The organism is Synechococcus sp. KORDI-49 (assembly GCF_000737575.1).
GTDB lineage: Bacteria > Cyanobacteriota > Cyanobacteriia > PCC-6307 > Cyanobiaceae > Parasynechococcus.
The window spans coordinates 2,003,604-2,234,289 of sequence record NZ_CP006270.1 but is presented as its reverse complement, the minus strand read 5'-3'; the positions used below and the strand labels follow the sequence as shown (position 1 = coordinate 2,234,289).

Annotated in this window: 207 protein-coding genes, 10 tRNA genes and 3 rRNA genes (2 of these 220 only partly in view); 130 read left to right on the top strand and 90 right to left on the bottom strand. The window is 59.2% G+C overall.

The genetic code is table 11. From position 1 onward, the window contains the following. The 3 genes in view from KR49_RS11225 to fabG are tightly spaced (at most 48 nt apart) and all read left to right on the top strand, a layout consistent with a single transcriptional unit that may run on beyond the window. Positions 1-534: the 3' portion of a glycosyltransferase family 9 protein gene (locus KR49_RS11225; RefSeq protein ID WP_043695430.1), read on the top strand. The gene continues 300 nt to the left of window position 1, outside the view; the window shows 534 of its 834 coding nt (coding positions 301-834); its start codon lies off the left edge, out of view; it ends in the stop codon at positions 532-534. Positions 535-543: 9 nt separating this feature from the next. Next, positions 544-1,611, top strand: a complete 1,068-nt coding sequence (locus KR49_RS11220; RefSeq protein WP_043695427.1) for a TrkA family potassium uptake protein — start codon at positions 544-546, stop codon at positions 1,609-1,611. A 48-nt stretch (positions 1,612-1,659) separates the two neighbouring features. Further along, on the top strand, positions 1,660-2,412 hold the full coding sequence (gene fabG, locus KR49_RS11215) for a 3-oxoacyl-[acyl-carrier-protein] reductase (RefSeq protein WP_043695423.1): 753 nt from the start codon (positions 1,660-1,662) through the stop codon (positions 2,410-2,412). 3 nt (positions 2,413-2,415) lie between these two features. Here fabG and KR49_RS14325 read toward each other — a convergent pair whose 3' ends face one another. Next, complete coding sequence (locus tag KR49_RS14325; protein WP_156957186.1) at positions 2,416-2,592, bottom strand: hypothetical protein; 177 nt, start codon at positions 2,590-2,592, stop codon at positions 2,416-2,418. A 130-nt stretch (positions 2,593-2,722) separates the two neighbouring features. Here KR49_RS14325 and groL point away from each other — a divergent pair, with 130 nt between their 5' ends. Then, positions 2,723-4,411, top strand: coding sequence for a chaperonin GroEL (groL, locus tag KR49_RS11210; protein WP_043695420.1), 1,689 nt, complete (start codon positions 2,723-2,725; stop codon positions 4,409-4,411). Here groL and KR49_RS11205 read toward each other — a convergent pair whose 3' ends face one another. The 6 genes from KR49_RS11205 to KR49_RS11180 are packed head-to-tail and all read right to left on the bottom strand — an operon-like array spanning position 4,412 to position 9,391. Beyond that, positions 4,412-5,101: an N-acetylmannosamine-6-phosphate 2-epimerase gene (locus KR49_RS11205; protein WP_043695416.1), complete on the bottom strand. Its 690-nt coding sequence runs from the start codon at positions 5,099-5,101 to the stop codon at positions 4,412-4,414. It lies immediately after the preceding gene. Positions 5,102-5,107: 6 nt separating this feature from the next. Further along, entirely contained in the window at positions 5,108-5,575 is a 468-nt protein-coding gene (locus KR49_RS11200; protein ID WP_043695412.1) for a hypothetical protein, read from the bottom strand. A gap of 4 nt (positions 5,576-5,579) precedes the next feature. Continuing rightward, positions 5,580-6,434 carry an ABC transporter permease gene (locus KR49_RS11195; protein WP_043695408.1) on the bottom strand — a complete coding sequence of 285 codons (855 nt, stop codon included), beginning with the start codon at positions 6,432-6,434 and terminating at the stop codon, positions 5,580-5,582. Positions 6,435-6,445: 11 nt separating this feature from the next. Next, entirely contained in the window at positions 6,446-7,456 is a 1,011-nt protein-coding gene (locus KR49_RS11190) for an ATP-binding cassette domain-containing protein (RefSeq protein WP_043695405.1), read from the bottom strand. 50 nt (positions 7,457-7,506) lie between these two features. Beyond that, positions 7,507-8,487 carry a heme o synthase gene (locus KR49_RS11185; RefSeq protein WP_043695402.1) on the bottom strand — a complete coding sequence of 327 codons (981 nt, stop codon included), beginning with the start codon at positions 8,485-8,487 and terminating at the stop codon, positions 7,507-7,509. Further along, entirely contained in the window at positions 8,480-9,391 is a 912-nt protein-coding gene (locus KR49_RS11180; RefSeq protein WP_156957185.1) for a heme A synthase, read from the bottom strand. Before KR49_RS11180 ends, KR49_RS11185 begins: the two co-directional genes overlap by 8 nt. Positions 9,392-9,651: 260 nt before the next feature. Here KR49_RS11180 and KR49_RS11175 point away from each other — a divergent pair, with 260 nt between their 5' ends. Genes KR49_RS11175 through KR49_RS11160 form a run of 4 tightly spaced genes read left to right on the top strand, consistent with a single transcriptional unit; the run spans position 9,652 to position 13,227 of the window. Continuing rightward, a complete protein-coding gene (locus tag KR49_RS11175) occupies positions 9,652-10,494 on the top strand; it encodes a cytochrome c oxidase subunit II (protein ID WP_043695399.1) in 843 nt (280 codons plus the stop codon). A gap of 1 nt (position 10,495) precedes the next feature. Continuing rightward, positions 10,496-12,166 carry a cytochrome c oxidase subunit I gene (gene ctaD / locus KR49_RS11170; RefSeq protein ID WP_043695395.1) on the top strand — a complete coding sequence of 557 codons (1,671 nt, stop codon included), beginning with the start codon at positions 10,496-10,498 and terminating at the stop codon, positions 12,164-12,166. Further along, entirely contained in the window at positions 12,163-12,768 is a 606-nt protein-coding gene (locus KR49_RS11165) for a cytochrome c oxidase subunit 3 (RefSeq protein WP_043695392.1), read from the top strand. Before ctaD ends, KR49_RS11165 begins: the two co-directional genes overlap by 4 nt. 54 nt (positions 12,769-12,822) lie before the next feature. Continuing rightward, on the top strand, positions 12,823-13,227 hold the full coding sequence (locus tag KR49_RS11160) for an AbrB family transcriptional regulator (protein ID WP_052378245.1): 405 nt from the start codon (positions 12,823-12,825) through the stop codon (positions 13,225-13,227). On the opposite strand, the gene KR49_RS11155 is transcribed toward KR49_RS11160, so the two are convergent. Continuing rightward, positions 13,212-13,877 (bottom strand): riboflavin synthase, encoded by a 666-nt coding sequence (locus KR49_RS11155; RefSeq protein WP_043695389.1) that lies wholly within the window; start codon positions 13,875-13,877, stop codon positions 13,212-13,214. The genes KR49_RS11160 and KR49_RS11155 overlap by 16 nt on opposite strands. Before the next feature lie 56 nt (positions 13,878-13,933). On the opposite strand from KR49_RS11155, the gene KR49_RS11150 reads away from it, so the two are divergent. Continuing rightward, on the top strand, positions 13,934-14,491 hold the full coding sequence (locus tag KR49_RS11150; RefSeq protein WP_043695387.1) for a bifunctional nuclease family protein: 558 nt from the start codon (positions 13,934-13,936) through the stop codon (positions 14,489-14,491). Then, positions 14,488-15,606: an aldo/keto reductase gene (locus KR49_RS11145; RefSeq protein WP_043695385.1), complete on the top strand. Its 1,119-nt coding sequence runs from the start codon at positions 14,488-14,490 to the stop codon at positions 15,604-15,606. Before KR49_RS11150 ends, KR49_RS11145 begins: the two co-directional genes overlap by 4 nt. On the opposite strand, the gene KR49_RS11140 is transcribed toward KR49_RS11145, so the two are convergent. The 5 genes from KR49_RS11140 to topA are packed head-to-tail and all read right to left on the bottom strand — an operon-like array spanning position 15,595 to position 21,601. Further along, the gene (locus tag KR49_RS11140; RefSeq protein ID WP_043695383.1) at positions 15,595-16,605 is read right to left on the bottom strand and encodes an ABC transporter substrate-binding protein; all 1,011 of its coding nucleotides are present in this window, start codon (positions 16,603-16,605) and stop codon (positions 15,595-15,597) included. The two genes, KR49_RS11145 and KR49_RS11140, sit on opposite strands and share 12 nt — an antisense overlap. Further along, the gene (locus KR49_RS11135; protein ID WP_043695380.1) at positions 16,602-17,801 is read right to left on the bottom strand and encodes a nicotinate-nucleotide--dimethylbenzimidazole phosphoribosyltransferase; all 1,200 of its coding nucleotides are present in this window, start codon (positions 17,799-17,801) and stop codon (positions 16,602-16,604) included. The genes KR49_RS11140 and KR49_RS11135 overlap by 4 nt, the downstream gene beginning before the upstream one ends. Further along, on the bottom strand, positions 17,773-18,426 hold the full coding sequence (locus KR49_RS11130; protein WP_043697402.1) for a DUF2232 domain-containing protein: 654 nt from the start codon (positions 18,424-18,426) through the stop codon (positions 17,773-17,775). Before KR49_RS11130 ends, KR49_RS11135 begins: the two co-directional genes overlap by 29 nt. Beyond that, positions 18,423-18,902 (bottom strand): hypothetical protein, encoded by a 480-nt coding sequence (locus tag KR49_RS11125; protein WP_043695377.1) that lies wholly within the window; start codon positions 18,900-18,902, stop codon positions 18,423-18,425. The genes KR49_RS11130 and KR49_RS11125 overlap by 4 nt, the downstream gene beginning before the upstream one ends. Continuing rightward, complete coding sequence (gene topA / locus KR49_RS11120; protein WP_043695374.1) at positions 18,902-21,601, bottom strand: type I DNA topoisomerase; 2,700 nt, start codon at positions 21,599-21,601, stop codon at positions 18,902-18,904. Before topA ends, KR49_RS11125 begins: the two co-directional genes overlap by 1 nt. 113 nt (positions 21,602-21,714) lie before the next feature. Here topA and KR49_RS11115 point away from each other — a divergent pair, with 113 nt between their 5' ends. From KR49_RS11115 to KR49_RS11100, 4 genes are read left to right on the top strand one after another with little or no spacing between them, the layout of a single operon-like run. Continuing rightward, a complete protein-coding gene (locus KR49_RS11115) occupies positions 21,715-23,286 on the top strand; it encodes an NAD(P)H-quinone oxidoreductase subunit N (protein WP_043695371.1) in 1,572 nt (523 codons plus the stop codon). Continuing rightward, a complete protein-coding gene (locus KR49_RS11110; protein ID WP_043695369.1) occupies positions 23,279-23,986 on the top strand; it encodes an ABC transporter ATP-binding protein in 708 nt (235 codons plus the stop codon). Before KR49_RS11115 ends, KR49_RS11110 begins: the two co-directional genes overlap by 8 nt. A gap of 26 nt (positions 23,987-24,012) precedes the next feature. After that, complete coding sequence (locus KR49_RS11105) at positions 24,013-24,414, top strand: PleD family two-component system response regulator (RefSeq protein ID WP_253912757.1); 402 nt, start codon at positions 24,013-24,015, stop codon at positions 24,412-24,414. A gap of 35 nt (positions 24,415-24,449) precedes the next feature. After that, complete coding sequence (locus tag KR49_RS11100) at positions 24,450-25,178, top strand: response regulator transcription factor (protein WP_043695365.1); 729 nt, start codon at positions 24,450-24,452, stop codon at positions 25,176-25,178. Here KR49_RS11100 and KR49_RS11095 read toward each other — a convergent pair. From KR49_RS11095 to KR49_RS11075, 5 genes are read right to left on the bottom strand one after another with little or no spacing between them, the layout of a single operon-like run. Continuing rightward, complete coding sequence (locus KR49_RS11095) at positions 25,153-26,205, bottom strand: M23 family metallopeptidase (RefSeq protein ID WP_043695362.1); 1,053 nt, start codon at positions 26,203-26,205, stop codon at positions 25,153-25,155. The two genes, KR49_RS11100 and KR49_RS11095, sit on opposite strands and share 26 nt — an antisense overlap. Before the next feature lie 28 nt (positions 26,206-26,233). After that, positions 26,234-27,022, bottom strand: coding sequence for a biotin--[acetyl-CoA-carboxylase] ligase (locus tag KR49_RS11090; protein WP_052378244.1), 789 nt, complete (start codon positions 27,020-27,022; stop codon positions 26,234-26,236). Next, on the bottom strand, positions 27,006-28,202 hold the full coding sequence (locus tag KR49_RS11085) for an aminotransferase class I/II-fold pyridoxal phosphate-dependent enzyme (RefSeq protein ID WP_043695360.1): 1,197 nt from the start codon (positions 28,200-28,202) through the stop codon (positions 27,006-27,008). The genes KR49_RS11090 and KR49_RS11085 overlap by 17 nt, the downstream gene beginning before the upstream one ends. Beyond that, entirely contained in the window at positions 28,189-28,515 is a 327-nt protein-coding gene (gene trxA, locus KR49_RS11080) for a thioredoxin (protein WP_043695358.1), read from the bottom strand. The genes KR49_RS11085 and trxA overlap by 14 nt, the downstream gene beginning before the upstream one ends. Before the next feature lie 59 nt (positions 28,516-28,574). Beyond that, entirely contained in the window at positions 28,575-29,348 is a 774-nt protein-coding gene (locus KR49_RS11075; protein WP_043695356.1) for a PspA/IM30 family protein, read from the bottom strand. 63 nt (positions 29,349-29,411) lie between these two features. Here KR49_RS11075 and KR49_RS11070 point away from each other — a divergent pair, with 63 nt between their 5' ends. Beyond that, positions 29,412-29,930, top strand: a complete 519-nt coding sequence (locus KR49_RS11070) for a DUF721 domain-containing protein (protein ID WP_043695354.1) — start codon at positions 29,412-29,414, stop codon at positions 29,928-29,930. 4 nt (positions 29,931-29,934) lie between these two features. On the opposite strand, the gene KR49_RS11065 is transcribed toward KR49_RS11070, so the two are convergent. The 3 genes from KR49_RS11065 to KR49_RS11055 are packed head-to-tail and all read right to left on the bottom strand — an operon-like array spanning position 29,935 to position 33,774. Then, positions 29,935-31,758 carry a glycosyltransferase family 39 protein gene (locus KR49_RS11065; RefSeq protein WP_043695351.1) on the bottom strand — a complete coding sequence of 608 codons (1,824 nt, stop codon included), beginning with the start codon at positions 31,756-31,758 and terminating at the stop codon, positions 29,935-29,937. After that, a complete protein-coding gene (locus KR49_RS11060; RefSeq protein ID WP_043695349.1) occupies positions 31,733-32,842 on the bottom strand; it encodes a glycosyltransferase in 1,110 nt (369 codons plus the stop codon). Before KR49_RS11060 ends, KR49_RS11065 begins: the two co-directional genes overlap by 26 nt. Further along, positions 32,839-33,774, bottom strand: coding sequence for a DMT family transporter (locus tag KR49_RS11055; protein WP_043695346.1), 936 nt, complete (start codon positions 33,772-33,774; stop codon positions 32,839-32,841). Before KR49_RS11055 ends, KR49_RS11060 begins: the two co-directional genes overlap by 4 nt. 54 nt (positions 33,775-33,828) lie before the next feature. On the opposite strand from KR49_RS11055, the gene sppA reads away from it, so the two are divergent. The 14 genes from sppA to KR49_RS10990 all read left to right on the top strand — a co-directional run bounded on the left by sppA (position 33,829) and on the right by KR49_RS10990 (position 45,183). Next, complete coding sequence (gene sppA, locus KR49_RS11050) at positions 33,829-34,638, top strand: signal peptide peptidase SppA (protein WP_043695345.1); 810 nt, start codon at positions 33,829-33,831, stop codon at positions 34,636-34,638. Further along, complete coding sequence (gene aroH, locus KR49_RS11045; RefSeq protein WP_043695342.1) at positions 34,635-35,018, top strand: chorismate mutase; 384 nt, start codon at positions 34,635-34,637, stop codon at positions 35,016-35,018. Before sppA ends, aroH begins: the two co-directional genes overlap by 4 nt. 75 nt (positions 35,019-35,093) lie before the next feature. Next, the gene (locus KR49_RS11040; RefSeq protein ID WP_043695339.1) at positions 35,094-35,666 is read left to right on the top strand and encodes a DUF2808 domain-containing protein; all 573 of its coding nucleotides are present in this window, start codon (positions 35,094-35,096) and stop codon (positions 35,664-35,666) included. Positions 35,667-35,712: 46 nt separating this feature from the next. Continuing rightward, positions 35,713-35,850: a 50S ribosomal protein L34 gene (gene rpmH, locus KR49_RS13415; protein ID WP_011128745.1), complete on the top strand. Its 138-nt coding sequence runs from the start codon at positions 35,713-35,715 to the stop codon at positions 35,848-35,850. 24 nt (positions 35,851-35,874) lie between these two features. Beyond that, positions 35,875-36,261, top strand: coding sequence for a ribonuclease P protein component (rnpA, locus tag KR49_RS11030; RefSeq protein WP_043695333.1), 387 nt, complete (start codon positions 35,875-35,877; stop codon positions 36,259-36,261). Next, on the top strand, positions 36,258-36,668 hold the full coding sequence (locus tag KR49_RS11025; RefSeq protein ID WP_043695329.1) for a PH domain-containing protein: 411 nt from the start codon (positions 36,258-36,260) through the stop codon (positions 36,666-36,668). Before rnpA ends, KR49_RS11025 begins: the two co-directional genes overlap by 4 nt. A 54-nt stretch (positions 36,669-36,722) precedes the next feature. Continuing rightward, a complete protein-coding gene (yidC, locus tag KR49_RS11020; protein WP_043695326.1) occupies positions 36,723-37,871 on the top strand; it encodes a membrane protein insertase YidC in 1,149 nt (382 codons plus the stop codon). Next, a complete protein-coding gene (locus KR49_RS11015; RefSeq protein WP_043695324.1) occupies positions 37,868-38,377 on the top strand; it encodes a DUF177 domain-containing protein in 510 nt (169 codons plus the stop codon). Before yidC ends, KR49_RS11015 begins: the two co-directional genes overlap by 4 nt. Next, entirely contained in the window at positions 38,374-39,864 is a 1,491-nt protein-coding gene (locus KR49_RS11010; RefSeq protein ID WP_043695322.1) for an AAA family ATPase, read from the top strand. The genes KR49_RS11015 and KR49_RS11010 overlap by 4 nt, the downstream gene beginning before the upstream one ends. A gap of 78 nt (positions 39,865-39,942) precedes the next feature. Then, positions 39,943-40,104, top strand: coding sequence for a hypothetical protein (locus KR49_RS14320; RefSeq protein ID WP_173402149.1), 162 nt, complete (start codon positions 39,943-39,945; stop codon positions 40,102-40,104). A gap of 41 nt (positions 40,105-40,145) precedes the next feature. Further along, positions 40,146-41,423, top strand: a complete 1,278-nt coding sequence (gene serS / locus KR49_RS11005) for a serine--tRNA ligase (protein WP_043695319.1) — start codon at positions 40,146-40,148, stop codon at positions 41,421-41,423. 24 nt (positions 41,424-41,447) lie between these two features. Then, positions 41,448-42,530 carry an RIP metalloprotease RseP gene (gene rseP, locus KR49_RS11000; protein ID WP_043695316.1) on the top strand — a complete coding sequence of 361 codons (1,083 nt, stop codon included), beginning with the start codon at positions 41,448-41,450 and terminating at the stop codon, positions 42,528-42,530. Positions 42,531-42,588: 58 nt separating this feature from the next. Further along, the gene (gene rpsN / locus KR49_RS10995; protein WP_043695312.1) at positions 42,589-42,891 is read left to right on the top strand and encodes a 30S ribosomal protein S14; all 303 of its coding nucleotides are present in this window, start codon (positions 42,589-42,591) and stop codon (positions 42,889-42,891) included. A 126-nt stretch (positions 42,892-43,017) separates the two neighbouring features. Then, positions 43,018-45,183 carry a polyribonucleotide nucleotidyltransferase gene (locus tag KR49_RS10990; RefSeq protein ID WP_043695309.1) on the top strand — a complete coding sequence of 722 codons (2,166 nt, stop codon included), beginning with the start codon at positions 43,018-43,020 and terminating at the stop codon, positions 45,181-45,183. Between the two features lies 1 nt (position 45,184). On the opposite strand, the gene KR49_RS10985 is transcribed toward KR49_RS10990, so the two are convergent. Next, entirely contained in the window at positions 45,185-46,099 is a 915-nt protein-coding gene (locus tag KR49_RS10985) for a 3'(2'),5'-bisphosphate nucleotidase CysQ (RefSeq protein ID WP_370594012.1), read from the bottom strand. 28 nt (positions 46,100-46,127) lie between these two features. Here KR49_RS10985 and rsmI point away from each other — a divergent pair, with 28 nt between their 5' ends. Further along, on the top strand, positions 46,128-46,991 hold the full coding sequence (gene rsmI, locus KR49_RS10980; RefSeq protein ID WP_043697391.1) for a 16S rRNA (cytidine(1402)-2'-O)-methyltransferase: 864 nt from the start codon (positions 46,128-46,130) through the stop codon (positions 46,989-46,991). Positions 46,992-47,011: 20 nt separating this feature from the next. Then, positions 47,012-47,242: a hypothetical protein gene (locus tag KR49_RS10975; RefSeq protein ID WP_043695306.1), complete on the top strand. Its 231-nt coding sequence runs from the start codon at positions 47,012-47,014 to the stop codon at positions 47,240-47,242. Positions 47,243-47,247: 5 nt separating this feature from the next. Here the strand turns inward: KR49_RS10975 and KR49_RS10970 are convergent, their stop codons facing one another. Further along, positions 47,248-48,012, bottom strand: coding sequence for a hypothetical protein (locus KR49_RS10970; protein ID WP_043695303.1), 765 nt, complete (start codon positions 48,010-48,012; stop codon positions 47,248-47,250). 95 nt (positions 48,013-48,107) lie between these two features. On the opposite strand from KR49_RS10970, the gene KR49_RS10965 reads away from it, so the two are divergent. Next, positions 48,108-48,181 (top strand) — tRNA-Arg (locus KR49_RS10965). Between the two features lie 345 nt (positions 48,182-48,526). Here the strand turns inward: KR49_RS10965 and KR49_RS13615 are convergent. Beyond that, complete coding sequence (locus KR49_RS13615; protein ID WP_043695301.1) at positions 48,527-48,727, bottom strand: hypothetical protein; 201 nt, start codon at positions 48,725-48,727, stop codon at positions 48,527-48,529. 1,680 nt (positions 48,728-50,407) lie between these two features. Between KR49_RS13615 and KR49_RS10950 the strand changes: the two genes are divergently transcribed. Further along, positions 50,408-59,770: a hypothetical protein gene (locus tag KR49_RS10950; protein WP_043695298.1), complete on the top strand. Its 9,363-nt coding sequence runs from the start codon at positions 50,408-50,410 to the stop codon at positions 59,768-59,770. After that, complete coding sequence (locus tag KR49_RS10920) at positions 59,748-93,644, top strand: tandem-95 repeat protein (RefSeq protein WP_162176163.1); 33,897 nt, start codon at positions 59,748-59,750, stop codon at positions 93,642-93,644. Before KR49_RS10950 ends, KR49_RS10920 begins: the two co-directional genes overlap by 23 nt. A gap of 17 nt (positions 93,645-93,661) precedes the next feature. Here KR49_RS10920 and KR49_RS10915 read toward each other — a convergent pair whose 3' ends face one another. From KR49_RS10915 to KR49_RS10905, 3 genes are all read right to left on the bottom strand, one after another. Further along, complete coding sequence (locus KR49_RS10915) at positions 93,662-94,276, bottom strand: hypothetical protein (protein ID WP_156957184.1); 615 nt, start codon at positions 94,274-94,276, stop codon at positions 93,662-93,664. Positions 94,277-94,331: 55 nt separating this feature from the next. Beyond that, positions 94,332-95,939, bottom strand: coding sequence for a leucine-rich repeat domain-containing protein (locus tag KR49_RS13050; RefSeq protein WP_052378240.1), 1,608 nt, complete (start codon positions 95,937-95,939; stop codon positions 94,332-94,334). Positions 95,940-96,167: 228 nt separating this feature from the next. Next, entirely contained in the window at positions 96,168-96,581 is a 414-nt protein-coding gene (locus KR49_RS10905; protein WP_043695271.1) for a hypothetical protein, read from the bottom strand. A gap of 214 nt (positions 96,582-96,795) precedes the next feature. Between KR49_RS10905 and KR49_RS13965 the strand changes: the two genes are divergently transcribed. Then, positions 96,796-96,939, top strand: a complete 144-nt coding sequence (locus tag KR49_RS13965) for a chlorophyll a/b-binding protein (RefSeq protein ID WP_162176162.1) — start codon at positions 96,796-96,798, stop codon at positions 96,937-96,939. A gap of 541 nt (positions 96,940-97,480) precedes the next feature. Here KR49_RS13965 and KR49_RS14510 read toward each other — a convergent pair. After that, on the bottom strand, positions 97,481-97,603 hold the full coding sequence (locus tag KR49_RS14510) for a hypothetical protein (RefSeq protein ID WP_255475551.1): 123 nt from the start codon (positions 97,601-97,603) through the stop codon (positions 97,481-97,483). On the opposite strand from KR49_RS14510, the gene KR49_RS14430 reads away from it, so the two are divergent. Continuing rightward, positions 97,593-97,814 (top strand): hypothetical protein, encoded by a 222-nt coding sequence (locus KR49_RS14430; protein ID WP_253912756.1) that lies wholly within the window; start codon positions 97,593-97,595, stop codon positions 97,812-97,814. The two genes, KR49_RS14510 and KR49_RS14430, sit on opposite strands and share 11 nt — an antisense overlap. Before the next feature lie 203 nt (positions 97,815-98,017). On the opposite strand, the gene KR49_RS10895 is transcribed toward KR49_RS14430, so the two are convergent. Next, entirely contained in the window at positions 98,018-98,272 is a 255-nt protein-coding gene (locus tag KR49_RS10895) for a hypothetical protein (protein ID WP_043695264.1), read from the bottom strand. 99 nt (positions 98,273-98,371) lie between these two features. Between KR49_RS10895 and KR49_RS10890 the strand changes: the two genes are divergently transcribed. Both KR49_RS10890 and KR49_RS10885 read left to right on the top strand, forming a co-directional pair. Beyond that, positions 98,372-99,166 carry a prohibitin family protein gene (locus KR49_RS10890; RefSeq protein ID WP_043697382.1) on the top strand — a complete coding sequence of 265 codons (795 nt, stop codon included), beginning with the start codon at positions 98,372-98,374 and terminating at the stop codon, positions 99,164-99,166. Further along, positions 99,150-100,391 (top strand): DUF389 domain-containing protein, encoded by a 1,242-nt coding sequence (locus KR49_RS10885; RefSeq protein WP_071839739.1) that lies wholly within the window; start codon positions 99,150-99,152, stop codon positions 100,389-100,391. Before KR49_RS10890 ends, KR49_RS10885 begins: the two co-directional genes overlap by 17 nt. Positions 100,392-100,417: 26 nt before the next feature. On the opposite strand, the gene bsmB is transcribed toward KR49_RS10885, so the two are convergent. Then, a complete protein-coding gene (gene bsmB / locus KR49_RS10880) occupies positions 100,418-101,260 on the bottom strand; it encodes a dimethylglycine N-methyltransferase (protein WP_173402148.1) in 843 nt (280 codons plus the stop codon). A 5-nt stretch (positions 101,261-101,265) separates the two neighbouring features. After that, the gene (locus tag KR49_RS10875; RefSeq protein WP_043695261.1) at positions 101,266-102,114 is read right to left on the bottom strand and encodes a class I SAM-dependent methyltransferase; all 849 of its coding nucleotides are present in this window, start codon (positions 102,112-102,114) and stop codon (positions 101,266-101,268) included. Positions 102,115-102,418: 304 nt separating this feature from the next. On the opposite strand from KR49_RS10875, the gene KR49_RS10870 reads away from it, so the two are divergent. The 3 genes from KR49_RS10870 to KR49_RS10860 are packed head-to-tail and all read left to right on the top strand — an operon-like array spanning position 102,419 to position 105,290. Further along, positions 102,419-103,426, top strand: coding sequence for a glycine betaine/L-proline ABC transporter ATP-binding protein (locus KR49_RS10870; protein WP_043695258.1), 1,008 nt, complete (start codon positions 102,419-102,421; stop codon positions 103,424-103,426). Continuing rightward, a complete protein-coding gene (locus KR49_RS10865) occupies positions 103,423-104,334 on the top strand; it encodes a proline/glycine betaine ABC transporter permease (protein WP_043695255.1) in 912 nt (303 codons plus the stop codon). Before KR49_RS10870 ends, KR49_RS10865 begins: the two co-directional genes overlap by 4 nt. Further along, on the top strand, positions 104,331-105,290 hold the full coding sequence (locus tag KR49_RS10860) for a glycine betaine ABC transporter substrate-binding protein (protein ID WP_043695252.1): 960 nt from the start codon (positions 104,331-104,333) through the stop codon (positions 105,288-105,290). Before KR49_RS10865 ends, KR49_RS10860 begins: the two co-directional genes overlap by 4 nt. Positions 105,291-105,325: 35 nt before the next feature. Here KR49_RS10860 and KR49_RS10855 read toward each other — a convergent pair whose 3' ends face one another. From KR49_RS10855 to KR49_RS10845, 4 genes are all read right to left on the bottom strand, one after another. Further along, on the bottom strand, positions 105,326-105,535 hold the full coding sequence (locus KR49_RS10855; protein WP_043695249.1) for a YqaE/Pmp3 family membrane protein: 210 nt from the start codon (positions 105,533-105,535) through the stop codon (positions 105,326-105,328). A 46-nt stretch (positions 105,536-105,581) separates the two neighbouring features. After that, entirely contained in the window at positions 105,582-106,040 is a 459-nt protein-coding gene (locus tag KR49_RS10850) for a cupin domain-containing protein (RefSeq protein ID WP_173402147.1), read from the bottom strand. Between the two features lie 615 nt (positions 106,041-106,655). Continuing rightward, positions 106,656-107,588 carry a helix-turn-helix domain-containing protein gene (locus tag KR49_RS13405; protein WP_371257630.1) on the bottom strand — a complete coding sequence of 311 codons (933 nt, stop codon included), beginning with the start codon at positions 107,586-107,588 and terminating at the stop codon, positions 106,656-106,658. 29 nt (positions 107,589-107,617) lie between these two features. Next, entirely contained in the window at positions 107,618-108,649 is a 1,032-nt protein-coding gene (locus KR49_RS10845; protein ID WP_043695241.1) for a helix-turn-helix domain-containing protein, read from the bottom strand. Positions 108,650-108,981: 332 nt separating this feature from the next. Between KR49_RS10845 and KR49_RS13400 the strand changes: the two genes are divergently transcribed. Next, positions 108,982-109,305: a Nif11-like leader peptide family RiPP precursor gene (locus KR49_RS13400; protein WP_071839772.1), complete on the top strand. Its 324-nt coding sequence runs from the start codon at positions 108,982-108,984 to the stop codon at positions 109,303-109,305. Here KR49_RS13400 and KR49_RS13395 read toward each other — a convergent pair. Further along, a complete protein-coding gene (locus KR49_RS13395) occupies positions 109,302-109,667 on the bottom strand; it encodes a DUF2237 family protein (RefSeq protein ID WP_071839735.1) in 366 nt (121 codons plus the stop codon). The genes KR49_RS13400 and KR49_RS13395 overlap by 4 nt on opposite strands. Before the next feature lie 290 nt (positions 109,668-109,957). Further along, positions 109,958-111,037, bottom strand: coding sequence for a photosystem II q(b) protein (gene psbA / locus KR49_RS10840; protein WP_043694721.1), 1,080 nt, complete (start codon positions 111,035-111,037; stop codon positions 109,958-109,960). Between the two features lie 384 nt (positions 111,038-111,421). On the opposite strand from psbA, the gene KR49_RS10835 reads away from it, so the two are divergent. From KR49_RS10835 to KR49_RS10825, 3 genes are all read left to right on the top strand, one after another. Then, a complete protein-coding gene (locus tag KR49_RS10835; protein WP_043695239.1) occupies positions 111,422-111,757 on the top strand; it encodes a hypothetical protein in 336 nt (111 codons plus the stop codon). 93 nt (positions 111,758-111,850) lie between these two features. Next, positions 111,851-112,255, top strand: a complete 405-nt coding sequence (locus KR49_RS10830) for a hypothetical protein (RefSeq protein WP_156957181.1) — start codon at positions 111,851-111,853, stop codon at positions 112,253-112,255. Further along, a complete protein-coding gene (locus KR49_RS10825) occupies positions 112,252-112,623 on the top strand; it encodes a hypothetical protein (RefSeq protein ID WP_043695232.1) in 372 nt (123 codons plus the stop codon). Before KR49_RS10830 ends, KR49_RS10825 begins: the two co-directional genes overlap by 4 nt. Positions 112,624-112,625: 2 nt before the next feature. Here KR49_RS10825 and KR49_RS10820 read toward each other — a convergent pair whose 3' ends face one another. Continuing rightward, positions 112,626-113,552: an aspartoacylase gene (locus KR49_RS10820; protein WP_043697371.1), complete on the bottom strand. Its 927-nt coding sequence runs from the start codon at positions 113,550-113,552 to the stop codon at positions 112,626-112,628. A gap of 64 nt (positions 113,553-113,616) precedes the next feature. Here KR49_RS10820 and KR49_RS10815 point away from each other — a divergent pair, with 64 nt between their 5' ends. From KR49_RS10815 to KR49_RS10800, 4 genes are all read left to right on the top strand, one after another. After that, positions 113,617-114,591 (top strand): glutathione S-transferase C-terminal domain-containing protein, encoded by a 975-nt coding sequence (locus KR49_RS10815; RefSeq protein ID WP_043695229.1) that lies wholly within the window; start codon positions 113,617-113,619, stop codon positions 114,589-114,591. Then, positions 114,588-115,226: a DUF2301 domain-containing membrane protein gene (locus KR49_RS10810; protein ID WP_043695226.1), complete on the top strand. Its 639-nt coding sequence runs from the start codon at positions 114,588-114,590 to the stop codon at positions 115,224-115,226. Before KR49_RS10815 ends, KR49_RS10810 begins: the two co-directional genes overlap by 4 nt. Then, positions 115,223-117,121: an ABC-F family ATP-binding cassette domain-containing protein gene (locus tag KR49_RS10805; RefSeq protein ID WP_043695223.1), complete on the top strand. Its 1,899-nt coding sequence runs from the start codon at positions 115,223-115,225 to the stop codon at positions 117,119-117,121. Before KR49_RS10810 ends, KR49_RS10805 begins: the two co-directional genes overlap by 4 nt. Positions 117,122-117,227: 106 nt before the next feature. Then, entirely contained in the window at positions 117,228-117,446 is a 219-nt protein-coding gene (locus KR49_RS10800; RefSeq protein ID WP_043695220.1) for a Calvin cycle protein CP12, read from the top strand. Positions 117,447-117,479: 33 nt separating this feature from the next. Here the strand turns inward: KR49_RS10800 and KR49_RS10795 are convergent, their stop codons facing one another. Together KR49_RS10795 and cgtA are read right to left on the bottom strand one after the other, a co-directional pair. Beyond that, a complete protein-coding gene (locus KR49_RS10795; protein ID WP_043695217.1) occupies positions 117,480-117,662 on the bottom strand; it encodes a hypothetical protein in 183 nt (60 codons plus the stop codon). Between the two features lie 80 nt (positions 117,663-117,742). Next, on the bottom strand, positions 117,743-118,732 hold the full coding sequence (cgtA, locus tag KR49_RS10790) for an Obg family GTPase CgtA (protein WP_043695210.1): 990 nt from the start codon (positions 118,730-118,732) through the stop codon (positions 117,743-117,745). Positions 118,733-118,791: 59 nt separating this feature from the next. On the opposite strand from cgtA, the gene KR49_RS10785 reads away from it, so the two are divergent. Next, positions 118,792-120,021 carry an ABC transporter ATP-binding protein gene (locus tag KR49_RS10785; protein WP_043695208.1) on the top strand — a complete coding sequence of 410 codons (1,230 nt, stop codon included), beginning with the start codon at positions 118,792-118,794 and terminating at the stop codon, positions 120,019-120,021. Between the two features lie 8 nt (positions 120,022-120,029). Here the strand turns inward: KR49_RS10785 and KR49_RS10780 are convergent, their stop codons facing one another. Genes KR49_RS10780 through KR49_RS10765 form a run of 4 tightly spaced genes read right to left on the bottom strand, consistent with a single transcriptional unit; the run spans position 120,030 to position 124,852 of the window. Further along, the gene (locus tag KR49_RS10780) at positions 120,030-122,462 is read right to left on the bottom strand and encodes an endonuclease MutS2 (RefSeq protein ID WP_052378238.1); all 2,433 of its coding nucleotides are present in this window, start codon (positions 122,460-122,462) and stop codon (positions 120,030-120,032) included. After that, positions 122,425-122,805, bottom strand: coding sequence for a VOC family protein (locus KR49_RS10775; RefSeq protein ID WP_043695205.1), 381 nt, complete (start codon positions 122,803-122,805; stop codon positions 122,425-122,427). The genes KR49_RS10780 and KR49_RS10775 overlap by 38 nt, the downstream gene beginning before the upstream one ends. 59 nt (positions 122,806-122,864) lie before the next feature. Next, on the bottom strand, positions 122,865-123,866 hold the full coding sequence (gene hemB, locus KR49_RS10770) for a porphobilinogen synthase (RefSeq protein ID WP_043695202.1): 1,002 nt from the start codon (positions 123,864-123,866) through the stop codon (positions 122,865-122,867). A 47-nt stretch (positions 123,867-123,913) separates the two neighbouring features. Beyond that, complete coding sequence (locus tag KR49_RS10765; RefSeq protein WP_043695199.1) at positions 123,914-124,852, bottom strand: DnaJ C-terminal domain-containing protein; 939 nt, start codon at positions 124,850-124,852, stop codon at positions 123,914-123,916. Positions 124,853-124,990: 138 nt separating this feature from the next. On the opposite strand from KR49_RS10765, the gene KR49_RS10760 reads away from it, so the two are divergent. After that, complete coding sequence (locus KR49_RS10760; RefSeq protein ID WP_253912755.1) at positions 124,991-125,395, top strand: vitamin K epoxide reductase; 405 nt, start codon at positions 124,991-124,993, stop codon at positions 125,393-125,395. 1 nt (position 125,396) lies between these two features. Continuing rightward, positions 125,397-127,082, top strand: coding sequence for a SulP family inorganic anion transporter (locus KR49_RS10755; RefSeq protein WP_043695196.1), 1,686 nt, complete (start codon positions 125,397-125,399; stop codon positions 127,080-127,082). 21 nt (positions 127,083-127,103) lie between these two features. Here KR49_RS10755 and KR49_RS10750 read toward each other — a convergent pair whose 3' ends face one another. Next, entirely contained in the window at positions 127,104-127,745 is a 642-nt protein-coding gene (locus KR49_RS10750; RefSeq protein WP_043695193.1) for a tRNA-(ms[2]io[6]A)-hydroxylase, read from the bottom strand. Continuing rightward, positions 127,742-128,185, bottom strand: a complete 444-nt coding sequence (gene aroQ, locus KR49_RS10745; RefSeq protein WP_043695191.1) for a type II 3-dehydroquinate dehydratase — start codon at positions 128,183-128,185, stop codon at positions 127,742-127,744. The genes KR49_RS10750 and aroQ overlap by 4 nt, the downstream gene beginning before the upstream one ends. 86 nt (positions 128,186-128,271) lie before the next feature. Here aroQ and KR49_RS10740 point away from each other — a divergent pair. Both KR49_RS10740 and KR49_RS10735 read left to right on the top strand, forming a co-directional pair. Further along, a tRNA-Tyr gene (locus tag KR49_RS10740) sits at positions 128,272-128,353 on the top strand. 10 nt (positions 128,354-128,363) lie between these two features. Next, a tRNA-Thr gene (locus KR49_RS10735) sits at positions 128,364-128,435 on the top strand. On the opposite strand, the gene KR49_RS13045 is transcribed toward KR49_RS10735, so the two are convergent. Further along, complete coding sequence (locus KR49_RS13045) at positions 128,427-129,854, bottom strand: glycoside hydrolase family 13 protein (protein ID WP_052378332.1); 1,428 nt, start codon at positions 129,852-129,854, stop codon at positions 128,427-128,429. The two genes, KR49_RS10735 and KR49_RS13045, sit on opposite strands and share 9 nt — an antisense overlap. A 51-nt stretch (positions 129,855-129,905) precedes the next feature. Here KR49_RS13045 and glpK point away from each other — a divergent pair, with 51 nt between their 5' ends. Together glpK and KR49_RS10720 are read left to right on the top strand one after the other, a co-directional pair. After that, complete coding sequence (glpK, locus tag KR49_RS10725; RefSeq protein WP_043695186.1) at positions 129,906-131,408, top strand: glycerol kinase GlpK; 1,503 nt, start codon at positions 129,906-129,908, stop codon at positions 131,406-131,408. Beyond that, the gene (locus tag KR49_RS10720; RefSeq protein ID WP_043695183.1) at positions 131,401-132,945 is read left to right on the top strand and encodes a glycerol-3-phosphate dehydrogenase/oxidase; all 1,545 of its coding nucleotides are present in this window, start codon (positions 131,401-131,403) and stop codon (positions 132,943-132,945) included. The genes glpK and KR49_RS10720 overlap by 8 nt, the downstream gene beginning before the upstream one ends. On the opposite strand, the gene KR49_RS10715 is transcribed toward KR49_RS10720, so the two are convergent. Next, a complete protein-coding gene (locus KR49_RS10715; RefSeq protein WP_043695180.1) occupies positions 132,929-134,620 on the bottom strand; it encodes an alpha-amylase family protein in 1,692 nt (563 codons plus the stop codon). The genes KR49_RS10720 and KR49_RS10715 overlap by 17 nt on opposite strands. Positions 134,621-134,704: 84 nt before the next feature. On the opposite strand from KR49_RS10715, the gene KR49_RS10710 reads away from it, so the two are divergent. Together KR49_RS10710 and KR49_RS10705 are read left to right on the top strand one after the other, a co-directional pair. After that, on the top strand, positions 134,705-136,054 hold the full coding sequence (locus KR49_RS10710; RefSeq protein ID WP_156957257.1) for an aldehyde dehydrogenase family protein: 1,350 nt from the start codon (positions 134,705-134,707) through the stop codon (positions 136,052-136,054). Between the two features lie 96 nt (positions 136,055-136,150). Further along, positions 136,151-137,194, top strand: a complete 1,044-nt coding sequence (locus KR49_RS10705) for a LysM peptidoglycan-binding domain-containing protein (protein WP_043695175.1) — start codon at positions 136,151-136,153, stop codon at positions 137,192-137,194. Between the two features lie 6 nt (positions 137,195-137,200). Here KR49_RS10705 and KR49_RS10700 read toward each other — a convergent pair whose 3' ends face one another. Both KR49_RS10700 and KR49_RS10695 read right to left on the bottom strand, forming a co-directional pair. Next, positions 137,201-138,682, bottom strand: a complete 1,482-nt coding sequence (locus tag KR49_RS10700; RefSeq protein ID WP_043695172.1) for an ATP-dependent DNA helicase RecQ — start codon at positions 138,680-138,682, stop codon at positions 137,201-137,203. 49 nt (positions 138,683-138,731) lie between these two features. Further along, entirely contained in the window at positions 138,732-139,772 is a 1,041-nt protein-coding gene (locus KR49_RS10695; RefSeq protein ID WP_043695169.1) for a hypothetical protein, read from the bottom strand. Between the two features lie 99 nt (positions 139,773-139,871). On the opposite strand from KR49_RS10695, the gene KR49_RS10690 reads away from it, so the two are divergent. Together KR49_RS10690 and KR49_RS10685 are read left to right on the top strand one after the other, a co-directional pair. Beyond that, the gene (locus tag KR49_RS10690) at positions 139,872-140,081 is read left to right on the top strand and encodes a photosystem I reaction center subunit IV (protein WP_043695166.1); all 210 of its coding nucleotides are present in this window, start codon (positions 139,872-139,874) and stop codon (positions 140,079-140,081) included. A 5-nt stretch (positions 140,082-140,086) separates the two neighbouring features. Next, complete coding sequence (locus KR49_RS10685) at positions 140,087-140,923, top strand: DNA-formamidopyrimidine glycosylase (protein WP_043695163.1); 837 nt, start codon at positions 140,087-140,089, stop codon at positions 140,921-140,923. Positions 140,924-140,983: 60 nt separating this feature from the next. Here KR49_RS10685 and rrf read toward each other — a convergent pair. The 5 genes from rrf to KR49_RS10660 all read right to left on the bottom strand — a co-directional run bounded on the left by rrf (position 140,984) and on the right by KR49_RS10660 (position 146,359). Then, a 5S ribosomal RNA gene (gene rrf / locus KR49_RS10680) occupies positions 140,984-141,100 on the bottom strand. Positions 141,101-141,210: 110 nt separating this feature from the next. Continuing rightward, positions 141,211-144,076: ribosomal RNA gene (locus KR49_RS10675) — 23S ribosomal RNA — on the bottom strand. A 452-nt stretch (positions 144,077-144,528) separates the two neighbouring features. Further along, positions 144,529-144,601, bottom strand: a tRNA-Ala gene (locus tag KR49_RS10670). Positions 144,602-144,610: 9 nt separating this feature from the next. Then, positions 144,611-144,684 (bottom strand) — tRNA-Ile (locus KR49_RS10665). Between the two features lie 189 nt (positions 144,685-144,873). Then, positions 144,874-146,359: ribosomal RNA gene (locus KR49_RS10660) — 16S ribosomal RNA — on the bottom strand. The 16S, 23S and 5S rRNA genes sit together here with 2 tRNA genes alongside, the layout of an rRNA operon. 701 nt (positions 146,360-147,060) lie before the next feature. On the opposite strand from KR49_RS10660, the gene KR49_RS10655 reads away from it, so the two are divergent. Beyond that, positions 147,061-148,515 (top strand): glycoside hydrolase 100 family protein, encoded by a 1,455-nt coding sequence (locus tag KR49_RS10655; RefSeq protein WP_043695160.1) that lies wholly within the window; start codon positions 147,061-147,063, stop codon positions 148,513-148,515. 52 nt (positions 148,516-148,567) lie between these two features. On the opposite strand, the gene petD is transcribed toward KR49_RS10655, so the two are convergent. Together petD and petB are read right to left on the bottom strand one after the other, a co-directional pair. Further along, positions 148,568-149,050, bottom strand: coding sequence for a cytochrome b6-f complex subunit IV (gene petD, locus KR49_RS10650; RefSeq protein WP_043695157.1), 483 nt, complete (start codon positions 149,048-149,050; stop codon positions 148,568-148,570). A gap of 39 nt (positions 149,051-149,089) precedes the next feature. Next, a complete protein-coding gene (petB, locus tag KR49_RS10645; RefSeq protein ID WP_007100534.1) occupies positions 149,090-149,746 on the bottom strand; it encodes a cytochrome b6 in 657 nt (218 codons plus the stop codon). 67 nt (positions 149,747-149,813) lie between these two features. On the opposite strand from petB, the gene ctpZ reads away from it, so the two are divergent. From ctpZ to KR49_RS10615, 7 genes are all read left to right on the top strand, one after another. Then, positions 149,814-151,091: a carboxyl-terminal processing protease CtpZ gene (gene ctpZ / locus KR49_RS10640; protein WP_043695154.1), complete on the top strand. Its 1,278-nt coding sequence runs from the start codon at positions 149,814-149,816 to the stop codon at positions 151,089-151,091. Further along, the gene (locus KR49_RS10635) at positions 151,088-152,338 is read left to right on the top strand and encodes an HD domain-containing protein (protein WP_043695151.1); all 1,251 of its coding nucleotides are present in this window, start codon (positions 151,088-151,090) and stop codon (positions 152,336-152,338) included. Before ctpZ ends, KR49_RS10635 begins: the two co-directional genes overlap by 4 nt. A gap of 63 nt (positions 152,339-152,401) precedes the next feature. Beyond that, positions 152,402-153,043 carry a septum site-determining protein MinC gene (gene minC, locus KR49_RS10630; RefSeq protein ID WP_043695148.1) on the top strand — a complete coding sequence of 214 codons (642 nt, stop codon included), beginning with the start codon at positions 152,402-152,404 and terminating at the stop codon, positions 153,041-153,043. A 60-nt stretch (positions 153,044-153,103) separates the two neighbouring features. Continuing rightward, entirely contained in the window at positions 153,104-153,916 is an 813-nt protein-coding gene (gene minD, locus KR49_RS10625; RefSeq protein WP_043695145.1) for a septum site-determining protein MinD, read from the top strand. Between the two features lie 4 nt (positions 153,917-153,920). Then, the gene (minE, locus tag KR49_RS10620) at positions 153,921-154,184 is read left to right on the top strand and encodes a cell division topological specificity factor MinE (RefSeq protein ID WP_043695142.1); all 264 of its coding nucleotides are present in this window, start codon (positions 153,921-153,923) and stop codon (positions 154,182-154,184) included. 39 nt (positions 154,185-154,223) lie between these two features. After that, positions 154,224-154,433 (top strand): response regulator transcription factor, encoded by a 210-nt coding sequence (locus KR49_RS13040; RefSeq protein ID WP_052378329.1) that lies wholly within the window; start codon positions 154,224-154,226, stop codon positions 154,431-154,433. After that, positions 154,424-154,495, top strand: a tRNA-Thr gene (locus tag KR49_RS10615). Before KR49_RS13040 ends, KR49_RS10615 begins: the two co-directional genes overlap by 10 nt. Before the next feature lie 7 nt (positions 154,496-154,502). Here the strand turns inward: KR49_RS10615 and KR49_RS14315 are convergent. The 5 genes from KR49_RS14315 to KR49_RS10595 are packed head-to-tail and all read right to left on the bottom strand — an operon-like array spanning position 154,503 to position 157,742. Next, positions 154,503-154,676, bottom strand: coding sequence for a hypothetical protein (locus KR49_RS14315; RefSeq protein ID WP_173402146.1), 174 nt, complete (start codon positions 154,674-154,676; stop codon positions 154,503-154,505). Further along, positions 154,673-155,275: an L-threonylcarbamoyladenylate synthase gene (locus KR49_RS10610; RefSeq protein ID WP_043695139.1), complete on the bottom strand. Its 603-nt coding sequence runs from the start codon at positions 155,273-155,275 to the stop codon at positions 154,673-154,675. Before KR49_RS10610 ends, KR49_RS14315 begins: the two co-directional genes overlap by 4 nt. Beyond that, positions 155,272-156,150, bottom strand: a complete 879-nt coding sequence (gene prmC / locus KR49_RS10605; protein WP_253912754.1) for a peptide chain release factor N(5)-glutamine methyltransferase — start codon at positions 156,148-156,150, stop codon at positions 155,272-155,274. The genes KR49_RS10610 and prmC overlap by 4 nt, the downstream gene beginning before the upstream one ends. Next, positions 156,147-157,247 (bottom strand): DNA-processing protein DprA, encoded by a 1,101-nt coding sequence (gene dprA, locus KR49_RS10600; RefSeq protein ID WP_043695133.1) that lies wholly within the window; start codon positions 157,245-157,247, stop codon positions 156,147-156,149. Before dprA ends, prmC begins: the two co-directional genes overlap by 4 nt. 27 nt (positions 157,248-157,274) lie before the next feature. Then, complete coding sequence (locus tag KR49_RS10595; protein ID WP_043695131.1) at positions 157,275-157,742, bottom strand: acyl-CoA thioesterase; 468 nt, start codon at positions 157,740-157,742, stop codon at positions 157,275-157,277. A 46-nt stretch (positions 157,743-157,788) separates the two neighbouring features. On the opposite strand from KR49_RS10595, the gene KR49_RS10590 reads away from it, so the two are divergent. Beyond that, positions 157,789-158,637, top strand: coding sequence for a universal stress protein (locus tag KR49_RS10590; RefSeq protein WP_043695127.1), 849 nt, complete (start codon positions 157,789-157,791; stop codon positions 158,635-158,637). 3 nt (positions 158,638-158,640) lie between these two features. On the opposite strand, the gene psbM is transcribed toward KR49_RS10590, so the two are convergent. Beyond that, positions 158,641-158,745: a photosystem II reaction center protein PsbM gene (gene psbM, locus KR49_RS10585; protein WP_043695124.1), complete on the bottom strand. Its 105-nt coding sequence runs from the start codon at positions 158,743-158,745 to the stop codon at positions 158,641-158,643. Between the two features lie 59 nt (positions 158,746-158,804). Continuing rightward, on the bottom strand, positions 158,805-159,254 hold the full coding sequence (locus KR49_RS10580; protein WP_043697361.1) for a 2Fe-2S iron-sulfur cluster-binding protein: 450 nt from the start codon (positions 159,252-159,254) through the stop codon (positions 158,805-158,807). 187 nt (positions 159,255-159,441) lie between these two features. On the opposite strand from KR49_RS10580, the gene psbB reads away from it, so the two are divergent. From psbB to KR49_RS10525, 11 genes are all read left to right on the top strand, one after another. Next, on the top strand, positions 159,442-161,001 hold the full coding sequence (psbB, locus tag KR49_RS10575) for a photosystem II chlorophyll-binding protein CP47 (RefSeq protein WP_043695121.1): 1,560 nt from the start codon (positions 159,442-159,444) through the stop codon (positions 160,999-161,001). A gap of 23 nt (positions 161,002-161,024) precedes the next feature. Further along, positions 161,025-161,120 carry a photosystem II reaction center protein T gene (locus tag KR49_RS10570; protein WP_006042122.1) on the top strand — a complete coding sequence of 32 codons (96 nt, stop codon included), beginning with the start codon at positions 161,025-161,027 and terminating at the stop codon, positions 161,118-161,120. Positions 161,121-161,336: 216 nt separating this feature from the next. Continuing rightward, the gene (nrdR, locus tag KR49_RS10565; protein ID WP_043697358.1) at positions 161,337-161,816 is read left to right on the top strand and encodes a transcriptional regulator NrdR; all 480 of its coding nucleotides are present in this window, start codon (positions 161,337-161,339) and stop codon (positions 161,814-161,816) included. A gap of 100 nt (positions 161,817-161,916) precedes the next feature. Continuing rightward, positions 161,917-163,017: a 30S ribosomal protein S1 gene (locus tag KR49_RS10560; RefSeq protein ID WP_043695117.1), complete on the top strand. Its 1,101-nt coding sequence runs from the start codon at positions 161,917-161,919 to the stop codon at positions 163,015-163,017. Positions 163,018-163,028: 11 nt separating this feature from the next. Beyond that, positions 163,029-163,814: an HAD family hydrolase gene (locus tag KR49_RS10555; protein WP_043695114.1), complete on the top strand. Its 786-nt coding sequence runs from the start codon at positions 163,029-163,031 to the stop codon at positions 163,812-163,814. A 24-nt stretch (positions 163,815-163,838) separates the two neighbouring features. After that, positions 163,839-165,098: a methionine adenosyltransferase gene (metK, locus tag KR49_RS10550; RefSeq protein WP_043695111.1), complete on the top strand. Its 1,260-nt coding sequence runs from the start codon at positions 163,839-163,841 to the stop codon at positions 165,096-165,098. Between the two features lie 4 nt (positions 165,099-165,102). After that, positions 165,103-166,368, top strand: a complete 1,266-nt coding sequence (locus tag KR49_RS10545) for an FGGY-family carbohydrate kinase (protein ID WP_043695108.1) — start codon at positions 165,103-165,105, stop codon at positions 166,366-166,368. 150 nt (positions 166,369-166,518) lie between these two features. Further along, positions 166,519-166,794 carry a DUF2470 domain-containing protein gene (locus KR49_RS10540; RefSeq protein WP_043695104.1) on the top strand — a complete coding sequence of 92 codons (276 nt, stop codon included), beginning with the start codon at positions 166,519-166,521 and terminating at the stop codon, positions 166,792-166,794. A 31-nt stretch (positions 166,795-166,825) separates the two neighbouring features. Next, complete coding sequence (locus tag KR49_RS10535) at positions 166,826-167,458, top strand: ComF family protein (protein ID WP_253912753.1); 633 nt, start codon at positions 166,826-166,828, stop codon at positions 167,456-167,458. A gap of 30 nt (positions 167,459-167,488) precedes the next feature. Beyond that, positions 167,489-167,561, top strand: a tRNA-Phe gene (locus tag KR49_RS10530). A 22-nt stretch (positions 167,562-167,583) separates the two neighbouring features. After that, entirely contained in the window at positions 167,584-167,823 is a 240-nt protein-coding gene (locus tag KR49_RS10525) for a hypothetical protein (RefSeq protein WP_043697352.1), read from the top strand. Here the strand turns inward: KR49_RS10525 and KR49_RS10520 are convergent, their stop codons facing one another. Next, positions 167,824-168,213 carry a hypothetical protein gene (locus KR49_RS10520; protein WP_043695101.1) on the bottom strand — a complete coding sequence of 130 codons (390 nt, stop codon included), beginning with the start codon at positions 168,211-168,213 and terminating at the stop codon, positions 167,824-167,826. Between the two features lie 117 nt (positions 168,214-168,330). On the opposite strand from KR49_RS10520, the gene KR49_RS10515 reads away from it, so the two are divergent. The 12 genes from KR49_RS10515 (at position 168,331) to KR49_RS10465 (ending at position 177,050) form a co-directional block, all read left to right on the top strand. Next, a complete protein-coding gene (locus KR49_RS10515) occupies positions 168,331-168,999 on the top strand; it encodes a TVP38/TMEM64 family protein (protein WP_043695098.1) in 669 nt (222 codons plus the stop codon). 105 nt (positions 169,000-169,104) lie between these two features. Continuing rightward, on the top strand, positions 169,105-169,536 hold the full coding sequence (locus tag KR49_RS10510; RefSeq protein WP_043697349.1) for a hypothetical protein: 432 nt from the start codon (positions 169,105-169,107) through the stop codon (positions 169,534-169,536). Further along, positions 169,533-170,108: a phycobilisome polypeptide gene (locus KR49_RS10505; RefSeq protein WP_253912752.1), complete on the top strand. Its 576-nt coding sequence runs from the start codon at positions 169,533-169,535 to the stop codon at positions 170,106-170,108. The genes KR49_RS10510 and KR49_RS10505 overlap by 4 nt, the downstream gene beginning before the upstream one ends. A 72-nt stretch (positions 170,109-170,180) precedes the next feature. Then, the gene (locus KR49_RS10500; protein WP_043695095.1) at positions 170,181-170,939 is read left to right on the top strand and encodes a phycobilisome rod-core linker polypeptide; all 759 of its coding nucleotides are present in this window, start codon (positions 170,181-170,183) and stop codon (positions 170,937-170,939) included. A 4-nt stretch (positions 170,940-170,943) separates the two neighbouring features. Continuing rightward, positions 170,944-171,639, top strand: coding sequence for a pentapeptide repeat-containing protein (locus KR49_RS10495; protein ID WP_043695092.1), 696 nt, complete (start codon positions 170,944-170,946; stop codon positions 171,637-171,639). A gap of 150 nt (positions 171,640-171,789) precedes the next feature. After that, positions 171,790-172,674 carry a phycobilisome rod-core linker polypeptide gene (locus tag KR49_RS10490; protein ID WP_043695089.1) on the top strand — a complete coding sequence of 295 codons (885 nt, stop codon included), beginning with the start codon at positions 171,790-171,792 and terminating at the stop codon, positions 172,672-172,674. A gap of 113 nt (positions 172,675-172,787) precedes the next feature. Next, positions 172,788-174,425 carry a phycobilisome rod-core linker polypeptide gene (locus KR49_RS10485; protein ID WP_043697343.1) on the top strand — a complete coding sequence of 546 codons (1,638 nt, stop codon included), beginning with the start codon at positions 172,788-172,790 and terminating at the stop codon, positions 174,423-174,425. 101 nt (positions 174,426-174,526) lie between these two features. Further along, a complete protein-coding gene (locus KR49_RS10480; protein WP_043695086.1) occupies positions 174,527-175,261 on the top strand; it encodes a phycobilisome rod-core linker polypeptide in 735 nt (244 codons plus the stop codon). A 119-nt stretch (positions 175,262-175,380) separates the two neighbouring features. Beyond that, complete coding sequence (locus KR49_RS13960) at positions 175,381-175,551, top strand: hypothetical protein (RefSeq protein WP_156957180.1); 171 nt, start codon at positions 175,381-175,383, stop codon at positions 175,549-175,551. Then, entirely contained in the window at positions 175,548-176,084 is a 537-nt protein-coding gene (locus KR49_RS10475; RefSeq protein WP_043695084.1) for a phycobiliprotein lyase, read from the top strand. Before KR49_RS13960 ends, KR49_RS10475 begins: the two co-directional genes overlap by 4 nt. 15 nt (positions 176,085-176,099) lie before the next feature. After that, on the top strand, positions 176,100-176,714 hold the full coding sequence (locus KR49_RS10470) for a chromophore lyase CpcT/CpeT (protein WP_043695081.1): 615 nt from the start codon (positions 176,100-176,102) through the stop codon (positions 176,712-176,714). 27 nt (positions 176,715-176,741) lie between these two features. Continuing rightward, positions 176,742-177,050: a hypothetical protein gene (locus tag KR49_RS10465; protein WP_043695078.1), complete on the top strand. Its 309-nt coding sequence runs from the start codon at positions 176,742-176,744 to the stop codon at positions 177,048-177,050. A gap of 6 nt (positions 177,051-177,056) precedes the next feature. Here KR49_RS10465 and KR49_RS13390 read toward each other — a convergent pair whose 3' ends face one another. Together KR49_RS13390 and KR49_RS10450 are read right to left on the bottom strand one after the other, a co-directional pair. Next, positions 177,057-177,620, bottom strand: coding sequence for a Nif11 family protein (locus tag KR49_RS13390; protein ID WP_253912751.1), 564 nt, complete (start codon positions 177,618-177,620; stop codon positions 177,057-177,059). A 29-nt stretch (positions 177,621-177,649) separates the two neighbouring features. Beyond that, the gene (locus KR49_RS10450; RefSeq protein WP_043695075.1) at positions 177,650-177,955 is read right to left on the bottom strand and encodes a hypothetical protein; all 306 of its coding nucleotides are present in this window, start codon (positions 177,953-177,955) and stop codon (positions 177,650-177,652) included. A 78-nt stretch (positions 177,956-178,033) separates the two neighbouring features. Between KR49_RS10450 and KR49_RS10445 the strand changes: the two genes are divergently transcribed. The 3 genes from KR49_RS10445 (at position 178,034) to mpeA (ending at position 180,462) form a co-directional block, all read left to right on the top strand. Next, entirely contained in the window at positions 178,034-179,227 is a 1,194-nt protein-coding gene (locus KR49_RS10445) for a HEAT repeat domain-containing protein (RefSeq protein ID WP_043695072.1), read from the top strand. Between the two features lie 150 nt (positions 179,228-179,377). Beyond that, positions 179,378-179,923 (top strand): bleomycin hydrolase, encoded by a 546-nt coding sequence (locus tag KR49_RS10440; protein WP_043695069.1) that lies wholly within the window; start codon positions 179,378-179,380, stop codon positions 179,921-179,923. Between the two features lie 41 nt (positions 179,924-179,964). Continuing rightward, entirely contained in the window at positions 179,965-180,462 is a 498-nt protein-coding gene (gene mpeA / locus KR49_RS10435) for a class 2 C-phycoerythrin subunit alpha (RefSeq protein ID WP_043695066.1), read from the top strand. Between the two features lie 70 nt (positions 180,463-180,532). Here mpeA and KR49_RS10430 read toward each other — a convergent pair whose 3' ends face one another. Together KR49_RS10430 and KR49_RS10425 are read right to left on the bottom strand one after the other, a co-directional pair. Then, on the bottom strand, positions 180,533-181,825 hold the full coding sequence (locus KR49_RS10430) for a HEAT repeat domain-containing protein (protein ID WP_043695062.1): 1,293 nt from the start codon (positions 181,823-181,825) through the stop codon (positions 180,533-180,535). Positions 181,826-182,234: 409 nt separating this feature from the next. After that, positions 182,235-182,669, bottom strand: coding sequence for a DUF2656 family protein (locus KR49_RS10425; protein WP_043695059.1), 435 nt, complete (start codon positions 182,667-182,669; stop codon positions 182,235-182,237). A gap of 70 nt (positions 182,670-182,739) precedes the next feature. Here KR49_RS10425 and KR49_RS10420 point away from each other — a divergent pair, with 70 nt between their 5' ends. Then, positions 182,740-183,636 carry a HEAT repeat domain-containing protein gene (locus tag KR49_RS10420; protein WP_043697333.1) on the top strand — a complete coding sequence of 299 codons (897 nt, stop codon included), beginning with the start codon at positions 182,740-182,742 and terminating at the stop codon, positions 183,634-183,636. A 104-nt stretch (positions 183,637-183,740) separates the two neighbouring features. Here the strand turns inward: KR49_RS10420 and KR49_RS10415 are convergent, their stop codons facing one another. The 4 genes from KR49_RS10415 to cpeB all read right to left on the bottom strand — a co-directional run bounded on the left by KR49_RS10415 (position 183,741) and on the right by cpeB (position 186,944). Beyond that, positions 183,741-184,361, bottom strand: a complete 621-nt coding sequence (locus KR49_RS10415; protein WP_043695056.1) for a HEAT repeat domain-containing protein — start codon at positions 184,359-184,361, stop codon at positions 183,741-183,743. A 265-nt stretch (positions 184,362-184,626) separates the two neighbouring features. After that, entirely contained in the window at positions 184,627-185,496 is an 870-nt protein-coding gene (locus KR49_RS10410) for a phycobilisome rod-core linker polypeptide (protein WP_043695052.1), read from the bottom strand. 342 nt (positions 185,497-185,838) lie between these two features. Further along, a complete protein-coding gene (cpeA, locus tag KR49_RS10405) occupies positions 185,839-186,333 on the bottom strand; it encodes a class 1 C-phycoerythrin subunit alpha (RefSeq protein ID WP_011932400.1) in 495 nt (164 codons plus the stop codon). 56 nt (positions 186,334-186,389) lie between these two features. Next, a complete protein-coding gene (gene cpeB / locus KR49_RS10400) occupies positions 186,390-186,944 on the bottom strand; it encodes a class 1 C-phycoerythrin subunit beta (protein WP_043695045.1) in 555 nt (184 codons plus the stop codon). 383 nt (positions 186,945-187,327) lie between these two features. Here cpeB and KR49_RS10395 point away from each other — a divergent pair, with 383 nt between their 5' ends. From KR49_RS10395 to KR49_RS10350, 10 genes are all read left to right on the top strand, one after another. Beyond that, positions 187,328-187,543 carry a hypothetical protein gene (locus KR49_RS10395; RefSeq protein WP_043695042.1) on the top strand — a complete coding sequence of 72 codons (216 nt, stop codon included), beginning with the start codon at positions 187,328-187,330 and terminating at the stop codon, positions 187,541-187,543. A 30-nt stretch (positions 187,544-187,573) separates the two neighbouring features. Next, a complete protein-coding gene (locus KR49_RS10390; protein ID WP_253912750.1) occupies positions 187,574-188,158 on the top strand; it encodes a phycobiliprotein lyase in 585 nt (194 codons plus the stop codon). Continuing rightward, positions 188,158-188,862, top strand: a complete 705-nt coding sequence (locus KR49_RS10385; RefSeq protein ID WP_043695036.1) for a 15,16-dihydrobiliverdin:ferredoxin oxidoreductase — start codon at positions 188,158-188,160, stop codon at positions 188,860-188,862. The genes KR49_RS10390 and KR49_RS10385 overlap by 1 nt, the downstream gene beginning before the upstream one ends. Then, complete coding sequence (locus KR49_RS10380; RefSeq protein WP_043695033.1) at positions 188,859-189,662, top strand: phycoerythrobilin:ferredoxin oxidoreductase; 804 nt, start codon at positions 188,859-188,861, stop codon at positions 189,660-189,662. The genes KR49_RS10385 and KR49_RS10380 overlap by 4 nt, the downstream gene beginning before the upstream one ends. Before the next feature lie 142 nt (positions 189,663-189,804). Then, the gene (locus KR49_RS10375) at positions 189,805-190,323 is read left to right on the top strand and encodes a phycocyanin subunit beta (RefSeq protein ID WP_043695030.1); all 519 of its coding nucleotides are present in this window, start codon (positions 189,805-189,807) and stop codon (positions 190,321-190,323) included. A gap of 44 nt (positions 190,324-190,367) precedes the next feature. Beyond that, positions 190,368-190,856: a phycocyanin subunit alpha gene (gene cpcA / locus KR49_RS10370; protein WP_043695027.1), complete on the top strand. Its 489-nt coding sequence runs from the start codon at positions 190,368-190,370 to the stop codon at positions 190,854-190,856. 79 nt (positions 190,857-190,935) lie between these two features. Beyond that, complete coding sequence (locus KR49_RS10365; RefSeq protein ID WP_043695023.1) at positions 190,936-191,526, top strand: chromophore lyase CpcT/CpeT; 591 nt, start codon at positions 190,936-190,938, stop codon at positions 191,524-191,526. Beyond that, on the top strand, positions 191,526-192,296 hold the full coding sequence (locus KR49_RS10360; RefSeq protein ID WP_043695019.1) for a HEAT repeat domain-containing protein: 771 nt from the start codon (positions 191,526-191,528) through the stop codon (positions 192,294-192,296). Before KR49_RS10365 ends, KR49_RS10360 begins: the two co-directional genes overlap by 1 nt. Then, positions 192,296-192,931 (top strand): HEAT repeat domain-containing protein, encoded by a 636-nt coding sequence (locus tag KR49_RS10355; protein ID WP_043695016.1) that lies wholly within the window; start codon positions 192,296-192,298, stop codon positions 192,929-192,931. The genes KR49_RS10360 and KR49_RS10355 overlap by 1 nt, the downstream gene beginning before the upstream one ends. Beyond that, positions 192,928-193,407 carry a low molecular weight protein-tyrosine-phosphatase gene (locus KR49_RS10350; protein ID WP_043695012.1) on the top strand — a complete coding sequence of 160 codons (480 nt, stop codon included), beginning with the start codon at positions 192,928-192,930 and terminating at the stop codon, positions 193,405-193,407. Before KR49_RS10355 ends, KR49_RS10350 begins: the two co-directional genes overlap by 4 nt. On the opposite strand, the gene KR49_RS10345 is transcribed toward KR49_RS10350, so the two are convergent. Together KR49_RS10345 and KR49_RS10340 are read right to left on the bottom strand one after the other, a co-directional pair. Then, positions 193,391-194,896 (bottom strand): bifunctional pantoate--beta-alanine ligase/(d)CMP kinase, encoded by a 1,506-nt coding sequence (locus KR49_RS10345; protein WP_256381041.1) that lies wholly within the window; start codon positions 194,894-194,896, stop codon positions 193,391-193,393. The two genes, KR49_RS10350 and KR49_RS10345, sit on opposite strands and share 17 nt — an antisense overlap. A gap of 11 nt (positions 194,897-194,907) precedes the next feature. Beyond that, the gene (locus KR49_RS10340) at positions 194,908-195,435 is read right to left on the bottom strand and encodes a septal ring lytic transglycosylase RlpA family protein (RefSeq protein ID WP_052378235.1); all 528 of its coding nucleotides are present in this window, start codon (positions 195,433-195,435) and stop codon (positions 194,908-194,910) included. A gap of 309 nt (positions 195,436-195,744) precedes the next feature. Between KR49_RS10340 and purM the strand changes: the two genes are divergently transcribed. Further along, entirely contained in the window at positions 195,745-196,782 is a 1,038-nt protein-coding gene (purM, locus tag KR49_RS10335) for a phosphoribosylformylglycinamidine cyclo-ligase (protein ID WP_043695008.1), read from the top strand. Between the two features lie 121 nt (positions 196,783-196,903). Next, positions 196,904-197,536 carry a hypothetical protein gene (locus KR49_RS10330; RefSeq protein ID WP_043695005.1) on the top strand — a complete coding sequence of 211 codons (633 nt, stop codon included), beginning with the start codon at positions 196,904-196,906 and terminating at the stop codon, positions 197,534-197,536. Between the two features lie 9 nt (positions 197,537-197,545). On the opposite strand, the gene KR49_RS10325 is transcribed toward KR49_RS10330, so the two are convergent. Then, a complete protein-coding gene (locus KR49_RS10325; RefSeq protein WP_253912749.1) occupies positions 197,546-198,556 on the bottom strand; it encodes an aldo/keto reductase in 1,011 nt (336 codons plus the stop codon). Here KR49_RS10325 and KR49_RS14310 point away from each other — a divergent pair. Next, complete coding sequence (locus tag KR49_RS14310; protein ID WP_173402145.1) at positions 198,555-198,722, top strand: hypothetical protein; 168 nt, start codon at positions 198,555-198,557, stop codon at positions 198,720-198,722. The two genes, KR49_RS10325 and KR49_RS14310, sit on opposite strands and share 2 nt — an antisense overlap. Before the next feature lie 83 nt (positions 198,723-198,805). On the opposite strand, the gene KR49_RS10320 is transcribed toward KR49_RS14310, so the two are convergent. After that, a tRNA-Cys gene (locus tag KR49_RS10320) sits at positions 198,806-198,876 on the bottom strand. 87 nt (positions 198,877-198,963) lie between these two features. On the opposite strand from KR49_RS10320, the gene KR49_RS10315 reads away from it, so the two are divergent. Both KR49_RS10315 and KR49_RS10310 read left to right on the top strand, forming a co-directional pair. Continuing rightward, positions 198,964-200,151 carry a lipid-A-disaccharide synthase-related protein gene (locus KR49_RS10315; RefSeq protein ID WP_253912872.1) on the top strand — a complete coding sequence of 396 codons (1,188 nt, stop codon included), beginning with the start codon at positions 198,964-198,966 and terminating at the stop codon, positions 200,149-200,151. A 19-nt stretch (positions 200,152-200,170) separates the two neighbouring features. Continuing rightward, a complete protein-coding gene (locus tag KR49_RS10310) occupies positions 200,171-200,419 on the top strand; it encodes a hypothetical protein (RefSeq protein ID WP_043695002.1) in 249 nt (82 codons plus the stop codon). A gap of 14 nt (positions 200,420-200,433) precedes the next feature. On the opposite strand, the gene KR49_RS10305 is transcribed toward KR49_RS10310, so the two are convergent. Then, positions 200,434-201,078, bottom strand: coding sequence for a ribonuclease D (locus KR49_RS10305; RefSeq protein WP_043694998.1), 645 nt, complete (start codon positions 201,076-201,078; stop codon positions 200,434-200,436). 115 nt (positions 201,079-201,193) lie between these two features. Here KR49_RS10305 and KR49_RS10300 point away from each other — a divergent pair, with 115 nt between their 5' ends. Genes KR49_RS10300 through KR49_RS10290 form a run of 3 tightly spaced genes read left to right on the top strand, consistent with a single transcriptional unit; the run spans position 201,194 to position 203,079 of the window. Then, on the top strand, positions 201,194-201,577 hold the full coding sequence (locus KR49_RS10300; RefSeq protein WP_043694995.1) for a helix-turn-helix transcriptional regulator: 384 nt from the start codon (positions 201,194-201,196) through the stop codon (positions 201,575-201,577). A gap of 52 nt (positions 201,578-201,629) precedes the next feature. Next, complete coding sequence (locus KR49_RS10295) at positions 201,630-202,184, top strand: cofactor assembly of complex C subunit B (RefSeq protein ID WP_043694992.1); 555 nt, start codon at positions 201,630-201,632, stop codon at positions 202,182-202,184. A gap of 10 nt (positions 202,185-202,194) precedes the next feature. Next, a complete protein-coding gene (locus tag KR49_RS10290) occupies positions 202,195-203,079 on the top strand; it encodes a hypothetical protein (RefSeq protein ID WP_043697321.1) in 885 nt (294 codons plus the stop codon). A gap of 3 nt (positions 203,080-203,082) precedes the next feature. Here the strand turns inward: KR49_RS10290 and hemF are convergent, their stop codons facing one another. Next, entirely contained in the window at positions 203,083-204,180 is a 1,098-nt protein-coding gene (hemF, locus tag KR49_RS10285; RefSeq protein WP_043694990.1) for an oxygen-dependent coproporphyrinogen oxidase, read from the bottom strand. A 116-nt stretch (positions 204,181-204,296) separates the two neighbouring features. Here hemF and KR49_RS10280 point away from each other — a divergent pair, with 116 nt between their 5' ends. The 8 genes from KR49_RS10280 (at position 204,297) to KR49_RS10245 (ending at position 214,783) form a co-directional block, all read left to right on the top strand. Further along, entirely contained in the window at positions 204,297-205,391 is a 1,095-nt protein-coding gene (locus tag KR49_RS10280) for an Mrp/NBP35 family ATP-binding protein (RefSeq protein WP_043694987.1), read from the top strand. A 2-nt stretch (positions 205,392-205,393) separates the two neighbouring features. Further along, positions 205,394-206,635 (top strand): rod shape-determining protein RodA, encoded by a 1,242-nt coding sequence (gene rodA / locus KR49_RS10275; RefSeq protein ID WP_043694985.1) that lies wholly within the window; start codon positions 205,394-205,396, stop codon positions 206,633-206,635. Continuing rightward, on the top strand, positions 206,632-208,008 hold the full coding sequence (locus tag KR49_RS10270; RefSeq protein WP_043694982.1) for a sensor histidine kinase KdpD: 1,377 nt from the start codon (positions 206,632-206,634) through the stop codon (positions 208,006-208,008). Before rodA ends, KR49_RS10270 begins: the two co-directional genes overlap by 4 nt. A gap of 114 nt (positions 208,009-208,122) precedes the next feature. Further along, positions 208,123-208,554, top strand: a complete 432-nt coding sequence (locus tag KR49_RS10265) for a photosystem I reaction center subunit II PsaD (RefSeq protein ID WP_043694980.1) — start codon at positions 208,123-208,125, stop codon at positions 208,552-208,554. A gap of 69 nt (positions 208,555-208,623) precedes the next feature. Continuing rightward, entirely contained in the window at positions 208,624-210,144 is a 1,521-nt protein-coding gene (locus tag KR49_RS10260) for an anthranilate synthase component I family protein (RefSeq protein WP_043694977.1), read from the top strand. After that, a complete protein-coding gene (gshA, locus tag KR49_RS10255) occupies positions 210,141-211,283 on the top strand; it encodes a glutamate--cysteine ligase (protein ID WP_043694973.1) in 1,143 nt (380 codons plus the stop codon). The genes KR49_RS10260 and gshA overlap by 4 nt, the downstream gene beginning before the upstream one ends. Then, complete coding sequence (ppc, locus tag KR49_RS10250; RefSeq protein ID WP_173402144.1) at positions 211,280-214,309, top strand: phosphoenolpyruvate carboxylase; 3,030 nt, start codon at positions 211,280-211,282, stop codon at positions 214,307-214,309. Before gshA ends, ppc begins: the two co-directional genes overlap by 4 nt. A gap of 6 nt (positions 214,310-214,315) precedes the next feature. After that, the gene (locus KR49_RS10245) at positions 214,316-214,783 is read left to right on the top strand and encodes a hypothetical protein (RefSeq protein WP_043694969.1); all 468 of its coding nucleotides are present in this window, start codon (positions 214,316-214,318) and stop codon (positions 214,781-214,783) included. 8 nt (positions 214,784-214,791) lie between these two features. Here KR49_RS10245 and KR49_RS10240 read toward each other — a convergent pair. Then, positions 214,792-214,865 (bottom strand) — tRNA-Arg (locus KR49_RS10240). Positions 214,866-214,970: 105 nt separating this feature from the next. Here KR49_RS10240 and recF point away from each other — a divergent pair. Continuing rightward, positions 214,971-216,068, top strand: coding sequence for a DNA replication/repair protein RecF (gene recF, locus KR49_RS10235; RefSeq protein ID WP_253912871.1), 1,098 nt, complete (start codon positions 214,971-214,973; stop codon positions 216,066-216,068). 30 nt (positions 216,069-216,098) lie between these two features. Further along, entirely contained in the window at positions 216,099-216,554 is a 456-nt protein-coding gene (gene speD, locus KR49_RS10230; RefSeq protein ID WP_043694966.1) for an adenosylmethionine decarboxylase, read from the top strand. Here speD and larE read toward each other — a convergent pair. After that, positions 216,544-217,383 (bottom strand): ATP-dependent sacrificial sulfur transferase LarE, encoded by an 840-nt coding sequence (larE, locus tag KR49_RS10225; RefSeq protein ID WP_043697313.1) that lies wholly within the window; start codon positions 217,381-217,383, stop codon positions 216,544-216,546. The genes speD and larE overlap by 11 nt on opposite strands. A 53-nt stretch (positions 217,384-217,436) precedes the next feature. Here larE and KR49_RS10220 point away from each other — a divergent pair, with 53 nt between their 5' ends. Continuing rightward, positions 217,437-218,585: a cob(I)yrinic acid a,c-diamide adenosyltransferase gene (locus KR49_RS10220; protein WP_043694963.1), complete on the top strand. Its 1,149-nt coding sequence runs from the start codon at positions 217,437-217,439 to the stop codon at positions 218,583-218,585. A gap of 6 nt (positions 218,586-218,591) precedes the next feature. Here the strand turns inward: KR49_RS10220 and moeB are convergent, their stop codons facing one another. Together moeB and KR49_RS10210 are read right to left on the bottom strand one after the other, a co-directional pair. Beyond that, positions 218,592-219,737 carry a molybdopterin-synthase adenylyltransferase MoeB gene (gene moeB / locus KR49_RS10215; RefSeq protein WP_043694960.1) on the bottom strand — a complete coding sequence of 382 codons (1,146 nt, stop codon included), beginning with the start codon at positions 219,735-219,737 and terminating at the stop codon, positions 218,592-218,594. Further along, complete coding sequence (locus KR49_RS10210; RefSeq protein WP_253912748.1) at positions 219,734-220,183, bottom strand: M67 family metallopeptidase; 450 nt, start codon at positions 220,181-220,183, stop codon at positions 219,734-219,736. The genes moeB and KR49_RS10210 overlap by 4 nt, the downstream gene beginning before the upstream one ends. Before the next feature lie 64 nt (positions 220,184-220,247). On the opposite strand from KR49_RS10210, the gene KR49_RS10205 reads away from it, so the two are divergent. Continuing rightward, complete coding sequence (locus KR49_RS10205; RefSeq protein ID WP_043697308.1) at positions 220,248-220,643, top strand: CAAD domain-containing protein; 396 nt, start codon at positions 220,248-220,250, stop codon at positions 220,641-220,643. A gap of 5 nt (positions 220,644-220,648) precedes the next feature. On the opposite strand, the gene KR49_RS10200 is transcribed toward KR49_RS10205, so the two are convergent. After that, positions 220,649-221,539: a fructosamine kinase family protein gene (locus KR49_RS10200; RefSeq protein ID WP_043694957.1), complete on the bottom strand. Its 891-nt coding sequence runs from the start codon at positions 221,537-221,539 to the stop codon at positions 220,649-220,651. A 50-nt stretch (positions 221,540-221,589) separates the two neighbouring features. Here KR49_RS10200 and crtD point away from each other — a divergent pair, with 50 nt between their 5' ends. Further along, positions 221,590-223,092: a C-3',4' desaturase CrtD gene (gene crtD, locus KR49_RS10195; protein WP_043694954.1), complete on the top strand. Its 1,503-nt coding sequence runs from the start codon at positions 221,590-221,592 to the stop codon at positions 223,090-223,092. Here the strand turns inward: crtD and KR49_RS10190 are convergent. After that, on the bottom strand, positions 223,082-223,948 hold the full coding sequence (locus KR49_RS10190; protein WP_043694951.1) for a prephenate/arogenate dehydrogenase: 867 nt from the start codon (positions 223,946-223,948) through the stop codon (positions 223,082-223,084). The two genes, crtD and KR49_RS10190, sit on opposite strands and share 11 nt — an antisense overlap. Before the next feature lie 83 nt (positions 223,949-224,031). Between KR49_RS10190 and KR49_RS10185 the strand changes: the two genes are divergently transcribed. The 3 genes from KR49_RS10185 (at position 224,032) to KR49_RS10175 (ending at position 226,217) form a co-directional block, all read left to right on the top strand. Continuing rightward, positions 224,032-225,477 carry a helicase gene (locus KR49_RS10185; RefSeq protein ID WP_043694948.1) on the top strand — a complete coding sequence of 482 codons (1,446 nt, stop codon included), beginning with the start codon at positions 224,032-224,034 and terminating at the stop codon, positions 225,475-225,477. Between the two features lie 54 nt (positions 225,478-225,531). Further along, entirely contained in the window at positions 225,532-225,780 is a 249-nt protein-coding gene (locus KR49_RS10180) for a DUF2839 domain-containing protein (RefSeq protein ID WP_043694945.1), read from the top strand. Positions 225,781-225,860: 80 nt separating this feature from the next. Then, positions 225,861-226,217 carry a DUF1815 family protein gene (locus KR49_RS10175; RefSeq protein ID WP_043694942.1) on the top strand — a complete coding sequence of 119 codons (357 nt, stop codon included), beginning with the start codon at positions 225,861-225,863 and terminating at the stop codon, positions 226,215-226,217. Between the two features lie 18 nt (positions 226,218-226,235). Here KR49_RS10175 and recA read toward each other — a convergent pair whose 3' ends face one another. The 5 genes from recA to KR49_RS10150 all read right to left on the bottom strand — a co-directional run. Next, positions 226,236-227,369 (bottom strand): recombinase RecA, encoded by a 1,134-nt coding sequence (gene recA / locus KR49_RS10170; RefSeq protein ID WP_043694940.1) that lies wholly within the window; start codon positions 227,367-227,369, stop codon positions 226,236-226,238. Between the two features lie 86 nt (positions 227,370-227,455). Beyond that, positions 227,456-228,205, bottom strand: a complete 750-nt coding sequence (locus KR49_RS10165; protein ID WP_043694935.1) for an HAD family hydrolase — start codon at positions 228,203-228,205, stop codon at positions 227,456-227,458. A 10-nt stretch (positions 228,206-228,215) separates the two neighbouring features. Next, a tRNA-Gln gene (locus tag KR49_RS10160) sits at positions 228,216-228,287 on the bottom strand. A 113-nt stretch (positions 228,288-228,400) separates the two neighbouring features. Further along, positions 228,401-230,029, bottom strand: a complete 1,629-nt coding sequence (locus tag KR49_RS10155; protein WP_043694932.1) for an AAA family ATPase — start codon at positions 230,027-230,029, stop codon at positions 228,401-228,403. A 22-nt stretch (positions 230,030-230,051) separates the two neighbouring features. Continuing rightward, positions 230,052-230,686, bottom strand: partial view of an LdpA C-terminal domain-containing domain gene (locus KR49_RS10150; RefSeq protein ID WP_043694929.1) — the 3' portion only. Its footprint extends 412 nt past the window's final position; 635 of the gene's 1,047 nt are visible here — the last part of the coding sequence; its start codon lies off the right edge, out of view; it ends in the stop codon at positions 230,052-230,054.

Below are 230,686 nucleotides of genomic sequence, written 5' to 3'. Positions count from 1 at the left end.
CCGACCCGAGTGGCCCTGTCAGGCTTCGCCTCCACCGATCGCATTGCCCTGGGGCAGGGCTGGGCGGCTCAGAGGATCGCTCCGTTCGTGGAAGCGCTTGGATGTTCCCTCAAGGCTGACGGTTTCCGTCTGAGCCTGCCGTCCAAGGCCCTGGAGAACGCCCGTGCCGAGCTTCCTGCTGGAGACGGACCACTGCTGCTGATGGCACCCTCGGGAGCATCCAACGATTGGCCCGACCAACGATGGGGCGCACTGCCTGAGGCGGTCCGCACCCGCCTGGCGACCCTGCGGAGCCGAAGCCTCTCGCCGGAGCTGAAGCTTGTCGAGCGAGCCGCCGCCGTGGCCTGCGCGGACGTGGTGCTCAGCAGTTGTCCGCTCACTCAGCTGTTGGCGGCTTACAGCAATGTTCCGCTGGTCGCCCTTGGCGGTCAGGCCGGAGATCTTCCCGAACGGGCCGAGATCAGATGCCTCGGCGGTGAAGGCCCCCTGACAACGATCGGTGAAGACGACGTGCTCACCGCCCTGGGGTTCTGACACAAGCTGATGGCTCGCCAAAGGCGGAGGATCCGGGGGCAGAGCCAGTTCCAGGCGATCACAGCTCCATGGCGGGGTCCCCTGACCGCCCTGAGCAGCGTGATTCTTGCCGGATCCATCGGTTACCGCATCACCGAAGGCTGGGACTGGGGGGACTGTCTCTGGATGGTGCTGATCACCATCAGCACCATCGGCTACGGCGAGGTGCATCCCCTCTCCTCACAGGGCCGGCTTGTGACCGTGCTGATCGTGATCGGCGGTCTGTTGGTGGTCCAGCTGTTCATCCAGCGCGTGCTGGGGCTGACAGAATCGGGTTACTTCCGACAACTTCGGGAGTTCCGCTTCCAGCGCCTGCTTCAGAGCATGCGGAATCACGTCATTCTCTGCGGTTACGGACGCATCGGTCAGGAGATCGCCGCTCAGCTGCAGCGCGATGACATCCCCCTCGTGGTGATCGAAACGGATCCCGAGCGAAGCCAGATCGCTGAATCACGAGGTCTGAAGGTGCTTCTGGCCGATGCGACGCTCGATGAATCCCTGCTCGAGGCTGGGCTGGAGCAATGCCGCAGCCTGGTAGCTGCGCTGCCCGGAGATGCATCGAACCTCTACGTGGTGCTCAGTGCCCGTGACCTGCAACCGTCCTGCCGTCTGATCGCCAGAGCCAACAGCGATGAAGCGGCCGCCAAACTGCGACTGGCCGGCGCCACTGTGGTGGTGAGCCCATACATCGCCGGAGGACGGGTGATGGCGGCTTCGGCTCTGCGACCGCTGGCGATCAATTTCATGGAGCTCCTGGTCGGCTCCAACTACGAGATCGAGGAATTTCAGCTCAGCAGCGACCCGCTGCATCTGCTCAACGTGCACGGCCGCTCTCTGCAGGAGCTCGAACTGGGACGGCGCAGCGGCGCCCTTGTGCTGGCGATCCGGGAAGGGAACGATCTGATCGCCAATCCCCGCGGGGAAACAAAGCTGGCCCCCGGACAGCTGCTGATCGTGCTGGGCAGCCGACCTCAGCTCAAGTGCTTTCAGGAGCTGCTGGGAGAGGCGGTCGACAGCATCGAAACCATGGCTGGCTGAGGTGGCAATCACACCGATCCCTACGATCCTCCGAGCTCAGGCCCCTTCATGACCTCCTCCACAGCCCTCACCGGCCAGACCGCCCTGGTGACCGGCGGCGGCCGCGGGATCGGTCGGGCCATCGCCCTCGCTCTGGCGGAATCCGGCATGGAGGTGGTGGTCAACTACTCGAACTCAGCCGCCGCAGCCGAGGAGGTGGTGGAGCTGATCACCGCATCAGGGGGAAAGGCCTACGCGCTCCAGGCGAACGTGGCGATGGAAGAGGACGTGGACGGTCTGATCAAGACGGTCCTTGAGCGCAGCAGTCGTCTTGATGTGCTGGTGAACAACGCCGGCATCACCAGGGATGGGCTGCTGATGCGGATGAAAACGTCCGAATGGCAGGCGGTGATCGATCTGAATCTCACGGGCGTATTTCTCTGCAGCCGAGCTGTGGCTCGACCGATGCTCAAGCAGAAGAGCGGACGGATCATCAACATCACCTCCGTGGTGGGCCTGATGGGCAACGCCGGCCAGGCGAACTACGCCGCAGCCAAGGCCGGGGTGGTGGGCCTGACCCGGAGCACCGCCAAGGAGTTGGCCAGCCGCGGCATCACGGTGAATGCTGTGGCGCCGGGCTTCATCGCCACGGACATGACCAAGGATCTCGATGCCGATGCCATCCTCCGGGACATTCCCCTCGGCACCTTCGGCACCCAGGAACAGGTGGCTGGAGCCGTGCGTTTCCTGGCCACAGACCCCGCCTCGGCTTACATCACCGGCCAGGTGCTCCAGGTGGATGGCGGCATGGTGATGGCCTGACGATCACGACTCCAGCGGCTGAGCCAGTTCTTCACGCAGTCGGCGGATCCGCTGCAACAGGCGCAATCGGCGGCTGCGGGCTGTCGCGGTCAGGAAGATCCGCAGAGGCACGTAGACGAGGGCCATGGACCCCGCCAGCCCGGCCATCAGCACAAAAAAGAAGGCACCGGAATCAGCCATATCCGGACGTTAATCAGCCTGTGATGAGCAGGCATCCGCGCCAAGGGAGACATTCGGCTTTCCCCACCGCGCACCCCCTGCACCGGGCCTCCGTCGCTGTGGGACATTGATTTGCGGCTGTCCAGTGACCATGGCGAAACTCCTTTCCTTCTCCGACGAGTCCCGCAGCGCTCTTGAGCGGGGTGTCGATGCTCTTGCCGACGCCGTCCGCGTCACCATCGGCCCCCGCGGCCGCAATGTGGTGCTCGAGAAATCCTTCGGCGCCCCTGACATCGTCAATGACGGTGACACCATCGCCAAGGAGATCGAACTGGAGGATCCCTTCGAGAACCTCGGAGCGAAACTGATCCAGCAGGTGGCTTCCAAGACCAAGGACAAGGCCGGTGACGGCACCACCACCGCCACCGTGCTCGCCCAGGCCATGGTGCGGGAAGGCCTGCGCAACACCGCCGCCGGAGCCAGTCCCGTGGAACTGCGCCGCGGCATGGAGAAAGCCTGTGCCCAGGTGGTGGAGGGTCTCAGCCAACGCAGCCAGACCGTTGAAGCCGACGCCATCCGTCAGGTCGCCACGGTGAGTTCCGGGGGGGATGACGAGGTCGGTCAGATGGTGGCGGAAGCCATGGACCGTGTGAGCGTGGATGGGGTGATCACCGTTGAAGAATCGAAATCCCTGGCCACAGAGCTGGAGGTGACCGAGGGCATGGCCTTCGACCGGGGATACAGCTCCCCGTATTTCGTCAACGACGGCGATCGTCAGCTGTGTGAATTCGAAAACCCGCTGCTGCTGCTGACCGACCGCAAGATCAGCGCCATCGCTGACCTGGTTCCTGCGCTCGAGCTGGTCCAGAAGAGCGGTTCCCCGCTGTTGATCCTGGCCGAAGAGGTGGAGGGAGAGGCTCTCGCCACGCTGGTGGTGAACAAGAACCGCGGCGTTCTGCAGGTGGCTGCGGTGCGCGCCCCATCCTTTGGCGAGCGCCGTAAAGCGGCCCTGGCCGACATCGCCGTGCTCACGGGAGCCACGGTGATCAGCGAGGACAAGGCGATGACGCTGGACAAGGTCACCCTGGCTGATCTCGGCCGGGCCCGCCGGATCACGATCAGCAAGGAGAACACCACGATCGTCGCCAGCGAGGATCACAAGCAGGCGGTGTCGGCCCGGGTCGCCTCGATCAAGCGCGAGCTGGAAGCCACCGACTCCGATTACGACCGCGAGAAGCTGAATGAGCGGATCGCCAAACTGGCGGGCGGTGTCGCCGTGATCAAAGTGGGTGCCCCCACTGAGACGGAACTCAAAAACCGCAAGCTGCGCATTGAAGATGCCCTGAACGCGACCAGGGCCGCAGTGGAGGAGGGCATCGTCGCCGGCGGTGGCAGCACCCTGCTGCAGCTGGCCCAGGGGCTCGATGCGCTGGTGGCGCAACTCGATGGCGATGAGCGGACTGGCGTTGAAATCGTGCAGCGAGCCCTGGCGGCTCCCGTTCACCAGATCGCCACGAACGCGGGTCGAAATGGCGATGTGGTGATCTCAGCCATGCGGGAGAGCGGCCAGGGCTTCAACGCGCTGACCGGCAATTTTGAGGACCTCAGAGCCGCTGGAATCGTCGACGCCACCAAGGTGGTGCGTCTTGCCCTTCAGGATGCGGTCTCCATCGCCTCCCTGCTGATCACCACGGAGGTGGTGATCGCCGACAAGCCCGAACCACCGGCACCGGCCCCTGAAGGTGGTGGAGATCCGATGGGCGGCATGGGAGGAATGGGCGGCATGGGCATGCCCGGCATGGGAGGAATGGGCGGCATGGGTATGCCCGGAATGATGTGATCAGCCGGCCATGCCTCGGCAGTAGGCGGCCACCTGCAGATCCACGCCCGTGATCGCTGTTCCCACAACGACGTTGTCCGCTCCGGCCTTCAGAGCCGAGCGGGCGGCGTCCGGGGACGCGATTCCCCCTTCACAGATGAGGCGCACGCTGGTTTTCAGCTGATGCCTCAGATCCGGAAGCAGAGACAGCCCCGGGGGCTGCTGGCCGGATGTCTCCTCCGTGTAGCCAAAGAGCGTGGTGCCGACCCAGTCGCAACCGAGGGAGGCCGCACGCAATCCGTTCTCGACGCTGTCGACATCAGCCATCAGGGGGGCACGCAACTCGACCCTTGCCCGTTGGATCAGATCCTCCAGCTCCTGCCTCTCAGGACGGGGTCGGGCCGTGGCATCGATCGCGATCACGTCGGCACCGGCAGACCAGACCGTCTGGATTTCTCTCCAACCCGGGGTGATGTACACGGAACTGTCAGGGAACGTGCATTTCCACAATCCGATGATCAAGGCATCGGGGCAGCGACGGCGAACCGCTCCGATGTGTTCCGGGCTCTCAAGACGAACCCCGACCGCTCCGTTGCGGAGTGAGGCGTCGGCCATGGCCGCGATGACGTCAGGGTCACGCATGGGAGAGCCCGGAGGGGCCTGAACGGAAACGATCAGTCCCTGATCCAGCACCTCATTGGACGGCAACATGACGTCTCAGGAAGCCTTGGGGAAGGATGACTCAGCACCGGGCAGCCAGCGGCGCAGGGAGCGTGGTGTGCTGAGAGGCGGTGCGGGAACAGGCCGCTGGGGCTCGGCGGGCTGTTCAGCGACGAACGGCTGTTCCTCGACAACAGGCTGCTCCTCGACAACAGGCTGTTCCTCGACGACAGGCTGTTCCTCGTTCGTGCCGCCCATGATCTCCAGGAAGCCGGCCGCTGCGGAGGACTCAGCAACGACGGAAACATCCGATTCACGGCTCAACGGCGTGAGGGGAGCCATCGGACTCTCCGAAACCGGCGCTGCTGCAGTGGAAACAGGCAGTGTCGCGACGCCGAAGCGATGCACCCACTGCCCCTGCAGCAAAGAGAGACGGTGGGCATCACCCCGCTCTTCGGCTTCAAGCATCTGCCTGGAGAGGGCGTGCTGACGGGCTGAAGGCTGCTGGAACGGTGAGGAAGGCACGGATTCAGGAGAGCTTGCGGTTGAGCAGTGGACGGATCAGCAGGAACAGTCCGACGGTGAGCACCAGCAGAACGAGCAGACAGGCGAAGCCGGTGACATCGCCGTAGGGCGCCTCGAGGAGGACAGCCGAGAGATCGAGCGAACCGCTGTATGCGGCACGGATGGGCTCAATCGCGAAGGTAAGGGGATTCAGGGCCGCAAGCCAGCCCAGCCAGGCCGGCATGAAGGACAACGGAGCCAGAGCCGTGCTGGCGAAGAGCAGCGGAAGATTCGCCACGAAGATCACGGCGATCAGCTCGATGTGACCCGGCAGCGCAAAGGCCATCCCGAGACTGAGGGCGGTGACCGCGAACACCAGCAGCAGCAGGGTGGCAACCACCAAGAGCAGACCGGCGCCCCCGGGCCAGCCGTAGCCCAGCAGGGCGGCGGTGATCATGATCGCCAGGCTCTGAAGCAGGCTCAGCACTGTGATGTACAGCACGGAGGCCAGCACGATCGAACTGCGACTGCGCAGGGGAGCGACGAGCAGACGATTGAGAAAGCCGAACTCACGGTCGAACATCACCGGCAAGCCGGCATTCAGAGCACCGCTGAACGCTGTGAACACAATCACTCCCGCTCCGAGAAAGCGGCCGTAACTCATGCCCCCGGGCAGCAGCCCCTCGGGTGCGTTGGCAAACAGGGCGCCGAACAGAATCAGCCAGATCAGTGGCTGCAGCACGCCGGCCACCAGGGTCGATGGGCGCCGCGCCAGTTGAAGAAACAGCCGTTTCGTGAGGGCAGAGGTCTCCTGAACAAGCTCGGAGACCGCTCCCCGTTCCGGTGCGGTGCTGTTGACGGACAGGCTGGGAGAGGTCATCGATCAGCGCATCACATGGACTTTCGACGTTCCTGCTTGACATCGCGCTGACCGGCCACGGCCAGCTCGGCATCCATCAGGGTGCGTCCTGTTGCCTGAAGGTAGACGTCATCCAGGCTGGGGCGGCTCTGGGCCAGCGCGAACACCGGAACTCCCGCTCCGGCCAGTCGATCCCGGAGACGCTCCACCACCGGCTCGCCCTCGATCACGAGATTCAGAGAGAAGCCCTGTGCTCGATTCACCACCACCTGCCGCACGCCCTCCAGGGGCTCCAGCAAGGCACGCACCCGGTCAGCCTCCTGCGGATCGCTGAACTCGCGAACCCTCAGCGTCAGGCGGTCCCCTCCAAGGCGCCGCTTCAGCTCCTCCGGCACGCCTTCGGCGATCACCGTTCCGGCATCGATGATGGCCATTCGATCGGCCAGAGCTTCCACCTCCTCCAGGTAGTGGCTGCTCAGAAGCACGCTGGTCCCAGCCTCAACCAGCTGGCGCAGCAGCTCCCAGATTGCCGAACGGCTCTCGATGTCGAGACCGACAGTCGGCTCATCAAGCACCAGCAGCCTCGGACGATGCAGCAGACCGGCGGCGAGATCGAGCCGCCGCCGCATCCCTCCGGAGTACGTGCCGCATCGGCGATCAATCCACTCCGCCATGGCCAGACGGTCGATCAGGTCGTCAATCCGCTGGTTGCGATCCGAACGACCCAGGTGATACAGGTCTCCCTGAAGCTGGAGCAGTTCCCGGCCCGTGAGGATCTTGTCGATCGCCACCTCCTGGGCCACGTAACCGAGCAGACGACGGACCGCCCGGGGATCCGCCAGGGCATCAACACCGGCCACCTCCACCGACCCACGATCGGGCCCGAGCAGGGTGGCCAGAATCCGCATCGCCGTGGTCTTGCCGGCTCCGTTGGGTCCGAGCAGACCGAACAGGCAGGCTTCCGGCACCGACAGAGAGAAATCCCGGAGGGCCTGAACAGCTCCGTAGGCCTTGTGAAGCTGTCGCAGTTCAATCAATGCCATTCCACCACCTGAGCACTGGACACAACCCCGGAGCTGAATCTAGGGAGAGCTCAGATGGCCTGGATCTGCAGCAGCAGAGCCCGGACCTGCTGATCGAATCCCGAGGCAAGACCGGTGCGGCTGAGAACAAGCAGCAGACAGATTCCGAACAGATAGAGGATCGACCAACGGAACAGCCCCTTGGCGCCGGTGAGGCTGTCGGGGTCCTGGGCCAGACGCCGCACCATCTGCAGCAGTCGACCGTTGAAGGGCAGCAGCATCAGGCCGTAGAAAATCCCACCGGTCGGCAGCACCAGAGCCCCCGCGCTGCTGAGGGCCACGGTCGCCCAGCCGTAACGACGGATGGCACGAGCCGTCACCACCGGGCCTTTCACCACAGGCAGCATGGGAATGCCGACAGCTCTGTAGTCCTCTCTCAGCAGCAGAGCGAGAGCCCAGAAATGGGCCGGGGTCCAGACCATGACCAGAGCGAATAGCCACCAGCCCCCCAGACCGATGTGGCCGGTGGCCGCGGCCGCACCCACCAGAGGCGGGATGGCTCCAGCGACGCCGCCGATCACGATGTTCTGGGTCGTGCGGGGCTTGAGCAGAGCGGTGTATAGGAGCACATAGCTGCAGAGACCGAGCAGGCTCAGCCCGGCTGCCAGACAATTGACGCCGCTCACCAGCAGCATCGCCGCCGCCAGGGTGCAGGCGATGGCACCGATGAAGGCGCTGGTGGGCGAAAGCCTCCCCGACGGCAAGGCCCGGCCGCTGGTTCGCTTCATGCGTCCATCCAGGTCCTGCTCCCAGAGGCAGTTGAGAACGCCGGCGGCGGCGGCAGCCAGCGCGCCCCCTCCCAGGGTGCAGACGAGACGGGGGGAGGAGAGCGGCCAGCCCTCGGTGAGCGCCATCCCCCCGAGGGTGGTGGCGAGGAGCAGAGGAATCAGGCGGGGCTTGGCCACCTCCAACCAGGGCGGAAGCTTGATCCGTTTCCTGGACGGAACCACCTCCTCACGCGTGGGAGTCGATGCGGTCACTGAACTAGCCATGACAGGGCTCCAGAGAGGACTCGTCGAGGACGACGGGCATGGGGGAGAACGGCACGTCAGGACGACGCACCAGAAGCGAGGCGAGCAGTGCCACCAGCAGGGCAGCCACGAGCTGATGGGCCACGGTGACCAACGGCTGGGACAGGCCCAGCCGCAGCGTCCCGACTCCAAGACCCACCTGACAGGTGACAAGAATCGCCACAGGAATCAGATAGGGCCATTGCCGGCGGCTCCAGCCACCGGCCAGAAGCGCTGAGCACACGAACAACAGCACCAGTCCGGCAGCGGGTGCGGCGGCATTGCGGTGGAGGATCAGCCAGCGGCAGCCGTCCCCGGCGGCCAGGCAACGCTGAGCGGCCCAGGAGGTGGCCATCAGAGCCCCCAGCAGGGATTGCGCCACCACTGCCAGCAGGGCCAGTCCGGCCAGTGGAGTCCACCAGACGGGAGCAGCCTCGCCACCTGGATGGAGAAGTCTCTGGGTGAGACCGCTCAGCAGAGCCACCAGGGTGAGGGCCATCGCCAGGTGAGCCGTGACGATGCCGGACGGAAGCAGGTCCAGCACGGTGAGCGCGCCGAGCCCACCCTGGAGCGCCACTAGGAGCACCAGGACGATCGCCAATGATGGGAGCCATCCCGGGAGAAGACGCCTCCTCAGGAAGGCAACGACTGCCATCACAAGCAGGGCGACGCCGACAACGAAGGCGTCAAGGCGATGGAACCATTCCAGAAAAACCTGGAGATTCATCTGGCGCCCGGGGAGGAGCGTGCCGAAGCACAGAGGCCAGTCCGGACAGGCCAGCCCTGCCTCCATCACCCGCGTTGCTCCACCGATGACGACGAGAGCGACAAGGGCGACGACGAGATGAGCCGCCAGAAATCCGAGACGCCGACGGATCGGAGACATGCAGGAAAGAGTCACCGATGAACCTCCATCCGAAACAATCACCGAGGACACATACGGACCGTAGCGATCTGTTGAAGGGCGTCACGTCTTGTGGACGACTACAACATCCCAGCTCTTCATCGATCCACTTTTGCTGACACGAAATGACCCAAACCTTTCGTTCACGTGTGCCATTGAACAATTTTCACCCACGCTTAACAATCCATCCATGGAGATACCGGTCCACCTCCATACGCTGAATGGAGTCAGGGTCCACGTGGGTGCAGATCCCTTCCGCCATCGTCACTCTTGTGATCGGCATGATCCTTGTCCTCACAGGGCTATGGATCGGACAGAGCTTCAATCTCCTGCCCGTTGATGCGAGCGCAAACGCTCCGATCTACGACGAACTTTTTCAGGTTTTATTCACGATTGGAGCCATCCTGTTTATCGGGATCGTCGGACTTCTGGTGTTCAGTCTGATTCGCTTCAGGCGTCGTCCTGGACAACTGGGGGATGGCATTGCCATGGAAGGCAACCTGCCGCTGGAAATCTTCTGGACTGCAGTTCCTGCCATCGTCGTTCTCTTCGTCGGCCTGTACAGCTACGACATCTATGACCGGATGGGCGGCATGGTCCCGCTCGCCCACGACCACATGGCCACATCCGGTGCCGCAGCCGGCGAGGAGCGCATCTGGGGTGGCATCAGTTCCGGCTCCATCGAAGACGCGGCGACGGCACCAGCCGCGCTTCCCATCGACGTGACGGCGATGCAGTTCGCCTTCCTCTTCCACTACCCGCAGGGAGACATCATCTCCGGGGAACTTCACGTGCCTGCGGGTCGCCCGGTGACGCTGCGGATGGAAGCCAAGGATGTCATCCACGCCTTCTGGGTTCCGGAGTTCCGCCTCAAGCAGGACGTGATCCCTGGCCAGCCGACTCAGCTCAGTTTCACCGCGACACGCCCCGGCCGCTACCCAATCGTCTGCGCCGAACTGTGCGGCCCGTACCACGGAGGGATGCGTTCCACCGTGGTCGTTGAGGAAGCCGATGCCTGGGACGAGTGGTTCAGCAGCAATGCCAAACCCGAGACCGACGTCACCACACCCGTTGCCAACGCTTGACATGACTGTTGCAACCCCTTCGGACACCCTCGTCTCACCCCCACGGCTGCAGCCAACCGGCTGGCTCCGCTACCTGAGCTTCAGCGTCGACCACAAGGTGATCGGCCTGCAGTATCTGGTGTGCGGATTCCTCTTCTATTTGGTCGGTGGAGCCCTCGCTGGTGCCATCCGAACCGAGCTGGCCAGCCCTGTCTCCGACTTCATGGCACGGGATGTCTACAACCAGGTGCTGACCTTGCACGGAACGGTGATGATCTTTCTGTGGATCGTTCCCGTGGTGAACGGTGCCTTCGGTAACTACCTGATTCCCTTCTATGTGGGGGCCCGTGACATGGCCTTCCCTCGGCTGAATGCTGTGGCCTTCTGGCTCATCCCTCCAGCCGGACTGTTGCTGATCACCAGTTACTTCCTCACCGGAGCAGCCCAGTCGGGCTGGACCGCCTACCCCCCGCTGAGCATCACAACCCCGGCAACAGGCCAGATCATCTGGATCCTCAGCGTTCTGCTTCTGGGAGGCAGTTCAATCTTCGGAGGAATCAACTTCATCGCCACGATTCTGAAGCTGCGGCGACCGGGGCTGAAACTGATGCAGCTACCGATGTACTGCTGGGCCATGCTTGGAACCAGCATCCTGGTCGTCCTCTCAACGCCTGTGCTGGCAGGAACTCTGGTGCTCCTGAGCTTCGACATCGTTGCTCATACGGGATTCTTCAATCCAACGCTGGGGGGGAATGTTGTGGTTTATCAGCATCTGTTCTGGTTCTATTCACATCCCGCCGTTTACATCATGGTCCTGCCGGCTTTCGGCCTCGTGAGTGAGATCCTGCCGGTTCACGCCAGAAAGCCTTTGTTCGGCTACGTCACGATGGTGTACTCCATCATGGCGATTGTGATCCTCGGGCTGGTCGTCTGGGCCCACCACATGTTCACAAGCGGCACGCCACCGTGGATGCGCCTCTTCTTCACAATCGCCACCGCCTTCATCGCCGTTCCCACTGGCATCAAATTCTTCAACTGGCTGGCAACGCTGTGGGGGGGAAGGATCAATCTCAACAGCGCCATGCTTTTCTCCTGCGGCTTCATCGTGAACTTCGTGTTGGGCGGAATCACCGGAGTCGCCCTGGCCCAGGTTCCCTTCGACATCCACGTGCACGACACCTACTTCGTGGTTGCTCACTTCCACTACATCGTCTTCGGTGGGTCGGTGTTCGTGATCTTTGCCTCCGTTTACCACTGGTATCCGAAATTCACCGGACGCCTGCTCAATGAAGACCTTGGGCGCCTGCACTGCGCACTGACCTTCATCGGCTTCAATCTCTGCTTCGGACCGCAGCACTGGCTCGGACTCAACGGCATGCCGCGTCGTGTCGCCGAATATGACCCGCAATTCACCCTGATCAACCAGATCAGCTCGGTGGGAGCGCTGTTGATGGCCATCAGCACCCTTCCCTTCCTCTGGAATGTGATCCGCAGCGCCATCGCCGGTCCGGTTGCCGGAGACAACCCCTGGAACGCTCTCACACCCGAGTGGCTCACCAGTTCCCCGCCACCGGTCGAGAACTGGATCGGGGAAGCACCCCTGGTGGAGGAGCCGTACGGCTACGGAGTCCCCGCCGAGCAACTTGACCTGGCCGCCACAACCGGCCGTGACCTCTGGAGCAGCGGCAAATGACCACCACCCTCCCCAGTGAAAACAGCAGCCTCGAGCAGGCGGACCACGGCCATGAGGAGCATGCGGACCACCGGATGTTCGGCCTGGCGACCTTTCTGGTGGCGGATGGCATGACCTTCGCCGGATTCTTCGCGGCCTATCTCACGTTCAAGGCCGTGAATCCCCTGCCGAGCGGAGCGATCTACGAGCTGGAGCTGCCACTGCCGATCCTCAACACGGTTCTGCTGCTCGTCAGCAGTGCCACGTTCCACAAAGCCGGGCAGGCCCTGCGCCTGAATGCCATGGCCCGTTGTCGAAGCTGGCTGCTGGTCACTGCCGGGCTGGGCTTGGCCTTCCTGGTGAGTCAGATGGTGGAGTACTTCACCCTGCCGTTCGGCCTCACCGACAACCTCTACGCGAGCACCTTCTTTGCCGCGACAGGATTTCACGGCCTGCACGTGACTCTTGGAGCTCTGATGACTCTGATCGTGTGGTGGCAAGCACGTGCGAACGGTGGACGAATCAGCCCGGAAAATCATTTCCCCCTGGAGGCTGCTGAGCTGTACTGGCACTTCGTGGACGGGATCTGGGTGATCCTGTTTGTGATCCTGTATCTGCTCTGATGCCTTGCCAGCGCTGAGAAGCACCGTCAGAATTCAATTGAATCAGTGCTTGAAATGCTGGTCGGCAAAGAACTGCTCGACAAGGCCAGATCTCTGAGCGATAGGCCAGAGAAAGAGATCGCGCTGGGATGCGGCTACGTCGGTCCCAGTGGACGTGTTCTGCAGAAAAGTTTCTGCCGTGCGCTGGTGGAAGCGAAAGCCGAGGAACAGGGCTGGACGCTGCCGAAGAGCTCCGGTCATTCCGGTGGAGCACGAGGCCGCCAGGCCGAGTTCCGCACACGAGTTCACGGCAACGGCAATCTGCTGATCGGCCACGCCTACACCCGGCGTCTCGGGCTTGAACCCGGCCAGGAATTCAAGATCGAGTTGCACCGTGATTCCGGTGCCATCTGGCTGCTGCCTCTTGAACAGAACGGCGCTGACCTCGAGCAGGACGGATCGGATCAGGTCCAGCCGTGATCGTCAAGCCAGGAGCGATCGAGCTCTGGCTCTGACGAACGGGTTCTGTTCTCTGCAACCATCGGCCCGGCCGCCAGAAGCCTTTCGGCGTAACGGGCCAGCAGATCAGCCTCCAGGTTCACCCTGTCTCCGACCGCGAGCTGCCGCAGTGTCGTGGCCCCCCAGGTGTGGGGAATCACCGCCAGGGTGAAGTGCACCCCATCCTCCGAGCAGTCCGCCACGGTGAGACTGATGCCATCGACGGCGATGCTGGCCTTCTCGCACACGTAGCGTCCGAAGCGAGGATCCTGCCAGCGCAAGGCCAGTTCCCACGATTGAGGCAAGGCCTCCACGGACGCCACCGTGCCGATGGCATCGACATGACCACTGACCATGTGCCCCCCGAGACGGTCAGTCAGGCGCAGCGCGGGCTCGAGATTCACGGCTCCCCCCCGATCCGCCTTGGCTCCGAGAGTGGTGCGGCTCAGTGTCTCTTCGCTGACATCGGCACGGAAACCATCACCGGAGAGCTCCGCCACGGTGAGACAGACCCCGTCAACCGCCACGCTGTCGCCGATCTGCAGCGGACCGAACCCGCTGCACCCCTCGATCAGCACCGCAGCGGAACGCCGCTGGATCCGACCCACCGCCTGAACAAGCCCCGTGAACATGGCTGCTCGCCCAACAGGATCCCTTGGCCATAATCGGTCAAGCCGGGGACTTCGCCATGGTGGAGATGAGCGTCGCCGGCATCGCCCTGGATGCGTCCAGTCGGACGCCGATCGTGCTTCTTCGGGATCCGAGCGGACGCCGTCAGGTCCCGATCTGGATTGATCAGGCCCAAGCCCACAACATCATGGCGGGTCTGCAGGGGGATGCGCCCCCGCGCCCCCTCAGTCACGACCTGATGGCATCACTGCTGACGGCAGGCGGTCTCGAGCTGGAACGCGTGATCGTTCACGCCATTGAGGACAGCACCTTCCACGCCGTGCTGAAACTGCGCTCCGACCAGGATCCCAGTCAGGAGGAGACGCTGGACGACGACCCTGACGACCCACTTCAGGTGGATGCGCGTCCAAGTGATGCGATTGCCCTGGCCGTCCGCACGGGCAGCAGCATCTGGATGCTGGAGGAGGTGGTGGCGGAAGCATCGATCGCCGTCGACGCCGAGGCGGATGCCGAGGATCAGAGTGCCTTCAACCGGTTCGTGGACGACCTCAGTCCGGCAGCTCTGGTGCGCCATCTGAGAAAGCGGGGGGAGCAGGACGAACCATCCGAGGAATGAGACGGCGCTTCGGGGACGGTCGCGCCATCAGCCTGTTCACCCTCGGAACGATGCGGGCTCTGGGCTCCATCGAACAGATGGAGGCCGTGCTGAAAGCAGCCGTCAGCGCCGGAATCAATCACCTGGAGACCGCACCGGCCTACGGACCCGCTGAACGGTTCCTGGGGGAAGCCATGAAGCGAAGCGGAACCGTGCCCGAAGGCGGCTGGGTGATCACCAGCAAACTTCTGCCGGGCCTGAGCTTCCAGGAGGGCCAGCAGCAGCTGGAAGCGATGCTGCGGCGCCTCGACCGTCCCCAGCTCGACAACCTCGCGGTGCATGGAATCAACCGTCCCGAGCATCTCGAGTGGGCTCTCCAGGGGGACGGCAATGCCCTGCTCGACTGGGCCATGGACCGTGGCCTCGCACGCCAGGTCGGCTTCAGCAGCCACGGCGATACGAGGCTGATCCAAGCCGCGCTCGAATCCGGACGTTTCCGCTTCTGCAGCCTGCATCTGCACCTGCTCGACCCAACGCGGATCCCCTTGGCCCGGTGGGCTCTCGACCACGGCCTCGGCGTGATGGCGATCTCACCGGCTGACAAGGGGGGGAGGCTTCAGGCCCCGAGCCCGACCCTGGTCGACGACTGCCGGCCCATTCCGCCACTGACGCTGGCTTACCGGTTCCTGCTCGCGGCCGGTGTTTCAACGCTCACGATCGGAGCGGAAGCGGCAAGGGATCTGGAGCTGGCGGCCACCCTCGCCGCGGCCGACGGCCCCTTGGACTCAAGCGAGAAGGCAGCGCTGGAGCGCCTGCAGAGCCAGAGACTCCGGCGGCTCGGCGCCGACCACTGCGGCCAGTGCCGCGCCTGTCTGCCCTGCCCCCAGCAGGTGCCGATTCCGGATCTGCTGCGATTGCGCAACCTGGCGGTCGGCCATGACCTGAGCGGCTTCTGCCAGGAGCGTTACAACCTGATCGCCCGCGCCGGGCACTGGTGGGAATCGCTGGATGCCTCCGCCTGCGAGCGCTGCGGTGACTGTCTGCCGCGCTGTCCCCATCAACTGCCGATCCCGGATCTGCTGGAGGACACGCACCGGCGCCTGAAGGCCTCTCCCCGGCGGCGCCTATGGGGCTGATTGCGTCCAGCGCTGAACCAATTGGTTCCGCTCAGACCCGGGGACTGGCGGCAGAGACCAGCAGCGGGACCAGATCTCCGGATCCGGGAGCACCAGCTGTCTCCAGCGGCTTGGAATCGACTGTCCTGCAGGCTCGAGCTCCCGCCGGCTCAGCGGCGGCCGCCAGCCTTGACGCAGCAGGCTGCTCGCCATCGGCTCAGACCAGGCCTGCTCAACCCAGGCGCGCGGCAACGGCTCCCTGGTCTGGGCAGGACGAACCAGCAGTGTCCAGTGCAGGGGCGCTCCGGACTGCGGCAACACGGCCGTAAGCCGTGGATCCCGTCTCAGCAGAGGCATGCAGCGCTGCAGAGGCAGCACCACCAGCCGTGCCTCCCCCTTGAGCAACCAGTTGAGTGCCTGGCGGTCATCCAGGGTCAGCAGCTGCCGCCTCAGGCGCGGCAGTGGATCATCCCCATCGAGCTGATCGGCGAGGTTCATCACCCAGCGGGGACTGGCGGGCAAGACGATGCGCTGTTGGAGAGCCGGATCGAGCAGCACGTCCCAGCTGCGGCGGGCAGCCCCCAGCCAGGGCTCTCGGCGACGCGCGATCATCACCCAGGGACTGACTCCCGCCGGCAGAACCTGAGCGGCCCGTTGGGTGGGAAGGGACGCCAGAAACGCACGGGCCTTGGCATCGAGCCTCCCCTGAAGCGGAGGCGCTCCGAGAGCCTGCAGCTGATCAGCTGGAATCCTGTCCAGCCAGCCATCACTGAGCGCAAGCAGATCCGGCTGCTCCAGCTCCGCATCGGCCCAGAGATCCATGCTGGAGGTGGGGAGAAACCGCCATGGCGATGGCAGGGCCTCGCGCCACGGTCGTGGAATCCCGTCCTTGGGGGCCAGCAACCTCGGCGCCGCAGAGGTTGACCCGCAACCGGCCAGGGCCGCCAGACCGGCACCACCGAACAGCTGCAGCAGACGCCGCCGGCTGAGACCAGTGGAGCCGGTGAAGTGAGGTGTCATGGCCCTGACGTTACGGGTGGCTCCAGCAGCGCTTGCATCGCCCGGTCGCAGCTGCCCTGAAGATCCGCGGGGCTGATGCCCTGCAACTGAGCCAGCAGCAGCAGACCACCCGCACCGACTCCCTCCTTGACGTAGCCGTGCTCGTAATCCCTCAACTGCTGATGGCAGCTGTTGTGGAAGCGGACACCGCTGGAGAGGGCCACCGTGCCGACCCGGAACCGTGCCGCCAGGGCATCGATCAGACGATCGAGAGGCGGGCGGTCTTCGCCCGGGGACTGTTCCTCTGCCAGCCAGGCCGTGGTGCCGAGCATCACCCGCTCAGACAGTCGCTGACGGCCATCCTCCGATGACGCCGCCATGGCCAGCGCCAGCACCGCCGCCATCTGGCTGCCGCCGGCCAGAAGAAGCGGCTGGGAGCCATCGGCCGCCCCCACCAGCAGACCAGCTGTGAGCGCCTGGAAGGGATCACCGACCGCCGCGACGACGGCTTCCGCGGCCGGATCCGGCCCGAGGCCGGCCTGATCCAGTCCGGCAGCGACGAGCCGGCGCTTGAGGGCGTGGGGCGGTTGCCGCGCACTGCCGCTGATCAGTCCGTTCACCGGCAACCCCAGGGCAGTCAGCACCGCCTGAGCCGTGGTGGTGCCTCCCGGCACGCATTCCGCCAGCACCAGAGGACGGCGCAACCGGCGCCCCAGACGCTTCCCCTGCCTCCAGAGCCGCTGCACCCGATCAGCGCTCATGGCGTGACCGGTGGAAACACAGTTCGCCGGCCCTTCCGCAGCCCCCTCGAAGCGCAGATGAGGGAAATCCGGCTCCACGGGAAGCCCCAGGGCCACGACCGAAGGGTTCAGCGGGACCCATGGGAGCACCGCATGACTCAGAAGGGCCGGCGACACACCGGCGGGCAGGGGAGGCAGCGGCCAGCGGCGGGCGACCGCCGGTCCGTCGAGCAGCAGTTCGGCATCGGCGACCGCCGTCAGACGCCGCGAAGCGGCGGTGGCGCCAGCAGCGGAGATGCCGTCCTGTTCCGCCGTGGATGTCGCTGCCAGCACCAGCAGCAGATCGAGCCGACCGATCCGGTCGCTCCAGACCCGCAGATGGTGATGAATGAGTTCCGCCGGGCAACAGTCACCCAGAACCCGGCATCCAGGTGGCAACCCGAATGCTTCAGAGCGGGTCAAGGGCCACCAGCGCATGCAGGAGACGGGGTGGTTCGGGGATCGGCGAGCGAAGCCTCGGGAAGATCCAGAAGGCCAGCGCATGCAGGGAGATCACGTAGACCACCTCCTGGACGACCACCAGTGCCAGGGCCATCAGCTGAACGGTTGAGAGATCCGGAGTGATGGGCAGATGCAGCACAGCGATCAGCCGGTCGAGCAGCGAGGCGCCGGCTCGGGTGATCACCACCCAGAGGTTTTCCCCCACCAGAAGCGACAGGACGATCACACGCACCAGGAAGCCGGCCGTGCCCAGCACCACCCCAACAGGCCAGCTGAGCCACCAGCTCAGACCACGACACCAGCACCACCCGAGCCACAACGCCAGGGAGCCGTAGGGAAAGAGAAGCAGAGGGCCCCGCACAGGCCCCATCAGAGCGGTGAGCAGCAACACGGCCAGCAGCATTCCCTCGAGGCCGGATCGGCCCCCGCGCCGCAGCTGAAGCAACGCGATGGGCAGCGGAAGTGCCAGCCGGAACAGCGCACCACCAACCGGCAGGTAGTAGAGCGCCAGCCAGATCAGCCCCGTGGTGGCGGCGAGATAGGCCCCTTCCACCAAGCGCAGGGCCTGCTGACGGCTGAGCGGCGCCGGTTCTGAGCTCATGGGCCTTCGCCGGGAACCGTCGGATCGTCCACGGCCTCGATCCTCTCGACGGAGAAGGCCACCGACGCATCCCGCAGGGCACGGGTGACCGCCTCGGCGGGAGCGGAAGGATCGGCTCCCGCCAGCCGGATCGTGACCCGGTAGGGCAGTGAAGGACGCTGCGGCGCGGCGGAGACCACCTCCGCAACGGGATCCGCCATCTGCTCAGCGGCTGTCACTGGACTCTTCGGCAGGGGATCCGGCTGTCTGGCCTGAGCCTTGTCTGCATCGTCTGCTTCGTTGTCCTCAGCAGGAGCAGGGTCCTTGGCCTCGACCGGATCCGAAGACCGTTCAACCGCGCGCGACCCGGGCGAAGGGGGCGTCGGCGAGACGCCGTTCACCTCAGGATCAAAGCTGCGCTCGAACTGTTCCGCGAGCGGACTGCCGGCGCAGGCCTGCAACAGCACAAGAGGCAACAGCCAGAGCCAGCGAAGCATCAGCTGTCGCCCGGTTTGATCACCCGCACGGCACTGGCCCGCAGCCGACCGCTCTTGGTGGTGGCGGGGGGCTTCTTAGCCGCCGGTTTCTTCGCGGCCGGCTTCTTGGCCGTCGCTTTGGCCGCCCCTGCCTTGCGGGTGCCCTTCTTCGCTGCCGCCTTGGCCGCCAGCAGCTCCACCGCCTCTTCCAGGGTCACATCGTCCGCTCCCTTGCCCTCCGGAAGGGAGGCATTCACCTTGCCCTGCTTCACGTACAGACCGTAGGGGCCGTCATACACCTGGATGGTCTCCTCGCTGCCTTCGGGCTTGCCGAGGTCCTTGAGGGCCGTCCGCCCCCCCCGACCACGCTTCGGCATGGCCAGCAGCTCCATCGCCCGGCTGAGACCCACAGCCAGCACATCGTCCTCTCCCTTGAGGGAGCGGTAGTCCTTCTCACCCTTGCCCTTGTCCCACACCACATACGGCCCGAAACGACCGAGACCGGCCTGAACCTTGCCGCCATCGGGATGCTCCCCCAGAAGCCTGGGGAGCCGCAGCAGACCCAGCGCATCATCGAGGCTGAGATCCTCGGGCTTCTGGCCCTTCGGCAGGGATGCCCGCTTCGGCTTCGGGTTGTCGTCGCTGACCTGGCCTCGCTGCACATAGGGGCCGTACTGACCGAAGAGGAGGTAAACCAGATCGCCGGTTTCCGGATCTTCACCCAGCGCTTCCGGCCCATCAGCCTTCTGTTTCAGGATCAGTTCAGCCTGTTCCTCATCCAGATCTGCCGGCGTGATCTCCCGCGGCAGGGTGGCCTTGATGAGCTCTTCCTCCCCCTCCTCACTGACGCGCTTGGACTCCAGATAAGCCCCGAAGCGACCGATGCGGACCACACAGGAGAGTCCCTCGAGGTCCACGGTGCGGGACGCACCGGGATCGATGTCTCCCTCCCGCTGCTGAACCTGGGTCTCCAGTCCCTCATCGCCCTTGTAGAACCCCTCGAGGTACGGCAGCCACTGAACCTTGCCGTGGGAGATCTCATCCAGGGTGTTCTCCATCCTGGCGGTGAAGCTGGTGTCCACCAGATCGGGGAAGTGCTCCTCCAGCAGAGCGGTCACGGCAAAGGCCGTGAAACTCGGCGTCAGGGCATTCCCCTGCAACGTGGCGTAACCGCGATCCACGATCGTGCCGATGATCGAGGCGTACGTGGAAGGGCGGCCGATTCCCTCCTTCTCCAGCATCTTCACCAGGGATGCTTCGCTGAACCGAGCGGGCGGCTGGGTCTGGTGTCCCAGCGGTTCCACCTGTTTCGGTGTTGGCGAATCCCCCACCGCAAGGGTCGGCAGGAGCACTTCCTGGCCTTCCAGCGCAGCATCGGGGTCATCGCTGCCTTCCACATAGGCGCGGAAGAAGCCGGGAAAGTCGATGCGCTTGCCGCTGGCCCGGAAACCGGCCTTTCCGGAACTGAGCTCCACCGACAGCATCGTGAGCCTGGCTTCCGCCATCTGGCTGGCCACGGTGCGTTTCCAGATCAGTTCGTACACCGCCAGATCGCGCCCGTCCAGACCGGTGTCTCCCGGCGTGCGGAAGCTTTCTCCCGAGGGACGGATCGCCTCATGGGCCTCCTGCGCGTTGCGGGCCTTGGTGCTGAACTGCCGCGGGCCCTTGCTCAGATACTCCTTGCCGTAGAGCGACTCGACACAGCTTCGCGAGGCGCTGATCGCCTGATCCGAGAGATGCACCGAGTCGGTGCGCATGTAGGTGATGAAACCGCGCTCATACAACCCCTGGGCGCAGCGCATCGTTTCGCGTGCGGAGAGCCTCAGCTTGCGGTTGGCCTCCTGCTGCAGCGTGCTCGTGGTGAACGGAGGCACCGGTTTGCGCACCGTGGGCTTCTCCTCGACCGCATCCACGCTCCAGGGACTTGAGCGGACCGTCTCCGCCAGAGCGCGGGCCTCCTTCTCGCTCAGCAGAAGCACATCGGAGCCGGCCTTGAGGCCACCGGTGCTCTCGTCGAAGTCGTTCCCCGTGGCGATTCTCTTGCCGCTGAGATGGGTGAGTTTCGCCTCAAAGCCGCTGCCCCCCTGCTCCAGCTGAGCTTTGAGATCCCAGTAGCTGCCGCTGCGGAAGGCCCTGCGGGCCCGCTCCCGCTGCACCAGCAACCGCACCGCCACGGACTGCACACGACCGGCCGACAGTCCCCAGGCCACCTTCTTCCAGAGCAGGGGAGAGAGGGTGTAGCCAACGAGGCGATCGAGAATCCTCCGGGTCTCCTGGGCATGCACCAGCTCCATGTCCAGATCCCTGGTCTGGTCGAGGGCCTTGCCGATCGCCTCCTTGGTGATCTCGTGAAACACCATGCGTTTCACGGGAACCTTGGGAGCGAGCAGCTGGAGCAGGTGCCAGCTGATGCTCTCGCCTTCGCGGTCTTCGTCCGTCGCCAGCAGGAGCTGCTCGGCCCCCTTCAGGGCGTCCTTGAGCTCCTTGACGACCTTTTTCTTGTCCTTCGGCACCACGTAGAGGGGCTCGAAGTCCGACTCCGTGTTCACCCCGAGATTGGCCCACTTCTGGCCTTTGGCGGATGCAGGGATCTCGCTGGCGTTGTTGGGCAGATCCCGCACGTGGCCCATGGACGCCTCCACTTTGAACCCCTTCGGAAGAAAGCCGCGGATGGTGCGGGCTTTCGTGGGGCTCTCAACGATGACGAGGGTGTGCGCCACAGACAGGGCTTGAACCGTGCACCTTCTTTATCGCACCGTCCACCGATGTGCATGACGAACGCCTCCCGGTAGCGCCGCTAGAGTCGCCGAAACCCACTGGTTCCAGGCCCGCCATGCCCGAGATGGGTGCCTTTCTGCTCGCCACTCAGGCCATGGCCGCTCCGGGCGATCTGCTGAATCTGTCGTTGAACGCCACCGCCGTTCTCCCGGAAGGGGCGGTTCTGCTGGCGATGATCGCCACATTGCTGGTCGATCTGGCCGGAGAGCAGGCCGCGGCCCGATGGGTGCCCCCGATCTGTTACGCCGGACTGGGAACGGCCCTGCTGCTGCTCGCTTTCCAGTGGAACGCTCCGGTTGAGAGCTCCTTCCTCGGCTCCTTCCTGGCGGACAACCTCGCCGTGGCCTTCCGGGCCGTGATCGCTCTCTCGACACTCCTGTCTCTGTTGATCAGCTGGCGTTACGCCGAGCAGAGCGGCACGCCGGTCGGGGAATATGCCGCGATTCTGCTGGCGGCCACGCTCGGAGCGATGCTGCTCTGCGGAGCCACGGATCTCGTCAGCGTTTTCGTTTCCCTTGAAACGCTGTCCGTCGCCAGCTATCTGCTGGCCGGATACATGAAACGGGATGCCCGCAGTTCGGAAGCGGCTCTCAAATACCTCCTGGTCGGTTCCGCTGCTGCAGCCGTCTTCCTTTACGGCGCCTCGCTTCTCTACGGTCTGAGCGGCAGCACCAGCCTGGAGGCCATCGGCATTGCCCTCCAGACCAGCGCGACCCCGCTGGCCGCGCTGGCTCTCGTGTTCGTCCTGGCGACCGTGGCCTTCAAGATCGCTGCGGTTCCCTTCCATCAATGGACACCCGACGTGTATGAGGGATCGCCGACTCCGGTGGTGGCCTTTCTGTCCGTGGGATCGAAAGCCGCTGGCTTCGCCCTCGCCCTGAGAATCCTGGTGGGCTGCTTCGGAGCTTTCGACGGTCAGTGGAAGCTTCTGTTCACGGTGCTGGCGGTGCTGAGCATGACCCTGGGCAACGTCGTCGCCCTGGCTCAGACCTCGATGAAACGGATGCTGGCTTACAGCTCCATCGGCCAGGCCGGCTTCGTGATGATCGGCATGGTCTGCGGCACTGAGGACGGATTCGCAGCGATGGTCCTCTACATGGCGGCCTATCTGTTCATGAATCTGGGCGCTTTCGCCTGCATCATCCTGTTCTCGATCCGCACAGGCAGCGACCGGATCTCCGACTACGCCGGGCTCTACCAGAAAGATCCTCTGATCACACTCGGGTTGAGCCTCTGTCTCCTCTCCCTGGGAGGCATCCCCCCGATGCTGGGATTCTTCGGAAAGATTTATCTGTTCTTCGCAGGATGGGCCGATCACCAGTACCTGCTGGTGGTTGTCGGCCTGGTCACGTCCGTGGTGTCGATCTACTACTACATCTCGGTGATCAAGATGATGGTGGTGAAGGAGCCTCAGGAAGCTTCCGAAGTGGTGCAGGCCTACCCGGATGTGCGCTGGTCCCTGCTCGGGATGAAACCCTTGCGGACCGCTCTGATCGGCTGTGTCGTGGTCACTGCCGTCGGCGGAATTCTCTCCAACCCCCTCTTCCAGTGGGCGAACGCGGCCGTGAGCGGCACCCCGATGCTTCAGAACGCCATTGCCCTCGCCGGTCAGAGGGGTCTTGGCTGAGTTGTCACCGGTCGCCGAACTGATCGACGTCAGCAAGGTGTATGGATCCGGTGACCTGACGGTTCGAGCCCTTGATCAGCTCGATCTCACCGTCCACCGCGGGGACTATCTCGCCGTGATGGGAGCCAGCGGCTCCGGCAAGAGCACCGCCATGAACATCCTGGGCTGCCTGGATCGTCCCACCAGCGGCAGTTACCGGCTGAACGGCCAGGCGGTGGAGCAACTCGATGACGATGCACTGGCGGATGTACGCAACCGCTCCCTCGGATTCGTGTTCCAGCAGTTCCATCTGCTGCCTCAGGCCACCGCCATGGACAACGTGATGCTGCCGATGATTTACGCCGGAGTGCCGGCGGAGGAACGTCGGGAGAGGGCCAAGGAAGCACTCGAACGGGTCGGCCTCGCTCAACGCCTGCAAAATCGACCGAATCAACTGTCGGGTGGGCAGCAACAGCGCGTCGCCATCGCCCGGGCGATCATCAATCGCCCGGCCCTGCTGCTGGCCGATGAACCGACCGGAGCCCTGGACTCCCAGACCACCGCCGAGGTGCTGGATCTTTTCGACGAGCTGCACCGACAGGGAATCACGCTCGTGATGGTGACCCATGAAGATGACGTCGCGGCCCGTGCCCGGCAGGTGGCCCGTTTCCAGGACGGCAGGGTGCTGAGTTCCTCTCCAGCGCTCCACGGATCACAATGAATCGATAAGGGGCCGGAATCGAGCTGTTGGCACGACAACTAAGCATTGCTGTGGTGGAGGACAACCCTCATATCCGCCAACTGCTGCAGGACGAGATTCACGATGAAGGTCATCGGATGATCGGATTCAGCAGTGCCGAAGACTTCCTGGCGGCCTATGGAGATGAGCCCATCGATCTGATCCTGCTTGATCTGATGCTTCCGGGCATGGATGGCCTCAGCTGTCTGCAACGGCTCAGGATCAATCCGTCCAAGGACGGGTGTCCACGGGTGGTGATCGTGACAGCCCTGGACGACGCGGAGAAACGCAGGATCGCTCTGGACAACGGAGCGGAGGAGTACATCCTCAAGCCCGATCTGTTTCTCCGGCTGCCGGACCTGCTGCAGTCCGGAACGAGCGTGACGGAGGAAGCAGGACGTCATCCATGAGCATGCCTAAGGTGGCCGCAAATGTTGGGGACTCCATGGCGCCCGAGTCGGTCACCCGCCTGCGTGTCCTGGTGGTTGACGACGAAAAGCGACTGACCGACCTGCTGCGACTCGAGCTGGATGTGGAGGGCTATGACGTCGACGTGGAACAGGATGGCGCCGGGGGGTTGATCCGCAGCCGCACCGATCCCACCCCGGATCTGATCATTCTCGATTGGAATCTTCCCGATTTCAGTGGAATCGACATCTGTCAGCGCATCCGCGCCGGGGGAGTCACCATCCCGATCCTGATGCTCACGGGCCACGATGAAATCACGGATCGGGTGAAGGCCCTTGATGCCGGTGTCGACGATTACCTGATCAAACCGTTCTCCATCGACGAACTGATGGCCCGGCTGCGGGCCATGCACCGACGGGCGGAAACCTTCTCAGGTGCCAGCGGCAATGCCGAGAACGCTGAAATCCTCCAGGTCTCCGACCTCACCTTGAACACGCGCACCCGGGATGTGTCCCGAGGCGATCGGGCCATTCACCTCTCGGTCAAGGAATACGACCTGCTGAACTTCCTGATGCGCGGAGCCGGGTCCGTTCTGGAACGGCAGGACATCATGCGTGGCGTCTGGGGCGAGAACTTCTTCGGCGACGACAACCTTCTGGATGTCTACATCCGCTACCTGCGCCAGAAGGTCGAACAGCCTGATGCACCGACGCTGATCCACACGGTGCGCGGAGTCGGCTTCATCCTGCGGGACGAGACGAGCTGAGAGCGGAGCCGGGCCGCTCCAGGGTCTTCAGAACCTGCGCCATCAACGTCGAAACGGCGTCTTCGTTGCGGGGGGCTTCCGGCTCCAGGGAGGGCCGGAGGCCATCCAACTGAGTCGGATCCACGGCGATCCAACCGCTCCCGGACGGTTGTCGCAACTCGAAGTGGAGATGGGGACCGGTGCTCAGACCGGTGCTGCCGACACGACCGATCACCTCCCCCTGTCGCACACGCTGACCGGGACGGACATAGATCTCCGACAGATGGCCGTACAAGGTCCGGCGACGGGGATTGGAATGCTCCAGTTCCACTGCAATGCCGTATCCGCCGGCCAGGCCGCTGCTGAGCACTGAGCCGCTCAATGCCGCCACCACCGGTGCCCCCTCCGGTGCCGCGAAATCACGACCGGCATGCATGCGCCAGATGCCCAGCACCGGGTGCAGACGCCAGCCGAAACCACTGCTGGAGAAGGCCTCACCCAGCACCGGAAACAGGAGACTGCGATCGCCATTGCCCTGGGCTGCCGAAGGGCGAGGGGTCACAGCGAAAACCGATTCGAGGCGGAACGAGGCCTTGGAGCCGGCGTTCAGCGACGTGACGGGGACGGTGAGCGGCGTCGAGCTCGGGGGCTGCGAGCGGCCCGTCCTTGACGCTGTCTCATCATTGGCCGCCTCCCGTCCGTTGATCCGAACGCGCACCGTTCCCCGGCGGGATCGGGATGGCTGCAGCAAGCCTGATGTGCACTCCTTCCAGGAGAGGGCACCTTCGCGGCAGGCGGCATCAAGCTTGGGTGCCGCAACCGGGGGAAGATCAGCAGGAACCGTGAGCGTCTCGGTCTCAAGGCTGTCCCGCTCCTCTCTGGTGATCACCCGATTCCGCTCGAGCTGTTCCAGATCCTGCGGTGGAGTGAGGGGTTGCGCGCTGATCACCTCCGGGCTCTCCGGCAGAGCCGCGGGCTCCGTTGGAAGCGGTTCTGGCAGCTCTGTGGGCAGAGCGATCAACCAGGCGAGTGCGAACCAGCGCAGCACCGATCGTTACAGGTCACGACAACACAACTTAAGAAAGTGATCCCGGACCACTGGACCAACGGGTCCAGTCCTTGGTCTGTGCGCCGCGTCGCAGGCGCAACGCCCCGTTAGGGGCCAGACCGGAGATGGACCAGATCAGGCCATCATCCGGATCGCGCACCCGATCACTCCAGAGCCTCCGTTCAGCCTCCGGCACACACCAGCGCAGATCAACGGAGTCCTCCATGCACCGGTCCAGGACCTGCAGCAACTCGGCGCACCAGAGACATGGTGAGCCCCCGGCAGGTCCCAACACCTGACGCAGCGCCACTCCGTGGGAGGGGATCCGGTTCTCCACATTCAGACCGACACCGATGCGCACGAGGCGAAGAGTGGAGCCGCGCTGAACCAGACGCGGAAGCAGACCCGCGAGCTTGCGGCCATTGACCAGAAGATCATTGGGCCACTTGATCGCCACCTCCAGTCCGCGCCGCTCCAGACGCTCTGCCAGACCCGTCGCGACGGCGAGCCCGATTAGCATCGCGCTGGCGGGTGGCCTGCCCTGCCAGGGCAACGCGGCACTGATCCAGAGCCCACCCCGAGGGGACATCCATGGGCGTCCCCACTGACCTGTGGCCCTGATCTGACGACCAGCGATCACGGCCCGGGGGTGGTCCAGCTGAGGCGCGTTCCGCAGCCAGCGCCCCAGCAGCGGCTCGGTGCTGCTGCAGACCGGTACCCAGCGAAGATGCCATGGCCGGGCATCGGCAGCGGCACTGCGCCGGTAGAGGGCCAGAGCTCCTCCACATCCCCGGGAGGGTTCAGTCCAGGGCGGCAAGGGCTTCCGCAAGGCGATCGACGGCCAACTGGAGCTCCTCGACGGGCCTGACCAGAGCCATACGCAGCCAGCCGCTCCCCTGGGATCCGAAACCGGATCCAGGCGTCAGGGCCACGCCACTGCGACGAAGCAGGTCCGAGGCGACCTGTTCGTCAGACCAGCCGCGCTCCAATGCCCTTGAGGGCAGAGGCATCCAGAGGTACATGCCCATCTCAGGACAGGGAACACCCCATTTCCGTTCGGCCAGAGCGGCCAGAACGCCGTCCCGTCGGGAGCGGTAGGTGGTGCGCAAACGCTGCGGCCAGTCGGCACATTGCGTCAACGCTGTGATGCCGCCCCGCTGGAGCGCGAGGGACTGATTGAAATCCACCACCGCCTTCACCTGACCCAGGGCCTCAATCAGGGGCGGGGCACCGACCGCGAAAGCGAGGCGGAAGCCCCCGAGCCCCCAGCCTTTGGAGAGCGAGAAGAATTCGATCCCCCAGGAACGCCAGCCAGGACTGCACAGCAGGCTTGGTGCCTCCCCCTCCAGTGCCAGATCGACATAGGGATTGTCATGGGCGATCACCAGCTCGTGCCGCACCCCCTTTGCCATCACCTGATCGAGAAGATCCTGATCTCCAACCCGGGCGGTCGGATTGTGGGGGTAACCGAGAACGAACAGGCGGAGGCGATCCCAGGCACTGCCGGGGAGGGACTCCAGATCGGGACGCCAATCGTCGGCCTCGCGGAGGGGGAGGGCTTGAATGTCGGCGTCGGCCAGGATCAGGCCTCCCCGGTGGGAGGGGTAGCAGGGATCCAGCAGCAGGGCTGCATCTCCGGGATCCAGCACGGCAAGAGGCAGGTGCGCCGTTCCCTCCTGCGAACCGATGAGCAGCTGAACCTCGCGATCCGGATCAACGGTCACGCCGAAACGGCGGTGGCACCATGCGGCGACGGCTGAGCGAAACGGCGCTGTTCCGGCCTGCAGGCAGTAGGCCGAACTGGAAGGCGACGGCAGAGCAGCCGCCATGGCCTCCAGCACCGGTTGTGGAGGGGGCAGATCCGAGGATCCCAGCGAGAGGTCGATCAGTGGAAGCGCCTCACCCCTCTCCGCGAGCGCGCGATGAACCAGCTTCTGCCGATCACAGCGAGCGAAAGTGCCGTTACCAAGGGCCGCGAGGCGCCTAGAGGTTGGCATCCAGGAAAGCCTGAAGCTGTGGCTTGGCGATGGCCCCTTCGTGTCGGGCGATGACCTGACCGTCGCGGAACAGCATGAGCGTGGGAATTCCCTGCACCTGATATGAGTCGCGGATTCCGGGGTTGCCATCCACCTCAAGCTTGCCCACGGTCAGACGGTCGCCGTAGGTCTCGGCAGCCCAGTCCATCAATGGCGCCATCAGCCGGCAGGGTCCGCACCAGGGAGCCCAGAAGTCAACCAGCACCGTGCCACTGACGCTGAGAACGTCAGCCTCGAAAGCTGCATCAGTGAAATCGGCGACTGCAGAGGACACGGCGTAGGGCAGGAGAGATCTGAATCCTATGCAGGTTCCGGGACCGGAGGAACGCCGGATCAGAGCTTGTCGATGGAGCGCTTGAGCTCCTCGAGATCAGCGTCGACCTGCTCCACCTTGACCGGCTGAACAGCGGGCTGGCTCTCGGCCGCAGGCAGGGCAACCGCTTCGGGGCCGCCTTTCAGCTGCTGGCGCAGTGCAGCCAGTTCGTCATCGACATCATCTCCGCTTTCCAGAGCAGCGAACTGACTCTCCAGATCGGCCCCGGCGAGCTCGGCCGCTGCCTGACCTGTGGCCTCCATCTGCTCGACCTTGTCCTCCATCCGCTCGAACGCCGCCATGGCGGAGTTGGTGCCGAGATTGCCCACGGCGCTCTGCAGCTGCTGCTGAGCCTTCGCCGCCTCGGCCCGGGCCTTGAGCATGTCCTTCTTCGTCTTGGCCTGAGCGATCTTTCCCTCGAGCGCCACCAGGCTCTTCTTCAGGGTCTCCACCTGTCCGTCCTGTGCCTGGATCTGGGTATTCAGGGATGTGGCTGTCTCCTGAAAGGTCTTGCGACGGCTCAGAGCCTCACGGGCCAGGTCCTCCTCGCCTTTCTTCAGTGCCAGCTCGGCACGTTCGTACCAGGTTTTCGACTGCGTCTCGGCCTGTTCAGCCTGGTTGCGCAGCCGCTTCTGGCTGGCGATCGCCATGGCCACCGCCTGACGCAGCTTCACCAGGTCCGACTGCATGTCGGCGACGGATTGATCGAGGATCTTGGCTGGATCCTCCAGGCCGCTGACGGCGGCGTTGGCGTTGGCGCGCACCAGTCGGCTCAGGCGGTCGAAGAAGCCCATGGAGGTATCCGGATCCGGGCTGAGGTTAGCCAGATCCGGCAGAAACCCTCCTAATGTCAGTCAATGGCCGTGGCTCCTGACTCTCAACGCCGTCGACTGAGAGGGCTCGAGCTGCTGCAGGCGCCCCAGCCGACTCCGGCAGCCCCTCTCCAGGACTGCCTTGAGGATCTCAAACGCGACTGGCATCGCGAGGGCAGCCTGGCGGCCCTCTGGCAGGACTGGCCCCGCATCGCCGGAGCTCATCTGGCCCCTCACTGCCAGCCCCTCAGTCTTCAACGCGGCATCCTCACCATCGGTGCCAGCCATCCCCAGTGGCGTCAGGCCCTGCAGTACAGCCGTTCTCAGCTTCTGGCCTCCCTGCGGGCCGCTGGCCACACCATCCAGGACCTGCGCATCCAACAGCACCATCCGGCGACGACGCGCGATCGCGACAGCGAGGCCAGCATCTGGGCCCGCCATCCCAGTCGGGCCGACGTCCACGGCATGGGGAGCTGCCCGCGCTGCGGCCGACCGGCTCCCAAGGGAGAGGTCTCACTCTGGGGATGTTGTGGCTTCTGCCACCGGGAACGGCTGACCCTTTAATCGATCAGAACCGCTCGGGCCTCGGATCGCGCCAGTCGGCATCGACCCCCTCCTGCATCAGGGCAGCAGCCCGCTGATCCAGCCGGCTCCGATCGAGACGCCAGACCTCATAGATGCCGTAGCTGCCGAGCAGCTGCGGATTCAGACCTCGCCAGTGCTCCTGACGCGCGGTGCCACGGTCGATCACCAGAAGCAGGGTGTCGGAAGCCTGCGGTGAACCCAGGGGATGTCCCTGCCAACCGCGCCGGCGCTCATGGCTGAGTCGATCGGCCAGGTTCACCAGAGCCCCATCCGAGCGTCCCTCAAACAGGATCACCCGTCCTGTGTAGAAGTGCAGCGACGGCTTCATCGCGCCCACCATCGCCAGCGGTTCCCGCTCTTGACGGGACTCGCTCATCCGTGCGGCGGCCTGCCGCACGGGCTGCTGACGCAGCTGATCCGCCAGCTCAGCGATCGGGACGAGAGCGGTCAAGTGGAACAGCACCAGGGCCCCCTGCATCCCGAGGAGAGCCACCAGGGCGTCGCGTCGATGCAACAGCACTCCGATCAGGCCGGCAGCCGTGAACCAGCCCGCAGCCCTCAGCACGAAACCACTGGCCAGCAGGTCGGGAGCCAGGGTGGGCATCTCCGGATCGCTGATCAGGGGAACCCAGATCGGTGAACTCCAGAAGCCGGCGGCGAGCAGCAGAGCCAGAGCAGCCGTGCTCAGCCAGGCCGCCCGAACGGGCCAGCACGGCCGGGCGGCGATCAAGGCGATCAGGAGTGCAGCCGCCGGGGTGGCAGGCAACCAGTAGCTGGGAAGCTTTGTGGCCGCTGTGGTGAACAGCAGAAGCACGGCCAGGAGCCAGGCGCTGCTGAACTGCTGAAGGGAATCCGGCGGCTCGGGGCGACCGCGCAGCCCCTGAGCCAGACCAACCAGCAGCAGAGGTGTGAAGGGAAGAGCCGCCACCAGCATCACCGGACCGAAGAACCACCAGGGCTGCAGATGGTCATTCACCACCGAGGTGAAGCGCTGGAGGTTGTGGTAGCCGAAGAAGCTGTCCCAGAACGGCTGGCCTTCCACCAGCAGTTCGGCGGCATACCAGGGCAGGCTGACGGAGGCTGTGATCAGCAGTCCCTGCAGGGGACGCAAGCGCTGCCAGGGTGTCACCGGATCTCGCCGCAGCGCCGCGAAGATCAGCAGGGTCAGACCGGTGAGGACCACGGCCACGGGACCCTTGGCGAGAACCGCCAGGCCGAGAACCACCCAGGCGGGCCACCAGCGAACCGACTCGGGGCAGGCGAAACGGCGCCACTGCAGAAGCAGGCTGAGGCCCAGCAGGGCACAGAGCAGAGCGTCACTCACCGCCGTGCGGGTCCACACGAGCACCAGCGGTGAGAGGGCGAAGGCGAGAGCTGCGGCAACGGCCGTCCTCCCAGGACGGCTGGTGCCTGGCTGAGGCCAGCGCAGCAGGGTGTCGGACAGGCCGAGCATCATCGCCACGGTCGCCAGAGCGGATGGCAGACGGGCTGCCCAGCTGCCGAGCGGATCCCACGTTTCACGGCCCGGCAGGGCGTTGAAGCCCCCCATGAGCCAGTACACAAGCGGTGGTTTGTCGTACCGCGGCAAGCCGTTGACACGGGGAGTCAGCCAGTCGCCGGTGTCGGCCATCGCCCGACCGGCCGCCGCGAAGAGAGGCGGCGTCTCATCCATCAGCCCCGTGCTGCCGAGTCGCCAAAGAGCGATCAGAACAGCCAGGACCATGACCAGCCCCAGCACCCGTCTTCGCTGTCTGTCCGACACCACCACCAACGCCGGCCCCTCAGTGCTGCGCGCCGATGCTGGCATCCTCCACGAGCCCATCCCTGATCCAGCGCTCCACGCGACCGCTGAACACCGCCCGGGTGGCGTTGTCCTCCACCCAGGAGCGGCAGCAGCGACGATCGATCTGCCCCACCCGATCGAGAGCCTCCACAAGGGCCTGGCGATCGTCCGGAGGCACCAGCCAGCCGGTCTCCCCGGAGCGGATCAGCTCCCCTGGCCCGCCCCGGTCGTAGGCGACCACCGGGACCCCGCAGGCCAGGGCCTCGACCACGACATTGCCGTAGGCCTCATTCCACTTCGGCGTGTTGATCAGTGCCCGGCAACGCCCCAGATCCCTCTGCAGCTCGTGCGTCGGCAGAAACCCTCTCCAGTCGATGGTGCCGGCCGGGACGCCAGCCTCCACGGCCTCTGCATAGGACGGATCTTCTCTCAGGCCCCACACCAACAGGCGCTCTCCAAGTGCAGCAGCCGCGGCCGCAGCATCTTCCAGCCCCTTCTCCGGAGCGATGCGGCCGGCCCATCCGAGGGGTCCGTCCGTCGCGAGCCGCAGCTCATAGCGACCCAGGTCAAAGCCATTTCCCACCACACGCGCTGGTGACGGCAGCTGGAAATCAGCGGCCTGCCGGCGGGTGTGAAAGGCCAGACGCCGCTGGTCCCACCGCGCCAGAGACTCGATCGCGTCGCGCATCACAGCCGCGACATCCCCCATGCTGATCAGATGAAACAGGGGAACCGAGACCCAGGGCGTGGTCCACAGAGGCAGCCAGTCGTAGCCGAAGTTGAGAACGGCGTCGGCGGCAGGGGCGCGTTTGAGGGCTTCAGCCAGCATCGACGGCAGCAGGCCGTTTCTCGGGATCACCACAGGGGCATCCTCAGCGGCGTGCTGCCAGCTGGGCTGATCCGCGCCCGGCAGCATGACCAGATCAACCGCTTCGCATCCAGCCGGCAGGCAGGAACCGTCAGCGGCGATCAGGGTCAGACGATGCCCCCGCTCAGCCAGCCCCTGCATCAGAGAGGTGAGGGTGAGTTCCACCCCGCCGCCGCGGCCGCTGCCAAGGGCGCCGATCGGGGTGCTCAGCAGCACCAGATCCAGTGGAAGCTCGCTCATGCCGCTTGAGACTCCGCAGGCTCCCAGAGGCGTCTTCGCTGACTGACGCAGAGCACGGACAACAGCACCAGAAACACCCCGAACCATTGCAGCGGCGCCAGTCGCTCGCCCAGGAACCAGCCACCGGTGGCCAGGGCGAACACCGGTGTGAGAAATCCAAGACTGCTGAAACCGGTGAGATCCCGCCGGCTGGCGAACCAGAAGAACAGGCCGTAGGCCAGGGCACTGCCCAGGAGGCTGGCGAAGGCCATGCGTGTCCAGTCGAAACCGCTCCAGGCAGGGGGCGCGAACCCACGTTCAAGACAGGAGAGAAGCAGAAGCGGGAGGCTGCCCAGAAGCATGTGCCAGCCGGTGGTGACCACCGGATCACTGTGACGCGAAGCGAAGCGGATCAACACAGTGCCAAACGCCATCGCCAGAGCGGCCAGCAGCATCCAGGCCTCTCCTGCCTGCAGCAGGTCCTGCATCGCGGGCCGCTCCGCCAGCAGCCACCAGTGACGCAACAGGTCAGCAGGCACCCCCAGACAGAGAACGCCAGCCAGGCCGAGGCCCAGCCCCAGCCAGCCCACAGGATTGATCGACTCAGCGAACAGAGCCCTGGCGAGCAGCGCGACCATCAGAGGCTGAGAGTCGATCAGCACCGAGCCGAGACCCGCTCCGGTCTGCTCCAGACCGCGGACCAGCACGGCCTGAAACAGGCAGGCATCCACCAGGGTGAAGAGGCCGAACCAGCCCAGGTCCCTCGAATCGATGCGCAGGGAGCGCCCCGAGGCACGCACCCACAGGAGCACCGCGATTCCGGCAGGAAGCAGGCGGAGACTGGCCACGAGCCAGGGGCCGCCCGTCGGGATCAGCGGGGCCATCGCCGTCATCGCCGTGCCCCACAACGCGAATGGAAGCACCATCAGCAGCCAGCGGGCGGAGGTTGGCATCGGGATGGGGGGTTGAGGGCCTTTTTAAGATCCGGAAGGAAGCAGCTGTGAGACATGGCCTGGCCGTGGCGTCGTAAATCCCGCCGGAAGATGGCCCGAGTCGTTCTCGACGGACCCATCACAGGCGCCACCCGGTTGCGGGTGCTCAAGGCCTTGAGGGAGGTCGGCGAGCGGGAATTCCCTGCCCTGTTGCTGCGGATCGACAGCCCAGGGGGCACCGTCGGTGACAGCCAGGAGATTCACGCCGCCCTGATGAGGCTGCGGGACAAGGGCTGCAAGGTGGTGGCCAGCTTCGGCAACATCTCCGCCTCCGGCGGTGTGTATGTGGGGGTGGCCGCCGAGACGATCGTCGCGAATCCCGGCACGATCACCGGCTCCATCGGGGTGATCCTGCGTGGCAACGATCTCTCGCGAGTGTTCGAGCGGATCGGAATCCGCTTCGACACGGTGAAGAGCGGACCGTTCAAGGACATCCTCTCGCCGGATCGACCGCTCAGCGACGCGGAACGGGCTCTGCTTCAGGAGCTCATCGACAGCAGCTACGACCAGTTCGTCGGCGTCGTCGCGGACGGTCGCGGCATGAGCCGTGAGGCCGTCAAGGCCTTCGCCGACGGTCGGGTGTTCAGCGGTGCTCAGGCCAAGGAACTCGGTCTGGTCGATGAGCTCGGGGATGAGGAACATGCCCGTCGACTCGCGGCCCGACTGGCGGAGCTGGATGAGGAGCTGCGTCCGGTGACACTCGGTAAGAGTCGCCGCAAACTCACCGGCCTCCTGCCGGGGTCTCAGCTGATCCAGCAACTTCAGAACCGTCTCTGCATCGAGCTCATGGGGAGCGGTCAGGTTCTCTGGCTGTATCGACCATGAGCGGCACCCTCCTGCAGCTGATCGGTCTGCGCGGAGCCACCACCTGTCCCGAAAACAGCTCAGACGCGATCCAGAAGGCCGTTGCCGACCTGATCGATGCCCTGGTCGATCGCAACGACCTCAGCGCGGACCGGATTGTGTCAGTGACCTTCTCCGTCACCGGGGATCTGAACGCCTGCTTTCCCGCTGCCGTCGCCCGCAGTCGCCGCGGCTGGGACCGGGTGGCGCTTCTGGACTGCCAGCAGATGGCCGTCGCGGGGGATCTGGAACGTTGCATCCGCGTTCTGGCCCTGGCGTGGCTGCCGGAAGGGCAGCTGCCGGTTCACCCCTATCTCGAAGGTGCCCGGATGCTCCGGCCGGACAGATCCGGTCACAACTGACAGCTCAGGCGCCGGCCCAGAGCCTCTCCTTCCTGGCTTGGGTCTCAGGAGAATCCCTTCATTCGAGTGGGTGCCATGCTCCGCAACCTGTTTCTCCGTCTGCTGCCGGCGGGGACGATCGCCGGCCTCGTGCTGGCCCCGGCATTGATTGCACCTCAGTCCGCGCCGGTCCGAGCCCAGGGCACGCCTGGTCTGATGGAGTTCCGCTGGGACACCGACCGGGACTACCGGAAGCTGTATTACTACCTGACCTCAACCCTGCCGGACGAACGCGCCACCTGGTATCTGACCCTGCGGGCCAAGGACCGCAAGACCGCCATCCTCAAGCTGACGGTGACCGTTCCCGATTACTTCGACTCGAAGTTGAAGACGGAACGCATGGCGGTCTGCCGCATGAGCAAGGGCGGAATGATGCACCGCACCAAATGCATCGAGGAGATTCCAGCCACCATCGAGATCAACAAGCAGCAGACCGCCATCGAGGTGTTCCCGGACAAGCCGATTCCGGTGGAGGGTGATTACGCCTTGCGGATCAAGCTGTTCAACCCGGAAGGCAAGCGGATGTACCAGCTCAACGCGCTGATTCAGGCCCCCGGCGACGTGCCCATGTCCGGCTACGTCGGCAGCTGGCTGATCGACATGGACTGACTGATAGGTTTACGAGTTCTGATCGGCCGGAAGCCAGACCACTGAGATGACCAAACGCACCCTGGGAGGAACAAGCCGCAAACGCAAGCGGGTGTCCGGTTTCCGCGTCCGCATGCGTTCCCACACGGGCCGTCGCGTGATCCGCACCCGCAGGAAACGGGGGCGTTCGCGACTGGCGGTCTGACGCACCTGTCCCGCAGTCGGGCCCATGGCACTCCCCGCGTCCATGCGTCTCAGGGGACACCGCTGCTTCAACCGCCTGCACCGCACCGGTCGTCGCCATCACGGGCAATTGCTGGTGCTGAGGGTGGTGCAGGCAGAGGTGCGTCTGCTCCGGCCTGAACTCCGTCGTCAGCCCGACGTGAGCTGCCGATGCGCCTTGGTGATCAGCAGCAAGGTGAGCAAACGCGCCGTGAAGCGCAACCGGCTGAGACGTCGGCTGCATGACCATCTGCGCCAGCGACTGGAATCCCGGCAGGACCTGGCCGGACTGTGGCTGCTCTTCAGTCTGCGTCCGGAGGCTGGGGAGGTGGATCCGTCGCAACTGCTCAAGGAATGCGACAGTCTTCTGAGAGATGCCGGGCTGGAAGGATGACCACCACCAATGAGCAGATCCACTACGAGGGTGGACCTGCCAGAGGAGATCTGATCTTCAACCTGCTGCTGGGGATCACCCTGATCGGCCTCCCCTTCACCATCGGAGCGGTGGTCAGGTCCCTGTGGCTGCGCTTCCGGATCACCAACCGGCGCGTCTCCGTCAGCGGCGGCTGGATGGGACGGGACAAAACCCAGGTTGTGTATTCCCAGATCAAGGAGGTCCGCAGCGTTCCCCGGGGCTTGGGTGCCTGGGGAGACATGGTGCTGGTGCTCAGTGACGGTTCCCGTCTCGAACTCCGCTCAATGCCCAACTTCCGCGAGACGGAGGCCTACATCCTCGAGCGGATGGCCGAACGCCGATCGTCGCCACAAGCCGGCCAGGCGGTCGAGGGATTCGCCGCCTGATCCGGTGGTACTGCACACTGGCATCACAATGATTTCTCCCACGGGACCTTCAACGTGATCGGGTACATCTCCGACAACCTGCTGATCCCGATCCTGGATTTTTTCTACGGATTGGTCCCCAGTTACGGACTGGCGATCGTGGCTCTGACGCTGGTCATCCGCATCGCTCTTTACCCGCTCAGCGCCGGCTCCATCCGCAGTGCCAGACGCATGCGGATCGCCCAGCCCGTCATGCAGAAGCGTCAGGCTGACATCAAGAGTCGCTACGCCGATAACCCCCAGAAGCAACAGGAAGAACTGGGCAAGGTGATGAAGGAGTTCGGCAGTCCACTGGCGGGCTGCCTGCCCCTGCTGGTGCAGATGCCGATCCTGTTCGCCCTCTTCGCCACCCTGCGGGGATCACCCTTTGCCGACGTTCCCTACACGGTGAACATCAAGGTGCTGCCGTCGGAACAGATCGCTGCGGTTGAACCGAAGCCCTTCAACAGCGCCAGCCACTCGATCTTCATCGGCGAGAGGGATCACGTTCCGGTGATCGCCAGCCTGCCCCGCGGCACCAAGATCGGTGTCGGAGACTCCGCCGACATCAACCTCCACACCAAAGACGGCCGTCCCTTCTCCGATGTCCTCAAGGGACTCGAGAACCCCGAACGCTTCCTGCCGAGCTGGAGCGTCACCAAAGGCGAGGGCGTGGTGAGCATCAGCCCTGATGGCAGCGTGACAGCGCTGACCCCTGGGGACGCCACCGTGGAAGCCAAGATTCCCGGCCTGGCAGCCCGCAGCGGCTTCCTGTTCATCAAGGCACTCGGGCAGGTCGGCTTCTACGCCGACGGTGCGATCAACTGGGATATCGCGATCCTCGTGGGTGGATTCGGCGTGACGCTGTTCCTGTCACAGCTGCTGTCCGGCATGGGGATGCCCGCCAATCCTCAGCAATCGACAGCCAACAAGATCACACCGGTGATGATCACCGGGATGTTCCTGTTCTTCCCCCTTCCCGCCGGTGTTCTGCTCTACATGCTGATCGCCAATATCTTCCAGGGCCTGCAGACCTTCATCCTCGCCAAGGAACCGCTGCCTGAGAATCTCCAGAAGATCCTCGAGCAGCAGATGTCCCAGCAGACCGTTGCGGTCACCGCCACCTCCGGTGGCTCGGCTGGCAGCGATGCGCGGCTTCCCTTTGAACCCAAGGGCGGCAAGTGATCCAGGGGCTGGAGCCCGTGGCCCTGCAGGAGCTCCGCGCTCTGGGAGCTCCCCGGAACTGGCCCGTGGAAGGCCATCTGGAGGCCATGCCATCCCTGACACCGGTCCGAGGGCATCTGACGGCAGAGCATCGCGGCAATGTGCTGGCGGTGGACGCGGAACTCGCCACCATCGTCACCCTGACCTGTGACCGCTGCCTAGGGCAGTTCAATCAGCAGCTGAGCTGCAGCCCCTCCGAACTGATCTGGCTCGGTGATGCTCCACCGTCGGAGCAGGAGCTGGAGGCTTCGGAAGACGTCGCCAGCATGGAGGGTTTGGTGGAATGCCTGGACCCGCGGGGTCACTTCGACCCTGAGCAATGGGTGTTCGAGCAGCTTCATCTGCAGAGACCGGTGGTCAACCGCTGTGGGGATCACTGTCCTGGGGCTCCCGGTCTGAATCAAGACCATGACGGGGCCGTCCAGGACCCCCGCTGGGAGGCTCTCCGCCAGCTTCGGAACCGATGAGCAGCGCTGCCTGGAGCGACCAGCTCGATCTGCTGATCCGTGCCCGCACGCCCTTGATCTGGATCCGCAGCCATGAGGAAGGCCGGGTTCAGGACCTGCTGGCCCAGGCGACCCAACGCCTGCAACGGCGGCTCGCCTGCTGGGATTTCATCGAGGGACTCAGCGGGGTGCTGAATTCCGATGGACTCGGCAGCCGTCAGCCGATGGCGATTCTCCAGTGGCTTCAGCAGTTGGAGGCCAGCAGTCCAACCCTGCTGATGGTCAAGGACTTCCATCGCTTCTGCGACGATCCCGGCGTGGCAAGGATGCTGCGGAACCTGAACGGCTCCCTGCGCAGCACACCACACACCCTGGTGCTGTGCTGCGGTGCATGGACCCCTCCTCAGGACCTTGAGGAGACCTTGACGCTGCTGGATCTTCCCCTTCCGGACGGAGAGGATCTGCGTCAGCTGATCACCAGCATCAGCATCAGCAGCGGTGAACCGCTTGCACCGCCGGCTCTTGAGGAGCTCACCCGGGCCTGCAGCGGTCTGAGCGAGATGCGTGTGCGTCAGGTGGCGGCTCGCGCCCTGGCCCGACGCGGCCAGCTCGGGGCGGAGGACCTTGCCGAAGTTCTGGAAGAGAAGCGTCAGACGATCGCCCGCAGTGAGGTGCTGGAGTTCTGCAGCAGTGATCTCGGCACGGAGGCGATCGGCGGCCTCGAAGCCCTGAAGGTCTGGCTGCAGCAACGTCATCGCGCCTTCTCCGAAGAAGCACGACGTTTCGGACTGCCTCTGCCGAGGGGAGTGCTGCTGGTGGGTCCCCAGGGAACCGGCAAATCGATGACGGCGAAGGCCATCGCCCGTAGCTGGTCGATGCCTTTGCTGCGTCTGGATGTGGGTCGACTGTTTGCCGGTCTGGTGGGTGCCAGCGAGGCACGCACCAGGGAAACCATTCAACGGGCCGAAGCGATGGCCCCCTGCGTTCTCTGGATCGATGAGATCGACAAGGGATTCGGTGGCGATGGTCGCAGCGACGGCGGCACCAGCCAGCGGGTGCTGGCCAGCGTGCTGACCTGGATGGCGGAGAAACGATCAGCGGTTTTTGTCGTGGCGACGGCGAACGGGGTCGAGCAGTTGCCTCCGGAACTGCTGCGCAAGGGACGTTTCGACGAGATCTTCCTGCTCAACCTCCCCAGCAGCGAGGAGCGGCGGAGAATTCTGGAGCTGCATCTGGAGCGCCGGCGCCCGGGACTGGGTCTTCCACTGGCGACGGTGGTCAGTCGCAGTGATGGATTCTCAGGTGCCGAACTGGAGCAGACGGTGATTGAAGCGATGCATCTGGCCTTCGCCGACGCTCGGGAACTGAGCGAGACGGATCTGATCCGGGCCGCGTCCCAGCTGGTCCCTCTCTCCCGGACCGCCAGCGAACAACTGGAAGCGCTGAAGCAATGGGCCTCAGGGGGCCGGGCCCGCCCCGCCTCCATTGCGACACGTAACGAACCCTGACGTGGCGTAAAGAAGGCGGTGGTTCATGAAGGCGGGGTTAAGCCATCTCCCTACGGTCCAAGCAATTGCATCAGCACCTTGGAGCGCCAGAACGATCTCACCTCACAGCTCGCCGTGGCCTGCCTCGGTGCCGGTGTGATCACAACCGTGGCCGTGGCGCAGGGTCAGAACCCCCTCACCGCGCTGGGCATCACGCTCTTTTCCGCCGTCGCCGCTGTCATGGTCGGCCAGGTGCTCTGATCGGCCTGCCATAGGCTGCCCGCGCCCTCGCCGCAGGACCCGTGCTCGACCAGCGCCTTGTGCGTGACAATCCCGAACAGATCGCCAATGAACTGGGGCGTCGGGGCAAGGCTGTCGATCTGACGCGACTGCAGGTGATCGCCCAGCAGCAGCGGAAGCTTGAGGAAGAACGCAGCGGTCTGCAGGCGGAGGGCAACCGCATCGGAAAAGAGGTCGGCCAGAAGATCAAGAGCGGCGCCGATCCGAAAGGGGACGAGGTGGCTGAACTGCGGCATCAGGGCAACGCCATCAAGCAGAAGGTGGCCGTACTGGAAGAGGAGGAAAAGCACCTCTCCTCTCAGCTGAAGGAGCAGCTGCTCACGTATCCGAATCTTCCCTCTCCTGACTGCCCCGACGGCAGGGATGAATCCGACAACATTGAACTGCGGCGATGGGGAACGCCTCGAAAGGAGGAGGGCCTTGAGGAGCACTGGCAGATCGCCGAACGTCTGAACCTGTTCGACACCGAGCGCTCGGTGCGCATCGCCCAGAGCCGCTTCGTCACCCTGATGGGTCAGGGAGCCAGGCTGGAGCGGGGCCTGATCAACTTCATGCTGGATCTCCACACCAGCAAGGGTTACCGGGAGGTGCTTCCTCCGGTGCTGGTGAACAGCGCCAGCCTCACGGGCTCAGGTCAGCTGCCCAAATTCGCTGAAGACTGTTTCCGCTGCTCCGACGATGACCTCTGGCTGACCCCCACAGCCGAGGTTCCTGTGACCTCCCTGCATCGCGATGAGATCATCCCGGCGGATCAGCTTCCCCTCCGCTATGCCGCCTACAGCCCATGCTTCCGGCGCGAGGCGGGAAGCTACGGCCGTGACACCCGTGGACTAATCCGTCTCCATCAGTTCAACAAGGTTGAGCTGTACTGGTTCGCGCATCCGGATCACTCCGAGGAGGCCCACCAGCAGATCACCGCCGATGCCGAAGCGGTGCTGCAGGCTCTGGAACTGCCTTACCGGGTGCTCGATCTCTGCACCGGCGACATCGGCTTCTCGGCCCGCAGGACCTACGACCTGGAGGTGTGGCTGCCGGGAGCCGGCGCGTACCGGGAAATCTCCAGCTGCAGCGTCTGCGGCGATTTCCAGGCCAGGCGCTCCTCCATCCGCACCAAGGAAGGCAAGAACACCAAGTTGGTCCACACCCTGAACGGCAGTGGACTGGCGGTGGGTCGCACGATGGCGGCCCTGCTGGAGAACGGCCAGCAGCCGGACGGCAGCATCCGGATGCCCGACGCCCTTGTTCCCTACGTCGGCCGCGAACGACTGCAGCCAGAATGAGCCGAATGCGGGGTTGACGGCTGAATGAATGTGTTTGCAGCGATAGCAGTCCTGGCCCTGCTGATCGCAGTGCATGAAGCCGGCCACTTCCTGGCGGCCACGCTGCTGGGAATGCGTGTCAGCGGCTTCTCGATCGGTTTTGGCCCTGCCCTGATCAAACGCCAGCGCCGCGGCGTTACCTATGCGATCCGCATGCTGCCGCTGGGCGGCTTCGTCGCCTTTCCCGATGAGGATGAGAACAGCTCCATTCCGGCTGATGACCCGGATCTGAAACGCAACCGTCCGTTGTCCCAGCAGGCCCTTGTGGTGTCGGCTGGAATTCTGGCCAACCTGCTGCTGGCACTTCTGGTCTTGTTCGGACAGTTCGCTGTGATCGGTTTGCCCGCGGATCCCGAGCCGGGCGTGCTGGTGGTGAACGTTCAGCCCGGGGGAGCGGCGGACACGGCGGGGCTGCGTCCTGGAGACCGCATCCTCTCCATCGATGACGCGGGACTTGCCGCCGGCCAAGACGGTGTCCAGTCCATGGTGCGGCAAATCAAGGCTGCTCCGCAGCAGACCCTTTCGCTGACCCGCGAACGCCAGGACAGCAGTGACGTGATCCTCCTGCGTCCTGACGAGCAACAGGGTGAAGGGCGGATCGGAGCTCAACTGCAGGTGAATCTCAGCGCAGCCAGTCGTCCGGTGAGCGGGCCTGTCGAACTGATTCGATACACCGTGTCGGAGTTCCTGCAGCTGATTCAGCAGACCGTGCGTGGCTTCGGCGGACTGATCACCAATTTCCAATCCACGGCCGGGCAACTCAGCGGACCGGTGAAGATCGTCGAGATGGGAGCGCAGCTGAGTGAACAGGGGGGAGGCGGCCTGGCCCTGTTCACCGCCCTGATCTCCATCAACCTCGCTGTGCTGAACGCCTTTCCGGTGCCCCTGCTGGATGGATGGCAGATGCTGATGCTGGGAATCGAAGCCGTCGCGGGACGCCCGGTGCCGGAACGGCTCCAGCTGGCGTTTGCGCAGTCGGGTTTTCTGCTGCTGACGGGACTGACTCTTGTCCTCATCGTGCGGGACACAAGCCAGCTGCCTGCCGTGCAGCAGTTGATGGCTCGCTGATCGGATCAACCGCGACCTAGTAACATTCGAGATTCGTCTGTCTGTACCAGTCAGCTGCATGGCCAAGAAGTCGATGATCGCCCGCGACGTGAAGCGCAAGAAGATGGCCGAGCGCTACGCCGCAAAGCGTGCAGCGCTGATGGCGGCGTTCAACGCAGCTGTTGATCCGATGGATCGCCTGGAAATTCATCGCAAGATCCAGGCCCTGCCGCGGAACAGTGCCCCCAACCGCATCCGCAACCGTTGCTGGGCCACCGGCAAGCCCCGCGGCGTCTACAGAGATTTCGGTCTGTGCCGCAATCAGCTGCGCGAGCGGGCCCACAAAGGCGAACTGCCCGGTGTCGTCAAATCCAGCTGGTAGATCCTCACGACGGATCAACGTTTGGAAGAGCACAACAAAGGGGGGACCAGTCTCGGCATCCCCCCTTTGTTGTGAGCGGAAACCGCGAAGTGTAAGGATGAGACATGAAAGAGGACATAAACAGTCGTGCAAGGACAAACCCAGTCGATCTCATTTGACGGACGTGAGATACGACTGACCACCGGACGATTCGCGCCGCAAGCAGGCGGATCAGTTCTTGTCGAGTGCGGAGACACCGCCGTACTCGTCACCGCCACACGCTCCACAGGCCGCGAAGGAATCGACTTCCTTCCCCTCATCTGCGACTACGAGGAACGTCTCTACGCAGCGGGGCGCATCCCAGGCAGCTACATGCGCCGGGAAGGTCGGCCCCCTGAACGAGCCACCCTGATCGCCCGACTGATCGACCGGCCGATGCGGCCGCTGTTCCCATCCTGGCTGCGGGACGACCTCCAGGTGGTGGCCACCTGTCTGTCCCTGGACGAACGTGTTCCTGCCGATGTGCTGGCCGTGACGGGCGCATCGATCGCGACGCTGCTCGCCGGGATTCCCTTCAACGGTCCGATGGCGGCTGTCCGCGTCGGCCTGCTGGGGGATGACTTCGTGCTGAACCCCAGCTATCGGGAAATCGAACGTGGCGATCTCGACCTCATCGTTGCCGGAACTCCCGACGGTGTGGTGATGGTGGAAGCCGGAGCGAATCAGCTGCCGGAAGGGGATGTGATCGAGGCGATCGACTTCGGCTACGAAGCGATCTGCGAACTGATCAAGGCACAGCAGGGCCTGCTGAAGGATCTCGGCATCGAACAGGTGAAACCGGAGGCTCCGGAGGAGGACACGACGGTGCCCGCCTACCTGAAGAAGCAGTGCACCAAAGCCATCAGTGAGGTGCTCAAGAAGTTTGAGCAGACCAAGGAGGAGCGGGATCAGGCGCTCGATGCCGTGAAAGCAGAGGTCACGGAAGCGATCGCAGCGCTGAAAGAAGACGATGCCGTCCGCAAGGCAGTGGCCACGAGCTCAAAACTGCTCCCCAACAGCTTCAAGGCGCTCACCAAGGCCCTGATGCGGGAGCAGATCTTGAAGGACGGCAAGCGCGTGGACGGTCGGACCCTCGATCAGGTGCGCACCATCAGCGCCATGGCAGGGGTTCTGCCACGGCGGGTGCATGGATCAGGCCTCTTCCAGCGTGGCCTCACCCAGGTGCTGTCCACCGCAACTCTCGGCACCCCCAGTGATGCACAGGAGATGGATGACCTCCATCCCAACACCGAGAAGCTGTACCTGCATCACTACAATTTCCCCCCTTACTCCGTCGGTGAGACCCGACCGATGCGTTCCCCCGGCCGACGCGAAATCGGCCACGGCGCCCTGGCGGAACGCGCGATCATCCCCGTGTTACCGGCGAAGGACACCTTCCCTTACGTGGTGCGTGTGGTGAGCGAGGTGCTCAGCTCCAACGGCTCCACCTCCATGGGTTCCGTCTGCGGAAGCACCCTCTCCCTGATGGACGCCGGCGTTCCTCTCAAGGCTCCCGTCAGTGGAGCCGCGATGGGCCTGATCAAGGAGGGAGACGAGGTTCGGATCCTCACGGACATCCAGGGAATCGAGGATTTCCTCGGAGACATGGACTTCAAGGTGGCCGGCACCGAGAAGGGCATCACCGCCCTGCAGATGGACATGAAGATCACGGGTCTGGCCGTGAAGACCATCGCCGAAGCGGTCAACCAGGCACGTCCAGCCCGGCTGCACATCCTCGAGAAGATGCTCGAGGCCATCGATACTCCGAGAGAGGGACTGTCCCCTCACGCTCCCCGTCTGCTCAGCTTCCGCATCGATCCAGAACTGATCGGCACGGTGATCGGCCCAGGCGGCCGCACGATCAAAGGCATCACCGAGCGCACCAACACGAAGATCGACATCGAGGACAGCGGCATCGTCACCATCGCCTCCCACGACGGGGCAGCCGCTGAAGAGGCTCAGAAGATCATCGAAGGGCTGACCCGCAAGGTGAACGAGGGCGAAGTGTTCCATGGTTCGATCACCCGCATCATTCCGATCGGGGCCTTCGTGGAGATTCTTCCTGGCAAGGAAGGCATGATTCACATCTCCCAACTCTCGGAAGCCCGTGTCGAGAAGGTGGAGGATGTGGTGAAGGTGGGCGACGAGGTCACCGTGCGCGTCCGCGAGATCGATAACCGTGGCCGCATCAACCTCACCCTGCGGGGTGTGCCCCAGAACGGGGAAGGAGGGGAGCCGGAGCCGGTGCCGACACCGGTGGCCCCCCTCGTCTGAATCAGACCGCAAAGCCGGGATCAATCTCCGCCATGGCCCGCGTCGCCCGTTCACCGAGCGCGACGTGGGCTTTCCCATGGCTGGCGATGAGACAACCGGCCTGACGCACGTCGCCGGTGTTGTACGTGAGATCGGTCAGATCCGCATGGGTGAAGCGTCCGCCGGCCGCCAGCAGCACGGCCTCCGGCGCCGCCATATCCCAGTCCTTGGGGGCACTGCGGCCGGAGAGCGACACATAGAGGTCGGTCTCCCCACGCAGGATCGTGGCCACTTTGCAGCCGACGCTTCCCACGGCTTTCGAACCGCCGAGTTCCAGAGCGGCAATCAACTGCTCCAGGCGGTCATCCCGATGGCTGCGACTGGCCACGAGGATCAGATCCGCCAGGTCGGAGCGCTCACTGAAGCGCACGGGAGAGCGACCACCCTGACGGTCTTCACACCAGGCCCCCTCTCCCACCACACCGATCCAGAGCTCATCGGCCTCCGGCAGCAGCACCACACCGAGCACCGGCCTCCGACCACGAACCAGAGCCAAATGCACGGCGTATTCACCGGTGCCCTTCAGAAAATCCTTGGTGCCATCAAGTGGATCGAGGATCCACAGCCACTCACCAGGTAAAGGCTGCCCCTGCGTGAGCTGCTCCTTGGCGGTCTCCTCACTGAGGAGCGTCCAGTCGACATCCGGGAAGGACTCGGCCAAGCCATCCAGCAGCCAACGGTTCACCGCCAGGTCCGCTGCTGAAACCGGTCCCTCGCCGCCGTCCTCCACGCTGAGAGCGGATGGGAAGCCATAGGGGGGCTGTTCACCACGGGCATAGGCCCGGAGGATGTCGGCCGACCCCCAGCTGAGCCTCCGAAGTTCCGTCAGCAGACCATCCAGGTCGACACCGGCGGGAAGAACAGCTGGGCTGGGCATCAGAATCAGGTGGGGAGGGGCCATTGTGATGCAGCAACAGGAGCCGGCCGCCGGAACGCTCTATCTGGTGGGTACACCGATCGGCCATCTCGGAGACCTCTCACCACGGGCACGCGACCTCCTGGCTGCCGTCGACGTGATCGCCTGCGAGGACACCCGCCACAGCGGTCAGCTCCTCAGCGGTCTTGCGGCTCGCGGCCGCCGTCTGTCGTTTCATCAGCACAACATCCGCACACGATTGCCACAGCTGATGGAGTTGCTGGCTGAACCGCTGAGTCTTGCGGTGATCAGCGACGCCGGACTTCCCGGAATCAGCGACCCTGGGGAAGAGCTTGTGGCGGAAGCACGCCGCCGCGGACATGAAGTGATCTGCATTCCAGGGCCCTGTGCCGCCACAACGGCTCTGGTCAGCAGTGGGCTGCCCAGCGACCGGTTCTGCTTCGAAGGCTTCCTGCCCGCCAAGGGCCGGGAACGCCGCGAGCGCGTGGCCCGGATCGCCGGCGAATCACGCACCAGCGTGATCTACGAAGCACCCCATCGATTGCTCACCCTGCTGAAGGAACTTGAACAGCACTGCGGTGCGGAGCGGCCTCTGCAGGTGGCCAGGGAGTTGACCAAACGCCATGAACAGCAGGTGGGCCCCAGCGTGGGGGCTGCACTGGAACACTTCCGTCAGACCACTCCACAAGGCGAATGCACCGTGGTACTGGGCGGGGCTCCGGTTGCTGTCGATCCGGAACCGGACGACACGGAGCTGCAGCAACGCCTTCAGATCAAGATCCAGGCCGGCTCCAGCGCCAGTGAGGCAGCACGCCAGCTCGCCGCGGAAACCGGGCTGCCCAAACGTCGTCTATACACCCTGCTGCATCAAGAGGGCTCCCAGGCAGACTGAGTTCATTGATGGTTAGAGAGTTGCTGCTGCGCCTGCGCCTGCTGTCGCTGAGCTTCGGAGCAGGTCTGCTGCTTTTGGTGGTGCTGTGTCTGGGGGCCCAGAACGGACGTGACCGGCAGGAAATCCAGCTGGGGGCGACCCGTTCGGTTCCGCTGCCGAGTGGTTTTCTTGTTGGTCTGTCTCTCGTGGTGGGGATTGTCAGTGGAGGGTGTGCCTGCGCCGTTCTCATGCCGGAACAGCGCAGGGACTGAAGGGATCAGGCGTTGACATCCAGGGCGATCAGGCTGCCTTCCATCACAAGCCTGGTGATGCCGCGCGCCAGAAGGTAGGAGCTGGTGCGCTCGAAGACGGCTGTATCCGGAACCTTGATCACGCGTTGACTGCGCCCACACTGACGCTTGGCCGTCCGCGGACTGGAGAACAGACAGAGTCCATGACGCTCCAGCTCGGTGTCGGCCAGCGGACCCAGCTCAGGGAACTCCTTGAGAGGTCGGGCATCCAGCTCGACGACCTTGTCCACAAGCATGTAGACACTGCTTGGAAGCAGACCGGACGTCAGTGGCTTCGGCTCCAGCCGGGAAGGATCGCCAAGGTCGCCGACATTCGCCAAAGGCACCAGTTCCCGGAACGGGTCGGAATCATCAGCTTGAGCATCCTCATCAACGTCCTCGGAATCGGGCTCGTCGTTGAAGTCATCGGCGTCGTCCAGAGCCAGAGTGCTGCCGTCCTCCTCACTGGAGACCACATCCTCAACCGATGAAGGCTGGTGCGGTGCAGACGTTTCCTCGGAGCTGATCACCGGAACAGCGTCGGTCAACGGCGGCGACGTTCTTGGCTGACTGTGCTGGCGACTTGCCTTGAGAGACGCATAGTCAGCAGGTGACAGCAGACTTCTGACGGTACGGCTGACGGTGTTGACACTGCAGTCATAGGCCTCAGCCAGAACAGAGGTGGCTTCTCCGGCTCGATAACGAGCGACAAGCTCTTGCTTCTCGCTGTCGCTGAGGCGACGTGCGGCCATCCGTGCATGCCCTGCAGTTCTTAACCCTAGAGGCTTCAGGCCTGTCTGAACAACAGAGTGCGTCCCATGAGCAGGCTGGCACAATGAAACGAAGAGCTCCCTTAGCTCAGCTGGATAGAGCAACTGCCTTCTAAGCAGTCGGTCGATGGTTCGAATCCATCAGGGGGCGTTGCTTGAACCATCACCCGATTGGGGGAGCAAACACGACGGATCAGCCCCCCGAAAGGGGGATGCAAGACGGGAGCAGCAGTTAGAGACTGAGTGAACAGCAAGAAGCCTTATGGAGTATTTGAAAGTTTTACTCACTCAACGACATGAAGAACTGGAACAGATTCTGATGAACCCAACAGCAATTCCGATCACAGAACGAGCCAGCATCAATGCAGAGTTGAAACATATCAACAATGCACTGGATGAACTGGTATGCAAAGTGAACTGAACTGACGACGATGCGTATGAACAATCAGACCAAAGTAAACGACTGGGTTTGGGCTGACGCGATGCAGGCCTGCCATCAGATGGAACTGAGCCATTGCGCGAACAGACGCCGAGCGGTTCTCTCGTCTGTCAGCTCACCATCGATAGAGGCCAGCACAGCACCAGGGTGTTTCCGTTCCATCTCCTGACAAGCCTCATAGGCATCCATCGCCATAACGGGTTCAATTCCAGCCCTTCCCTCAGGCTGCTCGCTGTAAAAAACCTGATAGCGATGCATGGATCTGCGGCGACTGACACAGGACTAGCCAGAGCAGAGCAAAGGTGGGGTTCTGCCAATGATTCCTCAAGGCTTTTGTTCCAGATGAATCGGAAGCTGGACAAGGCTGAACCATGGAAAAGCGACCGTTAATCGACAGAATTAAAACCTAAGGAATCCGATGTTTGGTCAATCAGACAGAAACGTTGGCATCAAGAATCACATTAACTATAGGCCACTACGGAATTTCATGTAACAATTAACTGAAATCGGAAAACTCGAAAAGCTTCGATACAGCCCTAACCTCGCAACCACCAGGAACACGAATCATGCGTTCCTTCAACGGCAGCACTGGCAGCGTGAACCAGTCACATCATTCTTGGTTGATTGCCGAAAACAGGTCTTCGCCAAGAGAATGGACTGCCTGGCGGTACTGACAAAAACCATAAGAGCAATCGACTCAACAGAGCAATTAACACCACCTATGGTCATGACCAAAGATGCAACTGTTGAGAAAAAAGATTGAGGCCACGAACTGAATCAAGCCTGTCAACGCTTCAGGTGGTACCGACGGAGGGGTGATCCATGGGTGAGCTAGAGGCCACCGAGTCTCAAGCAGACTTCCAGAGCACCCAAACCAAACAAGAACGTTCCTCCGAGCAGAGCAAGCTCCTTCGAATTCTGAGCCATCGGGAGAAGGGCAGAGCCCACAAGCAACGCACCGAAGAATCTAAAGGGAATCTGTAGCTCCAGCATGTCGGAGAATTACGCTTTTCAAGCCTGACACAACGTCTTTACTCAAATTCATGAAACGTGCTTAATAATCGCTGAAATGGAGGGTTGACGCAACACAACGAAATAGCACTGTGGAAGAAATAATCCCGGAAAAGCAGAAGGACGCGCCTGAAGAAAGCAAACCGAGGGATGAACCGGAAAGCCAGCTCAAGACCGAGATGAAACAGGAGACAACTCGTGCACGAGCAGCAATGAAGAGAGTCCTGTTACCTGACCTGACCAAACGCTGGACATGACTGGCTGGGAAAGCTCAGAAGGACACAAGCAAACGCAGGGAGACAAGAGAGAAACCGGTAATGGATGCAAAAGCAGGCCAGGGGAAGCGTGCTAGCAAGGAAAAGCAACCAGGATGGTTGAGGCAGATCAGACATGCGAAAAATGAGAATATCAATCATGACGACAGTCATGGCCCTGGTTCTTAACGGAATCGGACCGGAGAGATCGGCAGCAGAGATCGTCAAGGCGTACTGCACGTTGACCTGGGAGGAACACAAACCCGGGGAGAAAGGAGACTGTGATTTCAGACAAGCGTTCGGCAACGTGCAAGTCTGGATGGGACAACGCTGGCTCTTTGACTTCCCTGACAGTGAGCGTGGAAGAAGTTATCTACGAGAAAACACAAAAACTGGGATCATATTCACGCGAAAAGGCCAGTACACACTGAAAGTGAACCAAAGCGGAAGGCCGACAAATTAAACAATTAGACCAGAAAAGCGAACAATGATAAACTTATAGGCCAGGCAAGAAGGAAGGCTAGCCCAGAGAGTCTGGCATAAGGAAATAATATTTAGTAGTAATTCATACAGTTCAAAGCATTAAGCCAAAAGCGAAACATGAAACCCTAGGAGCCTTTTCGACAGGGGAAGAACAGAACTGTGAACAAATGAAAAGCATGGTCAGCCACCCTTGACTGAAGCCCGTAAAAGTGCGAAGAAAACAAAAAAGCAGACAGCTATAAATAGAATTAGAGAACTGTCGGTTGACCTCCCCATGTCGATAATCAAGCTGGAGAATCTGCTGGGCAGCGAAAATTGGACGGAATGGTTTGAGGGGCTGGCCCCAGAGGAAGCCACCAAATTCCTGTCCTTGGGCGAAGAGGCCTGGAAAAAACTGGACAGCATCGGCACTGATGATCTTCTGTCTTGGCAGATCCTGTACGAACTAGACGACGGACAATGGGAAGCGCTGCAGTCGATGGGACTGGCACAAAGCGGGTACAACGGCAGCTATCAGGAGGCTGTTCTAAATCTCATTAGCGACAATAAATACACATCTCTATATGAAACCGCAAACTGGTCAAGTCAACCGTTGAGCTCATTGCTCGAAGGGGTAGCAGGGCTGATAGAAACAATCAAAGAAAGTATTGAAACAAGTATTAGCACAGCAGGTGCATTAGCTCAGTTCCTTGATGACAATAAGCTGGAGGCGCTCACAGAAGACTACATCAGTCCTTTCATTGATTTCCAGAGCGAACTGCAAGAACTAATTGAATCAGTAGAGTTAATGCCTTCGCAGGTCGCAAATGAGTTACAAACAATACTGAATGAAACAATTAACGAGCCACTTGGCCTTAACGAAAGCGATAAAAGCAGCGTCACCATAACTTCAACATTACCAACTTTAACAGAAATAGCAAATGGACTCGACAGTCCAAAACGTGAGCTGGTCATTGATTTTGGCGGGGCAAAACTAAAAAGTATAATTGAATTACCGTTGAAAGAATTTCTAGGTACATCACTAGGGATAGATTTAGAAGTTCTAAATGATCTTCCAGAAATTGAAGTCAACCTTGAAGCAGAGCTGCAAGGCGGGATACGGCTCGAAATAGATTTGGATGCCGAAGATTCAGGTGATATCGTCAAAATTGATACACATGGAATCAATCCGGATCGAAACCACTCTCAAGACTTATCTGTCCTGTTTGAAGGGAATGTCGTCAGTGGAACCACCGAGATTCCAACATGGCTGGGTATTAGCCAAAGCGATATCGAAAATCTACTGGTCGTCGGTGGAAGTGCAAATTTGGATCTTCAGACAACCAAGGAAAACCCAACGTATGACAAAGGTTTGGTCGCCTTACAAGACATCGGGGAAGGAATGACCTATGAGACAAGCTCGGATTTTTATATCAAGTTAAACACAGATGTCTCATCAAGTATTGTAGAAAACATAGGCAAGGCAGTTGAAGATCGAATCACTGCGCTGAGTGACGCCTTTGATGTTGGTACCGACTTGGCATCATGGGTGAACTTAATCAACGAGGTCAGCGATTTAGTCGGTAATATTGCAGAAGCATCTGAAAGCATTGGGGAACTGCCGGACTGGGTTCCAGAAAGTGCAAAAAAAACATACACAGAATTCAGCAGCGGTCTAGGAAGCGCCGCAGAAGGGATCTCCGCATTAAAAAATGAAATCTTTGATTCTGAAGAATTTGTTGAACTCATCAATGATGAACTGAACAGATATGAAACGGGATTAAGCCTCAATTTACTGGCGAAGCCGTCGAGCGATAAAAGGCCAACGGAAACGCAAGAATACATAGGGAGCCCACAGATTCTGAACTTCAGCACACTCGCAGCAGACAGCACCAATGATCAACAGCCATTCGCAGAGTCCGGAGAATTCCAAGTAAGTGAGGATGCAGATTGGTCAACGACATCAGAAGAACAAAACTTCAAAATTCTACAACTAGAGGAAAATATATTAAGAGATACCAATGGTATAGCTATCACCTCATTTATCAATGAGCAAGCGGTGCACATCACTGGACTGACATACAAACTTGACCTTGCTAGCAAAAATATAGATTTTAATCGAAGCAGTATTTCTGAGAACGAAATAGTTGTTGTCATCGGTGAGCAAACAATCATTCCTGAAAGCGTTGATCTGGTCTCCAGTGAAAATGGAGAAAAATCTCTTTTGATAACGCTACAAGAAAACACCATATTCGAAGATCAAAATGGTGTACTCACATTACCAGTTGATTTTGAGGAAGCAAACGGCAAGTGGGCAGCAAGTGAAACCACAAGGGAGCTCTTTGAATCCGACTTAATTAAAGGATTCGAATATTCAGAGAAAGCTACTGAAGAGAATAGCTTGAAACTTCAGACTCTATCCGTCAATACAAGCCGGCCACTCCACTACAAACTCGAAGTCGAGAAGGTAGATGCACAAGGGGAGGAAACTCAAACAGTCACTGTGATCGTAGACAAAGAAAATGGCGTAGAAGCTCACTATCTGGGCAACAACCCACCAAAGGGTCTTCAATACATTTATTATAAAGGTATCGAAACTGGTCAAGCACTAACAAGAAAACACCTGGAACAACAGAGCGTTCAAAGTGAAACTAGAAGTGACCATCACGTAGCGACTGATGAAAATAATACAGAAGCATTATGGCGAGATGTCACCGAGACAAAGAGAGAATACTTTGAAACATTTCACGAGTATGGCAAAAAACTGGAAGAAGGAATCGTAGTTAAAAAAATAGAAATGAACACGGAAAATACACTCAATTATCAGCTAACACTATTAGACATCAACCAAGAAAATAAAAATGGCAACAAGGAAACAACGGAAATTATCGTCAATATCGATTGGAAAAACGGTATAGAAACACATGAGATCGGATCAGAGACTGTGTATACGCGAAACATTGATCTAAACACACGTGCTATTGAAGAAGAAACAGGTGAGCCCGTTATCGACATTCATTTGAAAAGCCAACCTAGTACATTGAACATTGAACCAGCAACGACAAATATAATCCCAAAGCAAATTGCCATCTCCTATGCAAATCCTGCATCCACAGTAATGGTTGATAGAGGTGATGGAAATGGTTATACAGAAATCCAAAGTGAAGAAGTCTTTGTAGGCACGAAGAATGGAGATGGCACTGGAACATGGAAACTGAAAGATAGCTCCTTCAAATTAAATGAGGCAATAGACAGCAACGCAGTTTTAACCACCTCAGTTTTTGACAATTTTATAGAGAATGGCTTTGAAATTAATCCAATTCAACTCAGTCGACGAATGCCGGAAATACTTCCATTTGCTTCCTTGGGGGATGGGCAAAGACAAGTTGCCATTGTCGCATCAACCAGTGCAGAGTCATTAACCGAATCGGCTACAGAAGAGATCCTAAAACGCATGTCTGAAATCGAAGGCTCTGCCCAAGGATCAATCGATAATAAAATCTGGAAGTTACTCAATTATGCATCAGTTAATGAAGACAATCTGAAAGATGCTGCGAATCATGATCTCGCGAAATTACGAGCTTATTCGGCGTTGCAAATATTGCTAGAAACTGGAGTGATTAACGAGACGGCACTCGATCAAACATTGGCAAGAACAGAAAATAGCAATAATAGTCTTGTAAATGAGTTAGCTGATTCAACCCAACCAGGCTTAAGTATCAGGCTAGATCCAGAGGGTACGATTAATGGAGACAATATATCAGGGGTTTCAATCGATCTAGGTTTTCACCGTGAAGGAGAGGTTGACCTGATCATCAAACCAGGAACATCGTCTGAAACATCGCTCTATGTCTTTGAATTAAGTTATCACGAAGGAAGTGAACTGAATGGAAGATACGAGTTCTCGAAAGATGAGCTTTTAACTCTCGCAAAATCTGGACACAAGTCCTTAGCAGATGGGCTGGATTCTGTATTTGAGGCCATCAGTGCAGACATCAACGCAGCCATTGATCTTGAGATGGATCTCGATGGAAGAATCGTCTTTGCCTACGACTTTTTTGCTCCAGTAACCGATGCATTTAGCTTCGACCCGAGAGGCCTTGATGAAGAAATCAACGATTGGCCGGAAGGAAGCTCTGGGGATCAACACACGTTAGGACTGACACTGGGTGATGAAACATCACCGACAAACAGTGAAATCACAGCGTCACTTGGCATCGAACTGGCAAACCTTGAACTCAATACAGATATAACAAACGAAGAGGGAGAAGTAATTAAGTCAGCGCTGGAAGACCCGGAGAGATCATTCTCACTGACCCTGGGTACCGCCATAGACGTGAATCGCACCGAAAACGATGAGTTGGAAATAGATGCTGGAATGAATCTTGACCTCGATCTGGATTTAAATCCGGTATTCGAAGTAGCGAAGGATTTTGGAGCACAACTAGGTGAAGCCTTTCTCGATGAGGTCAACGATCTCGTCAGTGACCTCGACTTTGACCTTGATTCTGCGGAACTACGATGCTGGCGCACACTGATTCCAGCAATTGCCAACTTGCTTGATGAAGTATCCAATCGATTCGACAAGGGAGCAGAACTGCTCGATCGATTGCCTAGCAATTTGAGCGGCAATCCAGTTCAATTAATCAGTAGTATTAGTGAGGAACTAGACGATATCAGCAACGCGATGATGCGTTTTCAGGATTCGGTCATGAATCCAGAGGCACTCGTCAAAAACATCAACAGTATGTTGATCGCAGCCTCCGTTCCTATGAGAATGGAACACAGCAGCGGAATTGAGCTGATTAATGGCGTTGAAAGAGAAGTTGACCAATACGCCTTGATCCCAAGCAATGAATTGAGCCTCACCCAAACATTAAGCCTGGAGGGTGGTGAATTTGCGGAGATGCTCGAGGAGCGGGGTCTCAAGGGCGGGGCCATGCTCGTGGATATAGCCTCCACACTATTTGCTGACATCAGTGCAACGTTCGACTTTAATTTGGAATCAGCAGGCAGTTTGACACTTAAAGAGTATTGCGATGAGTCGGGATCAGTATTCGAACTAGTCAATACTGAAACAGAGGGCCTTGATGGATACTGGCCGGATATTAGCGAAAATAACGTAGAAGAGGCTTTCTTTGAAAAACGATTGGATAATAACAGCCAAGTGAATTTATCAGAACAAGAACTTGCTATTGCAGCTGGGTTTGAACTCAGCAAACTGAACATCAGTATTCCACTACTTAAAAACAATGATGGAAGCACAAGAGTCTTTGAGCTGACACCGGAGGAAGCCTATGAAACGATGAGTTTAAGAATAGGCATGGGAGTGGATGCAATCAATGAAGAAGAGGCCACGAAAAAACTGACTGATGCACTGAAAGAAACAGAATTAGAAGGTGGCGTTCGGCTGAATCTCACTGAGAAACACCTTGTACAACTAGGCAATGATATCCAACAAGAAGTCAAAGAAGCAGGCCTGGCACTCGTGGATGATGTGCAGAAATTGATTGATTCCTTCAGTTCACTCACGATGCCAGAGTGTGCCGCAGGTTGGTTTGGCTTTCTTGATCAATTTATCACTACGATGGACGATATGTCGGATCAGTTGGTGGATCAACTGGCGGTCTTGAAGGATCAAACGGAAGAACTGCCGGATTGGATGCCAAGCGATTGGCTTGACGATGCAGAAAAGCTGGCCCAGGGATTTGCAGCTGTAGGCGATGAACTATCAGAGTTCAGAGACCAATGGTTAACGACAGAAAGTTTTATCCAAAAAGTCAATACAATATTCAGAGATAATGATCTCGACATTCATCTCAGGCTACTTGCAGGCCCTGAAAGCATGGAAGCTGAGTGCAACGATAAAGAGATCGGAGTACCCAGTGCAATGCGACTCAGCAAAGGAGATATTCTGTTGGAATCGAATGGCGAAGATCATGTTGCCGCTACATTTTTACTGAGCAAAGAGCAGGAAGCCCAGTTCGCCGCTGTTGAAAAAGACGGGCTGAATGTAGAAGGACATCGGGAAGAAACAATACAGATGTCAGATTTTATCGATATCGAAGATGAAGGAAATAAACAGTCCGTACTGACATTGCCGTTGAATACATTTGGCTTACCGCCGACTGAAGATAAAAGACTCGAGATCACACTCACTGATGCTGATGGAAGTGCACTAACAAGCGCCAACATCCAAACTGCAGAGGGCACAGGTATCGATACAAATATAGTCTATATCGAATGGAGTGAAGAGTACCAAGGGTATGCAATCTTCAATGGCAGATCAGAAGAAGCGAAACGAATCATCATTGCAGGGACAAACGATGGAGCGGAGAGCATTAAATTAAAAGTCAGTCATAGTGATCTCTATGCACACAAGGCTGTGAATATCCAGGCAATGAATCTTGAACAAGTACTCCGCACCAGTGAGGGAGAAGAAGTTGAAGGTCTGTATGCGTATACATTCACACCGAGCACCACAAACAGCCAAGCAAAAATACAATTAAAAACAAGTAATGACAGTGACTCTACAGACCTAGAAATACATAAAGATGCTTCGGCGTATTTTGATGATTTACAACTTGATGCCGGTGTTGTCCTATCCACACATACACCGTTCAGCAGCGAAGCACAGATTTATCTGTATGAACTAAGCACAACCGGAAATACAGAACACATACTCGATTTATCGCACTTCAAGGAAGTAACAACCCATCATGAAGATGGCACTGAAGATAATGAATGGGTGCTTGCGTTACCCGAAAAAAGCTTCGGTGAACTCACAGAGGGCAGTAACAGATATCAACTGACGATGTCCGAATCAGATGGAAGCTCACTCAGCAGTATGGTACTGAAAAAAGACAATCTCGAGGTGCACAACTCAGAAGAAATATATCTTGAATGGGAACAGAGCAGAAAAGGATTTGCACTCTACGACAAATCGGCAGGGGGATACCGACTCACTCCGATGATCGATGATCAAGGAGAAGATACGCTGCTACTCACAAATCCCAATGGTCTTGGAGGGTCATACACGTTTGGAGACTCTCTCAGTCTCAAAGCGGAGCAATTCATCGATCTGCTACCAGATGCTGTCACATCAAGCCCTATTGCCCAGGCCTTGGCCAATGTGGCGGATGGATATGAGGCCGATCTGTCGTACGGACTTGAATTTAATGCGGGAATGATCTTCGGCTATGACGCCGGTGCCACAGAGTTGGGTAGTTTCTTCTATCTTGATCCACGTGCAGCACGTCCAATCGGTGACTATTGGCCGGAGGGAGATGAAGACTCCCTATGGAGCTACAACACAACCGGAGAAGACTACACAGCAAGTATGGCAGAAATACTCCTGCAGTTTGGAGCAGGTGTCGATCGCCTGCAAAGACCAGACCGTTTCCTGATAAGCAATGAAGACGTAGTTTATAACAGTACAGACAATTCAGTAAGTTTCCCCTTGGGAGACAAGAAGTTTGGCTCGATCTATACAAGCAAAGAGAAAAAAGACGAAGATCGGCCCGACAGCATCACAGTATCATTTGAGCAGTATATCAGCAGTGAACATCTGTTTGTAGTCGATACAGAAAAGAAAGAAACTGAAGAGGCAATAACAGAGATGGCCATAACAACACCGATCGAGATGGAACTCAGGCTGGACTCTGAAGCGGGAGTGTACGCGGCAGTTCTGCCTGAAGGAGTCAAAGTGAGAGGCGACTTTAACTCTGTAGATGCAGATCCAAAAATAACCCTACGAACAACCGCCTATGTCGAATTCGCTGACGTACGAGATGCCCTGGGAATGGATGCAGCAATCGCGTTGGACTGGTATAACGACGACACTTCTGTCAGCCAAGAAACAGAACAAAGACTAGACCTTTTATCCAATATCGATGTCGTGAATGGTGGCGCAAATGCCGCAGCAGCATTCAATTTCAAAGCTACAGATATCGGTGATTTCGTATTAGCCGGTAATCCATTAGGTGCCACTGCAGATACCGTATCAAATGCAATTAATGCCGTACAGGATGCTGTAGATGAAGCATTGTGCGGGCTCAATGATGGAAACTTCTCACCAGCGAACTGGCTGGCCATGCTGACAGGTCTGGCAGACCGAATTGAAGACTTAGGTAAAACACTGAGTGGAGGGCTTGGTGGTGACCCGGTTATTAAGGGATTTGCCGATGAATTTGAATTCTCCTTCGCATCCGTGGAGACGGGATTCAACACTATTGCCGCAGAGGTGCGCAAATACACGGATTATGTACTTCCCCCTGAGGAATGGGTCGTCGCATTCAACGAAGGAATGGATGACATCGGAATGGGTGAGGTAACTCTGAAGTTGGTCGAAGTACCAAGCGTTGACGTCTTTGATGGGGAGTGCCCAGATCCAGAATCGGATAATCCGATCCGCTACACATTTTTGCTCGACTTTGGTGATTCGCTGGATTGGTCGGCAGGTGAAACCACAGACATTATCGAAGAGGCAATTGAGTTATTTCAGTTTGAAAAACCAGATTTTGCCGACAGTTTTAAACTGATGTCGACATGGGATGTCGGTGTAGATGTGAACGCAGCACTCGGCTTCGGATTGGATCTGGATGCAACATCACCTGGTGATGTCTTCTTCTTTGATCCAGAACCAGCAGGCCTAGAGAGATTTGACATCCCTGATGTCCTTGATGAAGATAAATTTGCGAATTTAAATCTTGATGCAACAGAGATACAAGCAAGCGCCTGGTTCTCCGTATCAGGTCTTGAATTCATCGTTGAAAATAAGAACACTGGAGAAGTCATCGTCTCGGCAACACCAGATGATCCCAACGCATCGCTGATTGCCGCAGGAGCTGCAGCAGGAATTGATCAGCAGGGTGCGGGTGGTTTTTCTGATCTGTCCTTCGAAACAGCTTTTGATTTTAGAACAGAACAACAACCAGAAATACTTTACGAAATGGCCGAACAGACCGGTCAGCAAATAATGAATACCTTCAAGGCATTTGAAGACGCCTACGCAGATGGTGTTCAAGCGGTGGATGACATCGGCGATTTACTGAACTGCAGTGGGTTTGGCCTGTCCCAGGTTCTGTTCATCCTCGCCAAGATCGAAGAAACGGTTGACAATGTGCAGACGAGCATTGAAGAAGGCATAGCAGACAATCCACTGATGCGACTATTTGCCCCCGATGCAGGCGATACAATTAAAGAGTTCACTGTTCATTTTGATACAGCAGAAGAAGCGATAGCTAGCGTCAGAGAAAAAGGAGAAGAGCTACAACCCTGGAATCTGATTCCAACACTCAACGAAGCCCTCTCTGGCGTTGAATTCCTCTCGCTCAATCTTGATCCGCGACCCAATTTCGAAGCTTACTTCTGCGTAGACGGAAAAGCACCGGTCGATAAAAAAATATCCTTGGACACAAGTGCTCGGTACACAAGCATGACAGATTACGCCATCACGTATGAAGTAGAAGAATTCGGCGATGATGGCATCGAAGCCGAAGAGGACTTATACACACACATCATATTGAAAGAAAGCAAAGCCTTCGTGAATGGTGAGGAAAAAAAATCAAAATGACATCCTGATACTTCCCGCTGGGTATCAGAAGATTGACCTTAACGATTCCGAGCTTGACAAAGAGTATGTCTTATTGCGAAAAACTGATGACAAAACCAAGCATGATCATTTGATTATTCTGCAAACACTGCAGCCAACAGATGCAACCAAGCTCCGAGAAAAAATTAAAAACGTGCAGAATGATACAAGCGAAGAAACTGTTTATGACCTAAGCAATACAGATGCTCGAGGACTGGATGGGTTTGAAAGACTGAGAGGATCAAATCTAGATCAGTTCAAGGAAGGATACCTGAAAGACATGAGTGCTGCGAACAACCAGGGCACCATGGCAGGAGACATGCCTGACTACTACCGTTTTGATTTAAGCCTTGATGGATTTGAATACAAAACACCGCTTAATTTTGACATCAGTCTGGCTGATGATCTGATAAATCTTGGAGGTGGATTTGATCTGAATCTCTTTGCAGGTGGATCCGTCGGATTTGCCTTCGATGCCAACCCGACAGATCTTAAATCGGCATTTCTGATTGATACAGAAGCAGGTGTGTCCTCAATGAGTGACATGCCAGAAGACATGAAGCTTCTGAGAGAAAAGATCAAGGGGGGAGTAGAAGGAAATGCAGAAATTGTTGCAGGTGCCTATCTCGAAAGTACTCAGCCCTTAGAAGGGTCAATTGCTTTCCTGGAACTAGCTGCATCAAGTTCAGACGAAAACACACTGGGATTGGGTGCGCCAGAACGAGTTGGCAGTGATCTAACGATCATTGCACCTGAAGAAGATCCTTTCTTAAGTGGATTTGTCACCGTTGAGCTGGACCTACAAGATGGTGATGGTGGCAGCGGATTAGTCCCTCTGGCAGATATCAGCCAACTGGATATTGAGGCCAATCTTCTTGGAGGTTTTGAACTTGATCCAACGATCAGTGCATCGCTGGGAGATGTGATCTCGATCGATGGGGATATGTTGTATGGCGGTCATTTCTCGGGTGGAAGTTCAGGTGGTCTGTCATTTGAACAGACACCATTCCTGCTAAGCCCAGGAGATATCACCGTCAGCCTGGGTGACCAACTCGCAGCAGCCAGTGGACCATTTGTAAAGATCTCAGACTTCCTGAATGATTATTTTCTGGATCCTATGGAGCCAGTTGTAGACATCCTGGAAACCGAATTCTCAATTGCAGGCTTAAATCTACTGGGAGCAGGTAGACTTCACAATATCATCGATCTTGGCCGAGAAGGCACACCTAACGGATCGGTAACCAAGTGGGTCAATCTCTACAACGGGATCAACAGCGTTGTGGATACTGTCGCCTCGATTAGTGATTCAGGTGAAATCAGTGTGCCAACCACACTGTTCCTTGAAGACAAAACTTGGACAACCGGGAATATCAAGCCAAAACAAGATGATTTGTTTAATTTCCAATATGCAGCAGACACGAAGGTATCGACCCGGCGAACAGATCAAGAGGCCAACAATGAAGCACAAGGCTCGCAAGATGATGCGGTCAATGATGCTCTTGGAGCCATCAATCTAGGTAGCGGACCGGTTGAAAAAACCAAATCACAAAAACCAGATATTGGTAAAACTGCTGTAACATTCCCGTTCCTTGATTTCGGATATACAGCTTCAAAGCTCAAGGATTTGATGATGGGATCAGATCCCGACAGTCGCTATGAACTCGACCTCATCCGGCTGCAAATACAAGGCTTCACAACAAGTTGGGACTTCTACAAGTCCATACCAATCTATTCACCTCCGACAGTCAGCCTGAATGTTGGTGCAGAGTTAACACCATACATCCGACCAACCATCCTCGGTTATGACTTAACTGGGCTTGGGGGATTGATTGAAACAGGTGAGCTGAGCTCGTTGGCAGACGGATTCTATGTATTAGCAGAAGAACCTGGCTTCTCACTGTCGCCGAATGGACCTCAATACGAAGGGGCTGGTGCAGAAATCCGCATGGAAGTCGGCGGTGGCGTCAGCGTTTCCATCGGACCCCTCGGAGTTTATGGAGATGCTGCAATCATCGGAGATCTGGAGATAGAACTGAATGATCCCAATGACGATGGTCGTGTTCGATTCCAGGAACTGTTCGACAACTTCTCATACAACCCGCTGGCAATCTTTGACGCCTCCTTAAGAGTGGCATTGCAGGCAGAAATTGGTGTGAAGCTTGACCTCTTGTTCTTCACGAAGAAGTTTGCACTCTATAGAACTCCGGAATTTGAATTGTTCAGGCTCGACATCGAAGGAGGTGCACCACCACAACCATATTATGCAAGTGCACCAGATGGGGGTTCAACACTTCTGTTGAATATCGGTGCGAGAGCGGATCAGAGAAATCTAGATCCGAACGACAACGGCGAAGTCTTCACTCTGCAGGGTGGATCAAATATGAATGTACGAGGTCCAGGTGGACAATCAGAAGGATTTTCTGGTATCACCTTGATCACAGGAGATAGTGGTGAAGGTAATGATTACGTGGATGGCTCTGGCTCCAGTATCCGCCTCGAACTGAGTGGTGGGGAAGGATCAGATTCGTTGGTTGGTGGCTCAGCTGATGATCAACTGCTGGGAGATGTTGGAAATGATTCCCTGGTTGGTCATTCAGGCGGGGATGAACTGCAAGGTGGTGAAGGCGATGACAGCCTCGTTGGAGGAGCGGGTAGGGATCTCCTCTCCGGCGATGAGGGAGACGACCAGATCAGTGGTGGTGGCGATGGCGACACGATCCTGGGAGGTGCCGGTCAAGACAAGCTGACAGGAGATGCAGGTCGTGATCTGATCGATGGCGGGCTTGGAGATGACACCATCTCTGGTGGCAGCTCAGATGACACGGTTGTGGGTGATCTGGGTGACGATCACATCAGTGGCAATGAGGGTGCCGATCATCTGTCGGGTGGTAAAGGAGATGATCAGATCGAGAGTGGCACAGGTAACGACACGGTGCTGGGCGAAGGCGGAGCCGATGTGATCGATGGTGGTGAGGGTGATGATGTTCTGATTGCAGGTTCCATCTCAAAAGGGAGTGATCTTCCAATCTCAGAACTGAAAGCAGGAAGCAGCACCGCCATCCTTGGATTCGATGCTGATGTGGTCTCAGGTGATGACGGAAATGACCTGATCGGTGGTAGTGCAGGAGACAACAAACTGTCGGGAGGTGACGGTAGTGACACCATTGCTGCTGGTGCAGGTGAAGACGTCGTCTCAGCTGGCGAAGGACGCGATCTGATCTATGGAGAAGCTGGCGACGATCAGATCAAGGGAGACGACGGCAAAGACACTGTGTATGGGGGTGAAGGAGATGATCTGATCGAGGGCGGAGGCGATAGCGATTTGGTGTACGGAGACAGTGGGGACGACGTCGTTCACGGTGGAACCGGTGGAGATGTGCTGATCGGTGGAACCGGTCTTGATCACCTCATGGGTGAAGAGGGTGAAGACACCATGCAAGGTGGTGAAGACGATGATCTCTTGGTTGGTGGATCAGGAGCTGACAGTCTGCTTGGAGAAGCAGGCAATGATGTACTTCAGGGTGAAGCGGATGAAGACCGCCTGTACGGAGGGTCAGGGCATGACCTAATGCAAGGGGGCAGTGAGGATGACTATCTGCTCGGAGAAGGTGGAAATGACACCTTGCAGGGTGATACAGGCAATGACTTGCTGATCGCCGGTACCGGGAATGACCTGGTTGAAGGGGGAGCCGACAACGACACACTCGAAGGAAACGATGGTGACGATGTACTCAAAGGGGAAGGCGGTAACGACTGGCTACAAGGACAATTCGGCCTGGACACATTGCATGGTGGTGCAGGTCAGGATGAACTGGAAGGTGCAGAGGGTCGAGACCTTCTGACTGGTGGATACGACCCAGACATTCTGGAAGGCCACGAAGGTGAAGACCGTTTATTTGGAGATGAAGGAGCCGATCAGTTGGATGGTGGCTCAGAAGATGATTTGCTCGTTGGTGGTGCAGGCGTCGATGTTCTATGGGGAGTGACAGGTGACGACAGGCTGGAAGGAGGAAGTGAAGATGATGAACTTTATGGAGAGGAAGGAGACGATCAACTATCCGGATCTGAAGGTGCTGATCTTCTCTACGGTGACAAGGGTCAAGACCTATTGATCGGAGGATCGGGTAAAGATCAAATCCTGGGTGGAATCGAAAGCGACTGGCTGTTTGGAGATCGCTTCAATCTTAAAGCCACGGAAAGCACGTTCGATAAATACAAAGACTTTGTGCTTAGCATCATGCTACCTGAAGTGCAAGAATATCTCATCACAGAGTATGCCGATGACCCAGAAACACTGAATCTATATTTCGAGAGTGAAGAGGTTCGGAACGAAATCAAGAAATACACAGGCGAAGAAAATATCAGCGATTTCGTTGACGCTGACAAGCCAATCGAAAAGAGACTCGACTACATCGTCGACATGCGGAGTTTGCTTGAGGTGGCATTCGGATCAGCCATCACAGCGAATGACAAAGGTGCTGAATACGACGGTGATAGCACGACAGATTGGAATGGGATCACGCCTGCACAATGGGAATTGTTACGGCTGCTGGCTGATGATCCGTCAGATGTCTATGGAGATGAAGACCGATTGCAAGGCGAACAAGGAGATGACTGGCTCCTCGGCGGACACGGTCCAGATCTCCTAGAGGGTGGTGTTGGCTCAGATGTTCTGCTGGGCGGTACCGGAAACGACATCCTGAAGGGATACGCAGCCACCATGAATCTGTTGGAACAGTTCCTAGATGGAAACGATGCACTGGAAGGTGGCAAAGGCAATGATGAACTATGGGGTGCTATCGGAGATGACCTCTTAGCTGGTGGAGATGGCAACGACAAATTGGTAGGCGACGACTCCGATGATCCGATGCTGCTCACGATGGCCAGCCCAGGGCAAACCTATGCAGGACGAGATGTGCTGGCTGGTGGGTATGGAAGTGACACTGCCTTTGGTGCTCTTGGAGAAGATATTCTCTACGCCGGTGAGGGGGGTGATTATGCAGACAAAGTTACAGAAGGAGCCATACCCGAAATAAAAGATCTGGTAGGTGACATAGCAATGCCATATGCAGCCAGCTCGACCTTGTCAACACGTGAGCGAATTGAAGAAATAAAAGAGTATGTATTCAAATTGATCAATCTACCAACTGATATTCGGAGCCTGGGTTTTGACAGACTCGTGGGTGGTATCAACTCTGATGTTCTGGTTGGGCATCGCCTCAGACCCGTGAACTCAGAGGATCTTAAAACCGATCTAACCACACTTCTCGCCGAAGTAGATGCTATTAACGCAAAAACGAATGACAACGGAGATAAAGAGGTTGGCTTGCTGAGGCAAGAAGCAGAAACTGATACCGTACTAACTGATCTCATGGTGACATGGGATGCCATCTCAACGGATGGTGATCTCAGGAAAGCACTTGAAGGCGTGGTATTGACGTTGGAAGCACAAGCGACCGATGGTGACAATGCAGGTATCCACTCAGGCAAACACTTCACACTAAACCGGCGTAGTACCGATGGTGTTGTTTATGAGCTGGCCCCTGGGACAGGTACAGACATCGTCTGGAACTTCTATGCGGGTGAGCATGATGGGACGACTCGAAATGTCGTCAGTCAAGCTACAACAGGATCAGTGAATGGCGAGCTTTACACATTAGACTTAGCCGCAACAGAAGTGATCACCAAAGAAGAAAAGGAAAATGAAAATGGTGATATCGAAACGACCTACAGCTCAAGCATTGACTACGAGGTCAATGTCAATGCAGTTAGCACTGATGTCATCTCCCTAACAGATGGACTGAGCTTTGGATCCATTGATTTGAAATGGCAAAAATGGACACCAGAAGCGCTACTAGATCAACTCATCATTGATCTTGGCGAGGAGCAGATGCTCAACATTGTTACCCAATATATCGCACGCAACGAACAAAATATCGACAACCCAACAAAGATCATAACCAACGAAGAGAAGAGAATCGCCTGGGAGGCATTGACTTCGTCTTATGCAGGTAATCAACCAATCCCAGGATGGCCCAATGAAACAGGGAGTACTGAACGAGTTGGTGTGATGTCGATTGTTGATAGAGATACAGACCAGATCCTAAGTCGCTTCATCAACGTTGCTGAAGATGCAATTGGGAGACACAATATTGATGAGGAGAATATACCCCCTGATCGACTTATTGTGGATCCTGGAAAAGCAGCTTATTCACCTGAGGAAAGAATCACGATCCCAGAAGGGTTAGCAAGAGATGCCAATGGTGCCGCTGATATTGCATCAATTGAAGCCGCGATTCGATACGTCGAAACACTGAATGATGAAGGTGAAGCCAGCGGTACATGGAAAGATTGGAGAGATTACGGACTGCTTGGTGTTAACCATGGGCGTGGTGCGTGGTTCGATCTCGACAACAATCCAAGTAATGGGCTTGAACTAATTCTTGCAGGAGGAACGACAACAGAAGAACGAATCAATCGGGATTTGAAGCTTTGGGGGGCAGCACTAGACTCAACAAGCTACCAGCTCAACAACGCAGAAATAGCAACACCAGTCACTGGAACTATCTATACATTGACCGATGGACAAACAACAGTAACCACGACGGCTAAGTCCAATTCGTTGGAGGAGCTAGTAACCGACCTACGGAATGCTGAGAGATACAGTGATTTAACGTTCACAATATCAGCTGACACAGGTACAGGAAGCATCGTTGCTACCAACAGTGCGAAAGCAACACCAACAATCAATGCAAAAAATGCAACGGTGACAATAGGAAATAACGAAACAGCAATAACGGCTGAAAGTTTGATTGATGAACGACTGGGAATCAACCCTCAATTTGGGGCTGCCGCGATCCAGGTCAGAGATCCAGGCGGAGTACTCCCTGCATACCAGAATGAGCTCATTCTGAGTGCTGAACAACCGGAGGTTCTAGTCAAAGAAAATCCATTCGAATACCCATATGGATCAACAGCAACAGCTCCTATCTATACAGTTCCATCTCCAACGTCAAACGCTTATACATATAGCGACAATGTTTATTGGATGGATTGGAATGAGGATGGGAAACTTGAGCTGCCATTGGCAGGATCAAGCGAGCGCAGTGAAAATCTCATTATTGGCGGAGACTTTTCAGAAAACACGCTCGATCTCGCGGCTGAAAATGGCAGTGTACCGGCTATTAACACAGGCGAAGGTGCACGAATCGATCTATACGAAGGTACAAATAAAAACTGGCTAAGAAACACTGAGTATCTCACAACGGTCGCCATCAATGACAGCTACGACGAAAGTCACAATGGAGATGGAGATTATTTCTCCGTCAAGGTTCGTGGACGTGTCAAGGCATTTGCGCAAGGCAGTAATCGATTCTGGGTTCTCAGTGACGATGGAGTTCGAGTGAGTGTGAATGGAACACGATATGTGAACCGTTGGAATGATCATGCGCCAACATGGGATACATTTACAGTGCCTGACTTAACAGAAGGTGAATACTACGATATTGAAATTGATTACTATGAAAAAGCAGGTGGCTCTGCACTGTATCTATACCAAAATACTGGTGGCTTGGCGCAACTAGAATCAGGAATCAACAAGATAGCGGAAATAGAAAATCCGACAAACTCGAAGTATGTATTACAACAAAATGGAAATCAAACAAAGTTTCAACTTGAGCTCGGAGGTGAAATAGTTGGTGGGAAAACATATGTAATGAGCGGATGGTATGCAACAAGTGAGACTTATAACGGTGAAGATACTTTCTTCTTTGCCACAACGGTTGGTACATCGAATGATGTTAATACGGATAAAGGTCTTGGAGAAGCAACTGAACTGAAACCAGTGGAGCTAGGCGGCTTGGAATGGCGGCACTACTATCAACCAATTACCATTCCAAGTGACTATGGAAGTGATGATAGATTTGAGTGGCATGTAGGCAGTGGAACTACACACACCAACGGTTATCGATACTACGCGGGGCTAAGACTTGAAGAAGGTGGATATCCAACAATCCCATTTGACTCACTCACATTAACCAACGTCGAAGGTTCTGAACAAATAGATAATTTGGGTGAAATTGTCGATGCGGGTGGATGGGATTTATTAGAACAACTATTTTATGCTGGCGAGCCAGTCAGCGAAGCCTCAACAGCCCAGGTGCTGGTATCAGTCAACGAAAGGATTCCAGGTACAGCAATGTATCTGAACACAACAAAATCAGAAGACCTTGATGGTGATGGAACGGCACGCTTTGACGAAGCTGGCACAGGCTTCAGAGAAATCACAGACTTAACAATGGGTGTCGCGTCTGCATCATCACCATCGGTGGATGGGGATACTCGAGACAATCAATATAAAAATGGATTAAAAGCATTGGAGAAGCCAAGCTTCCATCTGAAAAAAATTAGTGATAGTGATGGAAGAATTCAGCATCAACTACTGCATGTTGGTTATCAGAACGAAGAGGTCAAGATGTGGTCATACACACTTGAAGTGACACAAACAGAATCAGGCTCGGGGGAGAACGAAGTAAGCGACGTCAAAGAAATAGAACGGAAAGAAATTATTCTTGAGCAAATCACAAAAACCGGCGACACTGATAATTACGAACTAAGCCAGAATGGCGCTCACTTGAGTTTTATAGAGCACGATAACGGAAACATAGACATTCTGCTTGGTAATTACAGATGGAAAGACGTGCTAGACGAGAACATCCAGACAACAAAGCCAGAGACAATAATAGACAATGCTGATTATTTAATTACGCATACAAATGCAGGCAAGCAAAGTCATGATTCGAGCATCAACATAATCCTATCAGGCGAAACATTAAACAACATTAAACACTCTATTGAATTCAATGATCAAACAGCGGAATTTGAAAATGCAAAAACTGAAACCGAGGATAGTAGTGCATGGGGGGCATTCCTTGGTCGCTATGGCAACGAAGGAACATCGGGAGACGCATCTCCAACAACAAGTACAACAATTCAATTAGGTGGAAAATCACAGACCATCGAATTTGATTTTTTAAGAATCGATTCATGGGATGGAGAAACGTTCAATGTTTGGTCTGGTGATACAAAAATAATATCGGAGACATTCACAAATAACGGTACAAAAGAAAAGAAATCAGGAACAACGACAATCAATGGAGCAAAGTACGAGTATACAATTACACCATACGAAACGCTTGCAAATACCGTATTCAACGAATGGAGCGATCAGAAATATAATATCACAATTACAATCCCCGATGGATTAGAAACAATTGAGTTAGGCTTTAGTTCGACACTTGACCAGTCAATCAGTGATGAATCGTGGGGAATTGACAATCTTAAGTATGTGGAGAAATATCAAAAAGCCGACCAAGTCCTAAAAGTCGAAAGAGAAAATATAAAGACAATTGAGCTGTCCGACAAAGTAAACGAAGTAACAACAGCGCGAGGAGATCAGCCAAGTAATGCATTGAGCGATGTGAGTACTCTCTGGATTAACAGCACAAGTGAAGGCCTTACATCACAAACACAAAGAGAAGAAAGCATTGATGGTTTTGGATTCTTCATTGCAGGCAATGCTGGAGAGGCAACAAATCCAAAAAAGGCAGATCCATTGCTAGGTCTAATGATCAATAACATCAACGATGAGCAATGGAAGGTATTGACTCCAATGATATGGAACGATGAACAAGAACTCGGGGAGGATGGATATAACATAATTGAAGAGGAAGAATTGTCACCAACAGGAATATACAAAGGTGATATTCATCTGTTCGACGCCGATGGAGTAAACAACGCGACTAGTGAGCAGAATGGAAATGAAGAAGTCATTGCAAATGATCTGGTTTTAACTGGATTCTCTACGGCAACAAGAAGAGACGCTACAGGTCAGAACCTGGCGGTACCACAAACAAATATCTACCTATATGCAGGTACAGCTGATGATCACAACATCACCAACATCGATGGAGAGACACCAATTTATAAGGATACAGGTATCGAACTCTATGGTGTAGCGAATGGAACCATTGATAGTGGGGATATTGATGGTGATGGAGATATCGATCTCTTGCTAACAGGCGAAGATTTCTTTGCACTACCAGCCGATGAAAATACACAAGCCGATGGTCAAGGTGGTGGTAATCCAATCACAATGATTTATCGGAATAACCGATTAGAACCAACTCACAATGGCAATGTTCGAGTCACTGGAGATATCACCTTTGAAAATGCTCTGTTTGTGCCCAACAGCAATGATCCGAGGTGGGCCGAATTTGACTATAACTTCGATGCCAGTGAACTCACTGCAATCAGAGGAGATACCAATAATGATAACAACATTGACTCAAAAGATATAGATGGAATTTACGAGCTAGAACTATTCGCCATTGATCATAAGCGTAGCGGGGTGAATGAAATACAAAACTACAGCGAAAAACAGCTTGAAGGAATTAATGAAGCTACTCTCGCAACATACGGCATCAACAATCTAGAGAGCTATCTAGAGGCACTTGGTACGAGTGCTGATGCCGCGATGGCAAGAATCATTGCAGACCAAGAGTTTTCGAAGATTGCATACAGAAGTCAACTACTAACAGCAGATCCTGTCTTGGCTGAGTGGAGCGCTGAGATCAATAATTTTACAGATGCAGACATCGTCAATGTCATGCAAGGAACAGCCTTATCGGATGAATTCCGAATCGGTGACCGACACGGCTTCTTCTATAGGGAGGATCTTGGATCAGCGAATAGTGATGACCACGCAAACATCGTCGTCATTAGGGACTTCAACCCATTCATGGACACACTGGTGCTGCATGAACCCGAAGAAGCAAGCTTTGTATGGGATCAGGTTCTGTATCCAAAAGACGCTGCCAGCGGCGATCTGATCATTGCAGCCGACAAGGGAAGCAATGAGTTAGCAGCCGAAAGATACTTAAGCCAACCAATCAAAGATTCGTATGGCAGAGACATATCACACAGTTATGTCATCCAGGAGTTAAGGGATTTTGATCTAAGAGGATCCCTTCTGAGAATCAATTCAATTGTTGAAGGAGAGAAGCAGCCAGAACTAGTTGTAATCATTGAAGGCATAGATCAAGACCTCTTACATTTCGAAACGTCCTTCAATGAAGGACGAATCCGTATGGTCGATAGTGATGATGAATCAAGACAGCAACTAAGATTCATCGTCACCAATCATGGTACTGATACAGATGACCACTTACAACCGTCTGATGCATACACATTGCCATTCAACAAATCACTACTCGGTGAATGGTTATCATCCGAATTTGAGGAACTGCCAGAAAGATTTGGAATCCTCACAGGAGGAGATGGCAATGATACCTTGTTTGGAAGTACACGTCTTGCACCGATACCAGTTGTCTACCTTGATGGTGGAACAGGTAATGATGTGATTTATGGAAGTGATGTCAACAGCTATACAGATCGACTGCTTGGTCAGGAAGGAAATGACACAATCCACGGCTTAAGGGGTGAAAATATTCTTTCCGGTGGCCCTGGTGAGGATGAGCTATACGGTGGGTTTAACAACGATACGCTGGAAGGTGGCCCAGGAGCGGACTGGCTGGAAGCCGGATCTGGATTTGACACGGCAAGTTATGCAGAGGATCAAGCCGGAGTTGTTGTAAACCTCAGCTGGCATGTATCGCCTGTCGTTGTGCTTCCAGCAGAGGGAGGAGATGCGACACTGATCAATCCCGAACTCACGTTGAATGAGTTAAGTGGAGATTTACGAGAGATTGCAGAAGATCTTGTCAGCAGCGGATATTTACGACTGGATCCATCAACAAGTGTTAGAAGTTTCGTTGAAAATATCTTTGGAGAGAATGGTAAAATACCTGTACCAGAAATATTTGATAGCACAGCATCAAATCCATTACTACTCACACCCGAGAGAAGCTACCACTACATCAATGTGATGCCAGAGGCATCAACAACCTATGAGCTCAGCGATGGGCAAAACAAAATAACAATCAAAACAGGTGAGGACTATGTCATACCAGTAGAAACCAAGCCGTCTACAACATACACATTAAGCGATGGCAAGCAGAGCATTAGTACAACAACCTCGGATCACACAGATCTAGCAGAACTCGTCAGCAAGTTGAAAGACCAAAGCGTCTATGGAGATCTTGAATTCACTATTTATGCAGATAATGATGGTGATTCCATTAAACTGGTTTACAAAGAAGGTATTGAGCCAGAAGATCGTGCCACGCTCAAGGCAACAGATGATGAAGTAATTACAGCAGAAGATGCCACCTCTATTGATGATATCGTCGAGTTGATTCGAGATGCTGACGGATATGGAAAACTAGACTTTACGGTACAACTCAATGAAACAGAGGATCAACTAGAGGTCATTTATAAAGACAAAGACTCTGAAGGTGGTCAAGCGTCAATAACTGCTGAAGGCCAATTTGCAGTTCAAGAAACGATTGATGAGGGGGAAGCAAAACTTCTGGATAGAACCACTGAAGTCAGAAAATTAGACTCAGAATCGCGAGAAGCAGTGGAACAGTTGCTGCGAAGAATGGGTGTAGCGCCACGCGCAACGATGTCTGTTGCTGAAGCAGCACAACTTGCAGAATCGGAACGTTTAATCGATCTTGGAAAACTTAAAGTAAATATCACGGATGTCAAATCATTTGGGGCCATTGATGGAAGTCAGGCAGAAGACAAACTGGCAACAACCGTAGTGATCCTTCCTGGCACAAGCGTGGCCGATGCAAGTCTTGCTCGCGATGCAGCACGGTTGTTGCTGACTGGAACTGATCAGTTAACCACGTTGATGGCAGGCGTGGCGGCTGAGGATAGTGCCGTCAAAGCGGCAGAGGCAACAGAATCAACGGATCCGGTTGCAACCCCAATCACTGATGACGTCAGAGCGGCACTAACACAAACGCTGTTCGATCAGAATGTTATTGACGATCTCATAGAGACAGGGATCAAAGCAGGTCACCAGGGTGATCTGATCGTTTGGTTGAATGGATTTGCCAAAGCAATTGCAATACTCGAACCAGATAATCTGAGCAGTCAATCAGTACTGGAAAGCGTTAATACTGTCATCAGCCAAGTTGAGAATATTACTGGCAGCAAATATGGAGATACCTTGATTGGAGACAACCAAAATAACATTGTAAGGGGATTAAGTGGGAACGACATAATGATTGGAGGACGCGGAAAAGACACCCTGCACGGCGGTACTGGTGCAGACAGATTGTATGGTGACGAAGGGTCAGACGTCCTAGAAGGCGGTGGAGGAGCAGACCTTCTCGAAGGTGGAACAGGGGATGATCTTTATAGCTTGCTAACACCGACACTCACTCTGAAAGAAGCCTTCCAGGCCATGGGAGGAGATCCAGACAGCCTTCAACCAATTGAACGAGAGGGCGAGTTGATCAGCTGGGAGAAATTCCGTCTATGGGCTGATCCAACACGCTGGCAAGGAGAGGTTCAGTGGGATAAATATGTAGAGCTTGGATTTATTCCTGACCAAGTTCTCTACAAGCGGGCAGCAGCCGATGAAAGTGTGGGCTGGCTGGTCCACGGGCAAGGAGGAACTGTCATACGTGACAGTGGAGGCCTAACTGGTTCAGAGGATGAACTCCGCCTGCAACTCCCATCCACACTGAGCCTCGACGGACCGCAAGATGGCGCGATCGGGATGGCACGTGGGAATGGGAGCGGAAGGTCCGGCAATAATGATCTGATCATTGATATCAACGCAGACGGAATTCTAAATACAACAGACGATCTAACGATTGAAGACTATTTCTATGAGGATGGAACAGGTCAAGGCTCCATCAGTGCAATCAGGCAATATGGACTAAATGCAACTTACTACTATGGTGATAAATTTGAAGTAAAATACCTCAATAGAGTGGATTCAAATGTTGACTTTGATTGGGGTTACTATCTACCAGATGGCAGCCTTAGCGAAGCAACATCTGGTCTATCCGCACGCTGGACTGGCGAAATTGTGCCTGATGAACAAGGAGATTATCGATTCAGAGTAACGACAGACAGCGGGAGAGATGATTCATGGGAGTTGTTTGTCGACAATGAAAAGATAACCAGCGAAGATGAACTTTTAGAGCTGAAGGCTGAACGTGCAGTAGACATAGAACTGAGGTGGATGGATTCAGCCGACAACAAAATCCATTATCTCCCGGTTACAGCAAAAGCATTAACAGAATATGTACTCACAGACGGTATAAGTAGCATTGCAGCGACAACATCAGATCAGACAAATTTAAACGAGTTGGTTAACGCACTGAAACAAGCGGATGGGTATATATCACTCCCTTTCACAATTCAAAGCAATACCACCAAGGGACGAATTGAACTGAGCTACAAAAACGATGCACCTCACGAGCAAGAAACAACGCTGACCGCAGCGGGAGATTCTCCAATTCAGGCCACCTATGAACAAAATGCTGGTGATCACTCCGTAAGTCTCGAATGGGCACAAGCCAATCAACCATTTGAAATCATTGACGTTGCCAATCTGCGCACAGGAACCACCATCACAGCGATGGATATCCTGGGAGCGAATGATCTTCTGGTACCAGTACTGGATCGAGATTTATATACAGGAATAACTCGAAACTGGGAGGGCAGCACAAAGTGGGGGGACATCGATAACGATGGTGATCTGGATTTATTGGTCTACAGCTTCGACGAAATGGGTAATGGAGAATCACAAATATTGATCAACGAAGTCGACGACAATGGCGACCATCAATTTACAAGCTCATTTGATCTACCGGCTTTTGAAAGAGTCCATTCAGCAGAATGGGGTGATTGGAACAATGATGGCTACCTAGATCTGATCGTAGCTGGAATTCGTACCAATGAAGAATTCCAGAGAGAAGAAACTGTTGAACTTTTACTGAACAGAAGTGGGATCGATTTCTATGAAGCCACACCAGAAAATTGGGAATCTGAAATCAACACGACATGGAGTACGTTAGAAGATGACCCATCAAGCCATGTCTTACAAGCGGCTTGGGGCGATATTGATCTTGATGGTCGACTCGATGTTGCGATCACAAATATGATTGACAGTCAGATGTTATTTATCCCCTCAGGCTCAGCCGTATTTAGGGAGGAGTTACCGCATGGAATGAATGGAACAAAACTACAATTCGGACATTATGAAAGCTCCGACGGAGACGCGTCATTCGCGGATCGCGGACTAGGGATCGATCCGAGCAATCCATTCCCTGAGAGGCCATTACGGCTTGCCGAAGGCATGGATATAGCCGCGCATCGAGCTTGGAGTGGATCTGATTACAGCACGATCAGCAGTGAGCAGCAACTGATCTTCTGGGATTCATACAGCAATCTATTTGATCTCAACAGAGATCTCGTCAGCCTTGATCCACATCTTGCACAGTTAAACGAGATGATGGACGGAGATCCAGATGCAAACTATTTAACGGTTAATGGTCTGATTGAAATCGCTCCATCAAGCTCAGACCTTGATCTTTCATACAGTTTTTACAGGATAGATCGTAGTTTAATTGCTGATAAAGACACGAACGCTGTTGTTGAAAACAATGAGTTAACTCAGGCAGAACGTGCAGAACTGGCCAAATATTGGTACGTCAATCCGAACGAAACAAGTGATGTGTTCATCCAGTCATCCTACCTGGATACAGGGTCTAGCTCAGCCATGGATGAGAGCCTTGCAAAGCTGGAAAGTGAATGGGAGTTCATGGGCGGAGGAAACTATAACGACAACCCATTAACGTTTAGATACGATCAAGACTATTTCTACTTCCTTGAATTTGATGACAGTCTAGCTGGAACCATAGAAGCCAATAACAACGCAGTTGAACTGCAACAGCACTACACAGCCAATGATATTCTTGGAAGAAACAGTGGAACGGGTGACCAACAACTGATCAGCAATCTAAAGGCTGGAGACCTGAATACAGATCAAGACCTAAGCGAAGACTTAAGGGAAGTGCTCGAATTGCTTCTCAGAGAGAGTATCGATTTCGAAGGCCCACATCAAGGGCAAAGTGCATGGTTGCCGCACTTCTGGAGAGCGGATGCGAGTGTAGCGGATCCGGAAGGAGAAGAGAAAGACTATACATATGCGATGAATCAGTACCTAAGCAAACTGCAAACAGGTTTTTACAACCTGGATGAAGAAACAACCAAAAACCTGTCAATCAAAGGTATTCCGACAGATGCTACAACAACAGCGAAGGAAACAAATATTATGAGCATCAAAAATGCCATCACGTTAGTTGGTGGCGATCACAACACACCATTTGACACAATTAACTCCAATGATCAAAGTTATTCACTTGAATTCTACAAGGGTGAAGAACTTTTGGCGACGGCACATTTGTCCAAGGTGGACCAAGTCATCGATGGAGTAACGACTGCAACCATCGTTCAAGAAATAGACCTTATCAACATACCGCTCAAAACTTCGAACATCGAACAAGATGTCAGAGATGCCGCGGATAAAGGGCAGGGCTTAATTGATTATGGTACAACAACAATACGTGGGTTAAATGCCAAAGGCCTGGATATCAATGCCATAACACTCCCACTTAACTTTGACGAAAGCGAGACAACAGATTTCTTCCTGTCCATTAAAAACGAAAACGAAGATAATGGTGGGTTAGTACCGGTAGAGCATCCGAATGGAGTTCATGAACTGAGCATCCGGTTGGGATCAGACAAAGAGTACACGTTAGAAAGTAAAGGGATAACAATCACCAAATCAACATCGCAAAACGATTCAGCATCTGACGATGTAATACTCAATGAACTCATCAGTTCAATACAGAGTGACGGAAAATATCCATCATTACCGTTTGTAATCGAAGCAAATGCTGCCAACGATGCAATACGACTGATCTATAAGCAAGATGCACCATCTGTCAGTGATGCAACATTAACGTATGATAGTCAAACTATTGTGGCTACAAAGGTTGAAAGTGAATTGATTCTCTGGCAGCCATACAAAGACTTAGCATTGGCCATCGAAAACGATTCACTCACCAGTACAGCAGTAACCTCTCGCCAACAAAGTGAAGAAGAGAGCGAGAAACTAAATGAAACCAACAGCAACTCCAACGCAGCATCAGGATCTACGGATATAAGCCGCGCACAAAATTCAGTCTACAGGGATTGGAACCCATACGAAATATATATTCCAACAACCGATTTTGATGACGACAAAATAAAGCCAACGATTGAAAGAGTCTATACAGATGCACTTGGAAACAACATACTGGTAGTGTTCAACGAACGACTGTATCAAGATCCGAATTATGATACTGGATCTGATATAACGAACCCAAAATCATTCCAAATTCTAGACGGACCATCAACGATCAACATCGAATCAGTTACTTTCCCGAAACCAGGGTATCCACATGTTGTCGCATTAAAACTTGATAAGAGTATCCAAGCCGAAGAAGAATACAAACTCAAATATACAGAAAGTAGCCTTTACACCCCGATAACAGATGAATCTTACCAAAGGAACCGGCTGGAAGATATAACGATAGAAGTCGAAAATAATGTCACTCAACCGACAGTCAATATCAGCTCTGAGCAAGTCGATTCTGGGCAAACTAGCTCTGATCCCTTTATCAACCTCACATTCACACTTTCTGAGTCAACAAGCGATTTTACAATCAACGATATTACGGTCGAAAATGGAGAATTCTCCGGTGGTTTACGCACTGTCAACGCAGCCACTTATCAGACAACGTTAAGACCCGACCAAGGTTCCGCAACAACAAGTAGCTTCCTACCAGTTGTTGACTCGGGCAACACAGGCTCAGGTAATGAGGATGCAGTTGATCCCATCAACGGCACACTGGTGGTGAACGATCCAGACGGATTGACCGGAAAAGATAGTGAAGGCACAGACTACACAATCTTCCAAATCTACAGTCAGCCAAGCAATGGGAGGGCTGAGATTGTACAACAGATTCCGAACAATCCAGCCTCGTTAAAGTGGACTTATGAGCCAAATGAAAACTTCAGTGGCGAAGATTCCTTTGAAATCTCGATCACCGATGACAATGGCGGAATTGCCTACGAAACAATAAGCGTGAAAATCATCGCACAAAATGATGTTACACAAATTTCGGGAGAAATCACATCGACGGTAAATGAAGACAATCAGATAAAAGGAGTTATCACTCTCAGCGATATTGACGGGCTGACAAATGGTTCGATTGTTGCGATCTCATCAGCCGAATCAAACAGGCCACAAAAAGGGGAAGCCACTATCGCTTTGAAGGGCAAGGACGTCAGTGGCAACCTAATCGCTGAGTGGAACTATACACCACAGGACAATATGTACGGTGATGATCAATTCACTGTGGTCGTCACTGATGATGCTGGCTTTACTCAGGATCAGGTCATCACTGTCAACATTACCAGCATCGATGATGAGCCATATGTAAGCTCAGGGATTTATGCATCAGCAGAAAAGGGAGAACGAAACACAAATGATACCGGATATAAAATGATTCAAGGGATCTATGAAGGAACAGATGCTGATGACACAGATAGTACTTACAATCCAAGTTTAGGTTTTAACTCGACTAGCTACACATCAGAAAAGGGAGAAATTGGAGTCAATGGCAATATATGGTCATATACTCCCACCGAACCAACAGACAGTGATGATTTCACAGTTACGATTACAGACAGCCAAGGGAACGAAACAGACCAAGTCATTAATTTAAACTTCTACCATATCGATAAGGAAGCAACATTGCAAGACGATGACGTAACGATTTATGGTAAAGAAGATAGTAATCTGACTGGAAATATCGAGATTCAAGATGCAGATGGGCTGACAAATCTAACCATTAACCAGGTGGAACCAGTCCTCACTAATTTAACCCTGAAAAATCCAGTCAAAGGAACAATTGATAACCCGAACACCGCAAGCGTTGAATGGGAGTACAAACCTGATACTTCATCAGATAATATCGAAGGCAATCTAAGCTTTACCATCGAGGTAACTGATGATCAAGGTGGATTGACAAGCCAAGTTGTTAATTTGATTCGTTATCCCGATGCACAGGCAAGCGCCGATGATCCCACAGAGATAACAAGTACAACATCCCTAGAAATCAATGAAGATTCGGGAGCAAGCAAAAATGAAATCAGCCTTAACGATAGCGAAGGAATTGGCGACGATGAGAATACATATTTAATTAAAAAAGCAGCTGGATATGGCACTGCCAGTGTCAACAGATCTGACAATTCTTGGACCTATACACCCGACGAGAACTTCGCAGGTGACGACTACTTTACGTTGCAGATCAATGATAAGGAAGGAAACATAACAACACACGCTATTAACATCAACGTCAAACCAGTCAATGATGCAGCAACAATTTCCGGAAATATCGCTGCAACTGTTGATGAGGACAAAGCATTCGAAGGAGAACTGTCTGTAAATGATGTAGACGGACTTGAACAGGTGGACGTCATCAACAAGCCACGCTATGGATCAATAACAAGTATTGACACATCTATCACCGTTAACTCCGGCACAACAAACTACACATACACGCCAGACGATAATTTTAATGGTGAGGATAAATTCACAATCGCTGTCCTAGACCAATTAGGAGAAGTAACCATTAAAGATATACAGATATCAATTAATGCCGTGGATGATGACGCAACAGGGTGGGCAATTACTGAACTCACACCTGCCTCAGAAGATACAATAATAACAGGAATAGTCTATGCGACAGATGTAGATGGTGAGCTGAAGTACAACATCGAGGTTCAAGCTGAAAACGGAACGGTGGAGATGCTCAATCAAGAAACTGGTATCTGGCAATATGAACCAAACACCGATTTTCATGGTGAAGATGTATTCACGGTGAGAGCAACAGATGCTAAAGGGGGAACATCGGACTATGTATACAATTTTACCGTTGCAGAAGGGAATGATCCTACGATCATCACATCTGGCCTACGTGGCACGACATCACAAGGTAGTGAGTCTCAACCAGGGCAACTCAGAACGACCTTAGAAATAACCGACACAGATGGTCTAACCGGTAATAGCGGTGCTACAAAAACAATAACGATCGTCGACAATGGTCAGCCAAGCCATGGCGTTGTTGAGCTAGGCGATATTCAGCGTGATAGCGATAACCCTCAGGCAGCATCAGTAAGCTGGACCTACACACCAACGAAACCCGATTTCTACGGCGGCGATATATTCACGGTTGAGGTAACAGACGACAAGGATAAAAAGACAACAGAAAATGTGGAGATCACATTTACGCAAGACTGGCCAGAAACACGTGTCTTAGTCCCATCAATGAGTTTCCTGGGTGAATCAGAAAAAGGAAATCAGGTCTCAAACACATTCACCTGGACATATGTCCCCGATCAAGATGTCTCTGTTGACGCCTACTACGCCAATCAGACGAATGATCCAGCACCACTGATCATCCCTGTAGCACTCGATAACCCGGACGCTTCAGATATCACCACACAAGCAATCTTTGACACTGCAAGCATATACGACTCATCCGTATCGGAAACACTCTTGATTGAGAAGACGCTGAACTACGTCCTGGAAAATGAGTATCAAAGGGGCTTCAATGCACAACCCGCAGACTTCGAAAATGCCAAAGTTGAATCAGAGAGTAGTAATGCATGGGGCGCTTTCCTTGGACGTTATGGAAATGAAGGTGCAGAGGGCGATAAGAATCCCACCACACGCGTGGAAATACCACTGGGAGGAAAAGCACAAACAATTGAATTTGAGTTCCTTCGTATAGATTCTTGGGATAATGAAAAATTCAATGTTTGGGCTGGAGATGATAAAATTATTTCAGAACAGTTCCAGTATAATACGACAAAAGATGCCACGACAGGAACCACCATCATTGATGATGGCTCAAAATACACATACACAATTGAGCCATATGGCAGTATGGCAAATACTGTATTTAGTGGATGGGTTGATCAGAAGTACCGAGTCTCAATCACCACTCCACCAGAGATGGAGACGCTCAAATTAGGATTTAGTTCAACACTGAACCAATCGATAACTGATGAATCCTGGGGTATCGACAATCTTTCATACACGAAACCACCTGTAGGTGGTGGAGATTCCATCTACTCAAGACGCTTCAATTCTCTGCCCACCGACATTGAGAATGCGAAAATTGAAACTGAAAGCAGCAGCGAATGGGGGGCATTTCTTGGTCGCTTTGTTAATGAGAAACCCCGTATCCATATACCTTTGAATATCGGCTCTCATCTAACGCCAAGTAACACAACAGGAAGCGATCAAAAAGCAATCACAGTTGAAGGCGGCAGAGCACAAACCATCGAATTCGACTTTCTGAGAATCGATTCCTGGGATGGAGAACTCTTCCAAGTTTATTCAGGTGAGGACATCATTTTCGAAAAAGAATTTTACTTTGGGAGAACAGAACCCGTCGTCCACGACAGCACAACTATTGATGGATTAACTTATCATTACACGATTGAGCCAAACGGCAAGCGCGCAAACACTGTATTCAGTGGCTGGGATGATCAGAAGTACCGCGTAACTATTACCACACCACCTGAACTGGCAACCATTGATTTAGGCTTCAGCTCTACACTCAATCAAAAACTTGAGGACGAATCTTGGGGTATCGATAACTTGGTGACCCCGGTCACGAACCTCGAATTAGAACTACTCAATGAGGAGAATTTACTTGATATCCGTGGCTACATTGAATTAAGCGACACAATTCATGAAATAGAACCTTCGGTAACATTAAACATAACACCTTTGGCAACACCTGTAGAAGTCTTCACAGTGGGAGAAAGCGCGGAATCAACAATTGACGATTTAGAATTTACGCTCAACACAACAGAAGGGTCCCTATTTACAGACGGATTGATCGCAGCGTTTGGGGATGTCAATCTTGGCGGCAATGTCTCTGATTTGTACACATCAGGGCCAGAAGGTGGTGGAATCTCTCTGGATCCAGTATTTGAAGAGCTAGGTAGCACAAGCACGCTACCTGAGCAATTAGTTGTTCCTATCCATCAAATTGGATTTGATCTCCTGAACAAGGAACCAATCCTTGATAGCTATGTAGAAGTAGTTACGTTAAATGCCTTCGACACTCTATCTCCTGTCGTCCCAAGCAACCCGAACGTGGATTATCTCTCTGCTGTGAAACGAGACTTTGATCTACGAGAATTACTAGGTGGCGAGCCTCAGATTGGTGAGACATATCAAGTTGACATCCATGCACGCTTGGGAACGAAAGAGTCGCCACTAGGGTTACGGATGATGATTATTGACGAGAATGAAACGCGTATTCTGAATCGATTGCAGGATGTTGAGTTGGATAAGATGCGACACGGAGATTTGTCGAAAGAAGATGAACCGTTTGAAATCACGGATCGAGATATTCTGAGCTTCCCATGGACAAGAGAGTTATCAGATGCCAATGCTATCTTACGCATCATGCCCGAACTAGAGTTAGATAAAAATGTCGATATTAATGATATCAAGATTAAAGAGTCGCTCGTCGGATCAGCACAAATCCCGGCCTATGCAGATGTTCACATTAAGAGCGGTCGTGTGAATATCCCACTCCTAAATGAGGGGTCTGCCACATGGGCTGATGTTGATAATGATGGGGATCAAGACCTGCTCTTGAGTGGTGTATCTCGCGAAACAGGAATGCTGACCACGCGGTTGCTCAATAATCCACTTATTGGTGGTGGTGATAACTTCTCAGACATTGCAATATCTCTTCCTGGTCTCAAGCGAGGCAATACAAGTTGGGCCGACTACGACAACGACGGAGACCTCGATTTAGCTATCACAGGGGCACAAGGATCTGAAGAGCTACCCTATCTCCAAATATTCCGGAATACGACAAGTGAGCGTATTCAGAATCCTGATGATGACGGACCAAAGTTTGAGGGTATGGTTAATCGCCAACCTGATGTTCCAAAGGCAAAAGATGTTGGTTGGAACTCCGAACATAATGCAATTCAGTTCAACTGGGACTTCAGTCATCTGACCAATGATGATGCTCCATATACCTACAACTTGGCGGTAGGTACTGAGCCAGGTCTATTTGATGTTCAGTCACCACTAGCGGATCCAGAATCAGGGAAACGCAGAATTGCAAGCCCAGGTAATCAGGGATTCCATAATGCGGGATTACTGAATTCCGCTATCGCAGGTGAACGCTACTACTGGTCGATCCAAGCAATTGATACCGGTATGCGTGGTTCGAGCTGGGGTGAAGGAGAAGCCTTTACAGTTCAACCATTGGTACCGCAGTATCAAGGGGCGCAAATTCAAAATCCAGAACTTCACGAAACACTCTATCTTTGTATAACACCACAATCTGAAAAGGAATACAGTTTGACTGATGGATCACAAACCATCACTATTGAGACCGATGCCATCGGAACAAACGGGCTGACAAAAGAAAACCTTCTTCCTCATCTCGTTGAAAAGCTATCAGCAGCAGCAGGATCACTTGCATTTGATATTTCCCTTAATTCGTCGGGTGAACTCATAGAACTCACCTACAAAACAAATGAGATTGAGAAGGGCATCGCAACGCTGACACCGATTGGAGAATCTTCAATTGACGCCATTGTCTCAGAAACAGTCATTCACGAAACACTCTATATCTGTGTAACACCTCAACCTGAGGAAACATATAGTCTGAGCGATGGATCACTAACCATCACTGTTGTGACGGATGCCATAGGAACAAACGGACTGACGGAAGAAGGTCTTCTTTCTAATCTGGTTGAAAAACTATCGGCAGAAGCAGGATCACTTGAATTCAATATTTCCCTGAACACTTCGGGAGATCTCATCAAACTCACTTACAAAAATTGTGGGATTCAGAAAGGATTCGCGACTTTAACACCAAGTGGCGAAGCTTCAATCGAAGCCAAGGTAAGTGACTTGGTATACGCAAGATCAGAAGCAGAACATATAAAAGCCCAAGCCACTGGAACAATTACAGATATTCACGATACAAGAGATGGATCTAGAATGATCTTCATCACCGAAGCGAGTGACAGCAATAGTACGATCACTCAGACCATTCCAGCCCACCTTACGATCCTAAAGAGTGTTGGAAATACTGTTATAACTGGAGACTTGCTGACAAGTTTGAATGTCGATAATCATTCCGTCAATATTGATCTTGATAATGACGGCGTCGCTGATGAGATCAGATACGACAGCAACAGCCAAAGGTTGTTTGTGCAGCAGCTCTCTGATGAAGGCAATGCACAACCGTTTGTTGGACAAAGCATGGGGCGTTGGAGCGACGGCAGTCAGACAACACCAACGGCAGGAAAAATTACCAATATTCAAGACGATGCTTTAGGCACAAAAAAGGTCACACTGCAACCAGTTGATCAAAATCAGCCTGAGCTGACGTTGACAATCCCATCAGGCTCAGAACTCATTGTTGACGTTGGTGACGTTGTAGAGGCTAATGAAGAGATTATCCAGAATGATTTCTTGGCCATTTTACCAACCACATCAACAGACACATCTGCGACCAACGTTTCGCTCAGAACGATCGACAGGACATTCGTAAGCGAAGATGGTAGCGCTTATTGGACTCTCAGCCAAATCGATGGCAATGATGTAGTAGAGGAAGTAATTGGTTTTGCGACTGGAGATGACGTAAGCCTCGATAGTGAACTCAGCCTAAGAAAGAAATATAAACTTGACACCAATCAGATACCTGAGCTACCAGAAAAGATTACACTTAGATTGAATGGCAGAAACATTCGAGAGCGAATTGGCGAGCTGAAACTTGATGCAACCACCGGCGAAAGCGAAGATCAATATTCGAATCTTAGCTTCACCCTTGAAGACCTTAGAAGCGGAGCTATGCGCTTTGAATTCAATAATCCAGATGATCCTTATCACGAATTAAACGATGAACTGGGGCGCCTTCAAACATCTCTGCCGCTGTTATCAGTCACTGGTGATCAGACCTTAAAGTACTCGCTCTCGATCACTGATCTTGGCGACAGTAGAGCCGATCTACTAGCCGAGTGGGGAGATAAGAATGAGCAAGAAGTCTATGGGAATCTGATTCCGAATTATGCACTCCATAGCAACACCACACCTATCGCACCCGAGATTAAAGAAGCCAAAATAGAGGGCGATTTCGATACTTTCACAGTGTCGATCTCAATGCAATCAGGCGAAGATATTGAAAGTGATCTGACAATTGAAGACCATCACAATTGGCGCTGGGTGCATACTGAAAGTGCCATTGAATTTGATGGCGAAGATGATCACATAACCATTGAAGACAATAGCGATATCCCTACAGGTGCATCATCGTTCACCGTTGAAGCGTGGATACGGCCAGACCTAACCGAAACTCGAGGAATTCTCAGCTGGAGAACACTAGGAATCGATGGTGAGGATAACTCACTACAGATGAATAGCAACAACGGCATTAGACATACACTTAATGGTCAAGAGTTGCCGGCATATGGCGACGATCTCAATCTCTCCGACGGTAATTGGCATCATATTGCCGTTACATACGATACTTCTACAGGCGAGAGGATCATTTATGTCGATGGCATCAAGAAAGCATCAGATATACCAAATGTAACTACATCCACCACTGAGACAGCAACAGCCAGCGAAATAAAAATTGGTGTTGATCGCAACAACCAATATTTTGACGGAATGATGGAAAGCACTCTGATTTGGAATAGAGCACTATCTGAAGCGGAAATCGCCAAGAGGCAAACAACTCCATCGAACGGAAATGAATCAGGCCTGGTTGCATTCCATAAGTTTGACGAAGGTAGTGGTAATCGTGTTGATGCAGATGGGACAACGTTATCCGACCTCACAGGAACACTGATTGGAGGTGCAACATGGACTAGACCGACGACTAAGTCGAAGTGGTTCTCTGTAGCCGACATTCTTGAATCGGAAGAGGAAACAAAGATGCGTCTGTCAAAAGATCAATTACTTCAAACTGGTGTGAATTATGAAAAACTAACGTCTGGAACACTATCCTTGCAGGCACAAGTGATTGATGCTGGAGGCCATCAAGCCACTTCAGCATCGTTTGACCTGCAGGTTCCAGAGCCTCCTGCTGAGGACATTCGTCCAGAGCGTTTGCAACTGGAGAGCGTCAGCTTCACAGAGGGAGACAGCCTTCAGCACCTGGGTAGTCATCTGGTTCCACTATTCCTAAAAGACCGTAATCTCACGGTTCAATCAAATGATATTGCTCTTTCAAGCATTAGTCCGACAATTAAGCTTTATGTTCCCGATTGGTTAGTAGAAGTGGGTGCTTTCGTACTACGTTATGAAAATAGTGCAGAAGTCCTCAATACATCTTTCCACACCGCAGAGAGCGACAACGATCTACTTGTTGCTGAGTTAAGCGCCGAGCAACTCTCAGCATTGGCTTTTATGCCAACGCGTGAAGCCGTTGGTCGCGCCCCGATGTCCTTGCAATGGACCCAAACCTTTGAAGATACGTCTGTTCCTGATATCCAGTTGATTCAGCCACTCGAGCTCAGGTTTAGAGATGGAGGAGATCTCATTCCATCCACTCAGCATGAAAACTTCAGTAGCAATGAAGAAACCGATACCTGGGAGCTTTATCTTCCTCAAGATGCAGATCTCATCGACGGTGTCAGTGGACGTCGGTTCTCCTTGGAAGATGGCGCAACACTATCTGCTTTGAATCTCCCGGGATGGAATGAGATGTTCAACGATCTATTCAATGAGGACGATCTTAAAATCAGTGCCGAAACACAGCCTAATAATTACTTAAAATATACTTTTAGCGGATCTCAAGCAGCTGGCTTTGTCAACAGCCTTCAAATCCTTAACATCGAATCTGATCTGCTTGAAAACAAATCATTGACACTTAGACAAGATCCGGATGGAGGCATTGCCAGCAGCGTAAGTGCGATCTTTGAAGTTACAACAGTCGAGCCTCTTGCACTCGACCAGCATTTCATCAATTCAAGTAACGATGACGAAGTCATTGATATTGAAGAGCAACAAAAGCCATTTGTAATTAACACGGATCGGAATCTGATCATTCCAACGACAACTAATCTCCCTGACAACTACCGTGTTACAAATATCACTCGAGTAGATAATGCAAGCGAAGCTGATGTTCTTGACACCAGTAAACTCAATGAACTTATTCTGTCATTGCCGTCAATTAGGCCTACAGCAATAAGCATTGATGACATCCTGAATAAGCCCAACAAACGGACCATTGATGTAAATTTCAATAATGCCTCAGATGTCTTCGTTGCTGGACCTGGAGATTTTGGCATCAATATGTCAGAGGCTAACCGGGTGATTGAGGTCACCGCTTCCGGCATCAATAAGATCAATGGTAAAACACTGGAAGAACTTAGTGCTGAATTGTCCGAAGAAAATAACACCAACACTACTGATAACAATGCAGACAATATTGAGGCAAACATCTTTAGCACTGGAGCAAGTGAGCAAACTCCTGTGGGTGGTTCAGCAAGCAACAATCATCTGTATGTCACAATCACCAATGAAAGTGAATTCAACAGGGTTTATGCACCAATCAACGGTACCTTCATTCATGTTCTCGGGGAGGTCTTTGAGGTTGGATCAGAAGATCCAGTGAATGATCAACTTCAAGGGCTCAGAGACGTCCTGAAAACAGGACTTAATTATGAATTCGGCGCTGGATATGGAGACTTAATAGATCCAATGGTCTTTGAAGAAGCCCAGTGGGATCATGATGAACACATGGAATATGAAGGAGAGAACGTGACATATCTTCGCTTTAATACAGACGAACTCAGAGATGATCAAATAGCCACTCTTGAGATTGAAATTGAGAAGCTGTATATCACTGAAGGCAATGCTACGTCAAGCACAGATACATCTAGCGATAGTGACAATAATAGCGAGAGCAGTTCATCATCATTCATCAATCCCGACGGCAGCATATCGCTATGGCTGAGGTGGGCGACCAATGAGGAAAACGATGATTCAACGTCTACACAAACATTGTATGACGGATATGCAGCATTCCTTACCGAGCATGATGCCAAAGAAAATACCAATGCTATCGGCATATTGACGAGTGAGAGTGAAGCCGAATTGACATACATCCCAGAGCAAGGCACCTTCCAATCTTATGAGATTAATTACTCCTACTTCGGAACGGAAAACAGTGATCTGAGTCGCTTACTGATTGTGGAAAGCTCGCCAACAGAAAGTGTGATTGAGCATCTCAACCACACCACGGGTATTGGAGCTGACCATCAATTGGTACTTCCTTTTGGTGTCGACAAAACCGTCGTCGAGCTCAACTTCCCGATAGAGAGTACTGCTGAGCAAAGAATAGAGTTTGAAGTAGATGCCGAATCGACAGCAACCATCACACTTCCAGGTGATTTAGATGGAAATATGCCAGGCCTCGATATTGGCCAACCCAGTGAAGACCCCAAATGGGATGCTGGACAACTCTGGAGCACAATTACCATCCCTTTACGTGGAGATCAAACCATCGTTAGTAATGGAATTCAAACTCTTTCTATCTCGCCAGAAGCCTCCACAACCTACACCCTCAGTGATGGCGCAACCAAAGTGGTGGCGAGAACCTCAGACAAGGCAAGCTTGGCAAGCCTTGTCAATACTTTAAAAAACACCAGTGAGTATGCAGATCTGCAGTTCACAATCGCAGCTTCCTCGACCAATGACTATCTTCGCATTACGCACAAAGAGGGGATCAATCAGGTAACAGCGAGTCTCACTCCTGATGGTGGTGACACAATTTTTGCCGAAAACTATCCCTATCCAGATAAAGACTCGCGTTCAGAGAGAGATATTGAGGCATTCAATATAACAATTGAAACCGATGAAACCATCAAGCCCAACGAAAATGTTGTTGAGCTTCAATTGATCAACGACGATATACAGCCTGAGCTCAGCATCGTTAATCTTGAAGTTGAAGGGCAACAAATTACTGTAGAAGCAAACCTTGAAGTCCCAGATGGCGCTCGTCCTCTACTGAGTTCTGAAATTGGCTCAGCACGTGTTCGATTGCTTCGCCATGACCAGCTTCTCGATATCTATCTCGGTGATCTTGACTTTGAGCGTTCAGGACCATTAGCGACAAATTCAACCTCTGAAGCTGTATTCACACTTCCCGATGGCCTAACACCAAGTTCTGATCTTAGGATTGAACTTGAGATGTCAAGGAGCTTATTTGATACAAGTGACACATTTGTCTGGGAAGGTTTCTCCAACGAAGGAGGTGCCTGGCAATTAAGCCGGGATGAAGTCAATACAATCAATACGACAAAAAGTCCGGCCACTGCCATTAATCTTTTTACGGGTCAGATCGTGCTTGTGACCGATGGGCTACTACAGGCTGGAGATACGATGACAGGCAAGGCAGGCGAACCACTTCCTGCCTACATCACACTTTCATCTGATTCACTGATTTCTGAAGATGATGTTAATCTGGATCTTGAAAGCTCCAGTAATTCAGATAATACCGTTTCTGTTGGTGATTTTGATACAGGAATCCCAGATGGGTTTGATGCAACAGACAATCCAGGTGTTCCTGACGGGATGGATAGTTCCAATAGCAATCCCTATGCATTGATGGCTTATGGGCCAATACCTGGTGGACAAAACGAGATTGAAACCATCGCTCTAGATCCTGTCTTCTCAACAGGCACAGTCAACACCGTGACTGGGGTACCCGATGGGATGGGGACCACCAACACGATTGGAGTCCCCGATGGCATGGGCACAGGCTCCACGATTGGAGTCCCCGATGGAATGGGCACTGACAACTCTGTCGGGGTTCCTGATGGCTTCCTCCCAGACGACAATCCAGGTGTGCCTGATGGCTTCCTCCCAGAGGACAACCCAGGAGTACCGGATGGAATGGGTGGCGCTGATGACCCCGCAGTAACCGGCAATGAGTTTTCCGAAGCAGGTCGATTCACGACCGCGACAACCACAAATGAATATGGCTATATCGAAAATAAGACCATAGAAAATTCCTTTGTACTTGCCAATAGCCGATGGTTGCTTACAGCAGAAGAAGAAGAAAGCACAGGCCGAGTGTTTCACCATGCTTACTACCGACCCGACCTAAACCCCAACTCGCAAAACACAATTAACGGCCTAGATTTACCGGAAAATGTCATCGACGCAGCTGGCGATCGACCGGTTGCACTGACATTGACTTCTGTTGAAACCGGTGAGGTGATCCAACGCTGGGACATGAGCCGCAAAGTGATTGATGGAAAGCAGATCATGAACACTTACACCGCAGCAGAGCTAGACAAACTGATGGGCGAATTACCAATTGATGCTGGTGCGGAAAGCTCTTTCTCAATCAATCTGAAGCTCCACGAAGTCATCCAGATCACTGACGGGGATGACGTTACTGGTGTTGAAATCCCTGACGGTAGTTTGAATCTATTTGAGCAGACACTGCATTTCGGCACCTCCTCTCTCTTCAGGGAGGCAGCACATCCTGCATCAGCAGATCCCTTCAAGCAAGTTGATCACATCAGCTTCCAGGAAGGGCATGGTGCTCTCCTGATTGATCTTTCCGATTACGGATCAAGCACCTCTTCCTTTGAAGAGAAGGTTGACGAAATTCTCGCTACTCTAGGAACAAACAGGGTGGCAACGTATCTAGCTGAGCAATTGGAACTTCAATTGAAGCTGCTTGGATACGACGAATCCAACTACGCAGAAGGCTTGGTCGACCTGAATGCTTTCAAACAAGGTGTTACAGGGCATAGCGTTGGAGATGGCGGAGCTACTTGGATCTCTGATATGCAGATGCATGATGCGAATCTCAGTGAAGATTCAGATGCTCTTGAACCATCTCCCTATCGTGTCACTGTGATTGAGGATGACAGTGCAAGTGCCTCGACACTGGAGGCCTGGGCGATCAAACCCGAAGACAACCTGCAAGGGAATTTCAATCTTGAGGTCACCTACAGCAATGGTCGAACACTGAAACGTCACAACTTGGGCGTGACCATTAACAATCTTCCGGATCGACCGGCTCTGACCGAGACTGCTCGGGATCAAATGACCCTGCGCTTGGAGACGGGTCAACGCCCAACGGGCCAAGAGCAGATCATCAGCCTGAACAGTCTGGTTACTGATCCCGATGGTGATGTCCTCTCCTTTGAACTCCAAGGAGAAGGTGTGCCACCTGATGGCATCACCTTCGATGGCGAAGCTGGAATGATCACCATTGGTGGAATTCCCCATGACAGCATCGGTAATCACCTGTTCACGGTCCGTGCCAGCGGAAGTGATGAGGATATTGAACTTGAGTCGATCGACCTGCATTTCGATGTCAAGATCACGCAGCGAAACATTGAGCCGATCTGGAATCTTCCCTTCCAACTGCAGGCGGCGGCGGGTCAGACGACGAAATGGGATCTTGAAGCCAACAACTGGGTAATGGATGCCAACGGCGATAGTCTTCAATACCAATTCCCCGACCCAGAGCTCACACCTCCAGGAATCACTCTTGAGGATGGTGTCCTTGAAGTTGATGCAACAGTCGCGGCAGCCATCCTTCACAGGCTGGAACTACAGGTTCAGGACGGACCCAATCGTGATCCAGTCACTGCAAAGATCAATTTGGTGGTGCCACCGATGGTCCAAGCGGACGTTGCCACATTGCAATCAATCCCTTGGGAAGAACGTCAAACCACCGAAGGTGATGACTTCCAGCTTCTCTTGCAGTTCGATCAACCGCTCAAGAGCGATACAGAACTGCAGTGGGAGATCACGACTTCCGCAGATCAAACTGACGCGATCGATCAACTCAACCGCACAGAAGGAACAGTCAGCGTGGACGCCGGAAGCAGCCTGGCCCTGCTGAGCATCGAGACAACTGACAACGAGCTCGTCACCAGTGATCAGGAACTTCTTCTTTCCTTCAGCAGCGATTCAGAAAAGATCTCACTCCCCGATAGCGCTCAACGACTGCTTCTGAGAGACAACGACGGCATCACGGCTGAACTCTCGAGTCAGTGGATCGACAACGACAGCTTCGATCTCGTTTACACCCCTGGCGTGGCAGGGATGGCTTCGACAGGACTGACGATTCGGATCTCAAATCCGGAACTCACCGAACGTCTTATCGGAGCAGATCTCACCAATATGTTCGCCACTGGTTGGGAAGGAGCGTCCATCGAGGACGACACGCTTGTTCTGACCTGGAGTGATCCTCTCGCCGCAACATGGCCAGGAAGCAGCAGTGTGCATCTGGGCCAAATTCACCTTGCTGCCACAGCCGCAGAGAACGAGCTGAAAGACAGTCCAGAATTGAGCATCCTTGCGGAGGCTGAGCGGGGCATCTCGGTCTACTGGAACGATTCTCCCTGGCTCGCTCCAGAAGAGGATGCCGAGCAGCAGGAAACTGTGTCTCAGATCGTTCAGGCAGCCGCCAGCGGTGCACCGGTGGTTGTCGAAGATCCTGATCTCGCAGAAGCCATCCGCTTTGACAAGAACGGAAAACCCGAAGTGTTGAATCCACGTTCGGTTCTCGAGCTTCTGTTCAGCAGCGATTCCGCCATGGAGGTCAACGTCGGCGGAGCAAGTATTAATGTCAACCTTGATCAGTTCATGACTGAAGCTGAGGATGGCGTCCTGACACTGGCCGACGACCTCGTGGCCTTGCCGTCGTTGAGAACCGGCGGTGGAGGAAGCAAGAGCAAAGCCTCCGAAGCTTTGATTCTGGCTGGTCCCAGCAACGGTGAAAGCTTCAAGAATGTTGGATTTGGCGCCGTGGACGAGAGCCTGGCTGATGATTTACGTGACATTATTGTTGATGCCGTAGATAGTGAACTGGCCGAAGACACAGAGTTCCTCGGTGAACTTGCCTTTGATCTGGAGACCCTCGGGTTCGGTGAGCTTCAGAAGGTTGAGCTTGAGCTCGGAGGAGAAGGTCTTGCCAATCCCAGTATTCTCAAGCCCAATGAGGACGGCGTCTGGGAATCGTTCGACTACGACCCAATCAGTGGAACCGGAGCGTTGTTCATCGATGCCGATAACAATGGCCTATTTGAAGCCGTTGAACTTTGGCTCCAGGATGGTGGACGCGGCGACTTCGACGGCATCGCGGATGGAATCATTACTGATCCCTTGGTGATTGCATCTCAGCCAGCAGATGTCTTCGTGAATGAATCACCGACTGATCTGACGCTGAGTGCCACCAATTTTGACGAGAACATAGCTGCAGGAGCTATGATCGCCACACTGACAACGGCTGATCCAAATGAACAAGATACCTTCACCTACGAACTGATCAGTGGGATCGGAGACACAGACAACACCTTCTTCACAGTGGAGGAAGACCAATTAAAGATCAAAGAATCTCCAGACTTTGAATTCAAAGACTCCTATGATGTTCGCCTGGTGAGCACAGACTTACGTGGGAAATCAGTCCAGAAAAACTTCAACCTAAAAGTTAATGACCTTCGCGAAGTCGTCACGAATTTCGACTTTGACAATAGTGGAAGCATCACCTTCCAGAATGATGCCGTCATCGGCTTGCGCAATCTGATGGGTACATTCCCTGGCGACGCCCTCACCGATGGTGCCCTGTCAGCTGATGCCAGCCTGGACAACAACACCATCAACACAACGATGAACGAGCTGATTCAGAGCGGTGGATTTGACTTCGACCAAGATGACATCATCAACCCTCTTGTGGATGGATTGCTCATGACAGATGAAATGCAAGGGGTGGTCGACACGATCTAAGAACCAACCACAGAGCATCAACCAAAACCAGATACCTCAGATGGATTTTTTCTTGGGATTTCCACAAATCCGGTGGACTTACAATTTTGTATTCCGATCATCGACAGGATGTCAGTAAGCCTTGCTCCATGGGGAGGCGGCTGAGAGTCACGAATCAGCCAGAGCTTAAGCTGCATCAACACCGTGGCTGGATCTGCCTGCAAACAAAAAAATGATCGACCTTGTTCGATCGCGTTTAACTGGTCGCCGATGAACTGTTTGGCGAGGACATCTGTCTTTTTCATAGCCGCCCGTCGCACCACAAAGTCAAGGCAGACAGAAGCAAACGGAGAAAAACCAAGATCTGTTGAGCCGTTGCTTCTGGTGTACCTGCTGACCATCGCTGCCGTACAGAGCATGGGTACCAGGCCAGGCATGCTGTATTCCATGCCAGTGAGCTGCAGCCAACCATGATGAACACGCACAGCATCCAGAGTGTGAATCGCTGTATCACTCACCAAAGGGCGCATCTCAATCGCGCGCAAACAGGCATTACGATGATTGCCATTGATACTATTTTCCTTACTAAGACGACCAACAATCACAACAGGCTGATTGAGAAACAGACGCAGTTCGTGTCGTTCAACCGTCACAGCAGATCAAAGGACAGACAAATCACGGAGAGACTTGATCAAGGAACAACATGCCTCACAAAATATCCGACAATTCACTGATCCCCAGAGAATCAATCACTTTACCAATGCCCGACGACGCAGCAAAACCGATCTTGATTCGATCGAAATCATTATCACGCAGATCCGAATACCCAAAGACATCACCATCAACAATCAACCGATCATCACGATTGAAATTGGAAATTTTTAGCTTCTTGGAAATCAAATCCTCTGCCTCCAAACTGACGACGTCAGCATTTCTATCATCGCCTAAATCGATTTTCATTTTTTTAACCTCGCCCTGGATATCTACTTGATCACTTCCCTCCCCCAGCCTGAACTTAGAGTTTTTGCCGACCGTGACATCTTGCCCCAGGATGACCTGGTCATCTCCCTGGCCAGTCGACACAGAAGATTTCATAATTGCCCCATCCACAAAGCGAACAACATCATCCCCCTTAAACATTGAAATCGATACCTTCTTCATCTTGCGCACTTCACTGACCAACTCTGCATTAAGCCCTGAGGCAAAGACGATATCTGACTTGGCCATCTTTTTTGCATCCAACTGCAAGCCAGGGACCTGCATCTCAACGTCAAGGTTCTTGACAAATGACGGCGCATTCAATGCAATTTTGTTGGCCAACGAATGATCAATGGAAATCAGATCGGAGAATTTCTCAGGGACGATGATCTCTGCATCTGAGCTGGAAAGCTTCACGGAGTCGCCGACTTGAATCACCTTGTCAACCACGCGTTGTATTGAGTCAACCACCTGATTCACAGCTCCAAGGCTCTCCAAAGCACTTCTGACCGAAGGTGCTGATGAACTCGAAGAAGCAGTGTTCGATGAAGAAGCAGCGTTCGATGGGGATCCTGGAGACTTGGATGCGGATGGTTCAATCGTCGGCTCTTCTCTCACCTCCTCCGCAGGAGCTTCCGCTGTCGGCTCTTCTCTCACCTCCTCCGCAGGAGCTTCCGCTGTCGGCTCTTCTCTCACCTCCTCCGCAGGAGCTTCCGCTGTCGGCTCTTCTCTCACCTCCTCCGCAGGAGCTTCCGCTGTCGGCTCTTCTCTCACCTCCTCCGCGGGAGCTTCCGCCGATAACGTGATTTCAGTGCCAGGGTTGAAGGCATTGGTCGGCAAATTTCCCGCGAAGGAAGCTGGAACAACAACAGACTCAATATTGGTCGCAGCAAATGCCCCACGCCCCAAAGTTTGAACAGACTCGGGAATGATGACTTGCGTCAGAGGAGTGTTATAAAAGGCATAGTCGCCAATCGACGTCAACGATTCTGGCAATCGGACGGCGACCAGATCAGTATTGTCAAACGCGGAAGCACCAATCGATACGACGGAATCCGGTACAACCAGCTCTGTCAGGTCAGACTGACGAAAGGCACCCTGCTCAATGGTGATCAGCGAATCAGGAAGACTGACTTCCGTCAAGCTCGTTTCGTCGAAGGCAAAACGACCGATCGTCTCAAGCGTGGTCGGCAGAACCACCGTCAGGAAGAGATTGTTCTGACGGAATGCGAACTCGGGAATCGCTGTCGACCCTTCTTCAACAGTCAGCTCATCACCATTGAGTGCGTAATTAAAACTCACTGAACCGGCCGAAATAAAATTGATTTTAGCCAGCAAGAACAGAAGTGAGCACAGCTCTTCACCTTTATTTGATTTCCAACAAAATATAATTCTCCTTGACCGGCAATCTCTCTAGCACCCTGGGTTACGCTCCCACCTCAAGCATAGGGAAAGCCTGCATCAATTGTCATGACTGAGTTGAGATCAAAGCAGTCGTTTCAGAATTATGATCCATCGTCATTCAAGCTTTCCAGGATCGTGAGCGGTGATCACCGTGAAGCGATTCTACTTTCTGACCTGTTCAGAAAGTCGCCGAATTTCCATGCTTTCATCACGATCTCCAGCACCGCACGACTGATCAAGACTGCTCACATAAAGGTCAGCCGTTTTCACAACAATCGGACGCTGCAAAACGGTGGCGTCCATGCCATTTTCACTCATGAGATCTTGAAGGATACTACGGCCTTGAGCATCTGAGATTCGTCCATTCTGCTTCTGGCATTGGAATGCCGCTAGGTAACCAACAACAACAACTTCCTCATCAGTCAAAGCAGGAGTGAACTGCTTAAACACAACACTGACAAGCGAACCTACAGTGGCAATGCCGAACAAACCAATCACCACAACGGCAAAGATCAGCCTGGGCTTATTAACAGCACGCTTTTCGTCCGAAGGAATCAAAGCATTGGGGATCGCCATGATTCGGCTGAAGCCTTAACGCCTTCTCAGAATGGCGACTTCCTTCAGTCGCGTCTACCAAGCCTGCCGCTTCCGGAATCGCGATCTCGCGAGACAGCCCTGATCGTTTGACGAGAACGTCATCCTGATCACAAAACCGGCAGCAACCGAATGTTTAGATGTGTAAACAGGTGTGGGCGTCATGCGTTCGGCCAATACAACCCGGTATTTGGCCATGGCCCGATTGCAGCGACGGCACGCTTACCTCAGACGGGCTGAACGCACCAATGGCCGGATCGCCATGGTGGCCGTTGTGGCCGCCACGCTGGCTGAATGGTCGATCGGCCATCCACTGATCATGCGACCCGGCGGCTTCTGAACGGAGTGCGTGAATCTCTGTGTTCAAACGATTCGTTTTATGTTCCTTGAGGAAATTATTCAGAGCTCGCCCTTAAGTTCCCTGAAATTGCATCAAGGAGCAGGAGAGCAATGCGCACCTATGAACAGAGAAAACGTCACAACGAAGTGGCCACTGGCCTTTCATTTGTCGCTGTAGCCCTGATGGTTCTTGGCTTTATGGGAATTGCCCAGCACTTCGGGCTGTCCCTGGTCTGACTCCCTTCGGATCTCAGCGACGTCCGATCACGTCCTCCCAGGACACCAGTTGCTGACGATGGCAGGTCACCACCGTGGTCAGGGAATCAGACATGGACGGTTCCGAGTGTGCGTGCTTTGAATCGTTGAAACCGGCCGCACGTTGGCCCAGAGGTGAACGATGGTTCTTTTTGGTTGTTGGCATGGATCAATCAAGGTTTATTCCAATCCGATCGCTGGCTCGACATCTGTCGATTCGCTCTCAACAACACTTTAGGCCTTCCTCCTCATGAACGAAAGGCGGAAAACCGTCTGATGGACATGGATCAGTCGTCGATCACTGTGATTCCGCTGGCCTGCTCCTCCAAGTGCTCGGCTCTTTCGAGAACGGCCTTGAGCACATCCTCGGCATCGGGGTCGAGTCCGAGCTGATCCAGGGTGAATGCCACGTCCCTGGTCGCCGTGAGCACAGCAGGAGAGACCTGCTCAATGGGAACGGACCGGGATCGACGTCGCCTCGATTTCTGCCCGGCCCTGGGGCTCGCCTCCTTCGCCATACTGACCCCTGACGTTGAGTTCATTCTGGACCTCAGCCGCCGGTTCCACATCGTTCAGGAGGTGGCACAGTGCCAGTTATCGGCCAAGAGACGCAACCGTTGATGTCCTACGCAACTCCTCCGGCGGAGACACGGCAGTGCACCTCCTGCAGAAATGTTCTGACCCTGAATTTCTTCAAGCTGGATCACCAGGAATGTCGCCACTGCGAAGGGAAGCGCCTGGCAGATCTGATCGATGCAAGCTCCGAAGAGGACTGAGACGAGGGAAGGCTTCGAGCACCACGTCTGAACTCCGGCCAGCTCCCGCTATTCACCGTAGAAGCGGCAGAAGCTCAGCATGTCGAGCTGATCAACCCCAACGAGCCGTTTGGTCTCCGCCCAGGCCTGAGATTCTCGCTCCCCTGAATCCGGTGCTCCCCAGAAGGCGGCACAGAGCGAACGCAGCTGGTCATTGCGGGACAGACGTTGATCGATCCGCACCAGCGCCACAGCCATGACCATGGCGCTGACGGTCATGAGCAGTTGAAGAAGCGCTGCGACACGGGCACGGTCTGGAGCCATTCCAAGATCCCGGATGGTGTCGGTTTAGCGCCACGGCCGGTCTCGTGACACCGGTGGTGCGTTCCACCCGACATCATCAGGGCAGTGGATCGCAACGGAATGCAGACCCCTCGCCCGATCAACGACGCCGGCAATGGTTTGGTGCTGGTGGTGGCACTCCTGCTGAGCGCCCTGCTGCTGCTGGGCCAGGCCACCTTCATCGTCCCGGCCGGACAGGTTGCCGTGGTGACCACCCTCGGCAAGGTGAGCGGTGGCTCTCGACTGCCTGGCCTGAACCTGAAGATCCCTTTCCTTCAGGCGGTGTATCCATTCGATGTGCGAACCCAGGTGCGGCCGGAGGAATTCGCGACGCTCACCAAGGATCTGCAGGTGATCGAGGCCACGGCAACAGTGAAATATGCCGTGCGTCCTGACGAAGCCGGGCGGATCTACCGGACCATCGCCGGGAATGATCGGGAAATCTATCCACGCATCATTCAGCCCTCCCTGCTGAAAGCGCTGAAATCCGTCTTCTCCCAGTACGAACTGGTGACCATCGCAACGGAATGGAATGACATCTCCGCTCTGGTGGAGCGAACCGTGGCCCAGGAACTGGACAAGTTCGATTACGTGGAAGTGCGTGGCCTTGATCTCACCGGTCTGCAGATCGCAGAGGAATACCGGGCCGCGATTGAGCAGAAACAGATCGCCGAGCAGCAACTGCTGCGTGCCCAGACCGAGGTGAAGATCGCTGAACAGGAGGCAATCCGATACGACACGCTCAACCGCAGCCTCGACGATCAGGTGCTGTTCAAACTGTTTCTCGATAAATGGGATGGCCGCACGGAAGTGGTTCCGGCACTGCCTGGCACCACAGGGGGCTCAACTCCGGTGATCGTTGGAGGTCGCCGGTGAGGCAGGAGTGTTCCGGATCTTTGCCCCAAAACCCCGCCTGAAGGAGGGGCAACCCCTCGATCAGCTGCACCGCAGCTACGACAAGGATGCCGAGCTGAATGAGCCCTATGTGGTGCTCAGCATTGGAGCCGGCCTGATTGCAACCTTCGGATTGCTCTCTGACAACACCGCCGTTGTGATCGGGGCCATGGTGGTTGCACCCTGGATCCTCCCCCTTCGCACCGGTGTGTTTGCCATTCTCGTTGGCGATTGGGGCCTGTTGCTGAGGGCATCACGCACCCTGAGCATCGGTGTAGCCAGCACCACCATGCTGGCCATTGCGCTTGGCCTGTGGGCGGGTACGCGTGGCTTGCTGGTCGCCGAGACCATGCCGGCTGAAATCAGCGGCCGGGTGAATCCCAACCTGATCGATCTAGCCATCGCCCTGATCGCCGGAGCCATGGCGACCTACGCGAAGGTGAAGCCCAGCACAGTGAGCTCAATGGCGGGCACGGCGATCGCCGTTGCACTGGTTCCGCCCATCTGCGTGATGGGACTGATGATCGCGAGTGGCGAATGGGAGAACGCAGAAGGTGCCGGTTTGCTGTTCGCCGCCAACCTGCTCGGGATTCTGATCGGCGGGGTGACCGTGCTGGCGATCCGTGAGCCGTATTTACGGGGTCAGCTCCTCACCAGCCGGCGCACGAAGATCCCATTCATTGGCTCCCTCGTGTTGATGGTTGTGATCACAGTTCCTCTGCGCAATCGCTTCGTTGCCCAGCTTTACGACAAACGCACAGAATTCGCACAACAGAAAATCGAAGAGACAATTCGCGATTATCTCCAGAGCAAAACATTGACTTTCGGAGCCAACGAGTCGCTGGCCTTGAACAGCATTGCATTTGACTGGCCGAACTTCTGGGAGAAGCGACGATCTCCAACTGTAGAAGTGGTGGTTCGGGTCACCAATCCCAATCTTCCCAGTTACAAACAAGTCCAGATCATTCAAGACACAATCAATGAGAGGATCGGATCTCGACTGGAAGGCCTGAAATTCCAGGTTCAGGTTCAACGCATCAATGTTTCCGTTGTGGAGGGCCGTGAGGTCAATCAACCGGATGCTTCCGCACCCGGATCACCACTGCTCAGTCCGCAACAGACCAAGCAGGTTCTTGAACAGGGAGCTCTGGAGCTGGATTCCGATCCTGAACAAGCCACCAATCGGAGCCGCTCTGAAACCCGTTGATGGGGTGATCAGTCCTCCCCTCCTGATCAGCCCGCTTTCCGGAAGCGCATCAGCCCCCAGCTGAGGCGACCCTGCTGGCCACCATCCACCCAGTGGCCAAGACCCACATCCATGCGGTCCAGATAGCCGGCACTGATTGTGGTTTCCAGTTCAGCGCGGCGGGACCGCGTGTCTTGGCGGACCCGGTCGTAGTGACGCACCAGCATCTCGGTGCGTTCATCCCACACCTCCAGCGTCAGACCAACCGCCTCTCCCCAGGTCTTGTAGCGAGCAGGTGAGGCGAGATCCGGCAAGTGAATTCGGTCAAGAATCGGCTGAAGAAGCCCCATCTCCACACCATCGGCCGCCATCGGATCGGTGAACACGAAACAGCCGCCAGGCTTCAGCAGGCGGGACACCTCGGCCAACACCCGGGCCCGATCGCCGGCATGCAGGATTGCATCCTGACTCCACGCCAGATCCGCGCTGGCATCGGCCGCGGGCACCTGCTCAAAGGATGCGTCGTGGACTGTGATCTGTTCCGCCAGCCCAGCCGCAACATTCAGTCGGCGATGCCGATCATTTTCCACCGTGGAGATGTTGATCGCATGGACCGGTCGTTCACTCCAGCGGGCCAGACGTCGGGAAGCCCCCCCGTATCCGGAACCAAGATCCACCACACACCCCCCTGAGGGCAGATCTGTCGCCAGTGCCAGAAGCGCCTGCACTGTGCGCTCGCTGGCAATTGCGATCTCCTGGAGAGGAGTCTCATAGAGACCGATGTGAATGTCCTCACCGCCCCAGACCAGTTCGTAGAACTGGTCTGCATCGCTGCTGTCGTAGTAATGAGCCGCAACATCATCCGCCGCGGTGCCACTGGTCATGCTCATCGATCTCAGTGCATCGTTGCATCAACATCAAAGCGGTATTCCTTCTCCGCCACATGAATATAGAAGTCGGGATTTTCGTAACTCCGTTGATAGTCACCAAAGCTGGTGATGTTCTGGAAACCGACCTCCGACATCAGACGTCTGACATAGCCATAACGCAGCGGGAACATGTTGAGGTGGTAAGTGCTGCCATCACCGAAGGCATAACGGAATCGGGCGAGCCCCTCATCCACATGCTCGGGGCCGACCTCCACGTCCTGACCGCAGTAGACGTTGCCTTTGCCCTGGCGTACAGCAGAGCCGCCTTCCAGCAACCGGTCGTAATTGCGGTGATCAAGGATCAGAACGCCGTTGTGCTTCAGCACGGCGTAGTACTCAGCCAGAGACTTGCGCCTGTCCCGTTCCTTGAACAGGTGGGTGAAGGAATTACCCAGACAGATCACTGCATCGAACTCACCATGGATATCGCGGTTCAGAAAGCGCCAGTCCGCCTGGGCCGTACGCAGGAGTTGATCACGATTGCGGGCATTCCGGAAGGCCCTGGCCAGCATGTTGGGGCTGCCATCGGCGCTGATGACATCAAAGCCCTCCTCCAGCAGACGGACCGAATGAAAGCCGGTGCCGGTGGCGACATCCAGAACCGAGTGGGCGCCGTGCTCCTTGAGAATACGGATGAAGAAGTCACCCTCCGCCTCAGCCCGTGCGTTCCAGTCGATCAGGCGGTCCCAGCGGTCGGTGAAGTCCTCGATGTACTCCTGCTGATAGTGATCAGTTTCACGAACGGACTCCGGAGAATCACCGAAACGTTGATGATCAGACTCAGCGGAAGTGAACTCGTTCTGTGTTGATGTCATACCAAATGGGCCGAATGTTTACCCAGACCCACTTCCTGAGAACACGATTTCAAACGTGACGAACAATGGAAGAAGTGATCCGACTCCGAACAGAGCATCTGCTCAGATGTTCAGACCCTATACACAAACTCCTCAGTTGTCAGTGATGGCGCAAACCTGTCGCCATTTATGCCGCGCAGCCACACCTGGGATCGACTGTGCCGGATGGACTTTCAGAATATTTCAATCAATCGAAACAACAACAAGGCAGAACAAGGTGCTGCCTGCTCACACCCGTAGCATCAGGTTGAGTTGATCAGCGGAAATGAATGAGCTGATCCGCATTGAACAGCTTTGGAAAGTCTTCGGCGGCCGGCGTGATGCCGATCCAGAGACTCATCTGCAGGACCCGCTGGCGCGGGTCGCCGTCCGGGACGTGTCCCTGACGATCGGCGAAGGTGAGATCTTCGTGGTGATGGGGCTGTCGGGCTCGGGCAAGTCCACGCTTCTGCGCATGCTGAACGGCCTGATCCAACCCAGCGCTGGGGAGATCCTGGTCAGTGGGCGGCGTCTCGGAGATCTGAGCGGTTCGGAGCTGCGCATGCTTCGCCGACGCAGCATGGCCATGGTCTTCCAGTCCTTCGCCCTGTTTCCGCATCGAAGCGCCCTGGAGAACGCCGCCTTCGGACTGGAGGTGGCCGGAATGCCGAAGCGTCAGCGCCAGGAGCGGGCTCAGCAGGCATTGGAACGCGTCGGGCTCGGCAACGATCTCCATCGCCGACCGGACCAGCTATCCGGCGGGATGCGACAACGGGTGGGGCTCGCCCGGGCACTCGCTCTGGATCCACCGATCCTGCTGATGGACGAGGCCTTCTCAGCCCTGGATCCCTTGATCCGACGGGACATGCAGGATCTGCTGCTCGATCTCCAGCGCGAACATCGCCGCACCGTGGTGTTCATCTCCCATGACCTGGATGAAGCCGTTCGCATCGGCGATCGCATCGCCCTGATGCAGGAGGGACGGCTGCTGCAGTGCGGCACCGCAGAGGAACTGCTCCGCCACCCGGCTGAGGAAGCCGTGAGCCGTTTCTTCAAGGCGGTGGACGCCTCGGCGGTGCTCCGTGTCGGCGCCTTGGCAGAGCCGGCCCCCGATGGCATGGTCCTCGATCTGGGAAACCGCAGCCTTCCCCTACTGAACGCCGCCACCCTGGTGCGGGATGCCATCCCCACCGTCGCCCGGGCGAATCGCCCCGTCCCCGTGGTCGGCGATGACCACCATTTGATCGGTGTCGTCACCCCGCAGACGCTGCTGCGTGCCATCGCCACGCCATGACCGATTCCATGCTCCCCCTGCTCGCGAGTTCAACCGAAGCCGGCACCATCGGCATCGCCACTGATGCGATCGTGCGCTGGCTCCTGGACCATGGCCAGGGTCTGTTTGATGCAGTCAATGCCCTGATCCTTGGCATGGCTGAGTTCTGTGAACAGATCCTGTCGGCCCCTGCCCCTTGGGTACTGGCGATCCTCATGGCTGCGCTCGGGCTCTGGCGGGTGAGTGCCGGATTCGCGCTGCTCACGCTGCTGGGGCTGAACCTGGTTCTGGTGATGGAGCTCTGGGATCCCATGATCAGCACGCTGGCGCTTGTTCTGGCCGCCTCGCTGCTGGCGCTGTTGATCGGGCTCCCGCTTGGTGTGCTGGCTGCCCGTCAGACCATCCTCTGGCAGATCACCCGTCCGGTGCTGGATCTGATGCAGACGATGCCGGCCTTCGTCTACCTGATCCCCGCTGTGATGCTGTTCAGCACAGGGGCAGTGCCATCCATCCTCGCCACCCTGATCTTCTCCATGCCGCCTGTGGTGCGGCTCACCGTTCTGGGCATCCGTCAGGTTCCAGCGGATCTGATGGAAGCCGGTCGGTCCTTCGGCTGCTCAGAGCTTCAACTGCTGCGCAAAGTGCAGCTCCCGAGCGCCTTGCCCACGGTGATGACCGGCGTAAACCAGACGATCATGCTGGCGCTCTCGATGGTGGTGATCGCCTCGATGATCGGAGGCGGCGGACTGGGAGACGTGGTGCTGCGTGGCATCCAGCAGCTGAACATCGGCCTGGGCTTTGAAGGAGGCCTGGCGGTGGTGATCCTGGCGGTGATCCTCGACCGGCTGACTCAGAGTTTCACCACACCCCCGTCAACGTCTCTGCCGGACCGGTTTCGCGGCTTCCTTGATCTGTGGAGGGTTCGATGAAGGCCAACCATCGCTGGCAACGACGTTCCGTTCTCTTGGCAGGCATCGGCCTTGCCGGCGCATCTCTGTTCAACATCGCCCGGCGTGGCCGCGAGCAGAGCGGATCGGTCAACACAACCGCTTCCCTGCAGAGCCAGGAGCAGTCGATGGACAACGCAAGGCCGTTGAAGCTGGGCTGGTCGCCCTGGGCCGATGCCGAGGTGGTGAGCCTGATGGCGGCACAGCTGATCCAGTCACGCCTGAACGTGCCTGTGGAGCGCGTGATGGCAGACATCGGTATCCAGTACGAATCGGTTGCACGGGGAGATCTGGATCTGATGCTGATGGCCTGGCTGCCTGGTACGCACCAGGACTACTGGTCTCGTATCAGGGATCGTGTCCTCGATCTGGGGCCGATGTATTCGGGTCGTCTCGGTTGGATTGTTCCGGACTACGTTCCGGAGACGGTGCTGAACAGCATCGAACAGCTCAAGGATCCCGACCTCGCGACCCGCTTCGCCAACCGCGTTCAGGGCATCGACCCAGGTTCAGGTCTCAATCAGGCATCGCTGGAGGCATTGAAGCGCTACGACCTCAAGGACCTGGACCTGGTGGCATCCAGCAGTGCCGCGATGGCGGCGGTGCTGGCCCAGGCCATCGACGAGAAACGCTGGATGATCGCCACCAGCTGGACTCCTCACTGGATGTTCGCCCGCTACAACCTGCGCTTTCTCAAGGATCCCGACGGAGTGTTCGGCGGCACGGAACGCATCCATGCGGTGGCACGCCAGGGGCTGGATCGGCGCGCCCCGTCGGTGACCGCCTTCCTCAGCCGGTTCCACCTGCCGGACAGCGACCTTGATGGCCTGCTGCTGCAGGCGCAGGAGCAGTCCGCGGAGGAGGCGGTGGCGGCTTACCTGGAGCGCAATCCGGCTCGGGTCACCTACTGGTGCACCGGCCGAATGAGCGCCAGCTAACCGCACCCTTCCGGCTCAACATTCCAACGCGGTCGTCACTTTCTGGTGAGGATCACCCAGAAGGCATGAATGATGGCGATCGCTCCCATTCCGAACAGCGGTGGCAGGCCCAGAAAGCCACCGAGCGCGAGCGCGAACAGCACGAGATTCAACCAGAACGGCCCGCTGAAGCCCACCTGCGTGAACACCCCGAGCGGGGGCAGGAACACGGCAATGATGAGACGGAAGATGTCACCGCAAGTCATGGACGCTCAGATCACACCCCCTTTCTTGTAGCAAAACGAACACTCATCAGAGCAAGGCCTCGTCGATCCCCATCGGCCAACGGGAGCGAACTCGATCGCGCAGCATCTCGAAATCGTCAAAACTGAACCCCGGACCGACACAGCAGCTCACCAGGCTGTGCTCACCTTGACTTCGCGCCGCCATCCAGACCCCGGCTGGAACGCAGGCCACGGGCTGATCAGCGCTGAGCACGTCTTCATCCGAGGCGTTCGCATCATCTGGATGCTGAAAAAGGCTGAGCGGAGCTCCTCCGAGGAAGGTCCAGATCTCGTCACCACCATGAACGCAATGCCAGCGACTCACATCGTTGGCACCAAGAAGGAACAGCACGGTTGTGATCGCACTGCGTTGTTCGCCATCAGGCCTGGTCACCTGGATTGAGCTGCGCTGCAATTCCCTGTACCACCCACCCTCGGGATGGGGCTGCAACCCCAGGCGCGACACGAGAGCGTCGAAAGAGTCCACCACTGATCTGTTCAGAGCCCTGCAACGCTGGCACAACCAGACGCACCCTTGAAGAAAGGAGGGAGGGGGATTTTCCTTCTCTTCAGATTCAACAATCAAACGGCATGAGAGACCTGATGCTGAGTCACCAGCACTGCAAAAGCCCAGTTTTATCAGCGCAAATCACCGGACCGCTGATCCAGCGAAAGTGACGCCATCAAGTTCGCAAAATGCAAGAACCCTGCCGGCACAGCCGGATCACTGAAGAAGCAAAAAAATAAGACCATTCCGATCACTTCGAGCGCTTGTCGATCAGCTCGATCAAATGCGCATCATGCTTGACGCAGAAATCAGCAACACATTGACGAAGGATATGACCTATCGATACCGACTCCGTGTAACACAGGAGCTTGAGTTTTTTGTGGAGCTCATCACTGAGCTCAAAGGTGACCCTTTTCATCCTGAAACCAGTAGCTTGACCCGCCGAAGAACCAACTGCTGGGGAGACGGCTCAGCCAATCCTACCCACTTTGATAAGAAGTGGATACCCCCTTCCTGGCCGGTCACAAAGCTAAACAAACGCAGCTCGGGCGAATCGCGGCTCCATACCGCGAGTGCGAGCCTGGCCATGATTGATCAATAAACAAGCTGAGAATGCTCAAGTGTCTGACTTGGCAGTTCACCAAAACTGGTGAAGTATCGTCTTGCATACCGCCCTGGATGCTTAAATCCATATCGGACCGCTACATCCCGAATTGTAGTTTCAGCTGAATCAGCGAGGCCTTTGCGCGCCAGCAAGGCTCGCCTTGACTCTTCCAATCGCACTTGCATCATCATTTCAATGATGCCCATTCCAAAATACTCCTGACACACACGGTAGAGAGATGCCTGACCAGCATCCAAGTATTCACAAACATCAGCCAAAGACATTGGAGACTGCATTCTCTTTGCTTCATGGGAAAGACGCACAATTTCCGAGAGTAATTGCTGGTTTTTCAATTCACTCTTCTTACAAGGCCTTTGCGCCCCCTCCTCCAGACAGCACGCAATAAGATCATAGTATTTTGCTGGATTTAGAATTCCTTTTTCCATTTCTCTTCTGGCAAGATTTCGAAGTTGAATACTTGCAGTCGTATCCACGTCAAGCCCTCTATTGGTCAACAAATTATGAATAGCTTCATTCGCATTACAGGCCTCCAACGTCTCCATTAGAGTCGTTTTGTCCAGCATGCAAGCAGTTGAGCTGCATAATTCACTGTATTTCCCCCATGAACTTCCGACCGATGTATTCAAAGTATTGAGTCCTCCAATACTATTCGCCTTCATTTCATACCCCTCACAGTATCCAAGTGGTTCCGCTGGTGAGGGTTTTAGCGGCGTGATCCAATTGAAATCCACCGACCAATCAGTCCCCCAACCCTCATACAATAAAGTTTTTGACGCCTTTATTTCAGCAATTGATACTCCTGGCGCATTGGCATGACTCATACGATAAGTACCTTCGCCAACTTCAAGTTGCGTGATCCGAGTGGTTTGCCCAAGTTCAGCCAACGTTTCCGACAGATGCATAGGATCATTGTAAGTAAGTATGAATTTCATTATTTTCTCAACCTCAAAAGATCGGAAATCAGTACATTAGTCTTACTGACTTTATCTATTGTTTGTTCAGGACTTTCGCAGAAAGTTTTAAAGTACAATCGCTCAAATGCATTCCAATCTTGAAAGCCATAGTAAAGTGCATTTTTTTTCATCGTAAAGCGGCGCAGGCCCTCAGGAACATGTGGATTTGAATATGATTTTTTAACCTGTTCAAGCCGTATACTTTTGATTAATTCCAGAATGCTCATACCAAAACTTGACCGGCACACCTCACTCAACGACCTCTCCTCCAAGTCCAAGTATTGAGTAATTTGGCTAATCGTTAATGGAGGCAAACCAGGCCTATCTTCGTGCAGAAGCTTGACCAAATCTTCAATTAAATCTGTCTGATCAGACCTTGAAGTAAAAATATTTTCTCCACTGCCAGAGTCTTCGAGAAATGCAATTGCTAAGTCATAAAAAGGCTCAGCGCATTTCACCCCATGCTTGAAATGCTTGCCAAACAGCTTTTTCAATTGAGTACTGGCTGCCCCTTCCGAGTCAATTCCGACGCATTCCTCAAGTTTAGCGAACGCATTATAAGCCTTCATCTTATCTATTTGCCCCTTAAGCTTCTCCCATTTCAAACTCATGCAACACAGAACAGTGTTCGCTCCGACAATATCCCATGTATTGCCGCCCGTTTTATTTAGACGATTAAACCCTGCAATGCTCAAATTACGCATTCTGTGCCCACCAATAATTGTGTTAGCAGGCGCTAATTGATCAGTCTGATCAATCCAGCAAAACGCAACCGAATTTTGGTTAGCATCTTCTTCGTAAAGGAGAGTCTGATTTGATTTGAAAATCTCCAAGTGAACATTATTGATCGGAGCACAAATCGAGCTGGTCAAAAGCTCACCTCTGCTCAATTGAGTGACATTACAAGAGAAATTTGATTTCGAATAGTAGTCTGCATAGTGACTTTGACAATACTCTTCCATGCCTAATGGATCCATAAATATGTATTCTTTTGCTCTTCGCGCTTTCATGCCTAGAGCTGCTAAAAATCAGCAGTCGCGCAATAATATTCATTTATATTAATCGAAATTCAGAGCGCTATAGACTTCTGTAACTTTAAATGAAGCAACGGCATCGGCAGGTAGGCCAAGGAAAGCTGCCTGAGTTCTTTGAATCGCATTCCATCGTCAGCCCCTCCCACCCTGCTCTTGCCTGCTGGAGCAAAGAGCAGCATTGCGACATTGCGAACTTGCATATTGAATAGCTTTTGAATTGAAAATCTATGACTTGGAATCTTGGATTTTTTGCTGAACTTTGAATCGAAAGCGAAGTAATAGTGAATTCGACAAAGCTCTATCTCAAAATGTCGCACTCTGAATTGAATGCTTTTATCAGCAGGGCAAGAACCGACAAGATTTTTCGAGAACAATTAAAAACCTTGAATCCACTCGAAATAATTAACTTCGCTTCACTAAGTGGATTCAACTTTTCAGATGAAATCAAAGGCCGATTTATTAATCGCTGGAAAGGGGTCTATTTCTGCCCAAAAGCAATCGAGACAGGAAATTTATGCCCCGGACTGGTCCCAAAAGGCTTCAAAAAGCTAATCCACTATGCGCAAACCACCTGCAGCTCTTCGAATTTGAAGCAAGAGGAATACGACTTCCGATCCGGACACAGGTATTAGCAATTAACGAAACTATAATCGCTTAAGATCTCAAGTGGAATTGTCTTTAATACCGAGAAGTCAGTTGCCTTGAGAATCACAGGCGGCGCCATTCCATCAACCCTTGCCTGTTCCCATCGAGATACACATAAACACCAATGATTTCCTGGAATAAGTCCGGGGAAATCAAACATCGGGTTGGGATCTGTTAGGTTGTTTCCCTGAGAATAAGTGTATAACAAAAACTTCTCAGTCATTACACTGCAAATTGCATGCTGCCCCAGGTCAGAAGCATCGGTTCTGCAAAATCCATCAAGATACCAACCAGTCATTGGCTTGCAGCCACATGGCAGCAAAGGTTCTCCCAGAACGTTAATCAGCATTAATCTATTCCCTCATCGGAATCAAGCGTTGAAGCAAAATGATTCAAGGCAAAGCTAGTTCTTCATAGTTGTCCTGCACTCCAACAATCAATCGGAATAATCACTCACAGTGCCACACAATTCTGCTGTTGCACATGATTGACTTTGCGCATCGCTGCTGGTGCAGTCTTGTGCTTTGCATGCGAACTGATCCTGTCACAACAAAAAGCCCCCACCTTGCGGTGAGGGCTTTCCGATTCAGTTGATCTGAATCGTTTGGTCTGTTCCAGAAGGAACAGGTTGATTCCAGATCAACCGATGGCAGGTGCCTGCAGAGCCACAGGAGTGGACTCAGCAGCAGCCAGGTCGAGGGGGAAGTTGTGAGCGTTGCGCTCGTGCATCACTTCCATGCCGAGGCCGGCACGGTTCAACACGTCGGCCCAGGTGTTCAGGACGCGGCCCTGACCATCAAGGATGGACTGGTTGAAGTTGAAGCCGTTCAGGTTGAAGGCCATGGTTGACACGCCCAGGGCGGTGAACCAGATGCCGACAACAGGCCAGGCAGCCAGGAAGAAGTGAAGGCTACGGCTGTTGTTGAAGGAGGCGTATTGGAAGATCAGGCGACCGAAGTAACCGTGGGCAGCCACGATGTTGTAGGTCTCTTCCTCTTGGCCGAACTTGTAGCCGTAGTTCTGGGACTCGGTCTCGGTGGTTTCACGCACCAGGGAGGAGGTCACCAGGGAGCCGTGCATGGCGGAGAACAGGGATCCACCGAACACACCTGCGACGCCCAGCATGTGGAAGGGGTGCATCAGGATGTTGTGCTCAGCCTGGAACACCAGCATGTAGTTGAAGGTGCCAGAGATGCCCAGGGGCATGGCGTCAGAGAAGGAGCCCTGACCGAAGGGGTAGACCAGGAAGACAGCAGAGGCTGCAGCGACAGGTGCGCTGTAGGCAATGCAGATCCAGGGGCGCATGCCCAGGCGGTAGGAGAGTTCCCACTCGCGGCCCATGTAGGCGTAGATGCCGATCAGGAAGTGGAAGACAACCAGCTGGAAAGGACCGCCGTTGTACAGCCACTCATCGAGGGATGCAGCTTCCCAGATGGGATAGAAGTGCAGGCCGATGGCGTTGGAGGAGGGAACAACAGCACCAGAGATGATGTTGTTGCCGTAGATCAGGGAGCCAGCGACAGGCTCGCGGATGCCATCGATGTCGACCGGGGGAGCGGCGACGAAGGCGATGACGAAACAGATGGTGGCAGCCAGCAGGGTGGGGATCATCAGCACACCGAACCAACCGACATACAGACGGTTGTTGGTGGAGGTGACCCACTCGCAGAAGGACTGCCAACTAGAAGCGCCGGAGCGCTGCTGGATGGTGGTGGTCATGAGAACGGAAAGAAGTGCCCCCGAAGGGACGGTTTAAGGAAGGGCAGGGATGCCCTGCCTCCATCCAATGTAACGGAAGTTTGCGGTGTATGTGCGGACATTGCGCGGGGTCCGACGGCACACCCCAGGCCAGGACAGGGGGGCTCACAAAGTCTTAAGGTTTGATTACCCCCTTCGGGATGCGTCTTGGTTCTGATCCGCTGGCTCCATTCAGGGCAACGCTTGGAGGAAACCGTTCCTCTTTCCCAGGCACGGCATCGCCGCCATGAGCTCGAGGCCCAGGGAGCCACGGTTTATTGGAGTGAACGTCTGGTGCAAGCGGCGATCTGCTGAGAGCCTGGATCAACCGTTCTCCGGACCATGGTTTCTCGCGTCTCCAGGCCGATGTCTGTTGCAGCCCTCTGTTTCGGACTTCTGCTGCTCGGCGGGTGTCAGCGTGGATGGATTCCAACACCAGGCGCAGAGCAGTCCAGAACAGGCGCTGGCTCCGACGATGCCCTCAGGAGACTGGAGCTTCGCCTGGATCAGCTGGAGAGACGCCTCGAGGATCAGAGCAGGGGAGCCGCCCCGAAAGACGCCAGGACTCCGGCAGGTCCGCTCCAATCGCTGACGCTTCGCATCGGAAGCGACGACGACAGGCTCCGCTTGTACTGGGCCGATGGTCAACGCAGTGACCTCAGTTGCAGCAAGGAAGGGACGGGGGTCTGGGCCTGCGGTTGATGGACAGGCGCATCCGGACACACCTATGTCCCAGCCGCGGGGATGCATCCCACCGCTCCAGCAGCAGAGTGACGGCACATCGCAAGTGCTCCGATGCGTCCGTTCCCTGCTCTGCTTGTCAGCCTGGGACTGGCTGTGACTGGGTCGATGGCCATCGCCCAGTCCAACAACTACCCCTTTGCCCAGACCAAGGCGGCCAATCTGGCCCGGATGAGGGCCGAGCGACTGAACGGCGGATTACGTCTGTACCGATCCGATCAGTGCATGCATGCTCTTCGGGGAGAGGCCTGCCTGATCTCCTCGACGGATGAGGGATTCCTCTTCCGCTTCAGGGGCGGTGCACCCGGCTGGCAGCAGCAGATTCCGCCGCAACCGACCCTGGTGACCGAAGTTCTGGTCTCACCAGACGGCGATCGGATTCTGGACGTCTCTTACAACGGACCGCTGCTACCAAAGGGGAACAGCTCTCCTCCGGTGATGCCACCGGATAATCCATGAGTTTCCTCAGCCGATCCCTCGGACTCGTTCTGATCGGAGCGAGCCTGCCCCTCGGCCTCGGCCCCGTTCAGGAAGCCAGAGCCCAGGTGTCCGATGCCCGGCAGAGAGCTGTGAATGTGGCTCGGATGCGTGCCGAGGCCATCAACGGTGGACTGAGCCGCTACCGCGCGGCCCGCTGCATGTACGGGACAAGCGTCGGTGGAGGTGACTGTCTCGTGAGCACCGACGACGGCTACACCTTCCGGTTCGACGGTGGTGCTCCCGGTTGGCAGGAGGCCGGCGCACCTCCGACCGTGGAGACCGAACTGAAGATTTCTTCTGACGGACGTCAGGTGGAAGCAGAGATCTACAACGGACCTCCCCGCTGAACTCAGCTCTTCAGCAACTGCTCGAGGGCCGTCCGCCAGGCGTCTTCCACAGGCCAAACCTCCCGCCGGGTCAGCGACAGAGCGATTCGCTTCTCGGCGTAAGCGGCCTCATTGATGAACACGGGAACATCGCCCATCTCGCCATCGAAGCCCTGAATCGCCGGCAGCCCCTGTCCGCAGAGTTCAACGAACAGAGGGTCCTCGGACGCCAGCGGCTGCCAGTCCCGGCCGAGACGATCACCATGCAGCAGGCCTGAAATCTGATTCCCGTCACGTCTCGGCAGATCCAGGCTGCAGCGATGGCGATGCACCACGAGCTGTCGTGGGTAACGCCCTGCCGCCCTGCGCGCTGCTGCCAGAGAGGCCAGGCAGGTTTCCACCGCCAGACGGGTCTGTTCAACGATCCGAACATCCAGAAGCGACTGCGGCACCGGACCCACCTCGATCACCAGACCACAGGGCCAGCACTCCACGAGGAAACCGGTCTGACGATCATCAGCCTCATGCAGATACACCGGCAGTCCGAGCGCACCCTGCACGAGGCTCGCCAGAGCCAGATCAGCAGGCCGACGGCCATAAACCACCAGACAACTGCCCATGGCCGCCGTGGTGCTGTGCAGATCGAGGGCCACCCGGCAGGGATGCGTGCCGTGTGGACCATGCAGCTGCACCAGGGACCGGGCCCGGGCAAGCTCCAGCGCTTCACTCTCATCAGAGGCGAAACGTTCCGGCAGAAAGCTGCGGTTGAGATCACGGTCGATGTACCGGCGATTGGCCGCTCGCGCATCGGGATTGCCGATCAGCGGCTGAACCGTGAGGCCATGGGCATCCATCAGATCAGGCGTCCTCTGCCAGGCCTCCAGCAGCCATGGCGCGTTCACCTCGTTGCCATGGGTCCCGGCCACAAGAAGAACGTCCGACGCCGTCATCAGGGGCACACGCTGCTGCACGACTGAAGCATGGGCTTCCAGACTGGCGGCAAACATCCTGACGATGTCGATCCCTCCGATCGTGGTGATGGCCGCCCGCTCAGGGTGGCGATGGCAATGGAGCCGGCTGATGGGAGGCCTGGGTCCTGCTGATGCTGCTGGGAACTACTGCCGGCCGGTCAGTGATCATCTCGAGGCTGAACGACCCGACCAAGCGCAGCTGAGGGGCCGCTCCGAACAGCAGCGGCCCCATCTGATCATCGGCCGCAGCTGTCCATGGGCCCATCGCACCTGGCTGGTGCATCGCCTGAGAGGTCTGGGAGACAGCCTGACCGTGCTCATGGCGACGGCTGATCACCGCGCAGGACGCTGGCAACTGGATCCGGCCTGGCTCGGCTGCAGCAGCCTGCTGGACCTCTACAGAGCCTGCTCGGCACCACCAAGTCATCGGGCCACGGTGCCGGCTCTGGTGGATCCCCAGGGACCACGCATTCTCGGCAACGAAAGTGCACAGCTGGTGGAGCTGCTGAACCGCTGGCCCGCCTCCGAGGATGCTCCGGACCTCGATCCTCCTGATCATCAGGAGATGATCCAGCGGTGGCAGACCCTGCTGCAGCCGGCGGTGAACGACGGTGTCTACCGCTGCGGTTTCGCCCGGGGCCAGCTGGCTTACGACCGTGCTGAAACAGCTCTGTTCGAGGCTCTGGAACAGGTGGAGCAGGCGCTGGCGGAGAGGGGTCCGTGGCTGTGCGGCGAGACCCTGACCCTGGCGGATGTCCGACTCTTCCCAACGTTGATCCGTTGGGAACTGGTCTATTCCCCTCTCTTCGGCTGCAGCCGGAGACCCCTCTGGCAGTTTCCGCATCTATGGGCCTGGCGCAGGCGCTTCCACGACCTGCCCGGAGTGGCTGAAACCTGCGATGCCAAGGCCTGGCGTCAGGATTATTTCGGAGCCCTGTTTCCCCTCAATCCAGGGGGCATCGTTCCAGCCGGCCCGGAGCTGAGCACACTGGTGAACAGCACCATCCCTGAGGCATGAGCACGGCCGACCCCCAGTTCGACGGTGTCTACGGCCCGTACACGATCAACGAGCAGGATCGCCGGGAGGTGCAGCGCTACCGCATCGCCCTTCTGATCTCGGGCCTGGCGATGAGCGGAGGAGTGCTGCATTGGTGGGCCCTCGGAGGATCCTGGGCCTGGCTGTGGCTGCTGCCCCTGACCGCCGGGATCGGTCTGGCACTGAAGTGGATTCACATCTACCTGAGGCCGTTGCACCGCGCACTCCAGCTGTTCTGGTTGCTGGGATGTGCCGGATGGGGGGCCTTGCTGATCACAGCGGGACCTGCTGATGCCCTCGCCACACTGGCCGGCAGGCCGCTCTGGATCCTGGCCGTCGGGCCACTCTTCGCGGCCCTGGCGGGAATCGGCTTCAAGGAATTCTTCTGCTTCCAGAGACCGGAGGCGATCGGTCTCACTCTGCTGCTTCCCCTGGCGTTGCTGGGTCGTCTCGTCGGTCTGCTCGGCGACGAATCCGGGCTGGTGCTGGTGGGTGTTGCCGGCCTGCTTCTGGTCGTGCTGGCTCTGCGGAAATTCGGCATCGAAGCCGCTGCGGATGTCGGCGACAAGAGCGTCTTTGCTTATCTGGACGGTCAGCTGTCTGCCGGGACCCCGTGAGTCTGATCAGCCTGGTGGGGGCCGGAAAGGATTTCGGCATCCGCACCCTGTTCGCTGAGCTGGATCTCCACATCGGAGAGGGGGAGAGACTCGGACTGATCGGCCCGAATGGAGCGGGCAAATCAACGCTGCTGAAGGTGCTGGCCGGCCAGGAACCCCTCGGAGAGGGGGAACGGCGTTGCTCACCGCGGCTGCGGGTGGAGCTGGTGGGGCAGGACAGCCGCGTCACACCCGGACTCACGGTTCTGGAGCAGGTGCTGCAGGGATGTGGTGCCAAGCGTGATCTGCTGCTTCGCTTCAGCTCCCTGAGTGAGGCCGTGGCAGCTGATCCCGAGAATCAAGCGCTGCTGGCCGAGCTGGGCGACCTGAGCCAGCGGATGGATGAGGAAGAGGCCTGGAGCCTGGAGCAGCAGTGCCGCGAGGTGCTTCAGAAACTCGGAATCAGCGACCTGCAGAAGCCTGTGGAAGCTCTCTCCGGCGGCTACCGCAAACGGGTCGGACTGGCCTCAGCCCTGGTCGCGTGCCCGGACGTGCTGCTGCTGGATGAACCGACCAACCACCTGGACGCCACTGCCGTGGAGTGGCTCCAGAGCTGGTTGGACCGCTACCCGGGAGCCCTGGTGCTCGTCACCCACGATCGCTACGTGCTCGACCGAATCACCCGCCGGATGGTTGAAGTGGCCCGAGGCCGGGCGCGGACCTATCAGGGCAACTACAGCACCTACCTGCAGCACAAGGCCGCCGAGGAGGCGTCTGAAGCCTCCTCGGCGGCCAAGTTCAAGGGGGTGCTGAGGCGGGAACTGGCCTGGCTGCGCCAGGGCCCGAAAGCACGCAGCACAAAGCAGAAGGCTCGCCTGCAGCGCATCGAAACCATGCGGGAAGAACAACCGGTGCAGGCCCGGGGAAAACTGGAGATGACCAGCGTCAGCCGACGCATCGGCAAGCTGGTGATCGAAGCCGAGGGACTGGGGGTCAGCACCGACGGCAGTGCCGAAGGCCGGAGGCTTCTGGATGACTTCACCTATAGCTTCAGCCCCGAGGACCGGGTGGGGATCATCGGCCCGAACGGCAGCGGCAAATCCACGCTGCTGGATTTGATCGCCGGTCGCCGCAGTGCCACCCACGGCTCCCTGCGCCTTGGGGAAACCGTCCACATCGGCTATCTGGACCAGCACACCGAGGACTTCACCAAGGGCAAGGGACTGGAGCGCAAGGTCATCGAATTCGTGGAGGAGGCTGCCAGCCGCATCGACCTCGGAGGCGAGCAGCTCACCGCCTCTCAGCTGCTGGAGCGGTTTCTGTTTCCACCAGCGCAGCAGCACAGCCCCCTGGCCAAACTCTCCGGGGGCGAGCGGCGGCGCCTGACCCTTTGCCGGATGCTGATTCAGGCTCCGAATGTGCTGCTGCTCGATGAGCCCACCAACGATCTGGATGTGCAGACGCTGAGCGTTCTGGAGGACTTTCTCGAAGACTTCCGCGGTTGCGTGATCGTGGTCTCCCACGACCGCTATTTCCTCGACCGCACGGTGGACCGTCTGTTCTGTTTCGAAGCCGGCCGGCTGCAACGCTTCGAAGGCAACTACTCGGAATTCCTCGACCAGCAGCGGCAGCAGGAGCGACAGCAGACCAGTGCCGCAGTTCCTCCATCCCGAAAGGACTCCAGGGACAGAGGTGACGAGGAGAAGCCCCGTCGCCGCAGCTTCAAGGAATCGAAGGAACTGGCATCGCTGGATCAGCAGCTCCCTGAACTCGAGACCAAGCGGACGGCCCTGGAACGGGAGCTGACCTGTGAGGGATCCGAGGTGGCCAGGCTCAGCATCGAGCTCGCCGAACTGATCAGCAGCATCGAACAGGCAGAGGAACGCTGGCTTGAGCTGAGCGAACTGAGACCCTGATCTCACAGGGCCAGGGCGGCGATGTCAGGGAACTGCCGCAAACGAAAACGACCGCACTCACCCTTGAGATGGGTCGTAATGTGGTGAGCGGCATCGGGGAGATTCCATGAAATCCATCGACGAGCACATCAACAAGGACAAGTCCGAGATCGAAGCGGCCAAAGCCGCAGGCGATGAGGCCAAGGTCCGTCACCTCGAAGATGAACTCCACTCTCTCGAGGAGTACAAGGAACACCACCCCGAGGACTCCCACGACCCGACGTCCCTGGAGCTCCATTGCGAGGCCAACCCGGACGCCGATGAGTGCCGGGTCTACGACGACTGATCAGTCAGGTCGAACGACCAGGGGATCTGCGAATCAGATCTCCTCGTTGAAGTCCGAGGGGCTGCCGGTAAGGCTGCAGACCACAGACTCTTCATTCTTCATGGCCTTCACCTCAGCGATCGGGCGCCCCATGCGGCGCAGCACATCTATTTCTTGTTGGGTCTGACAACGGGCGATGATCTCGCCTTTGTCGTCAAAGCAGGTGTAAAAAGTCATGGCGGCTGTTGGATGCCAACTCCGTTATGGCGAGGAGTGACCGGCCTCACAACTTCAGATGTGCCGGCCGACACGGAGCATCAGACCCCCAGTTCGCGCCAGACGCGCTCCAGCAGAGCATCGAGATTGCTCCCCATCGCTGCTGAGACGCACAACACGGAACGGCCGCTGGCCCCTTCGAGGTCACCGACCAGCTCAGGCAGTTGATCGTCGGAAACAAGTTCCTGTTTGTTCAGCACCAGGATGCGGGGTCGTTCCACGAGCCCATGGCCATAAGCCTCCAGCTCGTTCTCCACCACCCGCAGATCGCCGATCGGATCGTCTGCCCCGGCATCAACCAGATGAATCAGCAATCGGGTGCGCTCGATGTGGCGCAGGAAGTCGTGGCCAAGCCCGGCTCCCTGAGCGGCACCGGCGATGAGTCCTGGGATGTCAGCGAAGACAGTTCCATCACCGCTCGGTCGTCGCACGACCCCGAGATTCGGGACCAGGGTGGTGAATGGATAGTCGGCGATTTTGGGGCGAGCGGCTGACAACACGGCGATCAGGGTGCTTTTGCCGGCATTCGGCAGGCCGATGATGCCGACCTCGGCCAGCAGTTTGAGCTCAAGCTGAAGCGGCCACTCCTCTCCATCGCGACCCTCGGTGAATTTTTCGGGAGCGCGATTGCGGTTGCTCAGGTAATGAGCATTGCCCAGCCCTCCGCGCCCGCCGAAAGCGACCACCAGCCGTTCACCGCCGTTGATCAGATCGCCGAGCAGGATTCCAGTGGTGAGATGTCGCACTTCCGTCCCGCACGGGACCTTCACCACCAGTTCACGCCCTGAGGCCCCGGTGCACTTGTTCGGTCCACCGCGCCGGCCGTCGTCGGCAGCGAACAGACGCTTGTATTTGAAGTCCAGCAGAGTCTGGAGATTGGCATCGGCCTCCAGCACGACATGTCCGCCGTAACCGCCATCACCGCCGGAAGGTCCACCTGCCGGCACGTACTTCTCGCGTCGGAAGGCCGCAATCCCGTCGCCGCCGCGGCCACCTCGAGCCGTGATCCGTGCCTGATCGATGAACTGCACGGTGGCGCCGGGTGGGTCGAATCCACAACCCTAGGATCAGGTGGCTGCAGTCCCAACGCTTGGCCGGCGTCCGATTCGAAGCCCTCTGCAAGAGCTACCCAGGCCGACGAGGGGGCCGCCCCGTCGACGTGATCCGAAGCCTTGATCTGATGATCGAGGACGGTGAGTTTCTCGTGCTTGTCGGACCTTCCGGCTGCGGCAAAAGCACGCTTCTTCGTCTTCTGGCAGGACTTGAACTCCCATCCGCCGGAGAGATCCTGATCGGTGATCGACCCGTCAGCAGGGTGCGGCCGGCCCAACGGGATGTGGCCATGGTGTTTCAGAGCTACGCGCTCTATCCGCATCTGAGCGTCCGGGACAACCTCAGCTTCGGGCTGCGACGCAGCCGCTCTCTGCCGCCACTGCAGCGTCTGCAGGATCAGCTGCACCGAAGTGCTCGCCACCTGCCGCCCTGCCTGCAGGTGCCCAGTCCCCGCGAGCGACGCATCGAAACGCGCGTGGGGGAGGTGGCTGAGTCGCTGGAACTGACGGACTTGCTGGATCGACTGCCGAAGGAACTCTCCGGTGGCCAGAAACAGCGGGTCGCTCTCGGACGTGCGATGGCCCGGCAGCCAAAGGTCTTTCTGATGGACGAGCCGCTCAGCAATCTCGATGCCAAGCTGCGAAACAGCACCCGGACCCGCATCGTCGAGCTGCAGAAACAGCTGGGGACCACGACGCTGTATGTGACTCACGATCAGGTCGAAGCGATGACGATGGGTCATCGCATCGCCGTGCTCAATCAGGGATACCTGCAGCAGCTGGGGACTCCCATGGAGTTGTACCGATGGCCCTCGAATCTGTTCGTCGCCCAGTTCATCGGCAGCCCGCCGATGGCCCTGCTGCCGGTCACGGTGGCACCCGCAGCCACCCTGCTGCTGGAGGATCGTCGACTGCCGGTGGAGGGGCCGATGGCCGAGGCACTCCCCGCACTGGAGGGGCAGGTGCTCACGGCAGGGCTGCGGCCGGAAGGCTGGAGGGTCGCCCCTTCTACCAATCGCAACCTGCCGGCGGAGATCCGTCATGTCGAAGTGCTGGGCAACGAGCAGCTGATCACCTGTCAGCTGCTCCATGGCGGTCACCTGGTGACGGTGCGCACCGAGGCGGACCTTGCGGTGATCGTGGGAGGAAGGCTGCACCTGGATCCCGATCCCCAGGGCTGGCGGCTGTTTGACGCCGAAGGCGATGCCATCTGCCCACCGGAACCTGCCCGGAGCTCACCCGAAGAACCACAGCTTCCCCGTCTCTGAAGGCTCCCTCAGCGCAGCCAGACCACGCTGCAGCCCTGTCCACCATCGCCCTGGTCCGCATCGGTGACGCGTTCCACGTAGGGCACCGTGTCCAGCCAGGCCCGCAGGCCGCGCTTCAGCTTCCCGGTCCCGATCCCGTGGATCACCCAGACGGCACCGGACGCAGAGCGCAGGTGCTCCTCCACGGCAGCCTCCGCTTCATGAACCCGAAGACCACGGACATCCACCGTGTTGCGCGACGTGCGCACCTGACCGCCGCCTCCTGATGGCGTCCGGGCTTTCACCTTCACCACCGCCTCCGGCGGCTCCGGCTTGCGGCCATCGAGACTTTCTACCGCCGCCAGCTCCACGGTGCTGCGCATCACGCCGCAACGCACGGTGAGCTGCAAACCATCGTCTGACATCTCCAGCACATCAGCAGCCTTCCCGAGAGCCAGCAGACGGATGCGGTCTCCCACCTGGGGCCGCCATCCAGCGTGCGCCCGGCGCTCCGGTTCAGGCCGATGACGGTCCTCCAGCTTGCGCAGGCGCTGGCCGGCCCGCCGGGCCGTCTCACCATCAGCCTGGCCGTCCCTCAGCCGACGGATCAGGGTGCGCACCTCCTTCTGACCGTCACGGATCGAACGCTCCAGACGCTGCCGGCCCTGCTCCTGGCGCTCCGCTGACTGCTGTTTCTGCTGCTGCCAGCGCTGCAGCAACTCCTCATGCAGCAGCTCGGTGCGGGCCAGCAGTGCCGCGGCATCCTCCGCCGCGGCCTGCTGGCGTTGCCGTTGCTCCTCGAGACCACGGATGACACTGTTGACCTCTCCATCTCCGGCTGGAGCGAGCAGCTCCTGGGCCTGATCCAGCACCTGCCGGTCGAGGCCAAGCCGGGTGGCGATCGCCAGGGCATTGCTGCGCCCGGGGATGCCCCACAGCAATTCATAGGTGGGTGAGAGCGTCTCAGGGTTGAAAGCCACCGAGGCGTTCTCAAAACGGCCATCGCCGTACTTGAGTGCCTTCAGTTCACCGAAGTGGGTGGTGGCGATCGTGAGCCGGGCCCGATCCGCGAGAGCCTTCAGCAAGGCCGTCGCCAGGGCGGTGCCCTCGCTGGGGTCGGTGCCTGCACCCACCTCATCGAGAAGCACCAGAGCCGGGGCGGGCCCCTGCTGCAACGCGTCCAGGATGCGACCGATCCGCTTCACATGGCCGCTGAAGGTGGAGAGGCTCTGCTGCAGGGACTGCTCATCACCGATGTCCGCCAACACCTGAGCGCACCACGGCAGCGACGGCTGCCCGGAACAGGGAAGCAGCATGCCCGCGCGGGCCATCAGGGCCGCCAGACCGATGCTCTTCAGGGTCACGGTCTTGCCGCCGGTGTTGGGACCAGTGATCGCAACGACCCGCAGCTCTTCAGACACCTCCACCGAGATCGGCACCACAGCCGGGCCTTCGTCATGCTTCTCCTGCCAAACCAGCAGGGGGTGGCGCAGGTTCTCCAGCCGGAACGGCGCCTCCGGCCGGTCCTCCAGCTGGGGCACCGATCCTCCCAGCCAGCGACCGTAACGGCCTCGAGCCAGCGCCAGGTCCAGCCGAAGCAGCACTCCATTGAGAACGTTGAGCGGCTGCTCCTGCTCCGCCACCCGCTCGCTCAGCTCAGCCAGGACCCGCAGCTCCTCCTCACGGATCCGGGCCTCAATGTCCACCAGCCGGTTGCCGATCGCGAGCACGGAACGTGGCTCCACGAACAGGGTGCTGCCCGAGGCCGAACTGTCATGCACCTGCCCCGGCACCTGTCCCACCGCTCCGGCCTTGACCGCCAGCACAGGACGCCCGTGGCGTTGTGCGATCACCGTGTCCTGCAGCAACGGACCGAGACGCCGCAGCAGATCCTGCAACTTGTCGCGACGCTCCTGCCGCAGACCGTCCCATTGCCGCCGCAGGCCCGCCAGGGGAGCGCTGGCGCGGTCGGCCACACGTCCGCCCTCCTCGAGAGCGAACTTCAGCCGCTGCTCCAGCTCCGGAAGGGTCACCATCGCAGCGATCAGATCGCTGCACGCCGGTCGAAGCTCCGGTTCATCGATCTGCCGCCGAAGCCGCCGTGCGGTTGCCAGGGTCTCCGCCACCGCCAGCAGCTCCTCCCCGGATGCGGTGCCGCCTTTGCTGCAACGCAACACAACCGGCCGCAGATCCCGTACGCCTCGGAAGCTGATCCCTCCCTCGCTCAGATCATCGAGGGTCACCAGTTCCACGGTCTCCTTCAGAGCCGTTCGACTTTGGGCAAGGCCAGCCGGCAGCGACAGGGACCGTGCAGCAACGCGTCCCATCGCCGTGGACGCGAACCCGGAGAGGTGCTCGCAGACCCGCGGCCATTCCAGGAGCCCGAGCGTCTCCTGCAGAGCACGATCCCGCTCGACGGGGGCGTCAGCTGCAGTTGGAAGGAATGCCACCGGGGGGTTCATAAAGCATCTCCAGCCAGTTGCCGTCTGGATCCTTCAGGTAGAAGGAAGCCGTGCCATCGCGGTGGTCATGCACAGACCCCACGAACACACCGGACTGCTGAAGCTGTTGATGGATCTGATCCACGTCGTCGCGGTCACGGAAGTGGAAGGCGAAGTGGGGGCCGGCAGCCTTGTAATCCGGACCCAGCAGGGCAAGCCCGTCGCGCCCGGGCCCTGCCTCGAGATAACACCAGTCGTCCGCTTTCCACACAAGGCGCATGCCCAGCCCCTCGTAAAAGGCCACGGCACGGGTGACGTCCTGGACGCGGATGGCCACATGGCCGAGACGATCCACCGATGCCATCAGGGGAGGCTCACTGAAGGGGACATTCTGAAGAGTGATGTGACCGAACCGTTGACAGGTCAGCCGCCCTTCAGCCAGCCGGCCGCATCGCAGGCGTGATAAGTGAGGATCAGATCAGCTCCGGCCCGCTTGAAGCTCAGCAGCGTTTCCAGCACCACAGCCCGTTCATCGATCCAGCCACGTTCGGCAGCAGCCTTGACCATCGAGTATTCGCCGCTGACGTTGTAGGCGGCAATCGGCAGCTCCGACTCCTGCCGCAGCCGATGAATGATGTCGAGATAGGCCAGACCCGGCTTCACCATCATGATGTCGGCGCCCTCCTGCTCGTCGAGCTGGGCTTCCGTGATCGCTTCCCGAGCATTGGCGGGATCCATCTGATAAGTGTCTTTGTTCTTCGGGATCGGTTTGCTGCCCGCAGCCCTTGGGGCAGAGTCCAGCGCCTCCCGGAAGGGCCCGTAATACGCGGACGAGTATTTGGCGGTGTAGCTGATGATGCCCACCTGATCGAAACCCTCGTCATCGAGAGCTTCCCGGATGGCTCCGACACGCCCGTCCATCATGTCGCTGGGTCCGATCAGATCCGCGCCTGCTGCCGCCTGCACCACGGCCTGCTGACAGAGCTGCTCGATCGTCTCATCGTTGAGCACGATGCCCTGCTCGCTCACGATGCCGTCATGGCCATCGCAGGAATAGGGGTCCAGGGCGACATCGGTCATGATCGCCATCTCCGGCACATCTCTCTTGAGCTGACGGATCGCCCGTGGGATCAGACCGTTCTCGTTGAAGCACTCGGCCCCGTCCTCGGTCTTCAATCCCTCGGCCACCTTCGGAAACAGCACGACGCAGCGGACGCCGAGATCCCAGGCCCGCTGCACCTCCCCGCTGAGCTGCTCCAAACTCCAGCGGTTCGCACCCGGCATGGCGCCGATCGGTTCAACGCCCACTCCTTCGTGCACGAACAGGGGGTAAATGAAATCAGCCGCCGACAGACTTGTTTCCCGCACCATGGCTCGAAGAGCGGGAGTGCGACGCAGACGTCGGGGGCGGTAGGTGAGCTCCATCTGACCCGGGAACCAGCCGTTGATCGTAGGGCTGGGGGGGCTTGTGTTCAGAGGCTGGCGGACGTCAGCCAGCTGCGCCGTGGATCCTCAGACCGAAGCACGCGCAGCTGCTCAAGCAGACGTCGCTCCTCATCCGACCACTGGCCCGGCAGTTCCAGCACCAGCGAGAACAGGAGATCTCCCCGCCCGCTCCGGCCGGGCCATCCCTTGTTCCGCAACCGCAGGCTGCGGCCGGGAGGAGTTCCAGGGGGGATCGTCATCTTGGCTTCGCCATCCGGGGTCATCACCGGCACCGTGCCGCCGAGGGCGAGTTCATCGAGACTCACGGGCAGGTCTGCGCGCAGCTGATCTCCATCGAGACGCCAGACGGGATGATCCGCCACGGAAAGATTCAGGTAGAGATCGCCTCGGCGTCCTGTCCCCGGCTGAAGGTTGCCCTTTCCCTTCAGCCGCAGTCGCGATCCGGTGCGGACACCTGCAGGAATGCGCACCTGAACCCTTTCATCATTGACTGAGAGTGTGCGCTCCGTGCCGCGGAACGCCTCCAGAAAACCGATGGAGACACTGGCCTCGGCGTCCAGGTTGATGGGCGAGCGGGTCGCCTGAGCACCCCGGGGAAATCCGGCTGCACCGGCAGGACCACCGAAACGACCGAGCAGATCGTTGATGAAGTCGTCAAAGTTTCCGTAGCGCCCGAAATCCACATCAAATCCGGCACCCGGGGCACCACCTCCCATGCCCCCGGCTCCGGCCTGGCTCCAATACTGGCCGAACTGCTCGTAGCGCTGACGCTTGTCTGGATCCGAGAGCACCTCATACGCCTCGCTGATCTCCTTGAACCGCGCTTCGGCTGACTTGTCTCCAGGGTTCACATCAGGGTGGTACTGCCGCGCAAGCTTGCGGAAGGCGCGCTTGATCGCATCCGCGTCAGCGCTGCGCTCGACCCCGAGCACCTGGAAGTAATCCTTGTATCCACTGCCGGCCATGGCGGTGCGCCTGTCTCCCGACCATCCCAACAACCCTGACAGTGTCCCAAGCGACGGGTGTTCGGTGCGGGTTCACGATGGAGGGAAGCCCGAACGGCGACGATCGACCTAGCTTCTAAAAACTTGAGGTCCGATGGCATGACGCCGCGCGTGAAGACTCTGCTGGCCGGCATGGCGCTCGGGCTGAGTTTCAGCACCACCCCGCTGGACGCCAAGGAATGGAGCGGAACCATCGGTGAGCCCCTCCGCGATTCGAGCGAGCAGGCCCTGCAGCTCGTCGACCATCTGCGCAGCATCGGAGCCCGCTTCTTCGGGGCCTGGACGTGCCCTGCCTGCTTCCGCCAGATGAATCTGTTCGGCAAGCAGGCCGGTGCCGAGGTGCCCTACGTGGAATGCCGCAAGCCTGAAACCCTCCCCGCGCAGGCGGAAGCCTGCCGAGAAGCGGGGATCCGCGCTTATCCGACCTGGGTTCTCTCGGATGGTCAACGGCGCGAGGGCGTCCAGTCTCTCGAGGCCCTGAGCACCTGGACCGGACTGCGCTGAGATGGCGCTGATCCACGGTCTGCATCGACGCAATCTGCGGGGGGATCTGCTCGGTGGTGTCACCGCAGCCGTGGTCGCACTGCCGCTGGCCCTCGCCTTCGGTAACGCAGCGCTCGGACCGGGCGGAGCGATCTACGGCCTGTACGGAGCCATCGTCGCCGGCTTCCTCGCGGCCCTGTTCGGCGGCACACCCGCTCAGGTGAGCGGACCCACCGGGCCGATGAGCGTCACGGTGGCAGGTGTGGTGTCAAGCCTTGCTGCGGTGGGGGTCTCCAGAGATCTCTCCGCCGGCGAAATGCTGCCGCTCGTGATGGCTGCCGTGGTGCTCGGAGGTCTCTTCGAGGCCCTTCTGGGCGTTCTGCGCCTCGGTCGCTACATCACGCTGGTGCCCTACTCCGTGGTGTCCGGCTTCATGTCGGGGATCGGCGCCATCATCCTGGTGCTTCAGCTGGGGCCTTTCATCGGGGTGAGCACCCGCGGCGGAGTCGTGGAGTCTCTCGGCACCCTGCTGTCTGACCCGACGCCGAACCCCGCCGCCATCGCCGTCGGGCTGATGACACTGGCCGTGGTGTTTCTCACGCCGGCACGGATCAGGGCATGGATCCCGTCGCCTCTGCTGGCCCTGCTGGTCGTGACCCCGCTGTCGCTGCTCCTGTTCAGCGACGACCGGCTGAGGGATCTGGACCTCGAGCCTCTGACGCGGATCGGGACGATTCCCGATGGTGGCCTGCGTCCGGTGATGCCTGATTTCAGTCGTCATCTTCCCGAACTGGTGAAGGCAGGCCTGGTGCTGGCCCTGCTGGGGGCGATCGACTCGCTGCTGACCTCGCTGGTGGCCGACAACATCACCCAGACCAATCACGACTCCAACCGGGAGCTGATCGGCCAGGGGATCGCGAACTCCGCAGCCGGTTTCCTCTCAGGGCTGCCTGGAGCAGGGGCCACGATGCGCACGGTGATCAACATCAAATCCGGCGGAGAGACACCGATCTCCGGGATGACCCACTCTCTTGTCCTGCTGCTGGTGCTGCTGGGGGCGGGGTCGCTTGCGGCAGAGATTCCCACCGCTCTGCTGGCAGGGATCCTGATCAAGGTTGGACTGGACATCATCGATTGGGGCTTCCTGCTGCGGGCCCACCGGCTGTCCACCAAAACAGCGGTTCTGATGCACGGCGTGCTGCTGATGACTGTCTTCTGGGACCTGATCTGGGGGGTGCTGGTCGGGATGTTCGTCGCCAATCTGCTCACCGTCGACTCCATCACCCAGGCCCAGCTCGCTGGGATGGATGAGGACAATCCCCACGACGGGGAGGCGGCACTGCCCTCGGACCTTTCTGAGCAGGAGAAGAACGGCATCCGTCGCTGCGGCGATGCTCTGATGCTGTTCCGGCTGCGGGGACCGATGAGTTTCGGAGCCGCCAAGGGGATCAGCGCCCGGATGGGACTGATCAGGAACTACAAGGTGTTGATCCTGGACATCAGTGAAGTCCCGCGCATGGGGGTGACGGCCTCCCTGGCGATCGAACGGATGGTCAAGGAGGCTGAGTCCCTCGGTCGGCTGGCGATCGTCGCGGGTGCCAATGAACGGCTACGGGCAAGGCTGATGGCCTTCGGCATCAACGCGCCCATGACCGATCGTCGTGAGGCGCTCCGACGCGCTGAGGAATTCATCGCTCCGCCACGCTGAATTCTCAATCAGACGTTCGAATCATCTCCGGAGCGTGACACCCGGGGAGTGCATTCTCACCTCTTCAGGCTTCGCAAGGCTGCCTTCCAGGGCAAGCGATTCGGCTTCGGCCAACACCTCCAGACGTTCCATCACCAGCTGGCGTGACCAGCGGGCCTCCGCCAGGGTCCAGTAGATCCCGAAATGACGGGCCTCACTGTTCAGCAGATCTGCGTAAAGCGCTCGCAGCTCAGGATCCGGGCTGTGCTCGGCCAGCAGGGCCATGCGCTCATGGGATCGGGCTTCGATCAAACCCGCCACCAGAAACGAATCCAGCATCCGCTGGGGTTCACCGCGACGGATATGGCCTGACAAGGCAGCTCCATACCCAGCCGAGGGCAACGGTTCCAGATAACGACCTCTGGATTTGATCAGGGTCAGAACCTGCTCGAAATGCTCCAGCTCCTCTCTCGCCAGAGGACTGAGCACCTCCCCGAGACCTGGCTCGCAGAGGTAGCGGAACATCATCTGAACAGCGGATCCCGCTGCCTTGCGCTCGCAGTGGGCATGGTCGATCAGCACCTCCATCGGCCTGGCATTGGCCTGGTCCACCCAGCTCCAGCTCGTGGGGGCCGCCAACCAACGAATCGACTGAATGCTCTTGTCCGGAATCGCGACGGTCATGAGCTGGTGGTGCGCAGATGATGCAGCAACCCCTGCAGGGCCAGGCTGTAGCTTCCGGAACCGAACCCCATCACCACTCCGACGGCCCGATCGGCGAGCAGGGAGCGATGGCGAAAGGGTTCCCGAGCATGGGTGTTGCTGAGATGCAGCTCCACATAGGGGATCGCAACCCCCAGCAAGGCATCCCGCAGAGCGATCGAGGTGTGGGTATAGGCCCCGGCATTGATCAGGATGCCCTGGCTCCTCCCCATGGCCTGGTGAACCTTCTCCACCAGGGCCCCCTCGAAATTGCTCTGAAAGCAGTCCAAGGTCACCTCGGCCGCCTGCGCTTCGGCCTGCAGCTTCTCCTCGATCGACGCCAGGGTGCCGCTTCCATAGAGTCCCGGCTCCCGCTGGCCCAGCAAATTCAGATTGGGTCCGTTCAGCAGCAGCAGATGCATGGGGCTTCAGCCCGGAACTGTTGACGTGATCGTATCGATCTGGTCGGGAGCGACACACCGGCTGGTAAGTTCATGCGGTGTGGTTCGGGTCGGTGCCCGAGTGGTTAATGGGGGCGGACTGTAAATCCGCTGGCTCTGCCTACGTTGGTTCAAATCCAACCCGGCCCACCTTCCACATGCCCTTGTAGCTCAGCGGTAGAGCACTCCCTTGGTAAGGGAGAGGTCACGAGTTCAAGTCTCGTCAAGGGCTTTCACTCCCCTTCACCACCACGGCTGATTGGCAGCCCAGGGCATCAGGGGTGGCGTTCAGGCCGTTCGATGACCAGATGATGATCCCGCTCCGGATGTGATTGGGAAGGGGCAGGTGCTGTTCGCGGCTGCGGTTGATCACCACCTGCAGGCTGTCTGTCTGACCGAGCAGACCGTCGCTGCCGAGACTGCTCCAGATGAGACAGCCCTCCCGGATGGCCGACTGGTGCGTCCGCAGTGCGGCCATGTCCCGGATCAGGGACTGAAGCGCCTCACAGCGGGGCCGGTTCCAGGGGAACCCTTCCCGACAGCCGGGTTCTGGCCCACCCGCCAGGGCGGCCTCGGTTCCGTAATAGACGCAGGGAGCTCCGGGCTGGAGAAACAGGAGAACCAGGGCAAGCTTCAACGCTTCGACATCGCCCTGGAGGCTGTGGAGAGCCCTGGGTACATCGTGGCTGTCCAGCAGGTTCATCTGAGCCCGGGTGACCTCTGGCCGGTACCAGCCCGCGGTGGTGTCCCAGATCCCGATCAGCTGCTCTGTGCTCAGGGGATCCAGCGGATATTCGGGGTTGCGGTAGTCCCGACGCAGGTGATCGCCCGCCACCCAGCAGAGAGTGCTCCAGCCGACGCGGTAGTTCATCACCCCATCGAAGTGCTCTCCCTGCAGCCAGGCTCTGGCGTCCCCCCAGATCTCACCGACAATCCAGGCCTCCGGGTTCACCTCCCGCACCACACGGCGGAACTCGACCCAGAAATCCGCCGGGACCTCCGCCGGCACATCCAGCCTCCAGCCGTCGATGCCGCGCTCGATCCAGTGCCGTCCCACGGCGAGCAGATGGTCCCGGACGCCGGGATCCGCGTGGTTGAACTTCGGCAGATCCGGAACGGCCCACCAGCAGTCGTAACCGCAGTCCATGCCCTCTTCGGGATAGGGACGCACGGGCCAGCTGTGCACATGGAACCAGTCGCGATAGGGCGAGTTCTGGCCGTTCTCCACCAGATGGTGGAAAGCCCAGAAGCCCCGACCGCAGTGGTTGAAGACACCGTCCAGCACCAGACGCATGCCGCGCTGGTGAACGGCGTCGATCAGGGCATCGAGGGCAGCGTTCCCCCCCAGCAACGGATCAACCGTCAGGTAGTCGTACGCGTGATAGCGATGATTCGCCGCCGAACTGAAGATCGGCGTCAGGTACAGACAGGTGACACCCATGCCCTGAAGTTCCTCCAGCGCCTCGATCACCCCGTAGAGATCACCCCCCTGAAACCCCTGTTCCGCGGGGTCGTTTCCCCAGGGTTTGAGCGAAAGCGAGCGCTGGGCCACAACCCTGCCGCTGCAGCGGAAACGGTCAGGAAAGATCTGATAAAGCACCGCATTCGACACCCACTCGGGCGGATCGTTGAAGGCGACCGCACCTCCCATGACCTTTGCAGGCGGCGGTCCCCTCGCTAGCAGGGGAGAAACGGAACGGCCATGGCGGATCAGCCTCTCCTGTTGGCCCTGGATCAGGGCACCAGCAGCTCCAGGGCTGCACTGTTCACCGCGTCAGGGGCGCTGGTGGCCAGTGCCAGCGCCCCTCTGCCGATTCACTACCCCGCGGATGGCTGGGTGGAGCAGGACCCGCAGGCGATCTGGAACAGTCAGCGGCAGGCTCTGATCGATCTGCACAACGCCCTCAGCGAAGAGCAGCGGCAGGCTGTGGTTACCTGCGGCATCACCAACCAGCGCGAAACCACCGTGCTCTGGAGGCGCAGCAGCGGCGCCCCCTGCGGCCCTGCCCTGGTCTGGCAGGACGGACGCACCGCCGATCTCTGTCGTCAGTGGAAGCAGGAGGGACTGGAGCAGGAATGGTGTCACCGCACCGGCCTGCTGCTCGACCCGTACTTCAGCGCCAGCAAGATCCGCTGGATGCTGACGCACCACGAGGACGCCGCTGCTGCCGCTGCCGCCGGGGACCTCTGTTTCGGAACCGTTGAATCCTGGCTGCTCTGGAATCTCAGCGGCGGCCGTCATGGCTCCGACGTGAGCAATGCAAGCCGAACCCTGCTGATGGACCTGGAGCAGCGCTGCTGGGTCGAGGCGTTCTGCGATCACGCCGGCCTGCCGATGGCCTCGCTGCCGGACCTGCTGCCCTGCCGCGGCGACTTCGGACAGATCCGCGAGGGACTCCCCTTCGCGGGACTGCCGATCCAGGCGCTGCTGGGGGATCAGCAGGCCGCCACGCTGGGGCAGCTCTGCCTCCAACCTGGTGAAGGCAAGTGCACCTACGGCACGGGAGCCTTCCTGGTGATCAACACCGGCGAGCGCATCCGTCGTTCCGATGCCGGCCTGCTCAGCACCCTGGGCTGGACGGACGCCGCCGGGACACCCACGTACTGCCTCGAGGGGAGCCTGTTCAATGCGGGCACCGTCGTCCAGTGGCTGCGGGACGGCCTTCAGATCATCGACAGCGCTGATGCAGTGAACCGCCTGGCCATGGAGGTGCCCGATTCCGGCGGCGTGATGCTTGTGCCGGCATTCACCGGCTGGGGGACTCCGCACTGGGACCCGCAGGCCCGGGGCCTGATGGTGGGTCTGACCCGCGACAGCAGCCGTGGCCACATCGCCCGGGCCGCTCTGGAAGGCATCGCGCTCTCCGTGGCGACCCTGGTGGAGCTGGCGGAGAACGCCCTTGGCAAAAGCCTCGGGGAGCTGGCGGTGGATGGAGGAGCAGCCGCCTCCGATCCGCTGCTGCAGGCCCAGGCCGACAGCACCGGGCTGACGGTGCGGCGGCCGGCCAGCCTGGAGAGCACTGCCCGCGGAGTCGCCCTGTTCGCTGGTCTTCAGGCCGGCGTGGTGACGGACCTGCACGATCTTGCTCGGCAGCGCAGCGAGGGAGCCGATCGATTCGAGCCGCAGATCGACACATCCGCCCGCACGGCCTGGCGACGTCGCTGGAATGACGCCGTGACCCGCAGCCTTGGCTGGCATGGCTGACCCAACTTTCGATCTGCTGGTGATCGGTGCCGGCGCAAGCGGTGCCAGCGTGGCCTACGAAGCCGTGCGCCGCGGTCTGTCCGTGGCGCTTCTGGATGCAGGCGACATCGGTGGCGGCACCAGCTGCCGCAGCACGAAACTGCTGCATGGAGGCGTGCGCTATCTGGAGCTCGCCTTCAAGACAGCCGATCTGGCGCAGCTCCGACTGGTGCGGGAAGCCCTGCTGGAACGCGGCCACTGGCTGCGGGAAGCCCCCTTCCTGGCCCATCGTCTCGAGCTGGCCCTTCCCACCGGGACCCTGTGGGGGCAGGCCTACTACCGACTCGGTCTCGGGATGTACGACGCGCTCGCCGGCCGCCAGAACATCGGCTCCAGTCGTCTCCTGGGGCGTCGCCAGCTGGAGCGGACCCTGCCAGGGCTGAAAGCCTGTCAAGGTGCCGTCGCTTACAGCGACGGCCAGTTCGATGACGCGCGTCTGAACCTGTTGCTGGCGCTGACCGCCGCGCGGGGAGGAGCCGAGTTGCGCAGCCACTGCAGCGTGGTGGAGCTTGAGCTGGGAAGCGATGGCCGTCTCTGCAGTGCCGTCAGTGAGTCCAGAGACGGCGTGCGGGAGCGATGGAGGGCGCGGGTGATTGTGAATGCCACCGGCATCGGGGCGGATGGCATCCGCCGGATGGCGGATGCGTCAGCCGCGCCCCGCATGCTCACCAGCCGCGGCACCCACATCGTTCTGAAGGAGCAACTCTGCCCGGCAGGCCTGGGGCTGCTGGTGCCATCCACGGATGACGGCCGGGTTCTGTTCATGCTTCCTTTCTTCGGGCGCACCCTGGTGGGGACCACCGACGAAGCCTGTCCCCAGGCGATGGCCACCCATCCCACCGACGCCGAGCAGGGGTATCTGCTCGATTACGTCCGACGCTGGTTCCCTGGGAGCTCGGCAACGGTGACGAGCCGCTGGGCGGGCGGCCGCCCTCTGCTGAAGCCTGCCGGGGCTGGACTGGACAGCAGCCGGGTGGTGCGGGAGCACGAGGTGGAGACCCTGCCCTGCGGACTGGTGAGCGTGATGGGCGGCAAGTGGACCACATGCCGCCCGATGGCGCTCGACACGCTTGAGGCTGTGGAACAGCAGCTGGGAGCTCCGCTGTCCCCACCCCAGCCCCTGCCCCTGATCGGGGCGGCGGAGACCCCCGACGGCACCGCACAGGGGCTTGAACAGCAGCGGCTGGAGCTGGAGGCCCTGCTCGAGGATTCCCCTGGGCGCAACGAGCAGATCGCACATCTGCAGGGAAGTCACGGCCTGAACGCCAAGGCTCTGATCGAGAGCGCCCCCGCCGCCGATCGCGTTCCGCTCAGCGGGGTGATTCCGATCTGCGCAGCAGAGATCCACCATGCGATCCGCCATGAACACGCCCGCGATGCCGACGATGTGCTGAGCCGGCGCTGCCGACTGGCCATGGTGGATCAGGCGGAGGCACAGCGGTTGAAGCCGCAGGTCGAGCAGGCCCTGGATGGAGCCGGAATCAACCCTGCGGCATGAAGGGCTCAGACTCCACCTCCGCGGCGACCTCGGCATCCACCTCACCGATCAACCACCAGTTGAAGCCGTAGGCCGGCAGATACACGAACCAGCTGCTGGAGGCCTCGGGGAACTCGCAGCCCCACATCACCTCCCGGGTGCGCTCCCCGTCCCAGTCGGAGAGGTCGAGGCTGATCGATGCCCCTGCAGCCGTGACATTGCCGGCCACCAGAACGGTCATCGCCTCGGTGGATCGCACATAGACGATCACGCCCGGATGAGCACAGGAGAGCAGGCGGAAGCCACCGCTGCGCAGGGCGGGAAGCAGCCGCCGGCAGGTGAGCATCCGCCGGTGCCAGTTGAGCAGTGATCCCGGCAACTGCTTCTGCACCTCCACATTCACCACCCGGTAGTCGTAACCGGGGGCCGTGATGGGGGGCAGCACGAGCAGGGGATCGGGAGCCGTGGAGAAGCCACCGTTGCGGGCGGGCGTCCAGGCCATCGGAGTGCGGTTGGGGTCCCGATCCCGCAATCCCGGCCAGTCCCCCATCCCCAGCTCATCGCCGTAATAGAGACACGGCATCCCCGGCATGCTGTAAAGAAGCCCATGGAGAAGCCTGTTCGAGCGGGGGTCGCCGTTGAGCAGGGGCGCGAGGCGCCGATTGATGCCCCAGTTCAACCAGTGCCCCTGCCCTTGCGGCAGTCCGACCCGGATGGTCTGGATCACCTCATCCGGGATCAGATGACCATCCCCCAGCCAGAGCTCATCGTGATTGCGCAATGGCAGAGCCCATCGGCAGCCCGCCACGGCATCCTGCGCCTCCTGCAGACACTGCCCGAGGGTGCGGACACTGCCGCTGGCCACGGCCGCGAACAGGTGGGCCGTGAGAGCGAAGTTGAAGGCACCGTGCAGCTCGTTCTCAGCGAGATAGGGAGCTGCCTCCTGCACCGGCTGAATCGCCTCCCCGAGCAGAAGGATCTCGCGGCCATGGGAGTCGACCCGCTCGCGCAGACGCTGGAGGAAGGCATGGGTCTCCGGCAGCCCCTCGCAGCGGGTGCCCTCCGCTTCGCAGAGGAACGGCACGGCATCCAGCCGGAACCCGTCAACGCCCCGCTCCAGCCAGAAGTCCACCACCTCCAGCATCCGCTCCTGCACCCAGGGGTTGGCGTAGTTGAGGTCGGGCTGATGACGGAGGAAGCGATGCAGGTAGTACTGCTCGGCAACCGGATCCCATTCCCAGTTGGAGGCTTCGAAGTGACGGAACAGAACCGGGGCGTCGGCGTAGCGCCTCGGGTCATCGCTCCACACATAGACATTCCGCTCGGGGCTGTCCTTCGCAGCCCAGCGCGCCCTCTGGAACCAGGGATGGAGATCACTGGTGTGATTCAGCACCAGATCGAGGATCACCTGCATGCCCTGACCATGGGCAGCGGTGAGGAACCGATGGAAGGAGGCGAGATCGCCCAGATCCGGATGGATGTCGTTGAAGGCGGTGATGTCATAGCCGCCGTCCCGCAGGGGTGAGGGGTACACCGGCGTCAGCCAGAGCGTCTTCACGCCAAGCCATCGCAGGTATGGCAAGCGGCTTGCCAACCCCTTGAAATCTCCGATGCCATCGCCGTTGCCATCGGCGTAGCTCCGAACGATCAGCTGATAGATGACGGTGCCGGACCACCAGGGCTGGGCTGCGTCCATCCCCCGGACATTGCTGAACCACTGCTAGACCCGATTGGCCTGTTCGTCAGCCCTGTGCCCCTGACTTCTGCCCATCTGGAGTCGATGCGTGACCTGGTCGGGTGTGGCCGGAGTCGGCCGATCGCCTGGAGACAGACGCAGCTGAAGCAGCTCCGCTCCCTTGTGATGAGCCATGAGCAGGAGGTGATCACCGCCCTGGCCAGCGATCTCGGCAAGCCTCCGACGGAGGCGTTCTTCGAAGTGGTCGCCCTGCTCCAGGAGCTGAAGCTGACCGAACGGAAGCTCCGCCAGTGGATGCGTCCCCGCCGGGTGACGGTGCCGCTGGCCCAGCGACCTGGCCAGGCCTCCGTTGTGTCCGAGCCCCTCGGATGCGTGCTGATCATCGGTCCCTGGAACTACCCCTTCTCCCTGACCCTTCAGCCGCTGATCAGCGCCCTTGCCGCCGGCAACACCGCCGTTCTCAAACCCTCCGAACATGCTCCGGCCGTGGCGGACCTGATCGCCCGGCTGATTCCCCTCCACTTCGAACCTGAAGTGGTGCGGGTGGAACAGGGGGATGGGGCCGTCGCCGCCGCTCTGGTGGCCATGCCCTTCGACCACATCTTCTTCACCGGCGGCGGCACGATCGGAAGCCGGGTCCTGTCGGGGGCCGCCGCGAATCTCACTCCCGTGACCCTGGAGCTGGGGGGCAAAAGCCCGGCGATCGTGCTTCCAGGAGCTGATCTGGAGGTGAGCGCCCGGCGTTTGATCTGGGGCAAGGGGCTCAATGCCGGGCAGACCTGCATCGCACCTGACCATCTGCTGGTGGCGGACGGCCTGCAGGAGCCGCTGCTGGCAGCGATGACGGAGGCACGCCAGGAGATGTACGGCGAGGCGCCGCTGCGTTCCGATCAGCTGGGGCACATCGTCAATGACCGTCAGTTCCAGCGGCTGGAAAGCCTGCTGGAGGGAGCCCGGGCGGCTGGACGGATCCTCCTGGGCGGCGAGGTGAACCGGGATGAGCGCCGCATCGCCCCAACCGTGATCCGCGTGGAGAACCGGCAGGACCCGCTGATGGCTGACGAAGTCTTCGGTCCGCTGCTGCCGCTTCTGGATCTCGGCGACCTGGACAGCACCCTTGCCGAGATCCGACGAGGCCCCAAACCGCTGGCGCTGTATGTCTTCGGAGGCAGTGATGAGCAGCAGCAGCATGTGCTGAACACCACAAGCTCGGGAGGCGTGTGCATCAACGATGTGGTGATGCAGGCCGGGGTCCCCGACATGCCCTTCGGGGGCGTCGGTGGCAGTGGCATGGGCAGTTATCACGGCCAGAGCGGTTTCGACACCTTCAGCCATCGCAAAGCCGTGCTGCGACGCCCCTTCCGGTTTGATTTCAAGGTGCGCTATCCCCCCTACAAGCTGGACCTGAACGTGCTCAGACGCCTGGCCGGCTGAAGGGAATGATGGGTTGACATCCCTTCCGCAGCAGCGGCTCTGGGGACTGGCGCATCCGGGAAAAAACCGTACATTCAAGTCAGCTCAGGTCAACGCATGCGTCTGCCCTCTTTCGCCGCCCTTGCCCTGACGGCCCTTCTGCCACTGTCCGCGGCGGCTGCAACGGTGACCGTCCGTTCCGGAGAGACACTGTCCGACATTGCGGCGCGTTACGACGTCTCCGTGGCTTCCCTGATGCGGCTCAACGGCATCAAGGACCCCGACCACGTCGAAATCGGCAGTCGCCTGAAGGTTCCCGGCCACGCGGCCTCAGCCACGGCCGGGCCGGGGCGTCACCGGGTGAGTGAAGGAGAGACGCTCGGTGAGATCGCGGTGCGGTATCAGATCAGTTCGCGCGATCTGATCGCCTTGAACGGCCTCCGCAATGCCGATCATGTGGAGCTTGGTGAAACGCTGAAGCTGCCGGCGAACGCCGTGCTCCCGGTGGCCAAGCCGAAAAAGGAACCGATCAAAGTTGTTCCCGGTGCCAGCCAGCACACCGTCGGGCAGGGCCAGACCCTGAGCCAGATCGCCCGGGCCTACAACCTGCCGATGACGAGCCTGGTGAGCTTCAACCAGCTGGACAATCCCGACCAGGTGACGGTCGGCATGCGTCTTTACCTGAAGGCGCCGGTGGCAACGGTCCAGACCGCCAAGCCCCAGACGGCGGTCAAGCCTGCAACAACCGTCAAACCATCAACAGCCGTCAAACCATCAACAGCCGTCAAGCCGACGACAACCGTTGTCGTCAACACAGCCACTGCGCCGGTCAAGACAGCCACCAAGCCTGTTGCTCAGAAACCGGCAACGAAACAACCAGCGGCCAAGGCATCGAAACCGGTTGATGCGGTGATCGCCAAGCAGGCTGACTGGCGGACCTATGGCCCTCTGCAGGTGGACTGGGCCAACTGGCGCCCGATGGGAGGCAGCCAGGTCGTGCCGAGTCTCAACGACCAGGGACAGGCCCTCTATCTGGCCGTGAACTGCTCCGCCGGAAAGATCAACGCCACAGGCGCTGATGGCAGCTGGAAAGCCTGGGCCGCCCCCTCCAGCAGCTTCGAGAAGGATCTCGTCAAGGATCGCTGTCAGGCCCGCGCCTGACGCGGCTCAAGCCGCGTAATCCAGCGGCCAGGGGTCATCGAGGAAGCGACGTCCGCTGTCCCTCAAGTACAGCCTCTGGACGCCATCGTCACTCTCACGGATGAGCTCCTCCTGAACGAGACGACGGGCCAGCCAGGTCCAACGCTCGTTGCGACCGGGCTCAACCAGGGCCAGACGCTCCCCAAGGCGCCGCAGATCCGTGCCGTCCTTTTCCGCCAGATGCTCAAGCAGGGTCTGGGCCTGAGTTGACCAGTCGCGCCGATCCGGGGTTGCGGTGCAGCGATCACAACGGCCGCAGGGTTGAACGAGTTCGCCCACTGTCAGCAACAGAGCCTGCTCCCGGCACATCTCCCCTTCGGCCACCGCCTCCATCCTCCGCAGCTGCTGCTGGGCAAGATCGAGTCGGCTGCGCTCATCCGCTGAAATCTCGCCCCGAGCCCCCGCCTGCATCGCCCAGCCGAGGCTGGTCCTGTCCCCCGGTGAAAACAGCACGAGACAGTCGGCCGGCAGACCATCACGCCCGGCTCGACCTGACTCCTGCAGATATCCCTCCGGCGTCGAAGGCAGATCGAGATGCAGAACCAGACCGACATCGCCCCGATCCACTCCCATGCCGAACGCCACAGTGGCCACCAGCACAGGGCGCTCCTGGTCGAGAAACTGGGTCAGAGCGAGCTGGCGCGCCTCAGGATCCAGTCCGGCGTGGTATGGCGTTGCCGGGATCTCCTGCTCCTGCAACCGCTCGGCCCAGCGCTCCACGGACCGCCGGGTACGGGCGTAGATCAGGGTGGCCCCTCTGGAGGCCTTCAGAGCCTCCAGCACCATCGGCATTGGGTCACGGGGGCGTCGGCGCATGGCGTAGCGAAGATTGCTGCGACGCGCTGAGCTCACCTGCACCGAAGGACTCCGCAGGTCCAGCAAGCGGATGATGTCCGCCCGCACACGGGGGGCTGCTGTGGCACTGAGAGCCAACATCGGCACTCCCGGACAGAGACTGCGGATCTGACCGAGCCGTCGGTAGTCCGGGCGGAAGTCATGCCCCCAGGCGCTGATGCAATGCGCCTCATCCACCGCCAGTGCCACCAGTCGCCCCTCGCTGGAGTGGTTTTCGAGCATCTGCCGGGTCGCCTCCCCTTGCAGGCGCTCAGGTGCCAAGTAGAGAAGACGCAGCGATTCATCCCGCAGTGCGCTCAGAGCCTTCCTGCGGCGATCGGGAGCCAGACCCGCATGCAGACAGGCTGCGGCGATGCCGCGTCGCTGCAGCTGCAGCACCTGATCCTCCATCAGGGCGACAAGGGGAGAGATGACCACGACGAGGCCACCGCGCACCAGAGCGGGCAGCTGATAGCAGAGCGATTTGCCGCCGCCGGTGGGCAGCACCGCCAGGGCGTCTCGCCCCGCCAGAACGGCTTCCACAACAGGGCGCTGCCCAGCCCGGAAGCTGGACCACCCGAAATGTTCCTGGAGCGACTGTTCCAGACGGTCCAATCCACACCAGATCTAGTGAACCCAGTTTAGGCCGACACCAGTGGTGGCGTCAGGGCAGGGGCGGTGGCTCCAGCTGATCCGGCGACTCCTCCACCAGCTGCAACCGAACCCGCTTCCCCCCAGCCAGCTCACCAAGGGAGACCCGCATGGTGGAGCCGCTGAGGGACTGCAAAGCGTCGAGCACATCCCGAAGGTAAGGGGTGCTGCTGCCGCTTTCCACCCAGAGACGCTCCTGCAACCCCCCCAGTCGCCGCCAGGAGGTATGCAACTTCAGAACAGCGGCCTCGAGGGCCTGCGCCTGACCAACAGCATCTGCGAGCAGGCCGAGGGCATCAAGACGCTGTGCCTCCTGCATCGCCTTCTCCAGATCGAGTTCACCCTGCTGGAACGCCCGCACCGCCACACCGGCTTCCGTGGCCTTGGTGATCCAGCGAGCGGTGCTGGTCACATCCTTGATGCGATCCAGCTCCGGTTCATCTCGCAACACCTTGCGCAGGTCCTCCTGCTGAGGCTCAGGAAGCTTGGCCAGCTCACGCACCAACGGGGCGACCGCCCGTGGTGGCAGCAGGTTCTCCTGGGTTCTCTGGCGGATTTCCTCCGGCAGCAGAGGACTGGTGGCGGCCGTGAACTCATCCGTCAGCCGCCGCACCTGCTTGCGGGTGATCTCCTGCCCCTCGTTGGCGGCCTCGGAGATCATCACCTGCACTTCCGGAGCCGCCTGGGCCGTCTCCAGAAAGGCCCGCTTCGAGAACTGATTGACGCTGCCTTCCTCGAGCATGCCCCCACCGACGAGATCGTCAGCGGATTCGGCCAGTTGAATCAGGCTGTAGGCACGGGTCTTGCTGATCTCCCGCTCCCGCAACCACTGCAGAAATCCGGCGCCACGCCCCTCCCCGCCGCGTTTTTCGCGATCCCTCACGGCCCCCAGGATGCGACCACGCCAGATCTCGGTCTGCAGATCGAACCGGTCGCAGACAGCCCAGGCCTGCTCAAGCTGAGCCAGGAACTCCAGCGTGCTGATGTCATCCCGCTCTGGATCCGGGAGGTCCAGCTGCAGAGCGGGTTGTTCAGGCACAACAGATGATGTCAACGGAACCGGACGAGACGAGGGGACGACATTCTGTGACGCTGCGCGTTTCCGCCCCTGACCGGGCGATACGCTCCCGGTTGCATCCCTCCATGCCCTGCGATGGCGATCACCCGCGGCGCCAAGGTGCGCATCAAGCGTCCCGAGTCTTATTGGTTCAACGAAGTCGGTACGGTGGCGTCCATCGATACCTCCGGAATCCGCTACCCCGTGGTGGTGCGTTTTGAGAAGGTCAACTACACAGGCCTGGACGGCACGGATGGCGGCGTCAACACCAACAACTTCGCGGAAGCCGAGCTCGAGCCGGCCTGAGGCGTTTGCCTGAGCTTCCTGAAGTCGAGACGGTCCGCCGCGGTCTGGCGGACCGTCTTCAATCCTTTGTGATCGCGGATGTCGAAGTCTGCCGATCGAGAGCGATCGCCAGCCCCGGAGGTGAAGCAGAGTTCCGGGACGCTCTGCGCGGCGCTGAAGTCGGAACCTGGTCGCGTCGCGGAAAATATCTGATGGCAGAACTGCTGCCAGGTCGCGGCACCTGGGGCGTGCACCTGCGGATGACCGGACAATTCCAGTGGCATCCACAACCCAGCGAACCGTGCACACACACCCGTGTGCGGATCTGGAATGAACAGGATGAAGAATTGCGCTTCGTGGATATGCGCAGCTTCGGCGAGATGTGGTGGATTCCTGAGGGCCAGGAGCTGGACACAGTGATGACAGGGCTGAAGCAATTAGGCCCCGAACCATTCACCGAAAGCTTCACAGCACCGTATCTCAAGCGTCGACTGAAAGGATCCACTCGATCGATCAAAAGTGCCCTGCTCGACCAAAGCCTGGTGGCCGGTATCGGCAATATCTACGCGGATGAAAGTCTGTTTGCGGCTGGAATCCGTCCGCACACTCCGGCAGGGCAGTTATCGCTGAAGCAACTGGAGAAGCTGCGTACCTGCCTTGTGGAAGTGCTGCAAGCAAGCATCGGCGCCGGAGGCACAACCTTCAGTGATTTCAGAGATCTCGAAGGGGTTAACGGCAATTACGGCGGGCAGGCCTGGGTGTATCGACGCAACGGAAAACCCTGCCGCATCTGCGGAACCATCCTGCTCCGGGACAAATTATCCGGGCGCAGCACTCACTGGTGCCCCAACTGTCAGAGCTGACTTTTGAAGGCACAAAAAAACCACCTCGTTGCGAGGTGGTTTCTTCGTATGGAATGTTTTACCTGGCATCGAGCTATTTTCTCAGGGGGCTACCCCCCAAATATCGTCGCCGCTGATGCGTTTCACAACCGAGTTCGAGATGGATCGGAGTGGTTCCACACCGCTATGGACACCAGGATAGTTAAACATTCTCATGGGTTGTGAACCCTGAGAACTGCATAGGATCTGCAACTTTCGTCGCGCGTCTGAATCAAACAAAGTCTGTCTTTCAGGCAAGAACCAAGAAGTTGGTCAAGCCCTCGGTCTATTAGTACTCCTCCGCTGCATCCATTACTGGACTTCCACGTAGAGCCTATCAACGGGTGTTCTGCCCGTGACCTTACTGGGTTACCCCATGGGAACACTCATCTTGAGGTGGGCTTCCCACTTAGATGCTTTCAGCGGTTATCCACTCCGCACATGGCTACCCAGCGTTTACCGTTGGCACGATAACTGGTACACCAGAGGTGCGTTCCTCCCGGTCCTCTCGTACTAGGGAGAAATCCTCTCAATGTTCCTACGCGTACACCGGATATGGACCGAACTGTCTCACGACGTTCTGAACCCAGCTCGCGTACCGCTTTAATGGGCGAACAGCCCAACCCTTGGGACCGACTTCAGCCCCAGGTTGCGATGAGCCGACATCGAGGTGCCAAACCTCCCCGTCGATGTGAACTCTTGGGGGAGATCAGCCTGTTATCCCTAGAGTAACTTTTATCCGTTGAGCGACGGCCCTTCCACTCAGAACCGTCGGATCACTAAAGCCGACTTTCGTCCCTGTTCGACTTGTTGGTCTCACAGTCAAGCTCCCTTCTGCTTTTGCACTCGTCAGCTGATTTCCAACCAGCCTGAGGGAACCTTTGCGCGCCTCCGTTACCTTTTAGGAGGCGACCGCCCCAGTCAAACTGCCCACCTGATACTGTCCGCTCCCCGGATAACGGGTGAACGTTAGAACCCTAGCTCTGAAAGAGTGGTATCTCACCAGTGACTAACTCATACCCACAAGCATGAGATCAACGTCTCCCACCTATCCTGCGCATTCAGAGCCCGGGCACAATACCAAGCTACAGTAAAGCTTCATAGGGTCTTTCTGTCCAGGTGTACGTAGTCCGCATCTTCACAGACAATTCTATTTCGCCGAGCCTCTCTCCGAGACAGCGCCCTGATCGTTACGCCTTTCGTGCGGGTCGGAACTTACCCGACAAGGAATTTCGCTACCTTAGGACCGTTATAGTTACGGCCGCCGTTCACCGGGGCTTCAGTCGCCAGCTTCGCTTACGCTGACCGGCTTCCTTAACCTTCCGGCACTGGGCAGGCGTCAGCCCCCATACATCGTCTTGCGACTTAGCGGAGACCTGTGTTTTTGGTAAACAGTCGCCAGGGCCTCTTCACTGCGACCACCTTGCGGTGGCACCCCTTCTCCCGAAGTTACGGGGCCATTTTGCCGAGTTCCTTAGAGAGAGTTACCTCGCGCACCTCGGTATTCTCTACCACCCCACCTGTGTCGGTTTCGGGTACTGGCAGTTATGCCTTAACGGGTATAGAGCTTTTCTTGGAAGCATGACGTCACCAACTTCGCTGCCGTAGCAGCTCGTACTCACGCCTCAGCTCGGAACGTTTTCTCCGCTCCTCAACGCCTCGAACGCTTGAACCAGTAACCAACATCTGGCTTGGCTAGCCTTCTCCGTCCCTCTTCCCAAAACATAACCGGTACAGGAATGTTGACCTGTTATCCATCGACTACGCCTTTCGGCCTCGCCTTAGGTCCAGACTAACCCTCCGCGGACGAGCCTGCCGGAGGAACCCTTAGGGTTTCGGTGCATGGGATTCTCACCCATGTTTTCGCTACTCAAGCCGACATTCTCACTTCTATGCAGTCCACGTCCGCTCACGCTAACGCTTCGCCCCACATAGAACGCTCCCCTACCATAAATCCGCAGCTTCGGTACAACACTTAGCCCCGTTCATTTTCGGCGCAGGATCGCTCGACCAGTGAGCTATTACGCACTCCTTTGAGGATGGCTGCTTCTAGGCAAACCTCCTGGTTGTCTATGCAATCCCACCTCCTTTATCACTTAGTGTTGATTTGGGGACCTTAGCTGGCGGTCTGGGCTGTTTCCCTCTTGACCATGGAGCTTATCCCCCACAGTCTGACTGCCTGACTACACACAGGGTATTCAGAGTTCATCTCGATTTGGTACCGCTCTCGCAGCCCGCACCGAAATGGTGGCTTTACCCCCCTGCTGGAGCATCAGACGCTACGCCTCAACGTATTTCGGGGAGAACCAGCTAGCTCCGGGTTCGATTGGCATTTCACCCCTAACCACAGCTCATCCGCTGACTTTTCAACGTCAGTCGGTTCGGACCTCCACTTGGTATCACCCAAGCTTCATCCTGGCCATGGTTAGATCACCCGGGTTCGGGTCTATAAACACTGACAAGCGCCCTATTCAGACTCGCTTTCGCTATGGCTCCACCATTTCCGGTTTAACCCGCCAGTGCCTATAAGTCGCCGGCTCATTCTTCAACAGGCACACGGTCACCCTATGAGTAGGGCTCCCATTGCTTGTAGGCTCACGGTTTCATGTTCTATTTCACTCCCCTCCCGGGGTTCTTTTCACCTTTCCCTCGCGGTACTGTTTCGCTATCGGTCACACAGGAGTACTTAGCCTTACGAGGTGGTCCTCGCGGATTCACACGGAATTTCACGTGCTCCGTGCTACTCGGGATACAGCTAGGTCAGTTCAGTTTTCAGTTACGGGGCTTTCACCCTCTGTGGCGTGTCATTCAAACACTTCTCCTAACATTCCTGATCCACGTTGCTGTCCCACAACCCCGATGCTCGAAAGCATCGGTTTAGGCTCTTCCCCGTTCGCTCGCCGCTACTGAGGGAGTCGTTTTTACTTTCCTTTCCTCCAGCTACTAAGATGTTTCAGTTCGCTGGGTTGGCTCGCGCCAGCCTATGGATTCAGCTGGCCGTACTAGGGGTTGCCCCATTCGGAAATTCCCGGATCAAAGCGTGCTTCCAGCTCCCCGAGACTTATCGCAGGTAACCACGTCCTTCATCGCCTCTGTGTGCCAAGGTATCCACCGTGAGCCCTTTGTAGCTTGACCAATTAACCTCTAAAACGCTTACCGTTGTTGAGACGGATTCTTCTGTTTTCAACCTCAGTTTTCACTGACACTGAAAACAAAATCAAACTCCTCATCGCTCGACACGATAAGAAGAACATTTTAGAGTCTCGGCTCTTGCTCAAAAGAATTTTCATTGCTCTGGTTCTAGGCATCCTTTCGGATACTCAGACTCAAAACAATGCATCCATGAGATGCTTTGTTTTTTCCAGACTTCACCTATGCAGTTGTCAAGGTTCTGCCAGACTCCAAATCAAATCATTGATTGCTCAATAACTTGAATTGAGCCCAGCATCTTATCAACCAAATCATGAGTTCTCACTCATCCTTGGAATGACAGGAAGCTGGGGTCATCCAGCGGACATTATCCAAATCACACTCCTCATTTCGAGTCATTTCCCGTTACACGGAAAATGGAGATTGAGTTCGGTCAGTGGAGGTTAGGAGACTCGAACTCCTGACATCCTGCTTGCAAAGCAGGCGCTCTACCAACTGAGCTAAACCCCCAACACCGAATGGGCCATCCTGGACTTGAACCAGGGACCTCACCCTTATCAGGGGTGCGCTCTAACCACCTGAGCTAATGGCCCAGGAAAAAAACTCAACCCTTGTGGGGTGTGACCTAGACAAAGTTTAGGAACTGATCATCTCCATAACTCAAATCAACATTGCTGCTGATTCAGTTACTTCAACGCTGAGGTACCGATCGACCTAAGGTGACAGGATTTCGGCCTAAGAATAAAAGTACTCAGGCATCAAAATCGTTGTTTGTCTCCCTGTTAGGAGGTGATCCATCCGCACCTTCCGGTACGGATACCTTGTTACGACTTCACCCCAGTCATCAGCCCCACCTTCGACGTCCTCCTCCACAAGGGTTGGAGTAACGGCTTCGGGCGTGGCCAACTTCCATGGTGTGACGGGCGGTGTGTACAAGGCCCGGGAACGTATTCACCGCAGTATGCTGACCTGCGATTACTAGCGATTCCTCCTTCACGTAGGCGAGTTGCAGCCTACGATCTGAACTGAGCCACGGTTTATGGGATTTGCTTGTCCTCGCGAACTTGCTGCCCTTTGTCCGTAGCATTGTAGTACGTGTGTAGCCCAGGATGTAAGGGGCATGATGACTTGACGTCATCCACACCTTCCTCCGGTTTATCACCGGCGGTCTCTCTAGAGTGCCCAACTAAATGCTGGCAACTAAAGACGTGGGTTGCGCTCGTTGCGGGACTTAACCCAACATCTCACGACACGAGCTGACGACAGCCATGCACCACCTGTCACTGCGTTCCCGAAGGCACCCTCTCGTTTCCAAGAGGTTCGCAGGATGTCAAACCCTGGTAAGGTTCTTCGCGTTGCATCGAATTAAACCACATACTCCACCGCTTGTGCGGGCCCCCGTCAATTCCTTTGAGTTTCACACTTGCGTGCGTACTCCCCAGGCGGAACACTTAACGCGTTGGCTACGACACCGAGGGGGTCGATTCCCCCGACACCTAGTGTTCATCGTTTACGGCCAGGACTACAGGGGTATCTAATCCCTTTCGCTCCCCTGGCTTTCGTCCATGAGCGTCAGTTATGGCCCAGCAGAGCGCCTTCGCCACTGGTGTTCTTCCCGATATCTACGCATTTCACCGCTACACCGGGAATTCCCTCTGCCCCTACCACACTCAAGCCCAACAGTTTCCACTGCCATGATGGAGTTAAGCTCCACGTTTTAACAGCAGACTTTCTGGGCCGCCTGCGGACGCTTTACGCCCAATAATTCCGGATAACGCTTGCCACTCCCGTATTACCGCGGCTGCTGGCACGGAATTAGCCGTGGCTTATTCATCAAGTACCGTCAGATCTTCTTCCTTGATAAAAGAGGTTTACAGCCCAGAGGCCTTCATCCCTCACGCGGCGTTGCTCCGTCAGGCTTTCGCCCATTGCGGAAAATTCCCCACTGCTGCCTCCCGTAGGAGTCTGGGCCGTGTCTCAGTCCCAGTGTGGCTGATCATCCTCTCAGACCAGCTACTGATCGATGCCTTGGTGAGCCTTTACCTACACCAACTAGCTAATCAGACGCGAGCTCATCCTCAGGCGAAATTCATTTCACCTCGCGGCATATGGGGTATTAGCAGCCGTTTCCAGCTGTTATCCCCCTCCTGAGGGCAGATTCTCACGCGTTACTCACCCGTCCGCCACTAACCCGAAGGTTCGTTCGACTTGCATGTGTTAAGCACGCCGCCAGCGTTCATCCTGAGCCAGGATCAAACTCTCCGTTGTAGTTCATGTCCTCTTACAACTCAAATAATTGCTTACCTGAATCGCTCAACATGATTTGCGTCACCCATTACTCAGCCAATGCCGGCAACAGTTGAGGCCTCCTTCCCGCTGACACAGAAAGGGTTCTTAAGAGTGCATCTCTAGATTTCTCTTTCAATGACTTTCCAGGATCTCAGATCCGGTTGTTGCTCCACATTGCGCACACCGGCAACCGCAAGGCTCGTGAAAACCTCGCCGTTGCAAGCACAATGCTTCTCTGCAACACGTTTGTTCTTTTGACGGGACCTCACACCTTCATCGCTTCTTCATTCAAATGTGCACCTCACCTTGCGGCTCAATGCTCATCTGAACGCGATGAAAGCGTCAGTTCCTAAACTTTTCAATTGTCCAGGTTCGATCAACTATCCTCTCCTCCCTTTCAGAAGGTGGGTGTTGATCAACGCGGTCTCGCGACCGCTTGTGAAACTTACAACACCGTGGGATCTCTCCCTCCTGGTCCTGTAAGCCGCCTCAGACACCTCAAGGCTTTCGCCTTCAGCGCTTCGGCTTGCGCACTCGCCTCTCGGCTCCTGCGCAAGACAAAACCATAACACCACAACGCCCACTCAGGCAACAGCAGCGACCCTCAGGGATCAGCAGAATCGCTTCCACTGCCGAGACCCGTTGGCATGACTAGCTTCCCAAAAGGATGACGGGATGCGATGCCAACCGGCTTCACACAGCAGAATCAACGGTTCCGTCCGAGCTCGAAAGAAGATCAGGTTGTTCAGAAGGCCCGCGAGCATTTCGAACGCACCCTGATCCAGATCCGCGGGGAACTCGCAGGGAGCGTGGCAGCCCTGGAGCATCCGCGTCACGACGAGGCGCTGAACTACGGAGAGATCTTCCTTCGGGACAACGTTCCCGTGATGATCTATCTCCTGCTTCAGGGGAGATACCCCGTGGTGAAGCAGTTTCTCTCGGTCTGTCTGGATCTGCAGAGCACGACGGTGCAGACCCGCGGCGTCTTCCCCACCAGCTTTGTGGAAGAAGAGGGTGATCTGGTGGCCGATTACGGCCAGCGATCGATCGGACGGATCACGTCCGTGGATGCCAGCCTCTGGTGGCCGATTCTGTGCTGGCTCTACGTCAAGCGCAGCGGCGATTCAGAATTCGGACGCAGTCAGCGTGTTCAGCGCGGGCTGCAACTGCTGCTGGACCTGGTGCTCCATCCGAGCTTCGAAGGCACACCGGTGCTCTTTGTTCCGGACTGCGCCTTCATGATTGATCGCCCCATGGATGTCTGGGGAGCACCGCTGGAAGTGGAGGTGCTGCTGTTCGCAGCGCTGCGCAGCTGCATCGGACTGATGGAACTCTGTCAGCGGCACGACAGCAATGCGCTGCTGGAGGAACGTCTCCGGCTGAGCCGCCGATGGATGCACGATCTGCGCCAGTACCTGCTCAAGCACTACTGGGTCACCAGCAAAACCATGCAGGTTCTGAGGAGACGCCCAACGGAGCAGTACGGCGACAATCAATATCAGAACGAATTCAATGTGCAGCCTCAGGTGATTCCCGACTGGCTGCAGGACTGGCTGGAAAACCGAGGCGGGTATCTCATCGGCAACATGCGCACCGGCCGACCGGATTTCCGCTTCTACAGCCTCGGGAATTCACTGGCCTCCCTGTTCGGACTGCTCACCGCGCCCCAGCAACGGGCCTTGTTCCGGCTCGTGCTGCATAACCGCCAGCATCTGATGGCTCAGATGCCGATGCGCATCTGCCACCCCCCCATGGGTGGTGTGGAGTGGGAGAACAAGACCGGTTCAGACCCCAAGAACTGGCCCTGGAGCTATCACAACGGTGGGCACTGGCCGAGCCTGCTCTGGTTCTTCGGGTCGTCGATCCTGCTGCATGAGCGGCTTCACCCGCATGCGGACGTGCTGCTGATGGGTCAGATGAAGACCATGCTGGAGGAGTGCTACTGGAGCCATCTGAACCAGCTGCCCAGACAGCAGTGGGCCGAATACTTCGATGGGCCCACAGGCACCTGGGTTGGGCAGCAGTCCAGGACTTATCAGACCTGGACCATCGTGGGCTTTCTGCTGCTGCATCACTTCCTGCGGGTGAACCCCGACGATGTGCTCATGCTGCAGCTGGAAACCGGTCTCCAATAAAAAAGCCCCCGGGTCGGACCCGGAGGCTTGTGGCGATGGTTCCGATCGGTGATCAGAACAGGCCGAGTGTCAGAGACTTGTCGATCGGCATCGCTGCTCCAATACCCAGATAGATGGTGGCGACGGTTCCGAACAGGAACACCGTCATGGCCACGGGACGGCGGAAGGGATTCTGGAACTTGTTGAAGCTCTCGATGAAGGGAACGAGCATCAGTCCCAGGGGAACCAGGGTCTGCAGAGCAATTCCCAGAAGCTTATTGGGAACAACGCGAAGGATCTGGAACACCGGATACAGGTACCACTCGGGAAGAATCTCGAGAGGGGTGGCGAAGGGATCGGCCTTGTCTCCGAGCATGGCCGGATCAAGAACAGCGAGACCAACAACGCAGGCGATGGTTCCGAGGATGACGACCGGGAAGATGTAGAGGAGGTCGTTGGGCCAGGCAGGCTCTCCGTAGTAGTTGTGCCCCATGCCTTTGGCGAGCTTGGCCCGCATCTTGGGGTCAGAGAGATCAGGCTTCTTGAGGATGTGCATCAGAAACTCCGGGTGATGGTTGAAGAGTAGAGAAATCGATCACAACGGACCGGAAATGCCCTGCTTCCGGATCATCAGGAAGTGCATGAGCATGAAGACAGCCAGCAACCAAGGCATCACAAAGGTGTGCAGGCTGTAGAAGCGCGTGAGGGTGGACTGGCCGACGCTTTCACCGCCCCGGAGAAGTTCCACCATGAAGTCGCCCACCACAGGAATGGCAGCGGGAACACCGGAGACGATCTTCACGGCCCAGTATCCAACCTGATCCCAGGGGAGGGAGTAACCGGTGACGCCGAAGGAGACGGTGATCACCGCCATGGTCACACCGGTGACCCAGGTGAGCTCACGGGGACGCTTGAAGCCTCCGGTCAGATAGACCCGGAAAACGTGGAGGATCAACATCAGCACCATCATGGATGCGCTCCAGCGATGCACGGAGCGGATCAGCCAGCCGAAGCTGACATCCGTCATCAGGTACTGAACCGAGGTGTAGGCCTCAGCCACGGTCGGCTTGTAATAGAAGGTCATCGCGAAGCCGGTCGCGAACTGGATCAGGAAGCAGACCAGGGTGATGCCGCCCAGGCAATAGAAAATATTGACGTGCGGCGGCACGTACTTGGAACTGATGTCGTCGGCAATGTCCTGGATTTCAAGACGTTCCTGGAACCAGTCGTAAACCGGTGATGAGTTCGCCATGCACAAGCGGGCTCGAGTTGCGAAAGTCTACTGAGCACGCTTCAGCCACGGCGCCGGAGGGACCGCTATGTATCCGACTGTTAACGGAAACTCAGAACGGCTGCGGCGCAGTGTGTCTGCCTGCCTGCGCAGCCTGATCGCGCTGCTGATGTGCTGCGGACTGGTCCTGCAGCCCGTGGGATCTGCCCAGGCCCTCAGCGATGCCCAACAGCTGGTGGTGGAGAGCTGGAGGCTTGTGAATCAGGGCTATCTCAGCCCTGAGCGACTGGATGAGATCCGCTGGAGACGCCAGCGCCAGAAAGCCCTGGAGCGTTCGATCAGCAGCAGCGAGGACGCCTATCAGGCGATCGAGGCGATGCTCGTGCCCCTCGAGGATCCCTATACACGGCTGTTACGCCCGGATGATTACGCCGCTCTGAAGGACAGCACGACTGGAAATCTCAGTGGTGTGGGGCTCCAGCTCGGCCCGGGATCAGACAGTTCCAGAGTTGTGGTGATCTCAGCGCTCGACGGCTCCCCGGCCGCGGACGCCGGTGTGAACAGCGGTGCCGAAATTCTCTCGGTGAACGGTGTGGCGGTGGCTGATCTCGGACTGGAAGGAACGGCCAACGCTCTGCGCGGCGACGTGGGGACCACGGTTCTGCTGATGCTGTCGGATGGGGTGGATGGGGAACATGAGCTTTCGCTGGAGCGACGCAGCGTTGACCTGCGTCCGGTGCGCACCCGGCGGCTCCGCAGCGATTCCCACACCTTCGGCTACCTGCGCATCACCCAATTCACCGAAAGCGTGCCCGAGCAGGTCGGTCAGGCCTTGGCTGAATTGCAGGACAAAAACATCGAAGGGCTGGTGCTGGACCTCCGCAACAATTCAGGCGGTCTGGTGAGTTCCGGCCTCGCTGTGGCGGATGACTTCCTGGCGGGCGGAACCATCGTGGAGACCCGCAACAGGGAGGGCATCAACGACTCGATTCAGGCGGGATTCGACAGCCTCTATGACGGTCCGATGCTCACCCTGGTCAATGGAGGGACAGCGAGCGCGAGCGAGATCCTGGCGGGAGCACTGCAGGACAACGGGCGTTCGACGCTGCTGGGCGGCCTAACCTTCGGCAAGGGCCTGATCCAGACCCTGACCAACCTCAGTGACGGCAGTGGGCTGGCGGTCACCGTGGCCGGTTACGTGACCCCAGACGGACGGGACATCCAGGGCACAGGCATCGAACCTGAGCGGGTGCTGGATGGACCCGAACCGCTGAATCCAGGAGGGGATGGTGATCGCTGGCTGAACGAGGCCCAACAGTCTCTGGAGGCTCTGCTCGAAAGAACGGCGGACGTCCCCGCGGGATGAACCAGCGCACTTATCACGACCCCCTGCACCGGGGCATCCGACTCGACGGGGATGTCCCGGCGGAAGCGATGGTGATGACCCTGGTTGACACCCCACCTTTTCAGCGATTGCGCCGGGTACGTCAGCTGGGGCCTGCCTTCCTCACGTTTCACGGCGCGGAATCCAGCCGCTTCACCCATTCCATCGGGGTGTTTCATCTGGCCAGGCGCGCCTTCACCCAGCTGCTGAACCAGAACGATGAGCTGGAGGTTGATCGAGGGCTGCTGTACGCCGCAGCACTTCTGCACGACATCGGCCATGGCCCCCTCAGCCACACCGGCGAAGAGATGTTCGGACTGCGTCATGAGGACTGGTCAGCCCGGATCATTGAGGAGGATCCGGTGATCCGCGGCTGCCTCGAAGACCATGCCCCCGGAACGGCGGCAGCCGTCGCTGCCCTGCTTGCCAAGGGAGAGGCGGAACGTCTCGTGATCAAGAGACTGGTCAGCAGTCAGCTGGACTGTGACCGGCTGGACTATCTGCTGCGGGACAGCTACAGCACCGGAACGCGTTACGGACAGCTGGATCTCGATCGCATCCTGGCGGCCCTGACCCTCGCTCCTGACGGCGACCTGGCCCTGCATCCCAAGGGCCTCATGGCAGTGGAGCACTACCTGGTGGTGCGCAATCTGATGTACCGGAGCGTTTACAACCATCGCCTGAACGTGGTGTGCAACTGGCTGCTGGAGAGGCTGGTGCGCACCGCCAGGCAGCTGGGGCCCGATCAGGTCTGGGCCGATGCCGTCATGGCCCGATGGCTCTGGGAACCAGACGGTCTCGACCTTCCCTGTTTTCTGGCCAACGACGACGTCCGCACCGGATATCACCTGCAGAGATGGCAGCAGGAGGGACCGGACTCCCTGGCTGAACTGTGCAGCCGTTTTCTGGATCGACGCCTTCTCAAGGCCATGGCGGTGGAACACATCGGAAGCGAGGACCAGTTGAAAGCCCTGGCGATCGCCGGACGTCTGGCGGAATCCATCGGCCTGGATCCGGCTTCCTGCTGTGGGCTGCGTCACCAGCAGATCCGTGGATATCACCCCTACAGAGGCGGGCTGCGGCTCTGGAATGGCCGCCGTCTTCAGGCTCTCGAGCAAGCGTCCGCACTGGTGGCCAGTCTGTCGACACCTGCTGAGACGTCCTGGTTGATCCATCCGCGGGAGATTCAGGAGGATCTGCAGGCCGCTCTGGATGGGGAGGGGTTCTGAAGCCGAACCTTCGACCTGTCGCCTGTCTCCCGTTGAATGGGGCACACCAGGCTCCCGGCGTCGATGACCATGCTGCAGCTGCCGGACCGACACCATCAGCACTGGCGGGATGCTCTGGAGGACCGACTGCAGGACGCCTCGCCAGGGCCGATTGATCTTGACTGCGGGGATTGGCTGCTGACCTGCAGCGATCTTCAGCAGCTGAGTGGCATCGCTGCTGCCCGCGGATACACCCTCCGGACCCTGCTCGGACATCGTCCGGAGACCGTCGTCAGCGCTTCGGCCCTCGGTCTCGATGCACGGCTGCAGCCGCACCTCGCGGAAGACAACGCGACAGCCGATCCATCTCCATCGACAGGGGAAGGGCTGCTGTTCCATCACGGCACCCTTCGATCCGGCGACCATCTCCAGAGCGACCGGGATGTTCTGCTTTACGGAGATGTGAATCCTGGTGCACGGATCAGTGCTGCTGGACACGTGCTTGTGTGGGGGCGTCTGCGCGGAATCGCCCATGCCGGACGAGACGGCGATCCTTCAGCGCGGATCATCGCCCTGCAACTGAGGCCACTTCAGCTGCGCATCGGAGACGTGGTGGCACGTGGACCTGAGGATCTGCCGCAGGAGGGTCTGGTGGAGCAGGCCCGCCTGGAGGACGGTGAGATCGTGATCGAGGCGGCACCCGCACAGACCCTCCCTCGCCGCTGATCAATTGGGTTGCCAGTGCAAACACTCTGTTTATCCTGGCGAGACCCAAGCGAATCCCTGGTGTCGACGACACGAACGATCCTGATCTGCTCGGGCAAGGGCGGCGTCGGCAAGACGACGACAACGGCGAATCTCGGAATCGCCCTCGCACGCCAGGGTGTCCGCACGGTCGTTCTGGATGCCGACTTCGGCCTGCGGAATCTCGACCTGCTCCTCGGCCTTGAAAACCGCATCGTCTACACCGCTCAGGAGGTTCTGGCCGAGTCCTGCCGGCTGGAACAGGCGCTGGTCAAACACAAACAGGAACCCAACCTGGCGCTGCTTCCGGCCGGTAATCCACGGATGCTGGAGTGGCTGACACCCAAGGACATGCGCGCCATCACGGCACTGCTTGAGCCCTCCTTCGACTACATCCTCATCGATTGCCCGGCAGGAATCGAGGATGGTTTCAAGAACGCCTCGGCCGCAGCACGGGAAGCCGTGGTGGTCACCACACCCGAGGTTGCTGCCGTCCGTGATGCGGATCGGGTGATCGGCCTGCTCAACAGTCAGGGAGTCACTCCGATTCAGCTTGTCCTGAACCGCGTCCGTCCGAAGATGATGTCGAATCAGGAGATGCTCTCCGCCGACGATGTCACCGACATCCTGGCTCTGCCGCTTCTCGGACTGGTGTTCGAAGACGAACAGGTGATCGTCAGCACGAACCGTGGAGAACCGCTGACCTTGACTGGAAGCAATTCCCCTGCAGCGAAGGCCTTCAAGAACATCGCCCGCCGCCTTCAGGGAGAAGACGTTCCTCTCATGGATCCCTCCGAAGCCCGTTCAGGGTTGCGCGCCAAGATGCGCCAGCTGATGCAGACCAGGATCTTCTGAACCGATGACGCTCAAAGATCTGATCGACAAATTGCTGCGCCGTCAGCCCGCCAGCGCCGAATCCGCACGGCAGCGATTGCAGCTCGTGCTGGCCCACGACCGGAGCGACCTCAATCCCGAGCTGCTGGAGCAGATGCGTCGGGAGATTCTCGAGGTCGTGGCCCGTTACGTGGAAATCGACGTCGAGGAGGGAGACGTGAGTCTGGAGACCGAGGATCGCGTCACGGCGCTGGTGGCCAATCTGCCGATCCGACGGTCCCTGAAGTGAGAAGCGCGGGGAACACTTCTCCCCAGAGTCCTCCCGTACTTGAGATCTCTCAACCACCTCACCCCCAGGGAGCAGCGCGTGACTGCTCTGCTCACAGAGGGCCTCAGCAACCGCGCCATCGCAGACAGACTGGTGCTGAGCCACCGCACGGTGGAATGTCACATCAGCCGAGCACTCGCGAAGACAGGATGTCGCAACAGGCTGGAGCTGGCGCTCTGGATGATTACCATGCGTGAGATGCCGGCTTAGCTCAGTGGTAGAGCAGCGCTTTTGTAAAGCGAAGGCCGTCGGTTCAAATCCGTCAGCCGGCTTTCGGATCTAGCGCTCAGACCCGCCAGCGGGTTGCGAGGCGAAAATCCAGATCAACGTCAGAAGGGCCATCCAGCCCAGTGCTCGCACTTCGAGCAGAGCGGTGACAACCTGCTCGATTGGCTCAAAAAGCCAGTGGAACAGGCTCATGAACAACAGGCAGAGGCCGATCAGGGCAATCATCGGTCTTGACAACCTGTGGGCATCACAGCGCCCCTGCGCAGGAGGCGCCAGCGACCTGGACCATCCCAGGCCAGCACGGTGCTCGCCTGGCCAGACAATCGAGGCCATGGCTGAGGCCCCAGCTGCGGGAGATCCGGGAAAACGACCGCAGCCTCGGCCGCTGATGCGCAGGAGGGCTCACCTGAACGGTTGGCGCTGGTGGTTGCGAGCGGACCGCTCCGGCTCAGCAGCGAACACGTCAGGGACGAGTTCGGCACCCGCAGTCCGAGGCTGCTTCCTCCTGGATTGAGCCATCCCACCACGGGGGCTGTGGAGGGCAGAACAAGGGTGAGGGCACCCGGCCAGTGATCCAGGGCCATCGTCATGGCCTCGTCCCGGCAGGATTCGTCGCAAAGACTGATCAGCTCGACAGCGGAGGATCCCATCAGGATCAGCGGCTTGTCGGCGGGGCGCCGCTTGATCGTCCAGAGACGATCGGCGCACTCAGGTTGGATGGCAAGGCCAGGGAGCGTGTCGGTCGGGATCACGGCGGCTGAGCCTGCCAACAGCCGTCGAGCCAGTTGCGGAGCCTCGAGGATGTCGATGGGGGAAGAGCTCACAATGGCCTTCGCCCCATCGCGAAGCGCATCACACCCTGCAGATCGGGGGCCGCGTCCACATCGCTCAGACCGACTCTCTGCATCAGTGCCACCACGGCATCGCTTTGATCATGGTGATGTTCGATCAGAAGCCATCCCCCCGGCGACAGAGCCCTGGGGGCATCCTTCACAACGGCACGGACGCTGTCGAGTCCATCGGCGCCGCCACTGAGGGCGAGATGGGGTTCATGGTCCCGCACGACCGGCTCGAGACCATGGATCAGGTTCGACGGGATGTAGGGCGGATTGCTGAGCACGAGATCGAACGCACCCCACCAGGGCCTGAGCGGCTCCCACCAGCTGCCGCAGTGGAGCGTCCAGCAAGCGCAGGCGCCATGCGTTCTGAGATTCCGCTCCGCCAGAAGCAGGGCGTCAGGACTGATCTCCACCGCGTGCACCGGAACGTCGGGCCAGCTGCGCCCGAGGCCGACGGCGATGGCGCCGGACCCTGTGCCGAGATCGGCCAGCCGCCGAGGAGCACCAGACAGCGGCCTTGAACTCGCCAGCTCCAGCAGCAGCTCGGTTTCCTGACGCGGAATCAGAGCGGCCTCCGAGACCTCAAGGACCACATCACGCCAGGGGCAGAGGCCCACCAGATGCTGCAGGGGCACCTGATGCTGCAGGTGACGCAACCAGTGTTCTTCAAGGATCTCGAGCGGACTCTGGAGGATCACGGTGCGGTCAGCATCGACCATCAACAGCTGCAGATCGCGCCAGGACAGGCCGCCGCCCAGGTCCAGGAGCCAGTCGAGGTCAACACCGCGACCACCTCGCTTCAGCTGTGCCCGTCGCCAGGCCATCAGCTCCGCGCCAGGGATGCTCCGGGGATCCGTCAACGTCGGCAGGGACGCCAGAGATAACCAGACTCACACACGACCCTGCCATGCCGCTCCATCTCAAGAAGCCGGCGAGCCAGGGCGGCAGGAGATTGCCTCAGACGGCTCGACAGATCCTCCAGTGAGGCACCGGAGGCCATGGCCTGCAGCAGTTCGATCTGCTCCGCCCTCTCCGGGTTCAGCTGGGATGGAAGCGGCTCAGGCTCATGCCGGAGCAAAGGCCCTGGCCCGAGATGCCTGACGAGGGCTTCGGCCGAGAGCAGCGGTGCCGCCTGGTTCTGCAGCAGAGCGTTGCTTCCCCTGGCCGACCAGCGCAGGGCATCCCCTGGCACCACCCAAACCGGGCAGGAGCGCTGTTCAGCCAGCCGAGCAGAGATCAGCGCACCGCTGCGCTCCGGGCACTCCACCACCACCAGCGCCGAGGCCAGGGCCACGATCAGACGATTTCGATGGGCGAAGTGGCCCCGCTGGACCGGCTCCCCGGAGGAGCGTTCCGAGATCAGCAGCCCCTGCTGCGCCACAGCCTTCTGGAGAGCATCGTGATGACGGGGATACACGCGATCGAGACCGGTCCCGAGCACGGCCACAGGAGCTCCATCCGCCTGAAGGCAGCCCCCATGCACTGCGGCATCAATGCCTTCGGCAAGGCCGCTGATCACGGGCCAACCGGAGCGCGCCAGGGCATGACCAAGGTCCTCCGCCATCCGGATGCCATGCGGGGATGCCGACCGTGTACCGACCACCGCCACCGCTTGACCCGACGTCAGGCAGTCCAGGAGGTCCAGCCGTCCGCGGCGGAACAGCAGCTTCGGCGGCTGAGCCATCCGATCGAGCCGCACGGGCCAAGCGTCATCGCAGGGCAGCAGCACCTCGCGGGGAACCGTGAGATCCGGGTGCCGTCCAAGGTGGCTGCGATACCGCTCAACCGCCTGCAACACCGGTCGAGGCCAGGGGAGAGCTTCGGCCAGACGCGGCTCAGGCCAGCTCCAGAGAGCCTCAGGTCCGATGCCATGGTCCCTGGCGACAGCCCGCAGATGGGACAAACGCACCGCTCCGACACCAGGACACTGACTCCAGACCCACCACCAACCGCGCATCCCGCCAATCAGTACATCCGTACCAGATTAGACCGGCGGCTCCTCGTGACCCCCTCCCAGCAGGCGGTCGATCACCGCCTGCACCTCCAGCGGCACCCGCCGGAGCACCACACCACCCTCTTCACTGCGCCGCAGCATCACCAGCTCCACGACCGCCTCCGCCATCACCGTCTCACCGAGCAGGAACCGGGTCGTCCAGGGCCAGCGCACACCACGCCTCGCCTCGCAGCGACTCTCGAGGACGACCACATCCCCGTGCCTCAGCGCCTGGCGGTAGTCGATCCGCAACGACACAACCGGCATCTCAATGCCCTCATCCGCCATGACGGCATAGGAGAGGCCCGCTGCGCAGAGGGCCTCCACCCTGGCTTCCTCAAGCCAGGCCACGTAGGCGCCGTGCCACATCACGCCGGCATGGTCGGTGTGCTGTGGAAGCACCCGCTTGCGCAGACGCCAGGGGCGCGTCGTAACGCTCTGCCTCTGCTGACGACTCATCCTGTTTCCCGCCCCATAGGCTTTCGAGACAGGCTGCCTCACCTACGTGTTTAGGAATCTGCTGATCGCCGACTCAGGGAAGGGTCATGTCGAAGAAATGGTCCGCATGCTGCAGGACGTCCCGAGCCTGAAAAGGGCCCGGGCCACCTTGCTCCATGTGGTTCCGGAGCAAAGCAAGGCGAAAGCGGAAGATCACCGCGCCGACGCCGAGAGCCTCCTGGGCAAGGCCACCGAGCGGATGGGTCTCCAGGCCGACAGCGTGAAGATCCTGGTCCGCGAAGGGGACACCAAACAGGTTGTGCTCAAGGTTGCCGAGGAGATCGACAGCGACCTGATCGTGATGGGATCCCGGGGGCTCGGACGCCTTCAGTCGATCCTCGCGAACAGCACGAGTCAGTACGTGTTCCAACTGTCGACCCGTCCGATGCTGCTCGTGCGCGATGACCTCTACGTGCGCCATGTCAACCGAGTGATGGTGACGATCGATGGAACCGGCGTCGGAGACGACGCCCTTCGCACCGCCTGTGAGCTGATCAGCGAGATCCCCGGCGGAACGCTGACGGGTCTTCATGTGGTCCGGCAGGAATCGACACCGACCCGCGGTGGACGCACCCGCGCCGATGAGATTCTCGACGCTGCGGTTCAACGCGCCCGCGGTTTCGGAGTGGAGCTCCGGCCGATGACCAGTTTCGGCAAGGACATCGGCCGGGCTGTCTGCGCCGCGGCCGGTGAAGCCAATGCTGACCTCGTGGTGATCGCCTCGCAGGACCGCCGCCCGCTCGTGGCACGGGGGCTGGTGGATCTCGACAAACTTCTTGGCGGTTCGGTCAGCGACTACATCCGGGTTCACGCTCCAGCGCCGGTCCTGCTGGTCCGGGAACCGGAGCGCGGATGACCCTCAGCTCTGCTGACTGTTGGTCTGGATATACAGAATGATCAGGAAGATCGCCGGCACCAGGATGAACAGGAGGCTGGCGACAAATCCGAGATCGTTGGTTTCCATAGCCGCAGTTGGAATCCTGGCGAACGTATCACCGTCGAGCGGCCATCGACGCCACAGTCTCAGCCCTCTTCATCGGCGTTAGCAGGAGTCCCGTCCTCCGACTCCTCCAGCTCGGCTTCCGGTGGCACCGGCCACGCGGTGGGCCCATCCGGCAGCGGAGCCTGCCGGGCCGCCGCCAGACGGGCCTCCGCATCCGGCAGGCGGACCTGAGGACGGGTCAGGACCAGCAGGGAACGATCCACCAGGGCCTGACACGCCAGGCGCCACTCCTGCGGGCGCCGACGCAGCTTGGCCTCCTCCACCGGGGTCCGCTCCGAGAGAGCCTCCACACCATCCTCGTCGACAACGGCGACGAAGCAGGTGATGCACTGACCGCAGCCACCGCAGTTGCCGAGCTGACCCTTGAGCCCATAGAGCTCAACCCCTTCCCGCAGAGCGACGTCGCGGAGGTTCTCTCCCGGGAAGCACTCCACGTCGCGACCTTCTCGAACAAATCGGATCACCGGCATGGGAAGAGCGGGCAGAAGACGACCATCATGGGTTCGAGGGTTGCGTTTTGTGAACAGCCTGCCTCGAACATTCATGTCACCGCTCGTTTCAGCTGGAGGGAGGGAAAACCGCCAGACGGAACGAAACCCTTACGATCGGCCGGAATAGCTGCTAACCGTGCAGCTCTGTCCCCCCCGAACCTGACCCATGGGATTGCCCTGGTATCGGGTGCACACCGTCGTCATCAATGACCCGGGCCGCCTTCTGGCCGTGCACCTCATGCATACAGCCCTTGTTGCCGGCTGGGCCGGCTCCATGGCTCTGTACGAGCTCGCCATCTTCGACCCGTCCGATCCGGTCCTGAACCCCATGTGGCGTCAGGGCATGTTCGTGATGCCCTTCATGTCCCGTCTCGGTGTGACAGGCAGCTGGGGTGGCTGGAGCATCACCGGAGAAACCGGGGTGGATCCAGGCTTCTGGAGCTTCGAGGGTGTGGCAGCAGCCCACATCATCTTCAGCGGACTGCTGATGCTCGCCGCCATCTGGCACTGGACGTTCTGGGATCTTGAGATCTGGCAGGACCCCCGCACCGGGGAACCGGCCCTGGATCTCCCCAAGATCTTCGGCATTCACCTGCTGCTGGCCGGTCTCGGCTGCTTCGGCTTCGGTGCTTTCCACCTGACCGGGGTCTTCGGCCCGGGAATGTGGGTATCCGATGCCTACTCGCTAACAGGTCACCTGGAACCGGTCCAACCGTCCTGGGGTCCGGAGGGCTTCAATCCATTCAACCCGGGCGGCATCGTCGCTCACCACATCGCGGCCGGGATCGTCGGCATCATCGCCGGCATCTTCCACATCACCACCCGTCCACCCGAGCGTCTCTACAAAGCGCTGCGGATGGGCAACATCGAAACCGTTCTCGCCAGTGCGATCGCCGCTGTGTTCTTCGCCGCCTTCATCGTGGCCGGAACCATGTGGTACGGGTCGGCAGCGACCCCTGTTGAGCTGTTCGGACCCACCCGCTATCAGTGGGATCAGAGTTACTTCAAGACGGAAATCAACCGTCGCGTCCAGACCGCCATGGACGATGGTGCAACGCGTCAGGAGGCCTATGAGTCCATTCCTGAAAAGCTCGCTTTCTACGACTACGTCGGCAACAGCCCTGCCAAAGGTGGTTTGTTCCGTGTCGGCCCCATGGTGAATGGCGATGGACTGGCCACCTCCTGGGTGGGTCACATCGTCTTCTCGGACAAAGAGGGGCGTGAACTCGAGGTTCGCCGTCTGCCCAACTTCTTCGAGAACTTCCCTGTTGTCCTGCAGGACGAGCAAGGGATCGTTCGTGCCGACATTCCTTACCGTCGGGCGGAAGCCAAGTATTCCTTCGAGCAGCAGGGCGTCACGGCCCAGGTGTTCGGTGGAGCCCTCGATGGCCAGAAGTTCAGCGATCCCGCTGACGTGAAACGCCTGGCGCGCAAGGCTCAGCTGGGTGAAGGTTTCGATTTCGATCGCGACACCTACAACTCTGACGGCGTCTTCCGCAGCTCACCCCGCGGCTGGTTCACCTTCGGCCACGCCACCTTCGCGCTGCTGTTCTTCTTCGGCCACATCTGGCACGGAGCCCGGACCCTCTACAGAGATGTGTTCGCCGGGATCGATCCTGACCTTGGAGACCAGGTTGAATTCGGTCTGTTCGCCAAACTGGGCGACAAATCCACACGACGGCTGCCTGAAGGCTATGTGCCTCCAGCAGGCTCCCCGCTCAACTGATCGCCCTTTAAAGGAGTCCTCAGATGGAAAGCTTCGCTTACATCCTCATTCTCACTCTTGCGATTGCAACCCTGTTCTTCGCGATCGCCTTCCGCGATCCTCCGAAGATCGGCAAGTGAGTCCAACCCATGGGAACCCCGCTTCGGCGGGGTTTTTTATGGCCGGACTCTGGGGCTGAGCGTCCCATTCCGATCTCGTCATCAGTCCGGGTATGGCGCAGTCTCACTCCAGCCCAAAGAGTCCGAAACATCCTTTATTGAGACCTGTGTCCAGCACACCCTTCTCAAGCTTCGAATCACTGTCTACAGTTGGTGCACTTTGCTACCAGCTCCGACTTGCAGTGTCCCTCCTGCCAGAACACGGACAGCCGGGTGCTCGAGTCACGCGCGGCGGATGGCGGACGCAGTGTCAGACGGCGCCGCGAGTGCCTGAACTGCGAATTCCGCTTCACCACGTATGAGCGGGTGGAAACCGTGCCGATCTCGGTGATCAAGCGCAACGGAACCCGCGAGATCTTCAGCCGCGGGAAACTGCTGCATGGTCTCAACCGTGCCTGCGAGAAGACCGGTGTTGACGCTTCCCGGCTGGAATCCCTTGTTGAGGAACTCGAGCTGACACTCCAGCAGCGCAGTGGCCGAGAGGTGACCAGTGCGGAAATCGGAGAGATGGTGCTGGTTCAGCTCAAGGAGATGAGTGAAGTGGCCTACATCCGTTTTGCATCGGTGTACCGGCAGTTCCGCGGCATCGACGATTTCGTCTCCACCCTTGAAACCATGAACACCGACAGCAAGGGACATCTCGCAGCAGTGAGCTGAGTTCACTGATCTGTAGAGTCTTTAATTCTCCACAGGCTGTCGGCGGGCAGCCCGTGTGAATCCTTCGCACTGCCCATCCGAGGTAGACCGCCACTGCCCAATGTCTGCGACTCCGATCGAAGAACAGGCCCAGAACATCGATGCGCCGCCCAGCGATGAAGACACCGGCGCGGCAACAGCCACGCTGGATGCAGCGGAAGCCGATTTCAGCGAAGAGGATCTGAGCATCCCCGAAGAGGTCCCGACCGCTGACGACCCCAGTAGCCGAGCCAGCAGCCGCAATCTGGATGATGCCGGATTCACCATCGATGAATTCGCTGCTCTGCTGAGCAAGTACGACTACAACTTCAAGCCCGGCGACATCGTCAACGGCACCGTGTTCGCCCTGGAGTCCAAGGGCGCGATGATCGACATCGGAGCCAAGACTGCGGCCTTCATGCCGCTTCAGGAAGTTTCGATCAACCGGGTCGAGGGTCTCAGCGATGTGCTGCAGCCCGGTGAGATCAGAGAGTTCTTCATCATGAGCGAGGAGAACGAAGACGGCCAGCTGGCCCTCTCGATCCGCCGGATTGAATACCAGCGCGCCTGGGAACGTGTGCGTCAGCTGCAGAAGGAAGACGCCACCATCTACTCCGAGGTGTTCGCCACCAACCGCGGTGGTGCCCTGGTTCGGGTGGAGGGGCTGAGAGGCTTCATCCCCGGATCCCACATCAGCACCCGCAAGCCCAAAGAGGAGTTGGTCGCCGACTTCCTGCCCCTGAAGTTCCTGGAGGTGGACGAGGAGCGCAACCGTCTGGTGCTCAGCCATCGCCGCGCCCTTGTGGAACGCAAGATGAACCGCCTGGAGGTGGGCGAAGTGGTGGTTGGCACCGTCCGCGGCATCAAGCCGTACGGCGCCTTCATCGACATCGGCGGTGTCAGCGGTCTGCTGCACATCTCCGAGATCAGCCACGAGCACATCGAGACCCCTCACTCGGTGCTGAATGTGAATGATCAGATGAAAGTGATGATCATCGATCTGGATGCGGAGCGCGGTCGCATCTCCCTTTCAACCAAGGCTCTTGAGCCGGAACCCGGCGACATGCTCACCGACCCCCAGAAGGTGTTCGACAAAGCCGAGGAAATGGCGGCCCGCTACAAGCAGATGCTGCTGGAACAGGCTGAGGAAGGAGACGATTCCCTGGGTGTGATGCTGGTCTGAAGCCGGAAACGATGCCGAGACTCCTGCTCAGGACCTCCTGCATCGGCACGATCGACGCGGTGCTGTTCGACAAGGACGGCACCCTGTCCCACAGCGAACCGCATCTGCTGTCGCTGGCCCGACGACGCATCGACACCGCAGCACGGCTCTGGAGGGAGCGCTGTCCCGAACAGTCGATGGAGGCGCAGCTCCGGGACGCACTGCGTCATGCCTTCGGGATCATCCCTGAGGGCCTGCGTCCCGATGGAACCATCGCGGTGGCGGCCCGTCAGGACAATCTGGTTTCAGCGGCCACGGTCTTCTGTCTGCTGGGCCTCAGCTGGCCGGACGCTCTGAGTCTGGCGACGGCCAGTTTTGATCAGGTGGACATCAGCGACAACGCGGACAACACCCCGCAGACGCCATCACCGCTGCTGCCGGGTGCGGAAGACTTCCTCCATCAGCTGGGACGCCAGGGGGTGCCAGCAGCGGTGATCAGCAATGACACCCGCACTGGCATTGAGCGGTTCCTCGCCCATCACAAGCTGAGCACGCTGTTCCAGCAGAACTGGAGCGCGGATGATTCCCCTCGCAAGCCCGATCCGGAGGCCGTTGCCCGGCTCTGCACGCGCCTCAGCCTGGATCCGGCGAACTGCGCCTTGATCGGCGATGCGGAAACCGATCTGCAGATGGCCGTCGACGCGGGCATTGGGGTGGTTGTTGGCTACCGGGGCGGCTGGAGCACCCACCCCCGGTTGCCATCGGCCTGCCACGTGATGGACAACTGGCAGGAGCTGGCGCTAGAAGCCGCCCCGTAAAGTCCTGCATCACTGCCAGAGAGCATGAGCCGTTACGTCTTCACCTCCGAATCCGTCACGGAGGGGCATCCCGACAAGATCTGCGATCAGGTGAGCGATGCGGTTCTTGACGCTCTGCTGGCTCAGGATCCCACCAGCCGTGTGGCCTGCGAAACGGTGGTCAACACCGGGCTGTGCATGATCACCGGTGAGGTGACCTCCAAGGCTCAGGTGGACTTCATCCACCTCGTCCGCGATGTGATCAAGGAGATCGGCTACAGCGGCGCCCGCGCCGGCGGATTCGATGCCAACAGCTGTGCTGTTCTGGTGGCACTCGATCAGCAGTCTCCCGATATCGCTCAGGGTGTGAATGAAGCCGATGACCACGCCGGTGATCCCCTCGATCTGGTGGGTGCCGGGGATCAGGGCATCATGTTCGGCTATGCGTGCAATGAAACGCCGGAGCTGATGCCGCTGCCCATCAGCCTGGCCCACCGTCTGGCCCGTCGCCTGGCTGAGATCCGCCACGATGACACCCTCGACTATCTGCTCCCTGACGGGAAGACCCAGGTGAGCGTCGTGTATGAAAACGACAAACCGGTGGCCATCGACACGATCCTGATCTCCACCCAGCACACCGCTGAAGTGGATGGCATCAGCGACGAACAGGGGATCCGCGAGCGCATCACGGACGATCTCTGGACCCATGTGGTGGAGCCCGCCACGGCTGATCTGGCCCTGAAACCCAGTCGCGAGTCCACCAAGTACCTGGTGAATCCCACAGGCAAGTTCGTGGTGGGAGGCCCCCAGGGGGATGCAGGTCTCACCGGCCGCAAGATCATCGTCGACACGTACGGCGGCTATGCACGCCACGGCGGTGGTGCCTTCTCCGGCAAGGATCCCACCAAGGTGGACCGCTCAGCGGCCTACGCCGCCCGCTACGTGGCGAAGTGCCTGGTGGCCTCCGGTCTGGCGGAACGCGCTGAGGTGCAGCTCAGCTACGCCATCGGTGTGGCCAAGCCCGTTTCAATCCTTGTGGAATCCTTCGGGACCGGCAAGGTGTCCAACGCTGAACTCACCGAACTGGTGCAGGAACACTTCGACCTGCGCCCCGGAGCCATCATCGAGACCTTTGGCCTGCGCAACCTGCCCCAGCAGCGGGGGGGGCGTTTCTACCAGGACACCGCCGCCTACGGCCACTTCGGTCGCAACGACCTCAAGGCTCCCTGGGAGGACGTGGCAGCCAAGAGCGAGGAGCTTGTGAAGGCGGAAGCCAAGCGCATCAAACAGGGAGCCCTGGCCTGAAGCGATGCAGGACGAACCGCTGGTCCTGGGCATCGACCTGGGGACCAGCGGTGTGCGGGTGGCGGTGATCAATGCCGCCCGCGAACTTCTGCACACGGAGGCCACCAGCTACGCCGAAGGCATCCAACGCCCCGATGACTGGCTCGAGGCCTGCCGCTCGCTCCTGAACAGCATTCCAGACACTCTTTGCGCCTGCCTGCGTGCTCTGGCGGTGGATGGAACATCAGGGACCCTGCTGGCCTGCGACCATCGCGGGGTCCCTCTGACGGAAGCGCTCAGCTATGCCCGGGCATACCCGGAACATGGCGAACGCATCCATGATCTGGTGCCGCAGGGGGGGCCTGCCTCAAGCAGCAGCGGCAGTGTGGCCAGGGCACTGCATCTCATCGATCAGCTCGGTCCGAAGCTTCTGCTGCGTCATCAGGCCGACTGGATCAACGGCTGGCTGCTCGATGACTGGCGATGGGGCGAGGAGGGCAACAATCTGCGCCTGGGGTGGGATCTCGACAGCAAGAGCTGGCCAGCCGGAATCGCAGCCCAGGAATGGGCACAAGCACTCCCTGAGGTTCGAGCCAGCGGAGCCGTTCTCGGGATCATCGATGCCGGTCGCGCCGATGAACTGGGCCTGCCCCATGGGCTGCAGGTGGTGGCTGGCACGACGGACTCGAACGCTGCCGTGCTGGCCGCCGATCCTGGCCCCGATGACGGTGTCACGGTCCTGGGGACCACCCTCGTGATGAAGCGCTTCATGGCTGCACCCATCCGAGGAGCGGGGGTGACCGTGCATCGGGTGGGAGGCCAATGGTTATGCGGCGGCGCCTCCAATGCCGGCGGTGGAGTGCTGCGCCGCTTCTTCAGCGACGATCTGCTGGCAGAGCTGAGCCGCCAGATCGACCCTGAGCGCGACAGCGGCCTGACGCTGCGGCCGTTGCCAGGGAGGGGGGAGAGATTTCCCGTGGACGACCCTGATCTGCAGCCGGTTCTGGAGCCACGACCGGTCAGCGATGCGCTCTACCTGCATGGGCTTCTTGAGGGACTGGCGGAGATTGAAGCGAAGGGTTGGGCCCGCTTGACGGAACTCGGTGCAGATCCACCGACTCGGGTGGTGAGCCTTGGGGGCGGTGCCCGCAACCCCCAGTGGCGTCGCATCAGGGAACGCCGGATTGGCCTTCCGGTGGTGAGCTGCCGCCAACCTCCAGCAGCCGGGGTGGCCCGGCTGGCCCTGTTGGCCCTGCAGGCGAGAGAATCCAGACGCTTCGAGATGGAATGATGCCCACGAACCTGCGCGATGCCCTGGCGATTGGGCTGTTTGTGGTGCTGGCCAGCTATGTGGGCTTCAGTGCGATCCGGCTCGGATGGCTTCTTTGGCAGCGTTTCGCCTGAAGCTGCTGCCAGAGTTGTGTGATTTCCATCCCCTGCCATGGCTGCTGATCCGCTCACCGATGCCGTCAGCGCTCGGATTTGCAAGCACATGAATGAAGATCACGCCGAGGCGGTGCTGGCCTATGCCCACCACTACGGCGGCGTGAATGCGGCATCAGCCGCCCGCATGCTGACCGTGACCGCGACGAACATGGAGCTGGACGTGGACGGCCAGACACTGCGCATTCCCTTCGATCACACCCTCACCGACAGCGAAGACGCCCACCGGACTCTGGTGGCCATGCTTCGGGCCATGCCTGCACGCGAGTCCTGAGGGGAATCCTTTCGGCAGCAAGCCTGGGTCTGTGAACCATCTTCTGCGAACGCTTGGCAGAACACTGCTGATCCAGCCAACCTGCCGACTCTGCCGTCACCCACTCAGCTCAGGCTCAGAGGACCCCGAAATCTGCCCGCCGTGCCTCACACGTTTCAAGCTGCGTGACGGTCTCCAGGGGCACGATCCTCTGCCCTGGCATGGTCTGGCGCACTACGAAGGTGCCTTCCGACGTCTGCTGCTCCAGATGAAACGCCGCCCCGCCGATCGCGGGTTGTCCGCGCTGATCGGGTGTCTTCGGGCCACCCTGCCGATGGTCGACGCGGCTGTGCTGGTTCCGATCCCCAGCTGGAAACACCATCGAGCCAACCCTCTTCCGAATCTGATCGCCAGAGGTCTGGGCCCGGTCCGAGCAGATCTGCTGCAACGGACCCGGGCCAGCGCCGGTCAGCATCACCTTGGCCGGCAGCAGCGTTTGTGCAACCTCAGCGGTGCCTTCCGGGCCGATGCAGGTGGAACCACCCTGGAACTGTGGTTGGTCGACGACATTCTCACCACCGGTGGAACAGCTCTGGCGGCGAAACAGGCCCTGGAGCATGCCGGCCATCGCGTTCTTGGCCTGGTCTGTTTGGGCCGAACCCCCGCCGTCGGTCTCCGGCGGTGATTTAAGCTACCGATGTCGCTCAGGCGACGCGCCGGGATAGCTCAGTTGGTAGAGCAGGCGACTGAAAATCGCCGTGTCCCCAGTTCAAATCTGGGTCCTGGCATCACACCGATGCCGAAACTGCTGTGTCATTCATCTCTCCGGATGCAGGCACCGATCGCGTTTTCAACAACGCCGACAGCTTCGCCATGGTGTTCGACCGCACCTGGAAGCAGCTGAGGACCGGGAGCGACCCGGAAGTCAGTCAGAGCGACCACCTCGAACAGGTGCTGTCCGCCATGGGAGATCATCCCTTTCTGATCAGTTCGCCCGACATGGCCAGGCAAGTGGCTGCCTTCCGAATTCGTTTGCTCGAGCTGAACTGATCAGGCCGACAGCAGATCGATCTGCGGGTCGTCCACATATTCGGTGTCATCGCTGATCGCCTCGTCTTCCACCCTCTCGTCTTCATCGACCGACTCGATGGCATCAACCGCGTCCTCGATCACGGCCTTCGGCTGAAGCTGCACCACCTCAACGGGAGCCAGCCGATCTCGCAGCAGACGGACCTTCTCCTCACTGGCGGAGAGCAGTTCACCGGCGTCAATGCGGATGGCCTCGTTCTCCGCATCGGCCACCTGACGGCCTTCCACCTCGGCCAGCCTCGCCTCCAAGACCATCACACGATCAGCCAGCGTCTCTGTCACTTCGCTGAGGCTCAGCAGCTGGGTACACAGCTGCTGCTCGAACGCGGTGCGAGGAGAGGAGGTGATCACCGGCTGGCCTCGTGTTGAGAAATCTCGCCGATGGTATCGATGCTGAGGCCCGTGTCCACGGCACAAGCGCAGGCCATGACTGCCCTACATTCCCAGGGCTTTCGAGCGATTGAGGAGATGTCCAGGCTGAAGACAGGGCTGAAGGTCAGCGCCTGGGTCGCCATCTTCGTTGTTGCCGTCGTTTACCTACAGCGATACGGGATCGCACCACTGCAGAGCGCTGTGAATGAGATGGGCTTCTGGGCGCCCCTCGGCCTGTTTCTCCTGCGCGGAATCAGCATCATCCTGCCGGCCCTGCCGAGTTCCGTGTATTCCCTGCTGGCCGGATCCCTGCTCGGATTCAAGGTTGGCTACCTCACGATCATCCTTTCGGATTTGGTGTTCTGCAGCGCGGCTTTCTTCATTGCCCGCCGCTGGGGACGGAGTCCGGTGAGCCGGCTTGTGGGAGCGAGCGCCATGAAGCGGATCGATGGCTTCAGCAAAAATCAGCTTGAGGGAAACTTCTTTCTGATGACCGGCCTGCTGATGACAGGCCTGTTCGATTTTCTGAGCTATGCCATCGGCATCAGCCGCACGCACTGGCGCCTTTTCGCTCCGGCCCTGCTGATCAGCGTGCTGATCAGCGATTCGATCCTCGTGGCCGTGGGTGCAGGGGTCGCTCAGGGCGCCAGCGTCACCCTTGGCGTCGCGCTGCTCGCCATGTTTGCTCTCGCCACGGTGACCGGACTGCTCAAGCGGAAATCAACCGACAACGACAACCCAGACACGCCGCTGGATCCAAGCTGACGACCCCGAGTCAAGACCGCCCGCATGTCAAATCACACGTTGCGGTGACCGCGGTAATGAAAGTCAGGAACACTGGTTACATTGACGGAATGGGGCCTGTTCTCGATGAGCGCGCTGGCTGATCCGAGAATTGAAGCGCTGCAAGTGCAGGCCGGCCGTAGTGGTGAGCTGGACCTTCCTGTGGACGAAGGTTGTTTCCGGATCAACCTTCGCGACGAGAACATCAAGCTCTGGCGCGAAACCTTGAGCCAACAGGAGCAGATCCACTCCACCAGGCTGTTGCTCGCCTGCGAAGAGAGCACCGGTGAACTCAAAGACACACGACTCACCTGGGTGGTGGGATCCGCCATCCGCAGCGCCACGGCCACCGGACCGGCAGCGGTTTCCCAGCTCCTGCAGGAGCTGGGAATTCCAGAATCCCTGACCAGGGCGGCCATCGATCGATGCCCTGGCCTGGGGGACGACCTGGTGTGGGCCTTTTACCTGGAGCGCCATGGGTGGCTGATCGCCACTCCTGTTGCCACCATCCACCCTTGATTCCTGAGAACTCCGTTTTGGCAGCTCTGATTCAGAGGGCTCAGGTGCAAGGCCTGAGTTCGGACCCCAACCTGCCTGAAGAATCGCGACGCATCCTTGCCGCCGCCGACCTGGACCGTCGCCAGCTCACATCAGCGGAGCTGTTGTGCATCTGCCGTGAGTCGGGGATCGATACGGCACTCCCCAGCAAGCTCCAGAGCCAGGCGGATGACCTGGTGAACAAGGCACGAACCCACTTGCTGGAACAGCAGCCGCAGTTGGTGCAACCAGGGGGTGCCCTCTTTCCAAGCGAAAGGGCAGAGGCCTGCTGGCGGGACTGCTGGAACTTCCTGCGCGTGATCGTCTATGCCGTGGCCTGCAACCAGAGTTCCTTCACAAATCAAGGCGGCATGGCCGCGCTTCGTGAGCTGTACCAGCGGATGAATGTGCCCACAGAGGGATTGAACATCGCTCTGAATCAACTGAAAACGCTTGTGCTGGAGGGACTTTCTTGGGAAGCAGATCATGAGCTGGTCAGCGCCTGCTTCCAACACCTGAGCGCACAGCTCAACAAAGCTGCAGTTAAGAGCTGATAAGAGAGTGTCAGGAATGGCGAAGAATCAGGGGAAGATCTACGGCAGGTATTTCTACTCACGGCACATTCCATGGCCATCCCACTCCTTGGATACCCGCTCAGCACGCAGAACAGTCGTGTCAGCAACTTGGCCGGTGACAGCAGCACAGTGCAATCGCAGCTTTATGCCTCCTCTGCCGCTGGGGATGAAAGCGCCCGGTCCGATATGGACAGCGTGATTGAAAAGGCCTACCGGCAGGTGTTCTTCCATGCCATGAGCAGTGATCGCGAACCATTTCTGGAGTCACAGCTCCGAAGCGGCAACATCACCGTTCGCGATTTCATCCGGGGCCTGCTGCTCTCGGAGCGTTTCCAGCAGGGCTATTTCCAGTGCAGCTCGAATTACCGGATGGTCGATCAGGTCGTGGGGCGCGTTCTCGGCAGGCCCGTTCACGGCGATGCCGAACGTCGGGCCTGGTCGATTGTGATCGGAGAGAAGGGATTCACCAACTTCATTGATTCCCTGCTGGACAGCAGGGAATACATGGACAGCTTCGGCTATGACCTCGTCCCGCAGCAGCGATCGCGGGTGCTTCCCGGTCGGGCACTGGGGGAAACTCCGATCTACCAACAGTTCCCCCGCTACGGATCCGATTGGCGCGACTCGCTTCAGGATCGGGCCCCGAGCGATCAGGCCGCCCAGATGCAATTGCTCCAGACCTCAGCAGCCTGGGTCAACGGCCAGCCTCCGGCTTTCGCCCTGAAGCTCTGGCTGGGCTTTGCTGTGGTTGGCGGCTTCGAACTGGGACGTGTGATCCTTACGATCGCCTTCTCGATGCTGCGCAGCTGATCCGTTGACGGCGCCTTCCTCACCCCTGAATCTGAACAGCTGGCGACCGCCGGAGCTCACCTCTCCAGATGACAACCTCCAAGCTCCGGTGGATGCCAGGGGAGCCGACTGGCGGGGTCGCACGCTGAACAGCGTTGACCTCAGGGGCGCCAACCTTTGCCGAGCCGATCTGCGAAGCAGCGATCTCTCCAGCTGCCGGATGGACAACGCCGATCTGCGCTTGGCCCTTTACGACGACGCCACGCGCGTGCCCGCAGGCATTGACCTGCCCACCAGCGGAGCCGTTGGACCGAGAGCGAAACTGAGCGGAGCCTTCCTGAACAGCACGGATCTGCGAGGCATGGATCTGCGAGGTGCCGTGCTAATGGGCGCTTATCTCAGCGGGAGCGATCTCAGCGGGGCCATCCTCGACGGCGTCCGATTTGTTGGCTCAGACCTGCGCGACGCCATCCTTCGTGGAGCGATGTGCCGAGGCACCCGCTTCGGAACATGCCAGCTCGACGGTGCGGATTTCCGCGGCGCCGACCTCACCGAAGCCGGACTCGACGGAGCGGAATCGATCAAGGGAGCGGACTTCTCCCTCACAACAGGCCTCGGCCCTCAGCGCGACTCACTGCTGGCCCGTCCGTTCGAAGAACTGGACTGCTGGAATCCGTTGACGCGCAACACCACGAGAGACAGCCTCGAAAGCCTGTCCTGACGGAGCATCTGAGCCGCTCGCCCCCTCACAGCAGGGGCAAAAGCGTCATGTCACGCAACATTCGGACATATTTGATTGAGGTTTATAAAGAACTCGGCTCTGGCCAGCACTTCTGAATGACCATGGCTTGGCGAACACGTCTGGGTTTCCATGCCTTTCGGTCCTGCCTCGCTCCTCGGGGTCGAGCGTTTTTCACAAGAGAGCGAAGCTCCTCTTGAGCTGATTCCCGGCGACGACGACGCCAAAAAAGAACAGATCATTCGGGCTGTCTACAAGCAGGTGCTGGGCAACGCCTACGTGATGGAAAGCGAGCGCCAGCTGGTAGCCGAATCACAGTTCAAGCTCGGTGAGATCAGCGTGCGCGAGCTGGTGCGTCGCATCGCCAAGAGCGAGCTTTACCGCGAAAGGCTCTTCGACGCCTGCTCCCGTTACCGCTACATCGAGCTGGCATTCCGCCATCTGCTCGGACGCGCTCCTGTCGATTTCGATGAAATGCGCGCCCACGCCGAGCGCTTGGACAGCCTCGGCTACGACGCTGACATTGACAGCTTCCTCGACAGCAGCGACTACCAGGACACCTTCGGCGAGTGGACGGTTCCCTACCAGCGAGGCTGGAAGACCGAATCCTGCGGCACCCTGCAGGAGTTCACCTGGAGTTTCCAGTTGCTGCGTGGCAACAGCAGCAGCAGCCTGAAGGGCGACCTTTCCGGCATCCGGAGCAAGCTCGGCGGCAACGCCTACCAGAACCGTCCGATGGCCGTGGTGGCCCCCTCCTCCACGGAACCCGGCGGCTGGAGCTTCCGCCCCTCCAAGAATCTTCAGGACGCACCGACCCGCCACGGCGTTGGTGCCGGCGAACAAGGCAAGACCTACCGCGTGGAAGTCACGGCCTACAGCGCCAACAACGTGCGTCGGATCTCCCGCTACACCCGCTCGAACCGGGTGTATTTCGTGCCCTTCGACAAGCTCTCCGAGCAGTTCAAGCGCATTCATGCCGAGGGCGGGAAGATCTCCAGCATCACGCCCGTGAACTGACGCCTTCACCGTGATGCCCTGGCGCTGATCGCCGACCTTCGCGCATGAGGTCGGCGACCGCCTGCTTCCCCCTCCGCAACACCACCCACCTTTCCCCCTCACCCTCCAGTCCGATGTCCGCCTCCAAAGGCTTTGGTGCCGAATCTCTGAATGACGGTCCGGTTTCATTCAGCAGCAACCGCAATGCAGCTGCCAAACCGGCCCTGAGCAACGGCGAATTCCTTCGCCAGTCCTGCGCGACGATGAAAATCGCCATCGGCCCCCGCAATCATGAGGATTGCCCCCATGGCGTCACCGCTCAGCGTTACTCCCCGAATGACGCCGCCGCACTGGCCACCGCCATCAGCGCTGCCTACCGCCAGGTGTACGGCAACGCTCATGTCATGGACAACGAGCGTTCCGCATCCCTGGAAGCGCAGTTCGGCAACGGCGAACTCACGGTCCGTGATTTCGTGCGCGGCCTAGCCAAGTCCAGCTTCTATCGGGCTCGCTTCTTCGAGGGTGTTTCTCCCCAGCGCGGCATCGAGCTGAACCTCAAGCATCTTCTGGGTCGTCCGCCCATCAACCAGGCGGAGATGTCCGCCCACATCACACTGCTCGCCAGCGGCGGTCACGACGCCGTGATCGACTTCATCGTCGACGGTGCTGAGTACGCCGAGGTGTTCGGTGATGACGTGGTGCCGTACACCCGATCCTTCACCTCCGCAGCGGGCATTCCCAACAGCAGTTTCGCCAGCATGGCAGCACTGGAGCGTGGATTCGCGATCAGTGACAGCGCCGTGGGTGCCCGCAGCCAGCTGAGCAACGCCCTGGCCAATGGCAACACGCCTTACATCCAAGTTCCTTCCGCGGTTCGCGGTGTTTCCGCGGGAGCTTCAGGCGGCGGTGTGCGCTTCGCACCGAAGAAGCGTGCCTCCAGCGACGGCGGCGATTTCACCCCGATCCGCAACGACTCCTATGTCTCGTTTGGCCTCGGCCAGCGGGAGCAGGAGATCTTCCAACGTTGCCCCGGTGATACCGCGGACACCATCAATGGCCTGATCCGCGCCACCTACCGCCAGGTGATGGGCAATCCCCACCTGATGGAATCGGAGCGGGCGATGTCCGCCGAAAGCAAATTCGCCGAGGGATACCTCAGCACCAGGGAGCTCGTGCGTGCCCTTGCCCTGTCACCGGAATACAGCCGGCGTTTCTTCGAGACCAACGCCCCTTATCGCTTCGTTGAACTCAACTTCAAGCACCTGCTGGGACGGGCCCCCGTCTCCCAGGCCGAACTGAGTGAGCACATTCAGATCCTGGCCAACGACGGTTATGAGGCCGAGATCAACAGCTATCTCGACAGCGCTGAGTACCAGTCCACCTTCGGTGAGGACACGGTGCCCTACATGCGCATCAGCACCGAACAGGGCCGCTCGCAGCTGGCCTTCAACCGCCACCTCTCCCTGGCTGAAGGATTCGCTGCCAGCGATGCCGTCCTGAACAGCTCCTCTCTGGTCAGGTCCGTGGCCACCAACACTGTCCCCAGTGGCTGGCGCACCACGACAGTGCGCGCCAACCGCAACGGTGCCGTTTCCGGATCGCCATCCGCAACGACCAAGCGGTTCCGGATCGTCGTCAACGCTCAGCCCCGTGGGGGCCGTCAACGCACCCCGAACGCCAGTTATCTGGTGTCAGGCAAAGACATGAGCAGCCAGATGAAGTACATCCACGCCCGCGGCGGACGGATCATCTCCATCACCGAGGTGATGTGATCGCTGATCCCAGCGATCAACCCAACCGTCCCTGAACACCCGGGGCCTCCTCCACATCAGCGTGGCAACGGAGGCCTCCTCTTTTCCGCTCCCCTCCCCTCATGACCGCCACCGCCACCCTGGCCAGCACCGCCAACCAGGACCGCAGCCATGCCGCCGACATCATTCGCGCGGCTTACCGCCAGGTTTTCGGCAACCGCTACCTGATGGAACTGGATGTTCAGCCCTCCATCGAGGCGCTCTTCATCAACGGCGACCTCACCGTTCAGGGCCTGATCACAGCTCTGGCCCAGTCGGACACCTACCGCCGTCTGTTTCTCGAGGAGAACGGCCCCTACCGCTTTGTTGAGCTCAACTTCAAGCATCTGATGGGCCGCCCTCCTCGCGATCAGGCCGAAATCAGCGCTCACGTGCGCCGCCTGGCCGATGAAGGCTTTGAAGCCGAAATCGCCAGCTACACCTACAGCGATGAGTACCTGAACAACTTCGGGATCGACACTGTTCCCTACGCCCGCACCGCCACCACAGTTGTTGGTGAGAGCACGGTGGCCTACCAACGCACCCAGGCTCTGGATCCTGGCTTCGCCGGCTTTGATGCCGACAGGGCTTCCGTTCTCCAGATCAGCTTGGCTTCCCGTTCCAACCCCACCGCCGTGAGGGCCCGGAAGATTGTCGGAGGGGGCAAACGCTTCTCGATCAGCTGGACCTCAAAGGTGCAAATGGGCACAGCGCGTCGCTCGGCTCAGCGCTCGGTTGTGAGCTATGCGTCGCTGTCGAAGACGATCCAGAGCATTCAGGCCCAGGGTGGTCGCATTCTTACTATTGCGAACGCTTAATCCTTCGACCGATCCGGCCCTCATGGCCGGATCGGTCAGCGATGATTGCCCAAGAAGCAAACGAGATCGCTCGGAGCCTTCGGGAGATCAGCAACCCAGGATCCGCCCTCTACTGAATCATGCCCATTCTTCGTCAACCCACCCATACGCATCAGGGATCGAATCAGGGCTTCCAGTCGTCTGTTTCCACTGTTCCCATGGCGATGTCGATGATGATCGACTCCATGGTCAACATGGTGCAGAACAGTCGTCCAGAAACCCAGCCTGATTCAGATTCCAGCACCAAATGAACATTGAGCAATTCGTTGCTCAAAGCGAGGGAAAGTGGCGATCCATGCGATCAGGCCACTCCCTCGCTTTTCAGCAATTTGAAGATGTCCTGAGTGAAGTTGAGATTACGCGAATCAAAAAAACAGACTCAGATATTGCACAACTCCTAGCTGCATCCAATCTGGATCAAGACCGACAGGTCTCCAGCCCCTTTCAAATGAAATGGGCCGCCGAAAGTGACTGGGAGCCGGATGATCCCAGTGAGGTGTCGTCAGGTTCCTGCCTGATTGTGCCCCTGCCTCTGGATGAAACGACGGGGAAGCTCCTGCGCAGTGTTGGCTACGCCGAAGCGGCTCCTGCTGAGTCCAGCTATTCCTTCCTTAGTGATGGAACCTTTGTACTGACAACGGCTTACGAGCAATCCATTGCGGAGGAACGCATCTGGTTCGTCTCCGAGAACGTGCGCTGCAGGTCTTCTGTCCTGCGTACTTCGGCAGGTTCTGGCGTTCTGCAGACCTCCTTCGCCTCAGAGGTGCGTCGTCTGACGAGCTGAAGCAGGACGATCCTTATGAGCCCAACCACCGATTCTTTGCTGCGCTTTGCCAAAACCCTGGCAGGGCATTACAGCAACAGGGAACAAGCCCAGAGCAATCCCAAAGACTTTGCTCACATCAATATTTTTTTCAGACCGCTCCCCTGGGATGTGCTGAAAGCTCCTGGTTTTTACTCCGAACAAAGCTACGACCATGATCCCTGGCGTCCCTACCGGCAGGGCATTCACCGGCTGCTTCCCGCAGACGGCCAGCACTTCATCGTGGAAAATTTCGGCTTTGCGGATCCGATCCGTCTCGCCGGGGCCGGCCAGCGTCCCGAGCTGCTGAACAGCCTCAAACCCGACTCGCTCAAGCCACGTTGCGGCTGCGGCATGCACTTCCGTGAGATCGAAGCAGGTCGTTATCAAGGTGAAGTTGAACCTGGAAAGAAGTGCCTGGTGCCACGGGATGGTCAACTCACCTATCTGGTTAGCGAAGTGGATGTCAATGCCACAGACTGGGTCAGCCGCGACAGGGGCTTCGATCCGGAAACAGATGAGCAGCGCTGGGGATCAGAACATGGTCCTCTTCGGTTCAAGCGTGTCGCCTACCTCGGAGATGACCTCGAAGAGCACTGGCTTCGTTGGTGATCCAACGGCAGATCTCAACGGAAACCAATGGCTTTCTCTGATGCCGAAAAACAACTGAAAGCCTGGATCCGTTCCCAGCATCTGATTTGCGAGGGAACAGATTTCATCTTTGAGACCGTCGACCAGACCCACCTTGACAAGTTCGAACAGTGCATCGAGCAGCTTGGTGGGAGAGTGCGCAAAGTTGCTGCTGCAGGCAACTGGCCAATGGGTCCGCGACGAACCTTCAAGATTCTGCGCGCCACGGCTGCCGTACCAAGACCCGGTGGTGAAGCCCTCGTGACGTATTGGGCAAAACGTGGCACCACTCAAACGCGTTACGCAGAAATCAGCTGAAACAGTTCAATCATCAAACCAACCGAACCAGGTGGGTTTACTGAAATCAGACACCTGACTCCAGCTGCGCAACAACGTGAGTGAATCGATGAAGAACCCCTGCTGATCCGCCAACGCAATCACTTCATCCTGGGTGCGCGCTCCCTTCACCTGATCCTTGAGGTCTGGCCGCGAACGAACCAGCTCGATGAATGAGCGCAAAGCCGCATCCTTCTGATCATCAGTCAGAGGCATTGAGGGCACAGAACTGGAACCGTCATGGATGGTGGGTTGAGACGGAACAGACAGATCGGCAGGTCCCAGCAGGCCCTCGCTGCCGGCTCCGTCCATCAGCAACAAACGCCACCGGGACAACTGGCGGAAAGCCCAGCTCCAATGAGCCGGATCCGCCTGCTGCATCAAGGCAATCTCTGCATCCGAAGCTTGAAGCGCGTCCATGGCCACGTAACGCCCCCACTCAGGGAGGCTGATGGTGTAACCGCGAATGTTGGCGTAAGCAACGATGTCGTAATGATGACCGAGCGTCTTGATCCCTGTAGCCAAGCCGTGGTCATCAACAATGGCTTGCACAAATCTTTCCAGCTCTGCACTTGCCACCTTCAGCACTCCTGAATCCAAAGGGCAAAGTTAACCTGCTTACAGATCATTTGCAGCACCAGTGGTCCGCCAGGGCATTGCAGAGTTCGCCAGGCAATGCCTGCCTCAGTATGACCGGATTCAACCAGAATCTTTGGAGGGCGCTGGGCTTGCTCCAACGGAATCAGAGCACCACTCAAGCAACTTCCACAATCCTTGATCACATGATTGAGATCTTCAAGCGTTGTTATTGCATTCAACGCTGAGCCATCCTCATGTTGATCAAGAAAGCGGCGAATTTCCTGCGCGGCTTTCTCTGTTGCAGCCATCTGGCTTTATCCTCCAACAGGCAAGTGATCATAGGTCCAATCAATGATCTCGCGTCACCTCCCTCCTCCCGAACATCAATGAGCGAGCGCTTCGACACTCTTTTCTCTGGAATGAGTGAAGAGACAGCGAGGTCCACCCTTCTCAGGAAGCCAAGCGAGCTCGACAATCCTGGACTGAAATATCTGGCAGCGACACGCCTCGGAGCCTGCACGTCTGCAGAATCCTTTGAACTCCTGCTGGAAGCAGGCGCCAATCCATCGGACGACCTCTACGAGCGCATCACGAGAAGGAAGGCCTTGGACGCCCTCGGCCGTCGCAAGAACCCCAAAGCCCTTCCGGTGCTCCTGGATGCCCTGAGGGCCGACGACGAACCCACGGTGGTGAACGCCGCTGATGCAATCGCCCGCATCGGCATCCCCGTCGACATCAATGGACAAGCCGAGCTGATCCGGGCCCTCGAAGGACCGGACAATCAGAGGAGGGCAGTGATCCAGGCCTTCACCAGACTTGGCATGGCCGATCGCGATCACGCCATCGATCGCTGCCGTCAGGACACCAACCCGCTTGTCGCGGGAGCCGCCCATGCACATCGTGTGCGCGTTGAGGGCAACCCCGACGGTCTCTCTCCATTGATCAGTCAGCTGCAGGACGACAACCCCGGACGGCGGCGGGCAGCTGTGATTGATCTCGGCGATGCAGGACGGGTCGAAGCGCTGGCCCCCCTGATCCGCTGCCCCGTTTCGATGCCATTGCGCGCCAAAAGCGCGTTCTTGATGGCAACGACCGGCCGTGGCTCGATCGAACCGAAGGCGGTGGATCTCCTTGAACAACTGCTTCAGGACGACCCCCGCCGCCTTGATCTGGATGGCCTGCCCCCGACGGAGGCCGCTGAGGATGCCATTCGGGACGGCCTGCAACACAGGGATGAGGCACGTCAGTACGCGGCGGCAAAGGCCCTGATGACCTTGCCGAAAGAGGGGCAGCTGAACCTGATCGACGGGCTGCGGTCCAGTCTCGGCAGCGACTACGGCGTGCACTATCTGCTGGCCAGCTGCACAGGTCTTCTTCACCTGCACGAACGAAGCGACCTGGTTCGTGAAGCTCTGGCTGAGACGGCTCCTCAATACGCCAAGTCCAGAGTGGCCGCGGCCTGGAGCTGCCTGCGGCTCGGGCTCGGCGATCAGCGCTCAGCCCTCCAAGCGCTCAGTGAATCGAATCCCTGGCAACCACTGCGATGGAGCTGCGAACGCGCTCTGCTGCACCTTGCCTAAGCCGCAATGAATTCGTTCTTTCGTTTTTCTTTCTTTTTGCAGTGCAAATTTGTATTGAGAAGCCTGAAGCATTCACCCTTGATCCATTCGCATCGGCGTACGGTCCCGGGGTGATGCATCGCATCTACCCCCTCTCCTTAGCATTTGATTATGCTCGACGCATTCTCTAGGCAGGCTGTATCCGCTGATTCCAGCGGCAGCTTCATCGGTGGCGCTCAGCTGAACGACCTGAAGGCATTCATTGCCGCAGGCAACAAGCGTTTGGACGCCGTGAACGCCATCACCGCCAACGCTTCCTGCGTGGTGTCCGACTCCGTTGCAGGCATCTGCTGCGAGAACACCGGCCTGACTGCTCCCAACGGTGGTGTGTACACCAACCGCAAGATGGCTGCTTGCCTGCGTGATGCTGAGATCATCATGCGCTACGTCTCCTACGCCCTGCTCGCCGGCGATGCTTCCGTGCTGCAGGACCGCTGCCTGAACGGTCTGCGCGAGACCTACGCCGCTCTGGGCGTTCCCGCCGGATCTGCTTCCCGTGCTGTGGCGATCATGAAGGCCTCCGCCTGCGCCCACATCACCAACACCAACAACACCACTGGTGAGCAGCGCAAGATGCCCGTCACCCAGGGCGACTGCAACGCACTGTCTGCTGAAGCTGCTTCCTACTTCGACATGGTGATCAGCGCCATCAGCTGAGCCCTTTAGAAGTTTTTTAAGCACATCCTTCTTTTAAACCAATGAAGTCCGTTCTCACCACCGTCATCGGCGCCGCTGACAGCGGTTCCCGTTTCCCCACCAGCTCCGACCTGGAGTCTGTGCAAGGTTCCCTGCAGCGCGCAGCAGCCCGCCTCGAGGCCGCTGAAAAGATCGCTCAGAACTACGACGCCATCGCCCAGCGCGCTGTGGACGCCGTCTACACCCAGTACCCCAACGGTGCCACCGGCCGTCAGCCCCGCCAGTGCGCCACCGAAGGCAAGGAGAAGTGCAAGCGCGACTTCGTCCACTACCTGCGTCTGATCAACTACTCCCTGGTTGTTGGCGGCACCGGCCCTCTGGACGAACTGGCCATCAACGGTCAGCGCGAGGTCTACAAGGCCCTCAGCATCGACCCCGGCACCTACGTTGCTGGTTTCACTCAAATGCGTAACGACGGCTGCGCTCCTCGTGACCTGAGCCCCCAGGCTCTGACCGAGTACAACGCTGCTCTCGACTACGTGATCAACTCCCTCGCCTGATTCTCAGCCGAGCGATTGGATCCCGATCCATCATGCGCAACGGGGCGGTTCAACCGCCCCTTTTTCATGGCTAACGCGCTGAAGCAACAGCGATCTGCGCTTTCGCTGCCACATAAGGCTCGGGATCCGAGAGCGCCTGGGACGCCAACCCCGCTGGCGCGATCATGAGAGCGGCATACCGCACTTCCCAGAAAGGGGTGCTGTCTGGGCTAAGCCAGACCTCGAAACAGCCGGGATGATCGGTCATTCCCAGTGCTCCCATTGCGAGCACCGCTGCAGGCTTGGATTTCATGAACTGCGGACGACGTGTGTTGATCGCCTCCTCCAGGAGGCTTCGGATCAGGGGCTGGGCAGCCTCAGGCCAAGAGCTGATCGCACCGAACAGACGAACGAAGAAATAGTGGGCTCCGTAATCGTTGTGAGCCTCCTCATCCCAGCGCTGCTTGAGCAGGGGCCAGAGCTCTTGGGCAGACCGACTCTGAAGAGACTGAAGGGCCAGATAGCTGCGACTGAAATCCGTTCCAAAGAATTCCTGGATTAAGAAGGCGTCCGTTGGCTCCTGGTCGTAGGCATGCACCAGCTCAAGGGACTGGGGGCGGTCCTGGAGCAGTGCATCGACAACGTCAGTGAGCTCCAAACCGTTGAAGTCCTGTGCTCCATCGGGCCAGAGAGCCCGAACCGCTCTCATCCGAAACACCGGAGACACCGGCGCTCGAAGAATCTGCGGCAACAGTTCCTGTCCACCGGCGTTGATGGCATCCTGAATCGCCGTTTGACGATCCATCTGGTTGGGTCTCAGCATGAGTGGCCCCAAGGCGCTCAGGAGATCTCGGGGGCCACCGAGACGCACAGCTGCACTGATGGCAGCCCCACGGACCCCGGAATGCTCGGCATCCTGAAGGTTCTGAATGGCAGGGAGTGCGTCCTGCACATCCAAGGCTGCGAGGCTTTGCACCAGCACGCGCTGGTTCTGAGACGGATCCTGCAGAAGCTCGATCATCCGACCGTGAATCTCTGGAATGCGGCAATCCAGCAGCTGAAGCGCGAAGGCAGCGTTTTCGACGAGATAGGGGTCATCGCTACAAAGACAGTCGCCTATGGCTGATGCTGCGTCGACACAGCCGAGACGTCCGAGCACTTCCACCGCTTTGCGTCGGGCAAGCCGGCGCGGCTGACTCTGATCCGTGCTCTGCACCAGGGCAAGCAGGGCCGATTCGGTTTCATCTCCCGGGAAATTGATCAGGTGCGCAGCAGCCATGTATGGATCGCTTTGCGACTCAAGCTCATCGATGGGCGCCGTCAGCAGCCGGATCGCCTCACATTGAGAAAGACCCGGATGAATGTTGTCAAAAGCTCCAGCCATCCATGCGTCGTGCCTGGGCAATGATTCTGCAGGAGCCGCCACTCACCGGAACACCGGGCTCACTGTCGTAAGGAAGATTGCGAACCCCTGGCGCGTGATGCCATCCGAGGCATCGTTTCCTGTATTCCAATTGACATCGCATGGGACCCATAAGCTCTGACGCCGTCGCTGTTCAAACAACTGTTGAGCTCGGCTCCCGGCCTTGGTCAGCACGCACCATTTGGGTGCCACGCCATCAGCTCAGCAGGAGCATGCAATCGATCCACAACCGTGGCATGTCAATTCAGTCGATCGCCTCCCACGCCAGCACAAGCCCAGACAACGCAACCGTCGAATCGTCATCGGTGCAGAGCTCAGAGCCCAACCGGAAGTCGGCCAAGCGGGGCGGCCGTCGTCGGCGCGGCTGATATCAATCAGGCCGATCAACGATCTCAAAAACGCCATCAGCAGGGCGACCAGCCGTCAGGCCTGTCCAGTTGATCACCTTCAGGAACGCGTCGGGGTCCACCGTCTCAACGACGTCGACCCCCCATCCACCTTGCTGCAGTGGTGCACCGGGATTGCCCACGGAATCTTTTCGTCCACCAAGAGCCATCACCGCATGGGAATCGCCATGGCCCATGGAACGGCGAACAGCTCGCCACGCGGCCGTGAGTTCAGCTGCAAAGGCAGCAGGTTCAGCGGTGGATTCAAGGCTGAGTTTCCAGTGAGGATGTGACAAGGCCTCAGCGATGGACACCGATGGGCATTCCTGTTGCAGTGCCGCCGCCAGGGCATCAAAGTCCAACGGTGGAACGGCATCGGCTTGGATCTGAAGGTTGTGGGAAAGAACGAAGCTGGTCACAACAATCAGGCGACTGGCGCGACCTTAGCGATCAGCGAACCGGATAATGAATGGCTGCATCAGCCGTGCCGTGACCGACGTTGCTCCCTCGTTCAACAGCGCTGAGCCGGTTCAGCTCAGTGAGGAGGAAGCAGAACAGCTGGCCCAGGAGCTGAAGCTGCAACTGAGGCAGGGGGAACGACCCGCCGGTGATTCCCAGGCAATCGAGCGGATGGTGGCGGGACTGGGCGATCGACGTGGGTTGCTGCGTCTCACGTTCGCCGAGAGCCTCGGGACCGTGGGCAGCGCGGCCGTGCCGGCATTGTGCACAGCCATGTGCGAGCACGAGAACGTGACCGTTCGCCGTGCTGCGGCCAAAACACTCACGTTGATCTCTGACCGACGCGCTCTGCCCTTCCTTCTCAAGGCGTTGCTCAATGATGTCGATCCTGTTGTTCAGGGATCAGCCGTCGGTGCCATGGCCGTGATCGGGGCGGATGCGGTTGAGGGTCTGTTGGAGATTCTTGTGGACCCTTCCAACACCCCCATGCAGACGGGGCTGGCGAGCTGGGGACTGTCTTTTGTGGGAGCTCGAGCGCCTGAGGCCCTGAAAGAGGCCGCCCGCTCCCCTCATGCACGCATCCGCACCGCAGCGATCGGAGCCCTTGGTGATCAAATTCAGAACCTGGGGGACGAAGATGCCCGCCAGCTCCTGACGGATGCACTGAAAGACGAGGATGAGGAAGTGCGCGCTGAAGCAAGCACGTTGATGGGCAAGCTGAACGACAGCCAGTGGGCCCTGCCCTTGCTTCTGCCAAACCTGAACGATGGTTCGCCACTGGTTCGCAAGAACACGGCTCTCTCACTGATGAAACTCGAGGATCCGGCTGCGATCCAGGCTCTTGAAAGCCGCTGTGAGAGCGAACCCGATGACGCCGTGAAACCGATTCTGCGTCTCGCGGTCAACCAACTTGAAAGGCACGCTTGAGCGGATTTGTTCCGTTCTTTAACGTAATGTCAATATGTAGTGTTCGCGTCGAGCACTGCATGCGCAACCACGGGAGGGCAGCTGAGGGGCTGACCTCCCGTTTTTTATGAGCGGCGGCTGTCCAGACGTCCAAGCGATGCCTCCACCATCTGACGGGACAACGGATCCGTCGCAGGGTCGTCGAACACCTCCCGCAGGCAGGTTTCAGCCCGGGGATCAGGGATCTCGGCGAGAGCCATGGCCGCAGACTGGACATGGGCGATGTTGTCTCCCTTGCAAATGCGGATCAGAAGAGGGAGGGCCTGAATGCCGACCTGCCCCAGTGCCATCACGGCTGACTGAGAAACCACTGGAGACTCATCAGAGAGTGCGGTCTCAAGAACAGCCATCGCCTCTGGAGAAAAGCTCTGATCTGGATAGTTGGATGCGATCTGGGCGTAGGCCTTCACACAACTGGCCCGCACCGTTCCATCCGGGCTCATGCCAAACAGCTCAGCCAGAGGACGCAGGGCCACCGCGCCAAAGGCCCCGAGGCCTCGCACTGCCGCACGGCGCAGGGAAACATCAGGTTGATCCAGAAGGGTCAGCAGCCTCTGCAGTGCTTCATCGGGCCAGTGGTCCACCATCGCGAGGTAGGCCTGGGTCTGCAGATGCGGATTGGGGTGAGCAAGGTCCGCAAACAACGCATCCAGATCCGGACGGACGGACTGCGCCGGCGAAGTCATCTCCAAGCCGGAAACATTCGGTTGACTATCCATCAGAGCAAGGCTCAAACAACTTCAGGGGCCAAAAGTCAATCTCTCAAAACTGATGGCGCACCGTCAACAGATCACAAAATCTTCGAGGGGGCAAAGCATGATGACGAACATCAAGACGGGAAGCCCCAAAGAGATACTGTCAACTTCAAACATCGCCTGACTCTCCTGCACCTCAACAGTGAGACAGCTTAAAAAAGCGGGCCATGCCCGCTTTTTTAAGCTCACAGGCAAATCAATAAAGCCTGTAGTCAAACTTTCCTGCGTACATCCGCCGGAAAGCAGCATTTCTAGGATTGTTGACGGCATTCGTGTAGGAGAACTCCGTGGTATCGGCAACAAATCCGGAGGCTGCCGCCGAAAGAGCCGAACGCCCCTTAGTCAAACGCTTCACCAGCAGAGGTCCTGAGTACATCACATGATCAGCGCTGGCATTAGCAGGCGATATTTCGACCATGTTGACAAATGTCGAGCAGTAGGAACGCGCCTCTGACTTGAATCCACGCAGGTATGGGACTGTATCCGTACCAAACGTTTCCAGATACTCCTCAGATCGGACCAATTGATCAACAAAAGCATCAAATCCATGATCAGCAATCAGCTTGATCGCGGAACCAACCTCCTCTTGACTGATCGGAGGACGACCCAGAAGATGCTTGGTGGTCAACTCGACGCCACGCATCGGCGAGACAGCGAAGAAAAACTTTTCCTTATAAAGGTCAGACTTCACAAGGCCTGCCATGAAATCGCGGGTCGTGATTCGGCCATCCCGCAGAAAAGCCTCAAGGGAGGAAAGCCTTTGATTATTAGCGATTCCAATATTACCGAACACCTGCTTATAAGCAGCCGAGATCGCATTATTCAGAGCGCCATCTCCCGTTGCCGCATAGGAATGATTGACGGAAGAGAACGGACAGATCTCATGAATGCGGGGACCTGCTCCAATCCCCATGGAGCCACACTGGTTCTCCTTGTACTCAGCGGTGCTCTTGGAAGCCTTACCCCGATTCGATGCAGCACTCTTGACTGCATCCCGAGAGTTTGAAACCGCGAACGAAACCCGATTCTGATCGGTAAAGTCTCGCTTGAGCTTAATTGCAGGCATGGAGATTGGTTGACTACACGCAATTTATTACCCAACTAGAATTTTTTCGGGATTCTTATTGCTACTTAAAGTACGCAGCTCATACTTTTGTGAAAATACTGGCAACATCCATCTGAAAACCACTCTCTTTCCAAGCCACAAGAGAATCCAGCCATGCCTCCCAGGAGGCGTTGGGGTTTGCCACGCTCCAATGCGCGACAGTTCAAGAAACTCTTCTCCATCGAGATCTCACAGTTCTCGATGATAGAAAACGAGACTAAGGAAGACGACAAGACAAACCAGGCAACAAAAAAGGAGGCCCGAAGGCCTCCTTCTGGTTGATGAATGACTTGAACTCGCAGCTCAGGAGAGAGCGTTGATCACATAGTCCAGGTAGGACTTGAACTCGTTCAGAGCCTGGGGGCTCATGTCGCGAGGGGCGCAAGCGCGATCGCGGGTGTAGGTCAGAGCTTCGACGTAAGGACCGGTGGGCAGACCCAGGGTGCGATACACCTCACGGGCGCCAGCGATGCCCCACTCATCCAGAGGGCCGGTACCGCCAACAACCAGGCAGTAGTTGATCAGGCGCAGGTAGTGGCCCAGATCGCGGTAGCACTTGTCCACCTTGGTCTGGTTCTCACCAGCTTCACCGGGCTGCTTGAGGTAGGGGTACTTGTTGAAGCAGGCATCGCCGGCTTCCTTGGTGACGGCGTCGAGGCCAGCAGCCAGCTTTTCAGCGGCTTCCAGGCGAGCAGCGGCGCGTTGGATGTTGCCCTGGACGGCCTCGAGGTCGTTCTGGGAGGGGAAGCGACCGGCTGCGTCAGCAGCGGTCACAACGGTGGTGACGACGGATTTCATCGTGGAGATCCTTTAGATGGAGGTTGGTGTTGAGGAAATGGGAAAACCCGATTGACTCAGGCGACGGCGCTGATCACGCGATCGAAGTAAGAGGCAGCCTCAGCAACAAGAGCGGAGCAATCGCCTTGAGCGGTCTCCATCTTGCGGAACTTGGTGCCACCCAGTGCAGGGGTGTTGGTCTCACCAATGTGAGCCGTGGCAGAGGCTTTCATGATCGCCACTGCGCGGGCAGCGGACTGAGCGGGAACACCCAGTGCGATGTAGGTCTCTTTCAAACCATTGAGGCAGCGGTCATCCAGGACGGATGCATCGCCAGCCAGCAGGGCGTAGGAGATGTAGCGGAGAATGATTTCACCGTCGCGCAGGCAAGCGGCCATGCGGCGGTTGGGGTAGCAGTTGCCACCGGCCTGGATCAGACCAGTGTTCTCGCAGATCATGCCGGTCACAGCATCGGAGACGATGCAGGAGGCATTGGAGGTGATGGCGTTAACAGCGTCCAGACGCTTGTTGCCTTCGGCAACGTACTGACGGAGAGCGGCGATGTCGCCAGCACCCACGGCAGCAGTTTTGGCGTCAGCGCTGACGACGGAACGGGAGAATGCGTCGAGCATTTGGAAGCCAGACAAAGGAGGGAATGCTTCGGGCTGCCAGGATTGAAAGCATCAGGCACATCCTCAGAGAGGAGGTAGCTGCTAGCGATTCAGACCTGGCTTTGAAGCGCCTTTAGAACGTAACCGGACCTTTCAGCCTCCCCATGGCCACTGCTGAGGTCACGCAATGGTTCGTCACTTGTCGAATAAACGTTGAGAGTTGATGCAGAAGCAGCAAGGCCCTGCAGGAGCTCCAGACAAGCCTCTCTGGCGATCCCGCAGGTCGTTTCAGGTTTTTCCTCTCACATCTATTTATTAGTCAACCGGTCGATTGCTCGGGCCGGAGGCCAGCCCATGCGGCTTACCCTCGAGCCACAGTCGAGCTGAAATGGCGTCGAACTCACATGGCTGAACCCACGCTTCAGGAGCTTCAAGACTCGATCGAAGAGCTCGAGGCCTACCGGAACCGCCTGCGCGATGACGTGATCGCCATGGGCAAGAAGCTGAAGCTCCCCCAGAAGAGGATTGACGCCACGGTCGCGGAACACGCTGAGCTTCAGAGGCTGGAAGAGGTGCTCGAGCAACTGCTCAAGCAACGGGACACCATGGCAAACGCCTGATCCATGCCTGTGTTTGAGCCGCCAATGTCGATGGTCCAGTTCTTGGCGGCCAGCCGTGGAACGTGGTTGAACCGCCGATCGATCCATCACCTGGATCACCAGGACGATGAAGCGGCGGACTCCAACCTGGTGATCGAACCCTTTGACGCCTCAGACCCGGTTGTCAAAAAGGTCTGTGATGCTCTCCGTGTCGCAGCGAACCGCTCCAGTGGAGGCGGCCGCTTCTGGTGGGAAAGCAACCTCAAGAAAGGAAGCCTCAACGACGACTACGCGGCCGTGATTGTCGATGTTCCCCAAGCAGATGACCCCCGAAGGGGATTTCTCCTCCGAGACGTTGGATATGTGGAGAAGAAGGCCGTGATCAGCACCTATGCCTTTGCAGACGACGGAGTCCTGACCATCACCACCCGCTACGACACCAATGTGGGGACTGAACGCTGCTGGTTCGTGACCGATCAGGTGCGCATGCGCGTGAGTTCGGTGCAGTGTCTCAATGGCGTGTCGATGACCACCTACTGCACGGAACTGCGATGCCCGACCGACGACGACATCAAAGCCATGGCTGAGAAAGCCCGCCTGTTCGCTGATTCGACCGTCTTGGAGACCAACAGCTGATGTTCGATTCTTTCCTCAGCCAGCTGCACGACGACATTCGCCAGCGAGGGGGGCAACCGGCCGCCGTGCCCGAAGGATTGGAGCTGTGTCAATCAGACAAGAGTGGGGGAACGATTGAAAGCTGGCTCTGGAACGTTCCAGGCTTCCGACGCTGGCGGGTCACCCGGCTCGATGCCGGAGAGAGCCTGCAAGTGCTCAATTCAGTGGCTTACCCCGAGCACAGCCTCGACCATCCATTGATGGGGGTCGATCTGCTCTGGTTCGGCGCCCGCCAGAAACTCGTGGCCGTTCTTGACTTCCAGCCGCTGATCCAGGACAACGATTATCTGGAGCGCCACTTCACCGGGCTCAAGGCCCTGCATGAACGGTTCCCCGAGCTGAACGGAGAGGAAACAATGCGCTCCTTCGATCCCAACCAGTACTTCTCTCCCTGGTTGCTGTTCTGCCGCGGCGGCGCCCAGGAAGCGCAAGGCTCACTTCCCACAGCCTTTGATGCGTTCCTCGCGGCTTACTGGTCAATGCATGATCAGGCCGTTGGACAATCCGCGCTATCTCCGTCGGACGTGGAGAAGCTCCAAGACGCTTACGACGTTTACAGCGCCGAGCGCGACCCAGCTCACGGTTTGTTCACCAGTCATTTCGGGAAGGAATGGTCCGACCGATTCCTCCATGAATTCCTGTTTCCCGCCAGCCAGCCCGCATGAGCCTCCATCTCCGCAAGTCCAGCCTCGATCCTGTTCAGATCCCGGGATGGCGGTGGCAGCCATTTCTCGACCATGCCGTTGCTGCACTTGAGCCTTTTCAAGTGATTCCCTACCCGGTTGCGGATGCCTTCCTTCAGAAGGAGGGAAGCACCGGATCAAAAGCGAAACCCGTTCCTGTCACCACTGCAACCTGGGCCTGCACCACGGACAAACTGCGCCAGGTTCGCTGTGCCTGCGTCGAAGCCGGTGCGGCGGCTTCGGTGCTGAATTTCGTGATCAATCCGAGCTGCCGGTTCGACCTGCCGTTCTTCGGGGCGGATCTCGTCACTCTTCCGAACGGCCATCTCCTCGCGCTCGATCTGCAACCCGTTGACAAGGCCGATGCGGATCACACCTTGCCGGTGTGGGAGCGCTTGATGCCGATCTTCGAGCGATGGCGCGCCGAACTTCCCGATGGTGGCCCGATTCCCGAAGAAGCCAAGCCGTACTTCTCACCTGCTTTTCTCTGGACCCGCATCCCGCTCGGTGAGGAAGGGGACGACCTGATTGAACGCGTGATCCGTCCAGCCTTCGCTGATTATCTGCAGCTGTATCTCCGCCTGGTTGAGGAAGCGCAGCCCGTGGATGACGATCGTGCGGCACTGCTCCTGTCCGGGCAGAAGCGCTACACGGCTTACAGAGCGGAGAAGGATCCGGCGCGCGGCATGTTGACGCGCTTCTACGGGAGTGAGTGGACGGAGTCCTACATCCACGGTGTTCTGTTCGATCTTGAGAAGACCACCGCGACTCCCTTGTCGTAGCAAGGGAGTTAAGCATTATGAACAGCCGTCGGGGCGCCCGCTGGGCCTTGGCGAGAATCTCACCGACCCCGACGGGACCTTCCTTACGATGTCCCTCCGGTGTCTGTGACACCCATTTAGACGCTGCCAAGAGGAGTTCCAAATGTTCGACGCCTTCACCAAGGTTGTCGCCCAGGCCGACGCCCGGGGACAGTTCATCAGCACCAGCGAGATTGACGCTCTCGCCGCCGTCGTCTCTGACAGCAACAAGCGTCTGGATGCCGTCAACCGCATCTCCAGCAACGCCTCCACAATCGTTGCCAATGCAGCCCGCCAGCTGTTCGCTCAGCAGCCTGCACTGATCGCCCCCGGCGGCAACGCCTACACCTCCCGTCGCATGGCTGCCTGCCTGCGCGACATGGAGATCATCCTTCGCTACGTCACCTACTCCGTGTTCACCGGTGACGCTTCCGTGATGGAGGACCGCTGCCTGAACGGCCTGCGTGAGACCTATCTCGCCCTCGGCACTCCCGGTGCTTCCGTTGCAGCCGGCGTGAACCTGATGAAGGACGCCGCTCTGTCCATGGTCAACGACCGCAACGGCATCACCTCCGGTGACTGCGCCTCTCTGAGCAGCGAGATCGGCACCTACTTCGACCGCGCAGCCGCATCTGTGGCCTGATCCAGGCATCAGCCCTCTTCGTCTAACCGCTTCTTTCTTTCATCATGAAAACCCCCCTCACCGAAGCTGTCGCAGCTGCCGATTCCCAGGGACGCTTCCTCAGCAACACCGAAGTGCAGGCCGCTTCCGGTCGCTTCAGCCGTGCCAAGGCCAGCCTCGAAGCTGCCAAGGCACTGACCTCGAAAGCTGATTCTCTGGTCAACGGCGCTGCTCAGGCCGTTTACAGCAAGTTCCCCTACACCACCCAGATGGAGGGGTCCAACTACTCCGCCACCCCGGAAGGCAAGGCCAAGTGCTCCCGCGACGTCGGGTACTACCTGCGCATGATCACGTACTGCCTGGTGGCAGGTGGCACCGGCCCCATGGACGACTACCTGATTGCCGGTCTGGCAGAAATCAACCGCACCTTCGAGCTCTCCCCCTCCTGGTACGTGGAAGCTCTGAAGCACATCAAAGCCAATCATGGGCTCAGCGGCGACGCCGCCACCGAAGCCAACAGCTACATCGATTACGCCATCAACTCCCTGATCTGATCAGGTCCCGATGCGTTGAAAGCCCCCCACCGGGGGGCTTTTTTTATTGTTCCTGTCTATCAAGCCCAGCTGAGCTGAGATGACTTCCACCGTGCGTCGTTTTCTCAGCCTGCTCTGTGGGGAATACAGCAATCAGAAGCAGGCCTTCGACAACCCACCGCTCTATTCCCACATCTTTCTGCGTTATCGCCCACTGGACCATCTCAGGCCCGGATCCATCCTTCTGGAACAGACTTACGCGGTTGATCCGAGCAATCCCTACAGGCTGCGGATGATCCGGGCTGAGGAGCAATCCCCAGGTGTGATCAAACTCTGGAATCACGCCTTCCGCGATCCGTCCCGCTTTGCCTCTGCGACATTTGATCCCGAATGTCGACGGCAGATTGTCGAGGGTGATCTTGTTGCCGTTGACCAGTGCCACTACCAGGTACTGGAACAGGACAATGGCTACCACGGAGCCATCGAACCTGGCTGCCGGTGCATCGTGCATCGGAACGGAAAGGACACCGTGCTCTTCAGCACGTTTCACCTCTGGGGGGATGAACTGACGACCCTGGATCGAGGCCACGACCCCGTCTCCAACGAACAATGCTGGGGGTCGGTCGCTGGAGCGTTTCGATTCCAGCGGACCTCAAGCTGGGGTGATGACTTGCCGGCGGAGTGGTTGTGATGGAACCTTTGAGCGAAGCTCAGGTGATCGCCAACCTCCGCCAGACCGAGGACGTTCCGGCTCAGTACTACGCAGCCTGGTGGCTGGGGAGGATGCGCAGCAGACACCCGCAGGCGGTGACGTTGTTGCTCGACACCCTGTCTGCGCTCAGTCAGGTTCCCGTTGATCCAGAGCGCCGAGGTGTGGCTCTGAATGCCATCCGTGCTCTCGGCATGCTGCAGGACGCACCGGCTCTCAGCGCCCTGCTGCCTCTGCTGAGATCCTCTGATTACTCCGTCCGTGAGGAAGCGGCACGCAGCCTGGGGCTCCATCGGGCGACCGAAGCCGTCGGCCCGTTGTGCCATCTGATTGCCGGAGGGCCGGAGCAGGCGGGCCGGGAGCAACCTGGATCGGCCCTGCTCCAGGAACCCTGCGAAGCGATCCTGGAAGCTCTCGGAGCCATCGGGGTGGCAACGCCAAGCGTCATTGAGACGATCACTCCCTTCACCCAGCATCCAAGACCCCTGATCCGCGCAGCCGCCTGTCGGGCCCTGCTCCAGATCACCGGAGACCAGCGATGGGCTTCCGAACTCGAGCAACTGCTGCTGCATCCGGAACCTCTGGTACGCCGCGGAGCCCTGCTTGATCTCGGGGCCACGGGCTGGACTGCTTCGCTGCCGGCCATTGAGGCGGCAACGGTTGAAAGCAGTCTCAAACTGGTGGCGCTGAGAGGTCTTGCCGAACAGAGCGGTGACAGCACCATTCTCGATGTGATGGACAGGCTGCTCTGATGCCATCGGTTGCCTTGGACAGTGCCATCCGTCACCTGGATGACGCCAGAACCACTCCCGAGCTGGTGCGTGCAACTCAGGCCATCTGCGCCCTGGAAGATCCAGCGGCGGCTCCCACCTTGATCAAGGTGCTCGGTTACAACAATCCAGCGGTTGCCGCCGTGGCCACGCAAGGGCTGATCGCTCTGGGCCGAGCCATCGTCCCCACCCTGCTGATGAGCCTTGATGCTCAGAACTATGGCGCGAGAGCATGGGTCGTGCGGGTCATCGCCGCCCTGCGGGATCCCAGGGGCCTGGAGCTGCTCGATCGCGCCCTCCAGGCAGACATCGCTCCCAGTGTGAGACGTGCAGCGACCCGTGGGCTCGCTGAACTCGACCTCGTCGGTTCCACGGCACCGGCTGATCTGTCGCGCTGTTATCTCGCCCTCTTTCGCGCTGCCCGTGACGATGAGTGGGTGGTGCGATATGCGGCTGCCTACGGCCTGGAACGACGGCTCAGCCTGACGCCACCGCCAGAGCCCCTGGCAGATCGGGGGTGCGCGCTCCTGCAGGAGTTGTCAGAGGAATGCCGTGAAAATGTCAAGGTGGTGCGTCTGCGGGCCCAGCTCGCCCTCCAACGCCTGTCCATCGGATGACTCAGAAGCTGCTGTTCGTCTGCCTTGGCAACATCTGCCGCTCGCCAGCCGCCGAAGGGGTGTTCCTGCACCTGCTGAATCAGCGGGGACTCAGCGACCGGTTCGTGGTGGATTCCGCCGGCACCGGTGGCTGGCACACCGGCAACCCCGCTGACCGGCGCATGCAGGCGGCCGCCGGCCGTCGCGGAATCCAGTTGCCAAGCCGTGCTCGTCAAATCAGCCTGGACGACCTGAGTGACTTCGATCTGGTCCTCACCATGGATGACGCCAACCTGACGGCCGTTCAGGGCCTGGCCCGGGAAGCCGGACACCGCGCCACAGCGACCGTGCGGCCGATGCTGAGTTACGCCCAGCGCTTCACTGAAACCGAAGTTCCGGATCCCTATTACGGAGGTGAAGCCGGTTTCGAGCATGTGCTGGATCTGCTGGAGGACGCCTGCAGCAACCTCCTGGACGAGCTCAGTTCCCAGGCGTAGGCCAGACCTCTTCACCCACCCGCGAGCGGAACTGCCCCACCAGCTCATCAATCACGGCATCAATGCTCATGCCATCGGTGATCAGCTCCACCGCATCGGCAGCCTTCACCAACGGGGCCTCCTCCCGGGTGCTGTCCAGCCGGTCCCGCTCGGCGATCTGCGCCTCCAGCTCAGAGCGCTCTGGAACGGGGAAGCCGCGCTGCTCCAGATCCAGGGCCCGACGGCGGGCCCGCTCCGCGACCGTGGCGGTGAGAAACACCTTCAGCTCGGCGTCGGGAAACACGGCAGTGCCGATGTCACGTCCCTCCGCCACCAGACCTCCCTTCGCCCCCATCGCCTGCTGCTGGTTGGTCAGCGCCTGACGCACACACCGATGGGCCGCCACCGCGGACACGGACGCCGTGACCTCCGGCGAACGGATCACGGTGCTCACATCCTTTCCATTCACCAGAACCTGCTGACCACCCGAAGGAAGCGACTTGAGCTGAAGATCAAGACCATCCAGCAGCGGCTCGATCGCCGCCCCATCGGCAGGGTCCACCCCATGGCTCCTCACAAGCCAGGTCACGGAGCGATACATCGCCCCGGTGTCGAGATAGGTCAAACCCAATCGCTCGGCGAAGGCTCTGGTCACCGTGCTCTTACCGGCCCCGGCCGGACCATCGATGGCGACAAGGGGAGCTCGGCTCATCAGAAAAACGTGATCAATCAGACGGGTACCGCCGCAACGAACCGCCGCGGCCAACAGAGAGATCGCCTTCTCCTCACCGCAGGGCTGCAGGGTGACGGGATCCACTCTCTCTACATACTCCACCTCAAGGCCGGCATCCCTGAGTGCGTTGGGAAGTCGATCGATGGCGCCATCGTCCGTCGCCCGCAGCAGCCGTGGCAGAGCAGCCGCCCGTTCGCGTTGTTCCCCGGAGAGATAACGATTGCGAGAGCTGAAAGCCAGACCGTCCGACTCCCGCACGGTCGGAACGCTCAGCACGGACAACGGAAGACCCAGATCAGCCACAAGCCTGCGGAGGATGACCAGCTGCTGCCAGTCCTTCTCTCCCAGCACCAGACGATCCGGGCGCACCATGGCCAGAAGGCGGGCCACGACGGTGGCGACTCCATCAAAGTGGCCAGGGCGACCGCCACCACAGAGTGACCGCTGGAGAGAATCCGGCACCTGAATGCGCATCACATCTTCAGGCCCATCCGGATAAACCGTTGCAACGGACGGAACCCAGATCGCATCGGCCCCACAGGATTCGGCCACAGCAACGTCAGCATCCAGAGTGCGGGGATACCGCGCGAAATCCTCGTTGGGAGCGAACTGCAGCGGATTCACAAAGATGCTCACCAGCACCGGGCCCTGATCCGAGGAACGGGCAGATCGCATCAGCTGACCATGTCCCCCATGGAGTCCTCCCATCGTCGGGACAAAGGAAAGGGGACGATCCAGGCCTCGACGCCAGACGCTGAGTTCCGCAGCTGATCGCAGCAGGTGTGGCTTCAGCGCAGCACCTCGAGGCGGACTTCAGCGATGCCGGAGCCAGTCAGACCAAGAGTGCTTGCGGCTCCATGCCCCAGGTCGATGACCCGATGTGCCACGAAGGGACCGCGGTCGTTGATCCGGATCACGGCGGAGCGACCGTTCCAGAGATTGGTCACGCGCACCTTGGTTCCAAAGGGAAGTGTGCGGTGGGCAGCCGTCATCGTTCCCGGGCGGTAGATCTCACCGTTGGCCGTGCGATTGCCGTAGAAGCCCGGGCCATACCAACTGGCTTCACCTGTGATCACCTTCGCAACATCAGGAACAACCTTGACCTTGGGCTTCGGCAAGACAGCAACAGGTGGTTCCGGAGTCTCCACCACATCGTCCGGGAGGAGCATCGGGCCCTGCTCGGACGACATCTCGGAAGAAACCTCCAACGGCTCGCCTCCGTCCAGTGAGGAGAGATCGCTCGCCACGACCGGGATGACGGCAGCACTTGCCGAGATCGCTCCGGTCAGGCTGAAAAGGGTCAGAAAGGTTCGCATCCTGAATGGCCTTCGCGATCTGCCCTGAGGCTGATCGTCAGAACAGGCCTGCTTAGAAGTTCGTCACAAGGAACCTAGGGAGCATCTCTTGCGATCACGCCCCGCCTCCATCGCGGTCATGGCAGCGAAAGACAGGCTGCTGCCATGACGAGGTCCGGCATGAACACTGAGGTTGCTCCGCAGGATCCGAAGTCTTTCTGATCAGCCGCACTTCTCACAGTGATCAGCTCACCTGATCAGGCAGGCTGACGCTGTCTGCACCGTCACGACAACGGCGCCGGGGCAGGATCAGAACATCGGCTCAGACCCATGGACTACAAGAGCGCCGGCGTCGACGTTGAAGCGGGTCGCGCCTTCGTGGAACGGATCAGAACCTCTGTGGAGGCAACCCACCGACCCGAGGTGATGGGAGGCCTCGGCGGCTTTGGCGGAATGATGCGGCTTCCAGAGGGGCTGCGCCAGCCCCTGCTGGTGGCCGGGACGGATGGAGTCGGCACGAAGCTCGAACTGGCCCAGCAGCACCACGGGCATCACGGTGTCGGCATCGATCTGGTGGCGATGTGCGTGAACGACGTGATCACCTCCGGCGCCTCCCCCCTGTTCTTCCTCGATTACATGGCGACGGGCGCCCTCTCCCCTGACGCCATGGCCACGGTGGTGGAAGGCATCGCCGCGGGCTGCCGACTCAGCGGCTGTGCCCTGCTGGGGGGGGAAACCGCTGAGATGCCTGGGTTTTATCCAGATGGCCGCTATGACCTTGCAGGCTTCTGTGTCGCCGTCGTCGAGGCTGAGAAACTGATCGATGGAAGCAGCATCCACCCCGGTGACCGGGTCATCGGATTGGCCAGCAGCGGTGTCCACAGCAATGGCTACAGCCTCGTCCGCAGGGTTCTGGAGCGGATGGAGGCCGACGCTTCCACCGTCTACGGCTCACAACAGCGGCCGCTGATCAAGGACCTGCTGACGCCGACGCAGCTGTATCCAGGCGTGGTGCAGAGCCTTCTGAAGAACGGACTGACTGTCAACGGCATGGCCCATGTGACCGGAGGTGGATTGCCGGAGAACCTCCCTCGCTGCCTGCCCGAGGCGACACGCATCGCCATTGACCCAGGAAGCTGGCCGCGACCGGATCTGTTCGCATGGCTTCAGCAGGCAGGAGACATCCCAGAACGGGACATGTGGCACACCTTCAACCTCGGCATCGGTTACTGCCTGGTGGTTCCCTCCGATCAGGAGAACGCCGTGCTGGACCTTTGCCGTGAGCAGCAGCAGCAGGCCTGGAGCATCGGGGAAGTCCTCTCCCGAGCAGCGGGTGATCCACCTGAGATCAGCGGAATTCCTCAGTAATTGCTTCGCTTTCCAACATCAGCGCAGCCCGGAGAGCGTCTTCAATTTCAATCGATTAAAGTTACCTAGAGCACATCGGATCTTTTTCCGATAGCAGCGTCGATACATCCGGACAAATCCGATGCCTCTTGATAGACCCCAGCGCACCACGCGGCGTCGGTCCTCTGCGGGACCCACGCCTCCTAGACGCCCCATCTCCACCTCCCACGAACGACCCAACGGACACCGACAAGGACCGAGACCGACCTTTCTGACCCTGCGCGATCACGGCAAGGTGTTCGTGGCTGATCTCCCGCACCTTTCTGACGGACAACTGGCGCACATCAGCAAGGAAGCCGCAGAGGTCCTTGACAGCCTTGAACGCCGGATCAAGGACCTTGAGCAGGAGCTCGGGCAGGCACCTCAGGATCGCGACACCCTGATCAAGGCCACCACCAAACGGGATGTGACCCATCGGTTCATCCGGGCCATCGAGGAGGAGCAGGAGCAACGACGCAGCAATCCGGCTCTTCGCAACGCTGCTGGGGAGTCCCTGCCACGCACCTTTCTCGAGGTAGCCCGACACCGTTTGCCCGGTGCCACCTTCGACTCACTGCTGCAGGAGGCTCTGAGCGCATGCGAGCGGCAACTGGAAGCCGCCAAAGCCACTCCGAAGCCTGACCAAGACAAGGTTGTCCCACTGCGCAGCGAGGCCGCCAACAGCCTGCCGGTGGTGGTGAGTCCTGATCCGGAGGATCACATCGCCGAGGCCTGATCGTCTCGCTCAGGCACTCTCGAACGGATTGGCAGGCATTCTCACCGGACACCTGCTGCGGAGCGTGTCCAGCCGATCCTGTTCCTCTGGGGTGAGCTCCCAGCTCAGGGCAGCGGCCGCCTCGCGAGCCTGGGCAGGGCTGCGCAACCCGGGGATCGGTGTTGCTCCATGGGCTCGGCACCAGTTCAGAGCCACCTGAACCATCGAGACACCGCGACGATCTGCCATCCCCTTCAGTTCCTGCCGCAACGGAAGGCTGGCCGGCAGCAACCGGTTGAACAGCCTGCGACGCAGAAGCGTTCCAGGACGAGGCTGCGCATCGGGAGGCTGGCCGAGCACTCCGAAGGCCAGAGGGCTGTAGGCGAGCACCTCGATGCTCCGCTTCCGGCAGATCGCCAGCAGGTCCTGCAGTCGGTGATCCCCGGGAGCCATCAGGGAGAACTGCACCTGAACACTGCTCAGACGCACGCCACGCTGCTCCAGTCGATCCTGCATCCACTCGAGACGCCTGGGCCCCATGTTGGAGACGCCCAGCTCGCGCACGGCACCGTTCAGCACGAGATCAGCCAGTCCATCCAGAAGCGACACCTCCTGCCAGGGGGCATACCGAGCCGTCGACCAGTGCAGCTGGACTCTCTCAAGGTGCCCCTGGAGGCGGTCACGGCTGGCAGCGAAGGCTCGATCCAGTCCGCGTCGGCCGATCCTCCAGGGGAACGGCGCCAGTTTCGTGGCGACCAGAAGCTCGCGTTGCAGGCTGGCCGGCAAGGCCTGAACGAAACGACCGAGAAGAGCTTCGCTGCGCCCGTTCAACCGCCCGGTGCCGTAGGAATCCGCGGTATCCACCAGACGCAGGCCTGACCTGACCGCCTCCAGGAACGTCTCCTCCAGCACAGGGTCATCCCGTTCGGGCTGGTACCCCCAGACCAGCTGATTGCCCCAGGCCCAGGTGCCGAAGCCGATCCCGTTCAACCGCCCCGCGTCCCTGCGCGCCATGATCGCCCCATCATCCGAACCGTTCATGGTCTCCGCCCCATCTTCCTCCGGCACTGGCGAGGCTGCGGATCAATCCGCCGGAACCGGCCAGAAGAGCGAGGACCGGGAGCCGGTCCTCTGCAACCACTGTCGCCGCACGGCCAGCAATGGAATTCGCTGCCTGGGGATGTGCGTCGCCGACAACGACTACTGAGTTCCAGGGATCGACGTGATGACCACCGGCTGCGAGAGTCGGGGGCATCCAAACGGGGATGTCAGACGTTGGTGAGCATTCGAAGGCGGCACCCAGATTCGAACTGGGGATAAAGGATTTGCAATCCTCTGCCTTACCACTTGGCCATGCCGCCGATCGGGAATCGCCATTCCCATCAGGGGATCGTATCAGCCGCGAAGAAGCTGCACTTCTCGTTCTCAGCAATGGCCACGGCGAGGATCTGATCGCCCTGCGGGTCCTGGAGGAGATCCACCGGTTCCGCCCGGGACTGCCCCTTGAGGTGCTGTCTCTCGTGGGCGGTGGCAGTGTGTTCAGCAACGCCATCCAGGCTGGATGGCTGCAGAGGGTCGGCCCCAACGCCAGCCTCCCCAGCGGGGGCTTCAGCAATCAGAGTCTCCGCGGACTGCTGGAGGATCTTGCCGCCGGTCTGCCGCTGCTGAGCTGGAATCAGTGGCGCCTGGTGAAACGCCTGGCCAGCCAGGGGCGGCGGATGCTGGCTGTGGGCGATCTGCTGCCGCTGGCCCTGGCGTTCAGCAGCGGTGCTCCGTACGGATTCATTGGCACACCGAAGAGCGATTACACCTGGCGAAGCGGTCCGGGGCGTTCCATCAGCGACCGCTACCACCGCGTCAAAGGCAGCGAATGGGATCCCTGGGAGTGGGCTCTGATGCGGCGTGACCGCTGCCGGCTCGTGGCGGTGCGCGACCGACTCACAGCCCGGGGCTTGCGTCAGCACGGGATTGACGCCCTCGCTCCCGGCAATCCGATGATGGATGGTCTTAAAAGAGTCGCGGTCCCGACAGCGCTCTGCCGTTGCCGTCGCGTGCTGCTGCTCTGTGGCAGCCGCATGCCGGAGGCCCTGGAGAATTTCCGGCGCTTGCTGGGGTCCCTGTCCTCGATGCACACCCCGGTCCCTCTGGCGGTGCTGGTGGCGGTGGGATCGCAGCCGCCCCTGTCAGCGCTCGAGCGGGTGCTGCTGGATCAGGGCTATCGCCGCAGCCTGCCCCCGTCGGAGTCACTCGAGGCGGCGGCCTGCTGGGTGAGCGGACGTCGCATGATCCTCATCGGCCCCGGGTGCTTCGCGCGATGGGCCGGCTGGGCGGAAGCCGGAGTGGCCACCGCGGGCACCGCCACGGAACAGCTGGTAGGGCTGGGCATTCCGGCCGTCTCTCTGCCGGGACCGGGACCCCAGTTCCAGTGGGGATTTGCAGTCCGTCAGAGCCGGCTGCTGGGAGGTGCTGTGCGGCCCTGTCGCACTCCATCCGAGCTGGCCGAACGACTCGCTCAACTGCTGGATGATGCAGCACTGCGGACGAAGCTTGGTGGCATCGGACGGCACCGGATGGGACCTCCAGGAGGCAGTGCCCGCCTGGCACGGCTGGTCCTGGACCGGTTGCACGGATACTGAAGGCATCCGGTAAGCAGAGATGGCCGCCCTTCAAGATCCCGAATACGTGAAGTTGTGCGCCAGGCTCGCCAGCGGGCTCGGCATCAGCCTTGCCAGTGCCCGACGCCAGGTGGACATGGCATCAGCCCGTGCTGGGAGCAAGGCTGTGGAAGACCGCCGTCGGGTGGCTCAGGAGATGCTGGATGAGCTGGACACATCCCGGAGCCAGGAACTCGGAGCCCTGCTGCAGTCCAGCGAAGGGCATGCCGACTTCATGCTCGAGGACTGAGCTGTCCGCCCCCGTCAGTGCTCGAAGGTCTGGTTGAAGCGCAGACGATCCAACTCAGCCACGACAGGGATGCAGCCAAAACAGCGCTGGGCCAGCTCCCAGCGCCCCTCACGGCGCAGCATCGTCTCCAGTTTCCGGCGTGCCGGCAGCAGGTAGCGCACATCGTTGGCGGCATAGGCCAGCTGCGCATCGGTGAGTTCGTCGACGCGACCCCAATCACTGCTCTGGGCCCCCTTGTCCAGCTCCACACCCACGAGTTCCTGCACCAGATCCTTGAGTCCATGGCGAGGGGTATAGGTGCGGCCCAACCGACTGCCGACCTTGGTGCAGAACAAGGGGTGAACGGCGATCCCCAGCCCGCTGGCCAGAGCCGCCACATCGAATCGGGCGAAATGAAACACCTTCTCCACCGTCTCAGCCTCCATCAACCTGCGCAGCTGGGGGGCCTCGCTCTGACCGAGGGCAATGCGCACGCAGGCGACGCGATCGTCCTGATCAGCGATCTGCACCAGACAGAGGCGATCGCGACCATGCACCAGTCCCATCGCTTCGGTGTCGACCGCCAGGGCATCCGTCTGCAGGTAGCGGTCGGTCCAGGCTTCATCAAGGTCCCTGTCAAAGACAGCGAATTCAGCAGGGCTAGTCGGCGAATCAGCCACGGGTGAGTTCCCGGCAACTGCTCGAGTCTGGCGGGCCCGCGGCCAGCCGAATCACAAACTCCCTCTTGAATCTCAAAATGAGATCGCTTTTCATGGAGTCAGCGACTCAGCCGCTGTGTTCTCCCGCCGCAAGCCTTCACGCACCTGCCTTGCAGATATCGAACAGTATTTCCGTCAGCCGCCGCCGCAGTTCCTCGACCTGGAACTGGCCGTCTGCTGGGTTCTGGAATGCCTGCTCAAAGACGACAACTATCCCTCCGGACTGCTGCAGAAGCTGAACAGGGATAAGCCCCAGCTGCGGCTCTCCGAAACCGTGCTGCAACAGGCCCTCGATTTTCTCGAGCAGCAGGGTTCGATCAGCACCTACACCCAACGCTGCCCGAGCCGGGGCCGTCCACGGCGGATGCTGCATCTGCAGGCCGACGCCAGACGGGAAGCCGAACGGCTGATGGAGCCCTGGCACAGCTGGCTTGATTCCCACAGCCTGGTGCTCTCCTGATTCCAGGAAGTGCGGAGCACCTGAGTAGGGTTTCAGCGAATTCAGGCCCACCATGCCGCCGGGCTTCCAATCAACACTTCTGCTCACGGTGCTCCTGGCCATCGGCCTGGTGTTTTTCCTCCGGGCGGCCAGCAAGGATCGAACCACGGTGGTGGACATCCAGTCCCCCAGGCCTCCGCTGGAAGTGCTTGAGGGGCTCAGTCACTGGTTGGAAGCCCGTGGATGGAACCGGGATGGCGGAGACGCTGAACGCCAGCTGCTGCGCTTCAGCGGCGAGGTCTCCGCGAGCCGCCCACTAGCCGTGCTCCTCTCGCTGCTGGCGGCCACAGGAGCCGGCAGCTTCGCTCTCGTCCTCCGTCAGCTGGCGCCCGGGCTTCATGCCTGGCCTCTGCTTCTGATCGCCCTCGGCCCTCTGGCCGGTGTGATCTACATCCGACGGGCAGCCCGCACCGAACAGCTTGAACTGCGGCTGCTGGAGGAAACGTCTCAAGGGGGCAGTGCCCTGCGCCTGCGGGCCCACCGCGACGAGCTGATCGCCATCGAGCAGGAGCTGGCAGGCCCGCTTGAACTGGCCAGCGATGGATCCCTGCTGTCCTCTCCGATCTGACTTCAAACCGATGCCTCTCCCGGGTTGGATGTGCCGTCGCCGCACGTCCGTGAGCTTTGCCGTCACGACGCTGTCCCTGGCCGCACTTGTTCTGGCCAACGCCGGGGAAGGCCCCCTGCAGCCGAAGGATTCAGGGCAGCAGAACCTGACGGTTGCCGGTCGCAACTGGTTACCGGATCCGCCTGCGGCAGAGACGCCCTCCCCTGCTGCGGTCAAGGGAAACTGCCCCAGGCCGTCGGATCCCGATCCCTTGCTCGGAGCCCGAACCCGGATGCCGGGGAGCTGGCGGGGCCTCGATCCGGTGAGCCAGGATCTGCCGATCGTTGTGATGGCCGGCCATGCCGACTCCCAGGCCATGGACGGAGCAGGGACTCCGGGATACGCGGTGGATGTTCTCAAGCAGGCGCCCATGGACGCCCGCATGCGGGACGAACTGTTCTGGAATTTCAAGGTGCAGGACGCTGTCGTGCGTCTCGGCCAGGCACGTGGGCTGAACATCAGCGGTTACACCCCACCGTCTCTGACCATCCGCAACCATGCGAACCCTGCCACCAACTGGTCCCAGGCGAAACGACGTTCAGCCCGAGGGGAGTACGTCCTGGAGATCCACTTCGACGCCTACAGCCCCTATGGCTTCGGTTCCGGCCTGATCCCGGCTGTCAACCGCCGGCTCAACACTGTGGATGAAAGCCTGGCGGAAGCGTTCGGCCGCTTCCCACGCCTGTTCCGGGGTGGGCTCGGAGGACCGCGCCGCGGGATCGGCATCCTTGAGATCGGCATGCTTCAGGGCGCTCTCGAGCAGGGCCTCAGGGATCCCGCACGGCGCGATCAGACCGTGGAATGCCTCGCTCTGCGCGTCGTCGATGCCCTGGAACGGGGAGTCGGACGCGGCTGAGCGTCAGGACACCGCCTGGTGGGGACGGCAACGATCCTCGAGTGAGGCATCACCCAGCCAGTCCTGAGGCTTGGTGAACACCTCAGTGAGCAGAGCCTCTCTGGACCCGGCCTCGGCCTTGAAGCCGTACTCCCAACGCACCAGGGGCGGCAGGGACATGAGGATGGATTCCGTACGGCCATTGGTCTGCAGACCGAAGATCGTGCCGCGGTCCCAGACCAGATTGAATTCCACGTAGCGACCCCGGCGGTAGAGCTGGAAGTCGCGTTCCCGATCGCCGTAGGTCAACGGCTGACGTTTTTCGACAATCGGGGAATAGGAGGGGAGAAAAGCGCGTCCACAGGCTTGCCCGAGGGAGAACAGCTGCTCCCAGCCCAGCGGACAGGATCCCAGCTGCGAGGAGATGGCCGCGGCCGGACCGCCCTTGTCCTGGCCCTTGTAGAGCAGTCCGTTGGAGTCCTGATAGTCGTAGAAAATGCCGCCGACCCCCCGGGTCTCATCGCGATGCTTCAGGAAGAAGTACTCATCGCACCAGGGCTTGAACACCTTGTGCAGATCCGGATGCACCGAATCACAGGCCGCCTGATGGGTGCGATGGAAATGACGGGCGTCGTCGAGGAACGGGTAATAGGGCGTCAGATCAGCACCGCCACCGAACCACCACACCGGGCCGGCCTCGAAGTAGCGGTAGTTGAGGTGAACCGTTGGGATGTAGGGATTCCGGGGATGCAGAACCATGGAGGTTCCGGTGGCGAACCAGGGATGCCCTTCGGCTTCGGGCCTCTGCTTGAGGATCGAGGGAGGAAGCTGGTCTCCCTGCACCTCGGAGAAGTTCACGCCTCCCTGCTCGAACACGCGTCCCTCACGCATCACCCGGGACCGGCCCCCTCCGCCCTCAGGACGCACCCACGACTCCTCGACGAAACGCCCCTCTCCATCGAGGGCCTCCAGGCCGGCGCAGATCTCGTCCTGGAGGCCGATCACCATGGATCTGGCCCGGTCGCGGGAATCGGCAGGCGGACGCTCCAGCGCAGCCTGCGGGGCTCCAGACGCCGGACTCCCGGAACGACCGAGAACGCGTTGAAGCAGGCTGCGGACCATGGAAGTGACGGGTTCGGATCTGTGAACCTAAACAGCCCGGGTGAGGCCCCGACAAGATCCCGACAGGGACTGTCACGCAAGGCCACCCCTAGGATCCGCTCGCATCAGCTCTGAACATGGTCACGGCGGAGCAGGCGGTCAGCTGCCTGGAACAGGTGAAGGATGCCGGCAGCGGCCGACCGGTCATGGAGCTCGGCTGGATCGATCAGGTGCGCGTCGCGCCTCCACGGGTGGTGTTCCGGTTGATGCTGCCTGGATTCGCCCAGAGTCAGCGGGAGCGGATTGCCGACGAAGCGCGCACTCTGCTCACCCAGCTCGACGGCATCGAAGAGGTTCAGATCGAAGTGGGACAGCCCCCCAGCCAGGGGGGGATCGGCCAGGCCGGACATGGTCAGCCGGCGGAGCGTCAGCCGATTCCAGGCGTGCGGCAGGTGATCGCCGTGAGCAGCGGCAAAGGCGGTGTCGGCAAGAGCACCGTTGCGGTGAACCTCGCCTGCGCCCTGGCCCAGCAGGGACATCGCGTGGGACTGCTCGACGCCGACATCTACGGCCCCAACGTACCCACCATGCTGGGGGTGGCGGACTGCACCCCGGAGGTGCAAGGCAGCGGTGATCAGCAGCGCATCATCCCGATCGAAAGCTGCGGCGTGGCCATGGTGTCGATGGGGCTTCTGATCGACGAGCACCAACCCGTCATCTGGCGGGGTCCGATGCTGAACGGAATCATCCGACAGTTTCTCTATCAGGCCGAGTGGGGGGAACGGGACGTCCTGGTGGTGGATCTGCCCCCCGGAACGGGCGATGCCCAGCTGTCTCTGGCACAGGCCGTGCCCATGGCGGGCGTTGTGATCGTGACCACGCCGCAGCAGGTCTCTCTGCAGGATGCCCGCCGGGGTCTGGCGATGTTCCGCCAGCTGGGAATCCCCGTGCTTGGCGTGGCCGAGAACATGACCGCCTTCATCCCTCCGGATCTGCCCGACCGCCGCTACGCCCTGTTCGGCAGTGGCGGTGGGGCCACCCTCGCTCAGGACTACGACGTGCCACTGCTGGCTCAGATCCCGATGGAGATGCCACTGCAGGAAGCAGGCGATGCCGGCCGGCCGATCGTGACCAGCCGACCTGATTCCACCAGTGCCCAGGAGTTCCGACAGCTGGCCGAAGCTGTGTTCCATGCGGCCTCCCTGGCGGACACGGTGGGGCAGCCGACCTGAGGATGTTCAGCACCAGCCGCGGCCGACGGGGGAGACAGCGGGAATGGGTGCTCTGGGGTGTTCCCCTGGCGATGGTGGCGGTCGCGGGCGTTCTGATCGCCAGCACGCAGCGTCAGGCTGACTATGCGAACTGGTATCAGCACTGGGTCACAGCAGCCGTGGGCACGGTGATCGCGCTCATGCTCGAGAGGCTTCCCCTCAGCCGGCTGCGACCTCTGCTGATTCCGATCTACATCCTCACCGTGGCCAGCCTTGTGGCGGTGCGGCTGATCGGCACCACCGCCCTCGGAGCTCAGCGCTGGATCAGCATCGCAGGGGTGCATGTGCAGCCCTCGGAGTTCGCCAAGATCGCCGCCATCCTGCTGGTGGCCGCCGTGCTGGCCCGTCACCCCGTGGAACGACCGGTGGATCTCCTGCGACCACTCGGTGTGATCTCCGTCCCCTGGCTGCTGGTGTTCATCCAGCCGGACCTGGGCACCTCTCTGGTCTTCGGCGCTCTGATGCTGACCATGCTGTATTGGTCCGGCATGCCGTTCGAGTGGCTGGTGCTGCTGCTCTCACCGCTGATCACAGCCCTGCTCTCCGGGCTGCTGCCCTGGGCCATGGCGGCATGGATTCCCCTGATGGGAGTGCTGGCCTACTCGGCTCTGCCCTGGAAGCGGCTGGCAGCCCTGATCACCGTGACCATCCACGGAGCCATGGCAGCGGTCACCCCATGGCTCTGGATGCATGGCCTCAAGGACTATCAACGCGATCGTCTGGTGCTCTTCCTCGATCCCGCCAAGGATCCACTCGGCGGCGGTTATCACCTTCTGCAGAGCACCGTGGGGATCGGTTCGGGAGGACTCTTCGGCAGTGGCTTCCTCCAGGGGCAACTGACCAAGCTGCGCTTCATCCCTGAACAGCACACCGACTTCATCTTCAGCGCTCTCGGTGAGGAGACCGGATTCATCGGCTGTCTGCTGGTGGTGATCGGATTCGCGCTGCTGATGGCCCGGATGCTGCAGGTGGCCCGCGCCGCGCGCACCGATTTCGAAGCCCTCGTGGTGATCGGCATCGGCACCATGGTGATGTTCCAGGTCGTGGTCAACATCTTCATGACCATCGGTCTCGGGCCTGTCACAGGGATCCCTCTTCCATTTCTCAGCTACGGACGCTCAGCGATGGTGGTGAACTTCATCGCCCTCGGCCTCAGCCTCTCCGTTCTGAGACAGAGCCGATCGACGTCGGCAGGTCACTGGTGAGCGGAACCAGCTTCAACGACCTGCGCCGGCTTCTGGCCAGGGACCAGGTTCACGGCACCTGTGATGAAACCGGCGTCCGGCGGCTCTGGTGGGCCGCCCTGGAAACGCTGCAGCAGGAACTGCTCAGCAACGGACGTTCTGGCGGTCTGTGGCTGGCCGCACCACTGCCGGCGCTGTATGAGCCGGAGCTGCTGCGCCACCTGAATGGATGGGTCTGGGCTCCGGAGAGCCTCGACCGTCTCGCACCGGGTCAGACGGCGCTTCCGGCCGCCGGTCGGGAGGCGTCGTTCGAGCAGGGCTCGCACTTCCAGCGACTGCCGCTTCAGGACAGCGATGGACAGGATCCGTTCCTGCTGGTCATCACGCCGACGCTGCAGCTGGCCCTGGCGCTGATCGGAGATCCCGGACAGCGTCAGCTGCTGATGCGCAGTGATCCGGAGACCCTCTCCGACGCGCTCGCACTGCTGGGCCATCGTTTGCAGCAGGAGCACCCGCTGCAAGCGGAGACACTCGCCGAGAAACTGGCCGACCTCGGGCCGCTGCACAGTGATGACGAGCTGCAGCAGCGCTTCTGGCCGAGACTCGCCGAGCGGCTGGCCACCACGGCACCGAGCCTCACCCTGCAGACCTCATCACCGCAGGCCTCATCACCGCAGGCTGTGCCGGACGCCAGCGACCGGGAGGATGACCTCAGCCTGCTGGAGGCTCTGACCCATGAAGTGCGCACCCCACTGGCGACGATCCGAACGCTGATCCGCTCCCTGCTGCGTCGCAGGGATCTGCCCTCGATCGTTCAGGGCCGTCTGCGCCAGATCGATGTGGAGTGCAGTGAACAGATCGACCGCTTCGGACTGATTTTCCACGCCGCCGAACTGCAGCGTCAGCCGCAGGAAACCAGCCTGGCCAGAACCGACCTTGAGACGATCCTGCGATCCCTGGCTCCGGGCTGGGGTGATCAGCTGGAGCGCCGGGGCATTGGCCTGGTGCTTGATCTGGAGGCTGACCTGCCTCCTGTTCTGAGTGATCCCCGGCGGCTGGAGCCGATGCTCGGAGGCCTGATCGATCGCAGCGGTCGAGGACTGCCGGCGGGAAGTCAGCTGATCCTGCTTCTGCGGGCAGCCGGAGCTCGCCTCAAGCTGCAACTGCTTGTGGAATCAAGCGATCAGTCGCCTCCCGGCTCTGAGGGGAGTGCAGCGGACGGTGACACGACTGAGCAGGTCGGCCCCGTGCTCAGCTGGGATCCGACCACAGGAAGCCTGCAACTGAGCCAGCAGGCCACCCGACAGCTGCTGGCCAGCCTCGGAGGTAGATACCACGCTCGCCGCGAACGGGAGCTGACGGTGTTCTTTCCAGTGGCCGAGGAGAGCGGCTGAAGCCTCCGGGATCCCTTTGTTGACTGGTGTGAAGGTTGCTGTCCCAGCGCGGATCCTGGCCTGCTCACAGTGCTACTTTCCAGCCGTATCGGCCCGTCTGGAGTCCTGCAGCCAATGACAGCATCGGCGTTGAACGGTCAACTTCCACAGAACATCGGCAGCACCGGCGGTCTGCTGAATTCCGCTGAGACCGAAGAGAAATACGCAATCACCTGGACCAGCAGCATCGCTCAGGTCTTCGAGCTGCCCACCGGCGGTGCCGCGACGATGAACGCCGGCGAAAACCTGATGTATTTCGCGCGCAAGGAGCAGTGCCTTGCCCTCGGCACTCAGCTGCGGACCAAGTTCAAGCCCCGGATCGAGGACTACAAGATCTACCGGATCTTCCCCGGTGGAGACACCGAGTTCCTGCATCCCAAGGACGGCGTCTTCTCCGAGAAGGTGAACGAGGGTCGCGCCATGGTCGGTCACAACCCTCGCCGGATCGGCCAGAACACCAACCCTGCCAACATCAAGTTCAGCGGTCGCAACACCTACGACGCCTGATCGCGTCCCGACGGCAGAGCCGTCGCCCGGAGGGATCCCCCTTCGGGCAGGTGCTGCGAGGATGCGCTCATGTTCAGTCCTGATCGCGCCGCCTTTCAAAAGGCCGCAGACTCCGGCGCCAATCTGATTCCACTGGCCCAGAGCTGGCCAGCGGACCTGGAGACCCCCCTCACCACCTGGATCAAGGTGGGAGCAGGTCGTCCCCCCGGAGTGCTGCTCGAATCCGTGGAAGGTGGTGAAACACTGGGCCGCTGGAGTGTGATCGCCTGCGATCCGTTGTGGACAGCATCCGCCCGCGGTGACCGTCTGACCCGTCGGTGGCGTGATGGAGCGTCAGATGTCCATCAGGGCAATCCCTTTGACGGCTTGCGTCACTGCCTGTCTCCGTACCGGTGCGCGAATCTGCCTGGGCTGCCTCCACTGGGACAGCTTTACGGCATGTGGGGCTACGAGCTGATCCACTGGATTGAGCCCACCGTTCCGATTCATCCGCAGGACGACACCGCACCAGCGGATGGCATCTGGATGCTGATGGACGGCATCTTGATCTTCGATCAGGTCAAACGTCTGATCACGGCGGTGGCCTATGGCGACCTCAGCGGCGGCTGCGACGTGGAGGCCGCCTGGCAGTCAGCTCTGGCGCGCATCGCCGACCTGCGACGCCGCATGGATGCCCCCCTGCCGGCGGTCGCACCTCTCCAGTGGAGCCCGAACGCGGATGTGCTGCCGGACGTGAGCAGCAATCGCAATCGGAGCGACTTCGAAGCGGCGGTGGAATCCGCACGGGAGCACATCGCCGCGGGGGACGTGTTCCAACTGGTTCTCAGTCAGAGGCTGGAGGCATCGGTCCCCCAGTCCCCCCTGGAGCTGTACAGGAGCCTGCGGATGGTGAATCCGTCTCCCTACATGGCTTTTTTCGATTTCGGAGACTGGCAGCTGATCGGGTCCAGCCCGGAGGTGATGGTGCAGGCGGAACCAGCGGCGGATGGGATCCACGCCAGCCTGCGGCCGATCGCCGGCACGCGTCCCAGAGGACGGAACCCGCTGGAGGACAGGGAACTGGAGGTGGAACTGCTGGCAGACCCCAAGGAACGTGCCGAACACGTGATGCTGGTGGATCTCGGCCGAAATGACCTGGGACGGGTCTGTCAACCGGGAAGCGTCACCGTCAAGGATCTGATGGTGATCGAGCGCTACTCCCACGTGATGCACATCGTCAGTCAGGTGGAGGGGCGCCTGTCACCTGAGCACGATGTGTGGGACCTGCTGATGGCCGCCTTCCCGGCCGGAACCGTGAGCGGGGCCCCGAAGATCCGGGCGATGCAGCTGATCAACGATCTCGAACCGGATGCGCGCGGTCCGTATTCCGGGGTCTATGGCTCGGTGGATCTTGCCGGCGCCCTGAACACCGCCATCACGATCCGCACGATGGTTGTGCGCCCCGGCGAACAGGGCGGCTGCCGGGTGAGCGTGCAGGCGGGGGCTGGTGTGGTCGCTGATTCGAAACCCGCGGCGGAGTATGAGGAGACACTCAACAAAGCCCGCGGCATGCTCACAGCGCTGGCCTGCCTGAATCCGCTCCCGTCATGAGCGATTCACTGCTGCTCAAAGGCTTCGAGGTGGAACTGTTCACCGGCCGCCCGAACGGTGAAAACGTCGGTGTCGCCACTGAGGTGGTGCGGGACCTTCCTGATTTCGTCACGGAGCCGGATCAGCGGAATCTGGAATACACAACAGCGCCGATCGCGGACTACGCGCTTCTGACGGAGGCGCTGCTCGCCCCCCGAAGGATCCTGCGCACCTGGCTCGCCGAGCGTGGACTGACGCTGCTCCCAGGCAGCACCCTCAGCCTCGGGGACCCCAGCCGTTTTGAGCGCTCCGATCCGGAGAACCCGTATCACGCTCTGATCGAGAACAGCTACGGCACCCGGGTGGTGACCGCCAGCATCCACATCAATCTCGGACTCACTGACCCTCAACTGTTGTTCGCAGCCCTGCGGCTGGTGCGCTGTGAAGCCGCCCTGCTGCTGGCCCTCAGCGCGAGTTCACCGTTCCTGGGAGGTCAGCTCTGTGATCACCACTCCCAGCGCTGGCAGCAGTTCCCTCTCACGCCCGGCAAGGTGCCCCTGTTCCTTGATCACGACCACTACAAGCAGTGGGTGGAAGAGCAACTGGCCATCGGATCGATGCGCAACGAGCGACACCTGTGGACCTCCGTACGCCCCAATGGCCCCCGACGGCCCTACGACCTCAATCGGCTCGAACTGCGCATCTGCGACCTGGTCACCGATCCGGCCGAACTGCTGGCGATCACCACCCTTCTGGAACTGCGGGTGCTCAGCCTGGCGAGGCACCCCGAGCAGCTTGATCCACTGCAGAGCAGCAGCCTGAGCCCCGATGAACTGGCGGAGCTCGCCGATGGCAACGATGCTGCGGCGGCGCAGCTCAGCCTCGATGCGGATCTGCACCACTGGAGGGATGGGGCTCCTGTGCTGTGCCGCCGCTGGATACAGGACCTGATTGAAAGCATCACCCCCCTCGCCGAAGAGCTCGGACTGCACCAGCGACTGCTGCCGCTCGAGGGTCTCCTGGCGAGCGGGAATCAGGCGATGCGCTGGCGTGAGGCCCATGCCCGCGGCAGCTCGATCGCTGATCTGCTGCGTGCCGGCAGTGATGCCATGGAGCACCAGGAGCAGCTGCTCCACGAACCGAGCCCCGCTTTGGGATGATCATGGCCAGTCACCCGTCCAGCGGAGCTTCGATGCCCCAGTCCACCGCCCAAGCTCCCGACGGCGAACAGCCCAGGGCCAGCGGTGGAGGCCAAGGAGCTGGCCGCCTGCTGCAGAACCGCCTTGAGCTGGTGGAGGACCTCTGGCAGACCGTGCTGCGCAGTGAGTGCCCGCCGGAGCAGAGCGAAAGACTGCTGCGTCTCAAGCAGCTCAGTGATCCCGTGGCCCTGGAAGGTCGGGACGGGGAGAGCACCAGCGAAGCGGTCGTCGAGCTGATCCGGGCGATGGACCTCTCCGAGGCGATCGCCGCGGCCCGGGCTTTCTCGCTCTATTTCCAGCTGATCAACATCCTCGAGCAGCGCATCGAAGAGGACAGCTACCTCGACAGCCTCAGGCCCAGCTGGAGCCAGCAACCCGATGCGGGTGATCACTTCGATCCCTTCGCACCACCCCTGGCCAGCCAGACCGATCCGGCCACCTTCGGCGAAGTGTTCGAGCGGCTCCGCCGGATGAACGTCCCACCCGGCCAGGTGGAGAACCTGCTGCAGGAACTCGACATTCGGCTGGTGTTCACCGCTCACCCCACCGAGATCGTTCGCCACACCGTTCGTCACAAGCAGAGGCGTGTGGCCCATTTGCTGCAGCGGCTGCAGTCGGACCTGCCGATCGCCCGTCAGGACGAGGAGAATCTGCGGCGCCAGCTGGAGGAAGAGATCCGGCTGTGGTGGCGCACCGACGAGCTGCATCAGTTCAAGCCGACGGTTCTGGATGAGGTGGACTCAACCCTCCACTACTTCCAGCAGGTGCTGTTCGCGGCGATGCCTCAGCTGCGGCGACGACTCACGTCTGCTCTGAGCCGCCACTACCCGGATGTGCAGTTCCCCCAGGCATCGTTCTGCACCTTCGGCTCCTGGGTTGGATCGGACCGGGACGGCAACCCTTCGGTGACCCCGGAGATCACCTGGCGCACCGCTTGCTACCAGCGCCAGCTGATGCTCGAGCTCTACATCGGCTCGGTTCAGGCGCTGCGCAATCAGCTCAGCATCTCGATGCAGTGGAGTCAGGTGGCGCCTCAGCTGCTCGAATCGCTGGAAATGGACCGGCTTCGCTTCCCGGAGGTGTACGAGGAACGGGCGGCCCGCTACCGCCTGGAGCCGTACCGGTTGAAGCTGAGCTACATCCTCGAGCGCCTGGAACTCACGCTGGTGCGCAACAACCAGCTCTCGGAAGCGGGCTGGCAGACCCCGCAGGAAAGCCCTGCCCAGGCTCAGGACGGTCTACAGGGCAATGAGGCCCTTCACTACACCTCGATCGATCAGTTCCGGAGCGACCTTGAACTGATCCGCAACAGCCTGGTCTCTACAGAGCTGAGCTGCGAACCCCTGGACACCCTTCTGCACCAGGTGCACATCTTCGGGTTCTCGCTCGCCAGCCTTGATATCCGTCAGGAAAGCACCCGTCACAGCGATGCGATCGATGAGCTGACCCGCTACCTCCAGCTGCCCAAGGCCTATGGCGCCATGGAGGAAAACGAACGGTTCTCCTGGCTGCTTCAGGAACTGCAGACGCGTCGCCCGCTGATCCCCGCCGCGGTGGAGTGGTCGGAGCCCACGGCCCAGACGATCGCGGTGTTCCGCATGCTGCATCGCCTCCAGCAGGAGTTCGGGCAACGGATCTGCCACTCCTACGTGATCTCGATGAGCCACACGGGCTCCGATCTGCTGGAGGTGATGCTGCTGGCGAAGGAGACCGGCCTGGTGGATCTGCAGGCGCAGCAGGCTTCCCTTCTGGTGGTGCCGTTGTTCGAGACGGTGGAGGATCTGCAGAAGGCCCCCGCTGTGATGGAGAGCCTGTTTCAGACCAGCCAATACCGCGAACTGCTGCCCGCGGTCGGCGTCCAGGGACAGCCGCTGCAGGAACTGATGCTCGGCTATTCCGACAGCAACAAGGATTCAGGCTTCCTCTCGAGCAACTGGGAGATCCATCAGGCCCAGATCGCCCTCCAGGAGCTGGCCAGTCGCCATGGTGTGGCCCTTCGGCTCTTCCACGGCCGTGGCGGATCGGTGAGTCGCGGCGGTGGACCGGCTTATCAGGCCATCCTTGCCCAACCGAGCGGCACGCTTCAGGGACGGATCAAGATCACCGAGCAGGGCGAGGTGCTCAATTCCAAGTACAGCCTGCCGGAGCTGGCCCTCTACAACCTCGAAACCGTCACCACCGCTGTGGTGCAGAACAGCCTGGTCACCAACCAGCTGGATGCGACACCCAGCTGGAATCAGCTGATGAGCCGTGTCGCGACCCGCTCCAGGGAGCATTACCGGGCTCTGGTGCATGACAACCCGGATCTGGTCGCCTTCTTCCAGCAGGTCACTCCGATCGAGGAGATCAGCAAACTTCAGATCTCCAGCCGCCCGGCCCGCCGTAAGAGCGGAGCGCGCGATCTCTCCAGCCTGCGAGCCATCCCCTGGGTCTTCGGCTGGACCCAGAGCCGGTTCCTGCTGCCCAGCTGGTACGGCGTGGGAACGGCTCTCGCCGCCGAGGTGGATTCCGATGCTGAGCAGCTCGATTTGCTGCGTCGCCTGCATCAGCGCTGGCCCTTCTTCCGGATGCTGGTCTCCAAGGTGGAGATGACCCTCTCCAAGGTGGATCTGGACCTTGCTCATCACTACATGACCAGCCTGGGCAATCCGGAGCAGAGGGAGGCCTTCGAAGCGATCTTCCAGTCGATCGCGGATGAATACGCCCTCACACTGAGGCTGGTGCTGGAGATCACAGGGCAGCAACGCCTGCTCGGAGCCGATCAGGCGTTGCAGCTGTCCGTCGACCTTCGCAACCGCACGATCGTGCCCCTCGGCTTCCTGCAGGTGGCCCTGCTGAAGCGCCTCCGCGATCAGAACCGTCAACCACCCATCAGCGAGGCACCTGGAGTGCCGGAGGACCGGCGCACCTACAGCCGCAGTGAGCTGCTCCGCGGTGCTCTGCTGACCCTCAACGGCATCGCCGCCGGCATGCGCAACACAGGCTGAGTCTCCTTGCTTCCGTTCTTCCAGCAGTCCTCAACCCCCCAGCTTCCGACCGGATACCGGCTGGAAACTGTTGAGCCTCCCTCTGCTGCTGCGATCAACCAGCTGCTGGCCTCCTGCCAGGAGAGCACCCATGCCGAAGCTCTCTGGCCGCAGGCTCTCGCCCGCAGCCTCTGGCATCTGAGCATTCTCGAGGAATCCAGCGGTGAGCTTGTCGGCTTCGTGCGGGCCACAAGCGATCTCGCCCTCAACGCCAACCTCTGGAATCTCTCGGCGCGGCCTGGCCCGGACCAGGGGGTGTTGCTGACCGTGCTGGTGCACCGAGCCCTGCACATCCTCCGCAGGGATCTGCCTGGATGCAGCCTTTCGGTGTCCGCCTCGTCGATGGCGATCGAGTCGCTTCAGTCGTGCGGTTTTGTGATCGACCCGAGTGGAATCCGAGCCATGGGCCTGAGGCTTCAATCACCTCAGACCTGATATGAACACGAGCATGGAGGGATTCGAACCCCCGACCCTCAGAACCGGAATCTGATGCTCTATCCAGCTGAGCTACATGCCCACTGAACGGCCTGAGCCGCAGCAGGAGAACGACCCGGAGGCCGCTCCATTCCAGGTACCTTACCCACAGACCGCTCCCGGACCCATCCGGCTCCACAAGCTCCATCTGCAGGGGTTCCGGAACCACACGGCGCTGCAGCTGGAGCTGAACCAGCCGCGGCTGCTGGTGATCGGCCCGAACGGCATCGGGAAGTCCAATCTTCTGGAGGCGGTCGAACTGCTCGGGAGCCTGCGCTCCCATCGCTGCAGCAGTGACCGTGACCTGATCCAGTGGAACGCCTCGAGAGGAGTGCTGCGGGCGGAGGTGGGAGACGGTGATCGCTTGGAGCTGGAACTGCGGCGCAGCGGAGGACGCCTGGCCCGCCGCAACGGCAAAGTGCTCGACCGGCAGCTGGATCTGATCGGCCCCATGCGCTGCATCGGATTCAGTGCGCTGGATCTCGATCTGGTGCGGGGTGAACCGGCCCTGCGACGGCAGTGGCTGGATCGGGTCGTGCTGCAGCTCGAACCCGTTTATGCGGAGCTGATCAGCCGTTACGGCCGTCTGCTGCGGCAGCGGAGCCAGCTCTGGCGCCAACGCAGCAACCGCGACAGGACAGGACTGGAGGCACTACTGGATGCCTTCGACATTCAGATGGCGCTGGTGAGCACCCGCATTCACCGGCGCAGGCTGCGGGCCCTGCGGCGTCTGGAACCGATCGCCTGTCGCTGGCAGAGCCATCTCAGTGCCGGCAGCGAACAACTGCATCTCAGTTACCAGCCCGGCAGCCGACTGGACGAGGAGGAAGCGGAGGAACCCTGGCGCCTGTCGATCGAGGAGCAACTCCGGCAGCAGCGGGAGGAGGAGGAGCGGCTGGGCAGCTGCCGGGTCGGCCCCCACCGCGATGAAGTCGCGCTGCTGCTCGGCGACAGCCCCGCTCGTCGCTTCGGCTCAGCAGGACAGCAGCGATCGCTTGTGCTGGCCCTCAAACTGGCGGAGCTTGAGCTGGTCACCGATCTGTGCGGGGAACCCCCGCTTCTGCTGCTGGATGACGTCCTGGCGGAACTCGATCCCCAGCGTCAGCGCCTTCTGCTGGAGGCGGTCGGCTGCCATCACCAGTGCCTGATCAGCGCCACGCACCTCGACGGCTTCGACGGAGGCTGGCGTCAGCAGGCTCAGATCGTCGGAGAAGAAGACCTGAACAGCGCGGTTCACATCGGATAGTCTTGGCGACTCTTTTCTGAATTCCGCCTGATGGAGCAGACCCTGTCTGACCTGCATCCCAACCCGGGATGGACCGACACCAATGGCCAACCCACCGACATGGTCGGCAAACATTGCATTCTCGAGCTTTACGACTGCGACAAGAGTCGGCTCGACGATGAAGCATTCCTGAGAACCACCATCACAACCGCAGCGAAACGTGCTGGTGCAACCCTTCTCAATCTCATCACCCATCGATTCGAGCCCCAGGGTGTGACGGGCCTTGCCCTCCTGGCTGAATCCCATATCTCCATCCACACCTGGCCGGAGACCGGCTACGCCGCCGTCGATGTCTTCACCTGTGGTGACCACACCATGCCCGACCGGGCCTGCCAGGTGCTTCGCGAGAAATTGCAGGCCGGCAGCCATGCGCTCAAGAGCTTCCTGCGAGAGACGCCATCCGCTGTGGCGACGGATCTGAGGACTCCCATCGGGCTCAACCGCTGACGGGAACCCTGTTGAGCTTGCCGCTCACCAACCCCTCAAGATCCAGGCTCACCGAGGTGAATCCCAGGTTCAGCAGCGTCGGCACGAGGCTCGCTTTATCAGCCAGCCTCAGCAGATCCTGAAGACGGTCCCTGGGCACTTCAATCCGTGCCGCCAGTCCCTGACTGCGGACCCGCACGCGGGGAAACCCGTTCCTGATCAACCATGCTTCTGCATAACCCACCCGACGCAAGCGCTCGCCGGTGATGCTCTCTCCATAGGGGAATCGGGAGGCGAGGCAGGGCTGAGCTGGCTTGTCCCACCAGGGGAATCCAAGCGCGTGCGACAGACAACGGATGGCTGCCTTATCGATCCCCAGCTCCGCCAAGGGAGAACGCACCCCCGCTTCCTGAGCGGCCCTGATTCCGGGGCGATGGTCTCCCAGGTCATCGAGGTTCACCCCGTCCACCACCTGGGCAGAGCCCGCCGCCGCCGCAATCGGCTGCAGATGGCTGTGCAGTTCCCGTTTGCAGGCGAAGCAGCGATCCATCGGATTGCTGCTGTAAGCCGGGTCGTCCAGCTCCTGGGTCGCACACTCCCGATGCCGGATCCCGATCCAGCCGGCCTGCAACCGTGCCTCCTCCAGCAGATGGGGGGCCAGTGCCGGCGACACCCCGGTGACGGCAAAGGCCCGCTCGCCCAGCTGCTCGTGGGCGATGGCAGCCACCAGCGTGCTGTCGACACCGCCGGAATAAGCCACACAGAGCCCGGGTGATGGCGCCATCCAGGCGCGCAGCTGCTCCAGCAGGTCGGCCTCTCGGGTCGGTAACGGCTCCTGCAGACGGAACATCAGCTTCTCAACCCGGTCGATCTCGGTAGGCTCCAACCGTAAGAGCCGACTCCATGCCCCGAAGCATCGGGATCGTCACCGCCGCCGACAGCCGTGAACGCAGCCATGGTCAGCTGCACATCTACGACGGTGAGGGAAAGGGCAAGAGTCAGGCCGCCCTCGGTGTGGTGCTGCGGACCATCGGACTCGGGATCTGTGAGCAGCGACGGACCCGCGTTCTGTTGCTTCGGTTTCTGAAGGGTCCCGGGCGTGCCTACGACGAAGACGCCGCCATCGAAGCTCTGCAGCAGGGTTTCCCCCATCTGATCGATCATCTGCGCACCGGGCGCGCCGATCACTTCACGGCGGAAGAGGCCACGCGCTTCGACCGGGACGAAGCGGAACGCGGCTGGGTGATCGCCAAGGGGGCGATCGCCAGCGCGCTCTATTCCGTCGTGGTCCTCGATGAACTGAATCCTGTCCTGGACCTGGGACTGCTCGACATCGAGGACGTCGTGAGAACCCTCAGCAAGCGTCCCAGCGGCATGGAGGTGATCGTCACAGGACGGGCTGCACCCGCACCGCTGATCCGTGGTGCGGACCTGCACTCCGAGATGCGGGCCCACCGTCGCCCCGGGATGGAGGACGATCGGGTGATCCCGCTGAACATGAGCAGCGGCATCGAGATCTACACAGGCGAAGGGAAGGGGAAATCCACCAGCGCCCTTGGCAAGGCCCTTCAGGCGATCGGACGCGGCATCAGCCAGGACAAGAGCCACCGGGTTCTGATCCTTCAGTGGCTGAAGGGCGGCACCGGATACACCGAAGACGCCGCTATCGCCGCCCTGCGCGAAAGCTATCCGCATCTGGTGGATCATCTGCGATCCGGACGGGACGCCATCGTCTGGCGCGGCCAGCAGGAGCCGATCGACTACGTCGAAGCGGAGCGGGCCTGGGAGATCGCTCGGGCCGCCATCTCCAGCGGTCTCTACAAGACCGTCATCCTCGACGAACTGAATCCCACCGTGGATCTGGAACTGCTGCCTGTTGAGCCGATCGTGCAAACCCTGCTGCGCAAACCGGCCGAAACGGAGGTGATCATCACAGGACGATGCAAGAACCCGCCTGCCTACTTCGATCTGGCCAGTGTCCACTCCGAGATGGTGTGCCACAAGCACTACGCCGAGCAGGGAGTTGATCTGAAGCGCGGTGTCGACTACTGAGTCGGGTCAGTACCGGGCCATGGTGGGATCCACCTGCTGGGCCCAGGCATCGATGCCGCCCTCGACGTTGCTCGCAGGAATTCCCTGCTGCGACAGAACCTCCACGGCCTGCGCGGAGCGCCCACCAAGCTTGCAGTGCACGAAAACGCGGCAGCCCGCTGCGAGCGAACGCACCTGCTCCATGGCTTCACCGCTGCGAATCGTGGCGAGAGGAATCAGATGGCTGCCGGCGATGACCGCAACATCGGCTTCGGACTGATTGCGGACATCGATCAGCACCACATCCTCGGCGCCGGAATCAAGCAGCTCCTTGAGCGCGGTGACGCTGATGCTGTCCATGGGGGCAACCTCGCCGCGGCAGAACTGGCTGTAGTCAATCAGGCCCTGGACCGCCGGCCGGTCCGGATCCCTCTCCAGGCGCAGCTCCCGGAAACGCATCGACAATCCATCCACCACCAGCAAACGACCATCGAGCGGATCCCCGATGCCCGTGATCAACTTGATCGTCTCGGTCGCCTGAATCAGCCCCACCAGTCCGGGCAGCACTCCCATGACGCCGGCCTCCGCACAGGACGGCACCTCACCGGCAGGCGGCGGCTCCGGCAGCAGGTCCCGATAGTCAGGACGCCCCGGCCCACGGTTGAACACACTGACCTGGCCATCGAAGCGTTGGACGGAGCCGTAGACCAGCGGCTTGCCCAGCAGCACGCAGGCGTCATTGATCAGATACCGGGAGGGAAAGTTGTCCGTGCCATCGCAGACGACGTCATACGGACGGATCAGCTCCAGGGCGTTGTCGATGGTGAGCATGACGTCGTGGACCTCGACCCGGCAGTGGGAATTGAGATCAGCGATGCGATGAGCCGCCGAGCGGGCCTTGGACCGACCGACCCAGGCACTGCCGTGAATGACCTGCCTCTGCAGGTTTGAAACCTCCACCACATCGCCATCGACGATGCCGATCGTGCCGATTCCCGCTGCCGCCAGGTACAGCAGAAGCGGTGATCCAAGGCCGCCGCTGCCGACGCACAGCACCGACGCGCCCTTCAACCGTTCCTGCCCGGTCCTGCCGACCTCCGGCAGGATCAGATGCCTTGCGTAGCGCTGCTTCTCGTCCGCAGACAGCGCCGGATGCTCTTGAGGAGTGGTCATGGCACTTCGGGGAGCCGATCACCGCAACGAGTGTCCCAGACCTCGATCGGAACCTCCCGCACGCGGCGATCGGCAGCCAGCCACCAACCCTTCAGATCGCCATCCCCCGAGAGGATCAGCACGAGAGACCCCGGGATGCCCCAGTGCCGATCACGGGGGGAAGGTTCCGCCGAACCCCTGGGATGGGAATGGGCCACCCCCAGCACCTGCTGACGGTGTTGCCTGGCCCAGCGCTGCGCCGCCAGCTGCTCCCGCGGATCCAGGGTGAAGCGCTGATCTCGAGCGGATCGCGGCAGCCAGACATTGCAGCAGGGCCAGACCTGTTCCAGACGCCAGAAACCGCGTTGTGAACAGCTTCCGATCAACAACGCACACCCCTCATCAGGTTCTGCGGCGGACAGCGACCGACGGAGAATCGTGAGGCATCGATGATCGAAGCCCAGCATGGATGGCGAGATCGGGAACTCACCGATACGCTCTGCTGACGTTGTTGCGGATTCCGCCAATCCCATGAGTAACGCCGTCTCCGATCTGAAGGATGCCGTCACTGGCGAGACTCCGGTTGTGGACGCTGCCGCATCGGCATCCCCGGAGGACACCACCTCCTTCGCTGAGCGCTACAGCGAAGTGATCGGCAAGGTGAATGAAACCCTTGACAAGGTGGATTGGAACCAGATGGGTCGGATCGGCAAGATCGCCGGAATCTTCGCGGCCGTCATCGTTGCTCAGATCCTGATCAAGGGAATCCTCGACACGATCAATCTGCTGCCGATCGTTCCCGGTCTGCTGGAGCTGCTCGGCCTCGTGGTGGTCGGACAGTGGAGCTGGAAGAACCTCACCACCAGTGACAAGCGCAATGCCCTGGTTCAGCGCATCCAGTCCCTCCGTCAGGAATACCTGGGCTGATCAGCTCAGAGCATCCAGCGGATCAGTCCCTGCAGGCTGGCTCTCGCCTGACTGACATAGGACCCACCGAACAGATTCGCGTGGTTCAGCAGGTGATACAGGTTGTAGATCGCCACCCGGTCTGCTTCCCCTGGGCGGGGAGGCAGAACCGTCCGGTAGGCCTCCCGAAACTGCCTTGAAAACCCGCCGAACAGGCTGGTCATCGCCAGGTCGACTTCCCTGTCGGCCCACCAGGCCGCGGGGTCAAAGATCGCCCCACGACCGTCGGAGAGAACCCCGGCATTTCCGCCCCAGAGATCGCCATGCACCAGAGCAGGCTCTGCCCCGTGGTCATCCAGCCGTGCTTCCAGCTCACTGAGAACCCTGTTCAGTTGGTCGGGTGGACATCCGCAATCCCCGAGCAGGGCCAGCTGGGGGCGTAACCGAAGGTCGACGAAGCACGCTCCCCAGCGCTCTCGCCAGCCTCCGGGCTGGGGCCCGGCACCGATGAAGCCGTCGCGATCCCAGCCGAAGCGTCCGGGGGAGACACGACCGGAATGCTGATGAAGCAGCGCGAGACCGCGACCGAGCGTCTGCTGATCGGATCCCTCCAGATCCATCCACGGCATCAGCAGAACAGCGCCACCGGAGATGGACGACACCGCCAAAGGCCGTGGCACCAGCAACAGCGCCTCATCGGCATGGTCGTGCAGAGCGGCGAGTGCCTCGGCCTCGACCTCGAACAGAACGAGCGCGTCAGCGGGGCCGCTCTTGGCGAAGAGACGGCGTCCATCGGCAAGCTGAAGGCGGCTGGCCTGGTGGATGCAGCCGCCCCCGACGGGTGTCACGGCCTCGATCGTGGCTCCTGCCAGCGCCCCCCCGGGGGAGACCAGGCCCTGCAGCAGCTGCTCGTTCATCCCCGACCGAAGCCAATGCTTGCCAGCATGGATCGGATCGCTTCCGCACCTTGGCCCCAGACGGAGTGATCGTCATCGGTGGAGGCATCGCCGGCCTGACGGCGGCGTGCCTGCTGGCCCATGAGGGCGTGCCGGTGACCCTGCTGGAAGCCCATCACCAGACCGGAGGCTGTGCCGGAACGTTCCGGCGTGGACCATGGACCTTCGATGTCGGCGCCACCCAGGTGGCCGGGCTGGAACCCGGGGGGAGTCATGCCCGTCTGTTCCGACATCTGAACCTGCCGCTGCCGGAGGCTGACATCCTCGATCCCGGGTGCGTGGTCGATCTCGCCGACGGCAGTCCGCCGATCCATCTCTGGCATGACCCGGAGCGCTGGCGGCTGGAGCGTCAGCAGCACTTCCCCGGGAGCGAACGCTTCTGGGCTGTCTGCAACACGCTTCACCGCAGCAATTGGGCCTTCGCCGGCCGGGATCCTGTGGTGACACCCCGCAGCCTCTGGGACCTGGGTCAGCTCCTGGCAGCCCTCCGACCTGCCACGCTCGCCTCCGGCCTGTTCACAGGCATGACGATCGCCGACCTGCTGGTGCTCTGCGGATGCGGCGAGGATCAGCGGCTGCGGCGGTTTCTGGATCTGCAGTTGAAGCTTTACTCCCAGGAGCCGGCGGACCGGACCGCCGTGCTTTACGGAGCGACGGTGCTGCAGATGGCGCAGGCGCCTCTGGGGCTTTTCCACCTGCGGGGATCGATGCAGGTGCTCAGCCATCACCTGGAGGAGGCGCTCGTCCGCGACGGCGGCAGGCTTCTGCTCCGCCATCGCGTCACGGGCCTGCAGCGACACGATGGAGGCTGGCAGGTGACGGTCACAGCTCCGCAGCAGAGAACGTTGCGGCTGGAAGCACAGGACGTGATCTGCAGCCTGCCGCCCCAGTGCCTGCCGGATCTGATTCCGAGCGATCAGTGGCCAACCGGTTACGAAAGACGTCTGAACGACCTGCCAGAGCCGAGTGGTGCACTGGTGTTCTACGGCGCCGTCCGGCGCGAGGCGTTGCCGGACTCCTGCCCGGGACATCTGCAACGGGGTAGCGAGCATCCGGGTTCACTCTTCGTCTCGGTGAGCCGAGCGGGGGATGGACGTGCCCCCGAAGGAGAGGCCACGGTGATCGCCAGTGTGTTCACCCCGACCGCCGACTGGTGTCGTCTGGCTGAACCCGCCTATCAGCAGCGAAAGCAGGAGGCGCTGCAGAGCATCCGCGGCGAACTGGAACGCTCGCTCCATCTCCGGCCGGACGTGTGGCTGCATGCCGAGCTGGCCACACCACGAGGCTTCGCCGGCTGGACAGGCCGTCCGCGCGGCATGGTCGGGGGACTGGGGCAGCACCCAAGCCGCTTCGGACCGTTCGGTCTGGCGGGACGCACTCCGATGCAGGGGCTCTGGCTCTGCGGAGACAGCTTGCATCCGGGGGAAGGAACGGCCGGAGTGAGCCTCTCGGCCCTGAATGCCAGCCGTCAGCTGCTGGCAGAACGCGGAAAGCGCCTGATCATCAGGGATTGACCTCGGGAGCCGTTCGGAGAAACTCCGGCCTGAGGGCCTGGGTGCGCTCGAGTTCCTGTCGCAGCTGCGGCCAGTTGTCCCGGAGCACAGCCTCTTCCAGTTGCTCAAGGCTCCATCGATAGGCGGCCAGTCCCTTCAGAACCGCCTCCCGGTTGCTGGACGCCATCGCCACGCCGAGATCCGGGTTTCCACCGCCGACGCGGCTGGTGTCGGCAAATCCACTGGACGCCAGGGCGATCGCGAGCTGTCGGATCTCCGGGTCCCGTTCCTCCCCTACAGCCCGCAGCAGAGCCGCACTGACCAGCACGGGCAGATGGGAGATGAGAGCGACCGCCTGATCATGCTGAGCGGCACCGGAGGTCAGCCAGTGGCAGCCGAGATCTCGGGCGACCGCTTCGACCACCGCCAGCGCAGCGGGATCGGTCTGAGCATCAGGCGTCGCGATCCAGGGTCTGCCTTGGAACAGACCGGCCAGGCCGGCCTCGACCCCGGCTGCCGCGGTCCCTGCCATCGGATGACTGGCCACGAAGCGTGGATGCCGGCCGTTCCAGGCCTCGAGCACAGGCTTCTTGACAGATCCGACGTCGGTGATCACGGCATCCCGCGGCAGAGCCTCCAGCAGGGCGGGATCCGGGTTCAGCAGCAGAGGAATCGGCAGCGCCAGGATCACCAGATCACAGCCGCTCAGGCAGGCAGGATCCGTGCTCACCGCCGACACCAGCCCGCGGGCCAGAGCACGCTCAGCCGTCGCCTGACGATGCACCAGACCCTGCACCCGCCAGCCGCGACTCTGCAGATCGAGGCCGAGCGATCCGCCGATCAGACCCAGACCGACCACACCCGCCTGTGCCGCCATCAACCCGTCCCTGTCCTGCGGTCATGTTGATCGATGGATTGCAATGCGCCGTGGCGGATGGAAACCCTGCGTAGGGTTCCCAGATGCTGGAAGCTCAGGCTCACCAACAACTCAAGACGCTGCTGCGCCGCGAGGAATCGGACTGGCCTCACCACCTGACCCTCAGTCGGTTGGTGGGCCGCAGCCTGCGCCGGCGGGATACCACGCTGCTGCGGCTCTCCTCAGGCACTGACCAACGCTGGTGGCTCGGCCTCCTCGTTCCTCTGTGTCTCGGATCCCACGACGCCGTGCTGGTGATCGATCACCAACAGCGCAGGCGGCTGCTGGAGATCGAGTTACCGCGTCTGAAAGATCAGGGCTTCCGCCTGCCCTGCTGGGAGGGAGACGATGCCCCTGATGGGGACCAGCTCTGGCTTCTGGATGAAGCAGGACTGGTGCGCGCCTATCAGAACAACAGGCTGGGAACGCGTCAGCTGCTGCTGCCTCAGGTGGACCGTCTCAGCGACCGGCTCCGCAACAGCATGGCCATCCACATCGGGGTTGGGGACTGGGAAAGCCTGCGGCGGAGCCATCCCGCTGCAGACAGCGCACTGCTCGAGTGGCACAACCGTCTCAGCAGCCGACTGTTCCGCCAGGCCGCAGGGGCTGATGCACGGGTCCGCCTGCATGCCAGCGACACCCTGGCGCTGACCGACCTTCTGCGGACGATCGGTGCTTCGCCGGCGCCCTGGCCCTCCTTGCTGGCGATCGAGCAAGGCCGCTGGGCCAGCTGGGCGGAGTTGGATCACGGTCAGCTGCAGTGGCGGTGGTGTCTGGAGCCGCTGGAACCGCTGCAGCTGCTGGATGGCCTGCTGCGGGAGCGACCGGTGCTGATGCTCAGTGAAGCCGGCTCGACGGATCGACTGGAATCCGAGCTGGACGCTGCTGATGTTCAGCCTGATGTGACCGCCACGCTGCGGGATGCGGAGCTGATGGAGCCTCTGCCGGTGTACGCACCACGCCGTCAACCGCTGCCGAACACGGAGATCTATGCCCAGCATCTACTGGAACAGAGCCGCCGATTGATTCTGGGGCGATCGGGCCTCAGCGTGGTTCTGCTCGATGACGCTGATCTGAGGCGCTGGCTCACCAGTGGTCTGGCCGGTGAATTCGGCAGCCGGGTGATGGAGGAGACGACCGCCCCGGAAACCAACGGTGTGATCAGTGCCCGCTGGTCCTGGTGGCTGGAGCACCGCGACCAGCTGCCTGAACCCGATCAGCTGATCGTGGCGCTGCTGCCGATCGCCAGCCTCCGCTGTCCGCTGACGGCGGCACGGGTGGAACGCATGAAACAACAGGGCGGTGACTGGTTCCGCACCCTGCTGCTTCCAGAGGCTCTGCGCCTGATCCCTCCGGCCATCGCTCCGCTGCGACGCGGCGGTGGCCGCCTGGCGGTGCTGGACGGACGACTGCGCGGCCGTACCTGGGGAGAGCAGGTTCTGCGTTGCCTCGAACCCTGGACCCCTCTTCAACGGCTGCTGCCGGACTGAGTGGCACAGCCCGTCAGACCATCCTTAGGTTGAACAGAGGACATCGAACACCGCATGGGAGAAGCCCGCCGGCGCGCGGCCCAGGGACTGCCGCCCCGAGAACCGAAATCAACGCGACAGAGCCCCGACACCTCTCCCAGGATCGTCCCGTGGCTGCCGCTGACCCAGAACCAGACCCGAAGCTTCGTGGCCGTCACCACGCGCGGTGCCTGGATCGGGATCGGAGCCATGGTGCTGTTCTGGATCACCGTGCGCTTCATCGGTCCCGCCGCGGGCTGGTGGAGCCTTGCGGACATGCCCTGAACGGCTCTGCGTCAGCCACCCCTGATCGGAACCCACAATTCTGAAGAAAACCTTTAGCGTCGTCTCAGATAAGTCTGGGTATGTTTCCGCGTCTCGCTGAGCACTATCGCTCCGTTGTTCAGGATCTGGTCATGAGCCTGCAGGCCCTGGCCAACGGACTGAAGGACTACGGAATCACAGCCACCTGCTACTCCTGCGGCGATGGCAGGGATGGCCACGGAGCATCCTTTGTGGCGGACCTTGGGGATGGCCACATGGTGCGGTTTCTGGTCTCTGACTTCGGGATCAGCTGGGTGGAATCGCGCAACGGTCGCGAGCTGGTGAAACTCGAAGGCGCTGAAGCGATTCAAGAGCTTCAGCGCATGAGCAATCTTCTCCACCAGGGGCATGGAAGCAGGGCCGGCAGCAGCCCGATGACCACCGCCGAACCGCTCTGATCGTCGGACCCCGACGATTCAGGCCGCAGCCTCGGCGTCCTTCGCGTCAGCCTTGCGGTCCACTCCGGTGCGGGCTGCCGCAGCGATCGGGCGCATGGAATTGGCCGTCACCTCCGACCCCTCCGTCAGTTTTTGACGCACCAGTTGCTCCACGGTGATCGTGGTTTCAGGGTTCTGCTCGAGCCAGGTGATGGTGTTATCGCGGCCTTGGCCGATGTTGTCGCCTTCGTAGCTGTACCAGGCACCTTTGCGCACGACCACACCGGTTTCCTCCGCAAGGTCGAGCAGACAGCCCAGCGTGCTGATGCCGCGGCCGAACAGGATGTCGAACTCGGCGATGCGGAAAGGAGGTGCCACCTTGTTCTTGGCCACTTTGACCTTGGCGCGGATGCCGTACTCCTCCGTGCCCCGCTTGAGGGTCTGAATGCGGCGGATATCGAGTCGCACCGAGGCATAGAACTTCAGCGCATTGCCGCCCGTGGTGGTCTCGGGGTTGCCGTAGGTGACGCCGATCTTCAGGCGCAGCTGGTTCAGGAAGATCACCGTGCAGCCGGACTTGCCGATGTTGCCGGTGATCTTCCGCATGGCCTGACTCATCAGACGGGCCTGGCTGCCAACGGCCAGATCTCCCATCTCGCCCTCGATCTCAGCCCGTGGAGTGAGAGCGGCGACCGAATCGACCACAACGATGTCGACGGCCGCGGAACGCACCAGCTGATCGACGATCTCCAGAGCCATCTCGCCGGTGTCGGGCTGGGAGACGAGCAGGTTCTCGATATCCACCCCGAGGGAAGCGGCATAAACCGGATCAAGAGCGTGCTCAGCATCCACGAAGGCCGCCACACCACCGCGCTTCTGGACCTCGGCGATGGCGTGCAGGGTGAGCGTGGTCTTACCGGAACTTTCAGGCCCGTAGATCTCGACGACACGACCCTTGGGATAACCGCCACCGAGCGCAAGATCGAGAGTGAGCGCACCCGTGGAAATGGTTTCCACCCGCATGCGGGAGGCGTCGCCGAGACGCATGATCGACCCCTTGCCGAAGTTGCGCTCGATCTGACCGAGCACCAGGTTCAGCGCCTTGTCGCGCTCACCGGGACGGCCCTCCGGAGAACGGGCATCGGAGGCGGAGGATTTCATCTCTGCAGGCATGGAAACGACCTGAAGCTAAGGAACGAGAGATCCAATGCCACGGAAGCGCGGAATCGTCTCAAGTAGTACAAGCGTACGCTAACGGATCAGGGCCACTGCGCCAAGGGAGCCGCCAGATCTTCCGGCTGCAGCAGCTGAATGCCATCGGGAAGCCCAGTGCTGTCGGATGGCCTGAGATAGCCCCAGCTCACCAGCAGACAGACGAGCTGCTCCAGGCCGGGGGTGGCACGAACGGTCTCGAGGGTGGCACGACGATCCTCCAGGAAGGCTCGCAGAGGGCGCTCTCGCTGGAGTCGCAGGAGAACCTCCGGCTTCGCGCCCGCCTCCCGGCCGTACAGACGCCATGGGTGCAGTCCCAGATCATCCAGAAGTTCGGCTGTGAACGTCTCGCTCTTGGTCGTCAGCACCGCCCAGTCCGCTCCCTCGTCCACCAGAGCCCGCAACCGCTCCACCACACCTGGAAAGGGTCTGTGGAGAGCCAGCCAGCCGGAGCGATCGCGGGTGACGGCATCTGCCCGCGCACGATCCAAAGCGTCCTGCAGCTGGGGCACGCTCCAGCCCCTTCGCCGCAGCGCCTTCTCACGCTCTCCGGGGTAGTCCGCGATCCAGGCAGCGGGGTCGAGGACCTCCACTTCCGCAGCCTGAAGAACCATCTCCCAGCCGTGATGAACCCATGGCCGCAGCTGGCGGAATCGCTGAGGCACCTCTGGGGTCGGCGACTCGGACGGTCCGCCGGGAAGCAGCCGGCAGGCGCGACAGGCGCTCCACCAGTACTCCTGCATTCCGTCGACGATGACTCCGTCGAAATCGAAGACGAGGAGAGGTCTGTCCGTCATGACGGAAAAACTGGGCCGCTAGGATTCGAACCTAGGAATGGCGAGACCAAAACCCGCTGCCTTACCACTTGGCGACGGCCCAACGATCCGGGCGATTCCGCATACGGACGCCGCTCCGGCTTCCCAATAGTTACACATAACAGGCTCACCTTCGTCAATCCTTGCCGCTGGTCACGACACACGTCGGAGGTGTCTTCAGGGGGGAAACACCCGAAGCCGGCAATGGTCAGCCTGACCGAACACATCGCTGCGCAGCCTGTAGCGACTGACGAGATCCGCCTGCATGCGGCGCACCCGTTCGCTGCGCGGCAGCAGTTCCACCGGGCGCCCCTCCGGCATCACCACCTGCTCCACAGCGAGCCGGCACTCCTCGAGACCTGCCAGCTCATCATCCTGTCCGCCAGGTGGCGTGACCGCCTCGGGCTCCTGCGGCACATCCCGGCGCAGGAGCAGCCGTTCCAGAGCCCTCTCCACCTGAGGAAGGCTGTCGGATTTGATCACCAGAATCGGCACCCTCAGGTCCCGGGCCTGGCGCCGCAGGCTGGGCTGTCGCCCGAGGCCCTGACGGATGCTGAGCACGACATCGGCTTCCGCGAGGTCCTCAACCACCCGCACAGGCCAGCGATGGCGTCGGCTCGCCTCATCCACCAGTCGGGACGTGATGCCACAGCAGATCACCTGGAGGTCCTCAGTGGCGACAGGACCGTTGTCCACCTCGGACGCATCGCTTGCCATCAGGGGCCCTGGGACAGACCGCAACTCCGGGTTCGGCATCGGGACCGCCGCCAGCGCCGGACGCCGATGTGGGCGGTTCTCCTCCGGCTCGTCGACCAGTCGCAGGGAGCCGTCAGAGGCGAGCTCCCGCATCTGAACGCGGGGCTGCTGCCCCCGGAGCAACTGATCGACTGTGGCCGCCACATCGGTGTGCACCGACCAGCGGTGGCGGCTGTGCATCTCCACCGCAACCGGGAAGGTGGGCTCGGCCGCCCGCTCCAGCACCGTCTTCTGACTGCGGCGTCGGCGGGCCTCGTCATCACCGAGGGTCACCGACTGAATCCCACCCACCAGATCGCTGAGGGTGGGGTTCTTGATCAGATTGGCGAGGGCATTGCCATGGGCGGTGGCCACGAGCATCACACCCCGTTCAGCGATCGTTCGGGCCGCCTGTGCCTCAAGCTCCGTTCCAATCTCATCGATGACGATGACCTCGGGCATGTGGTTCTCGACAGCCTCGATCATCACCTGGTGCTGATGTTCCGGACGCGTCACCTGCATGCGGCGGGCCCGGCCGATGGCGGGGTGGGGAATGTCGCCGTCACCGGCGATTTCGTTGCTGGTGTCGATGACGACGACACGCCTCTGCAGGTCATCAGCCAGCACCCTGGCGATCTCCCTGAGAGCGGTGGTCTTGCCCACACCCGGCCGGCCCATCAGCAGAAGGGACTGGGCACTGTCGAGCAGGTCACGGACCATCCCCACCGTTCCATAGACGGCGCGACCGACACGGCAGGTGAGGCCGACCACCTCTCCCTGACGGTTGCGAATGGCGCTGATGCGATGGAGTGTGCGTTCGATCCCGGCCCTGTTGTCGGCACCGAAACGACCCAGCCTGGCCACCATCGCCTGCAGGTCGTCTTTGGTGAGACAGGCTTCGCCGAGCGCCAGGGCACGACCGGGATAGCGGGCTTCCGGAACCCGCCCGAGATCCAGCACCACCTCCAGCAGCTGTTCCCGGCGTTCAGGCGACTGCAGGGCCTCGCGGACATCGTCCGGCAGACGTTCAAGCAACCGGTCCAGGTCGTCAGTGATCCGCTGAGTGGTCATGGCGGTGGATCATGACCGCCTTCTAGCAGGATCGCTCGCCGGCCGGGCGGCGGATCCAGGGCTGCACCAGGGCTTCAGCCTGATCCAGGGCGAGGCGTCGCCCCTCAGGCCACTCGCGCAGCGGCTCTCCACGGTCACGGGCCGCCTGCAGCAGGGGCAACAGCTGACTGCGGGCCATTCCGCCGAATGCGATTCCTGCCGGACGCTCTTGGATCCCGAGATGTCCGAGGGTTGCGGCATTGGTTCCCCCAGCGAGCTGGAGGGGCCCCGGAGGAGCGATCGGAATCATCTGGCGCCAGAGCTGGACGGCAGCACGCGCAGTCCCCGCACCGACATCACCACTCATCGGACGGCCATCAAGCTGCCAAAGGGGCAGAAACCGATGACGCCGGAGAGCGGCGTGGCGCTGCCAGAGCTCACGGCTGAGATCCTCCGGGGTGAGACCGTGACCCTCCAGCCCGCAGCTCACCGCCAGGCGCCGCAGAGAAACCCCGGCCGCGGAGAGACGCGAGAGCAGAACGGAGAAGGCCTCTCCCCGGCCTGGTGCTGTGTGCACCTCCACGGCATCCGGGCGGATCTCCTTCAACAGATCCACCATCGCTTCGAGGCCGATCCGATGGTCATGCTCCTCGATCAGCCCCAGCGGACAGGCCGGCA

Excerpts from the sequence above, each read along its gene's own strand:
- KR49_RS11220 (WP_043695427.1), top strand. The coding sequence starts at position 544 with ATGGCTCGCCAAAGGCGGAGGATCCGGGGGCAGAGCCAGTTCCAGGCG.
- fabG (WP_043695423.1), top strand. The coding sequence starts at position 1,660 with ATGACCTCCTCCACAGCCCTCACCGGCCAGACCGCCCTGGTGACCGGC.
- KR49_RS14325 (WP_156957186.1), bottom strand. The coding sequence starts at position 2,592 with ATGGCTGATTCCGGTGCCTTCTTTTTTGTGCTGATGGCCGGGCTGGCG.
- groL (WP_043695420.1), top strand. The coding sequence starts at position 2,723 with ATGGCGAAACTCCTTTCCTTCTCCGACGAGTCCCGCAGCGCTCTTGAG.
- KR49_RS11205 (WP_043695416.1), bottom strand. The coding sequence starts at position 5,101 with ATGTTGCCGTCCAATGAGGTGCTGGATCAGGGACTGATCGTTTCCGTT.
- KR49_RS11195 (WP_043695408.1), bottom strand. The coding sequence starts at position 6,434 with ATGACCTCTCCCAGCCTGTCCGTCAACAGCACCGCACCGGAACGGGGA.
- KR49_RS11190 (WP_043695405.1), bottom strand. The coding sequence starts at position 7,456 with ATGGCATTGATTGAACTGCGACAGCTTCACAAGGCCTACGGAGCTGTT.
- KR49_RS11185 (WP_043695402.1), bottom strand. The coding sequence starts at position 8,487 with ATGGCTAGTTCAGTGACCGCATCGACTCCCACGCGTGAGGAGGTGGTT.
- KR49_RS11180 (WP_156957185.1), bottom strand. The coding sequence starts at position 9,391 with ATGTCTCCGATCCGTCGGCGTCTCGGATTTCTGGCGGCTCATCTCGTC.
- ctaD (WP_043695395.1), top strand. The coding sequence starts at position 10,496 with ATGACTGTTGCAACCCCTTCGGACACCCTCGTCTCACCCCCACGGCTG.
- KR49_RS11165 (WP_043695392.1), top strand. The coding sequence starts at position 12,163 with ATGACCACCACCCTCCCCAGTGAAAACAGCAGCCTCGAGCAGGCGGAC.
- KR49_RS11160 (WP_052378245.1), top strand. The coding sequence starts at position 12,823 with ATGCTGGTCGGCAAAGAACTGCTCGACAAGGCCAGATCTCTGAGCGAT.
- KR49_RS11155 (WP_043695389.1), bottom strand. The coding sequence starts at position 13,877 with ATGTTCACGGGGCTTGTTCAGGCGGTGGGTCGGATCCAGCGGCGTTCC.
- KR49_RS11150 (WP_043695387.1), top strand. The coding sequence starts at position 13,934 with ATGGTGGAGATGAGCGTCGCCGGCATCGCCCTGGATGCGTCCAGTCGG.
- KR49_RS11145 (WP_043695385.1), top strand. The coding sequence starts at position 14,488 with ATGAGACGGCGCTTCGGGGACGGTCGCGCCATCAGCCTGTTCACCCTC.
- KR49_RS11140 (WP_043695383.1), bottom strand. The coding sequence starts at position 16,605 with ATGACACCTCACTTCACCGGCTCCACTGGTCTCAGCCGGCGGCGTCTG.
- KR49_RS11135 (WP_043695380.1), bottom strand. The coding sequence starts at position 17,801 with ATGCGCTGGTGGCCCTTGACCCGCTCTGAAGCATTCGGGTTGCCACCT.
- KR49_RS11130 (WP_043697402.1), bottom strand. The coding sequence starts at position 18,426 with ATGAGCTCAGAACCGGCGCCGCTCAGCCGTCAGCAGGCCCTGCGCTTG.
- KR49_RS11125 (WP_043695377.1), bottom strand. The coding sequence starts at position 18,902 with ATGCTTCGCTGGCTCTGGCTGTTGCCTCTTGTGCTGTTGCAGGCCTGC.
- KR49_RS11115 (WP_043695371.1), top strand. The coding sequence starts at position 21,715 with ATGCCCGAGATGGGTGCCTTTCTGCTCGCCACTCAGGCCATGGCCGCT.
- KR49_RS11100 (WP_043695365.1), top strand. The coding sequence starts at position 24,450 with ATGGCGCCCGAGTCGGTCACCCGCCTGCGTGTCCTGGTGGTTGACGAC.
- KR49_RS11085 (WP_043695360.1), bottom strand. The coding sequence starts at position 28,202 with ATGCCAACCTCTAGGCGCCTCGCGGCCCTTGGTAACGGCACTTTCGCT.
- KR49_RS11075 (WP_043695356.1), bottom strand. The coding sequence starts at position 29,348 with ATGGGCTTCTTCGACCGCCTGAGCCGACTGGTGCGCGCCAACGCCAAC.
- KR49_RS11070 (WP_043695354.1), top strand. The coding sequence starts at position 29,412 with ATGGCCGTGGCTCCTGACTCTCAACGCCGTCGACTGAGAGGGCTCGAG.
- KR49_RS11065 (WP_043695351.1), bottom strand. The coding sequence starts at position 31,758 with ATGCCAGCATCGGCGCGCAGCACTGAGGGGCCGGCGTTGGTGGTGGTG.
- KR49_RS11060 (WP_043695349.1), bottom strand. The coding sequence starts at position 32,842 with ATGAGCGAGCTTCCACTGGATCTGGTGCTGCTGAGCACCCCGATCGGC.
- KR49_RS11055 (WP_043695346.1), bottom strand. The coding sequence starts at position 33,774 with ATGCCAACCTCCGCCCGCTGGCTGCTGATGGTGCTTCCATTCGCGTTG.
- sppA (WP_043695345.1), top strand. The coding sequence starts at position 33,829 with ATGGCCTGGCCGTGGCGTCGTAAATCCCGCCGGAAGATGGCCCGAGTC.
- aroH (WP_043695342.1), top strand. The coding sequence starts at position 34,635 with ATGAGCGGCACCCTCCTGCAGCTGATCGGTCTGCGCGGAGCCACCACC.
- KR49_RS11040 (WP_043695339.1), top strand. The coding sequence starts at position 35,094 with ATGCTCCGCAACCTGTTTCTCCGTCTGCTGCCGGCGGGGACGATCGCC.
- rpmH (WP_011128745.1), top strand. The coding sequence starts at position 35,713 with ATGACCAAACGCACCCTGGGAGGAACAAGCCGCAAACGCAAGCGGGTG.
- rnpA (WP_043695333.1), top strand. The coding sequence starts at position 35,875 with ATGGCACTCCCCGCGTCCATGCGTCTCAGGGGACACCGCTGCTTCAAC.
- KR49_RS11025 (WP_043695329.1), top strand. The coding sequence starts at position 36,258 with ATGACCACCACCAATGAGCAGATCCACTACGAGGGTGGACCTGCCAGA.
- KR49_RS11010 (WP_043695322.1), top strand. The coding sequence starts at position 38,374 with ATGAGCAGCGCTGCCTGGAGCGACCAGCTCGATCTGCTGATCCGTGCC.
- rseP (WP_043695316.1), top strand. The coding sequence starts at position 41,448 with ATGAATGTGTTTGCAGCGATAGCAGTCCTGGCCCTGCTGATCGCAGTG.
- rpsN (WP_043695312.1), top strand. The coding sequence starts at position 42,589 with ATGGCCAAGAAGTCGATGATCGCCCGCGACGTGAAGCGCAAGAAGATG.
- KR49_RS10985 (WP_370594012.1), bottom strand. The coding sequence starts at position 46,099 with ATGCCCAGCCCAGCTGTTCTTCCCGCCGGTGTCGACCTGGATGGTCTG.
- rsmI (WP_043697391.1), top strand. The coding sequence starts at position 46,128 with ATGCAGCAACAGGAGCCGGCCGCCGGAACGCTCTATCTGGTGGGTACA.
- KR49_RS10970 (WP_043695303.1), bottom strand. The coding sequence starts at position 48,012 with ATGGCCGCACGTCGCCTCAGCGACAGCGAGAAGCAAGAGCTTGTCGCT.
- KR49_RS13615 (WP_043695301.1), bottom strand. The coding sequence starts at position 48,727 with ATGCATCGCTATCAGGTTTTTTACAGCGAGCAGCCTGAGGGAAGGGCT.
- KR49_RS10905 (WP_043695271.1), bottom strand. The coding sequence starts at position 96,581 with ATGGCGATCCCCAATGCTTTGATTCCTTCGGACGAAAAGCGTGCTGTT.
- KR49_RS13965 (WP_162176162.1), top strand. The coding sequence starts at position 96,796 with ATGGCCCGATTGCAGCGACGGCACGCTTACCTCAGACGGGCTGAACGC.
- KR49_RS10895 (WP_043695264.1), bottom strand. The coding sequence starts at position 98,272 with ATGGCTCCAGACCGTGCCCGTGTCGCAGCGCTTCTTCAACTGCTCATG.
- KR49_RS10890 (WP_043697382.1), top strand. The coding sequence starts at position 98,372 with ATGCAGACCCCTCGCCCGATCAACGACGCCGGCAATGGTTTGGTGCTG.
- bsmB (WP_173402148.1), bottom strand. The coding sequence starts at position 101,260 with ATGAGCATGACCAGTGGCACCGCGGCGGATGATGTTGCGGCTCATTAC.
- KR49_RS10875 (WP_043695261.1), bottom strand. The coding sequence starts at position 102,114 with ATGACATCAACACAGAACGAGTTCACTTCCGCTGAGTCTGATCATCAA.
- KR49_RS10870 (WP_043695258.1), top strand. The coding sequence starts at position 102,419 with ATGAATGAGCTGATCCGCATTGAACAGCTTTGGAAAGTCTTCGGCGGC.
- KR49_RS10865 (WP_043695255.1), top strand. The coding sequence starts at position 103,423 with ATGACCGATTCCATGCTCCCCCTGCTCGCGAGTTCAACCGAAGCCGGC.
- KR49_RS10860 (WP_043695252.1), top strand. The coding sequence starts at position 104,331 with ATGAAGGCCAACCATCGCTGGCAACGACGTTCCGTTCTCTTGGCAGGC.
- KR49_RS10855 (WP_043695249.1), bottom strand. The coding sequence starts at position 105,535 with ATGACTTGCGGTGACATCTTCCGTCTCATCATTGCCGTGTTCCTGCCC.
- KR49_RS13405 (WP_371257630.1), bottom strand. The coding sequence starts at position 107,588 with ATGCATCTGTCGGAAACGTTGGCTGAACTTGGGCAAACCACTCGGATC.
- KR49_RS10845 (WP_043695241.1), bottom strand. The coding sequence starts at position 108,649 with ATGAAAGCGCGAAGAGCAAAAGAATACATATTTATGGATCCATTAGGC.
- KR49_RS13400 (WP_071839772.1), top strand. The coding sequence starts at position 108,982 with ATGTCGCACTCTGAATTGAATGCTTTTATCAGCAGGGCAAGAACCGAC.
- KR49_RS13395 (WP_071839735.1), bottom strand. The coding sequence starts at position 109,667 with ATGCTGATTAACGTTCTGGGAGAACCTTTGCTGCCATGTGGCTGCAAG.
- psbA (WP_043694721.1), bottom strand. The coding sequence starts at position 111,037 with ATGACCACCACCATCCAGCAGCGCTCCGGCGCTTCTAGTTGGCAGTCC.
- KR49_RS10835 (WP_043695239.1), top strand. The coding sequence starts at position 111,422 with ATGTCTGTTGCAGCCCTCTGTTTCGGACTTCTGCTGCTCGGCGGGTGT.
- KR49_RS10830 (WP_156957181.1), top strand. The coding sequence starts at position 111,851 with ATGCGTCCGTTCCCTGCTCTGCTTGTCAGCCTGGGACTGGCTGTGACT.
- KR49_RS10825 (WP_043695232.1), top strand. The coding sequence starts at position 112,252 with ATGAGTTTCCTCAGCCGATCCCTCGGACTCGTTCTGATCGGAGCGAGC.
- KR49_RS10820 (WP_043697371.1), bottom strand. The coding sequence starts at position 113,552 with ATGACGGCGTCGGACGTTCTTCTTGTGGCCGGGACCCATGGCAACGAG.
- KR49_RS10815 (WP_043695229.1), top strand. The coding sequence starts at position 113,617 with ATGTCGATCCCTCCGATCGTGGTGATGGCCGCCCGCTCAGGGTGGCGA.
- KR49_RS10810 (WP_043695226.1), top strand. The coding sequence starts at position 114,588 with ATGAGCACGGCCGACCCCCAGTTCGACGGTGTCTACGGCCCGTACACG.
- KR49_RS10800 (WP_043695220.1), top strand. The coding sequence starts at position 117,228 with ATGAAATCCATCGACGAGCACATCAACAAGGACAAGTCCGAGATCGAA.
- KR49_RS10795 (WP_043695217.1), bottom strand. The coding sequence starts at position 117,662 with ATGACTTTTTACACCTGCTTTGACGACAAAGGCGAGATCATCGCCCGT.
- KR49_RS10780 (WP_052378238.1), bottom strand. The coding sequence starts at position 122,462 with ATGAACCCCCCGGTGGCATTCCTTCCAACTGCAGCTGACGCCCCCGTC.
- KR49_RS10775 (WP_043695205.1), bottom strand. The coding sequence starts at position 122,805 with ATGGCATCGGTGGATCGTCTCGGCCATGTGGCCATCCGCGTCCAGGAC.
- hemB (WP_043695202.1), bottom strand. The coding sequence starts at position 123,866 with ATGGAGCTCACCTACCGCCCCCGACGTCTGCGTCGCACTCCCGCTCTT.
- KR49_RS10765 (WP_043695199.1), bottom strand. The coding sequence starts at position 124,852 with ATGGCCGGCAGTGGATACAAGGATTACTTCCAGGTGCTCGGGGTCGAG.
- KR49_RS10760 (WP_253912755.1), top strand. The coding sequence starts at position 124,991 with ATGACGCCGCGCGTGAAGACTCTGCTGGCCGGCATGGCGCTCGGGCTG.
- KR49_RS10755 (WP_043695196.1), top strand. The coding sequence starts at position 125,397 with ATGGCGCTGATCCACGGTCTGCATCGACGCAATCTGCGGGGGGATCTG.
- KR49_RS10750 (WP_043695193.1), bottom strand. The coding sequence starts at position 127,745 with ATGACCGTCGCGATTCCGGACAAGAGCATTCAGTCGATTCGTTGGTTG.
- aroQ (WP_043695191.1), bottom strand. The coding sequence starts at position 128,185 with ATGCATCTGCTGCTGCTGAACGGACCCAATCTGAATTTGCTGGGCCAG.
- KR49_RS13045 (WP_052378332.1), bottom strand. The coding sequence starts at position 129,854 with ATGGGAGGTGCGGTCGCCTTCAACGATCCGCCCGAGTGGGTGTCGAAT.
- glpK (WP_043695186.1), top strand. The coding sequence starts at position 129,906 with ATGGCGGATCAGCCTCTCCTGTTGGCCCTGGATCAGGGCACCAGCAGC.
- KR49_RS10720 (WP_043695183.1), top strand. The coding sequence starts at position 131,401 with ATGGCTGACCCAACTTTCGATCTGCTGGTGATCGGTGCCGGCGCAAGC.
- KR49_RS10715 (WP_043695180.1), bottom strand. The coding sequence starts at position 134,620 with ATGGACGCAGCCCAGCCCTGGTGGTCCGGCACCGTCATCTATCAGCTG.
- KR49_RS10710 (WP_156957257.1), top strand. The coding sequence starts at position 134,705 with ATGCGTGACCTGGTCGGGTGTGGCCGGAGTCGGCCGATCGCCTGGAGA.
- KR49_RS10705 (WP_043695175.1), top strand. The coding sequence starts at position 136,151 with ATGCGTCTGCCCTCTTTCGCCGCCCTTGCCCTGACGGCCCTTCTGCCA.
- KR49_RS10690 (WP_043695166.1), top strand. The coding sequence starts at position 139,872 with ATGGCGATCACCCGCGGCGCCAAGGTGCGCATCAAGCGTCCCGAGTCT.
- KR49_RS10655 (WP_043695160.1), top strand. The coding sequence starts at position 147,061 with ATGCCAACCGGCTTCACACAGCAGAATCAACGGTTCCGTCCGAGCTCG.
- petD (WP_043695157.1), bottom strand. The coding sequence starts at position 149,050 with ATGCACATCCTCAAGAAGCCTGATCTCTCTGACCCCAAGATGCGGGCC.
- petB (WP_007100534.1), bottom strand. The coding sequence starts at position 149,746 with ATGGCGAACTCATCACCGGTTTACGACTGGTTCCAGGAACGTCTTGAA.
- ctpZ (WP_043695154.1), top strand. The coding sequence starts at position 149,814 with ATGTATCCGACTGTTAACGGAAACTCAGAACGGCTGCGGCGCAGTGTG.
- KR49_RS10635 (WP_043695151.1), top strand. The coding sequence starts at position 151,088 with ATGAACCAGCGCACTTATCACGACCCCCTGCACCGGGGCATCCGACTC.
- minC (WP_043695148.1), top strand. The coding sequence starts at position 152,402 with ATGACCATGCTGCAGCTGCCGGACCGACACCATCAGCACTGGCGGGAT.
- minE (WP_043695142.1), top strand. The coding sequence starts at position 153,921 with ATGACGCTCAAAGATCTGATCGACAAATTGCTGCGCCGTCAGCCCGCC.
- KR49_RS14315 (WP_173402146.1), bottom strand. The coding sequence starts at position 154,676 with ATGATTGCCCTGATCGGCCTCTGCCTGTTGTTCATGAGCCTGTTCCAC.
- dprA (WP_043695133.1), bottom strand. The coding sequence starts at position 157,247 with ATGCGCGGTTGGTGGTGGGTCTGGAGTCAGTGTCCTGGTGTCGGAGCG.
- KR49_RS10595 (WP_043695131.1), bottom strand. The coding sequence starts at position 157,742 with ATGAGTCGTCAGCAGAGGCAGAGCGTTACGACGCGCCCCTGGCGTCTG.
- psbM (WP_043695124.1), bottom strand. The coding sequence starts at position 158,745 with ATGGAAACCAACGATCTCGGATTTGTCGCCAGCCTCCTGTTCATCCTG.
- KR49_RS10580 (WP_043697361.1), bottom strand. The coding sequence starts at position 159,254 with ATGCCGGTGATCCGATTTGTTCGAGAAGGTCGCGACGTGGAGTGCTTC.
- psbB (WP_043695121.1), top strand. The coding sequence starts at position 159,442 with ATGGGATTGCCCTGGTATCGGGTGCACACCGTCGTCATCAATGACCCG.
- KR49_RS10570 (WP_006042122.1), top strand. The coding sequence starts at position 161,025 with ATGGAAAGCTTCGCTTACATCCTCATTCTCACTCTTGCGATTGCAACC.
- KR49_RS10560 (WP_043695117.1), top strand. The coding sequence starts at position 161,917 with ATGTCTGCGACTCCGATCGAAGAACAGGCCCAGAACATCGATGCGCCG.
- KR49_RS10555 (WP_043695114.1), top strand. The coding sequence starts at position 163,029 with ATGCCGAGACTCCTGCTCAGGACCTCCTGCATCGGCACGATCGACGCG.
- metK (WP_043695111.1), top strand. The coding sequence starts at position 163,839 with ATGAGCCGTTACGTCTTCACCTCCGAATCCGTCACGGAGGGGCATCCC.
- KR49_RS10545 (WP_043695108.1), top strand. The coding sequence starts at position 165,103 with ATGCAGGACGAACCGCTGGTCCTGGGCATCGACCTGGGGACCAGCGGT.
- KR49_RS10540 (WP_043695104.1), top strand. The coding sequence starts at position 166,519 with ATGGCTGCTGATCCGCTCACCGATGCCGTCAGCGCTCGGATTTGCAAG.
- KR49_RS10515 (WP_043695098.1), top strand. The coding sequence starts at position 168,331 with ATGTCCAGGCTGAAGACAGGGCTGAAGGTCAGCGCCTGGGTCGCCATC.
- KR49_RS10510 (WP_043697349.1), top strand. The coding sequence starts at position 169,105 with ATGAGCGCGCTGGCTGATCCGAGAATTGAAGCGCTGCAAGTGCAGGCC.
- KR49_RS10500 (WP_043695095.1), top strand. The coding sequence starts at position 170,181 with ATGGCCATCCCACTCCTTGGATACCCGCTCAGCACGCAGAACAGTCGT.
- KR49_RS10490 (WP_043695089.1), top strand. The coding sequence starts at position 171,790 with ATGCCTTTCGGTCCTGCCTCGCTCCTCGGGGTCGAGCGTTTTTCACAA.
- KR49_RS10485 (WP_043697343.1), top strand. The coding sequence starts at position 172,788 with ATGTCCGCCTCCAAAGGCTTTGGTGCCGAATCTCTGAATGACGGTCCG.
- KR49_RS10480 (WP_043695086.1), top strand. The coding sequence starts at position 174,527 with ATGACCGCCACCGCCACCCTGGCCAGCACCGCCAACCAGGACCGCAGC.
- KR49_RS13960 (WP_156957180.1), top strand. The coding sequence starts at position 175,381 with ATGCCCATTCTTCGTCAACCCACCCATACGCATCAGGGATCGAATCAG.
- KR49_RS10475 (WP_043695084.1), top strand. The coding sequence starts at position 175,548 with ATGAACATTGAGCAATTCGTTGCTCAAAGCGAGGGAAAGTGGCGATCC.
- KR49_RS10470 (WP_043695081.1), top strand. The coding sequence starts at position 176,100 with ATGAGCCCAACCACCGATTCTTTGCTGCGCTTTGCCAAAACCCTGGCA.
- KR49_RS10465 (WP_043695078.1), top strand. The coding sequence starts at position 176,742 with ATGGCTTTCTCTGATGCCGAAAAACAACTGAAAGCCTGGATCCGTTCC.
- KR49_RS10450 (WP_043695075.1), bottom strand. The coding sequence starts at position 177,955 with ATGGCTGCAACAGAGAAAGCCGCGCAGGAAATTCGCCGCTTTCTTGAT.
- KR49_RS10445 (WP_043695072.1), top strand. The coding sequence starts at position 178,034 with ATGAGCGAGCGCTTCGACACTCTTTTCTCTGGAATGAGTGAAGAGACA.
- KR49_RS10440 (WP_043695069.1), top strand. The coding sequence starts at position 179,378 with ATGCTCGACGCATTCTCTAGGCAGGCTGTATCCGCTGATTCCAGCGGC.
- mpeA (WP_043695066.1), top strand. The coding sequence starts at position 179,965 with ATGAAGTCCGTTCTCACCACCGTCATCGGCGCCGCTGACAGCGGTTCC.
- KR49_RS10430 (WP_043695062.1), bottom strand. The coding sequence starts at position 181,825 with ATGGCTGGAGCTTTTGACAACATTCATCCGGGTCTTTCTCAATGTGAG.
- KR49_RS10415 (WP_043695056.1), bottom strand. The coding sequence starts at position 184,361 with ATGACTTCGCCGGCGCAGTCCGTCCGTCCGGATCTGGATGCGTTGTTT.
- KR49_RS10410 (WP_043695052.1), bottom strand. The coding sequence starts at position 185,496 with ATGCCTGCAATTAAGCTCAAGCGAGACTTTACCGATCAGAATCGGGTT.
- cpeA (WP_011932400.1), bottom strand. The coding sequence starts at position 186,333 with ATGAAATCCGTCGTCACCACCGTTGTGACCGCTGCTGACGCAGCCGGT.
- cpeB (WP_043695045.1), bottom strand. The coding sequence starts at position 186,944 with ATGCTCGACGCATTCTCCCGTTCCGTCGTCAGCGCTGACGCCAAAACT.
- KR49_RS10395 (WP_043695042.1), top strand. The coding sequence starts at position 187,328 with ATGGCTGAACCCACGCTTCAGGAGCTTCAAGACTCGATCGAAGAGCTC.
- KR49_RS10390 (WP_253912750.1), top strand. The coding sequence starts at position 187,574 with ATGGTCCAGTTCTTGGCGGCCAGCCGTGGAACGTGGTTGAACCGCCGA.
- KR49_RS10385 (WP_043695036.1), top strand. The coding sequence starts at position 188,158 with ATGTTCGATTCTTTCCTCAGCCAGCTGCACGACGACATTCGCCAGCGA.
- KR49_RS10380 (WP_043695033.1), top strand. The coding sequence starts at position 188,859 with ATGAGCCTCCATCTCCGCAAGTCCAGCCTCGATCCTGTTCAGATCCCG.
- KR49_RS10375 (WP_043695030.1), top strand. The coding sequence starts at position 189,805 with ATGTTCGACGCCTTCACCAAGGTTGTCGCCCAGGCCGACGCCCGGGGA.
- cpcA (WP_043695027.1), top strand. The coding sequence starts at position 190,368 with ATGAAAACCCCCCTCACCGAAGCTGTCGCAGCTGCCGATTCCCAGGGA.
- KR49_RS10365 (WP_043695023.1), top strand. The coding sequence starts at position 190,936 with ATGACTTCCACCGTGCGTCGTTTTCTCAGCCTGCTCTGTGGGGAATAC.
- KR49_RS10360 (WP_043695019.1), top strand. The coding sequence starts at position 191,526 with ATGGAACCTTTGAGCGAAGCTCAGGTGATCGCCAACCTCCGCCAGACC.
- KR49_RS10355 (WP_043695016.1), top strand. The coding sequence starts at position 192,296 with ATGCCATCGGTTGCCTTGGACAGTGCCATCCGTCACCTGGATGACGCC.
- KR49_RS10350 (WP_043695012.1), top strand. The coding sequence starts at position 192,928 with ATGACTCAGAAGCTGCTGTTCGTCTGCCTTGGCAACATCTGCCGCTCG.
- KR49_RS10340 (WP_052378235.1), bottom strand. The coding sequence starts at position 195,435 with ATGCGAACCTTTCTGACCCTTTTCAGCCTGACCGGAGCGATCTCGGCA.
- purM (WP_043695008.1), top strand. The coding sequence starts at position 195,745 with ATGGACTACAAGAGCGCCGGCGTCGACGTTGAAGCGGGTCGCGCCTTC.
- KR49_RS10330 (WP_043695005.1), top strand. The coding sequence starts at position 196,904 with ATGCCTCTTGATAGACCCCAGCGCACCACGCGGCGTCGGTCCTCTGCG.
- KR49_RS14310 (WP_173402145.1), top strand. The coding sequence starts at position 198,555 with ATGGTCTCCGCCCCATCTTCCTCCGGCACTGGCGAGGCTGCGGATCAA.
- KR49_RS10325 (WP_253912749.1), bottom strand. The coding sequence starts at position 198,556 with ATGAACGGTTCGGATGATGGGGCGATCATGGCGCGCAGGGACGCGGGG.
- KR49_RS10310 (WP_043695002.1), top strand. The coding sequence starts at position 200,171 with ATGGCCGCCCTTCAAGATCCCGAATACGTGAAGTTGTGCGCCAGGCTC.
- KR49_RS10295 (WP_043694992.1), top strand. The coding sequence starts at position 201,630 with ATGCCGCCGGGCTTCCAATCAACACTTCTGCTCACGGTGCTCCTGGCC.
- KR49_RS10290 (WP_043697321.1), top strand. The coding sequence starts at position 202,195 with ATGCCTCTCCCGGGTTGGATGTGCCGTCGCCGCACGTCCGTGAGCTTT.
- hemF (WP_043694990.1), bottom strand. The coding sequence starts at position 204,180 with ATGGTCCGCAGCCTGCTTCAACGCGTTCTCGGTCGTTCCGGGAGTCCG.
- KR49_RS10280 (WP_043694987.1), top strand. The coding sequence starts at position 204,297 with ATGGTCACGGCGGAGCAGGCGGTCAGCTGCCTGGAACAGGTGAAGGAT.
- rodA (WP_043694985.1), top strand. The coding sequence starts at position 205,394 with ATGTTCAGCACCAGCCGCGGCCGACGGGGGAGACAGCGGGAATGGGTG.
- KR49_RS10265 (WP_043694980.1), top strand. The coding sequence starts at position 208,123 with ATGACAGCATCGGCGTTGAACGGTCAACTTCCACAGAACATCGGCAGC.
- KR49_RS10260 (WP_043694977.1), top strand. The coding sequence starts at position 208,624 with ATGTTCAGTCCTGATCGCGCCGCCTTTCAAAAGGCCGCAGACTCCGGC.
- gshA (WP_043694973.1), top strand. The coding sequence starts at position 210,141 with ATGAGCGATTCACTGCTGCTCAAAGGCTTCGAGGTGGAACTGTTCACC.
- ppc (WP_173402144.1), top strand. The coding sequence starts at position 211,280 with ATGATCATGGCCAGTCACCCGTCCAGCGGAGCTTCGATGCCCCAGTCC.
- speD (WP_043694966.1), top strand. The coding sequence starts at position 216,099 with ATGGAGCAGACCCTGTCTGACCTGCATCCCAACCCGGGATGGACCGAC.
- larE (WP_043697313.1), bottom strand. The coding sequence starts at position 217,383 with ATGTTCCGTCTGCAGGAGCCGTTACCGACCCGAGAGGCCGACCTGCTG.
- KR49_RS10220 (WP_043694963.1), top strand. The coding sequence starts at position 217,437 with ATGCCCCGAAGCATCGGGATCGTCACCGCCGCCGACAGCCGTGAACGC.
- moeB (WP_043694960.1), bottom strand. The coding sequence starts at position 219,737 with ATGACCACTCCTCAAGAGCATCCGGCGCTGTCTGCGGACGAGAAGCAG.
- KR49_RS10210 (WP_253912748.1), bottom strand. The coding sequence starts at position 220,183 with ATGCTGGGCTTCGATCATCGATGCCTCACGATTCTCCGTCGGTCGCTG.
- KR49_RS10205 (WP_043697308.1), top strand. The coding sequence starts at position 220,248 with ATGAGTAACGCCGTCTCCGATCTGAAGGATGCCGTCACTGGCGAGACT.
- KR49_RS10200 (WP_043694957.1), bottom strand. The coding sequence starts at position 221,539 with ATGAACGAGCAGCTGCTGCAGGGCCTGGTCTCCCCCGGGGGGGCGCTG.
- KR49_RS10190 (WP_043694951.1), bottom strand. The coding sequence starts at position 223,948 with ATGGCGGCACAGGCGGGTGTGGTCGGTCTGGGTCTGATCGGCGGATCG.
- KR49_RS10185 (WP_043694948.1), top strand. The coding sequence starts at position 224,032 with ATGCTGGAAGCTCAGGCTCACCAACAACTCAAGACGCTGCTGCGCCGC.
- KR49_RS10180 (WP_043694945.1), top strand. The coding sequence starts at position 225,532 with ATGGGAGAAGCCCGCCGGCGCGCGGCCCAGGGACTGCCGCCCCGAGAA.
- KR49_RS10175 (WP_043694942.1), top strand. The coding sequence starts at position 225,861 with ATGTTTCCGCGTCTCGCTGAGCACTATCGCTCCGTTGTTCAGGATCTG.
- recA (WP_043694940.1), bottom strand. The coding sequence starts at position 227,369 with ATGCCTGCAGAGATGAAATCCTCCGCCTCCGATGCCCGTTCTCCGGAG.
- KR49_RS10165 (WP_043694935.1), bottom strand. The coding sequence starts at position 228,205 with ATGACGGACAGACCTCTCCTCGTCTTCGATTTCGACGGAGTCATCGTC.
- KR49_RS10155 (WP_043694932.1), bottom strand. The coding sequence starts at position 230,029 with ATGACCACTCAGCGGATCACTGACGACCTGGACCGGTTGCTTGAACGT.